This is a genomic window from Ancylobacter polymorphus (assembly GCF_030813495.1).
Lineage (GTDB): Bacteria > Pseudomonadota > Alphaproteobacteria > Rhizobiales > Xanthobacteraceae > Ancylobacter > Ancylobacter polymorphus.
Genome location: NZ_JAUSUI010000001.1, coordinates 493,890 through 719,610 on the forward strand (window position 1 = coordinate 493,890; position 225,721 = coordinate 719,610).

Below are 225,721 nucleotides of genomic sequence, written 5' to 3' on the forward strand. Positions count from 1 at the left end.
CGCGGCGCAGCAGCACGCAGAAATTATCGAACCAGGTGACGACTCCCTGCAGCTTCACGCCATTGACCAGGAAGATGGTGAGCGGCGTCTTGTTCTTGCGGACGTGATTGAGAAAGGTGTCCTGGAGGTTCTGCGAACGTTCCGCGGCCATGGTTTTTTTGATCCGTTTGTTTGTTGTTGCTCGTAGGTCGGCGCGGTCGTCCTGTGCTCTGCGCCCCGTCCGGGAGCGGTCAAGCACAAAGACGTGCGCCCCAAACATGGCATAGCATGTCTGGCGCGCAAGATGCTTTCGCCAAGTTGGTTCCACTTGGCAAGGTCTTTCCGCACCCGCCAGCCGGCCGGCCGGGCAGAATTACCTGTGTCAGCGGGCGATTTCGGCAAGCCGGTGGTAGTTGGCGCGCAAGGCGCGCGCCACCGGGCCGGGCCGACCGTCACCGATGGCCTGCCCATCGATTCGCACCACTGGGGTGGCGAAGTTGGTGGCCGAAGTGACGAAAGCCTCGCGCGCGCCCAGCGCTTCCGCCACGGTGAAGGGGCGCTCCTCGATACGCAGTTGCAGCTCGGCCGCCACCTCGAACATGACAGTGCGGGTGATGCCGCGCAGAATGCCGGACTCCGCCGGGCGGGTGACGAGCCGGCCCTCCGGGGTGACGATCCAGGCATTGGTCGAGCCGCCCTCGGTGACATGGCCGCCCGCATCGACGAACCACGCTTCGCGTGCGCCGGCCTGCTTCGCTGCTTCCTTGGCGAGGACGTTCGGCAGCAGGCCGACGGTCTTGATATCGACCCGCTCCCAGCGATTGTCCGGCACGGTGATCACGCCGATCCCCTGCTCCGCGGCCGCCTCGCCCTTGGCCGGATCAATCGCGCGGGCGGTGACCACGAGGGAGGGCGGCGTCGCCGGATCGGGAAAATAATGGTCACGACGGGCGACGCCGCGCGTGACCTGGAGGTAGACGAGGCCGTCGCGCACGCGGTTGCGGGCGATGGTCTGGCGCAGCACCACGCCGAGCGCGGCCAGCGACATCGGCAGGCGGATGCGCAGTTCGCCCAGCGAGCGCAGCAGACGCTCCATGTGGCGGCGCTCATCCACCATATGTCCGCCGCGCACCTCGCAGACCTCATAGACACCGTCGCCGAACTGGTAGCCGCGATCCTCCACATGCACCCCCGCCACGGCGTGCGGCACATAGGCTCCGTTCACATAGGCAATGCGCGACATCGTATGTCCTCAGCCCGGTCTCGCCAGAGTCAGCCGCTCACGCATTGCGTGAACACGTCACCATAGAGACCTGATATTCCTTAACGTCGCCACAGGGCGAAATTGGCCAGACCCAGCACGACGAGAATTTCCAGCCGCCCCAGAATCATGGCCAGCGCCAGTATAAGCTGCGCATAAGCCGGCAGCGCGCCCCAGTCCGGCCAATTCACGTCCGGCTGCCAGTTCACGGCATAGACCGGACCGACATTGCTCAGCGCCGTCACAACAGCGACGAAGGCCGCCTCGAAGCTCGGCATGGCCGGAGCGAGCGCCACGGTGAGCGCGCCGATCACCGTGCAGGCGACGCCGAACATGATCCAGATCGCCTTCATCATCTGCAGCGTCACATTCTGCTGCCCGAGACGACGCGGATGCACGGCGCTGGGATGCACCAGCCGCTCCAGTTCGCGCAGGCTCTGCAGCACCATCACCCCGGTACGGTAGATCTTGATCCCGCCGGCAGTGGAGAAACTGGCGCCGCCGATGAACACGACGGTGAGCACCACCGTCACCGGCAGGCTGGCAAAGGCGCCGGCATGCGGCTCGATGCCCGTCGTGGTGACAAGCGCGACGGCGGTGAACAGCCCGTCCTCCAGCGCGATGGGCAGCGACAATCCGCTCCCCAGCGTGCGGAAACCAATCGCCGCGGCGGCGATGCCGAGGCCAAGGCAAAGTGCGAAAAGGACAATGTTTTCATATTGTCCGAGCGCAAGGCGGAAGCGGCGTGTGAGCAACATGCGCTGCCAGAGCAGGCTCGTTCCGCCGATCAGCATGAACAGGATCAGCACCGCCTTGATGCCGAAATGGCCATAGGCCGCGATGCCGTCCGCATCCGGCAGCAGGCCGCCGGTGGACAATGCCGCGCCGGCGAGGCCGAGCGCCTCGAACAGGCGCAGACCGAGCAGGAACAGCAGGAAGGTGCACAGGGCCGTGGCGCCGAGATAGATCGGCAGCACGAGGCGGAGCGCGTCGTCCAGCGTCATCTGATGGGTGACGCCGAGCAGATTGGCGCGGGCGCTGCGGTCCGGCAGGCCGCCGAGACCGGCGGGGCCGAGCACGGCGACGAAACCGACAAGGGTGAGCAACCCGCCCGCCCATTGCAGGGTCAGCAGCCAGCCCAGCGTCGCCCGCGGCACCTTGTCGAGATCGTGAATCTGGATCGGGCCGGTGGTGGTGAAAGCCGCCACCGCCTCGAACCAGGCATGCACCGGCCCGAGCGTGGTGGTCGCGGCGATCGGCACGGCGGCGATGATCGGCACGACGAGCCACAGCACCAGCAGCAAGCCATAGGCCGCGAGCCGGTCCAGCCGCCCTGCCCGGTTGCGCACGGCGAGATGCACCGCCCCCGCGCCGAAGACGGTGAGCAGCGCCGTCATCAGGAACACGTCGGCGCCCGGCTCGCGCCGGAACAGCGACACCAGCGCGGCCAGCAGCAGGAAACCGGCCATGACGCCGGCCGTCTGTGCGCTGTAGCGTGCGACCGCGATCATGAACCGGGGCCTCTCTCAGAAGAACTCAAGGCTGACCCGGAACAGCTGCTCGACCCGCTTCACCTTGTCGGCGAGGGCGAACATCACCACCCGGTCGCGCGCCTGGATCACGGTGTCGCCGCGCGGCAGCATGACCCGCCCGGCGCGGATGACCGCGCCGATGCGCATGCCGTCGAACAAGTCGAGCTGGCGCAGCGGCTTGCCGACCAGCGGCGAGGTTTCCAGCGCCTCGGCCTCGATCACCTCACCGGCCCCGTTCAGCAGCGAATGCACGCCGCGGATGCGGCCCTTGCGGACATATTGCAGCACTTTGGAGACGGTGATCTGGCGCGGGTTCACATAGGCGTCGATGCCGAGGCCGCGCGCGAAGGCGGGATAGGCCGGGTCGTTCAGCAAAGAGAGCATGCGCTTGGCGCCGAGTTCGCGCGACAGCAGGCAGGAGAGAATGTTGACCCGGTCGTCATTGGTCACCGCGATCATGGTGTCGGCATCGCCGACCGCCGCCTCCTCCAGAATGGTGCGGTCCAGCGCGCTGCCGCGCAGCACCACGGTCCGGTTCAGTTCCTGCGCGATCTCCTCGGCGCGGCTGATCTTGTCCTCGATGATCTTCACCCGCGCCTTCGGGTTGCGCTGCTCCAGCTCGCGCGCGACATAGAGCCCGATATTGCCGCCACCGCCGATGACGATGCGCTGCGCCGGCGGCTCGTCATGGCCGAAGATCGACAAAGTGCGGCTCACCTGATCGGTATGAGCGACGAAATAGGCGAGGTCGCCGGCCAGCAGCGAGTCGATGGAGCGCGGCACGAAGGTCTTGCCATTGCGGTTGACCGCCACCACCACCGCCCGCAGATCCGGGAACAGGTCGGTGAGTTGGCGCAGCGGCGTGTCGAGGACCGGGCAATCCTCCTGGCAGCGCACGCCCACCACGACGACATTGCTGTCGTTGAAGCTCACCGTATCGACGGCGCCCGGCAGCGAGAGGCGGCGCAGCACCATCTCGCCCACTTCCAGCTCGGGCGAGATCACCACATCGATCGGCAGATGGTCGCGCGAGAACAGGTCGCGCCAATGGCCCTGCAGATAGCTCTGCGCGCGCACGCGGGCGATCTTGGTCGGCACGTCGAACAGCGCATGGCCGACCTGGCAGGCGATCATGTTGACTTCGTCATGCAGGGTGACGGCGATCAGCATGTCCGCCGCCTCCAGCCCCGCCCGGGCGAGCACGTCAGGATGCGAGCCGTGGCCGACAAAGCCGCGCACGTCGAGCGTGTCGGTGACCGCCTGGATGAGGCGGGGCGAGGTGTCGATGATGGAAACGTCGTTCTGCTCTGCGGCCAGACGCTCGGCAATGCCGAACCCCACCTGCCCCGCGCCGCAAATCACGACCTTCATGACGTCCCCCGCTCCTGCCCGCCGGCGCCGGAGGGTTTCCGCGAACGGCCCCCCGGCATTCCCTGGCGAGTCTCTCTATAGCAGGTTCGCACGGCGCGGCAGACGCCGCAGCGTCCGGCCCGCACATCTTCCTTTGCCGGAGCGGCGGCTGAAGGCGCTCAGCCGATGCCCAGCGCCTTGAGCTTGCGGTGCAGCGCCGAGCGCTCCATGCCGACGAACTCCGCCGTGCGGGAGATGTTGCCGCCGAAGCGGCTGATCTGCGCCACCAGATATTCGCGCTCGAACACTTCGCGCGCGTCGCGCAGCGGCAGGCCCATGAGATGTTCCCCGCCCGTGCCGCTCGGCAGACTCGGCACCAGCGCGCCGACATCCGGCGGCAGCATGTCGGCGGTCACGGGCGCATCCGCCTCGCCGGAGGCGAGGATGAGCAGGCGTTCGATATTGTTGCGCAGCTGGCGGACATTGCCCGGCCAGTCATGCGACTGCAGCACGGCGAGCGCATCGTCGGCGACGCGCCGGCGCGGCAGGCCGGTGGACTGCGAAATCTGGTCGAGGAAGAACTCGACCAGTTCCGGCACGTCTTCGCGCCGCTCCGCCAGCGGCGGCACCCGCACCGGCACCACGCCGAGCCGGTGATAGAGATCCTCGCGGAAGCGCCCTTCGGCGATTTCCTTTTCCAGATTGCGGGCGGTGGAGGAGATGATGCGCACATCCACCGAAACGCGGGTATTGCCGCCGACGCGCAGGAAATTCTGGTCCACCAGCACGCGCAGAATGCGGTTCTGGGTCTCGCGCGGCATGTCGGCGATTTCATCGATGAACAGCGTGCCGCCATGCGCCTCTTCCAGCGCGCCGACCTGACGGCCCTGCCCTTCCCCAAGCTCGACGCCGAACAGCTCGACTTCCATCCGCTCCGGGGTGATGGCGGCGGCGTTGATGACCACGAACGGCCCGTTCGCCCGCTGCGAGGCGGCGTGAATCATGCGGGCGGTCAGCTCTTTGCCGGAGCCGGAAGGGCCGACGATCATGATGCGGCTATTGGTCGGCGCCACGCGCTCGATGCCCTGGCGCAGCTGGTTCATCACCGAGGACTTGCCCACCAGCGCCTGCGTCACCGCCGTGCGCTGCTTCAGGTCGCGCACTTCGCGCTTGAGCCGCAGCGTCTCCAGCGCCCGGTCGGCGACGAGAATGAGGCGATCGGAATTGAACGGCTTCTCGATGAAGTCGTAGGCGCCCTGCTTGATCGCCGCCACCGCCGTTTCGATGGTGCCATGGCCGGAAATCATCACGACAGGCACCTCCGGGTGGTTCTTCTTGATGCGCTCCAGCAGTTGCAGCCCATCGAGCTTCGAGCGTTCCAGCCAGATGTCGAGGAAGACCAGATGCGGACGGCGCGCCTCGATGGCGGCCAGCGCCTCGTCGCTGTCCTTGGCGGTGCGGGCGCCATAGCCCTCATCCTCCAGAATGCCCGCGACCAGACCGCGAATATCGGCTTCGTCATCGACGATCAGGATGTCCGTCGCCATTCGTCAGTTCTCCTTCAGCCGACCACACGGGGAGTGGGGGCTCCGCCGGTGCCTTTTCCGTCATTGGCGGCGGTGGGGCCGCCGTCGCGCGCGAAGTGCAGGCGAATCCAGGCGCCCCGCCCTTCGGGCGCATCGTCAAGCTCGATGCCGCCGCCGTGCTCTTCCATGATCTTTCCGACGATCGCGAGGCCGAGCCCGGTGCCCTTCTCGCGCGTGGTCACATAGGGTTCCAGCAGCCGCGCCCGGTTTTCGGTCGGCAGGCCCCTGCCATTGTCGATAACGTCGATGTCCACCATCCGCTCGGTGGCACGCACCTTCACCTGGATGCGCGCCGGCTCGGTGCGCTCCTCTGCCGGCACCGCCGCCAGCGCCTCGGTGGCGTTCTTGATGATGTTGGTCAGCGCCTGCGAGACGAGGCGGCGGTCGAAACGGGCGACCACCGGCTGCTCCGGCAGTTCAAGGTCGATGACGATGTCGGGATTGCCGACCCGCATGAGGAACACCACCTGCCGCGCCGTCTCGCCAATGTCCTGCGCTTCGGCGACGGGCTTGGGCATGCGCGCGAAGGAGGAGAACTCGTCCACCATGCGGCCGATGTCGCCGACCTGACGGATGATGGTTTCCGTGCACTGGTCGAACACTTCGCGGTCCTCGCCGATAACCTTGCCGTAGCGTCGGCGCAGCCGCTCGGCGGAAAGCTGGATCGGGGTGAGCGGGTTCTTGATCTCGTGGGCGATGCGCCGGGCGACATCGGCCCAGGCGGAACTGCGCTGCGCCACCACCAGCTCGGTGATGTCGTCGAGCGTGACCACCCAGCCATGTTCGGCCTCGCGCGACTGCTCGGTGGTGACACGCACGGCGATCACACGGTCGCGGCCATTGCGGGTCAGCGTCGTATTGGCCTGCACGCTGCGCTCGCCCGGCTCCATCGCCTGGGTGAGCAGCGGCGCCACTTCCGGCACGACCGCGCCGAGTTCGGTGCCCAGTACATCCGCCTCCACAACGCCGAGCAGCTTTTCCGCCGGGCGGTTGATGATGGAAATGCGCCCCTGCGGATCGAGGCCGATGACGCCGGCGCCGACGCCGGAGAGCACCGCCTCGGTGAAGCGCCGGCGGGTGTCGATCTGGTCGCGGGCCTGAACGATGTCGTCGCGCTGGGTGCGCAGCTCCTGCGTCATCTTGTTGAAGGTCTCGGCAAGGCTCGACAGATCGCCCTCGGTGCGGCGCACCGGCACCTCGACGAACAGATTGCCGGCGGCGACGAGATCGGCGGCACCGATCAGGCGGCGGATCGGCGCCACCAGGCGGTTGGCGAAATTGATGCCGAGCCACACCGCGCAGAGTAGCACGGTGAGCGAAATCACCGCATACAGCACCGCGAACGCCACCTGCACGCCAACGCGCTGCTGTTCGAGATTGCGATAGTCGACGACGGCGGCCTGCGTCTCCTTGAGATATTCGATCACCCTCGGATCGACGGCGCGGGCGACATAGAGATAGAGGTCGCCGAAATCCTTCAGCGGGATCACCGCGCCGACATAATCGGCATCGCCCGGCAAATAGATCAGCGGCTGCTCGTCGGTTGCGTCCTTCAGCGCCAGATTGGCCGGCACGACGAATTCGCGGCCGACACGGATGGTGGCACGGTCGATGACCTGCAGGTCCTTGTCGATGATCATCGCGGCGGGCAGGCCGCGCACCACCGCCTGCGCGGTCAGTGCCTGGCGGAAGCGGCTGCGGTCCTGGTCCCACAGCGGGCGGATGCGCTGGAGATCGCGCGCCATGCCGAGCACGTCGCCGCGGATCGAATAGGCGTGCTCACGCACATAGGTCTGGGCCACCGAAACCGCATTGTCGACGATGGCGCGGGTGCGGACCGAGAACCAGCGGTCGAGCCCCTTGTCGAGGGTGATGCTGGCGAGGATGGCGACGAGCAGCGCCGGCACCACCGCCACCACGCCGAACAGCCCGACCACGCGCACATGCAGCCGCGCCGCCGCCCGCCCGCGCTGGCGGGCCTTGACGATGCGCCACACCTCACGGCCGATGATGCTGAGCAGCACCAGCGACATGACGCCGTTGAGGCACAGGACGACGATGATCACGTCCTGCGAGGGCACCAGCGGGGTGATGCCGATGAGGATGATGAAGCTCGCCAGCGCGATGAGCAGCGCCAGCAGCACCGCCAGCGGCGCCAGCCCCCAGAGCGAGAAGCGGAATCCCATCCCGCCCAGGTCGAGTGCTTCGTGCCGGTCTGTTGCGCCGGTCGAGGTGTCGCTCATCCATCACCCTGTTGGCGGCGGGAATCAGCCCGCCCGACTGATGCAGTGATACGACACTGGTGCAAAAATGTGACAATGATGAGCCGCCCCCGCCTTTATTCGCGAGGGCGTCAGGCGCTCACCGACTGGTGCGGATTATCTGGATGTCCAGATCCCGGATCTTCTTGCGCAGTGTGTTGCGGTTCAGCCCCAGCAGTTCCGCCGCCTTGATCTGGTTGCCGCGCGTCGCGGCCAGCGCGGCGGAGAGCAGCGGATATTCCACATCCTTGAGGATGCGGTGATAGAGGCCGGGCGGGGGCAGATTCTCGCCGAAGCCGCCGAAATAGGCATTGAGGTGCCGTTCCACCGAGGCGGACAGCGTCTCGTCCTGGCCGTTCTCCTCCGGCGTCGGCGGCGCCACCGGGGTCGAGAGCTCCGCCTCGATGATCGAGCCGGTGATGACTTCCTGCGGATAGAGCGCGGCGAGGCGGCGGATCAGGTTCTCCAGCTCGCGCACATTGCCCGGCCAGCGGTAGCGCTTGAGCCGGTCGAGCGCCGCGGCGTCGATCTGCTTGCGCGGCAGCCCCTCGCGCTCGGCCTGCAGGAAGAAGTGGCGGGCGAGGTCCGGCACGTCCTCCGCGCGTTCGCGCAGCGGCGGCAGACGCAGCGGCACGACATTGAGGCGGAAGAACAAATCCTCGCGGAACAGGCCCTGCTGAATGAGGATGCGCAGGTCCTTGTTCGTGGCGGCGACGATGCGCACATCGGTCTTGATCGCGGTGCGGCCCCCCACTGTGGTGTACTCGCCCTGCTGCAGCACGCGCAGCAGCCTTGTCTGCGCCTCCATCGGCATGTCGCCGATCTCGTCGAGGAACAGCGTGCCGCCCTCCGCCTGCTCGAAGCGGCCGGCCGAGCGCGCATTGGCGCCGGTGAACGCCCCCTTCTCATGGCCGAACAGCTCGGACTCGATGAGGTCGCGCGGAATGGCCGCCATGTTGATGGCGACGAACGGCCCGTTGCGCCGCTTGCCGTAATCATGCAGCGCGCGGGCGACCAGCTCCTTGCCGGTGCCGCTCTCGCCGGCGATCATCACGGTGAGGTCGGTCTGCATCAGCCGCGCCAGCACGCGGTAAATGTCCTGCATCGCCGGCGAGCGGCCGACGAGCGGGATATTGTCGGCGTCCTCGCCCAGCCCCTTCAGAGCGTTCTCCGGCTTCTTCGGCTCGGACAGGGCGCGGCCGACGATGGAGATCAGCTCCTTCAGGTCGAAGGGCTTGGGCAGATATTCATAGGCGCCCTTCTCCGAGGCGCGGATCGCCGTCATGAAGGTGTTCTGCGCGCTCATGACGATGACCGGCAGATCGGGGCGCACCTTCTTGATGCGCGGCAGAAGGTCGAAAGCGTTCTCGTCCGGCATCACCACATCGGTGATGACGAGGTCGCCGTCGCCCTGGCTGACCCAGCGCCAGAGCGTCGCCGCGTTGCCGCAGGAGCGCACCTCATAGCCCGCCCGCGACAGCGCCTGATTGAGCACGGTGCGGATGGCAGCGTCGTCATCGGCAACCAGGATACTTCCCGTCGGCATGGCGGTTCTCAACTCTTCTCGTCACCGCGGCTGGCGCGGTACATGGGCATGAGGACACGGAAGGTGGTGCGGCGGGGCTGGCTGTCGCATTCGATGATGCCGCCATGGTCGCCGACGATCTTCGCCACCAGCGCGAGGCCCAGCCCGGTGCCGGTCGGCTTGGTGGTGACGAAGGGATCGAACAGATGCGGCATCAGGTCTTCCGGCACGCCGGGACCGTTGTCACGCACGCAGAATTCCAGCGGCAGGCTCACCCGCGCCGGGGCGCCGGGCATCATGAGACGCACGCCGGGGCGGAAGGCGGTGGTGAGCTGGATCTCACCATCGGGCGAATCGCCAATAGCTTCGGCGGCGTTCTTCACAAGATTGAGGAACACCTGAATCAGCTGGTCGCGATTGGCCAAAACCGGGGGCAGCGAGGGGTCGTATTCCTCGACGAAGCGGATGTGGCGGGCAAAGCCGGTGGTCGCCAGCGTGCGCACATGCTCCAGCACCGCGTGGATGTTGACCGGCTCGCGCTCAATCGGCCGCTCGTCGGAGAACACCTCCATGCGGTCGACCAGCTTGACGATGCGGTCGGCCTCGTCGGTGATCAGCCGGGTCAGCGAGCGGTCGTCGTCACTGGCCGAGAGTTCCAGCAGCTGAGCCGCGCCGCGAATGCCCGAGAGCGGGTTCTTGATCTCATGCGCCAGCATGGAGGCCAGCGCCGTCACCGAGCGGGCGGCGCCGCGATGGGTGAGCTGCCGGTCCATCTTGTCGGCGATGGTGCGCTCCTGCAGCATGATGACGACATGGCCCGTCACCTCGGACAGGGGCGCGACATGAATGTCGACGATGCGCTCGCCGCCATTGCGCGGGGTGCCGAGATCGACCCGATACTCGTTCACGGCCGCGCCGCGCGTGCGCACCTGCTCGACCAGCGACAGGATCGGGCTGCCGAAGGGCACGAATTCCTGCAGCCTGTGCCGCACCAGCACGGCCAGCGACGCCTCGAAAAAGGCTTCAGCCGCCACATTGGCGTCCACCAGCCGGTTGTCTTCCGCCACCGTGATCACCGGATGCGGGAGCGCATTCACGACGGCTTCCGCGGTCGCGCTGCCCGCGCGCGGGCCAGGCCGTTGCGAGGAAACCGAACTCATGCAGCTTCTCTCCATCCAATGTCGTCATAGGCGTCGCGGAGTCCGGTGACGACACGCGCCGGATCCTCGAGGGTGAGAAGGCGCTGTCGCCAGCCGGCCGCCACGTCCGGCGGACGGCCGGCGCTCGCGACCGCCGCGGCGAGCGACCAGCCGATATGCTTGCGTGCGCAGCGCATGCCGAGTTCGCGCCCATAATGGGCGAGCCAGCCCTCGTAAAGCTCGACCAGCACGTCACGCTGTTCGGCGAGCGGCGGGTCCTCCGGGACAAGACCGCTGCGCAAAAAGGCAGCGACCTGGCCGGGAAACCAGGGGCGCCCCTGTGCGCCGCGGCCGATCATCACCCCATCGGCACCGGAGGCGGCGAGCATGGCCGTCGCGTCCTCCGCCGCCACGAGATCGCCATTGGCGAGCACCGGGATCGAGACGGCGTCCTTGACCGCGCGGATCGCCGCCCAGTCGGCGCGGCCGGTGTAGAACTGGCAGCGCGTGCGCCCGTGAATGGTGATCATCTTGACGCCGAGCGCTTCCGCACGGCGGGCGAGTTCCGGAGCGACCGTCGCCGCGTCGTCCCAGCCGAGGCGGGTCTTCAGCGTCACCGGCACGTCCACCGCCTCGACCACGGCGGCGATGAGCCGGGTCGCGAGATCGAGGTCGCGCAGCAGCGCCGAGCCGGCGAGCCCGGTGGTGACGCGCTTGGCCGGGCAGCCCATATTGATGTCGATGAGCGCGGCGCCGGCGGCTTCGGCGAGGCGGGCCGCGCGGGCCAGCGATTCGGGCTCATTGCCGGCCAACTGAACGGCGTGCACCGCCACTCCTGCCCCTTCCGCCCGCAGCACGGTCTCCTCATGCCCGGTTTCGAAGGCGCCGGCGGCGACCATTTCGGAAACGGCGAGCGAGGCGCCGTAGCGCAAGGCCATGCGCCGCATCGGCGCATCGGTGATGCCGGCCATCGGCGCGAGCACCACCGCCCCCGGCAGCGCGACGCGCCCGATGTGGAGATTGCCGAGGGGAGAAGAATAAGGGGTCAAGCGGCGATCACTCGATGCACATTAAATAAGCCCGACCAGCGGTGCCTAGATAATAGCCATGCTGAGCGCGTCATCAACCCATGCGAAGGGCGTAAGCCAAATCTTTTGCAAAGAGACGCCGCTTTTGCGCTAAACGAGCCGGCAGGGCAAGTCTGGGCTGCTGCGGCGGCAGTCAGCAAAGGGGCGGAAACCGAGGCGATGCGGACGGACGTGATCGTGGTGGCGGCAGGCAACGGCGTGCGGGCGGGCGAGGGGCGGCCCAAGCAGTACCGACAGCTCGGCCGTGTGCCGGTGCTGCGCCACACGCTGATGGCCTTTCTCGGCCAGCCCGGCATCCGCCATGTCCTGCCGGTGATTTCGCCCGAACATGCCGCGTTGTGCGCCAGCGCCCTCGCGGGCCTCGACGGCGTGCTGCCGCCGGTGGCGGGCGGCGCGACGCGGCAGGCCTCGGTGCGCGCCGGGCTCGACGCGCTGGCGCAGGACCCGCCCGACCTCGTGCTGATCCACGATGCGGCGCGGCCTTTCGTCTCGCCCCGGCTGGTGGCGCAGGCGATCGCCACCGCCGCTGCGGAGGGCGCCGCCGTGCCGGCCCTGCCGGTGGTCGACACGCTGAAAGCGCTTGCCGAGGACGGCTTCCTGGCGACCGGCCCGGATCGGAGTGCCGTGCGCGGCGTCCAGACTCCGCAGGCGTTCCGCTACGCGCTTATCCGCGCCGCGCATCGCGCGCAGGCGGGGGCGGACGACCTGACCGACGACGCGGCCGTGGCCGAGGCCGCCGGCCACCGCGTCGCCGCCTTCCCCGGAGATCCCGCCAATTTCAAGCTCACCACGCGGGAGGATTTCGTGACCGCCGAACGCCATCTGCTGGCCGAACTCGCCGATGTCCGCACCGCGACCGGCTTCGACGTGCATGCCTTCGGGCCCGGCGACCATGTGATGCTGGGTGGCGTGCGCATTCCCCACGATTTCGCTCTCGCCGGCCACTCCGACGCCGATGTGGTGCTGCATGCCCTCACCGATGCGCTGCTCGGCACCATCGGCAGCGGGGATATCGGCCATCATTTCCCGCCTTCCGACCCGCAATGGAAGGGCGCGGCCTCCGACCGGTTTCTCGCCCATGCCGCCTCGCTCGTGCGCGCGGCCGGCGGGCGCATCGCCCATCTCGACGCTACGGTGATCTGCGAGGCGCCGAAGATCGGGCCGCACCGCGAGGCGATGCGTGCGCGCATCGCCGCCATCGTTGACATTCCCGTGGCGCGCGTCAGCGTGAAAGCGACGACCAGCGAGCGGCTGGGCTTCACCGGGCGGCGCGAAGGCATCGCCGCGCTGGCCGCCGCGACGGTGCGCCTGCCCTGGATCGACTGAGAGGAGCGCGGATGCACAGCACCCCGACAGACGCGGCGCAGGACGCCATCGCACGAGAGGCGACGCGCGTGCTGGATCTGTGCCGGGCGCGCGGGCTCACCGTCGCCACCGCCGAATCCTGCACCGGCGGCCTCGTCGCTGCCGCCCTCACCGCGATCGCCGGCTCCTCCGACGTGGTGGACCGCGGCGTCGTCACCTATTCCAACGCCGCCAAGCGGGAGATGCTCGGCGTTTCCGCCGCGACACTGGAGGCCCATGGCGCGGTGAGCGAAGAGACCGCGCGCGAAATGGTCAGCGGCCTGCTGCGGATCGCCGGCACCTCGCTCGGCGTCTCCGTCACCGGCATTGCCGGCCCCGGCGGCGGCTCGGACGCCAAGCCGGTAGGCCTCGTGCATTTCGCCGCCGGCACGCGTGAAGGCCAGGTGATCGCCCGACGCGAGGTCTTTGCCGGACAGGACCGGGCCGGCGTGCGGCGCCTCGCAACCATCACCGCGCTCGCCATGCTGGCGGAACTCGCCGGCACGCAGGACTGAGTGGTGTTTCCCTCAAGGCGTTCAATGCCGGGCAAGGGACGCGCCCCGCATTGAGGTAACAAGACAAAGGCACCGATGCGGCTGGCGATTGTCTCGCATATCCCGGTCTATCCGACGACGGCCGGCAATCGGGCGCGGGTGCTCGGCCTTATTCAGGCGCTGCAGGGCCTCGGCCATGAAGTGCTCTTCATCCAGATTCCCAGCGGCCCCTATGATGCCGCCGAAAGCGTCGCCCGCCACGAGGCGCTGGTCGGCCGCGGGAACTACTACGACCTAACCCGTCTTTCCAGGCCGGCGCGCCTCGCCAAATGGCTGAAGGTGTTTCCGGTACGGGCGGTGTCGCGCCTGTCGAAAGCCGTGGGCATCGACACGCCCTGGCGCCACTGGCGCCCGCTCGATTCGCATATTTCGCCCGAGACGGTCAGGGCCGCGCAGGCGATCATCGTCGCGCGGGGCTGCGATGTCTGTCTGGTTGAGTATGTGTTCCATTCCGCGGTTCTGGTCGGCCTGCCCGGGTCCGTGCGGACGCTGATCGACACGCATGACCAGTTTTCCAACCGACATGTCGGCTATGCCGCCAACGGCCTTGGCGACGCTTATTGGATTTCGCTGCGCCCCAAGGCGGAACGGCGGGGACTAATGCGCGCGGACGGCGTGCTCGCCATCCAGGACGACGAGGCGCAGGCCTTCACCCGGATGCTGCAAGGGCAGCCCTCCCCGCCTCTCGTGCGGGTGGTGAGCCATTTCCTGCCCGACATCGAGCCGCGCACTGACCGCGGCCCGCCGCACCGTGCCGCCTTCGTCGCCTCGTCGAACAGCGCCAACACCCACGCCCTGGGCCTGTTTCTGCAAAGGGGCCTGCCGGAGGTGCTGCGCCGCGACCCCGCTTTCCGCCTGATCCTCGCCGGCGGCATTTGCGGCGAGGTACCGGACCATCCGCAGATGGACAAAATCGGCCGCTTCGAGCAGTTGGGCGACGTGTTCGCACGTGCTCCCGTCTCGCTCAACCCGGTTCTGAGCGGCTCCGGCATTTCGGTAAAGGCGCTTGAATCGCTGGCCGCTGGCGTGCCGGTGATTGCCACGGAGACCGGCGCGCGCGGGCTCGGCGCGCTGGCCGGCGAAGCGCTCCGCATCCTGCCGGACGGCGACTGGGCCGCCTATGCCGAAGCGCTCACGGCGCTGACGCTGGACCCGGCACGCTGCGCGCGCGCCGGCGAGCAGGCACGCGTTGCGGCGGCGGACTGGAACGAGCGCCAACGCGTGGGGCTGGAAGAACTGCTCGGCGATGGGGCGGCCCGCGCCCGGCGGACGTGACGCCCGGGACGCGACAAGGCGTCCCCCGTCCCGGGAAGGAAATGCCGTGAGAACCGCGAAGCCGGGCACGAATCCGACAGGGCATGCCGGCGCGCCTTCGCCGCGCGGGCTCCACCCTGTATTCATAGTGCTCCGAAGAATCGTCCGCAGCACGCCATGTCAACGCCTCGACCCACTCTGGTCACCATTGCCACCGACGGCTTTCAGTATCTCTGGCTGCACTGCGTCGAAAGCCAGCAGCGCTACGCCGCCCGCCACGGCTACGACCACCAGTTGATGACGACGAATGCCTATCCCGCGCTGCCTCCGCACTGGGCGAAAGTGACGGCATGCCTGACTCTCCTGGCGCGGGGGCACGACGTTTTCCTGCTTGATTGCGATGCCTGTATCCGCGCCGATGCCCCGCGCTTCACCGATCTGCTGGAGCGGGAGCGGGGCTACGACATCTTCATCGCCAATGGGTGGTCTGGCCGGCCGAATTCAGGCGTCGTCGTGTTCCGCGGCGGCGCCAGTTCCACGGCTCCGGCCTTCTTGGAACGGTGCCTCGCCAACCGGCACAAGGAGCTGCCGGAAGAAGACCGCGTTACCGCTCATGGCGAGAACGGTCACTTCATCCATTTTCTCAAAGACGAACCGTTCCGTTCCAAGGCGTTCATTCTCGATGACCGCTGGAATAAGATCGTGCCGCCCGCGACCTCCGGCGATTTCATCATTCATTATACCGGACCGATGCGGGCCCAAGGCGGAGCGATGGATGGCTGTATGCCGCTCCCGCCCCCGGCTGGCGCGCTTTCTCGCCTGCCGCTGGGTGAGTGGGCAGGGAGTGCCTGTCGGCGCCTGCAGCGGAAGGTGAAAAACCGGCTCAACGCCCTAGGACACGCCAGCGGCGTGCCCGTATCCGTTTCGGCCGGGACGCCCTCCCGGAGCGCACGGCTACGGGAACGGCAGACCCCGACAGCCTCGTTGATCCGGCACCTGCTCACATCAGGCGACGTCGTCGTCGACGCCGGAGCGCGCAATGACGCCTTCACGCGCCAGGTTGCCGCTGCTGTCGGCAGCCAAGGCCAGCTCCTCACACTGGGCGGCGGATGCCCCCTTGAGACCATCCTTTCCGCGCTCGACGAGCGGGCGGTGACCCTGCTCAGGGTGGACCTCGAGCCGTTGGGTTCTGACGGGCTGAAGCGCCTTTGCGTCGCGCTTGCGGCGGCGCCGCGGTCCTATCTCATGCTCGACCTCGCCCCCTCCCAAGTAGAGGCAGGCGGTGCCACTTTGGGGGACGTGGCGCGTATCCTCTACGAGAGCGGTCTTGTGTTACGCGAAATCAGGGATGACCATACGCTGGGCCCCCGGGGCTTCATGGACAGGGTAGGTTCGAAGAGCTACATCGCTGCGAATGACAGGGGCTGGCGCAAACTGGAAGCGCGCCTGGGGCGCGAGGGGGCGTGACCGCAAGCTGGTTGCCGCGCGGATGGCGTGGATGCGCCTAACCCGGGCTCCGCGGAAACGGGTCAGCGGAGCAGAGGCTCCTGACGATGGAGTCCGTTGGTAGAAGGCCGCTACATCGGGGAAAGAGTTCGCCTGAACGCGAAGGGCGGGCCATCCATAGGCAAGGGAACCGGAATGAAGATAAGGCTGGTCCTTGGCCACCCTGCCGACGATTTTGGCCCCGAAGTTCGGGAAGGACTTCTGATCGAAGCGCTTTGCGCCAGCGGGCATGATGCGCTTGCCTATCGAATTGCCGCAACTCATGGGAAGGACAGCGCCTTCATCCGCCTGTTCACGAACGATGCCGCGGACGACCCGGACCCGCATGCGGCCTGTTCGTCAGCTCTGTTGGAACAGATCCGGAGAGATGAGCCGGATGTTCTTATCGTCAAGGGGGCCGATTACCGAGCCGTCCATTCTATCATCAGAGCGGCAGGTACAAGAGTCATCATTGCCTCGATTGTCGGAGGGAAGATTACACATCGGCGTCACGATTCCAGAATTCATATCGTACTCGAAGAGTACGAAGGGCAGATCGCCTCCGTACGATCCGCTTATCTGCGGCTAGAGCACACGATTTTATTCCCGAAGCTCATCCGTTGGGACCTCGCGCACCTTGGCGACCCGCGCAGCAAGCCCTACGACGTCGTTAATGTCGGGTCTTTCATTCCGATCAAGCGTCAGATCGACCTCCTGCCGCTCGCCGACACGTGGCGTCTTTGCTTTGTCGGCGACGGGCCAGAGCGCAACAACGTCGAGCGGCAGGCGAAAACTACCCTAAATCGACCTGCATTTCTTGGAAACGTCGGGGCGGCAGAGGTTTATGCCGCGATTCGGCAGTCCCGGCTCATGGTCCACCCTTGCACCTTCGAAGGCTTCCCGCGCGCTTTCGCCGAGTCGCTGGCAGTTGGGGTGCCGGTGGTGGCGCGGCAATCGACATTCCGCAATCTCCCGCCCATTCCCGGTATCGTCCTGGCTCCCGACCATGAGATTCTGTCCGTCGCATCGGCCATCCTGAATGATGCGGAGCGGCTCGAGGCGCTGAGTGCGGCAGCGCGCGCGTCGGCTGAGCGCTGGTCCAATTCAGCATTGGACAGCTCGGTCCAACACTTCATCTCACTAGTTGAGAATCTCGAGGTGACCTACCGCCCGAGCCTCAAGGAACGCTTGCGCCCCTATGCGGAAGACCTGATGGATGCCTGGCGGCAGCGTCGGGCCGAAGCCCAGCGCATCGGCCGCTGACCGAGCCTCCTGAGACGGGGCCGCCCCCTACCCAACCACCTCCCGCCGGCCATACACCTGGTCGGCGCGTTGCTCGAAGGCTTCGGCGAAGCGGCGGAAGGCGGCGTCGAACATCGCGCCCATCAAAAGGCCGAGCGTGCGCGAGCGGAATTCATAGGCGATATAGAATTCAACCTCGCTCGCCGACTCGCTCTCCGGGCGGAAGGTCCAGCGGTTCTCCAGCCGGCTGAACGGTCCGTCGAGATATTCCACCACGATGGACAGGCGCGGACGGTCCAGCGTCACCCGGCTGGCGAAGCTCTCGCGAAACATCTTGTAGGCCACGGTCATGTCGGCGACGAGGATGTCCACCCCCTCCCCGCTCGCCACACGGCGGCGCACATGCAGGCTCTCGCACAGCGGCACGAATTCCGGGTAGCGCTCCACATCCGCCACCAGGTCGAACATGTCGGTGGCGGAGTGGCGCACGCGCCGCTTATTGGTGAAGGACGGCATGAGTCAGGCGGGGCCCGGCGCGGCTGCCGCCCCCGCCCCCACCGCCGCCTTGCCGGCCCGCGCCGCGCGCAGCCGGGCGAAGTCCTCGCCCGCATGGTGGGAGGAGCGCGTCAACGGGCTCGACGACACCATGAGGAAGCCCTTGGCATAGGCCACCGTCTCGTAGGACTTGAAGTCCTCCGGCGTCACGAAAGCCATGACAGGGTGGTGCTTGCGGGTCGGCTGCAGATACTGGCCGATGGTCATGAAGTCGATATCGGCGGAGCGCAGATCGTCCATCAGCTGCAGCACCTCGTGCCGCACCTCGCCGAGCCCCACCATGATGCCCGACTTGGTGAAGATGGAAGGATCGAGTTCCTTCACCCGCTGCAGTAAACGCAGCGAATGGAAATAGCGGGCGCCCGGCCGCACCTTGAGATAGAGCGAGGGCACGCATTCGAGATTGTGGTTGAACACGTCCGGCCGCGCCTCGACCACCACGTCCAGCGCCCCCTCCTTGCGCAGGAAATCGGGGGTGAGAATTTCGATGGTGGTCTTCGGGCTGGTGGCGCGGATGGCGCGGATGGTGCGGGCGAAATGCTCGGCGCCGCCATCGGCGAGATCGTCGCGGTCGACCGAGGTGACGACGACATGTTCCAGCCCCAGCCGGGCCACCGCGTCCGCCACCTTCTGCGGCTCGTCGCGGTCGAGCGGGCCGGGCATGCCGGTGCGGACATTGCAGAAGGCACAGGCGCGGGTGCAGGTGTCGCCCATGATCATGAAGGTGGCGTGCTTCTTCTGCCAGCACTCGCCGATATTCGGGCAGCTCGCCTCCTCGCACACGGTGACGAGGCCGTTGGCGCGGACGATATCCGCCGTCTCCTGCCAACCGGGCGTGCCGGGGGCGCGGACGCGGATCCAGTCCGGCTTCTTCAGCACCGGCGTTTCCGCCCGCTTCGCCTTCTCGGGATGGCGGGGCTTTTCCAGCGCGCGGTTCAGAGTGTTGAGAACGACGACCATTGACGGCTTTCCCGGACCGCAAGGCCAAAGCGGCCTTCATGGTCCTTCCTAGTTCAGGGCCGCAGCGGCGTCGACCGGCGCCGCTGCACGACGCCCCTGCGTCAGCGGCGGAACAGGCCGAGCAGGAACAGCAGCACGATGGCGCCGACGGTCGAGACGATCAAGCTCCCGATCCAACCGGCCGCGACATTGATGTTCAGCGCCGAGAACAGCACGGCACCGAGAAACGACCCGATGATGCCGACGATGAGATTGGTCAGCAGCCCGTGGCTGCGCCCCATCGTCCGCTCGGCGATCCAGCCGGCGAGAATGCCGATGATGATCGTCGCAAAGAACCCCACGCCCGTCATTCCACGCCCCCATCAGGCCCTTGTTGCGCATGCATGTGGCGTTCCGCGCGGCCGAGAACAAGGGCGGCACGCGGCCGCCCTTCACCTCAGACGTGGATCGCCCGCCCATAGGCGCTGAGCACGCTTTCATGCATCGTTTCAGAAACCGTCGGGTGCGGGAAGACCGCGTTGATCAGCTCTTCCTCGGTGGTTTCCAGATTCATCGCCAGCACGAAGCCCTGGATGAGTTCGGTGACCTCGGCGCCGACGAGATGCGCGCCGAGCAGGCGGCCGGTCTTGGCGTCGAAAATGGTCTTCACCAGCCCGTCCGGCTCGCCCAGCGCCACCGCCTTGCCATTGCCGATGAAGGGGAAACGGCCGACCTTGATCTCGTAGCCGGCTTCCTTCGCCTTTTTCTCGGTGAGACCGACGGAAGCGATCTGCGGCATGCAATAGGTGCAGCCGGGAATCATCAGCTTGTCCATGGCATGGGCATGCTTGCCGGCAATGGCCTCGGCGGCGATCACGCCCTCATGCTCGGCCTTGTGCGCCAGCATGGGCGGGCCGGCGACATCGCCGATCGCCCAGACGCCGGGCACATTGGTGCGGCACAGGCCGTCGACCACCACGCAGCCGCGGTCGGTCTTCACGCCGAGCGTCTCAAGGCCGAGATTCTCGATATTGCCGACCACGCCGACGGCGGAGATCAGCCGCTCGGCGGTGAGGGTCTCAACCTTGCCGTCGGCGGTCTCGATGGTGGCGGTGACGTTGTCCGCGCCCTTCACCACCTTGGAGACCTTGGCGCCGGTGAGAATCTTGATGCCCTGCTTCTCGAAGCGCTTGCGCGCGTGCTCGGCGATCTCGGCATCTTCGACGGGGAGGATCTGCGGCAGCAGCTCGACGATGGTCACGTCCGAGCCCATCGTCTTGTAGAAGGTGGCGAATTCGACGCCGATGGCACCGGAGCCCATGATCAGCAGCGATTTCGGCACGCTCGCCGGGGCCAGCGCCTCGAAATAGGTCCAGATCAGCTTCTTATCCGGCTCGATGCCCGGCAGGGCCCGCGGGCGGGCGCCGGTGGCGATGACAATGTTCTTGGCGGTGTACTCGCCCGCGGGGAGCGCGCCCTTCGGCGCCGGCTCGGCCACGGCCGCCACCGTCACCTTGCCGGGCGCGGTGAGGCTCGCCTGCCCCCAGATCACGTCGACCTTGTTCTTCTTCAGGAGGAAGCCGACGCCATTGCTCATCTGCGCCGCGATGCCGCGCGAGCGCTTGACCACGCCGGATATGTCGACGCCGAACTTCTCGGCGACGAGGCCGTAATCCTTGGCGTGCTCGATATAGTGGAAGATCTCCGCCGAGCGCAGCAGCGCCTTGGCGGGGATGCAGCCCCAGTTCGGGCAGATGCCGCCAATATGGGTGCGCTCGATGACGCCGACCTTGAGGCCGAGCTGGGCGGCGCGGATGGCGCCGACATAGCCGCCGGGGCCGGAGCCGATGAAGAGAACGTCGTAACTGTTCGCCATGATCGTTCCTCAGACCAGCATCGACATGGGCTTTTCAATGATCGCCTTGAAGGCGCCGATCAGCTGCGCGCCCATGGCGCCGTCCATCACCCGGTGGTCGCAGGAAATGGTGACGGTCATGACCGTGGCCACCGCCAGCTCACCCTTCTTCACCACCGCCCGCTGCTCGCTGGCACCCACCGCGAGAATGGTGGCGTGCGGCGGGTTGATGATGGCGGTGAAGTCCTTGATGCCGAACATGCCCAAGTTCGAGATCGCCGAGGAGCCGCCCTGATATTCATGCGGCATCAGCTTCTTGTTGCGGGCACGGGCGGCGAAGTCGCGGGTCTCGTTGGAAATCGCCGACAGCGTCTTGGTCTCCGCCTTGCGGATGATCGGGGTCAGCAGGCCCTTGCCGCCGTCGATCGCCACCGCGACGCCGATGTCGGAATGCTTGAGCTTGAGGTAGCGGTCGCCACCCCAGACCATGTTGGCATCCGGCACCTGCTGGAAGGCGAGCGCATAGGCCTTGATGACGAAGTCGTTCACCGAGAGCTTGTAGGCCGGCTTGCCGTCCCTTTCCGGCGCCGCCTTGTTCAGCTCCTCGCGCAGCTTCAACAGCGCGTCCACGTCGCAATCGACGGTGAGGTAGAAGGTCGGCACGGTCTGCCGCGCCTCGGTCATGCGCTGGGCAATGACACGGCGCATGGCGTCGAGCGGCACTTCCTCATAGGTGCCGGCCTCGTAGAAGGTCTTCACCTGCTCCAGCAGCGCGCTGTTCGACACCGGCGCCGGCGCAGCGGCCGGAGCGGGGGCGGCTGCCGCGGGAGCGGGAGCGGCTGCCGCCGTCGCGGGCGCCTTGGCGGCGCCACCGGCGGGAGCGGCCTCGACATCGGCGGCAACGACGCGTCCATGCGGGCCGGAGCCCTTCACCGAGGCGAGGTCGACGCCCTTCTCCTTGGCGAGGCGGCGCGCCAGCGGCGAGGCGAACACACGCTCGCCGGACGCGGCGGGAGCCGGAACCGCCGCGGGGGCGGAAGCCGACGGAGCGGCGGGGGCCGGAGCGGCAGCTTCAACCTTCGGCGGCTCAGCCTTGGGAGCCTCAGTCTTGGGAGCCTCAGTCTTGGCCGCTTCCGCCGGCGCCTTGGCCGGGGCCGCGCCGCCGCCAGCGGCCACCGCCTTCACATCCTCACCCTCGGTGGCGAGCACGGCGATGAGCTGGTTCACCGGCACATCGGCGGTGCCTTCGGGCACCACGATCTTTGCCAGCGTGCCCTCGTCGATGGCCTCGACTTCCATCGTGGCCTTGTCGGTCTCGATTTCGGCGATGACATCGCCGGGGGCGACCTTGTCACCCTCTTTCTTCAGCCATTTCGCGAGGTTGCCCTTCTCCATGGTGGGAGACAGGGCCGGCATCAGGATTTCGATCGACATGGCGCTTCTCCGACCTCAGCGATAGGTGACGGCGCGGGCGGCGTCGATGACGTCCTGCACCGACGGCAAGGCCAGCTTCTCCAGATTGGCGGCGTAAGGCATGGGAACGTCCCTGCCGGTCACGCGCAGCACCGGCGCGTCGAGATAGTCGAACGCCTTCTCCATCAGCTGGGCGACGATCTCGGCGCCGACGCCGGCCTGCGGCCAGCCTTCCTCCACCGTCACGCAGCGCCCGGTCTTCTGCACCGAGGCGACGATGGCGGGCACGTCCATCGGGCGGATGGTGCGCAGGTCGATCACCTCGGCCTCAATGCCGAGCTTGGAGAGTTCTTCCGCCGCCTTCAGCGCGTAGTTCATGCCGATGGACCAGGACACCAGCGTCACGTCCTTACCCGGACGGGCGATCTTCGCCTTGCCGATGGGGACGATGAAATCGTCGAGCTTCGGCACCGGCGAGGAGTGGCCGTAGAGGATTTCGTTCTCAAGGAAGATGATCGGGTTGGGATCGCGGATCGCCGCTTTGAGCAGCCCCTTGGCGTCCGCCGCCGTATAGGGCGCGATCACCTTGAGACCGGGAATGTGGCTGTACCAGGCGGTGTAGTCCTGGCTGTGCTGGGCGGCGACGCGGGCGGCGGCACCGTTGGGGCCACGGAAGACGATGGAGCAGCCGATCTGCCCGCCGGACATGTAGTGGGTCTTGGCGGCGGAGTTGATGATCTGGTCGATCGCCTGCATGGCGAAATTGAAGGTCATGAACTCGACGATGGGCTTCAGCCCGGCCATAGCCGCGCCGACGCCGACGCCGGCGAAGCCGTGCTCGGTGATCGGCGTGTCGATGACGCGGCGGGCGCCGAATTCCTGCAGCAGGCCCTGGGTGATCTTGTAGGCGCCCTGATATTCCGCGACTTCCTCGCCCATGACGAACACGTCGGCATCGCGGCGCATTTCCTCGGCCATGGCGTCGCGCAGCGCCTCGCGCATGGTCTGGCTGACGAGTTCCGTGCCTTCGGGCACGTCCGGCTCCGGCAGCGCCTCCGGCTGGGGCGGGGCGGCGACGGCGGAATTGACCACGGCAGGCGTCGCCGGCGCGGAAGCGGCGACCGGCGAGGGCTCGACCGGGGCGGCGGCAACCGGCGGCGCCGATTCGGCGGCCTGCGGGCTCGGCGTGCCGATGGCGGCGGCGTCCTCGCCCTCGGCGAGAATGACCGCGATCGGGGTGTTCACCGCGACATCCTGCGTGCCCTCGGGCACCAGGATCTTGCCGAGGGTGCCCTCGTCAATGGCCTCGACTTCCATCGTGGCCTTGTCGGTCTCGATCTCGGCGATGACGTCGCCGGACTTGACCTGATCGCCCTCTTTCTTGAGCCACTTGGCGAGGTTGCCCTTCTCCATGGTCGGCGAGAGGGCAGGCATGAGAACTTCGGTCGGCATGGCGGCGTTCCCCAGAGAAACGTGCGTCAAAACTCGCGCGTCACGGCTTCGGTACCGGAAGCACCAGAGTGAGATTGCTGTAGACGGCCATCGAGGCGATGGCGACGAGAAGGGCGGCGAAGAAGGCGACCAGCATCTTGTTCAACACGGTCGCCTCGGCCGAGGTGGCGCCCGCCAGATACCGCGCGCCGAACGGCCAGAACACGGCCGCCAGGACACGCGGAACGGAGGAGCCGGCGACGCGGACGATGCCGAGGGCAACACGCGCCGCGAGAACCCACAGCACCACCGCCGCCGACACGCCGGCGACGAGAGTGACCCAGAAGACGCTGGCCAGCATCGCGCCGCGCTCAGCGCAGGATGTCGGTGTAGAGCTCGGACGGATCCGGCTCGGGGTCGGTGCTGGCGAAATCCGCCGCCGCGTTCATCTGGTCGCGCAGCTCGGCATCGATCGCCTTCAGCTCCTCCTCGGTGGCCCACTTCTTTTCCAGCAGACGGTTGCGCACCTGCTCGATCGGATCGTGCTCGGTACGCATCTTCTGCACCTCCTCCTTCGACCGGTACTTGGCCGGGTCGGACATGGAGTGGCCGCGATAGCGGTAGGTGAGCATTTCGAGGATGTAGGGCCCCTTGCCGGAGCGGGCGAACTCGACCGCGCGCTCGCCGGCCGCCTGCACCGCCCGCACATCCATGCCGTCGACCTGCTCGCCGGGAATGTTGAAGGAGGAACCGCGCTTGGAGAAATCGGTCTGGGCGGAGGCGCGGTTCACCGCGGTGCCCATGGCGTATTTGTTGTTCTCGATGATGTAGACGACCGGCAGCTTCCAGAGCTCCGCCATGTTGAAGCTCTCATAGACCTGGCCCTGATTGGCAGCCCCGTCGCCGAAATAGGCCAGGGTCACATTGCCATTGTCGCGGTAGTGATTGGCGAAGGCAAGGCCGGTGCCGAGCGAGACCTGGGCGCCGACGATGCCGTGACCGCCGAAGAAGCCCTTCTCGATGCTGAACATGTGCATCGAGCCGCCCTTGCCCTTGGAATAGCCGCCGCGACGGCCGGTAAGCTCGGCCATGACGCCCTTGGGGTCCATGCCGCAGGCCAGCATGTGGCCATGGTCGCGGTAGCCGGTGATGACCTGATCGCCCTCCTTGAGGGCCGCCTGCATGCCGACGACGACGGCTTCCTGGCCGATATAGAGATGGCAGAAGCCACCGATGAGGCCCATGCCGTAGAGCTGGCCGGCCTTTTCCTCGAAGCGGCGGATTTCCAGCATCCGGCGATAGGCCTCGAGTTCCTGCTCCCGGGTGAACTCGGAAACCGCCGCCGTGCCGTCCGTCCGCCGCGCGGAGCTCCGGGCTGCGGCCCGGGCCGGCGCTTTCGCGGTGGGGGCTCTTCCAACGGCCGATTTGTTGGCGGCGACTGCCATGGCGCATCCTCAGCTCGGGGACAAAGTCGGCACGTTAATAACGCACCTTCGCTCCCCGCGCTACGCGCTCAACGCAATGCTGCGACGCACAACATGTTGTGCGCGCAACGGTTTCCGCAATTCAACTCATTTCCGGTTCAAATGTCATTTTAGCTCAACTTCAGTTAAGCGCCTGGAATAGCGTCGTTTCCTATCGGAACCAGGCTGGCATACCAGACCTGCGCGCCGCCGATGAAATTTCGTTCAGTTGGCCTGGGCGCCGCCCGGAACGCGCAACAGGACGAGATCCCTGGGATGCACGAGGTTCAGCAGCACGCGCGCCTGCTCGTCCAGCATGTCGGCGTCAACCAGATCGGGCGACATCAGCGCCACCTTGGCCTGCAGGGCCTGGCGCTGCGCCCGCAGCTTGTCGCGCTCCTGGGTCAACTCCGTGTGCTGCTGCTCGAAGCTACGGCGGGCCAGAAGCCCGTATTGGCCATTATAGCCCTGGAAGGCGAAATAGCCGACGAGCGCCGCCGCTCCGAGATGGAGGATGACGGTCTGGAAAAAGGAGCGCCAGCGGGTGCGAATGATCATGAGGCGAGCCTAGTCAGGCGCGGTTGAGGGCCGGTTAACGCTAACGCCCGAAACCGCTCTTTTCGCAGCGCACACGTCCCGTCGCGATGCGCGCATTGCGGCGCGGGATGCCGGGAACGTGACACCGCCACAGCCGGATCGCTACCGCCCTGTGTGTCATTGTGGACGGTGACCGCCGGCCGGGAATGCTAGCTTTTGCAGTGCCAAGCCGGCGTGGATCGACGCCGAGCCTGAACCGGAGCAGCTTCCCCGGTGGATCCGGCCCGGCCGGACGCACGGAGGCCAACGCATGACCCGTAATGTCGAAGAACGCGCCCGCGCCCTTTGCGCCATGGACGCGCAAATGGCGGCCGTGCCGCCTAACGAGATTCCCGCTTTGGTGGAGCGCCTCTGGCCCATTGCCGCGCTGGAGATCAGCGGCGGCCTGTTGGAGCCCGACGTGCCGCAGGTGCCCGACCTGCCGCGCCTGAGGGCGGAATATGAACGGCTGAAGCGCTGACGGGCCGGCGCCGCCGCCGCACCCTCGCCAATGAAAAAAGCCCCCGTCCAGGACGGGGGCTTTCGTCAATCTGGAGCAGGCGCGCCTGCTGTCAGGCGAGCGACTTGATCGCCGAACGGCCGGCATAGATCGCCTGCGGGCCCAGTTCCTGCTCGATGCGCAGCAGCTGGTTGTACTTGGCCGTGCGGTCCGAGCGCGCCAGCGAGCCGGTCTTGATCTGCCCGCAATTGGTGGCGACCGCGAGATCGGCGATGGTCGAATCCTCGGTCTCGCCCGAGCGGTGCGACATGACGGCGGTGTAGCCGGCCTTGTGCGCCATCTCGACCGCGTTCAGTGTCTCGGTCAGCGAACCGATCTGGTTGACCTTGACCAGGATCGAATTGGCGACGCCCTGCGTGATGCCGGCCGACAGGCGGGTGACGTTGGTGACGAACAGGTCGTCGCCCACCAGCTGGCACTTGGAGCCGATGGTGTCGGTGAGAAGCTTCCAGCCCGCCCAATCGTCCTCGGCCATGCCGTCCTCGATGGTGCAGATCGGGTAGCGGCCGACGAGATCGGCGAGGTACTTCACCTGCGCCTCGATATCGCGCACCGCGCCCTCGCCTTCATAGTCGTACTTGCCGTTCTTGAAGAACTCGGTCGAGGCGCAGTCGAGGCCGATGAACACATCCTCACCGGGCTTGTAGCCGGCGGTCTCGATCGCCTTCACAACGAAGGCGAGCGCGGCGTCGGCGGAAGGCAGGTTGGGGGCGAAGCCGCCCTCGTCGCCCACATTGGTGTTGTGGCCGGCGTCCTTCAGCGCCTTCTTCAGCGTGTGGAAGATTTCCGCGCCGGTGCGCAGGCCTTCGGCGAAAGTCGGGGCGCCGACCGGCAGGATCATGAATTCCTGGAAGTCGATCGGGTTGTCGGCATGAGCGCCGCCATTGATGATGTTCATCATCGGCACCGGCAGGGTGCGGGCGTTCACGCCGCCGACATAGCGGTAGAGCGGAAGGTCGCGAGCGGCGGCAGCAGCCTTGGCCAGAGCCAGCGACACGCCGAGAATGGCGTTGGCGCCGAGGCGCGACTTGTTCGGCGTGCCGTCCAGCTCGATCAGAATCTGGTCGATGGCCGGCTGGTCCTCGGCGTCCATGCCGCCAATGGCGTCGAAGATCTCGCCATTGACCGCTTCGACGGCCTTGAGCACGCCCTTGCCGAGATAGCGCGCCTTGTCGCCGTCGCGCAGCTCGACGGCCTCATGCGCGCCGGTGGAGGCGCCCGAGGGGACGGCGGCGCGGCCCTGCGAGCCGTCTTCCAGCATCACATCCACCTCGACGGTGGGATTGCCGCGGCTGTCCAGGATTTCACGCCCAACGATATCGACGATGGCGGTCATACGTTTCCCCAATGCTCAACTCGGTCAGGATGGTCGAGGCGCTTCTACTCCGGCCATGTGACATGCGAAAGAGGTGCCAGCGACATATCGCCCGCCCCCTCCCCCAGGAGACCGACGCCATGACCGACATCGCCGACGGCACGACCCAGCTCGGCCGCCCCACCGCCCTGCCCGCAAGCCCCGACGAGGCGGTGCTTGAGCGGGTGCCGAATCCGCATCCCGGCACGAACTATGTCGCCCGCTTCACCGCACCGGAATTCACCTCGCTCTGCCCGGTGACCGGCCAGCCGGATTTCGCCCAGCTGGTGATCGACTATGTGCCCGACGGCTGGCTGGTCGAATCGAAATCGCTCAAGCTCTATCTCGGGAGCTTCCGCAACCACGGCGCCTTCCATGAGGACTGCACCGTTGCCATCGGCCTGCGGCTGCACGATCTGCTCCACCCGCGCTGGCTGCGTATCGGCGGCTATTGGTACCCGCGCGGCGGCATCCCGATCGACGTGTTCTGGCAGAGCGGCGCGCCGCTTGAGGGCGTGTGGCTGCCGGACCAGGGCGTCGCGCCCTATCGCGGGCGGGGGTGAGGGCTGCACACCGTCATCCCGGGCGGCCGCAGGCCGATCCGGGATGACGGCGCGAGACCGCTATTCCACCGTGACGGACTTCGCCAGATTGCGCGGCTGGTCGACATCGGTGCCCATCGCCACCGCCGTATGATAGGCGAGCAGCTGCACCGGAATGGCGTAGACCAGCGGGGTGATGAACGGGTTCATGTCCGGCAGCACCAGCGTCGCCTCGGTCTCCAGCGCCGCATGTTTCGCACCGGCCTCGTCGGTGATGAGGATGACGCGCCCGCCGCGCGCCGCCACTTCCTGCATGTTCGACATGGTCTTCTCGAACACGGCATCGTGCGGGGCGATCACCACGACCGGCATGTTCTCGTCGATCAGCGCGATCGGCCCGTGCTTGAGCTCGCCGGCGGCATAGCCCTCGGCGTGGATATAGGAGATTTCCTTGAGCTTCAGCGCCCCTTCCATCGCCAGCGGGAAGGACGTGCCGCGACCGAGATAGAGCACATCCTTGGTCTTGGCGAAGCTGCGGGCGAGGTGCTCGATGTCGGGGCCGAGATCGAGCGCGCGGTTCATCAGGCGCGGCACTTCCACGAGCGCATGAACCAGTGCCCGCTCCTCTTCCGCCGAGATCGCGCCGCGCGCGCGTCCTGCCGCGACGGCCAGCGCCGCCAGCGTTGCCAGCTGGCAGGTGAAGGCCTTGGTCGAGGCCACGCCGATTTCCGGCCCGGCCAGCGTCGGCAGCACCGCATGCGCCTCACGGGCGATGGTGGAGGTCGGCACGTTCACCACCGCGAGCAGGTGCTGCTTCTCCTGCCCGGCATAGCGCAGCGAGGCGAGAGTGTCGGCGGTCTCGCCGGATTGCGAGATGACGATGGCAAGCCCGTTGGCCGGCAGCGGCGCCTCGCGATAGCGGAACTCCGAGGCGACATCGATCTCCACCGGCAGGCGCGCATAGCGCTCGAACCAGTATTTCGCGATCAGCCCGGCATAATAGGCGGTGCCGCAGGCGGCGATGGAGATGCGCTCCAGCTTGGCGAAGTCGAAGGGCAGTTCGGGGAGCTGCACCGTCTCGTTGGCCATATCGAGATAATGCGCCAGCGTGTGGGCGACGACCTCGGGCTGCTCGTGCATCTCCTTGGCCATGAAATGGCGGAAGGCCCCCTTCTCGATCAGGAAGGCGGTGGCCGTGGTCTTCTGCGCCGCGCGCTCCACCCGGTGGTTCGCGCAATCGCGGATCTCGATCCCCTTGGCGCGCAGCACCGCCCAGTCGCCGTCTTCGAGATAGGCAATGGTGTCGGTGAAGGGCGCGAGGGCGATGGCATCGGAGCCGAGATACATCTCGCCCTTGCCATAACCGATGGCGAGCGGGCTGCCCTTGCGGGCGCCGATGAGCAGGTCCTCGTCGCCATCGAACAGAAAGGCGAGCGCGAAAGCCCCCTGAAGGCGCGGCAGCGCCGCCGCCACGGCGTCGGTGGGGCTGAGGCCGGCACGCAGTTCGCGCGTCACCAGATGGGCGACGACTTCGGTATCGGTCTCGCTTTCGAAATTGGCGCCGGAAGCGAGGAGTTCATCGCGCAGCTGGCGGAAATTCTCGATGATGCCATTATGCACCACCGCGACTTCCGTTGTGGCGTGGGGATGGGCATTGGCGACGCTGGGCCTGCCATGGGTGGCCCAGCGTGTGTGGCCGATGCCGATACGCGCCTCCAGCGGAGACTGGCGCAGCACCTCTTCCAGATTGCGCAGCTTGCCCTCGGCGCGGCGGCGGGAAATGTGCCCGCCCTGCAGCGCGGCAATGCCGGCGGAATCATAACCGCGATATTCCAGCCGCTTCAGCGAGTCGATCAGGCGATCCGCAACCGGCTCGGTGCCGACAATGCCGATGATTCCACACATGAGCCGGGCCCTTTCGTGAAGCGACGATCCGCGAGGCTACGATGGCGGGTTTAACCGGCCGTCACCGAAGCGTTGAAATCAATTCCGGTGTCGCTTCGTATCGCCGGCTTCGTGTCATTTCTTCGGCGCGAGCCCGGCGGAGAGCCGCGCGCGCAGCCGCGCCGCCAGTCCCGGCTTGTTGACCTGCCGCGCGCGGCCGATGGCCAGCGCGTCCGCCGGCACGTCGTCGGTGATCACCGAGCCGGTGCCGATATAGGCGCCGTCGCCGACGCTGACCGGCGCCACGAGCAGACTGTTCGTGCCGACAAAGGCGTTGGCGCCGATGGTGGTGCGATGCTTGCGGAAACCGTCATAATTGCAGGTGATGGTGCCCGCGCCGATATTGGTGTTCGCACCGACGCTGGAATCGCCGACATAGGACAGGTGATTCACCTTCGCCCCCGCGGCGAGGTCGGATGCCTTGATCTCCACGAAATTGCCGACATGCACCCCCTGCCCCAGCGCCGCGCCGGGCCGCAGCCGGGCGAACGGGCCGACAATCGCTCCGGGGCCGACATGAGCGCCCTCCACATGGCTGAAGGCGCGGATCGTGGCCCCCTCCTCCACCCGCACACCGGGGCCGAACACCACATTGGGCTCCACGATCACATCGCGGCCGAAGCGTGTATCGGCCGAGAGGAACACCGTTTCCGGCGCCACCAGCGTCACCCCCGCTTCCAGCGCCCGCGCCCGCAGGCGCTGCTGCAGGATCGCTTCCGCTTCGGCGAGCTGGGCGCGGCTGTTGACGCCCGCCACCTCTTCCGCCGCCACCTCGCACACGGCGGCGGCGCGCCCCTGCACACGGGCGATGGAAACCACGTCGGTCAGGTAGAATTCGCGCTTGGCATTGGCGTCGTCGACCTGGTCCAGCAAGCCGAGCGCCGCGCGGCCGTCGAGCGCCATCAGGCCGGCATTGCACAGGCGAATCGCGCGCTCGGCCGCGCTCGCCTCCTTCTCCTCGCGAATGGCGAGCAGTTCGCCGCCTTCGGTGACGAGGCGGCCATAGCCGGTGGGGTCGGCGGGGCGGAAGCCGAGCACGGCGACGCCCGCTCCTTCCGCCAGCGGCGCCCGCAGCGCGGCGAGGGTTTCCGGCTGCACCAGCGGCGTGTCGCCATACATGACAACCACATCGTCGAAACCGCGCTCCAGCGCCGCCCGCGCCGCGAGCACGGCATGGGCCGTGCCGCGCCGCTCCGTCTGCACGAAGATCTCGGCCTCCGGTGCCACGCGGCGCACCTCCGTTGCCACCTTGTCGTGGTCCGGCCCGATCACCACCGCGAGCCGCGCGGCGCCAGCGGCCAGCGCCGCGTCCAGCACATGCGCCACCATCGGCCGTCCGGCCACCGCGTGCAGAACCTTCGGCAGCGCCGAGCGCATGCGCGTACCCTCCCCGGCAGCGAGGACGATGACGAGAAGCTGGCGCATCGGCGGTCTCCAGAAGCGGCACGCGGGACGCGGCCCGGGCAGGGCTTTCGCGGGAAGGCGCTATCTAGCCCGACGGGAACGACGCGAAAAGACCGCCCGGCGTTCTCGGCGCCCGTCGACCGCGCGACGGCGGGCGGGGAAGCGTGTATCACCACGCGCCATGGACTCCCGCCCCGACACCCGCCGCGATTCCCCACCCGCCGCAACCGGCCTCGCGCACGACCCGTGGGCGATCGCGGCGCTGCTGGCGATGCCGCTGTTCTTTTCCACCAACCTCATTGTCGGCCGTGCGGTGGCGGAGCTGGTGCCGCCCTGGTCGCTGGCCTTCTGGCGCTGGCTGCTGGCGGTGGCGATACTCCTGCCGCTGACGGCGGGCGCGCTGCTACGCCATCGCAAACTGCTGCGGCGGGAATGGTGGCGCGTGCTGCTGCTGGGCTTTTTCGGCATGGTGCTGTGCGGCGGCAATGTCTATGTCGCGCTCCGGCACACCACCGCCGCCAATGCGACTCTGATCTACACCACCGCCACGCTGATGATCGTGGTGCTGGACGCGCTGCTGAAGCGCCAGAGACTGCCGGCGATCCAGCTGGTCGGCTCTCTGGCGGGCTTCGCCGGCATCGCGCTGATCGCCGTGCATGGCGAGGTGGGCCGGCTGCTCGGACTTGAGTTCAACAGCGGCGATCTCGGCATATTCGTCGCGGCGGTCGCGTGGGCGATCTATTCGCTGATGCTGCGCCAGGGACCGCTGACCCAGCTCGGCGGACAAACCGCCTTCGCCGCCAATGCCATCGCCGGCACGCTGCTGCTGGCGCCGCTGGCGCTGTGGGAGGCGGCGGGCGGGGCCGCCACCCCGTGGACGCTGGAAGCGTGGGGATCGATCGCCTTTCTCGCCATCTTCCCGTCCGTGCTGGCCTTCGGTCTGTTCCAGTATGCGATCAAGGTGGCCGGCGCGCCGGTGACGGCGAATGTGCTCTATCTCATGCCCGTCTACGGCGTGCTGCTGGCGGTGCTGCTGCTGGGCGAGGAACTGCACCTCTACCATGCCGTGGGCTTCGTGCTGATTCTCGGCGGGGTGATCCTCGCCACCCGGCGGCGGGAACCCGCGCCACGCCCGGCGGATTGATCGCCCGGCCGCGGCATGCGATGCAGCGGCCGCCGACGAACGGCCGTCGCAGAAGGACCGATACCGTGGCCCAACGCAGCTTCCTGCCCGGCGCCCGCGCCGCCAATGTCATCATCGCGCTCGGCGCCTTCGCCCTCGGCTGGGCAATCTATGTCCGCTATGCGCTGCTGGAACAGTCCTCGGTCGGTCTTGCCTGCCGGACGCTGGAGACCATGACCTGCGAGACGCGGGCGACGGTGATCGCCCTGTTCAGCCAGTCCGCCTTCGGCATTGCCGCGCTGATCGGCGCCACCCTCCAGCTGATCCGCCCCTCGCTTGTCATGTTCACCCTGGCGCTGATGGCGACCTGCGCCGGGCTGGTGGTCTACAACAACAACCTCGCCGGCCTCGCCGGCGGGTTGCTGCTCATATCCTTCGCCCGGCCGTGGCGAGGCGCCAGAGGGTAAGGGCCAGCACCACGAACAGGCTGCCGGTCCACAGCGCCTGCCAGTTCGCCAGCGTCTCGTTGAGCGGCACATAGAGGCCGGCGGCGAGGAACAGGCCGGCGGCGATCGCCTCCGCCTGCCGCCCCTCGGTGACGCGTCCGGGCCCGGCCACCACGGCGTAGAAGGCGAAGGCGGTGATGATCGGCGTCAGCCCGGCGAACTGGAAATCCTTGTAGCGCGGATCGAACACCAGCCCGAAGCCGATCTGCGCCGCGAGCACGATGACGGCGGCGAGCACCAGCGCGAGGCAGCGGTCGAAGAAGGGCGCACCCGGCGTCGCTTCGCTGTTGAGCGCCAGTGTCAGGGTGATGAGGCGGGTGCGCCGCCCGACCGCCACCGCGCAGGCGAGCGGCACCAGCAGCGCCAGCCCGACCAGCGCCGCCCCCCGAATCCAGCCGCCGACGCCGAGGCTTTCGCCGGGCACCGACGCCAGAAGCCGGCCGATCATCAGCCCGGCGAAGAAGGCGATCCCGGCCACCGCCGACCATTCCCGAACGCCGAGCGGTCGCCCGCCCGCGCGCCGCCCGGCCCAACCCGCGAGCCCAAAAAGGGCCCCGGCGAAGCCCACGCCGAGCGCCGCCTGCGCCATCCAATAGGGATGGTCGGACACGGGTTCGCCCCAGGTGAACTTGAACTCGCGGGTATAGGCATCGAGGAAGCCCCAATGGCCGCCCACCGTGCCCTCAAGCACCCGCTTCCACGGCTGGTCGAAGGCTTCGATAACGTTGAGCCGGTAGTTCTTGGCCTTGGCCAGCGCCAGCAATTCCTGAATCACATTGGCCTGGTTGGAGGGCGAGGGCAGCGCCCCCTCGCGCATGCGGCCCTCGCTCGGCCAGCCGGTCTCGCCGATGAGAATATCCTTGCCGGCAAATATCTCGCCGACATGCTCGCGGATCTCGCCGAGATGGGCGACGGAATCCTCCGCCGGCACCGGCATGTCTTCCCAGAAGGGCAGGATATGGACGGTGACGAAATCCACCGAATCCGCGAGCGAGCGGTTGCGCTCCCAGAACTCCCAGACATCGGCATAGGTGACGGGGACTTCCGGCGGAATCTTCGCCTTCACCTCTTTCAGGAAGCCGGCAATGTCATTGGCCGATTGCTCGCCGCGCAGCAGAACCTCATTGCCGACGATGACGGCCTTGACGACATCGGGGTTCTCCCTCGCCGCCTTGATGCCGCCTTCGATCTCGGCACGGTTGCGCACGGGATCGGCGGCGATCCAGATGCCCTGGAGCACGGTGAGGCCGTGCTTGCGGGCGAGTTCCGGCACGGCGGCAAGGCCGGCCTGGATCGAGGAATAGGTCCGCACACACTGCGTGATCTTGGAAAGGAGGGCGAGATCATCGTCGATCTGCGCCGGCGAGAAGGCCACATCCTCGGTGAACGGGCTCTGCCCAGGACGGAACGGGGCATAGGAAACGCAGGGCAGCTTCTCGCTCGCCGCCACCGGGGCGAAGGGCGCCGGCACCGGCTGCCCGAGCCACGCCCAGATAGCGACAATCGCCGCGCAGACGAGGGCGGCGAGGGCAAGGGGCAGTCGCATGCGAGACATCTCCGCCAGGGACGCGCCGAGTGGGCTCGGTCGCGAGGGGCTTCGTCGAAGGGCGTGGGCACGGTGTTCCGGCTCGTCCACCCTGCCGGGTAACGGGGCTTTGCGGCCACGGCAAGAGGCGTGTGCAAAGCTATGAAATTTTGCGCCGCCTGCGCCGCTCGGCGCCCGCCGTCATGCTGACAAATTCGATTGCTTCTCCTACTGTCCTCGCCGGTCCGGTGTTTCCTCTTTTGCGTGTGACGTTTCTCCCATGGTGTGCTCCGTACGTCCCTTCGCCGCCGCCCTGCTCGGTGGCCTGATCCTGATGTCTGCAGCGGCCGGCGGCGCGTGGGCGCAAAGCGCTCCCCCGGAGCAGAAGGCCGCCGAACAGAAGTCGCCGGAGGAGCAGGCAAAGGAAGAGGCGCAGCGCCGCTCGGTGGAGGAATATGCCGAGGCGGCCAAGCTGCCGGGCAATGCCGGCCTGCCGGAATGCGTGTGGTCCGGGCGGCGGATCGCCATGCTGCTGTGGCGCGACGACATCGACACCGCCCGCCGGCATCTCGAACTCTATGAGCGCTTCGGCTGCCCGACCGAGCACCTGAAGATCGCGTTCCGCTGCCTCGTCCGCCAGGGCAATATCGACAGCAAGGCGCAGGAGCGCCTGTCCGAACGCGTGCATGCCTGCTGGGTCAATCCGGACGCACAGCCCGCCACCGCGACGCCCGCGCCTGCTGCACCTGCGCAATGAATCCGCGCCGCGGCCCCCGGCGTGTCATCGGCGCGTCATGGGGCCGCCATAGTGGGGAACCATTCTCCCACTGACGCATTCTTCGCTGCAGAGCGGCATTGTCGGCAGGCGTGACGCGCTGTGGCGCGCCGCGGCAAAGATCGTGCTGCACGTGCGTTGAAACTGTATTATAATCCACCTGTCAGCCTCCCCTTTATCGTGGGTTTGTCTCATGCGCCCCGCCATTCGTGTCGCTGCCGCAGCCGTTGCGGTTGTGACGTGCGTCCATGCCTTTGTCTGGCTGGCTCTGCGTCAGGAGGTTTCCGCTCCCGCCGCACCCGATCGCTTCCAAAGCATGTCGTTCGCGCCCTATGGCCGCGACGCCAACCCGGATAAGGGTGAGCCGACCACCGAGGCGCAGATCCGCGCCGATGTGGAGGCGGTGGCGCCCTATACGCGCGGCGTGCGTACCTATGCCTCGACCGGCAATCTCGATCTGGTCGCGAAGATCGCCGCCGAGAAGGGGCTGAAGACCACGGTCGGCGCCTGGCTGGACGAGGACGAGTCGCGCAACGAGCGCGAAATCGCCAACGCCATCGAGGTCGCGAAGAAGAATTCGAACGTCGTCGGCATCGTGGTCGGCAACGAGTCGATCCTGCGCGCCGAACGCACGCCCGAGCAGCTGATCGAGACGATCCGCCGGGTGAAGCGCGAGACCAATGTGCCGGTAACCACCGGCGAAACCTGGGACGTGTGGCTCGACCACCCCGAGCTGGTTTCCGCCGTCGACTACATCGCCGCTCACATGCTGCCCTATTGGGAGGGCGTGACGCCGGAGCAGGTGGTCGACCACACCATCGCCATCTATGACCGCCTGCGCGCCACCTATCCCGGCAAGCGCATCGTCATCGCCGAGTTCGGCTGGCCGAGCCAGGGCTATAATCGCGACAGCGCCATCCCCGGCGAGGTGGAACAGGCGCAGATCATCCGCACCTTCGCCGCCCGCGCCGATGCGCTCGGCATCGAATACAACCTCATCGAGGCGTTCGACGCGCCGTGGAAAAGCTTCGAGGGCAGCGTCGGCCAGTACTGGGGCATTCTCGACGCCAACCGCGTCGCGAAATTCCCGATGGCCGGCCCGATCACCCCCTCGACCTACAACGCCACCGCCGCCATCGCGCTGCTGCTCGGCATCGCCTTCTCGCTGCCCGTGTTCCGCTTCGCCCGCCTCACCCTGCTGCAGGCGCTGGTGATGGTCGGCGCGGCCAACCTTGCCGGCGCCTGGGTGGCGACCGTCACCGACCACTGGCTGACGCATTATGTCGTTGGCGGCAACATGGTGACCATGGTCGTCAGTCTGGTGCTGCTGGTGCCGCTCGTCATCGTCATGCTCTACCGGGTGGAGGAACTCTCCACCATCGCCTTCGGCCGCACCCCGCGCCGGCTGCTGCGCAAGGAAAACGCGTCCGCGCCCTCGCGCACGCCCAAGGTATCGATCCACATCCCGGCCTATAAGGAGCCGCCGGAGATGCTGAAGCAGACGCTCGACAGCGTCGCCCGGCTGAACTGGCCGAACTTCGAATGCCTGGTCATCATCAACAACACGCCCGACCCGGCCTTCTGGGAGCCGATCGAAGCCCATTGTCGCGAACTGGGTGAGCGCTTCAAGTTCATCAACCTGCCCAAGGTGGCAGGCTTCAAGGCCGGCGCGCTGCGCGAGGCCATGCTGCAGACCGCGCCGGACGCCGAGATCATCGGCATCATCGACGCCGACTATGTCGTCGATCCGAACTGGCTGATGAACCTCGTGCCGACCTTCGAAGACCCGACCGTCGGCATCGTCCAGGCGCCGCAGGACCACCGCGACGCCGACCGTAGCCTGCTGCACGAGGCGATGAACACCGAATATGCCGGCTTCTTCGACATCGGCATGGTCCAGCGCAACGAGCATGACGCCATCGTCGTGCACGGCACCATGTGCCTGATGCGCCGCGCCGCCATGGTCGAGGCCGGCGACTGGTCGAGCGACACGATCTGCGAGGACACCGATCTCGGCCTCGCCATCGTCGAGCGCGGCTGGAAGAGCCATTACACCAATGAGCGCTATGGCTGGGGCCTGCTGCCGGACGACTTCGCCTCGTTCAAGAAGCAGCGCCACCGCTGGGCCTATGGCGGCATGCAGATCATCAAGAAGCATTGGCGCCGCATGCTGCCCAATGCCGGCACCCGTCTCACCCCGGCGCAGCGCCGCGAGTTCAGCATCGGCTGGGTGAGCTGGCTCGGCTCGGAAAGCGTCGGCGCGCTGGTGGCGATCCTGTCGCTGCTCTGGGTGCCCTTCGTGCTTGGCCTCGGCATCGCCGTGCCGCAGCGCATCCTCACCATCCCGATCGTGTTCTGCTTCGGCATCTACCTGCTGCACTTCATCGCGCTCTACCGCCTGCGCGTCGCCACGACGCCGGTGCGCATGATCGGCGCCGCCTTCGCGGCGATGGCGGTGCAGTTCACCGTGGCCAAGGCGGTCTATGACAGCTTCCGCTACAAGGACCTCGCCTTTGCCCGCACCGCCAAGGGCTCGTGGCTGGCCGACGCCGCCCGCGCCTTCCCGGCGCTGCCGGAAGCGATCATCGGTGCCGGGCTGATGCTCGCCGCGATCGGGCTGCGGCTGACCAATTGGCACGCCGTAGTAGAGGTCGATCTGTTCGCCCTGGCGCTGGCGATCCAGAGCCTGCCCTTCCTGGCGGCTGCCGGCATCGGCTGGCTGGAAGGCTCGCCGCTCAACTCCTTCGCCACCTGGCGCGCCCTGCGCGGCCGCGCGCTGGCGCTGTTGCCGGGCCGCTCGGCCCAGCCTCAGGCGCTGCCGGAGGAGATCGGCTGACACTGCAGGAGGGCCCGCCCTCCTCGCATCGTGCATAAAGAAAGCCCCGGAAGCGATTCCGGGGCTTTTGTTTTTCATCTCAGGATTGGTTCGGATCAAGTCGCCGCTTCGAACACCAGCGTCGCTCCCAGCGCCGCTTTCGGGCCGACCACGACCACGCCTTCAATATCCTCCACCGACATGCGGGACGAAGACACCCGCCGGCGCAGCCGGTCCATATCCGCGACCCCGAAGCGCACAGCGGCGAGGCGCAGCCCCGGCCCGGACGGTGCCGGCACCCCGAAGCGCTGGGTGAACAATGCGTCGCTCATCACGTCGATATCGCCGCGCGGGGTCTTGAGGATGTACCAGCCTTCGACCGCCCGCCGCGCATCCATGCCGGCGAAATTGGCGAGAAAGCCGGTATGGGCCGCCGGGTCGGCGGCGGTCATCACCACGCCCACCACGCTCTGTGCGCCATTCATGTGCCGCTGCAGATCCACGGACCAGAAATTCTCCGGGAATATCTGCTGGCAGGTGAAGAAGCCGGCATGCGGCGAGGCCCGGTCGCGCGCATAGGCGAGGTTGAAGGCGACCTTGACGCCCACGCCGTCGAGCCGCTTGCCCTCCCGCTCGAAGCTGAAAAGGTCGATGCCGCCGATCCCGGCCGTGTCGAACTCCAGCTTGTCGATCGCAGCGTCCCGCCCTTCCAGCACCAGCATGGAAAGGCCGGGACCGACCTCGGCGAGGAAATCGCGGTTGAACGCGCCGAAGGAAAAGCGCGTCACGTCCTGTGGCGGGATCTTCTCGGCGTCGGCGATCTCAAGCAATTCGACGAAGAAGCCCGGCAGCTGCACGATGCGGTTGTCGGTGCCCCAGGGATGGCGGTTGCGGGTGCCGACCGTGAAGCCGAGCATGTCGTAAAGTTCGCCCGCCGCCTCGAGGTCGCGGACGACATGGACGACGTGATCAAGACCGCGCTCCACCAGCACCTTCTCCCCTGCTTGCCCGGCACATGCGGCGCCGGGCGAGAATCCCGGCCACCATCAGAGCACGCCGACGGCTGGCGAACCAGCCTCGACTGTCGGCGAGGGGGCAGGCATGGGCAAGGTGGCGGCTTGGACGGGGGATCCCTCCCGCCGCGTTCCTGTCGGCACCGGTGCTGCGCGCCCGTCGACAGGGCGCGCAGGGTCGAGGGTTACGTTTCGCCGGCCGGCGCTCAGAACAGCCGGCTCTGCACCGCTGCCGCGCCGATGAAGGAGGCGAAGAGCGGGTGCGGCTCGAAGGGGCGCGACTTCAGTTCGGGATGGAACTGCACGCCGACGAACCAGGGGTGATCGGGATATTCGATGATCTCCGGCAGCAGCCCGTCCGGCGAGAGGCCGGAGAACAGCATGCCGCAGGCCTCCAGCCGCTCGCGATAGGCCATGTTGACCTCGTAACGGTGGCGATGGCGCTCGAAGATCGAGGTGTCGCCATAAATCTCTGCGACCCGGCTGCCCTCGGCCAGCGCGGCGGGATAAGCGCCGAGACGCATGGTGCCGCCGAGATCGCTGCCGATGCCGCGCTTTTCCAGCTCATTGCCGCGCAGCCACTCGGTGAGCAGGCCGACCACCGGCTCATCCGTGGGGCCGAACTCCGTCGAATTGGCCTTCTCCACCCCGACCAGATTGCGCGTCGCCTCGATCACCGCCATCTGCATGCCGAAGCAGATGCCGAGATAGGGCACGCGCCGCTCGCGGGCGAACTGGGCCGCGCGGATCTTGCCCTCGGCGCCGCGCTGGCCGAAGCCGCCCGGCACGAGAATGCCGTGGACATGCTCAAGGAAGGGGGCGGGGTCCTCGCGCTCGAAAATCTCGCTCTCGATCCAGTCGAGATTGACCCGCATATTGTTGGCGAGCCCGCCATGGGTCAGCGCTTCGATGAGGGACTTGTAGGCGTCCTTCATCCCCGTGTACTTGCCGACAATGGCGATGGTGACCGAGCCTTCCGGGTTGCGGATGCCGGCTTCCACCTTCTTCCAGCGCGTCAGGTCCGGTTCGGGCGCCGGCTCGATGCCGAAGGCCGCCAGCACTTCCGTATCGAGCCCTGCCTCGTGATAGGCCGAGGGCACGGCATAGATGCTGTCGGCATCGCGCGCCTCGATCACCGCGCTTTCACGCACATTGCAGAACAGGCCGAGCTTGCGGCGCTCCTCGCGCGGAATCTCGCGGTCGGTGCGGCAGAGCAGGATGTCCGGCGCGATGCCGATGGAGCGCAGTTCCTTCACCGAATGCTGCGTCGGCTTGGTCTTCAGTTCACCGGCGGAGGGGATGAAGGGCAGCAAAGTGAGGTGGATATAGATGCAGTGCCGGCGCGGCAGCTCGTTGCCGATCTGGCGGATCGCCTCCAGGAACGGCATCGCCTCGATATCGCCGACCGTGCCGCCGATCTCCACCAGCACGAAGTCGTAGCCCTCATTGCCCGAGAGCACGAAGTCCTTGATGGCGTTGGTGACGTGCGGAATCACCTGGATGGTGGCGCCGAGATAGTCGCCGCGCCGCTCCTTGGTGAGGATGTCCTGATAGATGCGCCCGGTGGTGATGTTGTCCTGCTTGGTCGCGGGACGGCCGGTGAAGCGCTCGTAATGGCCGAGGTCGAGATCGGTCTCGGCACCGTCATCGGTGACGAAGACTTCGCCGTGCTGATACGGGCTCATCGTGCCCGGATCGACGTTGAGATAGGGGTCGAGCTTGCGCAGCCGGGTCTTGTACCCACGGGCCTGCAACAATGCACCGAGTGCGGCGGAGGCGAGGCCCTTGCCAAGCGAGGACACGACGCCGCCGGTGATGAAGATGTAGCGCGCCATGGGATTTGGTTTCTACCGGCAAAAACGCGATTCGACGAGGGCCCGCCTTGCCGAACGGGCGCCCGCCTGTGGCTAAACCGAGGGCCGCGCCGACGCTTGTCGACGCGGCTCCGTTATCACTGCGACTGCGGAGCCTGCGGCGCGGCGGGAGCGGCCGGCGGCGCGGGCTGGGCGGCGTTGAGCTGGTCCAGCACGGAGCCGCCGGGAGCAGGAGCCGAGGGCGCGCCGGGAACGGCGGCCGGGGCATTGAAAATCGTCGTCGGACCGCGGCCCCAACCGGCGAGAATGGTGAGCGACAGGCTGGTGATGAAGAACAAACCGGCCAGAATCGCCGTCGCGCGGGTCAGCACATTGGCCGTGCCGCGCGCGCTGAAGAAGCCGCCGCCACCGCCTCCCCCGCCGCCAATGCCGAGCCCGCCCCCTTCGGAACGCTGAATCAGCACCACGCCGATCAGGGCCAGCACGACCATGAGATGGATGACGATGAGTACGGTTTGCATCTGACGCCTTCAAAATGCTCATGCAGCGGCACGCGAGCCCAATCCTGAACTCGCCCGCCGCACGTGTTGGGCGCGTTCCTACACGATTGCGCCCGGCGTTTCCAGCCGCCCGACCACAGGGATTGTTGGCGGGCGGCCGGAAGGCGCCGCGCTACAGATAGGCACGCGCAATGGCGAGAAAAGACTCCGCCTTCAGGCTGGCACCGCCGACCAGCGCGCCGTCCACATCGGCGATGGACAGGATGTCGCCCGCGTTCTCCGGTTTGACCGAGCCGCCATAGAGCAGGCGCACCCCGTGGCCCTCGGCTCCGAAGCGGGCGACCAGTTCGCCGCGCAGCAGCGCGTGCATCTCGGCGATGTCGCCAGCGGTCGGCGTCAGCCCGGTGCCGATCGCCCAGACCGGCTCATAGGCGACCACAAGATTGGCGGCGCTGGCCCCGTCGGGCACTGAGCCGGCGAGCTGGGAGCGGACCACGTCAAGGGCCCGGAACGCCTCCCGCTCAGAACGGGTCTCGCCGACGCAGAGAATGGCGATAAGGCCGGCACGCCAAGCCGCCTCGACCTTCGCCCGCGCCAGCGCGTCGGTCTCACCATGTTCGGACCGGCGCTCGGAATGGCCGAGAATGACCGCGGTGGCGCCGGTGTCGGCGATCATCTCGGCAGAGATGTCACCCGTGTAGGCCCCGGCGGCCTTAGGGTGGCAATCCTGCCCGCCAATGCCGATGCGGGTGCCCAGCGCCGCGACCGCCATGGCCGACATGACGGTGGCGGGCGGACAGACCAGTAGGTCGACCTGCGCCCTGAGCGCGGGATCGTAGCCCGCGCTGATGCGGCCGAACTCGGCTATGGATGCCTTGAGGCCGTGCATTTTCCAATTGCCGGCCACCAGCGGACGACGCTTCGACATGCCGTCACTCACCTTTCACACAAATGCCACGCAGCACACCTCATAGCAGAGTGTCGCAGCGTGAACAGGGTATCGTGACGCCGGCAAATGCCGCGCTGTGCCGTTGCGGCGACGGGGACGCCTCCCTATTATGCGCGCCTTTCGCGCCCCGGGCCGTCGCCCGCACGACGCCAGACGAGAATCATATGCTTGAGACCCTGCGCAAAAGCGCTTCCGGAATAGTCGCCAAGATCCTGATGGGTCTCCTCATCCTCAGCTTCGCGGTCTGGGGCATCGCCGACGTGTTCCGCGGCTTCGGCAGCCAGACGCTGGCAACCATCGGCGATACCGAAATCACGGTGCCGGAGTTCCGCCAGATCTACCAGGAGCGGCTGCAGCAGATCAGCCAGCAGCTCAAGCGCGGCATCACGCCGGATCAGGCGCGGGCCTTCGGCATTCCCGACCAGTTGCTGAACGAGCAGCTGGCCGAGGCGGCGCTCAACGATCAGGCGAAGGCGCTCGGCCTCGCCCTGTCGGATGAGGAGATCGCGCGGCGGGTGCAGTCGAACCCGGCCTTCCACGGCCCCAGCGGCAGTTTCGATCCGGCCTATTTCAACCAGCTCCTGCGCTCCAACGGCTTCACCGAGGCGCGCTTCGTCGCGGCCGAGCGCGCGCTGGCGCTGCGCCAGCAGCTGATCCAGTCGCTGGGCGGCGGCATCGAAGTGCCGGCCGTGCTCAAGGGCGCACTCGCCCGCTATGAGGGCGAGGAACGCTCGGTCAATTACGCGATGCTGACCCCCGCCTCCCTCGCCGCTCCGGCCGACCCTTCGGACGAGGAGCTGCGCAAGTTCTTCGACGAACGCAAGGTCGCCTTCCGCGCGCCCGAATATCGCAAGATCGGCGTGCTGGTGCTCACCCCCGAGGCGCTGGCGGCAAGCGAGACTGTCTCCGACGCCGAGGTCAAGGCCGCCTACGACGCCAATCTCTCCACCTATGGCACGCCGGAAAAGCGCGTCGTGCAGCAGCTCGTCTTCCCCAATGAGGAAGAAGCCAAGGCTGCCGCCGACCGCATCAAGGCCGGCACGGCCTTTGCCGACATCGTCACCGAGCGCAAGCTGACCGCCAAGGATGTCGATCTCGGCGATGTCTCGCGCGCCGACATCATCGACCGCCAGGTGGCCGACGCCGCCTTCTCCCTGCCCGCCAACGGCACCAGCGATGTGGTCGCCGGCCGCTTCGGCCCGGTCATCGTCCATATCGGCGCCATCACCCCCGGCAGCGTCCAGCCGCTGGAGGAAGTGGCGCCGGCGATCAAGGCGGCGCTGCAGGTCAATGCCGCCCGCCGGGCGATGCTCGCGACCTATGACAAGATCGAGGACGAGCGCGCCGGCGGCGCGCAGCTCGCCGAGGTCGCCGGCAAGTTCGGGCTCACCCTGCAGAATTTCGACACCAGCGTTCATGGCCAGACCCCGGACGGCAGCGCGGTTGCCTCCTTCCCCGCGCGTTCGGACGTGCTGCGCGGCGCCTTCGCCACCACGGTCGGTGAGGAGAACGAGCCCGTCCAGCTGCCGCAGAATGGCGGCTATGTCTGGTACCAGGTCGATGAGATCACCCCGCCGCGCGACCGCAGCTTCGAGGAGGCGCGGGCGCAGGTTCTGGAGCGCTGGAAACAGGACCAGGCCGCCCAGGCGCTCGACAAGAAGGTCGAGGAGATCAAGGCCAAGATCGCCGCCGGCACGCCCTTCGACCAGGCCGTGACCGGGGCCGGGCTCGAATTGCGCGCCGCCAACGGCCTGCGCCGTGGCCGCACCGCCGACGGCGTGCCGCAGGACATCATGGCCGCCGTGTTCGAGACCCCCGAGGGGGGCGTCGGCAGCGCGCTCGCCGAGGGCGGCGACAGCCGGCTGCTGTTCCAGGTGCTGCGTGCCGTCGTGCCGGCGGCCGCCGCCGCCACCGACGAGAAGCTTCTGTCCGACCTGCGCACGAGCATGGAGAACGACCTGATGACGGAGTATCTGGTCGAGCTGCAAAGCCGGCTCGGCGCCCGCATCAACCGCGCCGCGCTCGACCAGATCGTCGGCACCGACGCGGTGAACTGAGGCGGAACGCAGGTCATGAGCCTCACTCCCGAAGCGGCGGACTTCGCCGCCGCCTATCAGCGCGGCGAGGCGCAGGTGGTTACCACCACGCTCATCGCCGATCTCGAAACCCCGGTCTCGGCCTTCCTCAAGATCGCCGGCGAGCGCCCGAACAGCTTCCTGCTCGAATCGGTCGAGGGCGGCGCCACGCGCGGGCGCTATTCGATGATCGGTATCGAGCCGGATGTGATCTGGCGCTGCCATGGCGACAAGGCGGAGATCAACCGCCGCGCTGCCAGCGACGCCGACGCTTTCGAGCCGTGCCCGGACAAGCCGCTGGTCTCGCTGCGCCGGCTGGTGGAGGAATCGCGCATTCATCTGCCCGAAGGCGCCCCGCCCATGGCGGCGGGCGTGTTCGGCTATCTCGGCTACGACATGGTGCGGCAGATGGAGCGGCTTCCCGCGCCCAAGCCCGATGTCATCGACGTGCCGGATTCGATCTTCATCCGCCCCACCGTCATGGTGGTGTTCGACGCGGTGCGCGACGAGATCACCGTCGTCACCCCTGTTCGCCCGACGCCCGATATGACGGCCACCGCCGCCTATGAGGCGGCGCGCGTGCGGCTGGAAAAGGTGGTGGCCGCGCTTGACAGCGCGCTGCCCAACCTGCCCTCGGAAGACGCGTTCCACCAGGCGGTGGAGCCGCAGTCCAACACCGAGCCGGCCGAATATCGCGACATGGTCGAGCGGGCGAAGGAGTATATCCGCGCCGGCGACATCTTCCAGGTCGTGCTCTCCCAGCGTTTCGAGGCGCCCTTCGCGCTGCCACCCTTCTCGCTCTACCGGGCATTGCGGCGGATCAACCCGGCGCCGTTCCTCGTCTATTTCAACTTCGGCGGCTTCTCGCTGGTCTGTTCCAGCCCGGAAATCCTGGTGCGGCTGCGCGACGGCACCGTCACCATCCGCCCCATCGCCGGCACCCGCCGACGCGGCGCCACTCCGCATGAGGACAAGGCGCTGGAGGAAGAACTCCTCGCCGACCCGAAGGAGCGGGCCGAACATCTGATGCTGCTCGACCTCGGCCGCAACGATGTCGGCCGCGTGGCGAAGATCGGTACGGTGGAGGTGACCGACAGCTTCTTCATCGAGCGCTACAGCCAAGTGATGCATATCGTCTCCAATGTCGAAGGCGCGCTCGACCCGCGCCGCGACGCGCTGGACGCACTGGCCGCCGGTTTCCCTGCCGGCACGGTATCGGGCGCGCCGAAAGTGCGGGCGATGGAGATCATCGACGAGCTGGAGCGCGACAAGCGTGGCATCTATGCCGGCGCCATCGGTTATTTCGGCGCCGATGGCGAGATGGACACCTGCATCGTGCTGCGCACCGCCGTGGTGAAGGACGGGCGGATGTATGTGCAGGCGGGCGCCGGCATCGTCTATGATTCCGTGCCCGAAAGCGAACAGCAGGAATGCGTCAACAAGGCCAAGGCGCTGTTCCGCGCCGGCGAGGAAGCCGTGCGCTTCGCCGCCCGGGCCGGCAGGGGGCAGTAAGGCGATGAGCAGGGATCGGCGCCACGAGCGATGGCGGGGCTGGCGATAGAGACCATCGCCCGCCGGCGCGGCTTGACCCCGCGCCGGAACAGCCCCTAGACCTTCTCACAGCCGCATCAGGCCGGCGGATGGACGCACGATGATCCTGCTCATCGACAATTACGACAGCTTCACCTGGAACCTCGTCCACTACATTGGCGGGCTCGGCGCCGAGGTGGAGGTGCGCCGCAACGACACGCTCACCGTCGATGAGGCGATGGCGCTGAAGCCGGAGGCGATCGTCATTTCGCCCGGCCCGGCGACCCCCAACGAGGCCGGCATTTCCTGCGCGCTCATCGAGCGCGCCGCGAAGGAAGGCGTGCCGGTGTTCGGCGTCTGCCTCGGACACCAGGCCATCGGCCAGGTGTTCGGCGGCGACGTGGTGCGCGCGCCGCAGCCGATCCATGGCAAGCTGTCGGACATCCACCACCGCAATGACGGCGTGTTCCACGGCATCAACGGGCCGCTGAAGGCGACGCGCTACCACTCGCTGGTGGTGAAGCGCGACACGCTGCCCGACACGCTGGCGGTCACGGCCGAGACCGATGACGGCCTCATCATGGGCCTGTCGCACACCACGCTGCCCGTGCATGGCGTGCAATTTCACCCGGAGAGCATCGCCTCCGAGCACGGCCGCACCATTCTCAAGAATTTCCTCGATCTCGCGCGCGCCTGGAATGCCGGCCCCGGCCGGGAGCGGGCGGCGTGAGCGCGGCACAACAGGCGGGGACGCAGAGCCAGATGGACAATCTCAAGCCCATTATCGGCAAGCTGGCGACCGGCACCACGCTGACGCGTGCGGAAGCCGCCGCCGCCTTCGACGTGATGATGTCCGGCGAGGCGACGCCCTCGCAGATCGGCGCCATCCTCATGGCGCTGCGGGTGCGCGGCGAGGCGATCGAGGAGATTGCCGGCGCCGTCACCACCATGCGCTCCAAGATGCTGCGGGTGGACGCGCCGGCGGAAGCGGTGGACGTAGTCGGCACCGGCGGCGACGCCTCCGGCTCCTACAACATTTCCACCTGCGCCTCCTTCATCGTCGCCGGGGCGGGCGTCCCGGTGGCCAAGCACGGCAACCGTGCGCTGTCCTCCAAATCCGGCGCGGCGGATGTGCTGATGGCGCTGGGAGTGAAGATCGACCTGACGCCGCAACAGATCGCCACCTGCATCCGCGAGGCGGGCATCGGCTTCATGTTCGCCCCGGCCCATCACCCGGCGATGAAGCATGTCGGCCCGACGCGGGTGGAAATGGGCACGCGCACCATCTTCAACCTCATCGGCCCGCTGTCGAATCCCGCCGGCGTGACCCGTCAGATGGTCGGCGTGTTCGCCCGCACCTGGGTCGAGCCCCTCGCCGAAGTGCTGCGCACGCTGGGGTCCGCCCATGCCTGGGTGGTGCATGGCTCCGACGGGCTCGACGAGATCACCACGACAGGCCCGACCCAGGTGGCCGAGCTGAAGGATGGCAGCATCCGCAGCTTCGAGATCACGCCGGAAGAGTTCGGCCTTGCCCGGGCGACGCCGGAGGCGCTGAAGGGCGGCGACGGCGCCGCCAATGCACTGGCGCTGCGCGCCGTGCTGGCGGGCGAGCCGAGCGCCTATGCCGATGTCTCGCTGCTGAATGCCGCCGCCGCGCTGGTCGTCGCCGGCAAGGCGGACGACCTCGGCGCCGGGCTGGAGCTGGCCCGCGCCAGCCTCACGGGCGGCCATGCCGCCGCGGCGCTCGACCGGCTGATCGCCACCTCGGCACTGGCGGCGGCGGAATAGGAGCGCGCGATGGCCGACATTCTGGAGAAGATCGGCGCTTATAAGCGCGAGGAGATCGCCACCGCCAAGCGCGAGCGGCCGCTCGCGCAGGTGCGCGACGCCGCCGAGGCGCAGCCGCCAGCGCGCGGCTTCCTGCGGGCGATCGAGGCGAAGATCGCTGAAGGCCGCACCGCGCTGATCGCCGAGATCAAGAAAGCCAGCCCCTCCAAGGGACTGATCCGCGCCGATTTCGACCCGCCCGCGCTGGCGAAGGCCTATGAGGCCGGCGGCGCGGCGTGTCTGTCCGTGCTGACCGACGGCCCCTCCTTCCACGGCGCGCCGGAATTCCTCGTCGCCGCCCGCGCCGCCTGCGCGCTGCCGGCGCTGCGCAAGGATTTCCTTTACGACACCTATCAGGTGTTCGAGGCGCGCAGCTGGGGCGCGGACTGCATCCTCGTCATCATGGCCTTGGTCGACGATGCGCTGGCGCTCGACCTTGTCGAGACCGCCCACGGCCTCGGCATGGACGCGCTGATCGAGGTGCATGACGACGCCGAACTCGACCGGGCCTTGAAGCTGCCGGCGAAGCTGGTCGGCATCAATAACCGCAACCTGCGCACCTTCGACGTGACGCTGGAAACCTCCGAGCGCCTCGCCCCGCGCATCCCGGCGGACCGCATCATCGTCGGCGAGAGCGGCATCTTCACGCCGGACGATATCGCCCGGCTGGCGCAGGTGAACATCAGCACCATCCTTGTCGGCGAAAGCCTGATGCGGCAGGCGGATGTGGCGGCGGCGACGCGGGCCCTGCTCGCCCCCGCCCTGCCCGCGCGCGCGGCCGGCTGAGCGATGAGCGACGCGCCCCGCCTCACCCATCTCGACGCCGCCGGCGCCGCCCACATGGTCGATGTCGCCGACAAGGCCGTCACCGACCGCGTGGCGGTGGCAGAGGGGCAGGTGACGATGCGGGCGGAGACGCTCGAGCTCATCCTCTCCGGCAACGCCAAGAAGGGCGATGTGATCGGCACGGCACGGCTCGCCGGCATCATGGCGGCCAAGCGTACGCATGAGCTGATCCCGCTCTGCCATGCGCTGCTGCTGTCCAAGGTCGCGGTGGAGATCGAGCCGGCGCCGTCACTCCCCGGTCTCGTCATCCGCGCCACCGTGCGCACCGCCGGACAGACCGGGGTGGAGATGGAAGCGCTGACCGCGGTCACCGTCGCCGGCCTCACCATTTACGACATGGCCAAGGCGGTCGACCGGGGCATGCGGATCGAGAATGTCCGCCTGCTGGAAAAGGCCGGCGGGCGTTCCGGCCACTGGCAGGCCGACTGAGGAGAGAACCATGGCGCTGATGCCGGTCGAGGAGGCGCTGTCCCTCCTTCTCTCCACCGCCGCGCCGCTCGGCGCCGAGACCGTGCCGCTGGATGCCGCCGCCGGCCGGGTGCTGACCGCGCCGGTGATCGCCCGCCGCACCACGCCGGGCGCCGATGTTTCCGCCATGGATGGCTACGCGCTGCGGGCGCAGGATGCCACCGAGCCGGGGGCAACGCTCACCGTCATCGGCGAATCCGCCGCCGGCCGCCCCTATACCGGCGCGGTGCTGCCCGGCACCACGGTCCGCATCTTCACCGGCGCCGTGCTGCCGGAAGGCGCCGACGCCATCGTTATCCAGGAGGACACGCGCCGCGCGGGCGATGTCGTCACGGTGACGGAAGCGGCGACGCCCGGCCGGCATATCCGTCGCGCCGGCGACGACTTCGCCGCGGGTGAGACACTGCTGCCGGCCGGCCACCGCCTGCGTGCGCGCGACCTCGCCCTTGTCGCCGCCGGCGATGTCGACATGGTTTCCGTGGCGCGCCGCCCGCGTGTCGCGCTGCTGTCCACGGGCGACGAGCTGGTGCGGCCGGGCACAGCCGCGGGGGCTCATCAGGTGATCGTCTCCAACATCTACTCCGTCGCCGCCTTGGCCCGTGGGGCCGGGGCGGAGGTGATCGACCTCGGCATCCTCCCCGACCGCATGGACGCGACCGAGACCGGCGTGCGGGCGGCGCTCGATGGCGGCTTCGACGTGCTGGTGACGACGGGCGGCGCCTCGGTGGGGGACCACGACCTCATCGCCCCGGCGCTCACCGCGCAGGGGGTTGACCTCGCCGTCCACAAAATCGCGCTGCGGCCGGGAAAGCCGCTAATGTTCGGCCGTTCCGCCGCGACGCGCACGCAGGTTCTCGGGCTGCCCGGCAACCCCGTTTCGGCCCATGTCTGCGCGCTGCTGTTCCTCGTGCCGCTCATCAAGGCGCTGCAGGGGCTGGCCGTGCCGGCCCATCCCGCGCTGGAGCCCGCCCGACTCGCGGCCGATGTGAAGGCGAACGAGCAGCGCATGGATTTCCAGCGGGCCGAAATCGTCGGCCATGCGGAGGTCGTGCCGCTGGTACGGCCGCTGCCGGTGCAGGACAGTTCCATGCTGCGCAACCTCGCCCGCGCTGATGTGCTGCTCGTCCGCCGGCCACACGCGCCGGCGGCCATGGCCGGGGAACCGTGCGAGATTCTGCGCCTGGAGGATTGACGCCGCCCGGCCGCGCCTGTGTTCTCAACGCTTGGCTGGCGAATGAGGGGCTGCGCATGGACATCGATCTTCCCGAGATAGTCGCCGAAGTCCGCGCCGCCTTCGAGCGCTATGAGCGGGCGCTGGTGGGCAATGATGTCGCCGAACTCGACGCGCTGTTCTGGGACGATACCCGCACCCTGCGCTATGGTGGGGCTGAGAATCTCTATGGCATCGCGGCGATCCGCGCCTTCCGCGCCGCCCGCTCGCCCGCCGGGCTGGAACGGACACTCGACGGCACGGTGATCACCACCTATGGCCGCGACATGGCGGTGGCCTCCACCCTGTTCCGGCGTGCGACGGCGCCGGGACGGGTCGGCCGGCAGATGCAAACCTGGATGCGCACGCCGGAAGGCTGGAAAGTCGTGGCTGCCCATGTCAGCGTGATCGACGACCCTCTCTGAGCCCTTGGTGAAGCCCGACGTGGCGGCTACACATGGGATGGCCGCCCGGCATTCGGGCGAGCCTGTCGGTTCTGTGTTCGCTCATGTCGGTGCTGCCTGTCCGCCTGCCGCTCGATCGGCCCGCCTCCCCCTCCCGACCGGCGCCTGGCCGGCCGGGGCGCAAGACGCGCGCGGAAGAGTTGCGCATGCAGCTTGCCGACGAGATCACCCGCGGCACGCTGCCTCCCGGCTCGGCGCTCGATGAGACCGCACTCGCCGCCCGCTTCGGCGTGTCGCGCACCCCCGTGCGCGAGGCGCTGCGCGAACTCGTCGCCTCCGGCCTGGTCGACGCGCGCCCGCATCGCGGCGCCGTGGTGGCGCGCCCGAGCGTGGCCCGGCTGCAGAACATGTTCGAGGTGATGGCCGAGCTGGAAGCGCTGTGCGCCGGCCTGTGCGCGCTCAAGATGACGCCGCCCGAACGCCGTCAGCTGGAACAGCTGCACACCGAGATGGGCGAACTCATGCGGCTGGGGGATTTCGCCGCCTATCGCGAGGCCAATGAACTGTTCCACACCTCGGTCTATGCCGGTAGCCACAACGATTATCTGATCGAACTGACGCTCGGCACACGCCGGCGCCTCTCTCCGTTCCGCCGCGCGCAGTTCCGCGCGCTCGGCCGCCTCGCGCTCTCCCATGCCGAGCACGACCGCGTAACCACCGCCGTTCTGCGCGGCGACCGCGACGGCGCGGCAAGCGCCATGCGCGACCATATCGCCATCGTCCACGATGCTTACGAGCAATACGCCCAGACGCTGTGACGACGCGGCGGGACACGCCGATGCGCGCCGCTGGCTGTGCCGGAGGTATTTAACCTCTCTTTACCCATTGTGGAACACAATAAGAACGGCTAGTCTTTGTTCGTGATTTGTTTCGTTCCGGCGCCGTCCGGCAGACGGGGTTGTCTTGATGCTCACCCGCAAACAGCATGAGCTGCTTCTGTTCATCAATGAACGCCTCCAAAAGGACGGCGTGCCCCCTTCCTTCGAGGAGATGAAGGAGGCGTTGGACCTGCGGTCGAAGTCCGGCATCCACCGGCTGATCACGGCGCTGGAGGAGCGCGGCTTCATCCGCCGCCTGCCAAACCGCGCGCGGGCGCTGGAAGTGGTGCGCCTGCCGGAAGACGCTCAGCCGCCGAAGCCGGCCCGTCCCTTCTCGCCCAATGTGATCGAGGGCAATCTCGGCAAGGTTCGCCCGCCCTCCGACGACGATTCGGAACGGCGCGTGGTACCGATCCCGGTCATGGGCCGCATCGCCGCCGGCACGCCGATTTCCGCCATTCAGTCGCGCGACCACACCATCAGCATGCCGCCGGAAATGCTGTCGGGCGGGGAGCATTTCGCGCTGGAAGTGCGCGGTGATTCGATGATCGAGGCCGGCATTCTCGACGGCGACCTGGCGCTGATCCGTAAATGCGACGCCGCCAGCACCGGCGAGATCGTCGTCGCGCTGATCGACGACGAGGAAGCGACCCTCAAGCGCCTGCGCCGCAAGGGGGCCTCGGTGGCGCTGGAAGCGGCCAATCCCGCCTATGAGACGCGCATTTTCGGCCCTGACCGGGTTCGCATCCAGGGCAAGCTTGTGGGGCTTTTCCGGCGCTACTGAAACGGCTCTGGCGCCGGTGGCGCCTCGTCATCGGTGGCGAGCGGTCCGGCAGGAGCGGGGTCGGCGCCGATCTTCGGGTAATCGGCGGGTGAACTGGATGACGGACCTTGCCGCGATGCGCCGGCGGCAGAGGCGGGTTCCCTTGCACGCTTCGGCGGCGACAGGGTTTTCGGCTCCCACGGCCGTGTGCCCGGCGCGGGGCGGGCAAAGGCGAGGGTGAGGCGACCATCCGGCCGAAGCGTGCCGGAGACACCGCCCAGCGCCGTTCTCGGATCGCGATAGATCACCGTCGCCGCGCAGTCCAGCGGAGGCGCGAAGGGCGTCACCAGCACGGCCGCGAGGCGGCAATCATCCTCTAGCGAATCCCGGTCACGCGACAGGGCCACCAATCGCCCGTCGGGCAGAGCGAGGGTACAGCCGAGCGGATCGCAGGCGGCTGCGGCCGTCAGGTCCTTCGCGCCGAAGCGTGACCGCGCGCCATCCGCGCTCAGCCATTGCTCCACCGCGAAGCGCCCGCCCACGCCGCCGTCGCGATCGCCCATCACCGCGAGCGCGCCGTCCCTTCCCCGCACCGCGACGGTTCGCGCCTCCGTATCGATATAGAGGTCGGGACGGGGCGCCGTCGCGGCGACGACCAGACCGGAAGCCGCCAACGCCGGCGCCAGAAGCACCAGACGGGTACGGGCAAGGCAGAGCACCGCCAGCCCGAGGCTGATCAGCACCAGGCTCGCCACCGGCATCGCCGGCACGCCGCGATCCGCTCCGGGCAGCGCGGCGACGAGATCGGAAATGTCGCGCATGCGGGCAAGGCCCCAGCCCATCAGCCGCCACGCCGGATCATCCCAGCCGAACGGGATCAGAACCGCCCCGGCGAGGCCGGCCGGCATGACGATGAACGACACCACAGGCGCGGCGCCGAGATTTGCCAGCAGGCTGAGCGGTGCCAGTCTCTGGAAGTGATAGGCCGCATAAGGCGCCGTCGCCAGCCCCGCCGCCAGCGAGGCCAGCGCCAGCGCCGCGATATGGCGTGCCGGCACGCCCATCCAGCGGCCCGTCCGCGCGGGGACGGCGGTGAGGAGATAGCCGAAGCGCTCATAGGCGGCGACGAGGCCCAGCGTCGCCGCGAACGACATCTGCGCGCCGGGATCGAGCACCGCCCGAGGCGAGAGCGCCAGCAGCGCCAGCGCCGCCACCGCCAGCGTGCGCAGGGTCAGCGCCGGGCGCCCGAGCACGATTCCGGCCAGCACCAGCAGCGTCATCACATAGGCGCGTTGGGTCGGCACCTCGGCACCGGACAGCAGCAGATAGAAGCTCGCCGAAGCCATGGCCGGCAGTGCTGCCCACGCCTTGATCGGCCGGTAGAGCGCAAATTCCGGCACCAGCGCCAGCAGCGCCCGGGCGAAGAAGAACACCGAGCTCGCCACCAGCGCCATATGCAGGCCAGAAATCGACAGCACATGCGACAGGCCGGAGATTCGCATGCTTTCCTCGATCGACTCCGGCACCGCATCACGTAGCCCGGTCACCAGCGCGACCGCCACGCCCCCCTCCTCGCCCGGCAGCGCCGCCAGGATGCGCGCGGCGATGGCGCGGCGGGTGCCGTCGAGCCAGGTGGTGAGCGCCAGTCCCGGCGGCGGCGGGCCGAGGGCCGGCGTCAGCTGCGGACCTCCGAGCGCATAGCCGGTGGCGCCGATGCCATCGAGCCAGATCGCCCGGCCGAAATCGAAGCCGCCGGGATAGGACGGCCCCGGCGGCGGGGCGAGCGTCGCCCGCAGCGTCACATGGCTGCCCACGGCCGGCGGCTCGCGCCCGGCCAGCGTCACCCGCACCCGCCTTGGCGGATCGGTGCGGGGGCGCTCCAGGCGGGTGACGGCGAGGGTGATCCGGCTGCCGCGCGGGCGAAGTTCCGCCGCTTCGACATAGCCGCTGACCTCTACCGCGTTGAGCGTCGTCGCCAGCACCGGATGCGCCATCCGCTGAACCTGCAGCGCCGCTACCGCGAAGCCGGCGGCGACCACAGCAAGCAAGGCGAAGAGATGGAAGGCGAAGGGTCGGGCGCGTGCAAGCACCGCCAGCCCGAGAAAGCCCAGGGCAGGCACCCAGCCGGCATAGGCGAGCGGCTCCTGCGGGGCGCTGAAATAGAGCGCCGCGCCAGCGGCAAAGCCCAGGGGAAGAAAAAGAAAGCCGCGCCGGTCCTCGAACTCGCGCGCCAGCGCCGCGGCCAGGGCCTGCCAAAGCCCGGCGAGGGAGAGATCGGGAAGCCAGCCCGCCGCCGGCTGCCCGCGCGCACCCGCCGCGCCGAGCACCGCCGCCCGGGCCCGCGCGCGCGGCCCGTCTCGCGCTTCCCGTTCCGGCGGCCGCTGCATCCCCTCAAGGCCCCTGCGCGCTTTTCCCGTGTCGCCGACCTATGGTACACGCACGCTCCGCGCCCGCCATGCTTCGACGCCGCCCTGCGGCGCAGACGGAAGAAATATGTCCGAGACCGTCGTTACCCGCTTCGCCCCCTCGCCCACCGGCTTCCTGCACATTGGCGGCGCCCGCACCGCGCTGTTCAATTGGCTCTATGCACGCGCCAAGGGCGGCACCATGCTGCTGCGCATCGAAGACACGGACCGTCAGCGCTCCACGCCGGAAGCGATCGACGCCATCATCGACGGGCTGAAATGGCTCGGCATCGACTGGTCGGGCGAGGTGATCTACCAGTTCGCCCGCGCCGAGCGGCACCGCGAGGCGGTGGAGCAGATGATCGCCGCCGGTCGCGCCTATCCCTGCTATGCCAGCGCGGCGGAGCTGGAGGAGATGCGCGAGACCGCCCGCAGGGAAGGCCGCCCGCCGCGCTATGACGGCCGCTGGCGCGACCGCGATCCCGCCGAGGCGCCCGCCGATCGCAAGCCGGTGTTCCGGCTGAAGGCGCCGACCGAGGGCGAGACCGTCATCGACGACCTCGTGCAGGGCCGGGTGGTGATTCCGAACAAGGACCTCGACGATCTGGTCCTGCTTCGCTCCGATGGCACACCCACCTACATGCTCTCGGTGGTGGTAGACGACCACGATATGAACGTCACTCACATCATCCGGGGCGATGACCACCTGACCAATGCTGCGCGCCAGACGCAGATCTACCATGCGCTGGGGTGGGAGGTGCCGAAGATGGCACATATCCCGCTGATCCATGGGCCGGACGGGGCGAAGCTTTCCAAGCGCCATGGCGCGCTGGGCGTCGATGCCTATCGGGCGATGGGCTACCTGCCGGCCGCTTTGCGCAACTATCTCGTCCGCCTCGGCTGGAGCCATGGCGACCAGGAGATCTTCTCCACCGAGGAGATGGCGCAGCTATTCGATCTCGACCGCGTCGGCCGCTCGGCCGCGCGTTTCGACTTCGCCAAGCTGGAGAACATCAACGGCCTCTATATCCGCTCCACGCCCGATGCCGAACTGCTCGCGGCCATCGACACGCTCCTGCCGCATATTCCTGAGGGCGCCACCATTGCCGCCGCGCTCACGCCCGAGCGCCGCGCGCAACTGCTCGCCGCCATGCCGGGGCTGAAGGAGCGCGCCAAGACGCTGATCGAACTCATTGAAAGCGCCGCCTATATCTGGCGGGCTCGCCCGCTGCCGCTGGAAGAAAAGGCACAGGCGCTGCTGACCGAGGAGGCGCGCCGCCTGCTGGCGGCGGCGGCGGTTCAGCTCGGCGCGGTGGGAACGTGGAACGCGGCGGAGACCGAAGCGGCGGTGCGTGCGGTGGCCGAAGCGCAGGGCGTCAAGCTCGGCATGCTGGCGCAGCCGCTGCGCGCGGCAGTGACCGGCAAGACCACGTCGCCCGGCATTTTCGACGTGCTGGCCGTGCTCGGCCGCGAGGAGTCGCTGGCCCGTATCGCCGACCAGACCGGTGCCGGCGCACAGGCGTAAGAAACTCTTCTAGCACATGGCGGAAGCGCGGATGCAATGGTTTCGTGCCCGCCCGGCGGCCGCATTGCGGCAGCGTTTTCGCTGCGCTTGCGAGGGCGGATCGAAACCGCTACGACTTTGACCGTGGGCCGCAGCGAGACACCCCCCGTCTCCTACGCACAGCGCCAAACGGCAGGCGCGGCCCCCCGCCAAGACGCGATCCGCCTCAGATCCGTTCGTTCCTAGGTTCAGGGAGACCCGCATGGACGCCAGCCAAAGCAACGCGCCAAAATCCGCCACGCTCACCATTGGCGATGAAAGCTGGGAGCTCCCGATCCTGAACGGGACGATCGGTCCTGACGTGATCGATATCGCCAAGCTCTACGCGCAGACCGGCAAGTTCACCTACGATCCCGGCTTCACCTCCACCGCCTCCTGCGAAAGCCAGATCACCTATATCGATGGCGACGAGGGCATCCTGCTCTATCGCGGCTACCCCATCGAACAGCTGGCCGAAAGCGACTTCCTCGAAACCTGCTACCTGCTGCTCTACGGGGAACTGCCCACCGCCGCCCAGAAGGCGGATTTCGACTACCGCGTCACGCGCCACACCATGGTGCATGAGCAGATGAGCCGGTTTTTCCACGGCTTCCGTCGCGACGCGCATCCCATGTCCGTGCTGGTGGCGTCGGTCGGCGCGCTGTCCGCCTTCTACCATGACAGCACCGACATCTCCGATCCGCAGCAGCGCATGATCGCCTCGATCCGGATGATCGCGAAGATCCCGACGCTGGCGGCCATGGCCTACAAGTACTCGATCGGCCAGCCTTTCGTGTACCCCAAGAACGATCTCGACTACGCCTCGAACTTCCTGCGCATGTGCTTCTCGGTTCCCTGCGAGGAGTACAAGGTCAACCCGATCCTCTCGCGCGCGATCGACCGCATCTTCATCCTGCACGCCGACCACGAGCAGAACGCCTCGACCTCGACCGTGCGCCTCGCCGGCTCGTCGGGCGCCAATCCCTTCGCCTGCATCGCCGCCGGCATTGCCTGCCTGTGGGGGCCGGCCCATGGCGGCGCCAATGAGGCGGCGCTGAAGATGCTGGGCGAGATCGGCTCGGTGGACCGCATCCCCGAGTTCATCAACCGCGCCAAGGACAAGAACGACCCGTTCCGCCTGATGGGCTTCGGCCATCGCGTGTACAAGAACTACGATCCGCGCGCCAAGATCATGCAGCGCACCTGCCACGAGGTGCTCGGCGAACTCGGCATCAAGGACGACCCGCTGCTCGACATCGCTGTGGAACTGGAGCGCATCGCGCTGCAGGACGAGTATTTCGTCGAGCGCAAGCTCTACCCGAATATCGACTTCTACTCGGGCATCACCCTGCGCGCCCTCGGCTTCCCCACCTCCATGTTCACCGTGCTGTTCGCCCTCGCCCGCACCGTGGGCTGGATCGGCCAGTGGAAGGAGATGATCGAGGATCCGAGCCAGCGCATCGGCCGGCCGCGCCAGCTCTACACCGGCGCGACCCAGCGCGACTACGTGCCGATCGCCCGCCGCAAGTGACGGCCGTGCCTCGGCACTGAGACGACCGACGAAAACCCCGCCCTCCGGACCGGAAGGCGGGGTTTTTCATGGCCGAGCATCATCCTGGTCAGGCCGCGCCACGTCTCTGCGCCAGAGTCTCCAGCACCGCCCGCGCCGCGCGCCGGCTCGGCGGTTCCCCCTCACCCATGACAGCATCGAGCCGCGCAAAGGCGGCAAGCTGCGCCTCGCGCTCCGGCCCGCCGACGATCAGCCGCGCCAGCTGCGCCGCCATGGCGGGCGGGTCGATGTGCCATTGCAGATATTCCGGCATAGCCGGCTCATCGAGTATGAGATTGGGCAGGATCGCCGTCTTCACCCGGATGATGAAGGGCGCGATACGCCCTTCCAGCCATGGCACGCGATAGGCGGCCACGGTCGGCACGCCCGCCAGAGCGAGTTCGAGCGTCACCGTGCCCGACGCCGCCAGCGCGGCGCGCGCAATGCGGAAGGCGGCGCGCTTCTCCTCATCGCTGACAATGATGCGGGGTTTCACCACCCAGCATGCCACCATCGCCTCGATCTGCGCCCGCCGGGCCGGCAAGGTCGGCAGCAGCAGCTCGACATCCGGCATCTCGGCCTTCAGTCGCTCCAGCACCTCACCGAAGGTCGCACCGAGCCGCGCCAGCTCCGAGCGGCGGCTACCGGGCAGCACCAGCAATACGGGCGGGGATGCGGCGCGGCGGGCAGCCTCCGCCGCATCCGGCCGCAAGGTGGCGAGTTCACCGAGCAGCGGATGGCCGACATAGGTGGTCGGCGGCCCCCCGAGCGCGTGCATCGCCTCCGGCTCGAAGGGGAGCAGCGCCAGAACCCGGTCGACATGCGGCGCCATGGCCCGCGCCCTCCCCGGTCGCCAGACCCAGACCGTCGGGGCGACATATTTGACGATCGGCAACTCCGGCAGGCGCGCGCGCACCTTGCGGGCGACACGGTGGGTGAAGTCCGGCGCATCGACCAGCACCAGCACATCCGGCGGCCTGGTCACGATGGCCCGCACCGTCTCGCCCATGCGCCGGAGGATGCGCGGCAGGCCGGCCACGACCTGCGCGAAGCCCATGGCGGTGATGTCCTCCATGGGAAAGAGCGGCACAAGCCCCTGCGCCTGCATGCGCGCGCCGCCCACACCGCGAAAGCGCACCCCGCCCGCATGCAGCGCCTTCAGCTCCGCCATGAGCCCGGCGCCGAGGACATCGCCTGATTCCTCACCAGCGACGATGAACACATCGAGCGGCGCGTCGCCGCTCATGACGCGACTCCGTCGGCGGGCTCGAAGCCGAGGATGAACAGCCCCGCTTCATCGGCGCGGCGGATCAGTTCCGCACCATCGGCGACGATGACGCCGCCGGCCTCAACCGCGATACCGGCGAGCCCGGCGCGCACGGCCCCCTCCACCGTGCGGGCGCCGAGCGACGGAAGGTCGATCCGCAAATCCTGCCCCGCCTTGGGGCGCTTCACCAGCACGCCGCAACGCGCCGGCATCTTGACCCGGCCATTGGCCCGCAACTCGGCCACCCGCGCCAGCATGAGATCGGTGCCTTCGGCCGCCTCCACCGCCACCACATGGCGGTTCATCACCACCAGCCCCTGGCCAATGTCGAGCGGGCCCATCACCGCGAGCGCCTCGCGCCCACGGGCGATATCGGCGCGCGCCGCCGCATCCGGCGCGACCGCACCGAGCTGACCCGCAGGCATGAGGATTTCCGGCGCCACTTCATGCGCGCCAACGAGGCGGAAGCCCGCTTCTTCCACCAACCGCCCGAGGCCGGTGAGCAGGAAATCGTCGCCGCCGCGAAACAACCCGAGCACGCGCGGCATCAGCCGCAGCGTCGTCCAGTCGAGCCGGAGGTCGCGGATGCGCGGGCGCAGCACATTGCCGATGAACACCACATCGCGGCAGCCGCGGCGGCGCATCTCTCGCTTCAGGAAGCCGAAACCGCCCAGCGACACCCACTCATGCGGCCAGGCAGTGAAATCCGCGTCCGCAAAGCCGCGTACCGGGAACAGCACCACCGGACGGCCGGCCCGGCGGGCGCCTCCGGCGACGGCGAGGGGAAAAGTGCCGCCGCCGCAGATGATCGCCAGCGGCGCGGCGCTCTCCACCCCTGGGGACGGCGCCTCAGGCGGCGTCGGGTTCGGCGCCATGGTCGGCCGCATCGCTGGGAACGATCAGGCGGCGCTTGGCACCGCTGCGCACGAACTCGACCACCTGCATCACATTGGCATCGTCGCCATAGTGCCCGGCGACGCGCTCCACCCGCTCGGCCAATGTGCCGCCGGAATAGAACAGCTCGCGATAGGCGGCCCGCAGCGCGTGGATCTGCGGCCGGGTGAAGCCCCGCCGCTTCATGCCGATGATGTTGAGCCCACCGAGCCCGCTGCGGCCATAGATCAGCGCGCCGAAGGGGATGAGATCGTGCTGCAGCCCGCACAGTCCGCCGACAATGGAATTGTCGCCGATGCGCACAAACTGATGCACCGCCGACAGGCCACCCAGGAAAACATTGTTGCCGACCGTGACATGGCCGGCGAGGGTGGCGTTGTTGGCGAAGATCACATGATTGCCGACGATGCAGTCATGCGCGACATGAGCGTTGACCATGAAGAAGCAATTGTCGCCGACCACCGTTTCCATATGGCCATTGGCGGTGCCGGTGTTCATGGTGACATGCTCGCGGATGATGCAGTCGCGGCCAATCACCAGCCGGGTCGGCTCGCCCTTATAGCCGAGCGACTGCGGCGCGGAGCCGAGCGCGGCGAAGGGATGGACGACCGTTCCCGGGCCGAGCGTGGTGTGGCCGGTGACAGCGACATGCGAGAGAAGTTTGACGCCCTCGCCCAGCACCACATGCGGGCCCACGGTGCAGAACGGGCCGATCTCGACCCCGGCGCCGAGAACGGCACCCGCTTCCACCCGCGCCAACGGGTCGATCTTCGCCTCGGAAGCGGTCATTTACGTCCCTCGCGGGCGATCATCGCGCCCACCTCTGCCTCGGCGACAATCTGGCCGTCGACCTTCGCCTCGCCGCGGAACCACCACATGTTCCGCCGCTTGGACATCTGGGTCATGTGATATTCGAGCACGTCGCCCGGCACCACCGGCTTGCGGAACTTTGCCTTGTCGATGGTCATGAAATAGACGAGCGACGGCGCGCCGTCTTCCGGCCGGTTCAGCAGGCAGATGCTGCCGGCGGTCTGGGCCATGCCCTCAAGGATGAGCACCCCAGGCATGACCGGATTGTCCGGGAAATGACCCTGGAAATGCGGCTCATTGGCGGTAACGTTCTTGATGCCGATCGCCTTCCGGTCGGCCTCGATGCCGACGATCTTGTCGACCAGCAGAAACGGATAGCGGTGCGGCAGAGCCGCCAGAATGCGCTTGATATCGGCGGTGCCGAGCGCTGTCGGCTCGACTGCGGCTTCGACCTGCACGTCCATTCCCTCATTGCCCCTGTTGTTCGCCGCGACGGGCGCCGATTTCGCCGCGCCCGAGGCGCTGGACCGCCATCACCTCGCGGAACCAGTCGCGCATCGGCTTGGCGGGAGAGCCCCCCCATTCGACACCCGGCGGCACGTCGTCCTTCACATTGCTCGACGCGGCGATGCGAGCGCCATCGCCGATATGGACATGGCCGATGACACCGACCTGCCCGCCCAGCATGACGAAATCGCCCAGAGTCGCGCTGCCGGCGATGCCGGCCTGCGACACCACGATGCAGTGCCGCCCGATGACCACGTTGTGCGCGATCTGCACCAGATTGTCGATCTTGGTCCCCTCGCCGATCACCGTATCGCGCAGGCCGCCGCGGTCGATGGTGGTGGAGGCACCGATCTCGACATCGTCCTGCAGGATCACGCGGGCAATCTGCGGAATCTTGGCGTGGCCCCTGGCGCCGCCGACATAGCCGAACCCATCCTGGCCGATGCGGGCACCGGGATGGATGATGACGCGATCGCCGACCAAAGTGTGCTGCAGCGTGACGCCGGCGCCGATCGAGCAAAAGCGTCCGATGCGCACCCCCTGCCCGATCACCGCGCCAGCGGCAATCACCGTTCCTGTGCCGATCTCCGCGCCAGCCCCGATCACCGCGCCCGGATCGACTGTCACGTCGGCTTCCAGCCGCGCCTGCGGGTGGACCATCGCCCCGGCGGCGACGCCGGCCTGGCCGAACATCGAACCCGGCTGCAGACTGCTGGCATAAAGCCGCCGGGCGACGGTGACGAAGCCGGCATGCGGCTTGGCCACGCGAAGCGCGACCGTGCCGACGGGCACATGCGCGGCAAAGCGCTCGGTGACGAGGCAGGCGCCGGCGCGGGTGGCGCGCAGCGCCGGGACATTGCGGGCACCGTCCATGAAGGCGAGATCGTGCGGGCCGGCCTCTTCGAGCGAGGCGACACCGGAAAGGCGCACGGACGCGGCATCGGGCCCGAGCGCCGCAGCGTCCGCCCCGACCATGGCCGCGATCTCGGCCAGTGTCAGCGCCGCGGGCACCGGATGGAAGAGGGGATCGTTCATCGCCGCCTGTCGACTGCCGTGGCACTTCCCAAACGCATGGGCGGCCCGGATGACCGGACCGCCCTGCATCTCACGTGGTGGACTGTATCAGAAGGTCGTGCCGCCGCTGAAGCGGAACTCCTGAACCTCGTCGTACCATTCCTTGCTCAGCGCCCAGGCGTAGTCGAAGCGGAGCGGACCGAAGGGCGAGGCCCAGATCAGACTGACACCGACCGAGGAGCGGATCAGGTCGCTGTCGGCGACGCAGACATTGGACATGCCCTGAGTCTTGGAGCCAGAGTAAGCACTGCAGTCGACGAGGTTAGCCTCCCAACCCGGGATGTTCGGGAAGGTTGTGTTGCCCTGGTAATCCCACAGCGAACCGGCATCGGCGAACACGGCGAACTTCAGGCCGAAATCCTTGGGCAGGAAGGACAGCGGGAACTGCACTTCCGCCGTGGCACCCCAGAACAGCGTGCCGCCGAGGGCGTCCATGTCCTGACCCAGATAGCCGGACGCAAGGTCGCGCGGGCCAATACCGTTCGGCGCGAAGCCACGGACGAGATCGGGACCCTTGAAGAAGTTGTCCGTGATGCGCAGGTCTTCATTACCCCAGGCGGCGACATTGCCGGCCTGGCCACGCAGCAGCAGCACCGCATCGCCGACCACCGGCATGTAGTAGCGGGCGTCGAAGGTGGTGCGGACATACTGGGAGTCGCCGCCGAGACCGGCGAAATCCTGCTTCAGCTCCAGCAAGTAACCGTTGGACGGGTTCTTGTTGTTGTCGAGCATGTTGTAGGAGAGCGTGTAGCCAACCGCCGAGGTCAGGATGGACTCGTTGTTGATCTCCAGCAGCGCCCACGAAATGTTGTTGTAGATTTCATCGGTAACGCTGACCGAAATCTCCTTCTGCGACAGCATGTAGCGCAGGCCGAGGGTCAGCTCGTCGGTGAGCGGCAGGGCGACGCGCAGCGTGCCACCGGCAGTCTGGGTGTCGTACTGGCTGTAGCTGGTCGCGCTGGTCGTCTTCCAGAACAGGTCGAAGCCGGCCGCCATGCGGTAGTCGAGGAAGTAGGGCTCGGTGAAGCTGAAATCGGCGCCCTGCACGTTCTCGCCGAGCTGGCCGGCCAGACGGACATACTGGCCGCGACCGAGGAAGTTCTTCTCCGAGATCGCCACTTCGCCGATGAAGCCATCCGTCGTCGAATAGCCACCCGAGACCGAGAACTCACCGGTGGGCTGATCCTCGACCGTCACCACGAGGATGATGCGGTCCGGCGCCGTGCCGGGCTCATTGGTGATCTTCACGTCCTTGAAGTAGCCAAGGTTGCGCAGACGGCGTTCGGCACGGTCGACCAACACGCGATTATAGGCGTCGCCCTCAGCGAAATCGAACTCGCGGCGGATGACCCAGTCACGGGTACGGGTGTTGCCGCGAATTTCGATGCGCTCGACATAGACGCGCGGACCTTCCTCGACGGCGAACACCAGCGAGATGGTACGGGTTTCGACATTGCGGTCGCCGCGCGGACGCACCTGGGCGAAGGCATAGCCGGCCTTGGAGACCTCGATGGTCGCGTTCTCGACCGACTTCTCCACCAGCTCGGCATTGTAGACCTGCCCCGGCGCCACGCGGATAGCCGCGCGCAGATCCTTGATGTCCACGTCCTTGATGCCCGAGACGACATCGACGGTGCCGACGCGATACTGCGGGCCTTCGTCGATCACATAGGTGAGGACGAAGCCGTCGCGCTGACGATCGAGATCAGCCGTCACCGAGATGATGCGGAAGTCGGCATAGCCGTGCTTCAGATAGAAGCGGCGCAGCAGCTCCTGGTCGGTATTGATGCGGTCGACATCGTAAATGTCGGAATTCTTGAGCCAGGAAAGCCAGTTGGTCTCGGTGGTGGTGATCTCGTCCTTCAGCTTGTAGGCCGAATAGGCCTTGTTGCCGACGAACTTGATCTCGGCCACGCCGAGCTTGTCGCCCTCGGTGATCTCGAACACGAGATCGACGCGACCCTGGCCACGCTCGATAATCTTCGGCTCGACGCGCACATCGTAGCGGCCGGCGCGATGATAGATATCGATGATGCGCTGCGTATCGGCCTGAACCGTGGTCTTGGACAGCGGGCTGCGGGCCTTGGACTGCACTTCAAGCGACAGCTGGTCGTCCTTGACCTTCTTGTTGCCCTCGAAGGCGACGCGGTTGATCACCTGATTCTCGACGACGGTCACAACCATCCGCCCACCGCGGTTGCTGATGGTGACGTCGGAGAAAAGCCCGGTGGCGTAGAGCCCCTTAAGCGCTTCGTCGATCTTGGCCGGCGTCAGCGGCTGGCCGGGCGAGGTCTGGAAATAGGAGCGGATGGTATCGGCATCAACGCGCTGATTCCCCTCGACGACAATCGAACTCGCCGACTGAGCCATGGCCACCCCGGGCGCCATGACGGCGCCGGAAACACCGCCGACCGCCACAAGAAGGGCAAAGCCGACTGCCGACGCCAATCTACTCACGAACCGGGAACGAGCCATTTGGTGCGCAACCTTACCGTTGTTCTGGGAGACGACCACCGACGCACCCGAAGATGCGCAACCGGCGACACTCCTCACCCTGCACTCCGTTTGATACAGACTTTTCCAGAGCCTGCAAACCGGACCTGCCGCTTTCAGTGCCTTTTCCGGACGGCGTGGCCGCTTGGCAACGCCGTCCCGAATCCTCGTCAAGATTTTGATATATTGAGAATATCGTTCCACGTTGCAAACAGCATCAACATCAGCACGAGCGCCAGGCCGATGCGGAAACCCACCTCCTGAGCCCGTTCACTGAGCGGCCGGCCGCGCAGCGCCTCGATCCCGTAAAAAAGCAGGTGTCCGCCATCCAGTAGCGGTACAGGAAAGAGGTTAAGAAGTCCGATCGACACGGACAGAACCGCCGCCAGCTGCAGCAGGGCCGCGAGTCCGAAGGTCGCGACCTGCCCGGAAACCTGGGCGATGCGGATCGGGCCGCCCAGCTGGTCGGCCCGCTCGCGTCCGGTCACCACGCCACCGAGATAGCTGAAGGTGCGGTCGACGATGAACCAGACCTCGGCCGTCGCCTGGGTCACGGCCTGAACCGGGCCGAATCGCTCGGTGCGGACCTGCCCTCCCCCGGTGTCGCGCGAGATGCCGAGCACGCCGATGCGGTGCACATTGCCGAAGGTGTCGGTGACCTCGCGCAGATCCGGCGTCGCCTGGAGCGTGAGTCGCTGCCCGGCGCGTTCGACCTCGATGGCGAGCGGCTCGCCGGCATTGGCGCTGACGACGCGCTGCATGTCGCCGAACGAGTCGATCTTGGCGCCATTGATGGTGAGGATGAGGTCGCTCGGCTGGAATCCGGCGCGCTCGGCGGCGCTGCCAGCCTGCACCGCATCCACCTGCGGCGTCGTCACCTGACGGCCAACCGTCATGAACAGACCGGCGAAGATGACGATGGCCAGGATGAAATTGGCGATCGGCCCCGCCGCCACGATCGCCGCCCGGGCGCCAACCGATTTGTGGAAGAAGCTCTCCCGCCGTTCCGTCTCGCTCATCTGCGAGATCGCCCCGCGGTCGGGGGCGCTGGCGGCGTTTTCGTCACCGAGGAACTTCACATAGCCGCCGAGCGGAATCGCCGAGAGTTTCCAGCGCGTGCCGTGGCGGTCGTTGAAGCCGGCGATCTCCGGCCCGAAGCCGATCGAGAACGCCACGACCCGCACCCCGGCGCGCCGCGCGACCCAGAAATGGCCGAGCTCGTGGAAGAACACGACGATCGTCAGCACGAACAGAAACGGCACGACATAGCCGAGCAGCCAGCCCGCTGTGCCGCCCATCGAGGCAAGAAAGTCCATCAGCGATTTCCCAGACAGGCACGCCGACGGGCGCGCCGCATGTTCCATAAGGAGCGTTTAAGGCGAAGGTGGGCAAAATGCGGCGCGATGTCGGAATTTACGGCCGGAATCGCGTGCGACGTGGCAGCGCGGGGAGCCCCCGGCCCCTTCACCACAGCAGGAAGCCGCGCGCGGGCGCGTCCGGCGCACGCAGCAGACCGATCAGCAGCATGACCGCCGCCGCCGCGATGAAGCCGTCGAGCCGGTCCATCAGACCGCCATGGCCGGGGATGAGATGGCTGGAATCCTTCACGCCGAAACGCCGCTTCATCGCCGATTCGAACAGGTCGCCGCCTTGGCTGGCAAAGCTCGCCAGCAGCGCGACCGGGGCGGCGAGCAACGCGGTCTCGACCCGCGCGAGATACAGCGTCGCCATGCCCGCCAGCATGCCGAACAGCGCCCCGCCGAGCGAGCCTGCCCAGGTCTTGTTGGGGCTGACGCGCGGCCAGAGCTTGGGGCCGCCAATGAGGCGACCGCAGAAATAGGCGGCGATGTCCGTCGACCACACGACAGCCAGCAGCCACACCAGGCTCACCAGACCGAGGGCACCATCCTGGCGCAGGATCAGTGTCGGCAGCGCGAGCGCGCCGGCATAGAGCACGCCGAAAGGCGCCCATGTCCGCCGCTCACGGTTGGAACGTGCCACCAGCGCGGCCGTGATGGCACCAAGCACCACAATTCCAATGGCGGCGGGCGGCGGGCGGATGGCGAGCAACAGGACGGCCACGACCAGTGTCGCGCCGCCGATCACCAGCAGCGGCGTGCGGGGCTTGGCGCCGATCATGCGCAGCCATTCCCACAGCAGGATCACGGAAGAGAGCGCGACGAGGGCGCTGAAGGCCCAGCCGCCGGCCACGGCGACCAGCACCACGAACGGCCCGAGCACCAGGGCCGAGACGAGCCGCGGCAGGAAATCCTCTCCGATCCGCAAGAGCTCAGCTTTCCGCCGCTTCGACGCCGCCGAAGCGTCGCTCACGCCGACGATACTCGCAAAGCGCCTGCTCCAGCCAGCCGCGATCGAAATCCGGCCACAGCACGGGGAGGAAGACCAGTTCGGCATAGGCCGCCTGCCAGAGCAGGAAATTCGACAGGCGCTGCTCGCCGCTGGTGCGAATGACGAGATCGAGCGGCGGCAACCCCGCCGTGTCGAGCGCCTCCGCGAAACGTTCCGGCGTGATGTCTTCGGCCCGCAGCGCGCCGGCTGCGACCTGCCGCGCCAATGTCTGCGCCGCACGGGCGATTTCGCCGCGCGCGCCATAGTTGAACGCCACGGTAAGGCGCACACCGGTATTGTCGCGGGTCAGCGTCTGAGCTTCATCGAACAGCGCCTGCACTTCGCTGTCGGTCGGATGTCCCTCGCCGATGATGCGCAGGCGGACATTCTTGGCATGAAGCTCTTTGAGATCGGAACGGATGAAGCGCTTCAGCAGCCCCATCAACTCACCGATCTCACGCTCCGGCCGCGACCAGTTCTCGCTGGAAAAGCTGTAGAGGGTCAGCGCCTCGATGCCCAGTTCCCTGGCATCGGCCACCGTTCGGCGGACGGCTTCGGCGCCGCGCCGGTGCCCCTCGAAGCGCGGAAGCCCGTGGCCCTTCGCCCATCGCCCGTTGCCATCCATGATGATGGCGACATGGCGCGGCACCGGGAAGAGCGACGCCGCCGCGTCCCCGTCGGTCTCGATGGCGGCCCCAGAGGCCTCGCCGCGCCTTGCAATGTTCACGGACCCCCCCATGCGCCCTTCCCGGCGCCCGCCGATCAAACCGCGAGGATTTCCTTTTCCTTCGCGGCCACGACCTGATCGATCTCGGCAATGAACTGGTCCGTCGCCTTCTGGACCTGTTCGGCGAGCCGGTCGAGGTCGTCCGAGCTCATCTCGCCGTCCTTTTCCGCCTTCTTGATGATGTCGAGCCCGTCGCGGCGCACATGACGCACCGACACGCGCGCGGCTTCGGCGTACTTATGCGCGACTTTGACGAGTTCCTGGCGGCGATCCTGGGTCAGCTCGGGGATGCGTACACGCAGTACCTGCCCCTCGGTCTGCGGGTTCAGGCCGAGATTGGAGTCGCGGATGGCTTTCTCGACCGCCGCCACCATGCCCCTGTCCCACACCTGCACCGACAGCAGGCGAGGCTCCGGCACATTCACGGAGGCCACCTGGTTCAGCGGCATATGGCTGCCATAGGCATCCACCTGGATCGGCTCCAGCAGGCTGGCCGAGGCGCGGCCGGTGCGCAGGCCCGAAAGCTCGGTCTTGAGAACGGAGATCGCGCCCGTCATGCGGCGCTTGATATCGGCAATGTCAATCGGACCAGTGCTCATCACGAACCTCATTCATTCATCAGCCGGCCCGAGGCCGACGGGCGCCGGTTGGCGGCTTATCCAACCTAACGGCGCGCATGGCAAGCGTTAGGCGACAACCATGCCCGCACCACGGGCGCAGGACGCCCATTTGGTGGCGAAGGCTACGGCGCTACCGTCGTGGAGCGCCCTTCGCCGCGAATGGCGGCGGCAATGGCCCCCGGTTCGCGGATCGAGAACACGACGATCGGCAGCTTCGATTCCCGCGCCAGCGCGAAGGCGGCAGCGTCCATCACCTTCAGGTCTTTGGCCAGCGCCTCGTCATGGGTGAGCCGCTCATAGCGCCGGGCCGAGGGGTCGTGCTTGGGATCGGCGGTGTAGACGCCATCGACATTGGTCGCCTTCATCACCGCGTCGCATTCAAGCTCGGCGGCGCGCAGCACGGCGCCGGTATCGGTGGTGAAATACGGGTTGCCCGTGCCGCCGGCCAGCAGAACGACACGCCCACGCCCCAGATGGCGCGAGGCGGTCTGGCGGGCATAGGGCTCGCAGATGGTCGGCATGGGAATGGCGGACAGGGTACGGGCGGGAACGCCGGCCTTCTCGACCGCCTTCTCCAGCGCCAGCGCGTTCATCACCGTTGCCAGCATGCCCATATGATCGGCCGTGGCGCGGTCGAGCCCCTGCCCCGCGACGCTGGCGCCGCGCAGAATATTGCCGCCGCCGACGACAACCGCGATCTCGGCCCCGGTGGCGCGGGCCTCCACAAGATCCTGAGCGATGCGCTCGATCGTCGGCCAGTGCAGCCCGAACGCCTCGTTCCCCATCAGCGCCTCACCGGAGACCTTGACCAGGACGCGCTCGAAAAGGGCGCCGTGCGGCTCGGGGATCGACATGGGGCACCTCTGGCTTGGCGCGACTCGGGGTGGCGCGCACAGTAAAACACGCCGGACTGCCCGTGGGCGGCCCGGCGTGACTTATCAACGTAACAACGCGCTCAGACGCCGGCAGCCGCGGCAACTTCGGCGGCGAAGTCGCTTTCCTGCTTCTCGACGCCCTCGCCGAGGCCGAAGCGGACGAAGCCGACCAGCTTGATCGGCGCGCCGACCTTGCCTTCGCTCTCCTTCACCGCCTGGGCGACCGTCTTGGACGGGTCGTGGATGAACGCCTGCTCGACCAGAGTCACTTCCTTGTAGAAGGTCTTCAGGCCGCTCTCGACGATCTTCTCGACCACATTGTCGGGCTTGCCGGAGGCCTTGGCCTTCTCGGCGAGCACGCCCTTCTCGCGGGCGATAACGTCGGCGTCGATGCCGGCGGCGTCGAGCGCCTGCGGGTTGGCAGCCGCGACATGCATGGCGATCTGGCGACCGAGCGCGGCGAGTTCATCCGCCTTGCCTTCCGACTCCAGCGCGACCAGCACGCCGATCTTGCCGAGGCCTTCGCCCACCGAACCGTGGACATAGGCGCCGATGGCGCCCGCCGACACCGCCAGCTTCTTGGAGCGGCGCAGGTTCATGTGCTCGCCAATGGTGGCGACCGCGTTGTTGATGGCTTCGGCGACAGTGCCGCCGGCCGGGTAGGCCGCCGCCTTCACCGCCTCGACATCGTCCTCGGCGCTCAGGGCGACGGTGGCGATGTCGCGCACGAGCTGCTGGAACTGGTCGTTGCGCGCCACGAAGTCGGTTTCAGAATTGACTTCGACGACGACACCCGTGGTACCCGACACGGCGAGGCCGATCAGGCCCTCGGCGGCGACGCGCCCGGCCTTCTTGGCGGCCTTGGCGAGACCCTTCTTGCGCAGCCAGTCGATGGCGGCCTCGATGTCGCCCTCCACCTCGGTCAGCGCGGCCTTGCAGTCCATCATGCCGGCGCCGGTTTTCTCGCGCAGCTCCTTCACCATGCCCGCGGTGATGTTGGCCATGTTCCGTTCCTCAACGATCTCTGTGTCTATCGACAACACGGCCGGCCGGACGAAATCCGGGCCGGCCGTGCGATACAATGCTTGGCGCCGGAATGTGACGCCGTCGCGAAGCGGACGCCGGGATCACTCGACCTCGGCGGTCAGCTCCTTGGCCTGCGCCACCCAGCCATCGACACGGCCCGGCAGACCGACCTCTTCGCCGAGACGATGGGCGTCATCGGCATTGAGGGCGGCGATCTGCCAGAAGTGGAAGATGCCGAGGTCGGTCAGCTGCTTCTCGATCGCCGGCGACACGCCAGTGAGCTTCTTCAGATCATCGGCGATGCCGCGCGGGCCCGAGAGCGACTCGAGGCTGGTCCAGGCGGTCTCCGCCGGCAGGTCTTCGACCAGCGGGGCCTCAGCCGCACCAACGTCGATGCCGAGATCGCCATGCGAACGGCCGATGCCGTCGATGGCGGCGCGGGCGACGAGGTCGCAATAGAGGTTGATGGCGCGACCGGCGTCGTCATTGCCGGGAACCGGGAAGGCGATGCCGTCCGGATCGCAATTGGTGTCCAGGATGGCCGCGACCGGAATGCCGAGGCGGCGGGCCTCGGCGACGGCGAGGTCTTCCTTGTTGGTGTCGATCACGAACAGCAGGTCGGGAATGCCGCCCATGTCACGGATACCGCCAAGGGCGCGATCGAGCTTTTCCTTTTCGCGCTGGAGCGTCAGGCGCTCCTTCTTGGTGTAGCCGACGCCCTCGCCGGCCGCGAGCAGCTCTTCGAGCTTCTTCAGGCGGGCGATGGAGTGGGAAATGGTCTTCCAGTTGGTCAGCATGCCGCCGAGCCAACGGGAGTTCACATAATACTGCGCCGAGCGCTTGGCGGCATCCGCCACGGCATCGGCGGCCTGGCGCTTGGTGCCGACGAACAGCACGCGGCCGCCACGGGCCACGGTGTCGGACACAGCCTGCAGGGCGCGATGCAGCGCCGGCACGGTCTGGGCCAGGTCGAGAATGTGGATGTTGTTGCGGGTGCCGAAGATGAACGGAGCCATCTTCGGGTTCCAGCGGTGGGACTGATGCCCGAAGTGCACGCCAGCTTCCAGGAGCTGGCGCATGGTGAAGTCAGGAAGCGCCATTGTCGTCTCTCATCCGGTTGGGCCTCCGCGGACATGGCCGTGCCGAGGAATTCGGCTGACGGCACCGGAGCGGTCGTGAAGCCAGCGCCAGGTTGTGACGAGGGGCTCCCGGCCGCGAGTCCGCGTGCGGAATGGCGCGGCTTATAGGGGAGCGCCGTCCCCGTGGCAAGTCCGCCGCACGTCAGCGCGCAGCGTTGTGCGCCACGAGGCCGCTCGAAGCGCTGCCGGTCCGCAGGCTAAGCTCCGCGAGAGTGGAGGCGACGAGACCGGACGTGGCGGCGGGACGCTCCGTGAGGGCCTGCGCCATGTCACGGTAGAGCAAGCCGGCAATCGCTGCGCGACCGAACCCGGCGCCGGGCAGCTCAATCGTGTGATGACGCAGTTCGGGCGTGAGGAACGCGTCGATGGCGGCAGCCGCCTCTTCGGTCACTTCCGGCCAAGGGCTGCCCAGATGCTGCTTCATCCGGCGGGTGACGGCACGCCAATCCGCAAGCAATTCCTCATAGACCACGAGTGCCCGGGGCAGGCCGCGTGTCCCCCGCTCGGCATCCAGCGTGTAACGCATCCACACACCGATCGCCCGCCGCGGCTCCATCTGGTCGCGGCGCGCCAGAGATTGCGCAACCTCCAGCGGGTTGCGCAAGGTGAGAACGGCCTCGGTCGCATAGCCCAATTCGTCGAGGACTTCCCGATAAAGCGGAACCAGCCGGCTGATGCGCGGGTCCTTCAGCACCACCGTCGAGGCCCCGCCGAACTCGCTTTCCAGCGTGTCGCGCAGCCGGGACCACATGCCCCGCGCCCGCACAACCTCGCTTGGACAGACCGCGATCCGCTGCCGCGAATACCAGCGGTGCCCGCATGCGGCGAGGATTTCGTCGTTGAGATCGACGATAGGCTTGGATTCCCAGTGCCCGCGAAGATTGTTCGAGGTGGCACCCATTAACGTCTGCGGCGTGGCCGCCCCCAGCAGGTTGACCGTTCGTGTCAGCGCCGACGTACCGCTGCGGTGCATGCCCAGGATCAAAATCGCCCGACGTGTCGTTGAACCCTCAAATACCACCGCCCCGAACACCTCCCTTTGTGCTGAGCGGTAAAAAGGGCATGCTTGCCGCAAAGATCAAGAAAAAACGAGCCGTAACAATCGAATAAAATCTGCGTATTTATTCAGAAACACACAGAAATACCACATCACGCTCTGAAACATCGCATCTCAGCGGCTCCCCACGCGGCGACGAACGTCATTAAGGTTGAGTATAGCCGGCCTCATACTCTGAATTGCACGCCGGCCGTTGCGGGCATGGAACGGCACGCCACAGCCAGCGGCAATCGGGAATCAGAATTGTAGGTAGCGCTGACCGGGGCCCCGCGTGCCGATGGAGGCGTCTCGCAGGCGCCGGCGAGGCGGCGTTACGCCATCTCGACCATTTCGACACCGGGTACCGCCTTCAGAGCGCCGGCGATCTGCGGCGACAGGCTGAAGCGGCCGGGGAGCTTGACCTCGACTTCGGTGTCGCCGCGCTCACCCAGCAGAAGCACCAGCGACACCTCGCCGTCGCCCCGCGCGCCGCCGAGCGACCCGAGCCGGGTGGCGACGCTTTCCAATGGCTCGGGCGAGCGCAGGAAGACGCGCATGCCCTTCTGCATCTTGGAGGCCGCCTGGTCGAGCGGCTCCACGGTCTGGATACGGGCGCGCACATCCTCGCCCTGCAATTCCGCCGACACCTGCAGCAGCAGGGCTTTGCCAGGCTCAAGCAACTCCCGGTACTGTGCCAGCGCTTCGGAGAACAGCACCGCTTCGAACTGCCCGGAAGGGTCGGAAAGGCCGACAATGCCCATCTTGTTGCCGGTCTTGGTGCGGCGCTCCTGCCGGCTCACCACCGTGGCGGCAAGCCGTCCGGCCATGGAGCCGGCCCGCACCGAACGCGTGAAATCGGTCCAACGCTGCACCCGCAGCCGATCCAGCGCCTTGCCGTAATCGTCCAGCGGGTGGCCGGTGAGGAAGAAGCCGATGGCGTCGTATTCGCGCTGGAGCTTCTCCGCCGGCAACCAGGGCGCGGCGCTGGGAATCGGCAGTTCCGCCGCCACCGACGGCCCGCCAAACATGTTGCCCTGCCCCGATGCCACCTCGGCTCCGACCGATGCCGCATGGGCGAGCATGCAGTCGATCGCCGCCGAGGCGCGCGCGCGGTTTTTCTCCAGCGCATCGAAAGCCCCGGCATTGACCAGGCTTTCCATCGTCCGCTTGTTCAGCGCCTTGGCGTTGATGCGCGAGGCAAAGTCGGCGAGGCTGGTGAAAGGGCGCTCGCCCCGCGCCTCGACGATAGCGTCGACCGAGTGCCCACCGACCCCCTTGATCGCCGCCAGCGCATAGAGAATGCGCCCGTCCTTCACGGCGAAGTCGCGCCCGGAGTGATTCACCGAGGGCGGCACGACCTCGATGCCGAGCCGCTGCGATTCCTGGCGGAATTCCGCGAGCTTGTCGGTATTGCCCATGTCGAGCGTCATGGAGGCAGCGAGGAACTCGGTCGGGTAGTTCGCCTTCATATAGGCGGTCTGGTAGGACACCAGCGCATAGGCCGCCGCATGGCTCTTGTTGAAGCCGTAGTCGGCGAATTTGGCGAGCAGGTCGAAGATCTCCGACGCCTTGGCCTTCGGCACGCCCCGCTCCACCGCGCCATCGACGAAGCGCTCGCGCTGCTTGTCCATTTCGGCGCGGATCTTCTTGCCCATGGCGCGGCGCAGTAGATCGGCTTCGCCCAGCGAATAGCCCGAGAGCGTCTGCGCGATCTGCATCACCTGTTCCTGGTAGATGATGACGCCGTAGGTCTCCTTCAGGCTGGCTTCCAGCGCGGGATGTGCATAGGCCGCCTTTTCCTGCCCGTTCTTCACCGCGCAATAGACCGGGATATTGGCCATCGGGCCCGGCCGGTACAGGGCGACGAGGGCGATGATGTCCTCCAGCCGGTCCGGCTTCATGTCGACCAGCGCCCGCCGCATGCCGGCGCTTTCCACCTGGAACACGCCGACCGTCTCGCCGCGCGTCAGCATGTCGTAAGTCTTTTTATCGTCGAGCGGAATCGTCGACAGATCGAGCGTAATTCCCCGCTGGGCGACGAGGCGCACGGCGGTTTGCAGGACGGTGAGGGTTTTGAGGCCGAGAAAGTCGAACTTCACCAGCCCTGCCTGCTCGACCCATTTCATATTGTACTGGGTGACGGGCATGTCCGAGCGCGGGTCTCGGTAGAGCGGCACCAGTCGCGCCAGCGGCCGGTCGCCGATGACGATGCCGGCGGCATGCGTCGAAGCGTGGCGGTTGAGCCCTTCCAGCCGGGTGGCGATGTCGAAGGCGCGCTTGACCACCGGGTTGGCGTCGCTTTCGCCCTGCAGGCGGGGCTCGTCGCTGATCGCCTGCTTCAGCGTCACCGGATTGGCCGGATTCTGCGGCACCAGCTTGCACAGCTTGTCGACCTGGCCATAGGGCATTTCCAGCACCCGGCCGACATCGCGCAGCACGCCACGCGCCTGCAACGTGCCGAAGGTGATGATCTGCGCCACCTGATCGCGGCCGTAGCGCTGCTGGACATAGCGGATGACCTCGTCGCGACGCTCCTGGCAGAAATCGATGTCGAAGTCGGGCATCGACACGCGTTCGGGATTGAGGAAGCGTTCGAACAGCAGGCCGAAGCGCAGCGGGTCGAGATCGGTGATGGTCAGCGAATAGGCCACCAGCGAACCCGCGCCCGAACCGCGGCCCGGGCCGACCGGAATGCCCTGCGCCTTGGCCCATTTGATGAAGTCCGACACGATGAGGAAATAGCCGGGGAACTTCATCCGCTCGATGATGCCGAGTTCGAAGGCCAGCCGCGCGTCATAGTCCGCGACCGTCAGACCTTCCGTCGGCCCGTGGATCGCCAGACGGTTGCGCAGCCCTTCTTCAGCCTGCAGCCGCAGCTCCTCCGCCTCGTCGCGGTCGAGCGTGAAGCGCGGCAGGATGGGCTTCACCGTGCGCGGGCGATAGGCGCAGCGCTGGGCGATTTCCACCGTGTTGGCAAGGGCTTCCGGGAGATCGGCGAACAGGTCAGCCATTTCCGCGCGGGTGCGGAACCGGTGCTCCGGCGTCAATTGGCGACGGTCCGGTTCGGCCACGAGACGGCCTTCGGCGATGCAGATGAGGGCGTCGTGGGCCTCGTAGTCGTCCTGGGCGGCGAAAAACGGCTCGTTGGTCGCCACCAGCGGCAGATCGAGGCGGTAGGCGAGTTCGATCAGCGAGGGCTCGACCCGGCGCTCCTCGGCGACGCCATGGCGTTGAATTTCCACGTAAAGCCGGTCGCCGAACAGGCTGTGTAGCGTCGCCAGCCGCTGCTCCGCATGGTCGGCGCTGCCGGCCGCCAGCGCGCGGTCGATGGGGCCGAAGGGACCGCCAGTGAGAGCGATGAGACCGGCGGCGCGGCCTTCCAGCCAGTCCGCCTTGATGTGGGGCGCGCCATCGGAGGCGGTGTCGAGGAAGGAGCGCGACACCAGCTCCATGAGGTTCTTCCACCCCTCCTCGTTCATGGCGAGCAGGACGATGCGCGGGCGCTCCTGTCCGGCGGGACCGCGCGGGGCCGCGCCGGGAAAATCCACCGCCACGGCGCAGCCGAGAATCGGCTGGATGCCGGCGCCGGCCATCTTTTCCGAGAATTCCAGCGCGCCGAACAGATTGCCGGTGTCGGTGAGGGCGATGGCGGGCTGGCGGTCCTTCTTGGCGAGATCGGCGAGCTTGCCGATGCTCAGCGCACCTTCCAGCAGGGAGAAGGAGGAATGAACATGCAGATGCACGAACCCGACATCAGCCTGCGCCATCTCACATCCCTCCTGCGACTCGAAACTCCCCATGGTGAGCATCGCCGCCGGCGGCGTCCACCCTTGCGGGCGGCTCCTCCCCGCTGTCCTCAGGCGGAACCGGGTAATCGCGCCTCAAACCCCGGTGATCACCCCGGCCCAAAGGCCGATCATGGCGACGAACAGTGCAATGGACGCGAGAGCGGCGGCTTCCTGAACGAGAACGCGGATCATGTCGACCTCCCTGGAACATAGAGAGAACATGACTCCCGCAATCCACATGATCAAGCCATGTTCTACTTTCGTTCCAGTTCATGGTTGACGAAACGAAAACGCCTCCAGCCGCCTCGCACGAATCGCCCAGCGCGCGGAAAGGCGCCAGACCAGCACCAAGCCACCATCCTTCGAGGCCCGGCGCCGCCGGGCACCTCGGGATGACGTTGCGCGCTTGTAGTTCGTCCGCCTCAGGCGAGTTCCACCACCTGCCCCTCGCGCAGCGTCACCCGCCGGTGCATGCGGTCGGCAAGGTCGAGATTATGGGTGGCGATGACCGCCGCCAAGCCCGTCGCCTCCACCAGCTGCGACAGCGCATGGAACACATGGTCGGCGGTGTGCGGGTCGAGATTGCCGGTCGGCTCGTCGGCCAGCAGCACGCGCGGGGCGTTGGCGACGGCGCGGGCGATGGCGACGCGCTGCTGCTCGCCGCCGGAAAGTTCGCCCGGCCGGTGTTCCAGCCGCTTGCCGAGGCCGAGATAGCTCAAGAGTTCCTTCGCCCGCTGCGCGGCCTCCCGGCGCGGCAGGCCGCGGATCATCTGCGGCAGCATCACATTCTCCTGCGCCGAGAATTCGGGCAGCAGATGGTGGAACTGGTAGACGAAGCCGACATCGACGCGGCGGATACGGGTGCGCTCGGCATCCGACAGGCCGGCGGTGCCGGTGTCGCCGATGAACACCTCGCCCGCGTCCTGATGCTCCAGCAGACCGGCGATATGCAGCAGCGTGGACTTGCCGGTGCCGGACGGAGCCACCAGCGCCACGGACTGGCCTTCCATCACGGTGAAATTGGCGCCGCGCAGAATCTCCAGCGTGCCCTCGCCCTGGGCATAGCGGCGTTCGATGCTCTCGAGCCGCAGCGCGGCCTTGGGGTGAGCGGTCGACATGGCGCCCTCCTATTCGTAGCGCAGCGCTTCCACCGGATCGAGGCGCGCAGCGCGCCAGGACGGGTAGAGCGGAGCGAGAAGGGACAGGATGAGCGCCATCAGCACCACGGTGGCTGTTTCCCCCGCGTTCAGCTCGGCCGGCAGGCGGCTGAGATAATAGAGTTCTGGCGAGAACAGCTCGGTTGAGGTCAGCCAGGAGATGAACTGGCGGATCTCCTCGACATTCAGGCAGACGATGAGCCCAAGCAAAAACCCCGCCAGCGTGCCGACCACGCCGATGGCGGCGCCGGTGACGAGGAAGATGCGCATGATCGCCCCGCTGGTGGCGCCCATGGTGCGCAATATGCCGATGTCGCGCCCCTTGTCCTTCACCAGCATGTTGAGGCCGGAGACGATGTTGAAGGCGGCCACCACAACGATCAGGGTGAGGATCAGGAACATCACGTTCCGCTCCACCTGCAGCGCGTTGAAGAAGGTGGCGTTCCGCTGCTTCCAGTCGACGATGTAGATCGGCCGTTCCACCGCCTCCTGCAGCAAGGGTCGGTAGCGGTCCACATCGTCGGGCTTGTCGATATAGACCTCGATGGCGGTCACATCGCCATCCCTGTTGAAATAGGCCTGACTCTCCGCCAGCGGCATGAACACGAAGGCGCTGTCATATTCCGACATGCCGATCTCGAACACCGCCGCGATCTTGTAGACTTTGATCCGCGGCGTGGTTCCCATGGGCGTCACCGCCCCGCGCGGGGCGACCAGGGTGAGATTGTCGCCGGCCTGCAGCGAGAGCTGCTTGGCGAGGCCCGCACCGATGGCGACGCCCGATCCCTCGTCGAAGCCTTCCAGCGTCCCGGCCTTGATATTGGAACCGATGGCCGGCAGCGCCCGCAGGCTGGCCTCGGAGAGGCCGCGCACCAGCACGCCGCCCGCCCCAAAGGCGGAGGAGGCCAGCGCCTGCCCTTCCACCAGCGGCACGGCGAGCTTGACCCCCGGAACGCCGGCAATGCGCTTGGCGACTTCCTCATAGTCGGTCAGCGGCCCGCCGGCCGACTGCACCAGCATATGGCCGTTCAATCCGAGGATCTTCGACAGCAGCTCGGTGCGGAAGCCGTTCATGACCGCCATGACGATGATGAGCGTCGCCACGCCGAGCATGATGCCGAGGAAGGAGAAGCCGGCGATGACCGAGATGAAGCCTTCCTTGCGGCGCGCGCGCAGATAGCGCAGCGACAGCATCCATTCGAAGGCGCTGAACGGCCTGGAGCCCGTGGGCTCCGCGCCGGCACTCGCCGGCGCGGTCTTCGCTGCCTTGGTCCGACGCGCTGCGCTCTTGGCCGCCATGCCTGCTCCGCCCCTCGCCCGGCCTTGATCGGCCGGCGCGCGCCCCCAACTCAACCGATGATCCGCTCCAGCGCCGCCGGGATGGTCAGCGTCTCGCGCGAACCATCCGCCCGCCGCTTCAGCTCCACCGTACCGGCCGCCAGGCCCTTGGGCCCGACGATGATCTGCCAGGGAAGGCCGATCAGGTCGGCGGTGGCGAATTTCGAGCCGGGCCGCTCCGCCGTGTCGTCATAGAGCACATCGACGCCGCGCGCGGTCAGCTCGGCATAGATCGCCTCGCAGGCCTCGTCCGTCGCCGCATCACCGACCTTGAGGTTCAAGAGCCCGACGCGGAACGGCGCGATCGCCTCCGGCCAGATGATGCCGTTCTCGTCATGCGACGCCTCGATGATGGCGGCGACGAGACGGGACGGCCCGATGCCGTAGGAGCCCATATGCACGGGTGTCTCCACGCCATCGGGGCCCGTCACCTTGGCGCCCATCGGCTCGGAATATTTGGTGCCGAAATAGAAGATGTGACCCACCTCGATGCCACGCGCCGAAACCCGCTGTTCCTCGGGAATCGCCGCGAAGGCCTCTTCGTCATGCTTCTCTTCCGTGGCCGCATAAAGGCTGGTCCAGCGGTTCACGATGTCTTGCAGGCCGGCGGGATCGCGGAAGTCGACGCCCGCCTCCGGCGTGGCCATGTCGAGATAGTCGGCATGGCAGAACACCTGACTCTCGCCGGTCGAGGCGAGGATGATGAACTCGTGGCTGTGATTGCCGCCGATCGGGCCGGTGTCGGCCACCATGGGAATCGCCTTCAGTCCCAGCCGGGCAAAAGTCCGCAGATAGGCGACGAACATGCGGTTATAGGCGACGACCGCATTCTCGAAGTCGAGGTCGATCGAATAGGCGTCCTTCATCAGGAATTCGCGCGAACGCATGACGCCGAAGCGCGGGCGCACCTCGTCACGGAACTTCCACTGGATGTGATAGAGGTTCAGCGGCAAGTCCTTGTAGGACTTGACATAGGCGCGGACGATCTCGGTGAGCATCTCCTCATTTGTCGGCCCGTAGAGCATGTCGCGCTCGTGCCGGTCCTTGATGCGGAGCATCTCCTTGCCATAGTCGTCATAACGCCCGCTTTCGCGCCAGAGATCGGCCGACTGGATGGTCGGCATCATGATCTCGATGGCGCCGGAACGGTTCTGCTCCTCGCGGATGATGTTGCAGATCTTGTCGAGCACGCGCTTGCCCAGCGGCAGCCACGCATAGATGCCGGCGCTCTCCTGCCGGATCATGCCGGCGCGCAGCATGAAGCGGTGCGAGACGATTTCCGCTTCCTTCGGGACTTCGCGGAGGATGGGAAGGAAGTAGCGGGACAGGCGCATCAGCGGAAACTCACGATTCGGCCGGGATCGGCTGCGTGGCGGCGATGGCGGAGTGAAACCGGATCGCCTCACAAAACACAAGCCCTTGCCCCATTGGCGCGGGCGAATGGCGCAAAGACTGCCTCAACTTAAGGCTTGCTGCCCGATCTGCGCCCATTTTTGTTGCAACGCACCATACTCGTATTGCGACGCAAGGATGACAAGGTTCTAATTTTTGCTAGAGTGCCGGCCTCTAGAAAGAGGTCCGCTGAACGCTTTGAGAAGCGTGCTGATCGGTCCAGGTCTCGGGAGGAATGACGGCTAAGAAAGCCCCCTGGCAGACGTCGAAACGGCGCGGAATCAGGTGCGGGCGGCCAAACAAGGAAGGCGGGACTTCGGTCCCGCCTCTTTTTTTGCCTTTTTGCCGGAAGGGCGCCGCCTATTTGGCCTGATAGAGCGGGAACGGCATGGGCAGCATGTCGGAGTTCAGCCGGTCCGTCTCCACCAGCCAGGCGAAGATCAGCACGAGGACGGCGGAGATCACCGTCGTCGCCAGCGCCTTGCGCAGCAGCATCGGCTGTTGCGGCGCGCCCGGCTCGGTGCCGTCCTCGACCGCGCCGTCCTCATGCTGGGAGCGCACGCCGAAGGGCAGGACAGCGAAGATCACCACCCACCAGACGATGAAATAGATCGCGATATAGGTGCCGACGCCCATTGTGCCGCCTTACGCCTGTTCCAGCTCGACCAGCGTGCCGAGAAAATCCTTGGGGTGGAGAAACAGCACCGGCTTGCCATGCGCGCCGAGCCGCGGCTCGCCCGAACCCAGCACCCGCGCGCCCGCCGCCAGCAGGTGGTCGCGGGCGGCGAGGATGTCCTCGACCTCGTAGCAGAGATGATGAATGCCGCCTTCCGGATTGCGTTCGAGGAACTTCGCGATGGGCGAGTTCTCCCCGAGCGCGCCGAGCAGCTCCACCTTGGTGTTGGGCAGGGTGACGAACACCGTGTTCACCCCATGCTCCGGCTGCGGTGTGACGCCGGACACCTCGCCGCCCAGCGTGTCGCGATAGGTAGCGATCGCCGCCTCAAGATCCGGCACGGCGATGGCGACGTGGTTCAGACGGCCGATCATGCAAGTCCCCTCCACGCTCCGCCGGGCGGACGCGCCGGCACCGGGGATACGCTGGCGGCACGGGAAAGGCTCACCTCCCGCGCCCGCCGGCTCCCGGCCCGCCTGTCATACCGTGATGACAAGCACATGGCAGAGCGGCTTCTTGCCCCAGGCGGCGTTGATCTGGGCGCGCACCGCCCGCGTCACCGATTCCGCGACCGCGTCCGGGTCGCGCCGGCGCGGCTTGGGCAGGCCGTCGAGGCAGTTCAGCACGGCGTCCTCCACCACCTCGTCGAGCGGCGTGCCGCCAATGCCGAGGCGCGGCAGGCCGGAGAGGTCGATCATGGGATCGCCGACCACCTCGCCCTTGGACGACATGGCGATGGCGACCGAGACCAGCCCGCTGAAGGACAGCCGCCGGCGCTCGGAAATCGCCGGGTCCTCGGCGCCGACCAGCACCTGTCCGTCCTTGTAGAGCCGGCCGGAGGGAATCTCCTCGATCACCTCCGCCCCGACCGAGGGATCGGCGCTGATGAGCCGCACCACATCGCCATCGACCAGCCGGATCACCTCGCGCACCCCCATGCGGCGGGCGAGCTCAGCGTGCTCGGACAGATGCAGCGGCTCACCATGCACCGGCACCGCCACCTGTGGGCGCAGCCATTGGTACATCTGCTCCAGCTCACCCCGGCGCGGATGGCCGGACACATGCACCAGCCCGTCGCGATCGGTAATGACCTTGATGCCCTGCAGCACCAGCGCGTTGATGATGCGGTTCACCGCCCGCTCATTGCCGGGAATGGTGCGCGAAGAGAAGATCACATGGTCGCCCGGCGACAGGGCGATGTCGGGATGGTCGTCATCGGCGATGCGCGCCAGCGCCGCGCGCGGTTCGCCCTGGCTGCCGGTAAGGATGGCGACAACCTTGTCGCGCGGCAGGAAGCCATAGGCATCGACGGGACGGAAGGGCGGCAGCCCGTCGAGCATGTGCTGCTCGCGCGCCACGCCGATCACCCGTTCCATCGCCCGCCCGACCAGCACCACCTCGCGCCCGGCCTTCACCGCCGCCTCGGCGATGGAGCGGATGCGGGCCACATTCGAAGCGAAGGTCGTCACCGCCACACGGTGCGGGGCGGCGGCGATCAGATCGTGCAGCGCGGCCTGTACATCCACTTCCGAGGGCGAGATGCCGTCGCGAATGGCATTGGTGGAATCGCAGATGATCGCCCGCACGCCCTCATCGCCCAGCGCGGTGAAGCGCGCGGGATCGGTGACATTGCCGACAACCGGGGTCGGGTCGATCTTCCAGTCGCCCGTGTGCACCACCAGCCCGAGTGGGGTGCGGATGGCCAGCGAATGGCTGTCGGGAATGGAGTGCGCGACCGGCACGAATTCCACGTCGAACGGGCCGATCTTCGTCCGCCCGCCCGTGGGCACGATGTGGAAGGGAATCTTCGGCGCACCCGGCTCGCCGAGGCGCCGCGCCTCCGCCAGCGCGTGGGTGAAGGGCGTGGTGTAAACGGTGCAGCCGAGGCGCGGCCACAGATCCACCAGCGCGCCGATATGGTCCTCGTGCCCGTGGGTGATAACGAGGCCGGCGAGGTTGCCGGCATCCGCCTCACGTTCGAGGAAGCCGACATCGGGCATGATGATGTCGATGCCCGGCACTTCCGGCGGCGCGAAGGAGATGCCGAGATCGACCGCGAGCCATTTGCGCCGGTTGCGTGGCCCCAGACCATACAGCCCGAGATTCATACCGATCTCGCCGACCCCACCAAGGGGGGCGAAGACCAGTTCGTCCGGCCACTTGCTCACATTCCTGCCTTTCACACTGGCGCGGCAGGCGTGGGAAACACGTCGCCGGCGCTGATCGTCTCGCGCACACCGTCACTGCGGCGCAGCACCATGGCGCCCGAAAAATCGAGTGCCTCGAATACTCCCGCAACCTCCCGGCTGCCAAGCCGGGCCGTCATCGCCTTGCCGAGGCCGCTGGCGCGGCGCAGCCAAGCGTCGCGGGTCGCGGCGAAGCCGGCGCCGCGCGCCCATTCCGCCAGCCGGGCCGCCATCGCCGCATCGAGCGCGGCGAACAGTGCCGGCGGATCGGTGGGATAGCCGGCGGCAGCAAGGTCCGTTGTGGGATAGGGCGTGTCGGCGGGATGGTGCGCGCAATTGACACCGAAGCCAATCACCGTCGCGGCCCGCCCGCCGGGCGCCACCGTGCCCTCTAGCAGGATTCCGGCCAGCTTGGCGCCGTCGATCATCACGTCATTGGGCCATTTGAGCCCGATGCGCAGCGGGTCGATGCCGGTAACGGCGCGCACGGCATCATAGAGCGCGAGGGCGGCGACGAAGCAGAGTTCCGGCTGACGGGCCGCCGGAGCGGCATCCACCAGGAGCAGCGAGGCGTAGAGATTTCCGGGCTCGGACGCCCAGGGCCGGCCGCGCCGTCCGCGTCCGCCGGTCTGCCGCCCGGCGACGAACCAGCAGGGCGCCGCGCCGCCCACCTGGGCAAGCGCGGCCTCATTTGTCGAACCGACCGTATCGAAACGGACGACCGGCGTCGCGACCGGCGTGGGCGCCATTCTCAGAAGAGCGCCCGGGCCGCCGCCGCCGCCGCCGCGATGAGCGGCGCGGGATAGACGAAGAACAGCAGGGTGAAGGTGCCGGAAATGGCGAGCACCACCCGCGGTTCCGAGCGCATGGGCTCGAAGGCCGCCGCCGGCTCGTCGAAATACATGATCTTGACGATGCGCAGATAATAGAACGCGCCGACCACGCTGGTGAGCACGCCGATGACGGCGAGCGTGTACAGCCCGGCCTCGATCGCCGCCAGGAACACGTAGTACTTGGCGAGGAAGCCGGCGAGCGGGGGAATGCCGGCGAGCGAGAACATCAGCACCGCCAGCATGAACGCCTTCACCGGGCTGGTGCGGGCGAGGCCGGCGAGCTCGTCATAGCTCTCGACCATGCCGTCCTTGCGCCGCATCGACAGGATGCAGGCGAAGGTGCCGAGCGTCATGACGAGATAGACCGCCATATAGACCAGCACGCCCTGCACGCCCTGCTGCGTGCCGGCGGCGAGGCCGACCAGCGCGAAGCCCATATGGCCGATGGAGGAATAGGCCATCAGGCGCTTGAAGTTGCGCTGGCCGATGGCGGCGAAGGAGCCGAGCGCCATCGAGGCGATGGAGACGAAGACGATGATCTGCTGCCACTGATGCGCGACGTTGGGCAGCGCCTCCATGGCGAAGCGCACGAACACCGCCATCGCCGCCACCTTCGGCGCCGAGGCGAAGAAGGCGGTGACGGGCGCCGGCGCGCCCTCGTACACGTCGGGCGTCCACATGTGGAACGGCACGGCCGAAACCTTGAAGCAGAGGCCGGCGAAGGTGAACACGATGCCGAAGATCAGCCCGAGCGAAGGCTCGCGCGCCGCCTGCGCAATCTGGGCGAAGTTCACCGAGCCGGTGAAGCCATAGATCAGCGAGGCACCGTAGAGCAGCATGCCGGAGGAGAGCGCGCCAAGCACGAAGTACTTCAGGCCGGCCTCGGTGGAGCGCACGGAATCGCGGTTATTGGCGGCGATCACGTAGAGCGCGAGACTCATCATTTCGAGCCCCATATAGAGCGCGATGAGATCGCCGGCCGAGATCAGCACCATCATGCCGAGGGTCGAGAGCAACACCAGAACCGGATATTCGAAGCGGTCCTGCTTCTCGATCTTCAGCCAGTCCACCGACATGGCCAGCGTTCCGCCGGCACCGATCAGCGCCAGCACCTTCATGAAGCGGCCGAAAGCGTCGACCTGGAAGGCGCCGTTGAACAGCGTCGCCTCGGCGGGGCCGATGAGCACCAGCACCAGCGCGCCAAACAGGGCGGCGAGCGCCAGCCCGTTCACCGTGTCGGTCGACTTCGGCCCGGCGAAGGCACCGAGCATGAGCAGCGCCAGCGCGGAGAGCGCCAGCAGCAGTTCGGGCAGCGCGGGGCCGAGCGCGGCGAGGGAGAGGGTCATTGGACGGGCTCCGCGATGGTCATGGGTCGGATCAAGGCAGCACCAGCGCGGCGGCCTTGACGGCGCCGACGGCGATGTCGGCGCGGGCAACGATCGCGTTCACCGCGACATTGCAGGCGTCGAGGATCGGCTGCGGCCAGACGCCGAACAGGATGGTGAAGAACAGCAGCGGCACGAGCGAGGCCATCTCGCGTGCGTTCACGTCGCCGAGCCCCTTCAGGCTGTCCTTTTCCAGCGGACCGAAGATGATCCGGCGGTAGAGCCACAGCGCATAGGCCGCCGAGAGGATCACGCCGGTGGTGGCGAAGAAGGCGACCCAGGTGTTGCGGCCGAAAGTGGCGAGCAGCGTGAGGAACTCACCGATGAAGCCCGACGTGCCCGGCAGGCCGACATTGGCCATGGTGAACACCATGAACAGCGTGGCGTAGATCGGCATGCGGAAGACGAGGCCGCCATAGGCGGAAATCTCGCGTGTGTGCATGCGGTCATAGACCACGCCGACGCACAGGAACAGCGCGCCCGAGACGAAGCCGTGGCTGACCATCTGGAACACCGCGCCCTGGATGCCTTCCTGGGTCAGGGTGAAGATGCCCATCGTCACATAGCCCATATGGGCGACGGAGGAGTAGGCGATCAGCTTCTTCATGTCCTCCTGCATCAGGGCGACCAGCGAGGTGTAGACGATCGCGATCACCGAGAGCGTGAAGACGAAGGGCGCGAAATAGGCCGACGCCTCCGGGAACATCGGCAGGGAGAAGCGCAGCAGGCCGTAGCCGCCCATCTTCAGCAGGATGCCCGCCAGAATGACCGAGCCGGCGGTCGGCGCCTCGACATGCGCGTCCGGCAGCCAGGTGTGCACCGGCCACATCGGCATCTTCACCGCGAAGGAGGCGAAGAAGGCGAGCCACAGCCAGTGCTGCATCCCCGAGGGGAAGTTGAAGGTCAGCAGCTGGGTGATGTCGGTGGTGCCGGCCTGCCAGTACATGGCCATGATGGCGAGCATCATCAGCACCGAACCGGCGAGCGTGTAGAGGAAGAACTTGAACGTCGCGTAGATGCGCCGCTTGCCGCCCCAAATGCCGATGATGAGGAACATCGGGATCAGGCCGCCTTCGAAGAAGAAGTAGAACTGCAGCAGGTCCAGCGCCGCGAAGGTGCCGATCATCAGCGTTTCGAGCACCAGGAAGCAGATCATGTACTCCTTCACGCGGTGCTGGATCGATTCCCAGCTCGCCAGGATGCACATCGGCATCAGCAGCGTGGTCAGCACGATGAAGGGCAGCGAAATGCCGTCCACGCCCATGCGGTAGGCGGCGACATCGCCGAGCCAGGGCTGGTATTCGGTGAACTGGAAGTCCGGGTTCGACGCATCGAAGCCGACCAGCAGCAGCAGCGAGATGACGAAGGTGACGAGGGTCGCCCACAGCGCCACCCAGCGGGCGTTGCGCTTGGCGACCTCATCGTCGCCGCGGATCATCAGGACGATCAGCAGCGCGCCGACGAGCGGCAGGAAGGTGACGACGGAGAGAATGGGCCACTCATACATCAGTGCGCACCCCCGAACATGAACCAGGTGATGAGGGCCGCGACGCCCACCAGCATCACGAACGCATAGTGGTAGAGATAGCCGGTCTGCAGCCGCACGACGCGGTTGGTCACGTCGATGACACGGGCCGAGACGCCGTTCGGGCCGTAACCGTCGATGACCCGCATGTCGCCCTGCTTCCACAGGAAGCGGCCGAGCCACATGGTCGGGCGGACGAACAGGAAGTCATACAGCTCGTCGAAATACCACTTGTTGAGCAGGAAGCGGTACAGAACGTCGTTCTGCTTGGCGAGCGCCTTCGGCACGGCGGTGTTGGCGATGTACATCCAGTAAGCGACGGCGAATCCGAGCGCCATCATCACCGTCGGGGCCCACTTCGCCCAGCCGGGAATGTGATGCATCTCTTCCAGTATCTTGTTGTCCGACGCCATGAAGATCGACTCCCGGAAGAAGTGATCGACATCGTGTCCGACGAAGTACGGGTAGAGGATCATGCCGGCGAACAGCGCCCCAAGCGAGAGCACGCCGAGCGGGATCAGCATGGTCAGCGGCGATTCATGCGCGTGGTCGAACGTGTGGTGGTCCGCGCGCGTCTTGCCGTGGAAGGTCATGAACATCTGCCGCCAGGTGTAGAAGGCGGTGAGCGCCGCCGCCGCGACCGTCATCACCCAGGCATAGGTGGCGGCGGGACTGTGGCTGACGAAGGCGGTCTCGATGATCGCGTCCTTGGAGAAATAGCCGGCGGTGAAGGGGAAGCCCGTCAGCGCCAGGCCACCGATCATCATGGTGGCGTAGGTGAAGGGAATCTTCCGCCACAGGCCGCCCATGTGGCGCATGTCCTGCTCATGGTGCATCGCATGGATGACCGAACCGGCGGCAAGGAACAGCAGCGCCTTGAAGAAGCCGTGGGTGAGCAGGTGGAACACGCCGACGGAATAGGCGCCGGTGCCGAGGGCGACGAACATGTAGCCGAGCTGCGAGCAGGTGGAATAGGCGATCACCCGCTTGATGTCGTTCTGCACGCAGCCGACCGTCGCCGCGAAGAAGGCGGTGGAGGCGCCGACGAACAGCACCACATTCAGCGCCGTATCCGACAGCTCGAACAGCGGCGACAGGCGCGCCACCATGAACACGCCGGCCGTCACCATGGTGGCGGCGTGGATGAGCGCCGAGACCGGGGTCGGGCCTTCCATGGCGTCGGGCAGCCAGGTGTGCAGGCCGAGCTGCGCCGACTTGCCCATGGCGCCGATGAACAGCAGCAGGCAGATCACGGTCGGCGCGTGCCACTCATGGCCGAGGAACAGAATGTTCTTGTCCATCAGCGAGGGCGCGGCCGCGAAGACCTGCTCGAAGGCCACCGAGCCGGTCATGAGATAGACGGCGAAGATGCCGAGCGCGAAGCCGAAATCGCCGACACGGTTGACGATGAACGCCTTCATCGCCGCCGCGCAGGCCGACGGCTTGTCGTACCAGAAGCCGATGAGCAGGTAGGAAGCGAGGCCGACGCCCTCCCAGCCGAAGAACAGCTGCACGAGGTTGTCGCTCGTCACCAGCATCAGCATGGCGAAGGTGAACAGCGAGAGATAGGCGAAGAAGCGCGGACGGCTGGGGTCCTCGTGCATGTACCCCATGGAGTAGAGGTGCACGAGCGAGGACACGGTGGTGACCAGGATCAGCATCACCGCGGTCAGCGTGTCGACGCGGATCGCCCAGGTCACGTCGAGCTTGCCCGACGCCATCCAGGTGAACAGCTCCACCGTACCGTCATGACCGCCGAAAGCGGTCTGGAAGAACACGATCCACGCGAAGAAGGCGGAGATCATGAGCAGACCGGTCGTCACCAGCTCCGAGGCGCGGGCGCCGATCAGCCGGCCGAACAGGCCGGCGATGAGAAAGCCGACGAGGGGAAGAAATACGATCGCCTGGTGCATGAAGCCCGCTCAGCCCTTCATGGTGTTGATGTCCTCGACGGCGATCGACCCGCGATTGCGGTAGAACACCACGAGGATGGCGAGGCCGATGGCGGCCTCGGCGGCGGCGACCGTCAGCACGAACAGGGCAAAGACCTGTCCGACGATGTTGCCGAGGAAGACGGAGAAGGCGACGAGGTTGATATTCACCGCCAGCAGGATGAGCTCCACCGACATCAGGATGACGATGACGTTCTTCCGGTTGAGGAAGATGCCGAGCGTGCCGAGCGTGAACAGGATCGCCGCGACGGTCAGATAGTGCGGAAGGCCGATCGCCATGGCTCAGAGCCCCTTGCCGGAAGGCACCTTGACGACGTCGATCGCCATCGCCTTGGTGCGCGCGTTCTGGACCGGAATGCTCTGGCGCTTCACATTCTCCTTGTGGCGGAGCGTCAGCACGATGGCACCGATCATGGCGACCAGCAGGATGAAGCCCGCCGCCTGGAAGAAATAGACGTAATCCGTGTACAGCACCCGGCCGATGGCGACCGCGTTCGACACGCCGGGCGCGGCGGAGGTGACCGCGCCGGTCACGCCAGCGCCGAAGGTCCAGGAACCGACGACCAGCACCAACTCGGCGAGGAACACCATGCCGATCAGCACGCCGACCGGCAGATATTGCAGGAAGCCCTGGCGCAGCTCGACGAAATCCACGTCCAGCATCATGACGACGAACAGGAACAGCACCGCCACGGCGCCGACATAGACCACGATGAGCAGCATCGCGATGTATTCGGCGCCGATCAGGATGAACAGGCCCGAGGCGTTGACGAAGGTCAGGATCAGGAACAGCACCGAATGGACCGGGTTCCGCGACGCGATGACCATGAAGGCCGAGGCCACGGCGACCCCGGCGAAGAGATAGAAGAACAGCGCGGCGAGGCTCATGCCCGGCACCCCCCAGTCATTCCGGCGCCCGCTGTTGCGGCGGTCGCAGCGCGAACGGCCCTAGCGGCCCTTATCGTTTCGGTCTTCACGTTCCCAGCCCCCAGCGCTCAACGATACGGCGCGTCAAGCGCCATGTTGCGCGCGATCTCGCGCTCCCAGCGGTCGCCATTCGCGAGCAGCTTGGCCTTGTCGTAGTAAAGTTCCTCGCGCGTCTCGGTGGCGAACTCGAAGTTCGGTCCCTCGACGATGGCATCGACCGGGCAGGCCTCCTGGCAGAAGCCGCAATAGATGCACTTCACCATGTCGATGTCGTAACGGGTGGTGCGGCGCGTGCCGTCATTCCGGCGCGGGCCAGCCTCGATGGTGATGGCCTGCGCCGGGCAGATCGCCTCGCACAGCTTGCAGGCGATGCAGCGCTCTTCCCCGTTGGGATAGCGGCGCAGCGCGTGCTCGCCACGGAAACGCGGCGACACCGGGTTCTTCTCGAAGGGATAGTTGATCGTCGCCTTCGGCTTGAAGAAATAGCGCATCGCCAGGAAGAACGCCGAGACGAACTCGGTGAGCAGCAGCTGGCGTGCGGCCAGATCCAATCTCATGTCGCTCTCCTCAATCGGCCATGGCCGCGGCAAGGCCGAAGCCCACCAGCGGCATCGAAACGGCAAAGACGCGGATGACGGTCTTCCACCACGAAATCACTCCCGCCAGCTGGTCAGCGCTCAGTTTGCGGGCTTCCCTTGAACCGCGGATCGACGTTTCGACGACCCGCGGCAGTATGAACCATTCGAGTGCGCCAAACAGCGCACCCGCTAGCGCCCCCGCCCAACCGACGGCGGAGGCTTCCATCAGGGCGTGGAGCGTGCCCTCACCCATCTCATCCCCCCGCCGCCGCAAGGCCGGTGAAGTGCAGGACGGACGCCACGATCACCACCATCGCCAGCGAGATCGGCAGGAACACCTTCCAGCCGAGCCGCATGAGCTGGTCGTAGCGGTAGCGCGGGACCATCGCCTTCACCATGGCGAACATGAAGAACACCAGCAGCACCTTGAGCAGGAACCACACGATGCCCGGCACCCAGGTGAAGGGAGCGATTGGCACCGGCGGCAGCCAGCCGCCCATGAACAGGATGGCGGTCAGCGCGCACATGGTCATGATCGCCACATACTCACCGAGCATGAACATCATGTACGGGGTGGAGCCGTACTCCACCATGAAGCCGGCGACGAGTTCGGATTCCGCTTCGCCGAGATCGAAGGGCGGGCGGTTGGTCTCGGCCAGCGCCGAGATGAAGAAGATCACGAACATCGGGAACAGCGGCAGCCAGTACCAGCCGAGGATGCCCCAGGAGGTGTTCTGCGCCTCGACGATGGCCGAGAGGTTCAGCGAGCCGGCGCACAGCAGAACGGTGACGATGACGAAGCCGATGGAGACCTCATAGGACACCATCTGCGCCGCCGCGCGCAGCGCCGACAGGAAGGGATATTTCGAGTTCGACGCCCAGCCGGCCATGATGGTGCCGTACACGCCGAGCGAGGAAATCGCGAAGATGTAGAGCACGCCGACATTGATGTCGGCCACAACCCAGCCCGCGTCGATCGGCACCACGGCCCAGGCGGCGAGCGCCAGCAGGCAGGTGACGAAGGGCGCGAGCAGGAACACACCCTTGTTCGCGCCGTCGGGAATAACCGGCTCCTTCAGCACGAACTTGATCAGGTCGGCGAAGGACTGGAACAGGCCGAACGGCCCGACCACGTTGGGGCCGCGACGCAGCTGCACCGCCGCCCAGATCTTGCGGTCGGCCAGCAGCACATAGGCGACGATGATCAGCAGGCCGACCAGCAGCGCGAGGCTCTGGGCGACGATGATGAGCACCTGTATCAGCGTGTCGAACCAGGTCGTTTCGGTCATGTGCTCCCTCCCCTCACTCGGCCGCCGCCGCGTGGCGGCTGGACGCGAGCGCGGAGCATTCGGCCATCACGGCCGAGGCGCGGGCGATCGGATTGGTGAGGTAGAAATCGGTGACGGCAGAAGCGAAAGGCCCGCTCGCCGGCGTGCCGCCGGCCGAGGACAGCGCATTGACCGCCGCCGCATCGGCCGGCGTGACATGGTCAAGCCGGGCGAGATGCGGATACGCCGCGTAGAGCGCGGCGCGCAGCTGCGCCAGGCTGTCGAAGGGCAGGCGATGCCCGACGACATCGGACAGCGCACGCAGCACCGCCCAGTCCTCGCGCGCCTCTCCGGGCGGGAAGGCGGCGCGGTTGGCGACCTGCACCCGCCCTTCCGTGTTCACATAGGTGCCGGACTTCTCGGTATAGGCCGCGCCCGGCAGGATCACATCGGCGCGATGGGCGCCGCGATCACCATGGGTGCCGAGATAGACCACGAAGGCACCGGGAGCGATGTCGATCTCGTCCGCGCCGAGGGCGAACAGAACGTCCACCCCGCCCGGATTGGTCATCGCCACCGCGTCGAGCCCGCCCTCGCCCGGCACCGCGCCGATATCGAGCGCGCCAACGCGCGACGCTGCGGTGTGCAGCACGGAGAAGCCGTTCCAGCCCTCCTTCACCGCGCCGACGGCGACCGCCAACCGCGCCGCCTGCGCCAGCACCGCCGCCCCGTCCGCACGGGCGAGAGCGCCCTGGCCGATCAGGATCAGCGGACGCTGGGCGCCCTTCAGCACCTCGGCAAAGCCGCCACCATTGACGAGGTCGGTCAGCGTGTCGGAACCCGCGCCGAGATAGTCATAGGGATAGGTCAGGTCGACATGCGGCCCGATCAGCCCGATGGGGAAATTGCCCTGCAGCCAGCGCTTGCGGATGCGGGCATTGAGCACGCTCGCCTCAAGGCGCGGGTTGGAGCCGATGATCAGCAGCGCGTCGGCCTGCTCGATGCCGGCAATCGTCGCGTTGAACAGATAGCTGGCGCGGCCGAGCGCCGGGTCCAGCTTCGCCCCGTCCTGCCGGCAGTCGATGTTGGACGAGCCGAGCGAGGCGAGCAGCGACTTCAGCGCGAACGCCTCTTCCACCGAGGCGAGATCGCCGACCAGCCCGCCGATACGATTGCCCGGCACGGCCTTTACCTTGGCGGCGATGGCGGCAAAGGCTTCCGGCCAGCTCGCGACCTTGAGCTTGCCATTCACCCGCACATAGGGGCGGTCGAGGCGCTGGGTCTTGAGGCCGTCCCAGATGTAGCGGGTCTTGTCAGAGATCCACTCCTCATTCACGTCCTCATTGAGACGCGGGAGGACGCGCATCACCTCACGGCCACGGGTGTCGACGCGGATGTTGGAGCCGACCGCGTCCATCACGTCGATGGATTCGGTCTTGGACAGCTCCCAGGGGCGGGCATGGTAGGCATAGGGGCGCTGGGTCAGCGCGCCGACCGGGCAGAGATCGGCGACATTGCCCTGCAGCTCCGAGGAGAGCGCCGCTTCCAGATAGGTGGTGATCTCCATGTCCTCGCCGCGCCCGATAGCGCCGAGCTCGGCCACGCCCGCCACCTCGGTGGTGAAGCGCACGCAGCGGGTGCACTGGATGCACCGGGTCATGGAGGTCTTGATCAGCGGGCCGATATACTTGTCCTCGACCGCGCGCTTGTTCTCGGCATAGCGCGACGTGTCCACGCCATAGGCCATGGCCTGGTCCTGCAGGTCGCACTCGCCGCCCTGGTCGCAGATCGGGCAGTCGAGCGGGTGGTTGATGAGCAGGAACTCCATCACCCCTTCGCGCGCCTTCTTCACCATCGGCGACTTGGTGAGGATGACCGGCGGCTCGCCATTCGGGCCGGGGCGCAGATCGCGGACATTCTGCGCGCAGCTCGCCGTCGGCTTGGGCGGACCGCCCTTCACCTCAACGAGACACATGCGGCAATTGCCGGCGATGGACAGGCGCTCATGGAAGCAGAAGCGCGGGATTTCCGCGCCCGCCGCCTCGCAGGCCTGGAGCAGCGTGAACTCCGGCGGAACATCCAGCTCGATGTCGTCGACGATGATCTTGGCCATGATGCTCTCTTACTCCGCCGCCACCGGCACCGGGTCGGAATGCGGATTCGCCGAATACTGGTCGATCCGCTTTTCGATCTCGGGACGGAAATGCCGGATCAGGCCCTGCACCGGCCACGCCGCCGCATCGCCGAGCGCACAGATGGTGTGACCCTCGACCTGGGTGGTGACCTGCAGCAGGAGATCGATCTCGCGCTTCTGCGCCCGGCCCTCGACCATGCGGTCGAGCACGCGCCACATCCAGCCCGTGCCTTCGCGGCACGGCGTGCACTGGCCGCAGCTCTCGTGCCGGAAGAAATAGGAGATGCGGGCGATCGCCCTCACCACGTCGGTGGACTTGTCCATAACCAGCACGCCGGCGGTGCCGAAGCTGGACTTCACCGCGCGGCAGCCGTCGAAGTCCATGATCAGGTCTTCGCACTGCTCGGCCGGGATGATCGGGCAGGAGGCGCCGCCGGGGATGATGGCGAGCAGATTGTCCCAGCCGCCACGCACGCCGCCGCCATGCTTCTCGATCAATTCCTTGAACGGGATGCTCATCGCCTCTTCGACAATGCAGGGCGTGTTCACATGGCCGGAAATGCCGAACAGCTTGGTGCCGACATTGTTGGCGCGGCCGATGGAGGAGAACCACGCCGCCCCGCGCCGCAGGATGGTGGGGGCGACCGCGATGGATTCGACGTTGTTCACCGTGGTCGGGCAGCCATAGAGGCCGACATTCGCCGGGAAGGGCGGCTTCAGCCGCGGCTGGCCCTTTTTGCCCTCAAGGCTTTCCAGCAGCGCGGTTTCCTCGCCGCAGATATAGGCGCCGGCGCCATGGTGGACATAGATGTCGAAGTCCCAGCCATGCACGTTGTTCTTGCCGATCAGCCGGGCCTCATAGGCCTGGTCGACCGCCGCCTGCAGGTGCTCGCGCTCCTGGATGAACTCGCCGCGCACATAGATATAGGCGGTGTGCGCGCCCATGGCGAAGCCGGCGATCAGGCAGCCCTCGACCAGATGGTGCGGGTCGTGGCGCAGGATCTCGCGGTCCTTGCAGGTGCCGGGCTCGGATTCGTCGGCATTGACGACGAGGTAGTGCGGGCGCCCGTCATTGTTCTTGGGCATGAACGACCATTTGAGGCCGGTCGGGAAGCCGGCGCCGCCGCGCCCGCGCAGGCCCGAGGCCTTCATATGCTCGATGATGAAATCGCGGCCGGCATCGAGGAACAGCTTGGTGCCGTCCCACGAGCCGCGCTTCAGCGCGCCCTGCAGCCCCCAGTCATGGTGGCCGTAAATATTGGTGAAGATGCGATCCTTGTCGGCAAGCATGGTTCGCTCCTCATTCCGCCGTCGAATCGGTCGGCTTGCCGCCGGGCGGCGGGGCGACGGGCTTCTTCGGCTTCTCCTTGTCGGCGTCGCCGGCGGCCTCGACCGCCTTGGCGGCGGGCGCGGCGGCAGGAGCCGGATCGTTCTTCGGCGGGGGCGGCGGCGCGGCGGCAGCGGCAGCCGGGGGCGGCGCGGCCGGCGCCGTCTCGCCCTTGGCCTTGGCAGCCAGCGCCTCGCGGGCCAGCGCCAGACCGGCGCCCTGCCCGACCATCGAACCGTCGAACAGTTCCGGCGAGGTCAGCACCCGCAGCCCGGTGACGGGCGCGGAGGTCAGGCGGCCGTTCTGCGGGCCGGAGGCAGGATGCTCGCCGCGCTCGAAAGCGTCGAGGATCTTTTCGAGATCCGCCGGCGTCAGGTCCTCATAGACATCCTTCCACACCTGCACCATCGGCGCGTTCACGCAGGTGCCGGCGCACTCGACCTCTTCCCAGGAGAAGTCGCCATTGGCCGAGAGATGGAACGGCTCCTCATGGATGCGGCTCTTGCACACCTTCATGAGATCGCCCGCCCCGCGCAGCATGCAGGGCGTGGTGCCGCACACCTGGATGTGCGCGCGCTTGCCCACCGGCTGCAGTTGGAACTGGGTGTAGAAGGTCGCCACCTCATAGACGCGGATCGGCGCCATGCCGAGCATGTCACCGACATAGCGCATCGCCGGCTCGGACACCCAGCCGCCGGCCTGCTCCTGCGCGCGCATGAGCAGCGGAATCACCGCGCTGGCCTGACGGCCCGGCGGATACTTCGCGATGGTCTTCTCGGCCCAGGCGAGATTCTCGGCCGTGAACGCGAAGCTCTCGGGCTGAACCTCTTTTGGCGCAAGCCTACGGACAGACATGCCGTACCCTTCCGATCGAACCGCCTCCCCTCAGGGATCAGCGGTCCACTTCACCGAACACGATATCCAGCGACCCGAGGATCGCCGAAATATCCGCGAGCATGTAGCCGCGGCAGAGGAAATCCATCGCCTGAAGATGCGCGAAACCGGGTGCGCGAATCTTGCAGCGATAGGGCTTGTTGGTGCCGTCGGCGACGACATAGACGCCGAACTCACCCTTCGGGGCTTCCACGGCGGCATAGGCTTCGCCGGCGGGAACGTGGAAGCCTTCCGTGTAGAGCTTGAAGTGGTGGATGAGCGCTTCCATCGAGCGCTTCATCTCGCCGCGCTTGGGCGGAACGATCTTGTTGTCGACCGCCGAAACCGGCCCCGCTTCCTTCAGCAGCCGCTCGCAGCACTGGCGCATGATCTGCGCCGACTGCCGCATCTCTTCCATGCGGATGCAGTAGCGGTCGTAATTGTCGCAGTTCTTGCCGATCGGAATGTCGAATTCCAGCTCGTCATAGCACTCATAGGGCTGCGCCTTGCGCAGGTCCCATGCCGCGCCCGAACCGCGCACCATGACGCCGGAGAAGCCCCAGGCCCAGGCGTCCTCAAGGCTGACAATGCCGATATCGACATTGCGCTGCTTGAAGATGCGGTTGTCGGTGAGCAGGCCTTCCAGGTCGTCCATGAAGGCGGGGAAGGTCTTGGTCCAGGCGAGGATGTCCTCGACGAGCTGACGCGGCAGGTCCTGATGCACGCCGCCGGGACGGAAATAGGCTGCATGCATGCGCGAGCCGGAGGCCCGCTCATAGAACATCATCAGCTTTTCGCGTTCCTCGAAGCCCCACAGCGGCGGGGTGAGCGCGCCGACGTCGAGCGCCTGCGTGGTCACGTTCAGCATGTGGGAGAGGATGCGGCCGATCTCGGAATAGAGCACGCGGATCAGCTGGCCGCGCTTGGGCACGGTCACGCCGAGCAGGCGCTCGATGGCGAGGCAGAAGGCGTGCTCCTGATTCATCGGCGCGACATAGTCGAGCCGGTCGAAATAGGGCACCGCCTGCAAATAGGTCTTGGCCTCGATCAGCTTCTCGGTGCCGCGATGCAGCAGCCCGATATGCGGATCGACGCGCTCGACGATTTCGCCGTCGAGTTCGAGGATGAGGCGCAGCACGCCGTGCGCCGCCGGATGCTGCGGGCCGAAATTGATCTGGAAGTTGCGGACCTTGGGGTCGATCTTGCCGGGTGCGTTCATCGCTCGGACCTCACCTCAGCCCGCCTTCGGGGGCGTTGCCTTCTCGTCGCCGGGGAGCACGTAGTCGGGCCCCTCCCAGGGCGAGAGAAAGTCGAAGCTGCGGAATTCCTGCGCGAGCTTCACCGGCTCGTAGACCACCCGCTTGCGCTCGTCGTCATAGCGCACCTCGACGAGGCCGGTGGTCGGGAAGTCCTTGCGCAGCGGATAGCCGTCGAAGCCGTAATCCGTGAGGATGCGGCGCAGCTCCGGGTGGCCGGAGAACAGGATGCCGTACATGTCGAACGCCTCGCGCTCGAACCAGAAGGCGCCCGGAAACACGGCTGTGGCGGAGGCGACCGGCGTCGTCTCGTCGGTCTCAACGCGGATGCGGATGCGGGCGTTCAGCGTCGGCGAGAGCAGGTGATAGACCACGTCGAAGCGCTTCTCGCGCTGCGGCCAGTCGACACCGCAAATGTCGATGAAGCTCACAAACCGGCAGGACGGGTCGTCACGCAGGAAGCGCAGCACCTTGATGACCTCGGCGGCCGACGCCACCAGCGTCAGCTCGCCATAGGCCACGAGCACTTCCTCGACCGCGTCGGGAAGCGCTTCCTTCACATGCGCGCCCAGCTCTTTCAGCGTCTCGTCCATTTCGCCTCGAACCCTCAGCGCTCGATCGTTCCGGTACGGCGGATCTTCTTCTGCAGCAGCAGCACGCCGTAGAGCAGAGCCTCTGCGGTCGGCGGGCAGCCGGGGATGTAAATGTCCACCGGCACGATGCGGTCGCAGCCGCGCACGACCGAATAGGAATAGTGGTAGTAGCCGCCGCCATTGGCGCAGGAGCCCATGGAGATGACGTAGCGCGGCTCCGGCATCTGGTCGTAGACCTTGCGCAGCGCCGGCGCCATCTTGTTGGTCAGCGTGCCGGCGACGATCATCACGTCGGACTGACGCGGGGAAGCGCGCGGCGCGAAGCCGAACCGCTCCACATCGTAGCGCGGCATCGATGTCTGCATCATTTCGACCGCGCAGCAGGCGAGGCCGAAGGTCATCCACATCAGCGATCCGGTGCGGGCCCAGTTGATCAGGTCGTCGGTCGCGGTGACCAGGAAGCCCTTATCGGCGAGCTCCGCATTGACCTCGACGAAGAACGGATCGGTGGCACCGACCGGACGCCCGGTATTGGGGTCGATGATACCCTTGGCCGCCGGGGCGACGAGAGGGCTATTCGCGCTCAATCCCATTCGAGCGCTCCCTTCTTCCACTCGTAGACGAAGCCGATGGTCAGCACGGCCAGGAACACCATCATCGACCAGAAGCCGAAATTGCCCAGCTCCCCGAACGTGATCGCCCAGGGGAACAGGAAGGCGACTTCGAGATCGAAGATGATGAAGAGAATGGCCACCAGATAGAACCGCACGTCGAACTTCATGCGCGCGTCGTCAAACGCATTGAAGCCACATTCATAGGCCGACATCTTCTCCGGATCGGGCCGGCCGAAGGCGACCAGGAACGGCGCCACCAGAAGGGCGAGGCCAATGAAGGCCGAGACGCCGATGAAGATCACGACGGGCAGATAATCCTGAAGCAGGCTGCTCATGGATGGGATCCTCCCGGAACAGGATGGGTCGTCGGCCTTGGCGTCGCAGTTGCGAAATATTCAAAGCACGCGGCAGGCTTATCGCACGGACCTGACCGAGGCAAGGGCATCGCTCGGCAATCGCGCAGGTCTGGTATACAGAATTCACACCTTGCGGAAGCTGCCCGGCGCCGCACGGCGATCCCCCGTGCAAACCCGTGAAATCGCGCGAATAACAGCGAGTTTCGCTCAATTATCCGTACCGCCTTGAGCCTCCTGATACCCGAGGCCGCAGGCGCGCCAACGCGGCTTCTCGGCGCAACGGCCGGATCGTCAGGGCCAGCCGCAGCCCCGACACGATACGGCGCGTCTCTTCCCAAATGGCAGGCGCAGAGGGGGCTGAGAATCTCCGGGGTGAGACACTTGGTCCACCCCGGGCCCTGCCCCCGGGGTCACCGGCTCCAGATGTCGGTGTCGATCTCGCCGGAGAGTTCCGGCATGGAGGCGGCGGTGAAGCGGGGTTTCTTCCCCGCCCGACGCTGCTGCAGATAATCACGGGTCAGCCGCGAGACAAGGCCCGAGAGCAGCACGATGGCGATGAGGTTGACCGTCGCCATCAGGCCCATCGAGGCGTCGGCGGCGTTGAACACCGTCGCCACCGATTCGTAGGCGCCCCAGATCACCATGCCGAGCACCGCCACCCGCAGCACCGCCCGGCCGACATGACCGCCGATGCCGAGATAGACAAGCGCGCCCTCGGCATAGGAATAATTGCCGATGATCGAGGTGAAGGCGAAGAAGAAGATCGCCACCGCCACGAAATAGGTGCCGGCCCAGCCGATATGGTGGTTCATCGCCGCCTGGGTGAGCTGGGTGCCGGTAAGGCCGGAACCGGGCTCCAGCAGGCCGGAGAGCAGGATCAGGAACGCCGTCGCGGTGCAGATGAGGATGGTGTCGATGAACACGCCGAGCGACTGCACGAAGCCCTGGCTGACCGGGTGATGCGGATCGGGCGTGGCGACGGCGGCGATGTTCGGCGCCGAGCCCATGCCGGCCTCGTTGGAGAACAGGCCGCGCTTCACACCGTTGAGCATCGCCGCCGCCACGGAGCCGGCGACGCCGCCCGCCGCCGGCGCGAAGCCGAAGGCGCTGGCGATGATCAGCGAGAACATGGACGGCACCTCGCCAATATTGATCGCCACCGCGAACAGCGCCATGCCGAGATAGCCCGCCGCCATGAACGGCACGACGATTTCCGCCACACGGGCGATAGCGGCGATGCCGCCGAAAATGATGATTCCGGTGAGCGCGGCGATGGCGACGCCAGTGCCGAGCTTGGGGAAGCCGAAGGCGCCTTCCATGGCGTCGGCGATGGAATTGGCCTGCACCGCGTTGAAGACGAGACCGAAGGAGAGGATGAGGCAGACGGAGAACACCGAGCCCGCCCAGGGCGCCTTCAGTCCCTTGGCCATATAGAAGGCCGGGCCGCCGCGATACTGGCCGTCCTCGTCCTTGATCTTGTAGAGTTGGGCCAGCGTGCTCTCGGCGAAGGCGGTGGCCATGCCGAGCGAGGCGACCACCCACATCCAGAAGATCGCCCCCGGCCCGCCGAGATAGAGCGCGACGGCCACGCCGGCGATGTTGCCGGTGCCGACCCGCGAAGCGAGGCTGGTGCACAGCGCCTGGAACGGCGTGATGCCGGCATGGTCGGTCTCGCTCGACCCCATGACCGAACGGATCATCTCCGGGAAATGCACGATCTGAAGGAACTTCAGTCGGATGGTGAAATAGATGCCGACCGCCAGCAGGCCGTAGATCAGCACGTAGCCCCAGAAGATGGTGTTCAGAAAGTCGATGATCGTGTCCATGGCCGCCCTCCCGCTGAATCACCACGCCGGGGCGCAGTAAGAAGCTACCAGGCTACACGGGCGTTCATGCCGCTGTCACATGGGCATTCGCGCCTTGCCGCCTCAAGCCTGCGGCGTCCACAGGGCTCTCGCCGTGCGGCGATGCGGGAACCGCGAGGGCGCCCTACTCCATGATCTGCGGCGTGCCGCAATTGGGCGGCGCGCAGTCGGGCAGCTTGATCTCGGCTTCCTTGCCCTCCGGCGGCGGACCCGGCAGCGGCACCAGTTCGCCCGTCAGCGGCTGCGGCGCGTCGGGACCGAGATCATTGACGAAGGGGTTGGGCGAGGAACCCTGGCCCTGGCTGTTCGGCGGCGGATTCAGGCCGTCCTGGGCCAGGGCCGGCGCGGCGGTGCCCGCCAGCAGCAGCACGGAGGCCAGAAGGATGGCCGACGGGAATGCCTTGATCATGCGCCCTACCTCACACTCATCACCGGCGGCAAAACTATCAGCCCCGCCCGGCCGGCAAAAGCCGGCATCGGCGCGAAAGCCGGATCGCCTGCGCAGCGTGGCAGCGAGGGCACGCTGTTCGATGGAAGCAAGATTTTGGAGCGGGAGTTTCGGCGCTCTCGGGAGGCCCCATTCCATATGAATGGCGGGAGTGACGGGGCTCAGATCAGTCGGGCGCAGAGGTGTAAGCTGGTCCGCGAGGGAATCACCGGTTGTGCGGTGTGGGAAAATGGTAACAGGAATGCGTGCGGTCACAGGGATTGCGGGTTCGCGTCGCGGCGTTCTGGTGTTCTTCACACTGGCGCTTCTGGTCTATATGGCGGCCATGTATGTGCGACTGGGCGTTGAGCTTGCCGACGACGGCGCCTTTTTCCTTCGCTATGCCGAGAATATGGCGAAGGGGGAGTTCTGGGTCTGGAACCTGGGCGAGGCCCCCGTTTGGGGCGCATCGGCGCCGCTCTTCCCGGTGCTTCTGGCCATTCCCATCGCCCTCGGCTTTCCTTCTGTGCCTTCGCTGATCGTTATCAGTATCGGCCTTGGGAGCCTCGCACTGGCTGGCGTTGCCACCCTGCTGCTGCTCCAATTTGGTTTCGTGGCCGGCTTTACCTTCCTGGTGATGACGGCTTTGGACACCGGGATCATGTATTTCTCCGGGTCCGGCCTCGAAAGCCCGCTCACCTTTGCACTGTTGGCCCTCGGCGTCGCTGGCCTGCTGTGTCCCCGCATGACCTGGACCTTGGGTCTCGCTGCCGGGCTGCTCATGGTGAACAAGCTTGACCTGGTGCCGGCAGGTGGGCTGCTGCTGCTCGCCGTTTGGCTCCGGGATCGGCGCTTCCCTCTCCGGGCGACGGTGATCGCGGGGGGCATTGCCGCAACCTGGTATGGCTTTGCCTGGGTGTATTTCGGCTACCCCGTGCCGAACTCCTTCCTGACCAAGTCGCTTCACCAGAACGATTTCCCCACGTCCATGACCTGGAAGTGGTTCAGTGATTATATTTTCCTTACCGGCATACATCTGCCAATGGCGGTCTTTGCCGTGCTTGCCCTGTTCTGGCGGCGCAACCTCCCACTGGCGGTGTTCTTACTCGGAACAGTCGCTGTCCATACGGTAGCCTACACGCTTAAATACCCGTTCGAGCCTTACAATTGGTATGGCATGCCCGCACTATTCGGGCTGTTCACTCTGGGAGCCATCGGCTTTGCGGGTGTGACTGGGCTCGCGACGGCATTCGTTCCCGCCAAGCTCAGCTGGGTTCGTGTCGCCCTGCCGGCGACCCTCGTCTGCACTTATGCTGGTCTGATGATGCGGGGGGAAATCATCGGAACTCAGGCGATCAAGTGGTTCGCCGCAAATCATGAATTTGACCGGTCAGAGGCCGGGCGCTGGGTGAATGCCAATACCCCAAAAGACTTTACCGTTTACACCATGTGGGGGAACCCAGCCTATTACTCGCAGCGTAAGGTGATCGACGGGTCGTTTCTCAATCGCCGGTTTGAGGAGGGGAATGTTGTTCTCAAGTATCTGCCTGAAATCATGATCATGCAGAACCAAAGCGGAACGACCCCGGCGTCGCCTCAGGTGGCCTGGCAGTCTGGTCGCTATCGGGCGGTCAAGGTTTTCGATCGGACATACTTCAATCACATTGACTATTTTTTCATCGTTCTTGCTCGTGATGATGTTGCCGACCGCGTCGAGAATAAAGAGATTCGGCTCAACCTTCTGAAATTTGTTAGCAAATTGAATCTTGGGGATTATAATGGTCTCCTTAAGGATACCCGCGATGAGAGTGTGTTGTTCGTCCATCCTGGTCGCACCACGGCGACCACTTTCGAGTTCGATGCCAAGAGCTTCCTGCAGGGGTCCGGCCGCGACTCAATGAGGGTTGAGGCGGCCATGGATCCGAATATTTCTGCCGAAGCTGTGAAGCGCGGCGGGGGCACGGCTCACATAGTGGTTTCAGCGGGAGGGAAGGAGTTGGGACAGGCCGTCGTACGGCCGGGCCAACCTTTCACACTGCAGGTACCCGCTGCGGCGGGGGACAACGTGAACTTCTCCGTCGATGCCAATGGCGTGCCGGACACCAATTGGCTCCTATTGACCATCAAATAGAGGGGGCTGCTGCATCTGCGCCCGCTTCTTCAAGGGGCACAGACACCTCATTTCTCCGCCTGCCGCTCGGGGAGGCCGGTTAGGCGCAAGTTCGGGCGCCTAGGGGCGGGCGGAAATGTCGGGGCTGTTCATGGCGTGGGGAAATTGCGGGTTTGGAATGGGAACCTCTGCAAACAGTGGGAAAACCTGCCTGGTGCTAGGCGGTCGCGGCTTCATCGGCAGTCATCTCGTGACCGCTTTGGCGGCGGCCGGATGGCGTGTTCGCAGCTTCGACCGGCCCGGCACCTCGGCCCTCGCGCCGTTTGCTGCTCTCGGCCTTGATCCGCGCGTGGAGGTGCTGGACGGCGACTTCACCTGCCAGGACCAGGTGGCCCGTGCGGTGGAGGGCTGCGATGTGTGCTTCCACCTGGTGTCCACCACGCTTCCCAAGTCCTCCAACGACAATCCGGCCTTTGACGTGGAGAGCAACCTCGTCTCCTCCATCCGGCTACTGCAGCTTGCGAAGGCGGCCGGGGTGCGGCGGGTGGTGTTCCTGTCGTCGGGGGGCACGGTCTATGGGACGCCACGGCTGCTGCCCATCCCCGAGACCCATGCCACTGAGCCGCAATGCTCCTATGGCATCGTCAAGCTCGCCATCGAGAAATATCTGGAGCTGTTTCGCAAGCTTCACGGCCTCGACTATGTGGTCCTGCGCCTGTCCAACCCGTTCGGCGAGGGCCAGCGCCTGCAGGCCAGCCAGGGGGCTGTGGCGGTGTTCCTCGGCAAGGCGCTGCGGGGCGAAACCATCGAAATCTGGGGCGACGGTACGGTGGTGCGCGATTACGTACACATCAGCGACGTGGTGGAAGCCATCACCCGTGCGGCGACGGCGGATGTCCAGTCCCGCATCTTCAACATCGGCTCCGGCGAAGGCATCGCCCTCAATGGTGTACTGGATGGCATCGAGCATGTGCTCGGGCAGAAGACCCGTCGCGTCTATCTGGAAGCGCGCTCCTTCGATGTGCCGGTGAACATCCTGGACATCGGCCGCGCCCAGCGGGAGCTGGGCTGGAGCCCGCAGCTGAATTTCCTCGAGGGCCTGAAGCGCTTTGCCGCCTCGCTGGACGTGAACGTTTGCGGATGTCGCGTCGACGCTGACAGAAGTGCCCACAGGGCAGGTTTTTCCGCCGGTCTGTCTCATCGGAACCCCGAAGAATGGTCTAAGGGAACGGAGGGCAACCCCGAAGCTGCCGCGCATCCCTTTGAATTGAGGGGGCGAATCACGGCATCTTCGCGCCCGCTCGCGGCCCGACATGAAGGCCGAATTTGGAGCGTACATTCATGGGTGAGATTTTTGATCGGCCCGCACCGTCCCAGGAGCTCGAATGGACCGGAGAGCGGCTGACGAGCGCCGTGTCGGGCCAGATCGAGATCGAGCATCTGCACCGCTATTTCTTCGCGCGGGCCTTCTGCCGGGATGCGGATGTCCTCGATGTGGCGTCGGGCGAAGGCTATGGGTCGAACCTCCTGGCCCAGGTGGCCCGCTCGGTGGTGGGGGTGGAGGTGGACCTGGCGGCGGCGACCCACGCGGCGCGCGCCTATGGCAGGCCCAACCTGTCCTATGTGAACGGGGATGCGCGCGCCCTTCCCCTTCCCGATGCCAGCATCGACGTGGTGGTCTCCTTCGAAACCCTGGAGCACTTCTTCGAACACGAGCAGTTTCTGGCCGAGGTCAAGCGGGTGCTGCGGCCGGGCGGCCGGTTCATCATCTCATCGCCCGACCGGGCCGTGTATTCGCCGCTTGGGAGCAGCGCCAACCCCTTTCATGTCAACGAACTCACCCGGCACGAGTTCGAGCGGCTGCTGTCCCGCCACTTCCGCCCTACCTTCATGTTCCTGCAGCGGCCCGTCCTCGGCTCCGTCCTGTTCCCGGAGGGCCAGGCCCGCGGGGTTCTCTCCTTCGAGCGGCGGGGCGAGAACCATTACGAGGCCAGCTCCGGCATTCCCCGGGCCCCGTATAATCTGGTGGTCGCCTCGGACGGCCACCTGGACGAGGCGCAGGCTTCGGTCTTCTTCGAGACCAGCGCCATCGGAGACATCCTCTCCCAGGGGTCGGAACGGGCCAGGGAGCAGGTCGCCTTCGCGCAGGTGCGCGAGGAATATGAGGCGCAGGTGCGCGCCACGCGCGCGGAATTGCGTGCCGCCGAGCACGGCACCCGCTCGGCCCTGTCTCGCGCGGAGCGGGCGGAGGAGGCACTCGCCCGCCTGTCCGCCACACGGAGCCTGGAAGTGGAAGCCATGGTCGCCGGTCTGCGGGAGGACTTGCGCGCCGTGACCGTGGCGGCGGAACAGCATGTGGCCCGCACGGCTGACCTTGCCCGCGACCTGTCTACCGTCACCGGCGAGCACCGGGCCGTGCTGCGGGACCTGGAGACCGCGCGGGCCGAACTGGCCCGCGCGCAGGCGCTCCTGGACAAGGCCGGCGCCGACCAGGGGGAGAGGGCGACCATGCAGCGTAAGCTGGATCAGCGAACCGCGCAGCTCGAGCAATCGCAGGCCGATCTTCTTGTCGCGACCGAGCGGCTGCTGGCCCTGGAGGGCGAGATTCAGCGGTGCCAGGCGGACCTCGCCTCGTCCCCCGAAGCCGCGGCGCTCTCCGCGCCCGTGGTCGACCCCGAGGTCGGCGCTTCCGCTCCTCCGGCTGGAAAACGACCGCAGGATGTCGCAGATCGGGGCGAGGTGGCCCTTCTTCAGGACACGGTAAAGGCTTTACAAGCCCAGATCGCAACGCTTCAGTCGCAAAAGGACGCCGTCGGCCTGTCCCTGCGGATCCAGGTCTCCCTGATGCAGAAGCTGCGTGGGGCGGGTCTTCAGGATGATCATCGCGCCGCTGCCAGGTTGGGGCGCGAGGAGCAAGTATCGCAGGTGAATGCGGAATATTGGCGGGAGTTGTTTGAGCACACGCGTGGTTCGGTCGAAACGATCATGCGGTTCGCTGGCATGCGTCTTTTTTTGCCGAAGGCGACTAGGATCTGGGTGCGCCGGAAGATTTACGGACCGCGTTGGATACGTTGAAGTGGGGCCACGATGAACGGGGTTGAGCTTGACGCACGTTTCAGGGAACTACTAGAACTAAGCGGGTTCGTAGATCTGGAATTCTACAGGAGCGCCGTCGGGCGCCCGCACCTTATTGATCCCATAGCCCATTACGCGGATGTGGGCTGGCGCATCGGCGTGCCGCCGAATGCACGATTTGATGGTGACTTTATTTGGCCGTTTTATGTGGCAGCTGGTCTTGAGGGGCCGCCGGCTTTCCATTGGATTGCCCTGACTGCCGCAGGGTTTTCCTTGCCCGCCAACGAGGTCGAAGCCCAGGCTCGGGCCGAGCATGTCCGCAGGTCCCAGATCTTTGATCCGATGTATTATGGTCGGCGTCTCCCTGAAGGTGTTGATCCTGCATTGCATTATGTGGTGATCGGCGAGGTCCTGGGGTGGCCCTGCGCGCACGGTTTCGACCCGGAATATTATCGCGAACGATATCCCGACATTGCGAAGGCGGGCATTTCCCCGCTTTATCATTACGAAAACCATGGTCGCCTCGAAGGGCGGCGGGGGATTTCGGTCGTTGACCAGCTGCGTTTCCCGCCCTTGCCTGAGGGGGGCGCCTCAGCGGTCCTCGTCGTCTCTCACGAAGCCTCCCGGACCGGCGCGCCGGTCCTTGGCTGGAACCTGGTGAGGGGTTTGCGCGGACAGGCGCCCGTCATCTCGCTTTTGCTGCGGGGCGGCGAGCTGGAGGAAAATTATCGCGAAGAGTCGAGCGTGTGCATCGGGCCTCTCACCCGGGACGATTGGCACCCCTCGGAAGCGCGGCGCCTCGCTCGACGCCTCATATCTGAGTACAACATCGCCTATGCCGTCTCCAACAGCATCGAAACTCAGATTGTTGTTCCAGAGTTGGTTCGCAATGGCGTTCCTGTCGTCAGTCTCGTGCACGAGTTTGCTGCCTACACACGTCCGCTGGCGAAGATGCGCAATGTCTTTGACTGGGCCTCGCATGTGGTCTTCCCGGCGGAGATCTCGGCCAAGTCCTCCTTCAACGCCTTTCCGGGATTGGACGAGCGGCAAGGTATTCATATTCTATCCCAAGGGCGAAACGATCCTCCGGCGGCAGCCTCCGAGTCTAAGGTGCCAGCCAATATCCCCGCTTGCCTCGATCGCAGCGCGTTGAAGGATGCGTTCATTGTCATTGGCGTTGGCCAGGTGCAGTTGAGGAAAGGTGTTGATCTTTTCGTCGGCGCGGCGCAGGCGGCGCGGCGTCTGCGCCCTGATATTCCCTTCCAGTTCGTCTGGGTCGGGGACGGCTTTGATCCTGAAGCGGACATCGCCTACTCGGCCTATCTCGCCTACCAGATCGAAAACTCCGATCTCGGGGACAGTTTCCATATTGTAAAGGCGGTGGAGGACCTTGAGCCCATCTATGCCGCAGCGGACGCCTTCTTCTTGAGTTCCCGCCTCGATCCGCAGCCGAACGTGGCCATCGATGCCATTTCTCGGGGAATTCCGACAGTCTGCTTTCGGGATGCGTGTGGGACGGCTGAGATTCTTGATGCCGACGACGCCACCCGCTTCCTCATCGCGCCCCACACGGACGTGCATGGCGCGGCCGAGATCTTATGCGACATCGCCGACAATAAAGCCGGAATGTCCAAGCTCCGTCAGGATGTTGCCCGTGTCGGGCGCGCCGCGTTCGACTTCGACGCCTATGTGGCGAAGGTCCACCAATGGGGGCTTGATGCCGCCAACGCCCTCCCCCGCGCTGACTGGATCGCCCTGCAGCGGGAAGGGGTTGTGGATGCGGAGCTGGCGATTCCCCCGGAGTCCTCCGTCCTTGCCCCCGGCGAGGCCGAGTGGCGGGTCATGGTTCAATGGTCCGTCATGGGCATGACGAAGAACCCGTCCTCCAACCCGCAGTTTCGCCGCCCCTGCGAAGGCTTCAACCCGCAGATCTATGCCGAGGCGCATGCGGCGGAGTGCGTGACGGGGTCGGAGCATCCCCTGGCCCATTGGCTGCGGACAGGCCGGCCCACGGGCCGCTGGTCCCGCAAGGTCCTGGCGCCGGACGGTCCTGGTACGGGTCGCGGCGCCCTGCCGCAGCGCAGCGCCCTGCATGCCCATCTTTATTACGCCGACCTCGCCGGCGACCTGCGCGACCGCCTTTCGCGCAACCGCCTCGAATGCGACCTCTTCATCACGACCGATACGGACGCGAAAGCCCGCCACATCCGGTCTGTGTTCAACGACCAGGCCCGTGCCGTGGACGTCACCGTCGTGGACAATCGCGGCAGGGATGTCGGCCCCTTCCTAATGGAGTTCCTACCGAAAGCGCTGGCGGGGAACTATGATGTCGTCGGCCACGTCCACGGCAAGCGGAGCCTCAGCACCGATGCGGCCATGGGCGAGGGGTGGCGGACCTTCCTGTTTGAACATCTTCTCGGCGGCCGGCACGCCATGCTGGATACCGTCATGCGTGCGTTCAGCAAGGACACCCATCTGGGGCTGGTCATGGCCGAAGAGGCGCATCTGGTGGGATGGAACGAAAACAAGGAGATTGCCCAAAACCTCGCGCGCAAGCTCGGGATCGGCGATCTTCCCGATTATTTCGACTTCCCGCTGGGCACCATGTTCTGGGCGCGAACGCAGGCTCTTCGTCCCTTGATGGACCTTGGCCTGCATTGGGATGACTTTCCCATGGAGCCGCTTCCGGACGACGGAACGCTGCTCCATGCAGTGGAGCGTCTCTTGCCGTTCATCGTGGAGAAGGCAGGGTTCCAGACCGCCAGCGTGCGTGTTCCCGGCGTCACGTGGTGATCCACGCCCATGCCAAGCGCTCGGCGTACGGGCGGGGATGGGAACGGGCGAAGGCGGCGCGGAGGATCAGGTAAGCGACAGTTTCCAGGCCGGACGGGCCGCGTTGCGGTCCTTCCTGTTCGACACGTCGCTGCGCCCGCCCGCCCGCTTGCCCGCGTCGACCTTGTCTTCTTGACCCACTCGTTCGGCGTCTTCGCCGTGCAGCCGATCCGCTCGGCGATCGAAACCATCGCCGCCCACCGAGAGGAATGATCCCCCTCGTGCTCGAGCACCACCCATACCGCGGGCTCGCGCACCTCAGGCGAAAACGCGTTCGTCATCTTGTTGATCATAATGGCCCCTATTTCTCAGGAATTGGGGCCTCCGGCAATTTCTGAGCGGTTCATGCAGGCCAATCGTCAGCCTCGTCGGGGCGGTCCTGCTCGAGCATAACGACGAATGGGCCGTCCAGCGCTCCCGCTACATGATGCTGGAAACCATCGCCGCCATAGGCGATGATCCCGACGTCCCCGCCCTGCCGAACATGTCGGCCTGAGTAAACCGCCCATATCGGCGCGCCACACTGGCCAGCGGTCAGCTACACCACATCACGGGACACGATCAGGAGCGGCGCATCTTTGTCTTTGAAACCCCGTGAAATCCTCGTTGTCGACCTGAACGGATCACTCCTGCGCAGTGACATGCTCTTTGAGAGCTTCTGGTCGGCCTTCGGTCGTGACTGGCGCAGTCCCTTCCTTTCTGTCGCCGCTCTGACTGGTAGCCGGGCATCGCTCAAGCGACATCTCGCGGTGGCGTCAGCCGTCGAGCCTGCCACTCTCCCCTACGATCCCAAGGTGATCGCGTTCGTTCAAGAGTGGCGCGCGTCTGGCGGAAGAACGGCCCTTGTCACAGCCAGTGACCGTGATTTCGCCAACGCCATCGCAGGCTATTTGGGCATCTTCGACGAGGTGCATGGCTCTGATGGCAAACTGAATCTGAAGGGCGAGCGCAAAGGGCAATTTCTGGAAGAGCGGTTCGGGTTCAAGGGCTTCGTTTACATGGGTGCTGCCAAGGCCGATCTGCCGGTCTGGGAGCGGGCCGCCAGGGCGATCACCGTCAACGCTCCGGCCGCACTCCGCCGAGAGGCTGAGCGCGTCTGCGACAGCGCCGAGCATCTGGTCACCGATGCCAAATCGGTCAAACCCTATATCAGCGCGTTACGTCCACATCAGTGGCTGAAGAACGCGCTTGTCTTCTTGCCCATGCTGGCAGCGCACCAGCTGGACAGTCAGACCTTTCTCCTGTCATTGCTCGCCTTCGTCTGTTTCAGCCTGGTGGCATCGAGCGTCTATGTGCTGAACGACCTGCTCGATCTCGCTGCCGACCGCGCCCACCCGCGCAAAAAGAACCGCCCATTCGCCTCCGGCAGCATCCCGATCGCTCACGGTACGTGGATGGCAGCGGGGCTGCTTCTCCTGGGTGGTCTGCTGGCGACCAGCATCAGCCCGCCATTCCTGCTGGTAATTTTGACCTATTATCTTCTGACCACAGCCTATTCGCTGCATCTCAAGCGCCGGATCGTCATCGACATCTGCGTGCTGGCCGGGCTCTACACGGCCCGGATCATCGCAGGCGGGGTCGTCACCGAAATTCCGCTGTCAGTGTGGTTGCTCGCGTTCTCAGTGTTCTTCTTCCTGTCGTTGGCTGCGGTCAAACGCCAAGCTGAACTCATCGACAGCGCCGAACGCGGCAGCCTAAAAGCAAGTGGACGCGGGTACCACGTGGATGACCTGCCGATCATCTCGATGATCGCGATCGGGGCGGGTTATGTATCCGTGCTTGTCATGACGCTCTATGTCAATTCGCCCGCGGTCGTCGAACTCTACGCCCATCCCGAAGCCCTGTGGGGCGTCTGCGCTGTCCTGCTCTACTGGGTCACCCGGACCGTCATGGTGGCGCATCGCGGCCAGATGCATGACGATCCAGTCGTTTATGCCGCCAAGGACCGGATAAGCCAGATGTGCCTGCTGATTATCCTCGGCTTCGTTGTTGGGGGGGCGCTGGCGTGAGCCTGCACACACTTATCTTGCGCTATGCCGCCTTTGCCGTGGTAGCGACCATCGCCAACCTGGCCTCCCAGCGGCTTGTTTTGCAGTTCGGCGAAACTGCCGTCCACTTCGCGGGGGCTGTTGGCGCAGGCACCATCGTCGGCTTGGTGATTAAGTATGTGCTCGACAAGCGCTGGATCTTCTACGACGTTGGGACCGGAGTGAAGAAACACGGGCGGAAGTTCTCCCTCTACACGGCCATGGGGTTGGTCACGACGGCGATATTCTGGGGCACGGAAACAGCGTTCTGGCTGATCTGGCAGACCGACATGATGCGCGAACTGGGGGCGATGTTGGGGCTCTCAGTCGGCTATGTCGTGAAGTACAACCTTGACCGGCGCTTTGTTTTCACCGACCGGCAACTGGCGGCACCGGCATGAAGCTGTCGGGATGGGGGCGCTATCCGGTGCTGGAGGCGCGGGTGCATCGACCGCGCAGTATGGAAACGCTGCAGCAACTGGTCGCCTCTGAGCCAAGCCTGATCGCCCGAGGCAATGGGCGTGCCTATGGCGATAGCGCCATCAACACGTGCGCCACCATCGATATGCGGCACCTCAATCGGATGATCGCCTTCGACCCCGCTTCCGGTCAGCTGATTGCAGAAGCCGGTGTTCTACTGGGCGACATCATCGCTGCCTTTCTGCGCCGGGGCTGGTTCCCTCTGGTTACGCCCGGGACGAAGTTCGTGACGCTTGGCGGTGCAATTGCAGCGGATGTCCATGGCAAGAACCACCATCGGGACGGAAGCTTCCGCAGCTGCGTCGACTGGATCGAAGTCATGGGCGCCGATGGGCAAGTCCGGCGCTGCTCCCCGCAAGATGACCCAGACCTGTTCGACCACACGCTGGGCGGCATGGGTTTGACTGGCATCATCCTGCGGGCGGCCATCCGTCTGCAGCCGGTGGAGACCGCCTGGATCCGCCAGACCACCCTTGCGGCCCCGAACCTCAAGGCGGCTATGGCCGCGTTCGAGGCTGCACAGGATGCGACCTACTCGGTGGCCTGGATCGATTGCTTGGCAGCCGGCAGTAATCTCGGCCGCTCTCTTGTGATGCTCGGAGAGCATGCGGGCCGCGCTGATCTGTCCCCGCGGCAGGCGCTGGCACCGTTCCAGATCACGTCCAAGCGTAAGCTCAGCATCCCGATGGACCTCCCCGCATTCACTCTGAACAGCCTGACGGTGCGGGCCTTCAACGCCCTCTACTACCGGGCTGGCGAAAGGAAGACCGGCACACGACTGGTGGACTGGGACAGTTACTTCTATCCGCTCGATGCGATCCTGGGGTGGAACCGGATCTATGGGCGGAAAGGCTTGGCACAATTCCAATGCGCGTTACCGCTGGACCGTTCCGAAGCTGGGCTTACTGCGCTGCTCTCCGAGATTGCGAAAGCCGGAGCCGGGTCCTTCTTGGCCGTGCTCAAGCGCTTCGGCAAACAGGACAGCGCTTTCTCCTTCCCTATGGAGGGTTATACGCTTGCACTCGATTTCCCGGTCACGCCCAAGACCCTGGCGCTTTTGGACCGGTTGGACCAGATAACGCTCGCGCATGGCGGTCGCTTCTACCTCGCGAAGGACAGCCGCATGACCAGCGCGACACTACGCGCGTCAGACCCCCGCGCCGCAGATTTTCATGCCCATCGCGACAGCCACGGGTTCACCAGCCGGTTCACGTCTGCCCAATCAGAAAGGCTGGCCCTGTGACAAAGCCCCCCGTTCTTATCCTTGGTGCCCGATCCGACATCGGCAAAGCCGTGGCGCACAAGTTCGCAGTCCTCGGCCACCCCATTCAGTTGGCCGCACGCCATGCCTCAACACTTGAACCGGACAAGACCGACATGGAGTTGCGCTACGAGGTTTCGGTCAGCCTGCACGAGTTCGATGCGCTTGCCACGGACTCGCACGAAGCCTTTGTCGCAGAACTGCCTGAGCCGCCACGGATCGCCGTCTGTGCCGTCGGCCTGATGGGACAACAAGCAGAGAGCGAGCGCGACGTTGCGTCCGCCGCCCGCGTCATGCGGAGCAACTACGAAGGGCCCGTCAGCATTCTGGCAGTCCTGGCAAACCGTTTTGAAGAACGCGGCAGTGGCACGATTGTAGGCATCAGTTCGGTCGCCGGGGTCCGCGGCAGGGCTACGAACTACGTCTACGGCTCCGCAAAGGCCGGCTTCACAGCCTTCCTCTCAGGCCTGCGCAACCGTCTGTCAAAACGGGGCGTCCACGTGGTGACCGTCCTGCCGGGATTCGTCGCCACACAGATGACCGAAGGGATGGACCTGCCAGCCAAGCTAACGGCTGAACCGAGCGAAATCGCAGACGCCATTGCGCGCGCTGTAGAGCGAAAGAAAGACGTGATCTATGTGCGGCCGATCTGGCGCCTTATAATGCTGATAATCCGGAACATACCGGAGCGGATTTTCAAAGAAATTAGGATATGAAATCAATAACAACTGAGAGAAAACACATCGCATTTTCAGTCTTCTTCGTTTTCGTTCTTGCTCGGCATCGCCGATTGCCTTGCCGCCTTGGTTCCCGACCGCCACGATCCGGCCCGCGTCATGCACGGTCTCGCCGACATGATCCGCGCCCGCATTCTGCGCGATCGCCGGTGGCTACGAGGATTGCAACGACTTCGACCGGCTACGGTTTGATCTGCCTTGAAGTTCCGCTGTTTCCGCCTGCCCGGCAGCGGCGCCGACCCTGCGTCCCGGCCGACGCTGTCGCGCCTGGAGAATGTGCCGAGCCTGCGCGACGCTGCCCGTCTCACCTATGCCCTCGTCGCTCAGTGGATGGCGAGCTATTGCTCGCGTTACGCCGACCCCTCGCTTGCGGTCCGCAATTCTTCGCCAGCCGGACGATCCGAAATGTGGACCGAAGGCGAGGCAGTTCGGCTCTCCAAAAGAGCGCGCCGGTTGGGATTTCAGGGGTTCGCTGCCGTAATCGCTGTAACGATTCCCTGATAAGCCCCGCTGACGTTCGCGCCTTGAGAGCCTCACAGTTCGCCAGAGATAGGCATGGGCAGGCGTTCTTCACGGAACAGGGAAAGGAACAGGCAAGCCGGTTGGCGGCGACCTGAGCGCCCGCGGCTTAGCCGCGTCGGGGGCTTATCTCGCTCACCTCCCTGTAGAACTCCACGGCGATGCATTCATCTTTCGCAACCGATCCGGCGCCCCTTATTCGAAGGATACGCTCGGCGACGACTTCCGCGACGTACGAGCCGCCGAGTTCGGTGATAGCGAACGGTTCACACTCGCAGATTTTCGTCGATCAGGTGCGGTCGAGGCTATTGCGGGCGGCGCTGGCGCCGAACAACTGAGCCACGCTATGGGCAACACGCTTTCAACATCAAACGCTCTTTTCGCAATCTACGTCCCAGTTAATCTAGCTACGATTCGGGCGGTTCAGGAGGCTCGACGAAAGGGGCGTCCAAAGCGATAAAAAGAACGGCCCATGATCAAAGGTTGGAGCAAGACGGTCAAGCTGAGTTGGAACACTCGAAGCCTGACGGGACTATAGGGGAAGAATATGAGAAATAACAATAAAGTGAATGGCGGGAGTGACGGGGCTCGAACCCGCGACCTCCGGCGTGACAGGCCGGCGCTCTAACCAACTGAGCTACACCCCCCCTGCGCGGGTCGGAAGCACCGTGCCCCGCAGCGAGTGAGCGGGGTGTTAAGGCACGCCTCCGCAGGTGTCAAGCGCACCCCCGACATGTCCTGTGAATAGTCTCAGCCCGGCAGGTGCGGGCGGCTTTTCGCCAGCATCCCATCCACAAGCGCCATCGCCGCGATAAGCAGCGGCACCGACAGGAAGGTGCCGGCCGGCCCCCACAGCCAGGTCCACACCGCCATGGACAGGAACACGGCGAACGGGTTGAGCGAGACGCGGCGCCCGACGATCATCGGCGTGAGGAACTGGCCCTCGATGCTGGTGATGAACAGGAACGCCGCCGCCGGCAACAGACCTTCGAGGATGCCGGGAAAGGTCACGACCCCGGCAATGGCCAGAATCAGCGTGGTCACCGCCGGCCCGACATAGGGCACATAGTTCAGCACGCAGGCGAGCACGCCCCAGAGCGGCGGATTGGGCATGCCGAGCCCCCAGGTCACCAGCGTGGTGGCGATGCCGAGGCCGATATTGATGAAGGTCGCCGTGACAAGATAGGCGCCGAGCCTGTCCTCGATCTCGCGAAACACCCGCAGCGCCGTCAGCCGGGTCTGGCGCGGGGTCATCACCTGCACGACGCGGCGCTTGATCTGCACACGGCCGGCGAGAAAGAACAGCAGCGAGCCGAGAAAGAGGATGAATTGGCCGATGACCGGCGTGACCATGGAGAGCACGCTTTCCAGCATCTTCGAATCGGCCATCTCGACCACCACCGGCGCCCTTTCGGTGGCGCGGCCCATCGACTGGATCGATTCGACCACAGTGGCGAACGTCTGCACCACGGGGCGCAGACCGGCGAACCGCTCCTTCATGATGGCGCCGATCTCCGGCGCGCGGGCGCTCCATTCCGCCAGCGGGGCCGCCAGCGCCACGGCGAGACCATAGATCAGTCCGGCGATGCCGATCACCATCAGCAGCGCGCCGAGCCAGCTCGGCACGCCGCGCTTGGCCAGGCCCTCGATGGCCGGGCCGATGACGCTGCCGATGATGACGGCGGCAACGATGGGAATCAGCACGGCGCTGGCGATGGCGAGCGCCGCCGCCAGGATCACCACGGCGCTCGCAATGACGGCGATCTGGGTACAGCGCCGCCACAGCCGTTCCGTGCGCCCCTCCGTGTGCGCCAGACGCCGAGGCGCCACCGCCGAGCCGGCCACGCCGCGCCCCATATCCATTGCCATCTCCTCCAGCCCGTCTCAGCGCGTCCCAACGTGCGGGTGGTATCGGCGGTTCCCCGGCTCCTCCATTGCATCGCGGGCATTTGGCGCTTATTGACGCCCGGCGTGGCGCTGAAGGGCGGCCGGGCGCAGCGCGCCCTGCGGCCCCGAGCAAGGGAGAGTTGAACCTTGGGCACGGCCCAGCCTCAGAAAAATGCCGCCGGCGCGCCCCAGCGGGACGACCGGCTGCGCGAACGGGTGCTGCGCACCCTCGCCATCGAATCCAAGGGCCTGGCCGCGCTCAGCGCCGCCATCGAGGCGGAACTCGGCGACGCCGTGGAAAACGCCATAGCGCTGATCGAAGGCGCGCGCGGGCGCGTCATCGTTACCGGCATGGGCAAGAGCGGCCATATCGGGCGCAAGCTCGCCGCCACCTTCGCCTCGACAGGCACGCCGGCCCTGTTCCTGCACGCCGCCGAAGCCAGCCATGGCGATCTCGGCATGGTGACGCCGGACGACGTGCTGCTCGCGATTTCCTGGTCGGGAGAGACCTCCGAACTCGGCGACATCGTGCACTATGCCGGCCGCTTCGCCGTGCCGCTCGTCGCCATCACCTCCAATGCCGAGAGCACGCTCGGCCGCGCCGCCGATGTCGCGCTGGTGCTGCCACGTGTGGAGGAAGCCTGCCCCAACGGCCTCGCGCCCACCACCTCGACGCTGATGCAGCTCGCCATTGGCGACGCGCTGGCGGTGGCGCTGCTGGAGCGCCGGGGTTTCTCCGCCTCCGATTTCCGCGTCTTCCATCCCGGCGGCAAGCTCGGCGCGCGGCTGCTGAAAGTGGCCGACATCATGCACCAGGAAGCCGAAATGCCGCTGGTGCGGCTCGGCACGCCGATGAGCGAGGTGCTGATCGAGATCACTGGCAAGCGCTTCGGCTGCTGCGGCGTGGTCGATAGCGAGGGATGCCTCACCGGCATCGTCACCGATGGCGACCTGCGCCGGCATATGAGCAGCGACTTGCTGGCCACGCCGGTGGAGAAGGTGATGACCTCCTCCCCCTTCGTCGTCGATCCGCTCGAACTCGCCAGCGCCGCGCTGGGGCTGATGAACCGGCGCCCGGTGCCGATCACCGTCGTCTTCGCGGTGGCCGAGGGCAAGCCGGTCGGCATTCTCCACATTCACGACATTCTGCGCGCCGGCGTCGTCTGACACCCGTGCCCGACCCCAAGGAACGTTTCATGAGCGGCTCTGGCGCCAATTCCGTAGTCACGCTTGGCGATGTGCGCTTCGGCAATGACCTGCCGCTGGCGCTGATCGCCGGCCCCTGCCAGATGGAAAGCGCCGCGCATGCGCTGGAATGCGCCGCCGCGATCAAGGAGATCGCCACGCGCCGCAGCATCGGCGTGGTGTTCAAGACCTCCTTCGACAAGGCCAACCGCACCTCGATCAAGGGTGCGCGCGGCATGGGCCTCAAGGCCGCCCTCCCCGTCTTCGCCGAAATCCGCGAGCGCTACGGCATGCCCGTTCTGACCGACGTGCACGAGAACGACCAGTGTGCCCCGGTCGGCGAGGTGGTGGATATATTGCAGATTCCGGCCTTCCTCTGCCGCCAGACCGACCTTCTCATCGCCGCCGCCGCGACGGGGCGGGTGGTCAATGTGAAGAAGGGGCAGTTTCTCGCCCCCTGGGACATGAAGAACGTCGTCGCCAAGCTGATCGAGGGCGGCAATCCGAATGTGCTGGTGACGGAGCGCGGCGTGTCCTTCGGCTACAACACGCTGGTAACCGACATGCGGGCGCTGCCGATCATGGCTGAGACGACTGGCGCGCCGGTCATCTTCGACGCCACCCATTCGGTGCAGCAGCCGGGCGGACAGGGCACCTCTTCCGGCGGCCAGCGCGAATTCGTGCCGGTGCTGGCGCGGGCGGCGGTCGCGGTCGGCATTGCCGGCGTGTTCGTCGAGACCCATCCCGACCCGGACAAGGCCCCGTCGGATGGCCCCAACATGGTGCCGCTCAACGAGTTCGAGGCCCTCGTCGCCCGGCTTCAGGCCTTCGACCGGGTGGCGAAGGACCGCGCCAACTAGAGCCTGATCCGATCAGGTTGAATCAACCTGATCGGTAGAACGTGCTCTAGCGCGCGCCCGCGCCGGCGCGGGCGGCCTTGGCCAGCGTGCCGGCGCCGCGCCACAGCCGCCACAGCCGCAGGAAGGCCGGCGCCGGCGGCACGCCGGCGAAGGGGTCGTGCGGACGCTCCAGCCGGTCGAGATCGCCCGGAACCAGCGTCAGCGGCAGGAAGGCCGGCAGTTCCGCCGCCGGCACGCCCGCCAACGCCGTCATCGCGGCCTGATGGTGCCGGCGCGCCAACGCCCGCAGCGCGGCGAGCACCTCGCCGAGCGCGGGACTGGCCACCCCCGACACCGCGTCCTCGCGGGTCAGCCCATGGGCGGCGAGCAGATCGAGCGGCAGGTAGCATTGGCCGCGCCGCGCATGCACCGGGAACGCCCGCAACAGCCCGGTGACGGCATAGGCGACGCCGGCATGACCCGCCGCCTCCGCCGAGGAGGCGCCCGCCTGCGGCGCCAGAACCAGCGTGGCGAGGCGGATCAACGCCGAGGATGTCTCCCCGGCATAGCCTTCGAGATCGTTCACCGTAGGCATGGCGTCGTCATAGAGATCGAACTGCCGCGCCTCCAGCAGCGCCTCGAAGCTGGCGCGCGGCAGGCGGTGGGTATCGATGGCCTCCAGCAGCGCCGCGGCCACCGGATTGGCCCGCACATCGCCCTGACCATCCCCCGCCAGCGCCTCGCGCCACCATTGCAGCCGCACCTCGCCGGCGAGCGGGTTGGTGATCGCCTCGCGCACGCGTGCCACCTCGGCATTGAAAGCATGCAGCGCGAACAGCGCGCCGCGCCGCTCGGCGGGGGCGAACAGGTCGGCGACGTAGCGATCGCGGTCGAGATCGCGCACCAGCGCCGCGCAATACTCCGTCGGCGTGGTCAGGCTCGGACGGCTCATGTGATGGGTCCGGACGGGTTGGCGTGAGGCGGCCGCGCCTCAGGGCAGCGCGAGCAGCGCGGCGGCGACCGGACGGCCTTCCGCCAGAAGCACATTATAGGTCGACGCGGCCGATCGTGTAGGGAGGGTGTCGACCGACAGCCCGGCATCGCGCAGCCGCCAGCGCAGCGCCTCCGGCAACGGCCAGGGATCGACGCCGGTGCCGATCAGCAGCAATTGGAAGCTGCCCGCCTCGGCGAAGACCCGCGCGAGGGCCGCCTCATCGATCTCGCGCGGTTCCCGCGGCGCCCAGGCGTGGATGCCGGAGGGCAGCGCGAGGATGGAGCCGGCCGACGCCATGCCCGCAAAGTGGAACGCTCCGCGCGCATAGCCGTCAATCGGCACCTGATACGGGAGATGGGCGTCAGGCGTCGCCATCAACCGGCCTTCCGCATGGGGACGCCCCCGCTCACGGCGCGAGGCGTTCCGCCTTGGCGTTGGCGCTCTTGGCCTCCTTCTCCGCCTTTTCCGCCATCGCCCGGGTGGATACCCCGAGATAGATGAGCAGCGGCGAGGCGATGAAGATGGAGGTGTAGGTGCCGACCAGCACCACGCCGAACATCATCGTCACCGAGAAGGAATGGATCGCGCGCCCGCCGAACAGCACCAGCGCCAGCAGCGCCAGCGTCACCGTCACATGGGTGATGACCGAGCGAGACAGGGTCGAGTTGATCGAGGCGTTGAGCAGTTCCTCGGTCGGCATCTTCTTGTAGCGCCGCAGCATTTCGCGGATGCGGTCGTAAATGACGATCGTGTCGTTCAGCGAATAGCCGAGAATGGTCAGAAGCGCGGCGACGCTGGTCAGGTCGAAGTCGATCTGGAAGATCGCCATGAACCCGATGGTGAGCACGATGTCGTGGAAGTTGGCGATCGAGGCGCCGAGGGCGAATTGCCACTCGAAGCGGAACCAGAGGTACACCAGGATGCAGAACACCGCCATCATCAGGCCGACGATGCCGTAGCTCAGCAATTCCTGCGACACACGCGGGCCGACCACCTCGACGCGGCGATACTCAACGCCGTCGCCGAGCGCCGCGCGCACCTTGCCGACCACGGCCTGCTGCGCCTGCTCGCCGCCCGGTTGCTGGGCGACGCGGATCAGCACCTCGCCGTCACTGCCGATCTCCTGAATCTGCACCTCGCCGAGGTCGAGCGACTCGAGGCGGGAGCGGACATCGGAGATGTTCAGCGTGTTGTTGGCGTAACGCACCTCAAGCAGCGTGCCGCCCTTGAAGTCGATGCCGAAATTGAGGCCGAGCGTGAAGAACGCCACCAGCGCCACGATCGACAGCAGGGCCGAGATCGGGAAGCTGATCCGCCGGAAGCGGATGAAGTCGAAATTCGTGTCGTCCGGAACGATGCGGAGCAGACGCATGGAAGCTCGCCTTTCTCAGATCGGCACGCGCTGGGGGCGCTGCCAGCGCACCCACAGCGCCACCATAAGGCGGGTCAGCGTGAAGGCGGTGAACACGGTGGTGATGATGCCGATGCCGAAGGTGATGGCGAAGCCGCGCACCGGGCCGGAACCGACATAGAACAGCACCGCCGCCGCGATGAAGGTGGTGATGTTGGAGTCGAGGATGGTCGCCAGCGCGCGGGAGAACCCGGCGTCGATGGCGGAGATCGCCGAGCGTCCCGCCCTCGCCTCCTCGCGGATGCGCTCATAAATCAGCACGTTGGAATCGACCGCGATGCCGACGGTTAGAACGACGCCGGCAATGCCGGGCAGCGTCAGCGTCGCGCCGAGCATGGCCAGCACGCCGAAGATCATGCCGACATTGATCGCGACTGCGATGTTGGCGATGACGCCGAACAGGCCATAGGTCGCGACCATGAACAGCGCCACCAGCGCCGCGCCGACAATGGAGGCGATAAGGCCGGCCCGGATCGAATCCGCGCCGAGGCCGGGGCCGACGGTGCGCTCTTCCACCACCTGCAGCGGCACCGGCAGCGCGCCGGCGCGCAGCAGAATGGCGAGATCGTTCGCCTGCTGCACGGTGAAATTGCCGCTGATCTGACCCGATCCGCCCATGATCGGCTCGCGGATGACCGGCGCCGAAATCACGTGGTTGTCGAGGATGATGGCGAAGGGCCGGCCGACATTGGCCTGCGTCGCCTCGGCGAAGCGGCGGGCGCCGTTGGTGTTGAAGCGGAAGGTCACCACCGGCTCGCGCGTCGTCGGGTCGAAGCTCGGCTGCGCGTCGGTGAGGTCCTCGCCGGCGACCAGCACGCGCTGCTCGATCAGATAGGGAACCGGCGGATTGTCCTGGGAATAGAGCACGTCTGTGCCCGCCGGCGGGCGCCCCTGCAGCGCCTGCTGCGCGCTCATTGTGTTGTCGACGAGACGGAAGCTCAGCTGCGCGGTCTGGCCCAGCAGCGCCTTGAGGCGCGACGGGTCCTGCAGTCCGGGCACCTGCACCTGGATGCGGTCGGCGCCCTGGCGCTGGATCGACGGCTCGGTGGTGCCGAGCTGGTCGATACGCTTGCGGATGATCTCGATGGACTGCGACACCGCCTGGATGGTGCGCGACTGGATGCCCGCCGCCGTGGGCGAGAGCGAGATGGTGTTGCCATCGCGCGAGACATCGGTGTCGAGCTGGCCGCTGGTCGACATCGCACCGCCCAGCGGCTGGGCGAGGCCCCGCAGCTGTGTCAGCGCCGCATCGACATCCTGCCCGTCGCGGATGCGCACCTGCACCGTGTCGCCCTGAATGGCGAGGCCGGTATAGCCGATCTTGGCATCGCGAAGGATGCGGCGCGCGTCATCGCGCAGATGCTCAAGGCGGATCTTGCGCACGGACTGGGCGTCGACCTGCAGGACGATGTAGGACCCGCCCTGAAGGTCGAGGCCCAGCACGATCTTGCGCTGGAGGACGTGCGGCAGGCTGTCATAGGCGGATGGCGACAACAGGCTCGGCACGGCCATCAGGCAGATGATGGCCGAGACCGCCAGGATCGCGAACGCCTTCCATTTCGAGAAGTAAAGCATGGGGTTCCTTCCGGCCGCGCGAACGGCTACGGCCGCAAGAGGTCAGCGCTCAGGACTCGGTGTCTTCCTTGGCCGGCTCGCCCTTGGCGCGAACCTCGGAGATCATGCCACGCAGCTGGCGGATCTTCACGCCTTCGGCAAGCTGCAGCTCGATCTCGCTGTCGTCGATCACCCGGGCCACCTTGCCGATGAGACCGCCCGAAGTGACGACCGTGTCGCCGCGACGGATGCTCTTCACCATTTCCTGATGCGCCTTCACCTTCTTCTGCTGCGGACGCAGAATCAGGAAGTACATGATCACGAAAATCAGCACGAAGGGCAGCAGCGACATCAGCATGTCGGTACCGCCGGCGGCGGGGGCGGCCTGCGCATAGGCGGGCGTAATCAACATGTCGGTTCCTTGTCCGTCGATCGAAGGCGGGCGAAAGGCCCGGCGAAGCGGCGCGGACTATACTGAGGCGCCCGGCGATTGCAAACGCCCTCACCTCACTGTGCGCGGCGGCCGGCGGCAAAGCGTACCCGGCGTTACGGTTCTTCTTGTCCCCCGGCGCGGCACGGACTATTCCCCCTCGCGGAGGAGCCTCACCATGACCCACACACCGGATGATCTCGCCGCCGTTCTCACCCGCATCGCCGAGGCGCTCGAACGCATCGCCCCGGCCCGGCCGGCAACGGCGGATTTCAGCGAGGCCGACGCCTTCATCTGGCACGCCGATGAACGCCGGCTTGAGGCCGTGCCGCGCGTCAGCCGGGTGGAGATGGAACTGCTCAAGGGGATCGAGCGCACCCGCGACCTGCTGCTGGACAACACACTGCGCTTCGCCCGCGGCCTGCCGGCCAACAACGCCCTTCTCTGGGGCGCGCGCGGCATGGGCAAGAGCTCGCTGGTGAAGGCCGCCCACGCCTCGGTCAACGCCGAGATGGTGCGCGAGGGCAAGCCGCCGCTCAAGCTGGTGGAAATTCACCGCGAGGACATCGAGACCCTGCCGGCGTTGATGAGCCTGGTGCGGCCGGCGCCGTTCCGATTCGTCATCTTCTGCGACGACCTGTCCTTCGACGCCGACGATACCTCCTACAAGTCGCTGAAAGCGGTGCTGGAAGGCGGCATCGAAGGGCGGCCGGAGAATGTGATCTTCTACGCCACCTCAAACCGCCGCCACATCCTGGCGCGCGAGATGGTGGAGAACGAGCGTTCGACGGCGATCAATCCGGGCGAAGCGGTCGAGGAAAAGGTCTCGCTCTCCGACCGTTTCGGCCTGTGGCTCGGCTTCCACAAATGCAGCCAGGACGATTATCTCGCGATGATCGACAGCTATGTCGCGCATTTCGCGATTCCCATCGCGCCTGAGGTTCTGCGGCAGGAGGCGCTGGAATGGTCCACCACACGCGGCGCGCGTTCAGGGCGGACGGCCTGGCAATATGTGCAGGATGTCGCGGGGCGGCTGGGCGTGTCCCTGACAGAACCGCCGGCCGCCCCGCGCTGACCGGCGCCAAGGTCCAAACGTCGCGCCGGAAACAAATGGCGGAGCGCTGAGGCTCCGCCATTGATGCTTGTATGGAAGACCGAGTGTGGCGGCTCAGAGTGCGATCCGATCAGACTGAATCAATCTGATCGGTAAATCGCCCTCTAAACTCTAAGATAGAGAACGCGTTATCCGATCAGCTTGCGAAGCAAGCTGATCGGCGCGTGCTCTAGAGGCCGGCGAGGTACTGCGACGGGTCGACCGGCTGCGAGCCCTTGCGGATTTCGAAATGCAGCTGCGGCGAGGAGACATTGCCGGTCTGGCCGGCCTTGGCGATCACCTGGCCGCGCTTGACCGTATCGCCCTTCTTCACCTCGAGCGCGCTGTTATTGGCATAGGCGGTCACCCAGCCATCGGCGTGCTTGATGAGGACGAGGTTGCCATAGCCTTTGAGCTCGCTGCCGGCATAGGCGACCACGCCGTCCTCGGCCGCCTTCACCGCCGTGCCTTCCGGCACCGAGATGTTGATGCCCTCATTCTGCTGGCCGCCAGGCTTCGGCCCGAAGCCGGAGATGACGCGCCCGCGCACCGGCCAGCGGAACTGCGGACCGGCAGCGGCGCTGCGGATTTCGTCCGGGGTCTCGGAGGGCTTGACGGCGGCGATGGTCTGCGGCTTCGGCCCGGCGGCTGCCTGGGCGACCGGCGCGGGGTTGGCCGGGTTCGCCGGCGCGGTGGCGACGACGGGGGTCGGCTTCGGCGCTGGCGGCGTGGCCGCGGGCTTCGGCGCGGCGGCGACCACCGCCCCGCCGGACGCGCCCGGAATGGTCAGCTTCTGGCCGATGCGCACCATGGTGTTGAAGTCGATGCCATTGGCGTTGGCCAGCTCGGTACGGGTGACGCCGTAATTACGCGCGATGGAGCTCAGCGTCTCGCCCGGCGCCACCACATGCGAGCCGCCGGAGGCCGCGACCTGCGGGGTACGGACGGGGGCGGGCGTGGCGGCGGCGAGAGGCTGCGGCTGGCTGCCATAAAGCGGCTGCGTGCCGCCATAGCCGGGCTGCGCGGGGACGGGCGAGGAGAGATGCGTCGGAGCCGCGGCGACCTGGGCAGGAGCCGGCTGCGCGGGCGCGCCATAAGGGGCGGTCGCGACCGGAGCGCCATAGGCCGGGGCGCCGTAGGGGGACTGGGAGCCGTAGGGAGCCGGCGCGGCACCGGGCGTGGGATAGGCGCTCGCCGTCTGCGGACCGACCGGGGCGAGCGGCACGCCATTGACGGGCGCCGCCGCCATGGGCGCGCTCTGCACCGCGCCAGTCGGCGCGGCGGCGACGGAGCCGGTATAAGTCGGCTGCGAGGCGAAGGGATTGCTGTTCGGATTGGCGCTGAACCGGGCGGAATCGGCACTGCACGCGGCCATTCCCGCTGCCATCAGGGCGACGGCGGAAATCCGCATGAGGGGACCGGCACCGGACACCTTCAGAAACTTACGCATCGCACCCCACCCGAACGCTGGACTCGGGATGATTAATGCGGCGTACAGGTAAACAGCCGCTTAAGCGGACCCGTACACATCAGGAAAAATGGCGGATTCCCGGCATTCTCAAAGCACTACCGCGACACCCGCGAGCATCGGAACGAAGCGCACGCGGGCCAGTTCGCGGGTCTCCAAACCCTGCAATCCGCGCCGGTAACGCATGAGAGTCTGCGTCGCCTCCGGCGGGCCGACCGGGGCCACCAGAATGCCCCCCATGGCCAGCTGCTCGAACAGTGCCTGGGGTACTTCTTCCACAGCGGCGGTCAGGATGATGCGGTCGAACGGCGCGCGCTGGGGCGCGCCCTCGCGGCCGTCGGCGACCAGCACCTCGACATTGGCATAGCCGAGCGCGGCGAGCCGCCGCGCCGCCGAGTCCGCCAGCGTGCGGAAGCGCTCCAGCGTCACCACATGGCCGGCGATACTGGCGAGAATGGCGGCCTGGTAGCCTGAGCCGGTGCCGATTTCCAGCACACTGTGCGAGGGGCCGAGTTCCAGCGCCTCGGTCATCAGCGCCACCACGGTGGGCTGGCTGATGGTCTGGCCGCAATCGAGCGGCAGAGCGAGATCGCGCCAGGCGATGGGGCGGAAGGCCGGCTCGACGAAGCGCTCGCGAGGAACCTGCTCCATGGCGCGCATCACCTGCCACTCGCGCATGCCACGCTTGCGCAGCGCCAGAAGCAGCTCGGCGCGCTGCAGATCCTCGCTCATCTCGGCGCCGCTCACGGGCGACCTCCCTGCCCTGCCCGGAACGTCGGGCCTCCGGCTCAGCGCGGCTTCGCGGCCGCGGCGGGCTTGGCGAAGACTTGCGCGAGCCGCGTCATCATCGGCTCGTCGGTCATGTCGAGGCGCAGCGGCGTGACGGAAATGCAGCCCTCGTCGAGCGCGTGCAGGTCCGAGCCGTTGACCGTCTCGAAGATACGCTTCTCGAAGGCGATCCAGAAATAGGGGTTTCCCCGACCGTCATTGCGCGCGTCGATGCGCAGCAGATCCTGGTCGCGCCGCCCCTGCGCGGTGACGGCGATGCCGCGCACCTCGTCCACCGGGCGGTTGGGGAAGTTCACATTGACCACGATGCCGCCGGGGATTCCCTCCTCCAGCAGCGTGCGCACCACCTGCGGGCCCCAATGCTCGGCGACATCATAGGGCGGCGCCTTGCGGGTCTCGAAGCCATAGGCCTGCGACAGGGCGATGGAGGGGATGCCGAGCACCGTGCCTTCCATCGCGCCGGCCACCGTGCCGGAATAGCCGACATCCTCGGCGACGTTCTGGCCGCGATTGACGCCGGAGAGCACGAGATCGGGCTTGTGGTCGGCAAGGAGGTGCCGCACCGCCATGATGACGCAGTCGGTGGGCGTGCCCTTCACCGCGAAGCGCTTCTCCTCCACCTGCCGCAGCCGCAGCGGATCGGAGAGGGAGAGCGAATGCGACACGCCGGACTGGTCGGTCTCCGGCGCCACCACCCACACATCGTCGGACAGCGCCCGGGCGATGCGGGCGCAGGCGTCCAGCCCCGGCGCGTGGATGCCGTCGTCGTTCGTCACCAGGATGCGCATCTGTCCTCGCTCTTAAGTTCGATGTCATCCCGGCCGAAGCGAAGCGCAGAGCCGGGATCGCTCTGCATTTTGCACGCGATCCCGGATATCGCCCGACGGCGATTCCGGGATGACGGCCCGGCAGCGGCTCAGTTCTTCTCGATCCGCGTCAGCCCGCCCATATAGGGCACCAGCACGTCGGGCACCGTGACGGAACCGTCCTCGTTCTGGTAATTTTCCAGGATCGCCACCATCGCCCGGCCGACCGCGACGCCCGAACCGTTGAGCGTGTGCAGGTAGCGCGGCGCCTTGGCGCCCGCCGGGCGGTAGCGCGCATTCATCCGCCGCGCCTGGAAATCGGTGCAGGTGGAGCAGGAGGAAATCTCGCGGAAGGCGTTCTGACCCGGCAGCCAGACCTCGATGTCATAGGTCTTGGCCGAGGCGAAGCCCATATCGCCGGTGCACAGCGTCACCACGCGAAAATGCAGGCCGAGCTTCTTGAGCACCGCCTGCGCGCAGGCGAGCATGCGCTCATGCTCGTCCGCCGACTGTTCCGGCGTGGTGATGGAGACCAACTCCACCTTGTTGAACTGGTGCTGGCGGATCATGCCGCGCGTATCCCGCCCCGCCGACCCCGCCTCGGCGCGGAAGCAGGGGGTAAGCGCGGTGAAGCGCAGCGGCAGCTCTTCCTCGGAGAGGATGGACTGCGCGACGAGATTGGTCAGCGGAACTTCGGCGGTGGGGATGAGCCAGAACTCCTCACCGGCGCGGAACTGATCCTCACGGAACTTCGGCAGCTGCGCCGTGCCGAACATCGCCTCGTCCTTGACCAGCACCGGCGGCGCGACTTCCATATAGCCGTGTTCTTCGGTGTGGGTGTCGATGAAGAACTGGCCGATGGCGCGCTCCAGGCGCGCCAGCTTGTTCTTCAGCACCACGAAGCGGGCGCCGGAGAGTTTCGCCGCCGCCTCGAAATCCATCTGGCCGAGGCCTTCGCCGATCTCGAAATGCTGCTTCGGCACGAAGGGAAAGCCGATCTTCTGGCCGACAAGGGCGATCTCGACATTGTCGTGCTCGTCCTTGCCCTCGGGCACCACATCGAGCGGCACGTTGGGAATGGCGGCGAGCCGGTTGTGCAGTTCGGCCTCGGCCGCCTTCACCTGCTCTTCCAGCGCGGGAATATCGGTCTTCAGCGCCCCGACCTCGGCCATCAGCGCCTCGGCGCGGTCGTTCTCGCCCGCCTTCTTGGCGGCGCCGATCTCCTTGGAGGCGGCGTTGCGGCGGGCCTGCAGCTCTTCCAGCCGGACGATGCCGGAACGGCGGGTCTCGTCGAGGGCGATCAGCCCCTCGACCAGTGCCTGCGCTTCCGAGGCATCGGTGCCGCGCCGCACCAGCGCGTTGATGAGCCCGTTCGGCTCTTCGCGGATCCACTTGATGTCGTGCATGGCAGTCTCGCCTTCAAACGCCGCTCCCGGCCTCGCGCCGGAACGGGAGGGACGTAGCCAATCGGGAAGGCGGGGACAAGTGCGGCGTGGCGAAAGCGCGTAGGCGCATGCGTGCTTCGAGGCTCGCTGCGCTCGCGCCTCAGCATGACGAGGGACGGTTCAACAAAAGCCACGCAACGTCATCCTGAGGTGCCCGGCAAAGCCCGGCCTCGCAGGATGCTGCCCATGATTACGTAGCCGCGTCGGCCGCCGCCTCCGCCGCGCGCTTCTTCTTCTCGACCATGCGCACCAGCAAGACCGAGACTTCGTAGAGCAGCAGGGTCGGGATGGCGAGGGCGAACTGGCTCACCACGTCCGGCGGGGTCAGCACCGCGGCGGCGACGAACACGCCGACAATGGCGTAGCGCCGCGCCTTCTTCAGCTGGTCGGACGTCACCACCCCGATCTGCGCCAGCAGCGTGAGGATGACGGGCAGTTGGAAGCAGATGCCGAAGGCGAAGATCAGGGTCATGATGAGCGAGAGATATTCGCTCACCTGCGGCAGCATGGAGATTTCCGGCGTGCCCGGCCCGGCCAGCTGCTGCATGGAGAGGAAATAGGTCATCGCCAGCGGCATGGCGACGAAATAGACGAAGGCCGCGCCAATGAGGAAGCACACCGGCGTCGCCACCAGATAGGGCCGGAAGGCGTTCTTCTCGTGGCTGTAGAGCCCCGGCGCGACGAACATATAGATTTGCGTCGCCACGATGGGAAAGGAGATGAACGCCGCCCCGAACATGCCGAGCTTGATCTGGGTGAACAGGAATTCCTGCGGCGCGGTGTAGATGAGCTTGACGTGCTCGGTGCCGCCGGCCGCGAATTCATAGGGCCAGAGCAGGATGTTGTAGATGAACTTGCCCAGCATGAAGCAGCCGAAGAACGCAATGAAGAACGCGATCAGCGACTTGATCAGGCGGGCGCGCAGCTCGATCAGATGTTCGATCAGCGGCGCCTTGGAGGCGTCGATGTCATCCTGGCTCATGTGGCCGGCCCTTCATCGCCGGAGGCCGGCTTGACCTTGACGCGCGGTTTGGAAGGCCGCTTGGCGGCGGGTGCGGCGGGTGGCTGATCGAGCGAGGAGACGGCCTCGAACAGTCCCGGCTCGGCCACCTCGACGACGGGGGCGGGCTTGCGCGGGCGGCGGGCGGCAGGTTTCGGCGCCGCTTCCGCAGGTGCCGGCTCCGCAGGGACCGCGTCCACAGGGGGTGCAACTGCCTTCGCTACCGAGGCGCGCACGCGCTTCGGCTTGGGCGCCGCGGGCACGGCGGCCGGCGCGACCTCGGTGTCCTTTGCAGGCTCGGCCGCCGTCTGCGGGCGCGGGGCCGAAGGCGTGGTCGCCGATGATGTGGGCGACACCGGCGCGGGCACCGCCGGCGATGCCACCGCATTGGCGGCAGGAGCCGGAGCGGCAGGAGCCGGAGCGGCGGGAGCCGGAGTCGGGGCGCCCGCGGCCGGCGTCGCCGTGGGCGGGGTCGCCGCCGGCGCCGCAGCCGCAGCCGGCGCGGCGGACGCAACCGCAGCGGCGGGCGGTGCGGGAGACGGAGCGGCGGGCACGACGGCCTCAAGCCCGGCCGCTGCGTTGCGCACCTCGTCCTCCACCGTCTCGAACGGGTGGGGTTCCAGATCGCCGGGCGCCGGCAGCGCCGTCTCGGTCGTGTCGGCGGGCGGCAGGGTGCTGCCGGCTTCCACGCTGCCGGTCGGCGCCTTCAGCTCGGTTTCGATGTCCTGCAGCGGATTGGTCGGCAGTGCCTTGGCCAGCGACTCGCGCGCATTGCCGGCGAGGCCGGAGAGATCGTTGCGCAGCCCGCTAACGCTGTCCTTGAGGTCGGAAAGCTCCGCCTCACGCAGCGCCTCGTTGAACTGCCCCTGGAACTCGCCCGCCATATGGCGCAGCTTGCGCACGCCCTGCCCCATGGTGCGGAGCACGCGCGGCAGCTCCTTCGGCCCGATCACCACGAGGGCGACCACGCCGATGACGAGAAATTCCGACCAGCCGATATCAAGCATACATCATGCGGGGCCGCGAAACGCGACCCTCCCCGATCGAGAATCCGAGGCCGGAAATCAGCCGACCTTGGTACGCTCGGCTTCCACCTTCGGCTGGTGATCGAGCGAACGCGCCGGCTCGCCGGGCTTGGCCGCCGTGTCGTCCTCGTCCGCCATGCCCTTCTTGAACGCCTTGATGCCCTTTGCGGCATCGCCCATCAGCTCGGACAGCTTGCCGCGACCGAAGAGGAGGAGCACGACCACCAGCACGATGATCCAGTGCCAGATGCTGAGAGAACCCATCACAAAACTCCCTTGCCCGAAGCGCCGCCGGCCCCTTGCAGCCGCGCATCGCAATTCAACCCGGACACTAGGGCCGGCCCGTGGCGAAGACAAGAACCTCGGCCGGCTCGATGTTCACTCCGACGTCATGCCCACGTAATAGGCCGGCGGTCGGGCGGCGGCGTGCGACCAATGGCCGGTCCAGCCCCTCCACCGCCACCTCGTAAAGGTCGAGTTCGCCGAGGAAGCGGTGATGGACGATTCGCCCCCGCACGCCGGAGCCGGGTGCCTTCAGCTCGATGCCCTGCGGGCGGATGGCCACTGTGGCCGCCTCCCCCTCGGCCAGGCCGGGAGCGGGGAAGCTGCCGAGCGCGGTGGCCACGCGACCATCGCGAACGACACCCTCAACCTCGTTGATTTCGCAGAAGAAACGCGCCACTTCGAGATCGGCGGGATGGCGGTAGAGTTCTTCCGGCGCGCCGATTTGAACCAGCTGCCCCTTGCGCATCAGCGCGATGCGGTCTCCGAGCCGCATCGCCTCTTCCGGGTCGTGGGTGACGATGATGCAGGTGGCGCGGGCATCGCGCAGAACCTTCAGCGTCTCGCTGCGCACACTGCCCCGCAGCCGACTGTCGAGGCCGGAGAACGGTTCGTCCATAAGGAGAATGCCGGGGCGCGGCACGAGCGCGCGGGCAAGCGCCACGCGCTGCTGCTCGCCGCCCGACAAAGCATGTGGATAGTTTTCCGCATAGGCGGCAAGGCGCACCCGTTCCAGCGCCCGCATCGCCTCGTCATGCGCCCCCGCCGGCCCGAGACGGCGCAGGCCGAAGGCGACGTTTTCCACATTGGTGAGGTGGGGGAACAGCGCGTAGTCCTGGAACACCAGCCCGATGGCGCGCTTTTCCGGCGGCACGAACGCGCCGGGACCGGCCACCACCTGCCGGTCGAGCAGGATTCGCCCGTGGCTCGGCCGCTCGATGCCGGCGATCAGCCGCAGCAACGTGGTCTTGCCGCAGCCCGATTGGCCCAGCAGGCAGAGGATTTCGCCCGGCTCCACGGTGAGGCTGACACCACGCACCGCTTCCACCTCGCCATAGCCATGGCGTACCTCCTCCAGCACCAGCCGGCTGGCGAGCGAGACCGGCGTGCGGGAGGGCTGGGAGGGCATGGCGCTACCTGATTCTGTCAGCATGGGGGCTCTTTCAGTCGTCCGGATCGTCGTCGCCATCCGGTTCATGCGCGAAGGACAGCTCGAATTCCGGCTCCAGCGGGTCTTCGTCGTCCTTCAGGTCGGGCGCGTCGCTGGGCAGCGGCACGGTAAGGCCGGCGGCCACGCGCGAATCGATCATCCCGGTGCCGCGCAGTTCATCGAGGCCCGGCAGGTCCTGGATGGTGTCGAGGCCATAATGGACGAGAAAGGTCTCGGTGGTGCCATAGGTCACCGGACGCCCGGGGCTGCGCCGCCGCCCGCGCAGCCGCACCCAGCCGGCCGCGAGCAGCACGTCGAGCGTGCCCTTGTTTGTGGACACGCCGCGTATTTCCTCGATCTCGGCGCGGGTGACGGGCTGGTGATAGGCGATGATCGCCAGCGTCTCCAGCGCCGCGCGCGAGAGCCGGCGCGGCTCCGGCTTGTCGCGGGCGAGCAGGAAACCGAGATCGGGCGCCGTGCGCAGCATCCATTTTCCGGCCACCCGCGCGAGATTGAAGCCACGGTCGGCATAGTCGGCCGACAGGGTGGCGAGCAGCGCCCGCACATCGGCGCCATCGGGCAGGCGTGCGGCCATGGCAGCCTCGTCCAGCGGCTCGCCGGCGGCGAACAGCATGGCTTCGAGCAGGCGCAGATCCGGGTCGCGTCCCGGCGCGCGCGGCGCCTCTTCCCCCGGCTCCGGCAGGGGGCTGCGGGCGGCGTCGGCGCTCATGCGCCCTCCTCCGGAACGTCCCGCCGGCTGCGGATCCAGATCGGTGCGAAGCTCTCCTCCTGCTGCACGTCGATCAGTCCCTCGCGCACCATTTCCAGCGTCGCCGAGAAGCCGGAGGCGAGCGCGGTCGCCCGCATCTTCGGATCGGCGATCCAGTTGAGCAGGAACCCGTCGAGCCGGGACCATTCGCCATGCAGCGCCAGCCGCCCCAGCAGCCGCTCCAGCCGCTCGCGCGCCTCGGCCAGCGAGATCACGCTGCGCGGCGGAAAGCGCACCTGCGACAGCGCCATTTTCTGGCGTTGGGCGCCATAGGCGGCGAGCAGATCGTAGAGCGTCGCCTCATAGACGATGGGACCGGCGGCCTGCAGCGGCTCCGGAGCGCCGCGCGGGAACACTTCATGCCCGATGCGGTCGCGCGTGGCGAGATGCGCGGCGGCGGCGCGAATCTGCTCCAGCCGGCGCAGCCGCTCGGCGAGATCGGCGGCGAGATCGGATGCGCTCGGCCCCTCCTCCTTCGGCGGATCGGGCAGCAGCAGGCGCGATTTGAGATAGGCGAGCCACGCCGCCATGACGAGGTAGTCCGCCGCCAGTTCCAGCCGGATGCGGCGCGCCTCCTCGACGAAGTGCAGATATTGCTCGGCGAGTTGGAGGATGGAGATGCGGTGAAGGTCCACCTTCTGCGTGCGCGCCAGCGCCAGCAGCAGGTCGAGCGGCCCTTCGAAGCCGTCGACATCCACCACCAGAGCGGGCTCGCCCGCCTGGCGCGCGCCGTCGGCATCGAAGGTGAACTGGCTTTGAACCATCAGGAACCGCGAACGACGTTCAGGACGCCGCGATCATAGCCGAAAAACGCGTCCGTGCCTCATCCAGGGCGATTTCCTCCGGCACCGCCAGACGTGCGAGCGCCGCCGCGCAGCGCCGGGCCGCCTCGCCCGCGAGGAGCGGCGTGCGGGACGCCACGTCGGCCATTTCGTTGAGCCGCCCATTGCAGTGAAGCGCGAGGTCGCAGCCGGCGGCGAAGGACGCCTCGGCGCGGTGCGCGAGCGACCCCGCCAGCGCGCCCATGGACAGATCGTCGCTCATCAGCGCGCCGTCGAAACCGATATGGCCGCGAATGATCTCGTCGATTACCGTGGGCGAGGTCGTGGCCGGACGGTCGGGATCGACGGCGGTGTAGACGACATGCGCCGTCATGCCGAGCGGCAGGTCGGCAAGGGCGCGGAACGGGGCGAAATCGGTCGCTTCCAGCTCGGCGCGGGAGGTCTCGACCACCGGCAGACTTTCATGGCTGTCGGCACGGGCCCGGCCATGGCCGGGAATGTGCTTGAGCACCGGCAGCACGCCGCCGCTCATCAGCCCTTCGGCCGCCGCACGGGCGAGATGCGCCACCTGCGGCGGGGTCGCCCCATAGGCGCGGTCGCCGATAATGCCATGACCTTCGGGCAGGCGCAGATCGGCGCAGGGTACGCAGTCGACAGTGATGCCGAGCGCCGCGAGATCGGCCGCCATCAGCCGGGCACCGAGCCGGGCGGCCTCGGCCGCGCCGTTCGTGTCACCCGCCTCGGCGCGGCGCGCGAACACGTCCGCCGGCGGATAGGCCGGCCAGTGCGGCGGGGCGAGACGCTGAACCCGCCCGCCTTCCTGGTCGATCAGCACCGGCGCGTCGGGGCGGCCAACCGTGGCACGAAAGGCGGCGACAAGCGCCGCCACCTGGGCGGGGCTCTCGACATTGCGGCGGAACAGGATCAGCCCCCACGGAGCCGCCTCCTCAAGAAAGGCGATCTCATCACGGGTGAGCGCGGTGCCGGCGCAGCCGGTGATGAAGGCGCGCGGCGCGGGCGAGGTGGTCATGAGACTCCGGCGGCTCAGTTGCGGGCGACCATGCAGGTCGTGCCCTGGGCGCGCAGGGCTTCGCACAGGCTCACCGCACCGTCACGCGAGCTGAAATTGCCCACCTGCGCCCGGTAATAGATGCCCTTGTCGCCGAGATCGGCCCGCTTCACGCTGAAAGGCTGGCCACGCAGCAGATCGGCATAGCGGGTCTGGGCGCTGCGCCAGGTCGCCTGCGCCTCCGCTTCGGAGCGGACAGAGGCGATCTGCACGACATAGGCGCCCGCCGGAACCGACGAGGCGCTCGACGACGCCGCAGGCGCCGCCGCCGTGCGGGCGGGCGGCGCGGCGGGGGCCGGGGTCGCCGCGCGTGGGGCGGCCGCCGTGGCGGCGGCCGGTGCCGGCGCGGGGGCCGCGTCAGTGGGCATGTTCTCGACGATGGAGGGCGTCGCGGCGAGCGGCGTGGGCGAGGTCGGCACAGTGCCGCCCGCGCCCATGTTCAGCGCGACGGGATTGCCGGCGGGGGCAGCCGAAGCGCCGGGGGGCACCGGCGCGGCCGGTGCCGGCACCTCCACCACCGTGCCATCGGCCCGGACGGTGAGAGTGCGCACGCGCTTGGGCTCGCCGGACCCGGGCTGCGAGGCACTCGACGGCGAGGTCTGGATGACGCGCGGCTGCGGCTGCGCCGCCTGCGACACGTCGACCGGCTGCTCCTCGCTCGACACAACCTGCTCATTGCCGGTGGTGGCGCCGCCGACGCGGTCATAGATCAGCTTCTGGCCATCGGCGCCCTGTTCCGCCGCCGCCGGCTGGTTGGGAATCACCTTGTTGGGACCCTGATCGGCGCGAATGACCGGCGGAGCACCAGCGACCGTGGATGTCGAGCGGCCGGACATCAGGCCATAGCCGATGGCGGCGGCCCCGATGAACACCACCACAGCCCCGCCGATCATCATCAGGCGCTTGCGGTCGAGGCCCTTGGGCGCCTGTTCCTCCGGGGCGTAATCGTCATAGGCGTCGGCCTCCGGCGGGTAGTCGCCGGCGGAACGCCCGTAATCATAAGCATCCTCGTCGAGATCGACCGGCTGCTGGGCGCTCGCGGGACGGCCTGGCGCCGCCGAGCCGGCCGGCGGCGCGGCGGGCGCCGCCGGCGCGTCGACGGCGCGGGCCGCGGCCGTGGCGCGGGTCATCCAGGCGGGAATACGGCTATCGGCGGCCTCATCGCCGCTGCCCGCCGAAGGTGCCGCTGCAGCATGGGCGGCCGCCTCGCGACGGGCACTCTCCTGACGCGCGGCCTGCTGGCGCGCGGCCTCCTGACGGGCCGCATCCTGGCGCGCCGCATCCTGGCGCACGGCTTCCTGCCGCAGCGCCTCACGGCGCATCGCCTCCTGACGGGCGGCCTCCTGGCGCGCGGCTTCCTGCCGTGCCGCTTCCTGGCGGCCCAGATCCGGGCGGGGAGCTTCCTGACGCAGAGCCTCCTGGCGCAGAGCCTCCTGGCGCAGAGCCTCCTGACGCGCCATGTCCGCCGCCGTCATCGGTCGCGCCGAGGGAGCACGAGGCGCCTCGGGGCGGGGAGCTTCCGGCCGGGTCGGCAGCGGCCGCTGCGGCGACGAAGGAGCCGCATTTGGGGCCGGCATGCGGCGCCCCGCCTCGGTCACCTGCGGACGCGGCGGGACATAGGGCGCGCGCGGATCGGGCCGCTCGCCACGGGCGGGTTCGCGATGGGCGTCGGGTGCCTGATAGTCTGAACCCGGACGCGGCGGCGCTCCGCGCGACACGCCCTCACCATAGACTTCCGCCGCCAGCGCGGCGAAGGAACCGGGCGCGGGACGCGCTTCATCGGTGGGGCGGCGCGCCGTCAGCGGTGGCCGGGTGGGCGGGGGAGACATGGGCCGGCCCGAAGGGACGGCCGGGGGCTGAGGCGGGGCGGCCGTCCGCGCGGGCGGCGACTGGCGCAGCAGCTCGGCGAAATCGTCCTCCTGGGCCATCAGACGCGCAAGTTCGGCAAGCGGGTCCTCGGCGCCGTTTTCCGGCCGGTCACGCATGTTCTCATTGCCCATCTTCAGAACCTGTTCGCCACGTTCAACACCAGGACCGCCCATCGGGCGGCATCACGGGAGCGGCAGGTCGAACGAACCGTCGCGAACGCGCTCACCGCATTTCTTCGGGAGCATCGACTCCAAGAATGGAAAGTCCTGAAGCGATGATCAGCGCGACGGCGTGCACCAAAGCCAGCCGCGCATAGGTCAACTCTCGATCATCTTCGATAATGAAGCGTAAATGAGGCAGATCCTTTCCGCGATTCCACTGTCCGTGCAGGGCGCTGGCGAGATCGTAGAGATAGAAGGCCAGCCGGTGCGGCTCGCGCGCCGGGGCCGCCTGCTCGATCAGGCGCGGATAATTGGCGATGAGGCGGGCGAGACCCACTTCCCCTTCGTCGTCGAGCCGCGACAGCGCCGCGCCGGCGAAGTCGGCCGGCGCCGTCGGCAGGTCGGCGAAAGCCTGCGCCGCGTTGCGCAGGATGGAGCAGGCCCGCGCATGCGCGTACTGCACATAGAACACCGGATTGTCGCGCGACTGCTCGATCACCTTGGCGAGATCGAAGTCGAGCACGGCGTCGTTCTTGCGGTTGATCATCATGAACCGCACCGCGTCGCGGCCGACCTCGTCGACCACGTCGCGCAGGGTCACGAAATCGCCGGCGCGCTTCGACATCTTCACCGGTTCGCCATTGCGCAGCAGCCGCACCAGCTGGCACAGCTCGACATCGAGGCTGGCTTCGCCGTCGGAGGCGGCCTTCACCGCCGCCTGCATGCGCTTGACATAGCCGCCATGGTCGGCGCCCCAGATATCGATCATCCGCTTGAAGCCGCGATCGAATTTGTCCTTGTGATAGGCGATGTCGGCCGCGAAGTACGTATAGGCACCGTCCGACTTCATCAGCGGGCGGTCGACATCGTCGCCAAACTGCGTGGCGCGGAACAGCGTCTGCTCCCGATCCTCCCAATCCTCCACCGGCTGCCCCTTGGGCGGCGCCAGGCGCCCCTCATAGACGAGATCGCGCGCCCGCAGTGTCTCCAGCAGCCGGTCGATGATGCTCGGCGCCCCGTGCGGCCGGGCATGCAGCGTCCGCTCGGAGAAGAAGGTCTCGTGATGGATGTTGAGCGCGGCAAGATCGGTGCGGATCATCGCCATCATCGCGTCGATGGCGATGGCGCGCACCGCCGGAAGCCATTCCTCTTCCGGCTTGTCGAGCAGCGTGCGGCCGTACTTCGTCACCAGAGCCTTGCCGACGGGGACGAGATAGTCGCCGGGATAAAGCCCCTCGGGAATGGTGATCGTCTCGCCCAGTGCCTCGCGGTAGCGCAGGAAGGCGGAGCGGGCGAGCACATCGACCTGCGCGCCGGCATCGTTGATGTAATATTCCCGCGTCACCTTCCAGCCGGCGAAGGCGAGCAGATTGGCCAGCGCGTCGCCGAACACGGCGCCACGGCAATGGCCGACATGCATCGGGCCGGTGGGATTGGCCGAGACATATTCGACATTGATCGGCTGACCACCACCCGCCTGCGAGCGGCCGTAGTCACGGCCCTGAACCAGCACGGCGGCGAGCACCTGCGGCCAGTAGGAACCGTCCAGCGTCAGATTGATGAAGCCGGGACCGGCCACGTCCACCTTAGCCACACCCGGCAGCGCCGCGAGCTTGGCCGACAGCTTCTCCGCGAGCTCGCGCGGCTTCAATCCGGCTTCCTTGGCGAGCACCATCGCCGCATTGGTGGAGAGGTCGCCATGGGAGGCGTCGCGCGGCGGCTCCACCACGACGCGCGCCGTATCGACCCCCGCAGGCACCACCCCTTCACGCGCAAGCTCGGAAAGCGCGGCGCGGACATGATCGACGAACAGGGCAAAAAGGTTCATGACGGCAAACTCCCGGCGCGGCCAGACCCAAAGGGGCCGCTGCCGCTACCGCAGTTCCGGTGCACTGTCAAAGAGCCGGGCATGCTCGGCGAGGGCGTAACGGTCGGTCTGGCCGGCCAGGAAATCGGCGATCCGCCGGGCGCGCGCCGCCTCGCTGCGGCCCTCGACGCTGGCCCGCCACTCCTCCGGCAGCGCGGCGGTGTCGGCCATGTAGCGGGCGAACAGGTCGCGCACCACCGCCCCGGCCGCGTCCATCGCCGCCATCACCCGCGGGTGGCGGTACATGCGCGGAAACAGGAACGCCTTGATCGCCTTTTCCGCCGCGGCCGTCTCCCCTGAAAATCCCACCACGGCATGGCCAAGCCGGCGCAGGGCATCGGCATCCTCGGGCTGTGCGAGTGCGATCCGCCGGCGGCTCTCCGCCACCACATCGCCGATCAGTACGGTGATCATCCGCCGGCCGAGTTCATGGAACAGCCGGGCGCGGTCGAGATGGGGCCAGTGCCGGCGGATCTCGGTGAGGATCGGTCCAACCAGCGGCAGTTCGGTCAGTTCGTCGAGGCCGAACAGGCCGGCGCGCAGCCCGTCATCGAGGTCGTGAACGTCATAGGCGATGTCGTCGGCGATTGCGGCGACCTGCGCCTCGGCGGAGGGCCAGCTCCACAGCCAGAGGTCCTGCCGCTCGGCATGCACCTCGATGGCGTGCGGCAGCGGCGCATGCTGGGGGCCGTTATGCTTGACGATGCCCTCATGCGTCTCCCAGCACAGGTTCAGCCCGTCGAAATCGAGGTAGCGGTTCTCCAGCCGCGTCACCACGCGCAGGGACTGCGCATTGTGATCGAAGCCGCCATAGGCCGCCATGCAGGCATCGAGCACGCGCTCACCGGCATGGGCGAAGGGCGGATGGCCAAGATCATGCGCCAGCGCCAGAGCCTCGCTCAGATCCTCGTCGAGGCCGAGCGCGCGGGCCACCGAGCGCGCCACCTGCACCACCTCCAGCGTGTGGGTGAGCCTTGTGCGGTAATGGTCACCCTCGTGATAGGAGAATACCTGCGTCTTGTAGGCCAGCCGGCGGAAGGCGCTGGAATGGATGATGCGGTCGGCATCGCGGCGAAAAGCGCTGCGCGCATCGCCGCCGGCCTCGGGGTAGAGGCGCCCCCGGCTTTCCTCAGCCTTCGACGCCCATGGCGCCCGCGGCTGCGCCCCGGCCACCGCCATGCGCGTCTCTCCTGCCCGTTCTGCGAGAAGCCCCCTTTGACTCGGGGGCGGCAGCACTTAACTATCCGGGCAGGTCATATTCAACGGGAAGTGTGCGACATGAGTGCAGGTCCATCGCCCGACATCGCGGCTCCGTCCGTCGGCGTCACCGCCAGCGCGGCGCGGCGCATCGCCGAAATCCTCAAGGGAGAACCGCCGGAGACTATGCTGCGCGTCAGCGTGGAAGGTGGCGGCTGCTCGGGCTTCCAGTACAAGTTCGACATCACCCGCGAGCGCGAGGCGGACGACATCGTCATCGCCGAGGGCGGGGCGAGCGTGGTCATCGACCCCGTCTCGCTGGAATATATGTCCGGCTCGCATATCGACTTCGTCGACGATCTGATCGGCGCCTCGTTCCGCATCGCCAATCCGCACGCCACCGCTTCCTGCGGCTGCGGCACCAGCTTCGCCCTCTGATGCGCCCGATTGGCGTCCTCTGCGCCATTCCGCAGGAATTCGCCTTTCTCGCCGACAATCTGACGGCGACGGAGATCACCGAGACCGCCGGCATGGTGTTTCATGCCGGCCGGCTCGACGGCCATCAGGTGGTGCTGGCGCGCGCGGGCATGGGCAAGGTCAACGCCGCCATTGCCGCCACCCTGCTGCTGGAGCGGTTCGGCTGCCGTCTGCTGCTGTTCTCCGGCATCGCCGGCGGGCTCGACCCCGCGCTCTCCATCGGCGATGTGGTGATCGCCGACCATGTGGTGCAGCACGATGCCGGCTATTACGGCGCGGATGAAGGCTTCGTCGTCTATCAGGCCGGCCATCTGCCGTTCTTCAGCCCGCATGAGGAACTGGGCCATAGCGCCGATGGCGATCTGATCACGCGGGTGCGTTCGGCGCTGGACGAGATATCGCTCGCCCCGCTCTCTGCCGCCGGCGGCGAGCGCCCGCCGCGGCTGCTTTATGGGCGAATCCTCACCGGCGACCAGTTCATCAATTCCGAGACGCTGCGCGAGCGGCTGTTCCGCGAACTGGGCGGGGCGGCGGTGGAGATGGAAGGCGCGGCGATGGCGCAGGCCGCCGCCGCCTTCGGCGTGCCCTGGCTGGTGGTGCGTACGCTTTCCGATCTCGCCGGCCGCGATTCGCATTTCGATTTCCGCCAGTTCGTCGATGAGGTGGCGCTGTCCTCCGCCCTCATCGTGCGCCGGCTGCTGCCGGTGCTGTAGACTGGCCGCGACTCGCCCTTCCCTTCGCCTTCCGTGAGACGCCGATGCGCATCGCCACCTGGAACGTCAATTCGATCCGGCAACGCCAGGAGCACGCTGTCGCGTGGCTCACCGAGACCCGCCCGGATGTGGTGTGCCTGCAGGAGCTGAAATGCACCGACGAGGCCTTTCCGCGCGAGGCGTTCGAGGCGCTCGGCTATAATGTCGCCGTACATGGCCAGAAGGGCTTCAATGGCGTGGCCGTGCTGTCCCGCCTGCCCTTCGACGAAGTGACGTCCGGCCTGCCGGGCGACGAGGCGGACGTGCAGTCGCGCTTCATCGAGGTGGTGGTCTCCACCCCGGAAGGCTCGCTGCGCGTGTGCGGCATCTACCTGCCCAATGGCAATCCGGTGGGCACCGAGAAATATCCCTACAAGCTTTCATGGATGCAGCGGCTGAAGGCGCATATCGCGGCAAGGCTGACCTTCGAGGAGCCGCTGGTGGTCTGCGGCGACTACAATGTCATCCCCGAGCCGGAAGACGCCGCCCATCCCGAGGCTTGGACGGAAGACGCGCTGTTCCTGCCGCAGACGCGGGCCGCGTTTCGCGAAATCCTCAATCTCGGCATGACCGACGCGCTGCGCGCCACCACGCAGGACGCCGGCCTCTACAGCTTCTGGGACTATCAGGCCGGCGCCTGGCAGCGGAACAACGGCATCCGCATCGACCATCTGCTGCTGTCGCCGCAGGCCACGGACCGGCTGAAGGCCGTGGGCATCGACAAGCATGTGCGCGGCTGGGAGAAGCCCTCCGACCATGTGCCTGTGTGGGCGGAGCTGGCCTTCAAGGCGTAACGGGCCCTCTCGGCCACGCCGTCATCCCGGACGGCCGCAGGTCGATCCGGGATCGTCTTATGCATGAGTGCGCTCCCGGCTCTCGCTGCGCTCGGCCGGGATTGAGCGCGCCTCAGCGCGCGGTCTTCATGTATTGTTCGAGATAGACCAGCGCCATGGCGCGCTCATCCGCGCTCGCATTGGCGAAGGCGTCCTCATAGAGGTCCACCACCCATTTGTCCTGCGGGCCGGCCGCGGCGTCGCGGGCGAGGGTAAGCCACATCAGGCCGCGCGCGGCCTGGCGCGGAATGCCGTCATCGCCCTTGAACAGCAGCCCGCCCAGCGCCGCCTGCGCCTGGTACTGGCCCTTCTGCGCCGCCAGCCCCAGCCAGCGTGCGGCGAAGCGCGGGTCGCGGTCGACGCCGTCGCCGTCAATATAGAGCCGCGCCAGATGGTACTGCGCGCCGGGATCGCCGAAATAGGAGGCGGCATAGGCGAACATGTCGCGCGCCCGCGTGGCGTCGCGGCGCACCTTGGTGTTGGGGATGCCGACGAGATAATAGGCCCCGAGCGCCACAAAGGCGTCCGCCACGAAGCGCGCCTCCGGCGTCGCCGGGTTGTCGTCGGCGTGCATGTTGGCGATCTGGCTGAAATACTCGAACGCCTTGATGTCGTTGCGCTCGACGCCCTCGCCTTCCGCATACATGCGGCCAAGCTTCCACTGCGCGCCGGCATGGCCCTGTTCGGCGGCATAGCGCAGGGAATCGATGCCCTGCTCCGTCTGGCCGGAGCGCAACGCCTGCGCGCCGAAGCGCACGGATTCCTCGATGGTGCGCGGCTTGCCGGGCGTCGCCGGTGCGGGCGCGTCCCCACCGGGCGTGCCGTCGAAGGCATGCGAGGTCGGTGCGGCCAGCAGCGCGGCCAATAGCGCCGCGCAGAGGAGCGCGGTGCGCGGGAGGGGGAGCGGGCAAGCGCCCGTGAGGTCAGATATCCGCATAGCACGCCGTCTCGGCCGCGCCGCCGGGGTGAGTGACCGCGCCATCACGGGCGGGTCCCACGGCCTGCGCGAACTTCCAGATGGCCCCCGAGCCGACGGGCGACGGACGCGGCTTCCACTCCGCCCGGCGGGCGGCGAGTTCCTCGTCCGAAAGCGCCACGTCAAGCGTGCCCTCGATCGCGTCGATGGTGATGATGTCGCCGTCGCGGATCAGCCCGATCGGGCCGCCGACCGCCGCCTCCGGCCCGACATGGCCGATGCAGAAGCCGCGCGTCGCGCCGGAAAAGCGTCCGTCGGTGATCAGCGCCACCTTGTCGCCCGCCCCCTGCCCGTAAAGAGCGGCCGTGGTCGACAGCATTTCCCGCATGCCGGGACCGCCCTTCGGCCCCTCATAGCGGATGACCAGCACGTCGCCTTCATTATAGGCGCGCTGCGTCACTGCCTCGAAGCAGGCTTCCTCGCCATCGAAGCAGCGGGCCGGGCCGGTGAATTTCTGATTCTTCAGCCCCGCCACCTTCACGATGGCGCCTTCGGGGGCGAGATTGCCCTGCAGGCCGACCACGCCGCCGGTGACGGTGATCGGGTCATTGGCCGGGCGCACCACGTCCTGGTGCGGGTTCCACTTCACCGAAGCGAGGTTCTCGGCCACGGTGCGGCCCGTAACGGTGAGGCAGTCGCCATGCAGGAAGCCGTGGTCGAGCAGCGTCTTCATCAGCAGCGGAATGCCGCCGGCCTCGAACATGTCCTTGGCGACATAGCGCCCGCCGGGCTTGAGATCGGCGATATAGGGCGTGCGCTTGAAGATCTCGGCAACATCGAACAGGTCGAACTTGATGCCGGCTTCGTGCGCCATCGCCGGCAAATGCAGCGCGGCATTGGTCGAACCGCCCGAGGCGGCGACGACGGTGGCGGCGTTCTCCAGCGCCTTCAGCGTGACGATGTCGCGCGGGCGGATATTGCGGGCGACGAGATCCATGATCTGCTCGCCGGCGGCCATGCAGAACCGGTCGCGGATTTCATACGGCGCCGGCGCGCCGGCCGAATAGGGCAGCGCAAGGCCGATCGCCTCGGAGACGGTCGCCATGGTGTTGGCGGTGAACTGCGCGCCGCAGGCGCCGGCGGAGGGGCAGGCGACCTGTTCGAGCTCGTCGAGGTCATCGTCGGACATCAGCCCGACCGAGTGCTTGCCGACCGCCTCGAACATGTCCTGCACCGTGACCGGCTGGCCGCGGAAGGAGCCCGGCAGGATCGAGCCGCCATAGATGAAGATCGACGGCACGTTGAGGCGCAGCATCGCCATCATCATGCCCGGCAGCGACTTGTCGCAGCCGGCCAGGCCGACCAGCGCGTCATAGGAATGGCCGCGAATGGTGAGTTCGACCGAGTCGGCAATGACCTCGCGCGAGGCCAGCGAGGCCTTCATGCCGTCATGGCCCATGGCGATGCCATCGGTGACGGTGATGGTGCAGAATTCGCGCGGCGTGCCATTGGCACTGGCGACGCCCTTCTTCACCGCCTGCGCCTGGCGCATCAGCGAGATGTTGCAGGGAGCCGCCTCATTCCAGCACGAGGCGACGCCGACCAGCGGCTGGTGAATCTGCTCGCGGGTCAGGCCCATGGCGTAGAGATAGGACCGGTGCGGCGCACGCGCCGGGCCTTCCGTCACATGGCGGCTCGGCAGGTTCCGCTTGTCGATGATCGTCCTGACGTCCATTTTCTTCACGCATCCCGGCGCGGGGGCTCTTTATCTTGGCACCGCATCCGGCACCTTTATCCCCCGTCTATCCGTCGGATTTCGTGCCGGTTTGTGGCGGCTTCGCGGCGTCGGCGCTGTGGCCTTCCGTTATGGTTGCGAATGCGTGACACTGTTGCCGGTCAGTCACAAAAACGCGATAGCCAGACGGCTGGAAAAGCGGCCCCCGCGCAGAGCCCGGGGCCGCCGGAAAACGAGGGAGAGCAACGTGCCGAGCGGGAATATCGTGGAGCGTCTGCGGGCGATGGCGGCGGATCTGGACCAGTTCCGCCGCGACAAGGTCGAGGACGAGCTGTCGGAGGCTGCCGACGTCATCGAACGGCTGCGCGCCGAGCTCGACCGGATGGAGGCGCGGCTGGCGGGGACGCAGACAGCCGCGGCCGATTCTTCGGCCGCCTCGCAGTAGCGGCCCCAACCTCAATCGGCGGCCGAGCGGGTCCAGTCGGCCGAGGTCACACCCGGCAGGTGGCGCAGCCGCGCCACCGCGGCATTGAGCTCGGCCACCCGCACGGAGGTGTTGACCAGCGTCGCGCGCAGCTCCGCCGTGCCGTCCGGCCGGTCCTGGATCTCGACCTCGTCGATCGGGAACTTCGCGGCTTCCAGCAGGCTTGACACCTTGCTGCGCAGTTCCGCCGCCACTGTCGCGCCGGTGATGACACTGACGCCATAGGTCGCCTCGGTCGATTCCTCGTCGCGCGGCAGGCGCTCCAGCGCGCCCACCAGGGGGCGCAGCAGGGTGTTGCCGGCCAGCACGAAGCCGGTGAGCAGCACGGACTGGGCGACCAGGTCCGCCCCGGCGCAGGCCCCCACCGCCGCCGAGCACCACAGCGTCGCCGCCGTGTTCAGGCCACGAATATTGGTGCCTTCCTTCATGATGACGCCGGCGCCGAGAAAGCCGATGCCGGAGACGACATAGGCGACCACCCGCACCGCCCCCTCAGGCCCGGCCAGGTGCATCGCCATGTCGACGAACTGGCAGGCGCCGATCGCCACCAGCACATTGGTACGCAGCCCGGCGGTGCGCTGGCGGTATTGCCGCTCGGCGCCGATCAGCGTGCCCATGGCGAAGGCGACCAGCAGGCTCACGATGGTGGAGAGGAAATCGCCCGGCTGGAACGATTCGATGAACGCCATGCCGCTTCCCTGCCCGCTCCTGCCTTACGCCTTCGCCTACCGGTCTCGCGGCCTTGTCTCAGCCGGCGCGGCCGAGCCGGGTCAAAGCCTCGCCGATCTTGGCGGCGCGCTCCGCCGCCGCCTCGCGGCGCTCACGCTGCTCCTCGATAACTTCCTCGGGTGCACGTTTGATGAAATCGGCATTGCCGAGCTTGGCATCGACCTTGGCGATGTCGTCCCGCGCCTTGGCCAGTTCCTTGGCGAGGCGCGCGCCTTCCGCGTCCATGTCGATAATGCCGACAAGCGGCAGCGCCGCCGTCTCGCCGCGCACCACGATCTGTACCGAGCCCGCCGGGGCTTCCGCCTCGAAGGAGATGCCGGACAGGCGGGCGAGGCGCGTCAGCGTGTCGAGCCACACCACCACGCGCGCGCGCACCTCCTCCGGCACGCCGACCAGCACCAGCGGAATCTGCGCGCCCGCCGGCACGTTCATCTCGGCGCGGACCGAGCGGATCTCGGTGATGAGATCGACCAGCCAGCCGATTTCCGCCTCCGCCTCGGGCGCTTCCAGCCCCGTCAGCGCCGGCCATTCGGCGAGGGTGAGCAGGCTGGCGCGCGGTGCGCCGGTCTCGGCCGTGCGCGCCCACAGCTCCTCGGTGAGGAAGGGCATGAACGGGTGCAACAGCTTGAGGATTTCGTCGAGCACATAGGCGGTGGTGGCGCGCGTCTCGTCCTTCCAGCCGCCATTGCCATTGAACACCGGCTTGGCGAGTTCGAGATACCAGTCGCAGAAGATGTTCCAGACGAAGCGATAGGCCGCGCCGGCCGCTTCGTTGAACTTGTAGGCTTCCAGCGCCTGGGTGATCTCGGTCCCGGCCTTCTGCAGCTCGGAGAGAATCCAGCGGTTGAGCCGGGATTCCGCGTTGCGCGGCACGAAGGCGGGATCGCGCCCGCAGCCATTCATCTCGGCGAAGCGGGCGGCGTTCCACAGCTTGGTCGCGAAATTGCGGTAGCCCTCGACACGCGAGGTGGCGAGCTTGATGTCGCGCCCCTGCGCCGCCATCGCCGCCAGCGTGAAGCGCAGTGCGTCCGCTCCGTACTTACCCACGAGGTCGAGCGGGTCGATGACGTTGCCCTTGGACTTCGACATCTTCGCGCCCTTCTCGTCGCGGACGAGGGCGTGGATGTAGACATCCCGGAACGGCACGTCGGGCATGAAGTGCAGGCCCATCATCATCATCCGGGCGACCCAGAAGAAGATGATGTCGAAGCCGGTGATGAGCACCGTGGTCGGGTAGAAGCGGGCGACCTCCCCCGTCTCGTCCGGCCAGCCGAGCGTGGAGAACGGCCACAAAGCGGAGGAGAACCAGGTGTCGAGCACGTCCTCGTCGCGGGTGATCAGCGCCGCGCGCTTTTCCGGATCGGCGGCGAGTTCCTGCGCCTCGGCATCGGTGATGATGCCGTTCTGCACGCAATGGGCGAGCGCGGCGGCAACGGCGGCCTCTTCCGTCTCCTCGACGAAGACCGAGCCGTCCGGCCCGTACCAGGCCGGGATCTGGTGGCCCCACCAGAGCTGGCGCGAGACGCACCAGGGCTGGATGTTCTCCAGCCACTCGAAATAGGTCTTCTCCCAGTTCTTCGGCACGAAGTTCGTCCGCCCCTCGCGCACGGCGGCCAGCGCCGGCTGGGCGAGGGTGTGGGCGTCGACATACCACTGGTCGGTGAGCCAGGGCTCGATGACCACATTGGAACGGTCGCCATGCGGCACCATATGGGTGTGCGGCTCGATCCGGTCGAGCACGCCGCGCTCTTCCAGCAGCGCGACGATGGCCTTGCGCGCCGCCTCGCGCGACAGCCCGTCGAGCGCCAGCGCGGCGGCGAGTTCGGCGCCCGGCTGGGCCCCGGCGAGGAAATCCTCATTGCCGGCCAGCGTGATCCGCGCCTCGGCGTCGAGCACATTGATCATCGGCAGGCTGTGCCGGCGGCCGACCTCGAAATCGTTGAAGTCGTGCGCCGGGGTGATCTTCACCGCGCCGGTGCCCTTGGTCGGGTCGGAATAGTCGTCCGCCACGATGGGGATCAGCCGGCCGACCAGCGGCAGGCGCACCTTGGCGCCCGCGGCGACGAGGCCCTGATAGCGCGGGTCCTCCGGGTGCACCGCGACCGCCGTATCGCCGAGCATGGTCTCAGGCCGGGTGGTGGCGACGACGATATAGTCGCGCGTCTCGAACTCGTAGGGCTGGTCGTTCTCGTCGAAGGCGATGGGGTGCTGGTAGGTCACGCCGTCGGCCAAGGGGTAGCGCAGGTGCCAGAGATGGCCCTTCACCTCGACCTGAAGCACTTCAAGGTCGGAAATGGCGGACTGGAACTTCGGGTCCCAGTTCACCAGCCTCTTGTCCTTGTAGATCAGCCCTTCCTTGTAGAGCCGCACAAACACCTTGAGAACGGCGCGCGAGAGGCCCTCATCCATGGTGAAGCGTTCGCGCGACCAGTCGCAGGAGGCGCCGAGCTTCTTCAGCTGGTTGATGATGGTGCCGCCGGATTCTTCCTTCCACGCCCAGATGCGCTCGACGAAGGCGGCGCGGCCCATGTCGCGGCGGCCGGGCAGCTGGCGCTCGGCGAGCTGGCGCTCCACCACCATCTGGGTGGCGATGCCCGCATGGTCGGTGCCGACCTGCCACAGCACATCCTTGCCGCGCATGCGCTCGAAGCGGCAGAGAATGTCCTGCAGCGTGTTGTTGAGCGCGTGCCCCATATGGAGCGAGCCGGTGACGTTGGGCGGCGGAATGACGATGCAATAGGGCTCGGCCCCTGCCCGCTCTGGACGCCCGGCCTTGAAGGCGCCCGCCTCCATCCAGCCCTGGTAGATGCGGTCTTCGACGGCGGCGGGATCGAACCTGTTGTCGAGCATGATGGCTCCGGCACCTCAATTGAACAGGCGCGAGAGAAAGCGGAGCCGATGCGCCAAGTCAACTGCGCCGGGTCAACTCGCGTAAGGCAATGCCCGGCGCAAAGCCCGGAATCGCGCCGATTGTGCCCGGCCTAATGGCCGTGCCGCGCGACGCGCTCGATTTCCGCCCGCACCAGCCGCTCGACCAGCGCCGGCAGGTTCTCGTCCAGCCATTCCTTGAGCATCGGCCGCAGCGCGTCGGTCACGAGATCGTCGATCGAGCGCGGCGGAAGGCTGCTCATGGTGCGCTGCAGAGAGCTGAAGGCGGCGGATACCGCGCTGCTCGCCGGCCCCGATACCAGCCGCTCGCGCATGGCCTCGGCGGTTTCCGTCGAAGGCGCCGGCCGGCTGCCGGCGACCGGACGCGCTTCCGCCAGCCGGCTTTCCGCCTGCGCAGCGTCGCTGCGCCGGGCATCGGCCCCGCCGCTGCCGAAAACGCGCGGCTCGGAAAGGCGAGGCTCGGAAGCGCGAGGCTCGGAAGCGCGAGGCTCATGGGACCGGCCCTCATAAGCACGCGGCTCGTAGGACCGTGTCTCCTGCAGGCGGGCTTCTTGAAGACGGGCCTCCAGCGGGCGCGGCTCGGCGGCACGCGTCGCGGGCGCCTCACTCACCGGCGCAGCGCTGCGGGGCCGCGCGTCGCGGGCCGGCTCCACGGAAGCCGGCTCAGCAGGCGTGAGCGGCGCGGGCATCGGCAGTTCGTTCGGCTCGGCCACCGGATGCGACGCGGCGACCAGCGCCGCTGGCTCAGCCGCCGGGGTGACGGGCGCCGCGGTCATCGCTTCAGGCTCGGCAGTGAAGGTCACAGGGCCCGACGGGGCGAGCACAGACGGTCCAACCGGAGCCGGCGCGGGCGCCTCAGGCACAGCGGCGACGGACGGTGCCGGCACATAAGGTGCCCGCTCCGGCTCGACCCTGGCGGGCTCGGAAAGGGCGGGCTTCGCCTCGGGGGTGCGCGCAGCCGGCGAGGCCGCCCGCTCCGGCGGGGTGGCCGGCTCGGTCAGCGCCACATTCGCCAGTTCCGCCTGAACCGCCTGCTCCACCAGCGCCAGGTCGAGCAGCGCCGCCGCCAGCGGCTTGTCGAGATCGCTGTCGAGCGGCGCCGACGGCTTCAGCATCGAGGGGCGGGAATAGGAGGGACGCAGGGGCGGCAGCGCGCTCATGCCGGAAGTGGATCCCGCCGCTGCGGCCGGTGTCGGCGCCGGCCGGGGCACCGCAGGGGCGGCCGCCGCGCGCGGTTCCGCCGCCGGCACCGGGCTGCGCGGCTCGACCAGACGCGGCTCGCCACGCGGGCGCACCTCCGGCAAGGGCCGCAGATCGGGCATGGGCCGGGAATCGGGGAACAGCCGCGGCTCGGTGCGGCGCGGTTCGGGCGGGCGATTCTCGCTCGCCACCGGCGCGGGGGCCGGCATGTCCAGCGCGCGGGCGGCGGAGCCGCCGGAATAGACCGGCCCTGCCGGCGCGCGGCTCACAACGGAGGGCGGCGAGAAGGGTGCGGCCGCCAGCGCGGCAGCCGCAACGGTCACCGGACGCGAGGCAAAGGGATCGGCGGCAGGCGCCCGACCGCGCGGGGCATAGTCCACCGGGCTCTCCACCCGCTCGCGAAAGGGGGGCGGCGCATAGGACAGGGCTTCCGGATCGGCCGGAGCCGGCTGCGGGCGCGGCGGGACAGGAGCGGCGGGGCGCGGCGCGGCCTCACGGGTCGGCGAAGCCGCACGGGCGGCGGGCGCCTCGCGCCCGGAACGCGACGCCTCATTGCGCGCGGCCGCCGGCTCGCCGGCCACCTCGTCGGAAATGATGCGGCGGATGGAGGCCAGGATCTCCTCCATCGACGGCTCACTGCCTCTCGCATTCGGCATGCGCTGCTTTCCGATCCCGGGGCTGAGGCGCTCGGCCGAAGCGCACGTTTCAACCCGTTAACACTTCATGAAGTCTGGACCGCCGGGGGCGGCACGCCAAGATGCAACCCGAGAGGATGAACAAGGTTCGCAATCTAAGGTTAACGGCGTGCGCGCCTACTGCAAGCTGCCTCTCGCCTTCATCACCGCCAAGGCGACCGCCGAAGGCGCTCGACGGCGGCGGAGGCCCTTACTGCCCGCCGGGAGTGCGCACGCCGATCCAGGCGTCGCGGACCTGATCGTAGTGGATCTGCGGGTTGTAGATCGGAACCTTGAGCCCGAGCGTGGTGGCGCTGAGACGTCCCGACGCCGACAGCACGGCGTAGGAGGCGACAACGCGGTCGCGCTGGGCGATGACGAGGCTGGCGCGGGCGTTGAACAGCGCCGTCTGCGCGTTCAGCACGTCGAGCGTGGTGCGCTGACCGACACGCCATTCCTCACGCACGCCGCGCAGCGCGATCTCGTTGGCCGCAACCGAAGCCTGCGCCGATTCGATGGCCGCCTTGGCCGCTTCCAGCGAGCCCCAGTACTGCACCGCATTGGCGCGGACCTGCTCGCGGTTCACGTCGACTTCGATCCGCAACTGGCCGAGCGTTTCCTTGGCCTGCCGGATCGTCGCGTACTCGCCACCGCCCTGATAGATCGGCACGGTAAGGTTCAGCGTCGCCGAAGCCGAGGTCTGGCGCTCGACATTCAGCGTGCTGTTGTAATCGGACGAGGCCGCGCCGTTGAGGGTCAGCGTCGGCGACAGAGCCGCCTCGGCCACCTTCACATTCGACACGCCGGCATCGACGGCGTACTCGGCCGACTTCACCGCCGGATGGCTGGTGATGCCGGATTCGACGGCGAGCTTCTCGCTCTTGGGCAGCAGGCGATCGATCGGCCGGCCCGGGCTCAGCTTGGTCGGGCGCAGGCCGATCACCTGGTAGAACACGGCATTGGCCGTGTTGAGGTTCGATTCGGCGAGCGCGAGTTCGCTCTGCGCATTGGCAACGCTGGCTTCCGCCTGGGCGACGTCGGTGCGGGTGATCTCGCCGACCGAGAAGCGGTCGCGGGCGGCGCGCAGTTCTTCCTTCAGCGCTTCGAGATTCTGCTTCTGCAGTTCCACCAGCGCCGCGTTCTGCAGCACGTTCATATAGGCGGTGGCGGCATCGAGCAGCACGAGCTGCTCGGTATTGCGCAGCAATTCGCGCTGGCCGCGCACCTGCGACTCGGCGCTGCGCACGGAATTGGCGGTCTTCAGGCCATTATAGATGGTCTGACTGATGGTGATGCCGACGCCCGTGGGATAGGTCTTGGCAACGGAGAGCGAACCTGTCCCCGTCGTCACGCTGCCGGGATCGACCCGCGTCTCGGCCCATTGCGCTCCGGCATAGGCGGTGCCGAAGATCTGGGGGCGATAGCCGGAAAGGGCGATCGGCACATACTCGTCCGTCGCGCGGGTGGCGGCGCGCTGCGAGTTCAATGTGGGATTGTTGCGATAGGCCGCCACAAGCGCTTGTTCGAGGGTCTGAGCCTGTGCCGGCACCGAAATGCCAACGACAAACGCGACCGCCGCCCACGCGACGACCTTACCCCCGGTAGCCGACAGCCACATGTCCAACCTCTGCGAACGCTAATCTGATGGGAATCACCTGCCCCCGGGCGACTCTCTCACTCTCTTACTGACGCGAACGCAGGATAGGTGCTCGAAGATGGACTGTGAACCGCTCGGTTTGGTGCGGCGGACGATTTCGTCGCACACGCGGCAGATGGGCCACAGGGGCGCAAAAAACCGTTAGAACACAAAGCCCGGACGCGCCTCGAAGCCTGGCAGGGTCGGCACGGCGGCGTCGAACACCACGCGCGAACCGATGCCGCCTGAGGTATGAGTGTACACCGTCGCCCGCCCGGCGCGCCCGCGCCCGACGACGGCGACAAGGCGTCCGCCGGGCTTCAGCTGAGCGAGCAGCGATTCGGGAGCCTCGTCGACGCCGCCATTGACCAGAATCACATCATAGGGCGCCTCGCCGGGCCAGCCGGCGGCCATCGGGCCCTGCACATAGGCGGCATTGAGCAAGCCGAGTTCGACCAGCAACGACGAGCCCTGCGCGGCGAGTTCGGCATCTTCCTCCAGCGCGACCACCTGGCCCGCGAGCTTGGCCAGCACCGCAGTGGAATAGCCGCTCGCCGCCCCGACATCGAGCACCAGCGCGTCCGGGCCGATCTCGGCCGCCTGCAGCAGCTTGGCCAGCACCATGGGCTCCATCAGGTAGCGCGCCGGCGCACCTTCCTTCACCAGCACGTCGTCATCGATATAGGCGAAGTTGCGCAGGCTGGCCGGAACAAAGCGCTCGCGCGGCGTCTCCAGCATGGCGGCGACGATGCGCAGGTCGGTGACGTCGTTGGCACGCACCTGGGCGTCCACCATGGCGCGGCGCAGTTCGGCGAAATCGATCATTCGGCGACAACCTCGAAAGCAGACAGGCAAGGTCGCGCGCGGGCCGCGCGACGGGCGCGCACCCGGGAGGCGCGAGCGAACGGCGTCAGAATTGCGGCAGCGGCGCCCTCATTGCAAGCGTTCTCGGCGCGCAGGCTCGAAGATTTCCAGTCTGGCATGCCAGTGCGCCGCCAAGTCGCACACAGTGCCCGCACTTAGAGGCCCGGAACCGCCTGCGGGCGCCGGAGACCCGCGTGATGGCGCGGCGGAATGCCGCTTCACGGGGCGGGACAGCCCTCCTCCCCGGCACTTGCGCGCCTCAATCATCCCCACCTTCTGCCCCCGTGCGCGTTGCTCATCGGCCCGAGCTCTGTTATGAGGCGCGCCGGCCCTGTCAGGCGCCCCATGGGTAGCCTGGGTCGGGCCACGTGGCGGAGTGGTTACGCAGCGGACTGCAAATCCGTGCACCCCGGTTCGATTCCGGGCGTGGCCTCCAGTTCACGCACCCGCCGCCGGCCTTGAGAAAGCGCCGGCGGCGGGTGTCGTCACCGCCTTATCGGTCGCCGGCGCAGCCGCCGTCATGGGTTTGACAACAAGCCATGATCGTCGTTGATGATCCGCGCTCCGTCACAGGAGAGGCGGAGCGAAGGGCGACGCCCGATCCGGCCGGGCCCGTGCAGAGGATTCTCGACCATGCTGCCTCCGAAGATGGCAAATGCGTTCCGCAACATTATCAGCGCGGAGACGCGTGACACGGTCAGCCGGCTGTTCATCCAGGACGGGCGGCGCCACTGGAAGGGATACGCCATCTCCTTCCTCTTCATGGGCATCATGGCCGGCACGACCTCGGGTCTCGCCTATCTCATGGGCGATGTGATCAACCGCATCTTCGTCGAGCAGAATTCCAACGCGATCTGGATTCTCTCCGGGGCTGTGGTCGCGCTGTCGGTCATCAAGGGCTTTTCCGCCTATGGGCAGGCGGTGGCGCTGGCCAAAGTTGGCAATCGGATCGTCGCCGACAACCAGAAGCGCGTGCTCGACCGCCTGCTGATGCAGGACGTGACCTATTTCTCCGGCAGCCACACCGCCGAAATCATGATGCGGTTCAACACCGGCGCGCAGGCCGCGCGCAACGTGCTGAACCTCATCATCACCAGCCTCGGACGCGACCTGCTCTCGGTCATCGGCCTTACATTGGTGATGATCATCCAGGATCCGTTCATGGCGATGATCGGCTTCGTGGTGATGCCGATCGCAATCGGTGGCGTGCGCTCGCTCATTCGCAAGGTGCAGAAGATCTTCAGTCGCGAATTCCACAGCGCGATCCAGATCATGACGGAATCGATCGACGCCTTCCAGGGCATCCGCACCATCAAATCCTTCACGCTGGAAGACGTGCAGCGCGAGCGCATTTTTGAGCGCATCGACAAGATGGAGAAGGCCTCGAACCGCATGATGCGGGCACAGTCTCAGTCCGGGCCGCTCATGGAAGCGCTCGGCGGCGTCGCCATCGGCCTCGTCGTCATGTATGCCGGCTGGGGCGTTCTGCATGGCGGGCGCACGCCGGGCGAGTTCTTCTCCGTCATCACCGCGCTGCTGCTCTGCTACGAGCCGGCCAAACGCCTTGCCCGCCTCAACATCGATCTCACCACCCATCTCATGGGCGCGCGGATGCTGTTCGCCATCCTTGACCGACCCGCGACGGAAGCCGACGCGCCGGGCACGCCGGAACTCGCGATCAAGGGCGGAGGCGTCGTGTTCGACGAGGTGGTGTTCAGCTATCGCGAGGGCGAGCCGGTGCTGCGCGGCCTCAGTTTCGTTGCCGAACCCGGCCAGACGACCGCGCTGGTCGGCCCCTCGGGCGGCGGCAAGAGCACGGTGATGAACCTGCTGGAGCGCTTCTACGAAGTCGAATCCGGCGTCATCACCATTGACGGCCAGAACATCGACAGCGTGACGCGCCACTCGCTGCGCAAGGCCATCGGCTTTGTCAGCCAGGACGTCTTCCTGTTCACGGGCACGGTACGCGAGAACATCGCCGCCGGCCGTCCCGGCGCCACCGAGGAAGAGATCATCGCCGCCGCCCGCTCGGCGCACGCGCATGACTTCATCATGGGATTCGAAGGCGGCTATGACAGCCGCGTCGGCGAGCGCGGCACGCAGCTTTCGGGCGGCCAGCGCCAGCGCATCGCCATTGCCCGCGCCTTCCTCAAGGACGCGCCGATTCTGCTGCTCGACGAAGCCACGGCCGCGCTCGACAGCGAATCCGAGGCCGAAGTGCAGAAGGCGCTCAACGAATTGCAGCGCAACCGGACCACGCTGGTCATCGCCCATCGCCTGCAGACAGTGATCAACGCCGACAAGATTTGCGTGATCGAGAAGGGCCGCGTGGTCGAAAGCGGCCGCCATGACGAGCTCGTGGCTAAGCGTGGACGCTACTTCACCTTCCACCAGCTGCAGTTCGCCGGGCAGCAGGAACGCCTCAGCGCCTGAGGATATCCACATGCTGCGGGATGGAAGGGGTTCACAAACCCATCCCGCATTGCTATATCGCCGGCCTCCGAGACGCCACGGCGTCCCCGGTCCCTGATAGCTCAGTTGGTAGAGCGTTCGACTGTTAATCGAATGGTCGCAGGTTCGAGTCCTGCTCAGGGAGCCACTCCCCCGTTTCCGGGGCGGCTCAGCTTTTCCCAAATCAGTCTCCTACCCATTGAAATTGCTGGATAATTTGATTTCCAGCCTCCGCTCGCTGTCCCAACCGGGATCAGCCAGAGCCACCCCATCCCGCGAATTTGTTGGCCTTGTTGTTGGCCTACAGGCCGTGTTTTCGTGATTCCAGCAATCAGCAGGGATGGCGAACATGGCCTTGTCAGATGCAGCCTGCCGGACGGCCAAGGGCTGGGAAGGCGAATACAAACTCTCCGACGGTAGCGGCCTCTATCTTTTCGTGAAGCCCAACGGCGCCCGGGTCTGGCAGCAGGCCGACAGATTCGCGGGCAAACAGAAGAAACTCACCCATGGGCCTATCCGCTCATTTCGCTGGCCGGTGCGCGGCGGCTTCGGGACGAAGCCAAGAGGTTGTTGGCCTCGGGAGTAGACCCCGGAGCCAACAAACGAGCCAACAAGGCCGCCGTCGCGGCGTCTGTCGCAGCCGCGACGAGCACCTTCGGAGTCATTGCTACGGAGTTCATCGACAAGATGACGAAGGAAGGGCGAGCCGAGGCCACCCTCCTGAAAGCGCACTGGCTGCTGGAGGAAATCGCAGCCCCTCTTCGCAACCGCCCCATCGCCGAGATCACACCGCCGGAGATTCTTGCCGTCCTGCGGGTGGTGGAGGTCAAGGGGCACTACGAGACAGCGCGCCGCTCCCGCAGCATCACCGGTCAGGTCTTCCGTTACGCGATCGCAACCAGTCGCGCCGCACGGGATGTGACGGCCGATCTGCGAGGTGCGCTTATCGCGCCTACGACCAAGCACCGCGCCGCCATCACCCGCCCGAAGCGGCTGGGTGAGCTTATGGCGGCCATCTATGGCTGGACGAAGGGTCAGGAGACGACGGTCGCAGGCCTGAAGCTGTTTGCCCTGCTGGCGCTCCGTCCCGGCGAACTCCGCGCCGCCACATGGGACGAGATCGACCTTGAAGCGGGAGTCTGGACCGTTCCAGCCAGCCGAACCAAGATGCGCCGACCACACCGCACGCCCCTCCCCTTACAGGCCGTAGCCACCTTGGAAGAATTGCGCGGCGCCACCCGAAGCGGGATCAGTTCCTTCGTGTTTCCGGCGACCGCCTCGGTTAGGAAGCCGATGAGTGAGAACACTCTGAACTTCGCGCTACGCCGCCTGGATATAGGGGCGGAGGAAATGACCGCCCACGGTTTTCGGGCAGCATTTGCCACGCTCGCCAATGAGAGCCGACGCTGGCATCCCGATGCGATTGAGCGGCAGCTCGCCCATGTTGAGGGCAATAATGTACGCCGTGCATATACCCGCGGCGAGCATTGGGACGAACGTGTGTTGATGATGCAGTGGTGGGCAGACGAGTTGGATCGGCTTCGAGAGGCGGCTATCGCGGAAGCCCGCATCCAAGCCCATCCCCAGGGCAGGCCCGCAAAGTTTCAATCAGTTCGCCAGTAACGGCCGTCGACGGCGCTTCCCCTCATTGGTGGGGGAGGCTTGGGTGCGGGTATCCTGCGGCGCCTCTACCGGGCCTCTGCTAGCGGAGGTGAAAACTGTCGATCCGCCGCGCCGCTCGAAACGACCGTTCTTGAGTGGCGCCGAGAACTGTCGGTCACTCGCCGCACGTCTAGGCGCAAATTTCAGATAAGGCGCGATTCAGTTACCATTTTTCATGGATAGTTACGATTTTTCAGGATAGTTTAAGCCATGCTATCCGCGACGCGCCAGAACGCTTTTTCATGAACGACGGCACGACATACGATTTCTCAGGGCCCGTTACGGTTTTTCAGGACCGGTCACTGCCTGAAGACGCGACACCCGCCGGCTACGCCGCACTCGTCGGCGCATTGCGCCTCGCCGTGCCGTTACCGCGGACACTGTGCGCTATCGGAGCTCATCACCGTCTCTATGAACGGGATGGCTGGCGCATATACACGCCGCGCCACGCGCCTGCGGCAGATCTTGAGGGCCACCTCACCTTCGCCCTGAAATATGAGGGGCTCGATCTTCTCGTCCTCAAGAGACTTTTTCGCGCCACGGGTCCGGCGCCAATCGAAGCGCTGGTGCGCGCAACGCCGACCGGCTCCTACGCAAGGCGCGTCTGGTTTCTGTATGAATGGCTGCTCGGCGAGACGCTCGATCTTCCGGCGGCCGAAAAGGGAGCCTATGCCCTCGTCGTCGATCCCGACCTGCAATGGGCGGCGTCCGGAACCACATCGCCCCGCCATCGGGTCAAAAACAACCTGCCTGGCACGCCAGCCTTCTGCCCCATGGTGTTCGCGACCGAAGCCCTGAAAGCCTTCCACGACGCGAATCTTGCCGAACGGGCACGCGCTGCTATTGCCGACGTGCCGCGTGACCTGCTCGCCCGCACCGCAGCTTTCCTGCTGCTGAAGGATTCCCGCTCCAGCTTCGCCATCGAGGGGGAGCATCCGCCGCAGGATCGTATCCAGCGCTGGGGCCGCGCAATCGGTGAGGCAGGCCGACGCTCCTTCGACCTTGACGAGCTCTTAAGGCTTCAGCGCATCGTCATCGGCGATGCGCGCTTCGTCCAGCTTGGACTACGCACGGAGGGCGGGTTCGTCGGCGAGCATGACCGCGACACCCGTATGCCACTGCCCGATCATATCAGTGCCCGGCATGAGGACCTGCATGATCTCATCGGCGGGTCGGTTGCCTTCGACCGCACGGCAGCGGAGCGCCAACTCGATCCGGTGATCGCAGCTTCCGCACTGGCCTTCGGCTTTGTCTACATCCATCCCTTCGAAGACGGGAACGGGCGCCTGCACCGCTACCTGATCCATCACGTCCTTGCTGAACGCGGGTTCAATCCGCCGGGGGTCGTTTTTCCCATCTCCGCGGCGATCCTCGATCGGATCGATGATTATCGGTGGACGCTGGAAAGTTGGTCTGCGCGCCTTCTCCCCTTCATCCAATGGGAGCCGACGTCGACCGGTAACGTCCGGGTGCTGAATGAGACGGCGGATTTCTACCGCTATTTCGATGCGACACCTCACGCGGAATTCCTCTACGCATGCGTGGAGCGCACGATCGAGATCGACATGCCGGCCGAGACGCGCTTCCTGCGGGCGTATGACGCGTTCCGCGTCGCGATCGGACAGATTGTCGACATGCCGGATCGCACCGTCGATCTCCTCTTCCGCTTCCTGCGCCAGAATGAAGGAGTTCTCTCAAAGCGTGCCCGGGAGCAGGAGTTCCAAGAGCTGAGGGCCGAGGAGATCGAGCGGGTCGAAGGCGCCTACGCGGCGGCATTCGCCTCTGTTCGCGATGGGGAGTAGAGGCGGCCGCGCACAGCGATCTGCCTTCAATCGATGAAAACGAGCCGCCCCTATCGGAAGCTTGGCAAGCGACAACATCGGCGCTGTTTCGCCGAATGGTCGGCCCGCTATCAAAACCTATCGACTGCCGTCTCGTCCGGTGTCCGCCAACGGGGCGGATCGGCAACCCACCGGTTGATGTCGGATTCCCGCCAGCCGGCACCGTTTGTGCTGATCTTGAGCTGGGCGGGGAAGGTCCTCTCGGCGATCTTGCGATAGATGGTCGAGCGGGACAGCCCGGTTCGGGCGAGGACGGTCTTCAGGCGGATGATACGCTCTGGTGTGTGCATGGCGGTGCTGCCTCCTGCTGGATGCGCCTGAGGGCGACTGCTCCAGACAAGGCACGGAGCCGCCGACCGGCAAGAGGATGAACCGCGCCGGTGTATTCTGGCGGATCAGCGGCGGCACATCGGATGGGTCTAGAGTCCAAGACCACGGCTGCGGTCAAAGTCGATGCCGTGGCTGTGGGCCAGTTCGCGACCAAGACTGCGGCCTGTGTTGAGGCTGATGCCGAGTTCCTTCCTATGAGCGGCGAGCAAGGATTCGAGTTGCGGGTCGCGCTCCAAGCTCCGCGCCATCTCGCCCATCTGGACGCGGGTTGCCTTGTAGCCGGCGTAGTCGCCTTGCGCGTACTGGTGCTGGTGCTGCCGGTCCAGCTTCTGCCAGCGCTCGACAAATTGACCGGCGCGGCGCTCCGGATCGGCCCGGATTTCCGTTTCAAGCTGGAGGGCACGGATGGTGCGATTGAGCTTGCCGCCGGCCGCCTCATGCACCAGCTCCGGGTTCTTCTCATAGGCCGCTTCCGCATCCTGCCAGCCATGAGGGCGTACCTCGTCGAAGGCCTTGCGGGCCTCAGAGAGTTCGCGAACCTGCTCGGGCGTCCCCTGGCCGGTCGCGTCGGCCGTAGAGAGGATCGCGTCCCACGCACGGACATGCCGGACGAGCGCACGGCTTCGCGCCCGCCGCAGCACTGCTTCCGGATCGTCGGGAGGCTCCTGGGCGAGCGGCGCGGTCTTAGCTCCCACCTCTTCGCGCAGGACTGGCGCTTCCCGTGCCGTGTCCACGGACGGCTTTAGGGTGTCGACAAGGTCGCGCAACTTCTCCGGAACGTTGCGCACCATCTCCACGACGCGCTGGCGGAAGGTGATGCCGCGCCGCTCGGCAAAGTCCTGGGTGGGATCGGACCGCTCGTAATCCGACGCCATGTCCTTGGCCCGGTCACGCGACAGGATGCGCACCAGCCGGTCCCCATCGGCGAAGTCGTCGCGGCCATAGTGCAACTCCATGCCGTCGCGGTGGCGCGAGAGCGCGACATAGCTGGAATGGGCATCCATGCCGGGCGTGGCCAGCACATGGGTGCGGTCGACCGTCATGCCCTGCGCCTTGTGGATGGTGGCGGCATAGCCATGGTCGATGCGGTCGTAGTCCTTCAAGTCGAAGGCGACGGATCGGCCATCATCAATACGCACGGACATGGACTGCGCGCTGACCTGCTCGATGGTGCCGAGCGTGCCGTTCTTCACCCCGAGCCCGCGCTCATTCTGCAGGAACATGACACGGTCGCCGCGGGCGAAGGAGCGTTCCCCGCGCTCCACGGTGACGCGCACCTCCTCGCCGAGATCACCGGCCTCCCGCATGCGTTCGCGGGAGGCCTGGTTGAGGGCGCGCACCTCGTCATTGGTGTGGGTGAGGATGATGCGGCTGCGGTCTGGTGCGGCCTGCCTGTCGCTATCCCAGCGATCGATCAGCTCGCCACGTGCCTGCTCGCGCGTTCGCGCGGCATGGACCATGCCGCCCCTGTCATAGGCCTGGATGGCCTCGCCGATCCGGCCGGTCGCCAGATCCCGCGTGGCGTCGCGCTGCCAGTCCTCGCGCTGGCGGCGTACCTCGCTGATCTCCGCACTGCCATGACGCTCAACGAGTGAACGGAACGCGGCACCCGCCTCGATCGATTGCAACTGCTGCGGATCGCCAACCAGCACCACCTTGGCGCCAACTTCAGCGGCATGGGAGAGCACGCGCTCCAGCTGGCGCGTGCCGACCATGCCGGCCTCGTCGATCACCAGAACATCGCGTGAGGTGAGCAGATCCCGACCCTGCCCCCAGCCATGTTCGAGGCTGGCGATCGTTCGGGACGTGATGCCCGATCCGCTCTCCAGATTCTCCGCCGCGATGCCGGACAGCGCGACGCCGCGAACCTCCAGGCCCGCCGCCTCCCAGGCCTCGCGCGCGACACCCAGCATGGCGCTCTTCCCCGTCCCGGCATAGCCGACGACGATGCCGAGATCGCGCGTGCCGGTGATGTGCGCCAGCGCGTCTGACTGCTCGCCGGAGAGAACAAGCCCGTGCTCCTCGGCACCCGCCAGCGCCGCGTTCCTGTCAGCATCCTTCACCACATGGCGTTCGCGCTCGGCCATCAGCTCGGCGGCCCGGTGCAGGCGCTGCTCAGCCTCGATCATCTGCCGCGTGGTGAAGCGATCTTCGCCGCGTCTATCCTTGCCCAGCTCGACGAGATCGGGAGCACGACCCATCGCGCCCATCACCTCGTTGAACTGCTCGATCCCGTCTCTGTGGCGATGCGCGAAGCGCGTCATGTCGCGCCGGGTGAAGGTCGATTGCTGCTGAGTGATGGCATCCAGTGCCATCGACGGATCGGCGATGATGCGCGCGCCATTGCCGCGCGCGATCTCCCGATGAACCTCCGCGCGATCGGCCGCCTCGATCCCCTCCGCTTCAATGCGCTGGGCGGGCGCGCCAATCTTGCTCTGCGGCTCCAGCGCGATGCCCTGAGCCTCCAGGCTGCGATGATCAATCCGCGCGTCGATATCGAGCTCGGCCAGACGCTCATTGGCAAGCTCCGCCCAGCGTGCGCGCCAGCGCTCCACCATCTGGGTCGCATTCCATTCCCGCACCTTCGGGCCGAAACCGTCCTCGTCAACCGAGCGCATGGTGAGCATGACTTGGGCATGGGGTTTGGCCATGCCGTCCTCACCCATATCCCAATGCACATTGAGATCGGCGACCATCCCCTGATCGACGAACTCCGCCTCAACGAAGTCGCGGGCGAGCGCTATGCCCTGCGCCTGGCTCATCTCGCATGGCAGGGCGAACTCGACTTCGCGGGCGAGTTGCGCGTCCTTGCGCAGCTCGAAGGCTTCGACATCGTTCCAGAGCCGCTCGCGGTCGTGCCACGCCTCAGTCGCTCCGTCCGGCAGCAGCACCTCGGAATGCACGACGCCGCGCTTGCCGGAGAAGTCCTGGACGCGATCGATCCGCGTATCTCGCAGCCTTGAGGCCGAGCGATAAGCGGCGGACGCCACCGCGCTGGAGCCGGCCTTGCGGCCGATGATTTTGACGTGAAGATGATAGATCGCCATCGCGATCCGAACATCACCACGGCGAAGCGAACGTCGGAACGACGTATAAGCGCGCCCTCCCTCGAAAAAATCTCGGGAGCGACGAGCCCATCCCAGTCGGTCCCGGCAACATTACAGCCACGGAGAACGCGCTCAACTATCATCGCTCTATCGACTGCTGATGGAGAGGACGATGCGCAAGCCACGGGACTTCGACGCGGAGCTGAAGGCACTCGAAGACAAGGCGCGAGAGCTCAAGACCCGCAAGCTACAGCAGCTCGGCGATCTGGTGATCGCCATTGGCGCGGACACGCTCACTGCGGAGGAATTGGCCGGCGCGCTACTTGTGCTCGCCGAAACCAAGGACCCTGGACGGAGGGAGGCGTGGGCGCGACGGGGCGCCGCGTTCTTTCAAGGACGGGCACGCCAATCTGCACCGGCATCTGAACGCGACCCGGTCAGCACAGCGGCGCAACCAGTCGGCGCGCAACCGCCATCAGGCGGCACGGGCGCGGCATGACATGCGGGACTGGCAGGTCGAGCGTCGCAGGCGCACCCGGCATCTGATCGAACTCGGCGGCCTCGTCGTCAAGTCGGGCGTCGTCGACCTGACCGGTGACGACCGCGCCATGATCTATGGGGCGCTGCTCTGGATGGCGGACAAGCTCCAAGGTGAGCAGGGAGAACAGGCGCGCAGCCTTTGGGAGGTGAAAGCAAAGCAGGCGTTCGAAGAAGACAGCCACTAGTGAAATTGTGGCGGTCCTGATCCATAGCTGCCGCTCTTCCGCGCTTTCAGAGACGTCCGCTTTGCGCCGCCATTTCGGCCGTACAGATCGGATTGGCGATTTCTTGAAAGCAGAAGTTGCCGTTTACCGCTCCAGGTCATGGTTGCGCCAGCAGTCGATATTGCGCGAGCTCCAGCTTTCGGACGGCCAGCGGCCGGTCGTACGAGAGCGAGTCACCCGGCTATGCCGCTCGCGGCTGCATTGCACTCAGCGTCGCCGAGCGTAACCTTGCGTGGGGAACGGCGGGCAATTCACAGGAAGGATCCACGCCATGTCGAATAAGCCGGACGAGCGCCTCGATCGCCGCGATTTCATGATCGCGTCCGTTGCAACGATCGGCGCATCGGCCGGGCTCGTCGCCAACGCTGCCTCCGCCAGCGCCGAGGCATCGACGCAAAATGCTGCCGACCCTGCATCCGCAACGGTCTATACCGGCGATGTCATCCAGGGAAGAAAGGTTGTCAGCGCGCTCGACGTCCAGGACCTGGAACCGGGAAAGAAGCATCACCTGTACTTTCAGGGCGTCGAAATGCCCACCGGACAGCACTGGTATGTGTCCGTGACCGTCGCCAAGGGCGCGCGGCCGGGCAAGCGCGTTGTTCTCGTCAGCGGCGTGCATGGCGACGAGATGAGCTCCGTTCATACGGTCCAGACCCTTATGAATAGCCTTGATCCCGCGCAGATGTCGGGCGCGGTCATGGCCGTCACCGATGTGTCCCGCCCGGCCATGGAGGGCATGCAGCGCCGATGGCCCAATGCCGGCAGGGGTGCCGATCTGATCGACATGAACCGGGAATGGCCGGGCAATGAAAACGGCCTCACCGCCCCCAGCCGACATGCCGGCCTGCTGTTCAACCGACTGCTGCGGCCGAACGCCGATGCCGCCATCGACTTCCATACGGGAACAACCGGGTTCGAGGTCACCGCCTTCAATATCGGCGGCATGGACGTGCCCGAGGTCAAGGCGATGGTGGAGCTCTACCCCGTCGGTCAGGTCTTCGACAATCACGTCTATCCGGGCGTGCTGCACAACGCCTTCATGGACGTGGGCATCCCCGCCTTCACGCCGGAGATCGGCGCCGCCCGCGTGCTCGATCGCGGGATGATCGCGCTGTTCGTGGAGGGTACGATGAACGTCCTCAAGCATCACGGCATCGTCGCCGGACCCATGGGACGGACGGGCAAGGATGTGAGCGTGTTCATCGGCAACAGCGCGTTCCCGATCGTGGCGACGGAGGGCGGGCTCGTCGAGCATCTGGTCAGGCTCAACGACAAGGTCGAGCCCGGACAGAAGGTTGCCATCCAGCGAAACAGCTTCGGCGAGGTGGTGGCAGAATACATCAGCGGGGTGGCCGGAGAGGTGACCGGCCAGCGCAGCGACGCAATGGCCGAGCCCGGCAACCCCCTGGTGTTCATCCTGTTCCACAAGGATGATGGTCCGGATCGGGCTGAGACTTATCCTGAGTGACGGCCCCGCATTGGCAGTGTGGTCGGTAAAGGGCTCGATGCGGGGTGCTTGGTCCGCCAGTGCTGCACGCGCCAGGAGCGATCGTCGTCGCGCCAGGCACGCGATGTCCGATCGAGAGCTTCCGTCCATTGCGGCATTCGTCGATGAAACTGGTTCATGTCGATCGAACTTGGTCCGGGCCAATCTAAAGGCGCAGCAGCCTTTCCGCATTGCCGTGGCAGACCTTCGCGCGGACGTCCTCTCCGATCGCGCGGATTCGATGAAGTCGGAGGCGACCTGCGGATCCTCATAGGGGTAGTCGACCGAGAACATCACATTGTCTTCGCCCAACGCCTGAAGCGTCGCGATCAGTGCTCCCGGGTCACATACGCCCGAGGTGGTGACGGCGATGTTGCGTTTGATGATCGCCGAGGGAAGGGCGTCCGGCGCGAGCGTCTCGCCGAGATCGAATTCCCTTCTGCTGTCGAGGCGCCAGAGCAGGAAGGGCAGTGTCTCGCCCATATGGCCGAGAATGATCTTCGCCTTGGGAAAGCGGGTGAGTGTTCCGCCGAAGACAAGCCGCAGTGCATGGGTTGCGGTCTCGGCCGTCCAGGCCCAGATCGGACCACCGATTTCGGGGCGATGGGCGAACATGGCCGGATGGTCGGCCATGGCGCCGGGATGCAGATAGACCGGGACGTCCAGTTCCTCGACACGCTCCCAGAAGGGCAGATAGCGGTCCTCGTCGAGATAATGCCCGTTGGTCTGGCCGTTGATGAGCGCTCCCCGGAGACCGAGTTGCCGGACGGCACGTTCGAGTTCGGCCGCAGCGGCCTCGGCATCCTGCAGGGCGAGATGAGCAAAGCCGGCATAGCGATCGGGCCGCTTCTGAACCTCGCGCGCAAGGAAATCATTGGCGCTGTGGGCGAGCCGGATGGCTTCCTGCGTATCGCCCATGCCCTGGACCCCCGGCGTGGTGACCGAGAGCACCATCAAATCAATGCCGGTTCGGTCCATCATCTCAAGCCGCACCTCGTCGAAGTCGGACAGGCGACGTTCGACATCCGCAAAAAGCGCGTCGCTCCGGGTCGGTCTTGCCACGTATTTCCCGAGCTCAGGGGTAGTGAAATGCTCTTCAAGCGCGATCTTGCGCATGTGCCGCTCCTCTATGATTGCCGCTGTCGAATGGCGCCGCCATCCGATTATGGCTTGGGAGCGGGGCACGCCTCGGCGGGCGATTTGGTGATCTTGAGCTGATCCATCATGAAATCGGCGTTGCTTCTGGAGTCGGCCAGGAGGGCACCCGACCAGTATGCTGTCTTGCAGGTTGCGGCGTCGCAATCGCCGCCCGCGGTCTGCCATTCGCCCGTGCGGACCACGTCGCACGCGCAGATCGCCTTGTCAGGGTTGGCGGGATCCACGGTGCAGATCTTGTTGAGACACTGCGACCAGGGCGTGCCGCTTTCGCATTTCAGCCCCTTCTTGCCCTGTTCGAACTGGGTGAGAGCGAACTGCGAATAGACCGTACGAACACCCTCCGCGTCCGTGCTTGGCTTGACCGTGTCACAGGCGACCGTCGCAAGGTTCGGCCCTTCCTGCACGTCGCAGACGCAGATCGAGATGTCGGGGTTCCCCGGCTGCGGAATGCAGGGCGCCGAGGTGCACAGGGCGAATTGCTGATTGCAGAGATAGTTCTTCGCCGCCGCAGGCTGCGCGAGGCCAAGGGCCATTCCCAGAATGGCGAGCCCGAAGCCCAAAATCATTGAGCGCATTACAATTCCCCCCCCCTCAATTCTGTGATCTTACTCGTCACCGTGGATCTCTGTCCCATTGTGAGCATGTGTAACATGAAAACTCGCAGCGATCCGCCGCCCAACCCGCTGAAGTGTAGGGACTGCTTGTTGCGGATGTCGGTCGCGCAGCCGACACATTGAGACCGGAGCATCAGTTGCTCGGCGTGCTCCATCAACGCCCCGAGAAGTAGGCGCTCCCAAGTTACGCTTTGGGGCCGGGTCCAGAAGGGAAGCTATGTGCATAGCGTCAGCCAGTACCGGCCAGTCTGCCGCCGACCCCTGAACGGTTGCGAGTGGCGCGTTTCATACTCGGAGAATCAAGGCCGAGGAGAACTCACATGGGCCACTTTCAATATGATGATGTCAGCCGCGAGCGCGCAGCTTGGAACGCCGGCAAGAACGTGGGAACGAAACGTGCGCTCACGCAGAAGCAGTCCGGGCCGTTCGCTTCTTTCTCGATCGTGAGCGCCGCATTCGTGACCGTGCTTTGTTCGACCATGCGCTAGACAGCCAGCTTCGCGGTTGCGACCTGGTCAAGATCACGATCGTAATGTCGTCGCCGGATCGGAGGTCAGAACCCGAGCGATCGTCATTCAGCAGAAGACCGGTCGTCCCATCCAATTCGGCGGTTCTGCCATGGCTTCAGCCTTTGCGTGACATCCGGACGAACATCTTCCCTGCCTGCCGCATCGGCGCCCTTGGTGAACGGCGCCCACAATCGAGCGGCTAAGTCAGTGCAACCACCGTTCCGGCTCGTTCGCGCACGATGTCGGCGAGCATGTCGAGCCGGCCGATGGCGGCACGCTGGCCGGTGGCGCGGACGAAGCGGCGCGCCGCCTCGATCTTCGGCGCCATCGACCCGGCGGCGAAGGAACGGCGGTCGAGTTCGTCCGGCGTGGCGCGGGCGAGCGGACGGGCGTCCGGCGTGCCGAAACCGTCATAGACCGCGTCGACATCGGTCAGCATGACCAGCCAGTCGGCGCGTAGAAGCTGCGCCAGCAGGCCACTGACCAGATCCTTGTCGATCACCGCCTCGACGCCGGCCAGGCTGCCATCCTCGCGCCGGACCACCGGGATGCCGCCGCCGCCGGCGCAGATGACGGTGACGTCGTTGTTGACCAGCAGCGAGATGACGCGCGCCTCCATTATGTCCACCGGCTCCGGCGAGGCGACCACGCGCCGCCAGCGCTCCCCGTCGCGAGCGATCTTCCAGCCGGGGCCAGCCGTACGGGCCGCTTCCTCGCTGTCATAGACCGCACCGATCGGCTTGCTCGGATGGTGGAAGGCGGGATCGCGCGAATCCACCCGCACCTGGGTCAGCACAGTGGCCACCAGGAAATCGTCGGGGAGCACATTCATCAGCTCGCGCTCGATGAGATAGCCGATCATCCCCTCGCTCTCGGCATCCAGCACGTCGAGCGGCGTGGGTGTCCTGGGCGTCGCCGCCGCCTGCAGCGCCAGCTGGCCGACCTGCGGTCCGTTGCCATGGGTGAGGATCACCTGGTGCCCGGCACGGCGCAGCGGCGCGATCGCCGCCACAGCGGTGGCGACGCGACGTGTCTGGGTCTCGATGGAGGGCGCCTCGCCCCGTTCCAGCAGCGCGTTGCCACCCAGCGCGACGACGATGCGCATGGCTCAGCTCCCGATGGTGGCGACGAGAAGCGCCTTGATGGTGTGCATGCGGTTCTCGGCCTGGTCGAACACGATGGAGGCCGGGCTCTCGAACACCTCGTCCGTCACCTCCATGCAATCGAGGCCGAATTTGGCCTTGATCTGCGCCCCCACCTCGGTTTTGTCGTCGTGGAAAGCGGGCAGGCAGTGCATGAACTTGGCGTAGGGATTGCCCGTCTTAGCCATCGCCGCCGCATTGACCTGGTAGGGCTGCAAAAGGGCGATGCGCTCGGCCCAGCGCGCTTCCGGCTCGCCCATGGAGAGCCAGACGTCGGTGTAGACGAAATCGGCGCCACGGCAGCCGACATCGACGCTTTCGGTCACTGTTAGCGTGCCGCCCGTCGCGGCGCCGATCGCGGCGATATGGGCGCGAAATCCCTCGTCGGGATGCAGGGCGGCCGGCCCGCACAGCCGCACGTCCATCCCCATCTTCACGCCACCCAGCGCCAGCGAACGGGCGACGTTGTTGCGCGTGTCGCCCATGAACACCACGGCCATGTCGGAGAGGTGCTTGTGGGTGAATTCGCGCATGGTGAGGAAGTCCGCCAGCGTCTGCGTCGGGTGGAACTCGTCGGTCAGGCCGTTATAGACCGGCACCCCGGCGAAGGCGGCGAGTTCTTCGACGATCGACTGGCCGAAGCCGCGATATTCGATGGCGTCATAGATCCGGCCGAGCACGCGGGCGGTGTCCTTCATGCTCTCCTTGTGGCCGATCTGGCTGCCCGAGGGGCCGAGATAGGTAACGTGCGCCCCCTGGTCATAGGCGGCGACCTCGAAGCCGGTGCGGGTGCGGGTGGAATCCTTTTCGAAAATCAGGGCGATGTTCTTGCGCAGCAGATGCGGCACCTCGGTGCCGGCGAGCTTGGCCGCCTTCAGCTCGGCCGAAAGCCGCAGCAGATGGCGGATCTCGGCCGGCGTGAAGGGCTCCAGGCTGAGCACGCTGCGTCCGCGGAAATTGATCGGCATGGCACTCTCCTCAAAGCGGGTCGCGCTGGATCGGGCAGGTCATGCAGTGGCCGCCGCCGCGCCCGCGGCCGAGCTCCGAGCCTTCGATGGTGATGACCTCGACCCCCGCCCGGCGCAGCCGGGTGTTGGTGTAGACATTGCGGTCATAGGCGATGACCACGCCGGGCTCGATGGCGACGACATTGTTGCCGTCGTCCCACTGCTCGCGCTCGGCCTCGAACTCGTCGCCGCCGGTATCGATCACGCGCAGTGCGTTGAGCCCCAGTGCGTCGCGCACCACGTCGAGGAAGCCCGCCCGCTCCTCGGTGATGGCGATATCGCCGTTCTGGCTGCCCGGCGTCACCGTGAAGGTGCGCAGGCGGCTTACCACTGGCGGATAGGCGGTGGCGATGTCCGGCCCGCACAGGGTGAAGACCGTGTCGAGATGCATGAAGCTGCGGTCGCGCGGCATCAGCGCGGCGATGACCCGCTCCACCGCTCCGGTCGCCAACAGCCGCCGTACCAAATGGGACACCGCTTGCGGCGTGGTGCGCTCGCCCATGCCGATCAGCACCGTGCCGCCGCCGACCGGCATCACGTCGCCGCCTTCGAGCGTGGAGAGGCCGGGAGCGAGGCCCCCGCCATCGCCTTCGCCGTCAACGGCGTCGTCGGGCCGGACCTCGAAGGCCTTCTCGGCGAAAAGGCCATGGAAGCGGTAGATCGCCTCCATGTGGATCGTCTCCGGCCGCCGTGCCGGCCAGTACATGGCGCCAAGACACAGGCCGCCATAGATCCAGCAGGAGCTGTCGCGGGTGAACAGGTGGTTGGGCAGGGGCGGCAGCACGAAATCGGACGGTTCCAGGCTGGCGGCGAGAAGGCCCGCCGACATAAAGGGCAGTTCGGCCTTGGCGATGCCGCCGATGAGCAACTCGGCCAGCTGGCGCGAAGGCATTTCGGAAAGCCAGGCGCGCAGATCGGCTAGCATTTCGGCGTCGAAATCCGACACCGGCAGGCGATGGTCGAGGATCCAGAGGCGGCCGATCGGATCGTCAAGCACCTCGGCCAGCAATTCGGTCAGCTCCAGCACCTCGACGCCGCGATCCCGCATCGTGTCGACAAAGGCGTCGTGTTCCTGCCGGGCCTTCTTTACCCACAGCACATCGTCGAACAGCAGGGTGCGGCAGTTGGACGGGGTGAGGCGACGCAGTGCCAGATCGGGCCGGTTGACCAGGACGCGGCGCAGCCGTCCGGCCTCGGAGTGAACGCCAAGGGGGGCCATTTGTCTGTTCTCCTGCCGATCAAAGCGGGCTGATGACGCCGGTGGCGATCAGATAGGCGGCGAGCCCGCCGGCGGTGACGATGGCGAGGGCCAGCACCACCTCCAGCGGGGTGAACACGCGCTTGTCCTGCTCGCGGCGGGCCCAGATGTAGACCAGGATACCGGGCGCATAGAGCATGGCGCACATGAACAGGAAGGTCGGGCCGGCCGCGTAGACCAGCCAGGCGCCATAGATCGTCGCCACCGCGCCGGTGAAGATGTCGCGCCCCGTGGTTTCGCCGGCGCCGTAGCCGTCGCGGGTCAGGGCGATCTTCAGCGCATAGGCGCCCGAGAGCACATAGGGCACGAGGATCGCGGCCGAGGCGATGAGGAATAGCGCCTGATAGGTCGAGTTGGCGAAATAGGTGATGATGAGGAAGAGCTGGACCAGCCCGTTGGTGAGCCACAGCGAGACCGAGGGTGAGCCCTTATCGTTCTCGGTGGCAAGCAGCTTCGGCATGGTGCCGTCGCGCGCCGCCATCATCGGGATCTCGGCGGCCAGCAGCGTCCAGGACAGGAAGGCGCCGAGCACCGACACCACCACGGCAAGGTTGATGAGCGCGCCGCCCCAGGGGCCGACCACATGCTCCATCACCACCGCCATGGACGGGTTCTTCAGCCCGGCGAGCTCGGGCTGCGTCATGATGCCGAGCGAGAGCAGGGACACCAGCGCATAGAGCCCGAGGCAGATGAGGAAGCCGGACACCGTGGCGAAGCCGATATCGGACCGCTTGTTCGCACGCGCCGAGACGACGCTCGCCCCCTCCACGCCGATGAACACCCACAGCGTCACCAGCATGGTGCTCTTCACCTGCGCCAGCAGGCTGCCGAGTTCGGGATTGCTGACGCCCGAGAAGTCGAGCGTGAAGACGTCGAGATTGAACGCCAGCGCGGCGACGACGATGAACAGGACGATGGGGGCGATCTTGGCGATGGTGGTGATGAAATTGGTGATCGCCGCCTCGCGCACGCCCATCAGGATCAGCGCATGCACCGCCCACAGCATGAGCGAGGCGCCGACGATGGCAGCAATGGTGTTGCCCTCGCCGAAGGCCGGCGCGAAATAGGAAAGCGCTGAGAACACGATCACCGCATAGGAGACGTTTCCGATCCAGGCCGAGAGCCAGTAGCCCCAGGCCGAATTGAATCCGACGAAGTCGCCGAACCCGGCCTTGGCATAGGCATAGGGGCCGGAATCGAGCCCCGGCTTGCGGATCGCGAGACGCTGATAGACGAAAGCCAGTGCAATCATCCCGATGCCGGTGATGACCCAGCCGATGAGGATCGCCAACGGGCCGGCCCCGGCCGCCATGTTCTGCGGCAGGCTGAACACGCCTGCACCGACCATCGAGCCGATGACAAGGGCGGTGAGCAGGCTGCGGCTGAGCTTTGCCGACTGGGTTGTACTGGTCGTCGTCGCGGATTTGATCTGGCTGCCGTGGTCGATGGACGTCATGCCGCCCTCCCTGATTGGCCTTGGCCTGGAGGAGACAATGGGCCGTGGCGGGCAGCCCCGCCTTGTGCTGGATCAAGCAGAATAGTTCCCGGGACGGCAATCTCCCGCCTTCCTGAACCCAAGTTAATAGAAACACACTGACAACTTGAATAAGGTCAGTATTCATTCCTCATTTAATTGCCGATTTGGCTCTCCCGCTCGCCGTCGATTGCGCCAGATCAAAGCGCCATCAGAGGGATGTGTTTGTCTTCATGCGTGTCATCCAGGCGCCAGTTCCGTGGAGTGGCGACGCCCCGTTGTTTTGCAGGGATTTAACACTTCCACTGCTTGCGCGGTATTGAAGAGGAGAGTGTCATGGCAGAGGCGACCAAGCTTCCTGTGAAGACCGAATCCAAGGCGCCCGTCCCCGCCTTTGGCGGCGCGTGGGCGCCATTCGATGCGCTGCGTCGCGAGATCGACCAGGTGTTCGAGACATTCGGCCTCGGCGCGCTGCGCCCGCCGCTGGCTCGCTCCGTCGAGGCGGCCTGGCCGCGCGAGACCGGCTGGAGCCTGGCCCCGGCGGTCGACGTCGCGGAAAAGCCGGGTGAGTACGAGATCACGGCCGAACTTCCCGGCCTCGATGAAAAGGATGTCGAGGTCCGGCTGGCGAACGGCACCCTCACCATCAAGGGCGAGAAGAAGGAAGAAAAGGAGCAGCGCGAGAAGGACTACTATGTCTCCGAGCGCCGCTACGGTTCCTTCGTCAGGTCCTTCCGTGTGCCCGAGGGGGTCGATGCCGAGCAGATCGAGGCGAGCTTCGCCAAGGGCGTGCTCACCGTGAAACTGCCGAAAACCGCGCAGGCGCAGCAGGCTGAGAAGACGATCGCCGTAAAGGCCGCGTGACGCCGCTTGCCGCAGGCCGGGTCGCCGAGGCAACCCGGCCTGCGGCCCGGCTGGCCGCATCGACCGGCGGCTTCGCCGCTCATTGCATATGGCACCATACGCGCCCGCAGGGAGGAAGCTATGAAGGCATGTGATGTCATGACATCGCCGGTGATAACGGCGAAGCCGACCGATCTCGTGGTGCAGATCGCCCGGATTCTGCTCGAGCGGCGCATCAGCGCCGTGCCGATCGTAGACAACGAGGGGCATCTGGTCGGCATCGTCAGCGAGGGCGACCTGATCCATCGCGTGGAAGCCGGCACCGAGCGCCGCCGCTCCTGGTGGCTGGAGGCCTTCGCCGATGATGGCACGCTGGCGGCCGAATATGTGAAGACGCATGGCCGCACCGCCGCCGATGTGATGCACAAGGACCCGGTGAGCGCCGGGCCGGACACGCCGCTGCATGAGATCGCCGCGCTGATGGAGAAGCACGGCGTCAAGCGCATCCCCATCGTCGAGAAGGATCGCCTGGTGGGGATCGTCAGCCGCTCCAACCTCATCCAGGCGGTCGCCCGCACCAATATGGGATTGGAGATTCCGCTTTCCGACAGCGCCATACGCGACAAAGTGATGGAGCGCCTGCGCCAGCAGCCCTGGACGCAGACCTGGCGGCTGAACGTCACCGTGGACGACGGCGTGGTGAGCCTCTGGGGCATCGCCAATGCCGATGCCGAGCGCCACGCGCTTCGGGTCGTCGCCGAGACGACGCCGGGCGTGCGGGCAGTCAACGACCATCTGATGCGGGAACCGATGGGAAGCTGGGCCTGAGCCTGTCCGCTCCCTCTTCGCTCGTGCCAACCCACGGTGTTGTGGCCAACGCTGCGCAGCCTGCGTCGAGCGAGGCCTGTCCGATCAGGAGATGACGATGTTCAGCCATGTTCTCATACCCACCGACGGGTCGCCTCTCTCGACCGTTGCCCTGCAGTCGGCCATGGCCTTCGCCCGCGATGCCGGGGCGAAGGTGACGGTGCTGACCGTGATCGAGCCCTTTCACGTGCTCACGGTTTCGCCCGAGCAGCTTGAAAGCACGCGCGATGACTACCTGCGAACGGCCGGGGCCCACGCGGGCGAACACCTGAGCGCGGCCGAGCAGCAGGCGCGGCAGATTGGCGTGCCGTGCGACGTGCTGCAGGTCCAGAATGACGAGCCCTACCTCGCCATCATCGAAACGGCGGCGGCGCGCGGCTGCGACCTGATCGCCATGGCCTCGCACGGCCGGCGCGGCATCGCGGCGCTGGTGCTCGGCAGCGTGACGCAGAAGGTGCTGACCCACTCGAAAGTGCCTGTGCTCGTCTATCGTTGAGGGCCCGGCAGCGGGAGACAGGTGAGGAACGATGCCGGCCGCCCCCCTGACGCCGCGCTACGCGGCGACCGCCGCTTTTGCACCGATGGTGCTCTTCGCGCTGGCCGGAAGCGACGCGATCGGCCGCGCGGTTGCCGGCCATCTGGGAATCGACCTTGCGGCGCATGAGGAGCGGGAATTCGAGGATGGCGAACACAAGGCCCGGCCGCTCGCTCGCGTAGCGGGAGCCGACGTCTATGTGCTGCACAGCCTGCATGGCGGCCCGCAGGCCAGCACCGACGACAAGCTGTGCCGCCTTCTGTTCTTCCTTGCCGCGGTCAAGGATGCCGGCGCGGCACGGGTTGCGGCGGTCCTGCCATACCTATGCTACGCACGGAAGGACCGCCGCACCAAGCCCAACGATCCGGTCACGACACGCTATGTCGCGGCCTTGTTTGAAGCCGTTGGCACGGACACCGTGGTCGCGCTGGAAGTGCACAATGAGAGCGCCTTCGAGAATGCATTCCGCTGCCGTTCGGTGGCGCTGAGCGCGGCGCCACCGCTTGTCCAGAAGGTTCTGCCGCTGCTCGGCGACGAACCGCTCTGTGTCGTGTCGCCCGACCTCGGCGGCGGCAAGCGGGCCGACCTTTTTCGCGAGGCGCTGCAAGCGGTCATTGGCCGGCCGGTCGGCAACGCCTTCGCCGAGAAGCACCGCAGCGCCGGCGTCGTGTCCGGCGAGCTTTTCGTCGGCGACGTGCAAGGCGCCACCTGCATCATTGTCGATGACCTCATCAGCACCGGCGGGACGCTGGTGCGCGCCGCACGGGCGGCGCGCGAGGCTGGTGGCCGGCGGGTGATCGCCTGCGTTGCGCACGGGCTGTTCATGGCCGGCGCCGCCGAAGCACTCGTCGATCCGGCGATCGAGCGGATCATCACCACCGACAGCGTGCCGCCCTTCCGTCTGCCCGTCGGTGCCGTGCGCGAGAAGCTCGACACGGCCGACGCGGCACCGCTCCTCGGCGAAGCGATCCGGCGCCTGCATGCGGGTGAAGCGCTGACCGACCTCATGGCATTCTAAGCCCACGCTCCAGCTGGGCCGCATCGCGGGCGGCGAGCCTCAGATAGGCGCGCGCCTGGCGCGGCCACTTATCGGGCATACGGGGCGTCGGGTCGTAGAGATGGGCGATGGAGAGCCGCGCGCGCAGCAGGGCGCGCTGGCTGCGGTAGAACAGGAACAACAGGCCGCGGCGGTCCTCACCGAGCCGCGCCGCGAGGCGCCGGCGGATCGCTTCGCCGGCCCAGCGGGCGCCCAGCTGCTCACATTCGAGGTGCAGGAACGCTATCTCGTCGAGCGGATCGAGGGCGCGCAGGTGGTCATCGAACTCAAGGCAATCGATGATGCTCACCGGGTGGCCGGGCCAGATGTGCTCGGGGCGCAGGTCGCCATGGGCTTCGACGATGCGTCCCTGCCGGACCCGCGCGGCCAGCTGCGCGCCATGAAGGGTGAGAAAGCGCTCCTGCACGCCGAGGATCCGTCCGATGGGGCCCAGCGGCAGCTTGAAGCGCGGATTGCTCAGCACGTGCCGGTTCATGCGGGAAGCGCGGCCCCAATCGTTCAGATAGCGCTCCGACGATGTCGGCGCCGGGCGGGCGCGTCGATAGAACGCCCGGAGGGCGGCGGCGATGCGCGCGACATGGTCCATCCGCAAATCGTGTCCGAGCAACAACGCCTGAAGGCTCTCCGCCTCATTAAGCCGGCGCATCACGACCAGCCAGTCGACGGGAGGTCCTTCGCCGCCGAGGGCGAGCCCGCTCGGCCCCGCCGTCAACGGCAGCACGCCAAGATAGATGTCGGGGGCGAGGCGGCGGTTCAGCCGATCCTCGGCGCGGCAAACGGCGGCGCGGTGCTCGGCCGTGGAGAAATCCAGATAGGGAAAACGGACGGGCTTCTTCAGCTTGTAAACCCGGTCCGGGGTGAGAAAGACCCAGGACATATGGGTCTCACGCGCCTCGACGCTGGCGGGATAGCCGGGAAGATTCCGGCCGTCGGCGAGAAAGGCGAGCTTATCCTCCAGCCGGAACGCCGGTCCGGTCGCTTTGGCAAGGCTGGCGCGGGCCATCTGAACCATCGCTCGACCTTAGACGCGTGGCGCACCTTGCCGTTGACGCCGGTCAATGTTCGACGTGGCCCGCGCTCTAATGATACGAGCCGGGCACCACTCCGGCCGGCCTGGCGGCCTCGGGCTCGGAGGGATGGTCGATGATCTTCGCGGACCGTATCGATGCAGGGCGCCGGCTGGCGGCGGCGCTCGCCGCCTATCGCCCACGCCGTCCCGTGGTGCTGGCGCTGCCGCGCGGCGGCGTGCCGGTGGCGGCGGAAATCGCACAGGCCCTCGCCGCGCCGCTCGATCTCGTTCTCGTGCGCAAGATCGGCCTGCCCTGCCAGCCCGAACTCGCCATCGGCGCCGTGGTGGATGGTGCCGAGCCGCTCATCGTCCGCAATGAGGCGATCCTCGCGCGCGCCGGCGTCGACGAGGCGGATTTCCAGCGCGTGTGCCGGCAGGAGCTTGCCGAGATCGAGCGCCGAAAGGCCCGCTATATCGGCCAGCGCTCCCGCGCGGAACTGGCCGGAAGGACCGTCATCGTCGTCGATGACGGCATTGCCACGGGTGCCACCATGAAGGCGGCGCTGCAGGCGGTTCGCCAGCGCGGCCCGGCGGAACTGGTGCTGGCGGTCCCTGTCGCCCCCGCCGAGGCGATTGCCGACCTGCGGCCCGAAGTGGACGATCTCATCTGCCTCGACGTGCCGGAACCATTCGGAGCGATCGGCTGCTTCTACCGCGATTTCAGCCAGGTGAGTGATGAGGAAGTCGTCGCGACGCTGGCGCGCTTTCCGTCGGGCGCGGGCTCTGCCGACATGTGAGCGGCCAGGGACAGAATTATCCGCCTCCGTTGATCCCCATCAACACCGGCCGGGGCGAAAGGCGTCCCATTCCGGTGGGCTGCAGGAGCGGCGCATAACACGGCGTGGCCGATTTCCCCGACAGCTCGGCGCTCCCCCTCCGGGGTGCGCCCAACGGGTGAACGAAAGGACCTCCGCCATGAGGTAAAGCAAGCTTAGGGAGCGTGTGGCCATTTCCGGCGTCGGCTGTTCGCGGTTCGGCGACCTGCTGGAAACGCCGGAACTCAAGGGGCTCAGCCTCCAGGAACTGACTGCCCGTGCGGTCAAGGAGGCGCTGGACGACGCCGGGCTCACCGGTCAGGATGTCGATGCGGTTTTCGCCGGCAACGCCATGGTGCACAGCTCGCAGGTGCCGGGCACCTATTCGCAGCTGGCGAAATGGACCGGCACCCAGTTCAAGGCCGGCGTTCACTTCGAGGCCCAGTGCTCGACCACCAATGTGGGCGCCTCGCTGGCGGCCATGTCGATCGCCGCCGGCGTCTATGACACCGTGCTCGTCTAAGGGCTGGAGACGACCCGGACCAAGGTCAAAGGCTTCAGCCCTTATGAGCGCGAGCCCATTTCCCATCAGCAGACATGGCTGTGGACCGACATGGCGGTCAACCAGGCCTATGGCGTGCCGCAGGGCTACGACATCTTCTCGACCTATAACGGGCTCGTCGCGCTGGGCTACTGCCGCAAATACGGAATCTCGATCGAGGACTACGACCGCGGCATGTTCGAGCTCTGCCGCACCCGGCGCCTGCACGGCTCGCTGAACCCGAAGGCCAACATTCAGGAGACGCTGGAAGACCGGGCGGCGGCCAAGGGCTTCACCGATGCCTTCGATTACTGGCGCTCGGATGCGCACAACCCGTTCGTCGCCTGGCCATCGCGCCTGCTCAGCCTCGTGACCACCGCCGACGGCGCCTCCGCCATGGTGCTGACGCGCGCGGATCTCGCCAGGGGCGGCAAGTCGCAGCCGGTGGAGTTCAAGGGCTTCGGCATCAGCTACAGCGATCTTCCCTGGTACGGCGAGGATCCCACCCATTGGGAATTCGACCGGCGGGCCATCGATGCCGCCTTCGGCATGGCCAGCATCGGGCCGGCGGATATCGACTATCTCCACACCCATGACTGCTCCCACATCTCCGGCCTGTGCACGGCGGAGACGATCGGCTACCTGCCGCCGGGCGGCGGCCTCGACGCGGCACGCGCCGGGCGGCTGCGCTTCGACGGCGACCGGCCGATGTCGACCCATGGCGGCCGCCATGCCTTCGGCCATGCCTGGGGCGCCAGCGCCGGCAGCGATACCTATGAGGCCGTGCTGCAGATGCGCGGCAAGGCCGGTGCCCGGCAGATCCCGAGCCCGCCGGAGATTTCCGTCATCCACACCCACGGCTACGCTATGATCGGCACCGTGGTCGTTCTGGGAGGGCTGTGACATGCAGGATGTCGCCGAGCAGCCAAGCGCCATTCGCTGGTATTACGAAGGACTGGGGCAGAACGTGTTCCGGGCGGTGAGCTGCCGCTCCTGCGGCAAGCTGACCTTCCCGCCGACCGGGTGCTGCGAGCATTGCGGCAGCTGGGAGGTCGAGGGCGTCGAGTTGAGCGGCGAGGCGACGCTGCTCTATGCGACGCACAACATCACGCCCGCCTGCCATCCCCGCTTCGAGACGATCGCCCCCTATGTCTACGGCCATCTCCGGCTCCGAGAAGGGCCGATCGTGCAGGCCATCATCCTTGGCGTGGAGGCCCGGCCGGAGTCGTTGCGCGCCCTGTTCGAGCGGGGGCCGGTGCCGGTAAAAGCGGAGACGCTGACGATGGAAGACCTGCCGGTGATCGCCTTCCGTCTTGCCGGCTGAGTCCGCCCAATAGTTATCAGCACTTCGTGGCCGGATCCCCCCGGCCACGAAGTGAGGGCGTCGCGCACCTCGCTCGCCGCGTGCCGAAAGGTCACCCTGGAGACGCATCGCTACACGCTACGACCGATGCGCCCACACCTTCTTCTCTGCCATCTGCATCGCAGCAGTTGGCCTGCTGCCGGTTTCGTGGACACCGAGATTGGGTGTTTCATGAAGCCGGCAGCAGGCCAATGCGCCACGCTTTCCATGCAATGATAGCGGCATCTGTCGTGCCGCCATCACGCGGCGCGGCCGCAGACGAACTGTCAAAGGAAGCGCCGCCGACCGTCAGCAGGGCGGCGGAGAGAATGTCTCTCCGCTAGGGCCGGGACAGAGTCATGCTGATCTCAGAATCAGCCATGATCCGAGTTCCAGACAGCTTGGGTTGTGGTCAGGCCGTTCTGAGCGGGCCAACGCTCTGAACGGCCGCCTAAACGATAATCGTAACCTTGGTACGATAACTCTCGCGACGGCAGCCTTCAATGAATAATCGTATCACCGTTACGAAATGACACCCATCCAGTCGAAAATGGCACGTGTGGCGCTCGGCTGGGGTACCCGCGACTTGGCGCAAAAGGCAAACGTTTCGCCTGACACCATCGCGCGTTTGGAGCGCGGTGAGCGTCTTCGGACTGGTACGATGGCAACCATCCGTGCCGCCTTTGAGGCCGCCGGCATCGAGTTTATTCCGGAGAATGGGGGCGGCGCTGGCGTGCGCTTCCGGAAGCCCCTCGAGTCGAACTGACGGCGCCTTCGCCGACCCAGTAGGTCGACGGGGCAATCATTACGGCCGCTGCCGAATAACGGGCCAGCCGCCCGAATTAATCCTTGCCTTCCGCCCAAGATCGCATAGCGTCTCACTGATGCTCAGCCCAACTCATATAGCGCCTTGAAATTGTTGGCCTATTTGTTGGCCCCACCTATTCTGAAATAATACTTATCACATACATTTGAATGCTCTGCTGAAGGTATTTTTTGCTTGCTCAAGGAGCCACTCCCCCGTTTCGGGGACGGCTCAGCTCTTGCCAGATCGCCTGGCTAGCCCTCGAATTTGCTGGATAGTTTTTTCTTCAGCCTCCGCTCGCTGTCCGAGCCGGGTTCGGCCAGAGCCACCCCATCCCGCGAATTGGTGGCCTTTTTGTTGGCCTGCAGCCGGTGTTTTCATGATCCCAGCGTTCAGCAGGGAGGGCGAACATGGCCTTGTCAGATGCGGCGCGCCGGACAGCCAAGGGCCGGGAAGGCGAATACGAACTTTCCGACGGTGGTGGCCTTTATCTTTTCGTGAAGCCCAACGGCGCCCGGGTCTGGCAGCAGGCCGACAGATTCGCGGGCAAACAGAAGAAACTCACCCATGGGCCTATCCGCTCATTTCGCTGGCCGATGCGCGGCGGCTTCGGGACGAGGCCATGCTCGGTGACCAGCAAATGCCGGTTTGACTCAAACCAAATGGCCTCCGGTCAATCCGGGGAGGTCCATTTTCACCACGCTAGACCGGACTGGAATGGGTTCGCTACCGTGGCGTCGGACCCAATCGCCGGTGCCAAACGTGCCCTGCCCGCCGTTCAGCGCGTCAGGGTGCGTTCTCGTTGACGCAATCGGTCAGGCGGATCATCGCCTTTTGCGCGTCGCGGAGGTTCCACTTGAGCTCACGGTTGCCGATCCAGACTTCGATTGTGCGGGCCGTTTCGAAAAGCTGCGACATGTCCCAGCTCATCGTCATCCAGGCGCGGTCCCGATCGGATGAGAAGCGGAAATATTCCGGCTGTTCGTCATTGAAGCCGACGGTCACGTCGTCGCCATTCCTGTGACCCTGGGCCGGGACCGAGAGGCTGAAATCCGGCCCCTTGCCGTTATGGGCGACCCGCAGCACCTTGCCGTTCTGGTTGGTCTCGATGATGCAACGGTTGAAACTGTTGTCATTGTTGCGGTTCAAAATCACGCGCCAGCCCCCGATGGTGGCCAATACGCGCTCGCCCGCCAGGGATGGCACAGGCGCCATGTGAAGACTGAATGCGGCAAGCGCCAGCAGCAAATGGGCAGGTCTTTTCATGATCTCTCTCGCAGAAAGGGGCGCGCGCAGAAGGCTGGTCACTCAAAGCGGCTTGTTCAATTATTAACTACTAGGGTACCGTGAACAAAGCCACGGTCAAGCGGTTCAGGCGCCCGGTGTCTCACCGGAACAGCGCATCGCAGCCCCCCTTGCCGACCTCACTCTCCTCCGTCGGCGCGTGGCGTCGATTCCCGGCAGAACCGCCCTTGAACGGTATCAGGGAACGTGCAAGATCGGTGCTCAGTGCCCCCGTAGCCAAAGCTGACGACAGATCCGTCCCCCTTCGGGTCGGCGAGGTCTATCGATGCCCAGGCCGCGTCGGAATGCCGTCCACGCACGCTCCCTCCCTCCCCTTTGCCCGGTCAGTCCATGAACACACGCCTGGTCAAAATCCTTCTTGCCATGGTCGCCGTTGTGGCCGCTGCTGGAACAGCGCGGGCCGAGGGCGAGCTTCTCTACAAATGCGGCGGCGATCTCGGCTTTGTCGTCGAGACCCATCCCGAGAACAGCAGTGGTAACTTTCATGGCACCTTCAGCGCGCCGCTCGTGCCCGATGGCAAGGGCGCCTGGGTGAATCCCGGCCGTGAATTGCAGTTCTGGCCGGAAGGCGACGGGCCGAAGCTTTTCGTTGGTGTCGAGGAGTTCTCCTGCGAGCCCGTCGCCGACGAGCCCGGCATGAAGGCCGGCGCCGAGCCGGCCGACACAGCCTCGCCGACCACCGCCGATCTGGAGATGGTGCCCTATGGCTCCACGCGCGGATGGGAAGTCGTCTCGCTGATTGCGGGGCCGGATTTTGTCGGCTGCGCCGGGTCGATCAGCCATCCCGCCGGCTTCCTGATCCTGCAGAAAAAGACGCATGGCTGGGAACTGCGCGTCCCTGCGGACCAGACGGAAGGGTTTGAGGGGGGCATCATCACGCTCGACGGACGCCGCGTGGATGCCCAGTTCGGCTTTACCCCTGAAGGCGCGGGCGAGGCGGGGTTGGACGATCGCTTCGTCGCCGCCCTCCGGAACGGCAAATTGCTGACCACCCAGATCAACGGCGCGAGGCCGGTCAAATGGCAGCTGACAGGTTCGGCAGCCGTCGTGACCAAGATCGAAGAATGCTTCAAGCGCCAGGGCCTGCTTCCCTGATCGCCATCGGCCCGGCAGGCGGATGATCGCCGAAAAAGACGGCCATCCGGCGAGCCGCCACGGCTGCGCCGGGTGATGGCCCACTGCGTTGGGCTCCTCGCGGCGCGACAGCAGCCTGATGGGCGGACGAGCAGAAGTGCGGCCGCCCTCCGAGCGGCTCGGCAAGGACGTGGCGAGGTTCGGAATTCGGGTAACCGCGCCCGCAGCCGGCCAATTCCTCACCGATTGGGCCGGAGGCTCGATGGAGCGCACGCCCCGCGCCATTGCCGGCGATGACGCGGTATTGGATCCGCTCACGCGCGGCGTGGCACGCCAAGAGCGGCAGTCAGCACGGGCAATCCGACCAAGGCCGCGCAGGCATTGCCAGCTCTGGTCGATACCGAGAACCCGCCGGTGCCGCTGTCCCTGAGCCAGACGCCCTGGGGCTGGGCTGGCGGAACCTTCCCGTTCACCAATTGTTAACGAGTGTTGCAACGGGAGACTGCCCCCATGCTCGCGCGCAAATTCGACGTGGACTCGTCCAGCATCGCCTTCGACCGGCAGCGCGGTCATCTCGCGATGACCCTGCGCCCGCTGATTCCTGCCTATGACGAAGCCGCCGCCCTCGCCCATGGCTGGGGCGTCATGGCCGGGTGCCCCGATGTCCGCCGGCTCGTGGTCAATCTTGAGGTCGATGCACGGCTCGCTCCCGTTCGGCACATGGCCTGAAGCGGAACCCGCTCCGCCGCCGCGCGTTTGTCCATCTCCCATCAGGAGTGAAACATGGCCACGTCCACCGAACTCGCCGCCCTCTCTAAGGATCTCGAAGCCCTGCGCCGCGATGTCGCGAAGCTCGCCGGCTCGCTGGCAAGCCAGGGTGGCGCCAGTGTGAGCCGCTATGCCCGCGAATATGCCCGCCGGGGTGCCTCGCGGGCCGGGGCCGCGCTGGATTATGCCGCCGATGGCAGTGCAGATTTCCTTGAAGACGCCAGCGAGCGGGCGCGCCACGCGGCTGACGAGGTCGCCGCGCAGGTGCGCCGTCATCCCGCCATCGCCTTTGCCGGCCTGCTCACCATCGGCCTGGTCGCCTATCTGATGTCCGGCCGCCGGTGAGGCGCTGTGACGCCCGCGTGGCAGCGCTCGCGCCGCCAGCCGGGCGTCACCTCGCGGGCGCCGCCTAAGGGTCGAGCGCTGAACCTCCTGCGGAAACGGTCGCGTGCCGCACCGCAGCGCGCGCAAGCCTGCCACAAGCCTCCCCCGCCAGATGTTGGCACGCTTCCAATATGAGGAGCGAGCAGGCTCCAGGCGCCGCCCTGTGCCTCACAGACGCCGGGGTGCCGCATGACGCTCAACTGGAAACTCAAGGCAGCTGCCGCCGCCGCAATCGTCATCGGCGGCGGTCTGTTTTTGCGCGGCGAGGATGCGACAACGAAGGCGCAACTGACCTGCGAGCGCCATATCGAAACGACGACGAACCACGACCTGAGCGAGGACGAAGTCGCCTCGCTGCGGGTCCATGCGGATGCCACGAATGGTAAGGTCCAGGGCGCTTTTTTCCGTGCGGGTGTCCTGCGCTATGCCATCTGCGAATTTGAGGATGGCCAGCCCAAGCGCGTCAGCGTGGACGGCAGTGCATGGCCCGATGTCGATCAAACGCTGATCCGCCGGCTGAACATCTCCAATGTGCCGCGTGGCGCCACAGACGACGCCCCCGCGTCTCCGAGCCCGGCGCCGGCGCCGGCGCCGCATGGCTGACGCCTTTTAACGCTTGCGGTCGCCGCGATTGCCCTCGCCGGGCTTGGCCTCGTGCTCGGCCTGCTTGCGCCGATCCTGGCTCAGCGAGCGGCCGACATCGACGGATTCCTTGAATCGCCCCGCTTCGTCACGGCGGACATAACGCTTGTCGGTCCCGGTATCGATCAGTTCGCGCTTGGTCATTTCTGGCCTCCCTGAGAGGCGACACATGCCGCCTCTGAGGGCCAACGGGCGAATCGCCCCGCAGGTTCCGCGCCACCCCACGCGGCATCAGCAGATGCGTGGCAGCTGGTCGCCGACCAGCATGTCGACGATGCGCTCGCCGCCGAAGCGGGTCTCCATCACCACGCGGCCGGGCCGGGTGTCGGTGATACGCCCGATGGCGGCAGCACCGCCCCCCAGCGGATGCGCGCGCAGCGCCTGCAAGGCCGCACCCTCCTGCTCGGGCGGCACCACGGCGACGATCTTGCCCTCATTGGCGAGATAGAGCGGATCGAGCCCCAGAATCTCGCAAAAGCCCTGCACATCCGCGCGAATCGGCGTGTCGCTCTCGCGCAGGCGCACGCCGACGCCGCTCGCCGCCGCCAATTCGTTGAGCACGGCGGCGACGCCGCCGCGCGTGGCGTCGCGCATCATCCGCACGCCGGGTGCGGCGTCGATGAGCCTGTCGATCAACCCGTGCAGCGCGGCGCAGTCGCTGGCGATGTCGCTTTCCAGCGCCAGATCGCCGCGCGCATTCAGGATCGCCGCGCCGTGGTCGCCGAGCTGGCCGTTCACCAGCACGACATCGCCGGGCCGGGCGCGCGCGATGCCGACCTCGACCCCGGTGCGGACCACGCCGATGCCTGTCGTGGTGATGAACAGCTTGTCGCAGGCGCCGCGCGCCACGACCTTGGTATCGCCGGTGACGATCGGCACGCCTGCCGCCCCGGCGGTCTCGGCCATGGAGCGCGCCACCGCACGCAGCGTGTCGAGCGCCAGCCCCTCCTCGATGATGACGGCGCAGGACAGCGCCACCGGCCGCGCCCCGCCGACCGCGAGATCGTTGATGGTGCCGCAGACCGCGAGCTTTCCGATATCCCCGCCGGGAAAGAACAGCGGGTCGACGACGAACCCGTCGGTGGTGAAGGCGAGCCGGTCGCCCTGTGCCATCAACGCGGCGAGATCGAAGCGGGCCTGATCCTCCGGAGCGCCTTTCGTGCCCTTGAACGTCTCGATGAACACCTCGTCGATGAGGTCGCGCATGGCGCTGCCGCCGCCGCCATGCGCCAGCGTGACCGCTTTCGGCAGGTTGCGCCGGGGCGCGGTAAGGACGGGAATGGGCGGGTTCATGCCGCGCCCTCCAGCTGCGGCGGGCGCAGCCCGCCATATTGATAATAGGCGGCGCAGGCCCCCTCGGAGGAGACCATGAGCGCTCCCAGCGGCATGTCCGGCGTGCAGCCGGTACCGAACACCGGGCACGCCCACGGCTTCATCTGCCCGGTCAGCACCTCGCCGCAACGGCAGGCGGCGGGATCGGCCACCTGCACCTCCTTCACGGCGAAGCGCCGCTCGGCGTCGAAGCCGGCATAGGCCTCGCGCAGCCTTACGCCGGAATGGGCGATGGAGCCGAGACCGCGCCACTCGAAGGTCGGCCGCAGCTCATACACCTCCTCAACTGCACCCATGGCGCGCGGATTGCCGGCGTCCGGCACCACCCGGGCATACTGGTTCTCGATAGCGGCGCGCCCTTCCTCCAGCTGGCGCAGCACCATCAGCAGGGACTGCAGCAGGTCGATCGGCTCGAAGCCGGCGACGACCATCGGCTTGGCGAACTCCTCGGCGATGAAGCGGTAGGGCTCGGTGCCGATGACCATCGAGACGTGCCCCGGCCCGATGAAGCCGTCTATGCCGAGATCGGGCATCTCCAGCAGGGCGCGAAGCGTCGGGATGATGGTGATGTGGTTGCAGAAGATCGAGAAATTCGTAATCCCCTCACGCGCCGCCCGCAGCACGGTGAGCGCGGTGGACGGCATGGTGGTCTCGAAACCGAGGCCGAAGAACACCACCTCGCGCTCCAGGTTGCGCCGGGCCAGCGCCAGAGCGTCCAGCGGCGAATAGACCATGCGCACATCGGCGCCGTCCGCCTTGGCGGCGAGCAGGCTCTTGCGTGAGCCCGGCACGCGCATGGCGTCGCCGAAGGTGGCGAAGATCACTTCCGGCCGTTCGGCGATGGCGACACAATCATCGACCCGCCCCATGGGCAGCACGCAGACCGGGCAGCCGGGGCCGTGGACGAACTCGATGATGTCGGGCAGCAGCCCCTCCAGCCCATAGCGGAAAATCGCGTGGGTGTGGCCGCCGCAGACTTCCATGATGGAAAAGGGCCGGTCGCGCCCGCGCTCCAGCCGCGCCGCCAGGGTCTCGATCTCGCGGATCAGACCGCGCGCCAAAGCCGGATCGCGAAATTCATCGACATAGCGCATCACGCAACTCCGCTCACGACGCCCGCAGCGCGGGGGATGGATGGAAAGGCTCGACGCTGCCGGAGCGCATCGCCTCGATCTCGCCTTCCGCCTCGCCGATCTCGGTCAGCACCTTCAGCGTGGCGGCGGCTTCTTCCTCGTCGATGACGCTCATGGCGAAACCCACATGCACCAGCACCCAGGCGCCGATCAGTTCAGCGAGCGGGCGGCCGGGCTCGGCGACGCAGACGACATCGACCGTGCGGCGCACGCCGGACACATCGACGCTGGCGAGCATCGCCTCTTCATCGACAAGGGCGACGATGCGGCCGGGAATGCCGAGACACATGGCGTTTTCTCCTCAATGGCTGCGGCCGAACGTGCCGTCGCGGGCGATTCCGTAGCGGTCGAGCTTGGCCCGCAGGCCGACGCGGGACAGGCCGAGTTCTTCCGCCGCGCGGCTCTTGTTCCAGCGGCAGCGCAGCAGCGTTTCCATCAAGATCAGCGCTTCCATGCGCTCGATGCGGTCCTTGAGCGGGCCGGTATCCTTGACCGCGAGATCGGCCGCCGTCGCGTTGGCGCTGGAGGCGGCGGCCCCGCGCAGCACATGCGGCGACAGCAGGTCCGCCCCGAGCGGGCCGCCCCCGGCCAGCACCAGCATGCGGGTGAGTTCGTTCTGCAATTCCCGCACATTACCCGGCCAGTCATAGGCCTCGATGCAGGCCAGAGCTTCCTCGGTGAAGCCCTGGGTGCGCTTGCCATGGGCGCTGGACAGGCTGTCGAGGATGCGCGGCGCCAGCACGCGCAGATCGCCCCGGCGCTCGCGCAGCGGCGGCAGGGTCAGCACCATCGCGGCAAGGCGGTAATACAGGTCCTCGCGGAACCGTCCGGCCTTCACCTCGCCGGCAAGGTCGCGATGTGTGGCGGCGAGGATGCGCACATCCACACGCCGCGTCTCGTTGGAGCCGACCGGACGGATTTCGCCTTCCTGAAGAAAACGCAGCAGCTTGACCTGAAAGGCCGGCGACACGTCGCCGATCTCATCCAGCAGGATCGTGCCGCCATCGGCCTGGTCGAGAAGGCCGATGCGCGTTGTGTAGGCGCCGGTGAAGGAGCCCTTCTTGTGGCCGAACAGCTCAGATTCCAGCAATTCGTCCGGGATCGCCCCGCAATTGACGGCGAAGAACGGGCGCTCGGAGCGCAGGCTCGCATAATGGATGGCGCGCGCCAGCAGCTCCTTGCCGGTGCCGGTCTCGCCCAGCACCAGCACCGGTATGTCAAAGGCGGCGACCTGCGCCGCGCGCCGGCAGACCTCGTTCAGCGGGCTGGCGGGGGTACGCACCAGCGCGTCGAAATGGAAGTTGCGCAGCACCCGCTCATGCTGCTCGGCAAAGCGCACCTCGGCGGCGGGCGCGGCGAGCTTGAGTTCGAGCGACAGCCGGTCATGTTCGCGCTGGAGATGGTAGAGCCGCGCCGCCCCCTGTGCGGCCAAGAGAAGCTGGTCCGGGTGCCAGGGCTTGGTGATGAACTGGTAGATGCCGGCTTCGTTGATGGCGCCGATCATGTCCTGCGGGTCGGTGTAGCCGGTGACGATGATGCGCACCACATCCGGCCAGCGCCGGCGGACCTCGGTCAGCAAATCCACGCCCGAGCGGCCGGGCATGCGCTGGTCGCAGAACACGACCTGCACCCACTCATTCTCCAGAACCTCCAGCGCGCGCATGGCGTCCAGCGCTGTGAACACCTCGAATTCCTCGCCGAGCACGCGGGCGATCACCTCGACCGAACGTGGCTCGTCATCGACGATGAGGATGCCGGGGCGGGTCTGGGTCACGGCAGTGCCTCCGCCGCTGCGCGCAGCGCCCGCGCCCTGACCTCCGCTTCCGCCGCCAGTTCGGCCAGACGCTGGCGCCGGAGTTCCCCCAGCCAGTTGAGCCACGCAGCGAGGCCACCGGACGACTTGGCATTCACATGCAGGATCGAGGCGACCGGATTGACGCGCTGGATATTACGCTCGATGGCGTCCACATCGACATTGAGATGGGGCAGCAAATCGGTCTTGGTGAGCAGAACCAGATCGGCGGTTTGGAAGATATCCGGGTATTTCAGCGGCTTGTCCTCGCCCTCGGTCACGGAGAGCAGCGTCACCCGCTTGTCCTCGCCGAGATCGAATGCGGCGGGGCAGACGAGGTTGCCGACATTCTCGATGAACAGCAGCCCGCCCGGCGGCAGCGGCAGTTCCTCCAGCGCATGGCCAACCATATGCGCGTCGAGATGACAGCCCTTGCCGGTGTTAATCTGCACGGCAGGCGTGCCGGTGGCGCGGATGCGCTCAGCGTCGTTGGCTGTCTGCTGGTCGCCCTCGATCACCGCCGCCGGCACCCGCGCGCCTAAAGCCCGCAGCGTCTCGACCAGCAGCGTGGTTTTCCCGGCGCCGGGTGCGGCGAGAAGATTGAACGAGACGATGCCGCCTGCCTTCAGCCGGGCGCGATTTTCCGCAGCGAAAGCGTCGTTCTTGGCGAGGATGCCCCGCTCGATCTCCACCAGCCGGCTTTCCGCTGCGGCGGCCGGATGATGCTCGTGGTGATGGTCGTGGTGATGGTCGTGGGCGTGGTCGTGATGGTGGTCATGCCCGTGGTGATGAGCGTGCCCGTGGTCATGGCCGTGGTCATGGCCGTGGTCATGGCCATGCCCATGCCCGCGCGCCTCGCCCTGGGCGCCCGAAATGGTGACGTTGTCCGATCCGCAACCGCAAGTCACACACATCACACCACCTCCAGATCCTTGATACGCATATCGGTGCCGCCATTGGGCCTCAGCCTTTCGCCGCCACATCGGGGGCATGGGGAAAGCCGGTCGGCGAGCGCCACGGTATCGGAGCAGTCGAAGCACCAGGCGGTGCCGGGCTCGTCGAGAATGTCGAGCTGGGCCGCTTCCGCCAGCGAGCCGCGCATCACCACGTCGAAACCGAACCGCAGCGCCTCCACCTCGACCCCGGCAAAGGGACCGACCACCAGCCGCACCTTCGTCACCTTGGCGAAGCCATGGGTGCGGGCGGCATCCTTCAGCGAGTCCAGCAGGCTCTCGCACAGCGCCATCTCATGCATGGGCGACCTCCCTCGGCTCAATCCGCAGCGTCACCGGCACACAGGGATTGACGCAGGAGACGACGAGACGGGCCAGCATCGGCGTCTGCCCGCTCATCGGCAAGGCTGCGAGCATGCGCGACAGCAATCCGCCGGGTGCGAGATTCCACGCGCTGGGGGACAGCACGCGGTAATCGGCGACAAGACCGCCGACGACACGCGCGCGATGCGCCAGCAGGCCGCGCGCGGCGCGGGCGAGGCCGATACCGGGGGCCGGAGACGCGAGAACGGGAGCCTCCGGCGCTCCGTCGAGACACGCGACAAGGTCCAGCAGCCGGGCCAGCAGGCGCAGAAACAGGCTCGCCCCTTCGCGCGCGTGCAGATCGCGCAGCAGCGGCGCGGCGCGCCAGGGATCGGCGGCGGTGGTCTCGCGCAGGCGTGCCGGTTCCCCGGCCTCCAGCGCGGCGGCGATGTCGGACCCGTCGGGCATGGCGAGTTCCGCCCGCCCCCAGGGAGGGTCGAGCGTGGCGCGGAGATGCGCCAGCAGGCGGACCGTCGGGCTGCGGCCAGCCTCCAGCCAGTGTTCCATCGCCTTTATCGAACCGCCGGCGAGGTCGATATCGCCGCCCAACACAGCATCGCGCAGCCGGCGCATCGACCCCTCCGAGCCGTTCGCCAGCCCGGCCAGCGCCGCGCGGTCGGGACTGCGGCCCATCAGCGACGGCCAGTCGCACAGCAGGGCGACCGCATGGTCGCGCGCCCGCTCCCGCCGGGCGGCGCGCGTGGCGGCCTCGTCCGCCGGCAGGCCGAGCGCCGCCCGCGCGGCCTGCGCATGGGCGCCGGAGCAGAGGTTGAAAATGCGCGGCATCAGCGCCGCCACCTCTTCCGCGCGGCGGCCGATGGCCCAGCCGGTGCCGAGCCCCCCGCCGGTCGGCGTCAGACGCCAGCGCGGCGCGCCCTCGGCGCTGTCGAGCGCGATGTCGAGCCCGCCGATCATGCGCCGCTGCCCTCCCCGGCGGCAGGGGCGGAGGCAAGGCCCGCACCGAAGATCAGCGCGCGGCGGGTCGGCACGGCGGGCACTTTCGCGGCCTCAGTGGGGCTCGCCTCCTCGTCCCTCACGTCCATGCCCGCAGTCCGCGCCGCCTCGGCATCGACGGCTTCCTGCCGCGCCCGGCGGATCTCGTCGGAACGGTCGCCCTCCTCTCGGATCGCCGGGTCGAACAGGGCGGCGAGCGCGGCACGCGCCGTCTCGGTGGCCTGCAGCATGGAGGTGAAATCGAACATCGGGGAGAACAGCGAACACGCCTTGTAAGGCCCCGTCTCAGGGCGGTTGGCGCCGACGAATTCATACTCGCCGGAGGGAAAGGCGATGATCTCCTTTGCCCCCGGGACCAGCCCCGACCAGTCCTCGTCCGGCCCCGGCGCCAGCACAATGTTCATGAACCACGGCGTGACCAGCAGGCCGAGCACGCGCTGGCCATGCGGACGAAAGCCGATGGCCTTGACCTCCAGCGTCTCGTTGAGCAGCGGCACGCCGCGCATCTGGCCGACATGGATTTCCCGGAACGCCGCCTCGAAGCGCGCGGGAAGGGTGGCCGCAAGCGCGGTGAGGCGGGGATCGACGCCCGGCGGTGCGGTCGCCGGCGCGCGCACGGGCGCCTCCCCATCGGTGTCGATCACCATGAACTGGTCGCGGGCGCCGTCGCATTTCGGGCAGCGCCATTCCTCCGGCAGTGCCGCGAAGGGCGTGCCGGCCGGCACCTGCCAATAATCGCAGCCCACGGCCGGGTCGTAGACATGCCAGCAGATCTTGCATTCCAGCACGGCATTCGGCGCCAGCCGGGCGGCGTCGCCGAGGAAGGAGCCTTCAAAGCGCTTGGTCAGCATCGAAGGGCTCCTAGCGGATCGCGGCGAGGATATCGGCCAGACGCTCGGCGGAGTCGGCAATGTCCTCCGGCGCGGCGCAAGCGACCTCGGGCACATCAGTCACCTCGATCGTGTCGAGGATCAGCGTGTCGGCCGAATTGTAGTAGCGCACCCGCCAGACGCCCACTGTCGCCGTGGCATCGATGCGGCAATTGCCATAGCCGCGCGAGAGGATGGTGATCCCTCCCCGTCCCAGCCCCGCTTCGATGAGGGCGAGGTCTTCCGGCGTGTGCGGCAGCAGGCTGAGATTGATCACATGCGGCAGGCCGCCGGGACGGCGCTCCCGGCTCTTGTGCACGATCTCGGTGAGGATGGCGGGGGCATTGACCACGCCCGCGCGCGGCCGCGCGACATAATCAAGGTCCACCGGCCAGTCGCGCGGAAAGGCCCGCACCAGCGCGCCGCGCGGGAAGGGCGCGATGTCGATGCGCTCGCGCGTGATCGGCGCCGCGCCGGGCGCCGTGGCGGTCGCCCGCAGCCGCCACACGCCGGCGCAGCTGGCTTCCTGTATCTCGATGCGCTCGCCCGGCACCTCGACCACGATCGCGACCTCGCCCTCGCCCAGCGTCTCGTCGACCAGCGCCCGATTTTCCGCGTCCAGCCCATCGAGCGCGAACGTGGTGGAGCCGTTCGGCGTCCACTGCGCGAGCGCGGCGCGGATCGCCTCCAGCGTCGCCAGCGCGGGGGCGAAGCGGGCGGGATCGTCGACTTCGGGCAGATGCGCTTCATAGATGCGCATGCCGGAGGGCATGGCAAGATAGGCGAGGCCGTCGGCCTCCTCGCCGGGCTGGCTGCCGGCGCCGTAGCCGATGGGGGGAACCGTCGCGAAGGGAATGGACGACATGGCGGACCTCAATGGCTGGCGGCGGGACGGGCGAGGACGGCGGAGAGGCGTTCGAGGAATTCGTCCCAGTCGCGCATGCGCGAGAGCGAGCCGAGCGGCCGTCCGCCGCGCAGGACGACGATAGCCGGCAAAGCGATCCCGCCGAGCTGCTCGCGCAGCTGCTTCTCATAAGCCGGCCCGGCCACCGCGCCGCTCATGGTGGCGGAGGCACCGAGGGCACCGACCAGTTCCGGCAGCACCACGGCGATATCGGGCGTCTCCATATGCGCCTTGCCGTGGGCGGGCAGGAACAGCAGGCTGTCGCCCGCCGGCAGGGTGGCGGCGGCCTCCTCCTCGCTGTCGAGATAGGGATAGCCGAGCGCGGTGGTCAGGCGTGCCACGAGCGGATGGAGCGTGTCGGGGGTCATGAAGTCGGCTCCGGGCGGGAAGCGGCGGAAAGGGCGAGATGGGCCGGCAGGGTCGGCTCGCGGCCGACAAGATCGGCAAAGGCGTGGTCGATGGCGGCCGCATCGCCGCTCAGGGCGGCCGCGACGGCGTCGAGCGCCTGCGCGATCAGGCGCGCCTCGTCGGCGTCGAGCAGGCGGCGGCCGGTGCCGAGAAAGGTCAGCACATGGTCGCCCGGCTGCGCCTCCGGCAGCAGCGAGAGGTCGACGAGATGCAGTTCCTCGCCGCGACGGCAGCGGGCGGCGTGACCGTCGACGCTGAGGATTTCCATAGGGATGCCGAGGCACATGGGGCCGCTCCTAGCGCCAGCCGGCGAGCACGCGGGCATCGCCGATGCGGCAGGCGTCCTCGGCGGCCGGGCGGCCGGTCTCATAGGCCTCGCGGCTGATCGCGGGCGGGGTGAAGCCTTCCACTGAACGGCGCGGCGTCACTGTCACGCTGAATTCGTCGGCCAGCAGGCCCAGTACCACGGCCAGCGCCGGCCCAACCTGCGCGGCGATGGCGGGGGTGAGGCCACCGCCATAATCGTCAAGCCGCTCCGGCTGCACGCCGACCAGCCGCAGCCGCGACGGGGCGCATCCACGCAGTTGCAGCAGCGCGAGCACTTCCTGGAAGCCGGTCTGGTGCAGACTCACCTTGCGCGCGCCCAGTACCGCCGGCACCTCGTCGTCGCGAAGCTGCTTCAGCGTTGCCGGCGGCAGGCCATAGTCGATGGCGTCGACAATGATGACCGCGTCCGCCTCTTCCAGATAAGGCAGGAGATAGAGGCCCTGCGTGCCGCCATCGAGCGCGGTGACGTGTTCGGGCAGCTCGTAGCGCGCCTGCAATTCCTCGATGACGCGGACGCCGAAGCCCTCATCCGCCCACAGGATGTTGCCGATGCCGAGTATGAGAATGCGTTCGTCGGCCATGAGCGACGTCTCCTCGAAGCGACTTTTCCGTTCCCCAGGCGCGAGCGGTCTGACCGCCGCTCTTTTGAATCTGTCTCAATTCAAACAGCGTGCCACTCGGGGATCCACCCATTAAGTCGTTGGCGATATTGTCGAAATCTGCGGATCCGCAGTGAAAGCCACCTGCGGTCTGGAAAGAGTCCTTCCAATTTCGACCTGAAACGGAAATCTGTCATCCAGATAAAAAGAAGGGCGCGGCCGAGGCCGCGCCCTCAAAGCCGGCCTGTCCCCGCAGGCCGTATTCCGGGAAGGACCGGAATCTCAGTCGGGATCGTCATCCTTGAAGGTGCGCACACCCGAGACCATCGTGGAAACGATGGACTGGCGGGACATGATGTCCTCGCGGATCGCCGCATAGACGTGGACGATGATGAACAGCAGGATCGCCCACATGCCGAGACGGTGCCAGGTGTGCACGTCGAGGCTGCCGCCGAGCAGCGGGATGACCCAGCCGAACAGATGATCCTGCCAGCTGCCCGGCCCCGCCCCCTCGGAATAGAGGGCGAAGCCGGTGACGATCATGAACACCGAGCCGACGCCGATGGCCCAGAACATGGCGAACTGCGCCAGCGGGTTGTGGCCGACATATTTCTTCGGCTTGGCTTCGAGGAAGAAATACCACCGCGCCTCCTCGAACAGGCCGCGCCAATAGGCCCGGCTCCAGAACGGCAGGATGAACAGCTGTCGCGCATGGTGGTTGCCGACGAAGGCCCAATAGATGCGGAACAGGAAGCCGACGGCGAAGATGTAGCCGGCGGAGAAGTGCAGGAAGCGGATGGTGCCCATCACATAGTGCTGGCTCGCCTCGCCTGACAAGGTCGGGAGCGGCTGGCCGATGAGGTAGCCGGTCAGCGCGAGCACGCTGATCGCCGCGGCATTGGTCCAGTGCCACAGGCGCACCGGCGCCTCATAGACATAGACGGCGCTCACCCGGCCCACCGGCTCGCCGTCTATGGTGGCGGGCAAGGCCGGAGGCGCAGTGTGGAGGGAAGCGGGGTCGATGCTGGTCATCGCCGCCTCCCCTCAGCGCACCGTGACCCGCGCCATCTCCGCCCCGTCGGGCGCGATGACGTGCGTCGAGCAGGCGAGGCACGGATCGAAAGAGTGGAGCGTGCGCAGGATCTCCACCGGCTCCTCCGGCCGCTCCATCGGCGTGTTCATGAGCGAAGCCTCGAAGGCGCCGATATTGCCCTTGGGGTCGCGCGGGCCGCCATTCCAGGTGGTCGGCACCACGCATTGATAGTTCTCGATCCGCCCGTCCTTGATCTTGATCCAGTGGCCGAGCCCGCCGCGAGGCGCCGCCACCGTGCCGACGCCCTTGGCCTCCTTCGGCCAGGTCGCGGGGTCCCATTTCTCGACATTGGCGGTGGAACTGTCGCCGGCCTTGATGTTGGCGATGAGGTGGTCGAAATCGTCCAGCATCATCTGGGCGCAGTAATGCGCCTCCAGCGCCCGCGCCAGCGTGCGCCCGATGGTGGTGGGCAGCGCCTGCTGCGGCGTGAGGCTGGTGCCGGCGAGCGCGTTGAAGCGGCCGAGCGAGTCGTCCACCTGCCCCTTCACATAATCGACGCCATGGGCATAGGCGAGGATGTAGCGGGCGAGCGGCCCGACCTCCACCGCATTGCCCTTCCAGCGCGGCGCCTTGATCCAGGAATATTTGGCGCTCTCGTCGATCTCGCGAATGTCGGTGCGCGTGCCCTTGGCGTTGGGGCCGAGCTCGTATTTCGGCTGGGTAACACCGTCCCAGGGATGCAGACCCTTGTCGGCATTGCCGTCGCCATAGCTGTACCAGCTATGGGTGACGAACTCCTGCACCTGCTCCGGGTCGCGCGGGTCGATGGGGTGAACCTCGTCCCACTTGCCGTTGAGGATGACGCCGCCCGGCAGGCGGTCGGTCTCCTTGCGGCCCTGCACCGCTTCATAGTCGCCATAGTCCATGACGTTGAGGCCGGAGAGGCCGCCGCCATAGAGCCAGCCCTTGTAGAAGGAGGCGATGGCGATCACGTCGGGGACATAGACGTTCTTGGAGAAGGCGAAGGCTTCCTGCAGCTTCAGCTTGACGAAGTTCAGCCGCTCCATGTTCAGCGGCGCGCCGGCGGCCATGTTGCCGTCCATGTTGATGGCGCAGGGCACGCCGCCCACCATGTAGTTCGGATGCGGGTTCTTGCCGCCGAAAATGGTGTGAACCTTGACAATCTCCTTCTGGAAATCGAGCGCCTCCAGGTAATGCGTCACCGCCATCAAATCGGCCTCGGGCGGCAGCTTGTAGGCCGGGTTGTCCCAGTAGCCGTTCTTGAAGATGCCGAGCTGGCCGCTTTCGACGAATTTCTTCAGCCGGTTCTGCACATCGCGGAAATAGCCGGGGCTGGAATTGGGATGGTCGGGTCCGACCATCTGCTGCAGCTGCGAGGTCGCCTTCGGATCGGCCTTCAGCGCATTGACCGGGTTGACCCAGTCCAAAGCGTGCAGGTGATAGAAGTGCACGACATGGTCGTGCCATTGCAGCACCTTGGCCATGATCTCGCGGATCAGGAAGGCGTTGTTGGGAATGCGGATGTCGAGCGCGTCCTCCACCGCGCGCACCGAGGTGAGCGCGTGGCAGCCGGTGCACACGCCGCAGATGCGCTCGACGAAGGCCCAGGCGTCGCGGGGGTCGCGCCCTTTGAGGATCACCTCCAGCCCGCGCCACATGGTGCCGGTGGAAACCGCATTGCGGATGACATTATTGGAATCGACATTCACCTCGCAGCGCATATGGCCTTCGATGCGGGTGACGGGATCGACGACGATGCGCTTGCCTGACGTGTCGAGGCTGAAGCCGTTGGGGGTCTGGATGGTCATGCCGCGTCTCCCGTGTGGCTGGAGCCGTTCGAACCGTTGCCGTGCTTGTGCTGGGCGCGCTTGAGCGCGCTCACCGCGGCATGCAGCGCCACCGCGCCGCCCACCGCCGCCGCCGCGCCGAGGCCGACCCGGTCGGCGGTGGATTCGATGCCGAAGCCGACGCCGTGCAGATCGGTGAGGCGCGCATACCAGGAGCCCTTGTCCCAGAAGCCGTCTTCCGAACAGCCGATGCAGCCATGACCGGCCTGGATCGGGAAGGAGGTGCCCTCGTTCCAGCGCACGGTGGAACAGGCGTTGTAAGTGGTCGGGCCCTTGCAGCCGACCTTGTAGAGGCAATAGCCCTTGCGCGCGCCCTCATCGTCGAAGGACTCGACGAACTGGCCGGCGTCGAAATGCGGCCGGCGGTAGCATTTGTCGTGGATGCGCTGGGAATAGAACATTTTCGGCCGCCCCTGCCGGTCGAGCTCGGGCATGCGGTCGAAGGTGAGCATGTAGGTGATCACGCCGGTCATCACCTCGGCGATGGGCGGGCAGCCCGGCACCTTGATGATCGGCTTGTCGGTGATGACTTCGTGCACCGGCGTGGCGCGGGTCGGGTTCGGGCGCGCCGCCTGCACGCAGCCATGCGAGGCGCAGGAGCCCCAGGAGATCACCGCCTTGGCGTCCTTCGCCACCATGCGCAGCTGGTCGAGGAAGGGCTTGCCGCCGATGATGCAGTACATGCCATCCTCGTTCAGCGGCGGGTTGCCTTCCACGGCGAGGATGTAGTTGCCCTTGTACTTCTCCATCACCTCCTGAAGGATCGCCTCGGCCTGATGCCCGGCGGAGGCCATCAGCGTGTCGTCATAGTCGAGCGAGATCATCGACAGCACGACATCCTTGGCGAGCGGATGCGCCGAGCGGATGAAGCTCTCCGAGCAGCAGGTGCATTCCAGCCCGTGCAGCCACAGCACCGGCGTGCGCGGCTTGGTTTCCATGGCATGGGCGATCTGCGGCACGAATTCCGGGCCGAGACCGAGCGCGGCGGCGGTCAGCGAACAATATTTGAGGAAGGATCGGCGGGTGATGCCCTGCCGTCGCATCACCTCATAAAACGTCTCAAGCCCAGCCATGCGGCTCCCTCCGGTGTGCTTGTTGTCCGGCGCGTCGGCGCGCACCGATGGAAGGACAACAGCAACCCGCGTGCCACCGCGCTTTCATGTTTTGGATCAATGAATTAAGCTATTCTTCCGCCATTTGCCGCCGGAAGCGCCGAGACCGCTTTGCCGGAGGAGCGGAAAGCGGCTTACCGCCCGCCGCGCGGCGCAACTCCCAGCCGCGCGGCCGCGACCGCCGCCTGCCCGAGGGCGAGGCCGCCATCATTGGCCGGCACCTCGCCGGGCAGCAGCAGGCTCCGGCCGGAAGGCTCCAGCCGCGCCACCAGCATTTCCAGCAGCAGCGCGTTCTGGCAGACCCCGCCGGACAGGGCGATGGCCCTCGCCCCCTGCGCGGCGGCGAGGGAGAGCGCAAGGTCGGCAAAGCTCTCGGCCACCCCCGCATGGAAGCGCCGTGCGATGGAGTCGAGCGAGCACCCCGCCGCGAGGTCGGCGCAGGCCGCCCGCCACATCGGGGCGGGGTCGATCTCCATGAGATTGCCCACCGGCGCGCGGCCGAAGGGATAGGGCGGCACGTCTCCGGCCATTTCCGCCACCGCCTGCAGCGCCATTGCCGCCTCGCCCTCGAAGCTGAGGCGGGGTGGCGCGAGACCGAGCAGCGCGGCCATGGCGTCGAACAGGCGGCCGGTGGAACTTGCCAGCGGCGCGTTGAGACCGCGCGCGATCATGGCGCGCAACGTCGCGACCGGAAGCCCGGCGAACAGCGCATCCGGCACCGCCTCCGGCCCCAGCGCGACATCGAGATGGGCGAGGAGCACGCGCCAGGGTTCTCGATTGGCCGCGTCGCCGCCGGCAAGCGGGATCGGCCTCAGCCGCGCGAGCCGGCGGCTGTCGCGGTAATCGCAGAGGAGGATTTCCGCGCCCCAAATGGTGCCGTCCTCGCCAAACCCGAGCCCGTCGAGCGCGATGCCGATCACCGGCCCGCCCTCCAGCGGCCAGCCGCGTTCCGCCATCACGGCGGCGATATGGGCGTGGTGGTGCTGCACGGCGATCAGCGGCAGGCCGCGCGCCTCCGCCAGCGCGGCGCCGAAGCGGCTCGGCGGATAGTCCGGGTGCGTGTCGACGGCAATCGCCGCCGGGCGGTGGTCGAACAGGACGGTGTAATCGGCGATCGCCTGCTCGAAGGCGTCCTGCGTCGCCGGCTCGTCGAGATCGCCGAGATGATGCGACAGCAGCGCCTTGCCGCCGATGGTGAGGCAGATCGCGCTTTTCAGCGCGCCACCAAGCGCCAGCACCGGCGGCGCCGGCGCGAAGCCGGCGGGCAAATCGCGCGGCGCCGGGGCAAGGCCACGGCCGCGCCGCATCACCTGCGGCCGGCCGGCGGCGAACTGCACCACGCTGTCGTCGAGCCGCCGGGCAATGGGGCGGTCATGGGTAAGCAAGCCGTCGACAATCTCGGCGAGCCCCGCCCTCGCTGCCTCGTCGCGAAAAATCTGGGGTTCGCCGGAGCGGTTGGCGCTGGTCATCACCAGCGGCCGCCCGACCGTCTCCATCAGCTGATGATGCAGCGGCGTATAGGGCAGCATCACCCCCAGCCGGTTCTGCCCCGGCGCCACGGCGGCGGCGAGCGCGCTCTCCGGGCGCAGCCGCAGCAGGAGGATGGGCGCCGACGGATGCGTAAGCGCCGCGATCTCCGCGTCGCCGGCGACGCAGAACGCCTCCACCATGGCCGGATCGCGCAGCATCACCGCCAGCGGTTTGGTCGGGCGGTGCTTGCGGGCGCGCAGTTCGGCCACACTGGCCTCGCTGGTCGCGTCACAGGCGATGTGAAAGCCGCCGATTCCCTTGATGGCGAGGATCTTTCCCGCGCGCAGCCGCAGGGCGGCGGCCTCCACCGGGTCGCCGTCGATCACCTCCCCGCCCGCCTCCAGCCACAGCCTCGGCCCGCACTCCGGGCAGGCGATGGGCTGAGCGTGGAAGCGCCGATCGGCCGGGTCGGCATATTCGGCCCGGCAGGCCGCGCATAGGCTGAAGCCGCGCATCGTGGTCGCCGCGCGGTCATAGGGCAGTCCCTCGACGATGGAGAAGCGCGGCCCGCAATCCGTGCAGTTGGTGAAGGCGTAGCGATGCCGGCGGGCGGCGGGATCGGCGATCTCGGCGCGGCAGGCCGGGCAGGTCGCGATGTCGGCGACGATGCCGACCGACACCGTGCCGGGCGCGCTGGCGGCGATGATGAATCCGCTGCCAGCGAAGGAAGGCGCCGCCCGGCGCTCGATCGATTCCACGCGGGCGAGCGGCGGCGCCTCGGCGGCAAGCGCCGCGGCGAAGGCGTCGAGAACCGGAGGCGGCCCGGAAGCGACGATAACCACCGCATCGCCGCGATTGCTCACCTCGCCATCGAGCCCAAGGCGCTGCGCCAGCCGCCACACGAAGGGGCGGAAGCCGACGCCCTGCACGATGCCGCGGACGATGATCTCCTCGCTGGGCATGGCGCCGCTCAATGCACCGTGCAGACCATGCAGGGGTCGAAGGAGCGGACGATGTGCTGAACCGCCACCGGCGTGGTCTCGCCCTGGCGCACCGGCGCCCCGACCAGTGCCGCCTCCAGCGGCCCCGGCATCCCGGCCGCATCGCGCGGCGAGAAGTTCCAGGTGGTCGGCGCGATGATCTGATAGCCAGCGATGCGCCCGTTCTCCACCCGCAGCCAGTGCCCGAGCGCGCCCCGCGCCGCCTCAGTGAGCCCTGCCGCCCGCCCATGGCTGGGCAGGGTGCCCTGCGCGCACCAGGGCGCGCCGGGGGTGAGTTCATGCACCCAGCGCTCCATGGCGATCAGAGTACGCGCGGTCTCCACCAGCCGCGCCACAACGCGGGCCAGCACGCTGCCGCCCTCGCTCTGCACGATGTCGCGGATCAGTGGCTGGCCGTCCACCATCTGCCGGGCGACGGCGCCCGTCTCGAAGGGCAGGCCATGAAGGCGCGGCGCCTTGCACCAGCTATAGCCGGTCTCGTCCTCCACATCCGGCAGGGTCGAGCCGTCGAAGGGATGGTGCGGATGGGTGCGATGCTCCATACGCGCATGTGTATGGTCTTCCGCGATGGCGCTCAGATCCACCGCGCCCGCGCCGTCCGGGGTGAAGATCCCGCGCGCGTAAAGCGGCATCTCGGCGCCGGGATAGGCGCCATAGCTGAGATAGCGGTCATAGGCGCGGCCGAGCCGGCCAAGGTCGAGATCGGCGGCGATGTCGAGGAAGAGGCGGAAATCGCCCTCCGGGCCGGCGGCGCGCCAGCGGTCCAGTTCCTCGCGGGCGGAAAGTTCGGCGACGCGCTCCAGCTTCGCCCCGAACAACCCTTCTTCCAGCGCCCGCCGCACCGCGCCGAGCGTCGCCGCCAGGCGCACCTTGTCGCGCGCGTCGGCGCCGCGCGTCACCCCGCCCGGCTGGATCGCCAGAGTGTGTGGCCAGCGCCCGGCGAGCAGGCCGAGCACATGCAGGAGCGTGGTCCGCGTCTCCAGCGCCTTGCGCACCGCGCTGCCCTGCGCCGCCTTGAAGCGCGCTTCGACGCGCGGAAACCACGGCCGCTCCGCATAAAAGGCGCGGGCGAAGTCCGGCATGAAGAAGACGTGGAAGTGGGTGAGATGGTCGGCCACATTCTCGGTGGCGACGATGAGATTGGTCGCCACACGGCCATTGTCGGTCGGCACCAGCCCCTGCACCCCGGCGAGCGCCAGCGCGGCGGCGTGGGATTGCGACACCGAGCAGATGCCGCAGATGCGCGGCGCGATCACCAGCGCGTCGCGCGGGTCGCGGCCTTCCAATATGCGCTCGAAGCCCCGGAACAGCGGCGACGACACGAAGGCCGCCGCCACCCGGCCCTGCGCCAGCTCCAGCCGCACTTCCAGGTCGCCCTCGACCCGGTTGAACGGGCCGACGACGAGCCGCGCCGTGCCCTCGCTGCTGCCCGTATCGCTCATCGGCGCTTGATGTCCCGGACGGCGGGCGGGCGCACCACATGGTCGCTGGTCGCGTTCAGCCGCAGCCGCTCCGGCGTCGCCGCCTTGGCGAGCGAGGACAGCGCCACAAACCACGCCTTCGGCATGTCGGTGGGCAGGCCGACCGGGAAACCGGCGATTTTCGGCGTCTCGACGAAGGCGTGGCCGGGCTCCTCGAATTCCGGTGCGGTGCAGTTGATGCAGGCATAGCCGCCGCGCGTACAGGAGCCCTCCCCGTTCCACAGGCGGGTGTTGCAATCGGCATGCGCCTGCGTGCCGAGGCAGCCCAAATGCTCCATCATGCAGCCGAGATCCGACATCTTCTCCGCGCTGGCCTTGTACTCGTAATATTCATTGCGCGGGCAGCCATGATGCACGAGATGGTCGGCATAGAAGCGCGGGCGGCGATAGACATCGAGATCGTCCGCCCCCAGCAGTCCCGCCGCCAGCAGCATCAGCGTTTCCGTCACCCAATTGGGATGGGTCGGGCAGCCCGCGACATTGATGACAGGCAGGCCGGAACGCGAGCGGAAGGCGGCGCCGAGCGCCCCGCCCTCGCGACGCCCGTCATATTGCAGCCCGCAGGCATCGGTGGGGTTGGCGCCGGCGGCGGTGACGCCGCCATAGGCGGCGCAGGTGCCGACCGCGACGACAGTCTCCGCCACCGCCGCCAGCCGCCGCACCCATTCGATGGTGGGAACGCCCGTGCCGGCGAGGATGTGGAAGCGCCCGGTATCCTTGGGGCCGCGCAGCATGGCGCCTTCCACGCACAAGGCGTCGAGCCGGAGCGTGCCGTCGAGCACCTGTTCGAACAGCGCCACCGCCTCCGCCCCGGTCTCCTCCGACAGGGTCGGGTGCCAGAGGAAGCGGATATTGGCGCTCTCCAGCGTGGTGGCGAGGTCGGGGGCCTCCGCGCACAGCATCGACATGGTGCAGCCGCCGCAGCCGCCGGACTGGATCCACAGCACGTTGAAAGGTGCGGGTTCGGGCGGCGCGAGCATGATCTCAATCTCCGTTCGCGGCGCTGCCGGCCGGCAGCGTCAGCGTCATCACCGCCCCGCCCTCAGGATGGTTGGCGGCCTCCAGCGTGCCGCTATGCTCCTGCACGATGCCGTAGCTGATGGAAAGCCCGAGCCCGGTGCCCTTGCCCACCGCCTTGGTGGTGAAGAACGGATCGAAAATGCGCGAAGCGATGTCGGGGGCGATGCCCGGCCCGGTGTCGCGCAGGGTGAGCGTGACCGCCTCGCCCGCCCGGCCGGTGATGTCCAGCCGCTGCACGGGCTGGCCTTCCATGGCATCGAGCGCGTTCTGCACCAGATTCATCAGCACCTGATGGATATGGCCGGGATGGCCGACCACCACCAGTCCGTCGCCGAGGTCGAACTGCGTCTCGATCGTCGGCCGCTGCGCTTTCACCACCCATTCCAGCGCGGAGCGGACCAGCGGGGCGAGGTCGAACGCCTCCCAGGCCTCGCGCCGTTCGGAGGAGAAATGGCGCAGATCCGCGACGATGTCGCGCACCCGCTCGGCGCCTTCCAGCATGCCGTCGAGCGTGCCGGCGATATTGGCCAGCGTCGTGTCGATCTTCAGTTCGGCCTGCAGCTTCGCCAGGGCCGGCCCGCTCACCCCGCGATGCACCGCGTCGAGATAGGTGGTGAGCCGCGCGCCGTAGCGCTTCAGCGTATGGGCGTTGCCATAGACGAAGGAGATCGGGTTGTTCAGCTCATGCGCCACGCCGGCGACGAGACGGCCGAGCGAGGCCATTTTTTCCGAATGGACCAGCTGCTTCTGCGTCTGCTTCAGCCGCTCATGCGCGGCGGCGAGGTCGCTATAGGCCTGGCGCAATTCGCCGATAGGCCGGCCGACCAGCACCATGCCGACCGCACGCCCGCGGGAATCGAAGCGCACCGCGCCATTGACCGACACCGGCAGCGGCCCCGCTGGCGTCGCGAACAGCAGTTCGCGGTCGCTGAGGCGCGCGCGCCGCTCGATGGTGGCGCGCAGATCGTCGAAAGTGGTCGGCGATTCCGCCGCGATAAGTTCGCGCAGATGCCGCCGCTCCAGATCGCCCGGCGGCCGCTGGAAGGCCCGCTCGGCGGCGAGGTTCACCTGTTCGATACGGCCGGCGGGGTCGCAGGCGATGAGCACGTCGGTCATCGACGACATCAGGCCGGCGATGAAGGTCTGCGCCTCCTCAAGCTCGGCGTTCTTCTGTTCGAGCGCGACCTGCTGGGCGACGAGTTCGGCATAGGTCTCGTCCATCTTGCGGATGACGGCGATCCAGGCATCGTCCGTCTGGCCGGCGAACGGGGCGAGCAGGTCCGCACCCGGGAGAGGTGCCTCAATATCCTTCGGCGAACCTTTCGGCGATTGCGACATGGCACCTTCAGCGTCGGTTTCGCGGCACAGTAGAATGCGCCTGCGAGGCCGGCAATGAAACCCTCACCCCGCCGGCGCCGCTGGGTTCGGCGCCGGCGCCTCACAAAGGCTCGCCCGGCTCGTGATCGACGAGATAGTCGATCTGGCGGCGGCCATTGGCGCCGGCGCGGATGGCGACCTCCACCCCGAACACGTCGCGAATGAGGGCGGGGGTCAGCACCTCCTCCGGCGCGCCGGCCGCCACCAGCCGGCCGGCGGCGAGCACGCCGATGCGGTCGCAGAACAGCGAGGCGAGGTTGAGATCGTGCAGCGCCACGATGCAGGTCACGCCGAGCCGCCGCACCAGCCTGAGAATGGAGAGCTGGTGCTGGATGTCGAGATGGTTGGTCGGCTCGTCGAGAATGAGCTCGCGCGGCGCCTGCGCCAGCGCGCGGGCGATATGGACGCGCTGGCGCTCGCCGCCCGACAGCGTGTGCCAAAGCTGGTCGTGCCGCTCGGAAAGGCCGACCCGTTCGAGGGCCGCATCAACGGCATGCTCATCTTCCGCACTCCACGCGGCGAAGGCGGCGCGGTGGGGCGTACGCCCCAGCCGCACCACATCGCAGACGGTGAGCGCGATCTCGGTCGTTGCCTGCTGCTCGACAAAGGCGAGACGCCGGGCAAGGTCGCGCCGGCCGACGCCGGCAATGTCCTCCCCGTCCAGCGTCACCACGCCGCTCGCCACCTTGCGCAGGCGGCAGAGCAGGCGCAGCAGGCTCGACTTGCCCGAGCCATTGGGGCCGATCAGGCCGAGCACACGGTTGGGCTCGACCTCCAGCGTCACGCCGTCGACGATGAGCTTGCCGCCCGCGCCCCAGCGCACATCATGGGTGGCGAGCGTCATGCGGGCCGCCTCGCGCGGTAGAGGATGAAGGCAAAGGCCGGCGCGCCGACCAGCGCGGTGACGATGCCGATGGGCAGGATCTGCTGCGGCACCAATATGCGCGAAAGCACATCGGCGAGGATCATGAACACCGCGCCGATGATGAGGCAGGCCGGCAGCAGCCGGGCATGGCCGGGCCCGACGAGAAAGCGCGCCGCATGCGGGATAACCAGCCCGACAAAGCCGACCGTGCCGACGATCGCCACCATGGTGGCGGTGAGCAGCGCGGTGGTGGCCAGCAGCACCAGCCGCACCCGCGCCACAGGGATGCCGAGCGAGGCCGCCGCATCGGCGCCGAAGGCGAAGGCGTCGAGCGCCTTGGCGTGGACCATGCAGACCAGGAAACCGAGCAGCGCCACCGGCGCGGCCACCGCGAGGTCCGACCAGCGCACGCCGCCGAAATTGCCGAGCAGCCAGAACATCACGCCCCGCGCCTGTTCGGCGCTCGCCATGGTGGTGACAATGGTGGCGGTCGCCGCGTTGAACAGCTGCGAGCCGGCGACGCCGGCGAGGATCACCCGGTCGCTGGCCCCGCCTGCCCCGGCGGCCAGCAGGCCGACGAGCACCAGCGCCGCCACCGAGCCGAGAAACGCCCCGCCGGACAGGCCGAGCGTCGCCCCGCCAAGCCCGAGGATCATCACGCAGACCGCGCCCGTGGAAGCGCCGGCGGAGACGCCGAGAATATAGGGTTCCGCCAGCGGGTTGCGCAGCAGCGCCTGCAGGATCGCGCCGGAAAGCGCCAGCGCGCCGCCGCACAAGGCCGCCATCAGCGCCCGGCTCAGCCGGTACTCGAAGATCACCCCCTGCTGGATGGCGCTGACGGGATAGCCGAGATCGAACAGGCCGTTGCCGAGCGCGCGGAAGGCGACGGCGAGCGGGATCGGCATCTCGCCGACCGTCACCGCCAGCGCGATGGCGACGACGAGCGCGGCGAGGGAGAGGCCGGCGAGGGCAAACCGCGCCGGCCAGTTCGGCCCGATGGCGAGATGGCTCAATGGACCAGACCGAAGCCCTGCACCGCCGTGGCGATGGCCTCCAGGCCGTCCACCGTGTCGAGCCCCGGCCTTGTGGCGGCGACATCGACAATGACGATGCGCCCGTTCTTCACCGCGGAGAGCTGGCTGGCCACAGGATCGGTCTTGAGGAAGGCGAGCTTGGCGTCGATATCGTCGGCGGGAAAGCGGCGGCGGTCCATCTTCACCAGCACCAGCACGTCGGGATCGTTGGCGGCGATGGTTTCCCAGCCGACCAGCGGCCATTCCTCTTCCGTGGTGATGATGTTGCGGGCGCCGAGCTGTTCCATCACATAGGCCGGCACGCCGTTCTTGCCGGCGAGGAACGCGTCGCCCTTGATCTCCTTGCTGGAGAACCACAGCGCCATCGATATATTCCGCCCCTTCAGCGGAGCGACGGTGCGGGCGGCGGCGTCCTCGCGCGCCTTCAGGCTGGCGATGAGCGCGTCGGCGCGGTCCGACACGTCGAAGATGGCACCATATTCCCGGATGTTCCGGTAGAGCAGTTCGGTCGAATACAACTGCGTGCGCACGCCGTCGCCGGCGCCGCTATTGTCCTTGCCGACGCAGTCGGTGGGCGAGACATAGACCGGCACCTTCACCCCGTCGAAGCGCTCGCGCTTGCCGACGATGCCATTGGGACCGATGTGCCACTCATACATGGCGACGACGAGGTCCGGCTCCTGCCCGACCACCGCCTCGAAGCTCGGATCATTGTCGGCGAGCCGCTTCACCCCTTCATTGACCGCCGCATAAGGCTTGGCCACGGGGCCGAACCACAGCGCGCTGGCGACCACGCGGTCGCCGAGGCCGAGCGCATAGAGGATTTCCGTCTGCGCCTGGCCGATGCTCACCACCCGCTTGGGCGCGTGGTCGATCACCACCTTGGAGCCGCAATTCTCAAGGGTGAGCGGATAGGTCGTGCCGGCGAAGGCCTGGGTGATGCCCGCGCCCGCGAGCAGGCCAAGCGCCACGGCGAAGCCCTGGGCCGAGCGACGGAAAAGATGAGAGGTCGTGTTGAGCATTGTTACCGCTTCCTGAACAGGAAGACGGGAAGCGTAAAGGACACCACCCCAGGCAGGAGCGAATCGCACTCCCGCCGGGAAGGCAACCTTCGGAGCACCCCGCCCGAAAGATTGTGTGCGATCAGGGCAGGTCTCCTGGCTCGCGGGTCGACGCTGGCTCCACCCGGCCTTCCCAGCGCCCGGCCGAAACCGGGACGCCAGTGGACGATGGGCAGAGGGCTCGCCGCTTACAGTTGCGGGGGCAGCCTCGGCTTTGGCGCGGGGCGCCTCACCGAGTTCCCTCTTAGCTTCGGGCGGAGTGCCCGAAGAACCGTGATCGGCCGCGACCGTAAACGCTTCGCCCCCGTCGTCAAGCGTGCCGGTTCGCCCCTACCCCGTCCGCCTTTCGCCAGCGCAGGATGAATTTGATACATTGTATCACTTGCGAGGACAAGACCGGCGCACCGGCACGTGGCCGAAAGTTGGCGGCGGGCGATCTTGCCCGGCTTCGAGCGAAATATCATAGTCGCACCAGCAGATTCCCCTACCGTCGGCAGCGCCGGGCGGGAGCCTCGATCCCGCACCGGACGGGCGCCTGCCTGGCAGCGCCGTCATGTCTTTCCCAAGGGCCCACCCATGCCGCGCAAGCCGACGAACATCATCTACTCGGCCAATGAGAAGCCGCCGGCCGGCACGGTGCTCATCCTCGGGGTCCAGCACGCCACGCTCGCGCTTCTGTTCATCGTCTATCCGCTCGTCGCCGCCGCCGAGGCGGGGCTGTCCTTCGACGATACCCAGCTCTTCATCACCAGTTGCATCATCTTCATGGGCATCGCCACGCTGCTGGAATGCCTGCCGCGTCCGGGCGCCGGCATGCTGCTGGTGCAGATTCCCAACATGGCGCACATGCCGCTGGCGGTGCAGTCGCTCGCCGCCGGCGGGCCGGCGCTTTACGCCGGCATGAGCCTCGTCGCCGCCATCTCGCAGCTCACCCTGTCGCGGTTCATGCGCGCGCTCAGGGCGGTGTTTCCGCCGGAAGTGTGCGGCGTCGCCGTCACCATGCTGGGGGTCGCCCTCGCCGATCCGGCGCTGCGGCGGGTGTTCGGCATTTCCGGCGCGATCACGCCCGATCTCGATCTGCGCTACGCCCTCGTCAGCTCGGTGACGCTGGTCATCATTGTCGGCCTCGCCATCTTCTCGCGCGGCATGCTGCGCCTGTTCGCGGTGGCGATCGGCGCCGCGATCGGCTGGATCCTGGCGGCCTATCTCGGCGTCGCGCCGGAGCCCAATGCCAGCTTCGCCACCCTGCCCTATATCGATATTCCGCATCTCGGCTGGCCGGGCGTCAGCTTCTTCTCCTGGGCGCTGATCCCGGCGGCGATCATCACCGGCGTGCTGTCCGCCGTGGACATGGTCGGCACTGTGGTGTCGATGCAGCGCATGGACGATGCCGACTGGCGCCGCGCCGATCTCGACCAGGCGGGACGCGCCATTCAGGCCAACTGCCTCGGCGATATCGGCACCGCCATTACCGGCGGCTTCGCCAGCGCCTCCTCCTCGGCCGCCGTCGGCGTCGCCTTCGCCACGGGTACGACGGCGTGGCGGGTGGGTGCGGTCTCCGGCATCCTCATCATCCTCGCCGCCTTCTCGCCCCGCCTCATCGGCGTGCTCACCATCATCCCCTCCCCGGTCATCGGCGCCATCCTCATCTATGCCGCCGCCTTCCTCACCGTGGCGGGCATGGAACTCATCCTCTCCCGCCGCCTCAGCGACCGGCGCATCTTCACCGTCGGCCTCGCCATCCTCACCGGCCTCGCCGTGGCCATACTCCCCGGCCTTGTCGGCCTCACGCCGGAATGGGCGCAGCCGATCCTCGAATCGCCGCTCTCCATCTCCACCGCCGTCGCCATCGTGCTGAACCTGGTCTTCCGCATCGGTATCCGCCAGGAAGCCTCGCGCGAGGTGACGACGGCCGACAACCCCTTCACCGTCGCCACCGAATTCCTCGAATATCAGGGCGACCTGTGGGGGGCGCGGCGCGACGTGATCTCCATGGCGATCCCCGTCGTGGCGGAAGGGGTGGAGATGCTGCTCGACACCGGCGTCGCGCCGGGCAAGCTGGAAGTGCGGGCGCATTTCGACGAGGAGAATTTCGACGTGGCTCTGCTCTATGAGGGCGAGCCGATCACCATCCCCGACCATCGCCCCTCGCCCGAAGACCTTCTGGGCGACGCCCACGCCGTCGCCCGCTTCGTCGGCTACATGCTGAGCAAGCGGGCCGACAGGCTGGTGCTCGGCACGGACGGCACCCGGGAGAAACTGACCCTGCGCTTCGAGCACTGACCGCATCGCCGGCCCCCAGCCCAGCGCTTGCACCGGCGCTTGCACGGTTTTGGCTTTGCCGATAATCCTCTTCCATCCTCGCGCGGACGGGCTGGCAGGCGCTGGGCCGCGCGGCCTCCCCGATGCCGCCGCCCTCCCGAATTCTGGAGCCGAGCCTTGATACATATCGACCGCATCGTCGAGGGCGCCGTCGTCGTCACCGCCGTCAAGGGACGGCTCGACAGCAGTTCCTCGCCCAAGCTGGAGGAATTCCTCATCGACGCCGCGCCGAGCGGGACCGTGCTGCTCGACTTCGCCGAGCTCACCTATATCAGCTCGGCCGGCCTGCGCGTCGTGCTCAAGGCGACCAAGCTGCTGCGCGGCGCCGGCGGCACGCTGGCGGTCTGCGGCCTCATTCCACAGGTGCACGAAGTGTTCGACGTGAGCGGCTTTTCCTCGCTGATCCCGATCCATCCCAGCCGCGAGGCGGCGCTCGCCACCCTCGGCTGACCACACCACCGGCACGCGCGGCGGAGCGGGCGATGACCGACATGCGGCTCGATCTACGCCTGCCCAACAACCTGGGCGAGCTCGACGCGCTCAGCACACGGATCGAAGGCTTCATGGAGGACGCCGGGGTTCCGCCGACCCCGGCCTATCGACTGCAGCTCGCCGTGGATGAGTTCTTCAACAACGCGGTCGATTACGGCTATCCCGACGGCCGCGCGGGCGAGATTGTCATTGAGGTGAGCCGCACCGGCGACCGCCTTGACCTCTTTTTCAGCGATGATGGCGACCCGTTCGATCCTTTCGCCGCGCCGCCTCCCGATCTCGACGGCACGCTGGAGGAGCGGCGCATCGGCGGGCTCGGCGTGCATCTCGTGCGCACCTTCGCCGACCACTTCGCCTATGCGCGCGAGAACGGGCGCAATGTGAAGCGCCTCACCTTCGCTCTTTAGAGCCTGGTCCGATCACGTTGCGTCGCCCTGAGCGGTGAATCAGCCTCTGAACGTTCTCTAGCCCACGCTGCGGGCGCGGCGCACCTGCGTCATCCCGTTTACCAGCCGGCGCGCCAGCCAGACGATGCGCTCGAACAGCACCGTCATGCGGAACAGCGCGTTCTGCTCCGCCGCGGCCAGTTCGCTCTGCGAGGAGAGGCGCTGGCGCAGTTCCTCCATCAGCCGGTCGCGATGGCCGAGCAAGGCGAGCACCACTTCCGGCTCCTCCGCCCCGAGGCTCTCGGCATGGTCGGCGACGGCGCCGAGCAGCAGATGCAGCGCCTCGTTCAGCCGCTGCGCGGTCGGCACATGGCGGACAGCGGCGGCCTCGTGCGCATAATCGGCCAGCGCTTCATGCAGGGCGCCGGCATTGTTGGCGGCATCGTCGAGCAGCAGCGCCACCGCCACCTGGTCGCGGGCCAGCTGCGCGTCGAGCAGCGAGGCGAGATAGGCGCGGATCGCCTCGGTGAGGCTGGCGCCGGCAGTGCGCAGCACCGTTGCGGACGGGGCGGACGGGTCGCCCTCCTCCCGCACATGCTCGATCATCTGCGGCAGGCGGCCGCTCAGGCGCGCCACCTCGCGCGTGGCGAGGTCCAGTGCCGCCTCGGTGTCGCCCAGCGCCTCGCGTAGCAGGAAGGCGGGCTGGGACAGCGTTTCCACCGCGTTCATCGGCAGCAGCCGCGCCAGGATGCGGCGGGTCGGCGCTTCGAGCAGCGCGGAGGCGATCGCCCCGCCGATCTGCGCCGCCAGGAACAGCAGCGCCAGCACGGCGCCGATGTCTCCCTCGGCCGGCAGGAGCCCCGCCATGGCCTCTGGCCGCAGGGCCGCGAACAGGGCGAGCCCGACCAGAAGCAGCGAGCCGGCGCCCTTCTGCACCACCTGCAGTGCGAAGACGACGCGGCCGGGCCGCGTCTCGCCGGGAATCAGCACGGCGTTGTTGATCATCCCCGCCGCATTGGCGCCGGCGATCAGCGGCAGCGCCGTGCCGAAATCCAGCAGCCCGCCCGCCACCGCCGCCACGGCGAGCGCGGCCGCCACCGAGGAGGACTGCGCCGCCATGGAGAAGCCGGCGCCGATCGCCGCCAGCAGCCAGGGATTTTCGACCGCCGCTTCCCACCAGGGATGCCCCAGCAGGGCCTCGCGCATCGGGCCGACGGCGACGGAGACGAGATGCATGCCGAACAGCAGCAGCCCCGCCCCAAGCGCCGCGTCGAGCGCGTTGCGCATGCGGTCGCCGCGCACCAGCCGGAAATAGGTGATGAAACCGACCACGCCGATGACAAGGCCGGCGGCGGTCGAGGTATCGACGGCGACGATCAGCGGCAGCAGCGAGGTGCCGACATTGGCCCAGCTCGGCGCCAGCAGCGCCGGCCCGTCGGTGAGCACGCCACCGCGCACGAAGGAGACGACGATCCACGACACGGCGGTGGAACTCTGGGTGATCATCCCCGCCAGCGTGCCGCTGATCGCGGCGCTGACATTGCCGCGCAGCGCCCGTGCGAAGGCGGCGCGGGTGCGCCGGCCGACCAGCGGCACCAGATTGGCGGAGAGCCCGCGCACCCCGATGAAGAACAGCCCCAGCCCGCTGAACAGAAGCGCGATGGTCGCCATGGGCCTACCTTGTCGTCCGTTGATTATTGGATGGGCGCACGAAGAGTGGTTCCTTTACCGCCGGGCGACGGCAGGAATGCAAGGAGCAGGCCGTTATGAGAGCTTCGCATGACAGAACGGTGACGACACCGATCCCCGTCAGCCCGGCAGGCCGAGCCGGCTGCGGATCTTCTCCAGCAGCCGCGGCAGTTCCACCGGCTTGGTGTCGAAGTCATCACAGCCCGCCGCCATCGCCTGCTCGCGGTCCGAGGCCATGGCGTGGGCGGTGAGCGCGATGACCGGGATCGCCGCCGTATCGGGATGCGCCTTCACCTGCCGCGTCGCCTCCCAGCCGTCGAGTACCGGCAGGCTCATATCCATCAGGATCAGCGCCGGCTTCTCGGCGAGAGCGATGTCCACCCCCTCCTGGCCGTTGACCGCGATCAGCACCTCGAAGCCGTTGCGGGCGAGACGCCGCGAGAGCATGTCGCGGTTCATCTCATTGTCCTCGACGAGGAGAATCTTCGTCATCGCACCCTCTCAATGGCCGTGGCTGGCGATCGTGCCGAGCGCCGCGCCGAGCGAGCCGATCGGCTGCGCGCCCTTGTTCAGGATCAGCAGCGTGTTGCGGGCCAGGAACTCGCGCTCATCCTCGGTGAGTTCCTTGGCGGTGAGCACGACGACGGGCAGCTCGCCATAGGCCGGCTCTGCCCGCACATGGGTGAGGAAGGCGAAGCCGTCCATCCTGGGCATCATCAGGTCGAGCAGCACGAGCGCGGGAAGCGGGTGCGCGCGGAGCCATTCCAGCGCCTCTTCGCCATTGGCCGCTTCGGCCACCGGCAGGCCGGCGCCCTCGATCGTGGCCCGCATGATCGCGCGCACCTCGGCATCGTCATCGACCACCAGCACCACGCCCCCCTCATTGCAGGGCGCGAATTTATGCACCAGCGCGACCAGCCGCTGCCGGTCGATGGGCTTGGTCATGTATTCCGAGGCGCCGAGCGAATAGCCGAGATTCCGGTCATCGACGATGGTGAGCATGATGACAGGGATATGCGCCAGCGCCGGCTCCGATTTCATGATGCCGAGCACCGACCAGCCGTCGATCTTCGGCATCATCACATCGAGCGTGACGATATCGGGCGGATCCTTGCGCATGATGTTCAGCGCCTCCACCCCGTCGCGGGCGTGGCGCAGCACATAGCCTTCCTTGCCGAGGGTGGCGGTGAGCACGTCATGCACCGCCGGGTCGTCATCGACCACCAGCACGGTGATCGCCCCCGGCGTCGTCGGCGCGCCGGGATCGACGATCTCGTCCTCATCGCCGAGCGCCCCCGCCAGATGCGCCTCGACCGGCAGCTCGATGGTGAAGGTCGAACCCTTGCCCGGCTCGCTCGCCACCGCGATGGTGCCGCCGAGCATGGCGGCGAAATGCTTGGTGATGGTGAGCCCGAGCCCGGTGCCGCCAAAATTCCGCGTGGTGGAGGAATCCGCCTGGGTAAAGGCCTGGAACAGCCGGCCCATCTGCTCCTCGCTCATGCCGATGCCGCTGTCGCTGACATCGAAGCGCACCGCCTCGCTGCCATCGGGCATGCGGTCGCGGGCGATGGCCAGAGTCACCGTGCCCTCCTTGGTGAACTTGGCGGCGTTGCTGAGCAGGTTGATAAGGCTCTGCTTGAGCTTGGTGACATCGGTGCGCAGCGTGCCGACATCGACCGGGCAGTCGATAACGAAGCGATTTCCGTTCTTCTGCATCATCGGCCCGACAATGGTCTTCACCTCCTCGACCATGCGGGTCAGGAACACCTGTTCCAGATAGACATCCATGCGCCCGGCCTCGATCTTGGAGAGATCGAGAATGTCGTTGATGAGGCCGAGCAGGTGTTTTCCGGCTGCCTGAATCTTGTCGAGATCGGCGACCATGGCGCTGTCGCCGGCATCGGCGGCGTCCTCGGAAAGGATTTCGCTGTAGCCGATGATGGCGTTGAGCGGCGTGCGCAGTTCGTGGCTCATATTGGCCAGAAACGCCGATTTCACCCGGCTGGCAGATTCCGCCGCCTCCTTGGCCTCGCGCAGCTGGTGCTCCATGCGCACCCGGTCGCTGATATCGACGAAGGTGGCGATCACCGCCGGCTTGCCGCGGAACTCCAGCGGCTCATGCGAGACCATGGTGCAGATGGTCGAGCCGTCCGTATGCGGCAGGTTGAACTCCCGCCGCTCGCTCGACGGCGTGGCGAGGATGTCCGCCAGTTCCTGCCCGCGCGCGGCGTCCGCAAACAGCTCGCGCAGCGGGCAGCCGATGAGCGTGCCGGCGTCGCGGCCGATCAACCGGCCGAAGCAGCCATTGGAGTGGCGCACGACCTTGCCCGCCACATCCATGATGACGAGCCCGATCGGCGCCGCCGCGTCGATGGCGCGCAGCTGCTCCTCATCCTCGCGCAGCTTCATTTCCGCGAGCTTGCGCTCGGTGATGTCGGTATAGATGGCGATGAAACCGCCGCCCGGCACGGGATCGCGCCGCACCTCCAGAATGGTGCCGTCGGGGCGGGTACGCTCGAAGCGGTGCGGCGTTTCCAGCTGGGCGAGGCGCTGGGCGAGCGCGACCTCTATGTCCACGTCGCCGAATTCGCCGCGCGCGCCGAGATAGCGGATATAGTCGGAAAAGGTGTGCTCGGTGCCGAGGAATTCCTCGGGCATGTCGAGATAATCGACGAACAGCTGGTTCCAGGTCACCAGCCGGTGCTTGGCGTCGTACATGGCGACGCCTTGCGCCATGTTCTCCAGCGTCGCGCGCAAGAGCGTCGCTTCGCTCACCCACTCGTCCTCGGTCATCCCGTCCCTTGCCCCCTTACTCGGCTGCCGGCGCATCCAGTGTCAGCAGCAGCGCCGCCATATCGTCAAAGGCCGGCAAGCCGGCCTCGAAGGCCCGCACCGCCGCCGCCAGCCGCGGCAGCGGTGCCGCCTCCTCGCCGAGCGCGGCGAGGAAAGCGCCCACACGCTCCTCGCCATAGAGGTCGCCGGCATGGTCATGCGCCTCGGTCAGCCCGTCCGTTACCACCATCAGCCGTTCCCCCGCGCCGAGCGGCACGGTGGCGGCGCTGTAGGGGAACTCCTCCATGACGCCGAGCGCCGGCCCGCCGGCGGCCGTCAGGCGGCTGACCGTGCCGTCGCACGCGCGCAGATACGGCGGCACATGGCCGGCACGCACATAGGTCAACATGCCCGCCGATACGTCGACCACCGCCAGAAGCAGGGTGACGAACATGCAGGAGGCATTGCCCCGCGCCAGCGCGTCGTTCACCAGCCCCGCCGCCCGCGCCGGATCGGCGAAGAGTTCCGCCGCGTCCGGCCTTGTGCCGAGCGAGCGGAACATGGAATGGGTGCGCGCCATCATCAGTGCGGCGCCGGCCCCCTTGTCGGAGACATCGCCGATGATCGCCACGATCCGGCCGTCGCCGACCGGGAAATAGTCGACGAGATCGCCGCCAACCTCCTTGGCCGGCTCCAGCAGCACGTCGATGGTGAGGTTCCGCCCGGCGAAACGACCGGCGAAGGGCGGGGGCACCAGCGCCAGTTGCAGGGTGCGCGCTTCGATGAGTTCGGCCTGCTTGCGCTTCAGCTCGTCACGGGTGCGGTCGCGCAGCGCCTTCTTCTCCAGCGTGGCGAGCACGCGAGCGCGCAGCAGCGTGGGATTGAACGGCTTGAAGATGAAATCGTCGGCGCCCAGTTCGATGCAGCGCACCACCGGCTCGATCTCGTTGAGGGCGGAGACGACGATGACCGGCAGATCGTTGATCCGCCCGTCGCCGCGCAGCCGGTCGAGCACGCCGAAGCCGTCCAGCTCCGGCATCATGATGTCGAGCAGGACAAGGTCGTAGGGTTTCTGGTCGATGGCGGCGAGCGCCTCGATGCCGTTGGCGGCCTCGTCGATATGGGAAAAGCCCAGCCGCTTCAGGCGGCGCAGCAGCAGGTCGCGGTTCTCGGCAACATCGTCGACCACCAGAATCGCCGCGTTCTGGTCCGTCATGATCCCGCTTCCACCGACATGCTTCTCGACTGCGCCCGGATGCGGGCTCGCGCGGACTATCCACACAATGACAGGGCTTAGCAACGCCGTCGGAGCTTCCGGACAGTGACAAAAGCTGCATGTTCCCGGCCTCACGCTGCGGCACCCGTATTGGGGTATGGCAACGACGCGGCGCGCAGGCGAAGGGCGTGCTGGAAGCCGTGGCGCGGGACGCTTCCACACCCTAGATAGGGACGAGGGAGGCGCCACAGATAGCGATGAAGATATTCCGAGCGGGCCTTCTCACGGCGGCACTGGCGGTTTCGGCCGGTCCCGCCCTGGCCCAGGTCACCTCACAGCCGAGCCCCTACATGCCCCAGCGACGCGATTCGGTCCGGCCCAACAGCCAGAACCTCATGCAGGGCCCGTCCTATTGGACGCCGCAACAGCGCCGGCTCAACGTGCCCGGCGCCACCGCCAATCCCAGCCTGCGGCGCGACACCGAGCCCTACCCGCCGCCGCCTCTGCCGCCGCCGGTGCGACCGGCGGAAACGCCGGACAAGTGACGGGACGGCGGGGCGGCTCGTGCCCGCCCTCCGTCATGCTGAGGTGCCGGCCGGAAGGCCGGCCTCGAAGCAATCAGGCGGTGTGACGCGGCAGCCATCAGCGTCCTTCGAGGCCCGGCTGCGCCGGGCGCCTCAGGATGAAGGGCCGCGCGAAAGTCGCCACCCATGTGCCGTCATTCCGGCCGAGCGCAGCGAGAGCCGGGAGCGCGGGCAGATGTCGGTCATCCCGGATCGGCCTGCGGCCGTCCAGGATGACAGTTTGGGGCGGGCGCCTCAGTCCCGCTGCAAATCCGGCGGGCTTGCCTCGGCCACCAGGCTCGCCAGCGCCTCGTCGAGCGTCAGCGTGGTCTGGTTCGGCGAGCCGAGCCGGCGGATGGAGACGGTGCGCTCAGCGGCTTCCTTGCGCCCGACGACAACCAGCGCCGGCACCTTGGCCAGCGAGTGCTCGCGCACCTTGTAGTTGATCTTCTCGTTGCGCAGGTCGAGTTCGACCCTCAGCCCCATCTTCTTCGCCGCCGCGACGATCTCGCGGGCATAGTCGTCACCCTCGGAGGTAATGGTCGCCACCACCGCCTGCACCGGCGCCAGCCAGAGCGGGAAATGGCCGGCATGGTGCTCGATAAGGATGCCGGTGAAGCGCTCCATCGAGCCGCAAATGGCACGGTGGATCATGACCGGCGTCTTCTTCGAGCCGTCGGCATCGACATAGAAGGCGCCGAAGCGCTCCGGCAGGTTGAAGTCGACCTGCGTCGTGCCGCACTGCCATTCGCGGCCGATCGCGTCGCGCAGCGTGTACTCGAATTTGGGGCCGTAGAAAGCGCCCTCGCCCGGCAGGATGCCGGTCTTGATCTTGCCGCCGGATTCCGCCTCGATCTGGGTGAGCACGCGGCCCATCACGTCCTCGGCATGGTCCCACACCGCGTCGGAACCGACGCGCTTCTCCGGCCGGGTGGAGAGCTTGACCACGATCTCCTCGAAGCCGAAATCGGCATAGGTGGAGAGGATCAACTCGTTGATCTTCAGGCACTCCGCCGCCATCTGCTCCTCGGTGCAGAAGATGTGGGCGTCGTCCTGGGTAAAGCCGCGCACGCGCATCAGCCCGTGCAGCGCGCCCGACGGTTCGTAGCGGTGCACGGCGCCGAATTCGGCGAGGCGCATAGGCAGGTCGCGATAGCTCTTCAGCCCATGCTTGAAGATCTGCACATGGCCGGGGCAGTTCATCGGCTTGAGCGCATAGACGCGGTCATTGTCCTCGGTGTCGCCGGCCGGCTGCACCTTGAACATGTTGTCCTTGTACCAGCCCCAATGGCCAGAGGTCTCCCACAGCGACTTGTCGAGCACTTGCGGCGCGTTGACCTCGCTATAGTCGGCGGCGAGGCGGCGGCGCATATAGGAGACGAGGTTCTGGAACAGGTTCCAGCCCTTGGGGTGCCAGAACACGACGCCCGGCCCCTCCTCCTGGAAGTGGAACAGGTCCATCTCCCGGCCGAGGCGGCGGTGGTCGCGCTTCTCGGCTTCCTCCAGCTGAAGGATATAGGCGTCGAGTTCTTCCTTGGTCCGCCACGCCGTGCCGTAGATGCGGGTCAACATCTGGTTGTTGGCGTCGCCGCGCCAATAGGCACCCGCCACCTTCATCAGCTTGAAGGCGTCGCCCACCTTGCCCACGCTCGGCATGTGCGGGCCGCGGCAGAGGTCGAACCACTCGCCCTGCTTGTAGATCTTGATCGTCTGGTCGGCGGGGATGGCGTCCACCAGTTCGACCTTGAACGCCTCGCCCTTCTCCTTGAACACGGCCTTGGTCGTCTCGCGGTCCCATACCTCTTTGGTGAAGGGCGCGTCGCGGGCGATGATCTCGCGCATCTTCTTTTCGATGGCGGCGAAATCGTCCGGGGTGAACGGCTCGTTGCGGAAGAAGTCGTAATAGAAGCCGTTCTCGATCACCGGGCCGATGGTCACCTGCGTGCCCGGCCACAGCGCCTGCACCGCCTCGGCCAGCACATGGGCGGCATCGTGGCGGATGAGTTCCAGCGCTTCCGGGCTCTCGCGGGTGACGAGCTCGAACCTGGCATCCGCGGAAATGGGATCGGAAAGGTCGGTCAGCACCCCGTCGAGCTTCATCGCCAGCGATTTCTTGGCCAGCGATTTGGCGATGGAGGCGGCGACCTCGGTGCCGGTGGTGCCGGAGGCATAGGCTCGGACGGCGCCATCGGGAAAGGTGAGGTGGATATCAGACATGGTATCGGCTCCTGCCCACTCCTGCGAACCACGCAGGTAGGCTCATCTGAGGTCACGTATCGCGCGCGCCCGGCGGCTCCGGGGTCCGCGCGTAGCGCCACGGCATATACCACACGCCCTCACGCGGCAATTCGGCCGGCACCGGCTCGAAGCCCGATCCGCCCCAGGGATGGCAGCGGCAGATCCGCCCCGCCGCCATCCAGCCGCCCGCCCACGCCCCATGGCGGTCGATCGCCGCCTCGGCGAATTCCGAGCAGGTGGGGAGATAGCGGCACTGCCGCCCCATGAAGGCGGAGAAGCTGTAGCGATAGACGAGGATCGGCGCCCGCAGCATCAGCCGTGGCAGCCGCGCCGCGAAAGCTGCGACACTCGCCTGCGACTTCGGCGCCGTCATCGCCCGCCCCTAACCGGGAACCGGCGCGACTCCGCCGCGTTGCCCCCGTGACACGCCGGCGCGCAGGCCGGTCGGCAGCCCGGGAGCAGATGATGACGGACACCCGATTCTGGACGATGGCGGCGCTGGCGGCCGGTCTTTGCCTGGCCGCCCCGGCCTTCGCGCAGCAGCCGCCGGCGGACACGCATGTCCCCCCCGGCCCGGCCGGCGGCACGCAGCCGGAGCCCTCCGCCGCCAATTCGCCGGAAGTGGACCCGGACATGCAGCGTGTCGCCGCCTGCAAGGCCGATGCGCTGGCGAAGCTGAAGCAGCGCTCGCCCTCGATCGAGGACATCTATATCGACGTGGACGGCCTCACCATCGCCGAATCCGAGAGCACGCTCGGCACCACCGCCGTCAAGGGCGTGATCATGGGCGAGGCCTATATCCAACGCGACCGCTCCGACACCGCCAACCGCTTCCTCTGCCTCACCGGCCCGAAGGACGAGGTGCTGTTCACCTTCTTCACCGAGCGCTGAGCCGCGCCCCTACTCTGCCGCCTGCGCCGCGCGCGCCGCGATCTGATCGAGGGCGTCGACCACGGCGTCGAAGGTGAGCAGCGTCGAGGCGTGGCGTGCCTTGTAGTCGCGCACCGGCTCCAGCACCTTCAGCTCGGCCCAGCGGCCTTCCGGCGGCGCGCCATTCTCTTTCAGCATCCGCCGCATCGCCTCGCGCACGGCGCGCAACTCGTCCGCCGTGGAACCGACGATGAGCGCGCCCATGACGGAGGACGAGGCCTGACCGAGCGCGCAGGCGCGCACCTCATGGGCGAAATCCGCCACCACGCCGTCGCGCAGCGCGAGATCGACGGTGACGGTGGAACCGCAAAGCTTGGAATGCGCCGTTGCCGTCGCATCGGGGGCCGCGAGGCGGCCAAGGCGTGGTATGTCGGCGGCGAGTTCCAATATCCGGCGGTTATAGACGTCGTTCAGCATAAGGCTCGATCCCTGCACGACGGGCGGTGATCCCCGCACAGGCCGCGTCCGCCCGATTGCGGCCAGCCCTGCCTGGCTTATATAGGAGCGGTCGCCCCCCTGCGAAAGCAGCGGACGCGATCTGTCTTTCGGCAGGCGCGCCGGGCAGCTATGGTCGGTATGATGCTGATCCGTGGCGGGTATTGGCACGTAGGACGCATTTGACCGAAGCAGTCGGGCTGCGGATCATAATGCGTCGTCGAACGGAGTTCGTCATGGATGCCGTGCTTGAAACACTGATGCGCAGCGCCCAGAGCGAGAAGGAGGCGTCCACCGCGCGCCGCCCCTCCCGTGAGGAGGCCGAGGCCGCCGTCCGCACGCTCATCGCCTGGGCCGGCGACGACCCGACCCGCGAGGGCCTGCTCGACACGCCCAAGCGCGTGGTGCGCGCCTATGAGGAACTCTACAGCGGCTACCGCATCGGGCCGGAAACCATTCTCGACCGCACCTTCGGCGAGATCGGCAATTTCGACGACATGGTGATGGTGCGCGACATCGAGTTCCATTCCCATTGCGAGCACCACATGGTGCCCTTCGTCGGCAAGGCGCACATCGCCTATTTCCCGGTCGAGCGCGTGGTGGGCCTCTCCAAGATCGCGCGCATTGTCGACATCTATGCCCGCCGCCTGCAGACGCAGGAGCACCTGACCTCGCAGATCATCACCGCGATGGACGAGATCCTGAAGCCGCGCGGCGTCGCCGTGCTGGTCGAGGCCGAGCATATGTGCATGGCCATGCGCGGCGTGCGCAAACAGGGCGCGTCCACCGTCACCACCCAGTTCACCGGCGTTTTCCGCGACGATCCGCAGGAGCAGGTTCGCTTCATGAGCCTGCTGCGCGGCCTGCGTCCGTAGGGGCGTCGCCTCCGCACAGGCTTCGATGACCGAGATTTCCTTCGCCCCCCGCGGCAGCAAGGCCGAGATCGAGGAGGGCGAACGCCTCTCCCCGAAATTCGACGCCGATGGCCTGCTCACCGCCGTGACCGTCGATGCCGATGACGGCACCGTGCTCATGGTCGCGCACATGAACGCGCAGGCGCTGGCCCTGACCATCGAGACCGGCGTGGCGCATTATTTCAGCCGCTCGCGCGGGCGGCTGTGGAAGAAGGGCGAGGAAAGCGGCCATCTCCAGCAGCTGGTCGAACTGCGGGTCGATTGCGACCAGGACGCGGTGGTCCTGCGCGTGCGCATGCCCCCGCTCGGCCCCGGCGTGCCCGGCGCGGCCTGTCACACCGGGCACCGCTCCTGCTTCTTCCGTTCCGTGCCGCTGGGCGCGGCGCCTACGCCGGAATTGACGCTCGCCGTCAATGATGACGGCCCGCTGTTCGATCCGGCCAAGGTCTACGGGCTGACGAAGAAGACCGACACGCCGCGCTTCTAGCGGCGCCAGCTTCCGGCCGCTTTGCTTTCGCCGTCATCACGGCCGGAGGCGACGGTGCAAAGCCAGCCCCCCTCCCCCGCCCGCGCGCGATCCCGGATCGGCCTGCGGCCGTCCGGGATGACGCCCTTACACGGCCGCGATCACGCCGAGAGGATGTATTCCCGCATGGCGTGGCTCTCGCGCTCCATCTCGGCCAGGCGCTGCTTGACCACGTCGCCGATGGAGATGATGCCGATCAGCTTGCCGCCCTGCACCACCGGGAGGTGGCGGAAGCGGCCGGCGGTCATGTGTTCCATGATCTGGTGAACCGTCTCATTGCCCTCGCAGGTGACGACGCGCGAGGTCATCACCGAGCTGACCGTGTCATCGAGCCGATCGGGTCCGTCGAGGCCGATCACGCGCACCACGTCGCGCTCCGAGAGAATGCCGACCACCCGCCGCTCGGGGTCCGTCACAACGATGGCGCCGATGCGCTTGGCCGCCAAAAGCTCCGTCGCCTCACGCAGCGTCGCCTCGGGGGCGATCGTCTGAACATCGAAGCCCTTTTCTTCAAGAATCGTCCGAACCGTCATGCAAGCCTCCTTCCCGGAATGCGGGACGGCTGGAACGCGCTCCATCCACCGCCCGCTTTGTTCGGCTTCTTCCCCACATCGGGGCGAGCCATGGCGGAATGATCCGCCTTAACCTTCCGGCAGGCAAGGGGCGCGGCGGCAAACAGTTCGGCGACTTAGAAGCGGGAGGTGCGGGAATAGCTGTCGCTGCCGGGACGGCGGCGGATGGGGTCGAACAGCGGGAACGCCAGCAGCCCGGCGAGGAAGCCGCCCATATGCGCCTGCCAGGCGATGCTGCCATCGACCAGGCCGGCCGGTTCGCCGAGGCCGAAGGCGAGGTTGATGACGAACCACACAACGACGAATCCGATCACCCGCCGGTCGCGCATCACGTCCATCAGCGGCGGGGCCGGGGCATGTACGGCCTGCTCCGCGACGCCCGGCCGCCACGCCCGGCCGCCATCGGCGAACATGAAGCGCAGCGCCGCCGCCATGAAGCCGGATACTGCCGCCGAGGCGCCAATCATCGGCACCAGTTCGCCCTCATGGGTGACGAGATGCAGCCCCGCCCCCGCCGCGGCGGTGAAGGCGAAGAACGAGAGGAAGCGCAGCACGCCGAAACGGCGCGCCACCGGCGTGCCGAAGGCGAGCATCCATAAGAGATTCAGCCCGACATGGGCCCAGCCGCCATGCAGGAAGGCATAGGTGATGAAGGTCCACGCATCCGCCGCCACCCCGCCCGGCAATACGCCGTCGGCGAGAACGGAGGGGTCGTAGCGGGCGGGAATGAAGGCGAACAGCGCCAGGATCTCAATGCCCGTCTCGACATCCACCCAGTCGCGCACCAGCTGGATAAGCAGCATCGCCGCCGCCAGCACGGTGATTACCGGCGGCACGTTGAGAAGCGGTTCGCGTCTGTGGGCGGCAAGGCGGGGCGGTTCAAGCACACGGATCACATAGGCGTCCCGCCGCATGGCGGCAAGGTCGCAGCGCGCCGCACCGGGCTGAAACCCGTTTCCGCCGGCTTAAGCGGCGTGATGAACAGTTTACCTATTGCTGTGGTTAACGCCAATAAAAAACCTATTAACGTTCCCTATCCGTCGTAGTGATGAATCGCCGCCATCGCTTAGACGCGTATAAAATCCTTCGCGCTAAGCTCTCATCCAGTGACAGGGATGAGGTACGCGATGAAAAAGAGGCTCGAACGGGCCCTTCTCGCGGCGGGTCAGGCGGTTGTTGCGGCTGCCTTTGCGGCGGTGCTGACGCCCGCCGAGCCCGCACAGGCGGAGAAGACGGTGGCGATGCTCTCCAGCTTCGCCGCCAACATGGCGCCCGGCGCGCAGACCAGCGTGCCGATGGGCTATTTCCAGTTCTGCACCGAGCACCTCACTGATTGCGGCTCGGCCGGCAGCACCGGCGGCAAGGTGGCGTTGACGGAGGCCAATTTCGCCCAGCTGCGCACGGTCAATGACGACATCAACGGCCGCATCCAGCCGCTGACCGATCTCGAACATTACGGCGAGATCGAGCGCTGGACCTATCCTGACGACGGCTTCGGCGATTGCGAGGATTATGTTCTGCTCAAGCGCCGCACGCTGGTCGACCTCGGCTGGCCGGCGGACACGCTGCTGGTCACCGTGGTCCGCGACCACAAGGGCGACGGCCACGCGGTTCTCACCGTGGTGACGGACCGCGGCGACCTCGTGCTCGACAATCAGGAATCGGCCATCCTGCTCTGGCACGAAACCGGCTATCGTTTCGTCAAGCGCCAGGCGCAACAGGATACCGACAGCTGGGTCTCGCTCGGCGACGTGCTGGCGCCCCTCTCGGTCGGCCGCAACTAGCCGGCCGCCTGCCACTCCTTGCGCAGCAGGGCGTATTGCAGCGTGTTCTCATAGACGGGGTTGCCGTGCTCATCCTCCCGGAAGGAGATGAACTCCCGGAACAGCCCCTCGACCCGCATGCCAAGCCGCTCGCAGAGCCGCCGCGAGGGGACATTGTCCTCCTCGACATAGGCATAGAGCCGCCGCGCCTGTTTCACCGTGAACAGATAGTCGAACAGCGCCCGCGCCGCCTCGGTGGCGAAGCCAGCCCCGGAGAACGCCGCATTGAAGTTCCAGCCAACGGAATAAGTGTCGGGCGGCTCGGGCATGGCGAACACGTCGCCGATCACCCGGCCGGTCGCGGCAAGACAGACGGCGATGTTCTCGTCGCTGCCGGCGCGCTCCGTCGCTTCGGCCTCCGCCGCCGCGAGATCGTCCAGCTTGAGCGAGAGAAAACAGCTGGCGCCCGGCTCCCGCAGATAGGCCAGCAGGTCGGGCGCATCCTCGGGGCGGAAATTCCGCAGGATCAGCCGCTCTGTCTTGATCGTATCCATCCGGGTCCCCGCGAATCCAAATCAGGGATGCCCCCTGCGCGAAGACTGGCCGGAGACTATGGCCGAAGCTGGGGCGCCCCGCCCCTCAGTCGATCCGGCGCAGCCCTTCGGCGAAGCGCCGCCAGTTGCGCACATAATGCGCGGCGGTGCCGTGGATGCGCTTCTCCATCGCCTCGTCGAGGCTGCGGATCACCTTGCCCGGCGCCCCGACGATGAGCGAGTTGTCGGGATATTCCTTGCCCTCGGTCACCAGCGCGCCCGCGCCCACCAGACAATTGCGGCCGATCTTCGCGCCGTTGAGGATGGTCGCCCCCATGCCGATCAGGCTGTTGGCGCCGATCGTGCAGCCATGCAGCATCGCCTTGTGGCCGATGGTGCAGTCCTCGCCGATGGTCAGGGGGAAGCCGGGATCGGTGTGCAGCACGCACAGTTCCTGGATGTTCACCCGGGCACCGAGCGTGATCGGCTCATTGTCGCCGCGAATGACCGAGCCGAACCACACGCTCGCCTCGTCGCCCACCACGATATTGCCGATCAGCTCGGCGGTGGGGGCGATCCAGTAGCGGCCGAGCGCCGGGAGTTCCGGCGCCACACCGTCGAGCGCGTAGACCGGCATCGTCCTCAGTCCTCGAGATCGGTGTCGAGAATGGCCATCTGGAAATTATAGGACAGTTCGCCGTCTTCCTTGTCCTCGAACAGGACGCCGATGAACTCGTCACCGAGATAGACCTCGGCCGAATCCTTCTTCTTCGGACGCGCGACGACGCGCAGCTGGGTGTTGGTGAACAGGCGCCGCATATAGGTCTGGACGCGTTCCAGGTCCTTCTTTTCCAAATCCGTGCTCCCAAGGGGGTTGATCGGCCGGCAGGCTTGCCACGGCGCGACGGCCGGCGCAACCGCACCGGCGCAATCGCCTGTTCACACCGGCGCGCCGAACGCCCCGCGCCTCAGATCGCCTCGCCGAGAAAGGTCGGCATATCGGCAAAATGGTCGAACATCTGGTCCATGCTGCGCGAGGGCTCGGCACAGCCGGCCTCCCCCACCACCTTGGCCGGCACCCCCGCCACGGTGGTGCGCGCCGGCACGGGCTTCAGCACCACCGAGCCGGCGGCGACACGGGCGCAATGGCCCACCTCGATATTGCCGAGCACCTTGGCGCCGGCACCGAGCAGCACGCCGTGGCGGATCTTCGGGTGGCGGTCGCCATGCTCCTTGCCGGTGCCGCCCAGCGTCACGCCCTGCAGCACCGAAACATTGTCCTCGATCACCGCAGTCTCGCCCACCACAATGCCGGTGGCATGGTCGAAGAAGATGCCGCGACCGAACGGCGCCGCCGGGTTGATGTCCACCTGATTCACCGCCGAGGAGCGGCTCTGCAGATAGAGCGCGAAATCGGTACGCCCGTTCTTCCACAGCCAATGCGCCAGACGGTGGGTCTGGATAGCGTGGAAGCCTTTGTAATAGAGCAAGGGCTGGATCGCCCGGTCGGTCGCCGGATCGCGGTCGAGCACGGCGACGATGTCGGCGCGGATGGCGACGCCAAGCCCCGGATCGTCCGCCGCCGCTTCCTCGAAGGCCTGGCGGATGATATCCGCCGGCACGTCGCCATGATCGAGCCGCTGGGCGATACGGTGCGCCACCGCCCGCTCCAGCGAGGTGTGGTAGAGCACGGTCGAATAGACGAAGCTGGCAAGCGCCGGCTCGCGCTGGGTGATGGTCTCGGCTTCCGCGCGGATGCGCGCCCAGACCGGATCGACCTTGTCGAGCGCGCGCGGCGCCTCGGCGCGCTGAAGAGTGTTCACAGCCATTTTTCTACCCTCGCCATTCGCCGTTGCGGCGTCGGCCAGATGTCCCGAGTTGGACCGAACCTAGCACAACGGCCCGCATCGGCCTACGCTGCCGGGATTGCAGGATTGCATTGTCGCGTTCCGGTGCCCGGAGGGATAACGGCAAGGCTGACACGGCACGGAATCGAAATAT

The 225,721-nt window shown here is 67.1% G+C and carries 205 protein-coding genes, 3 tRNA genes, 3 pseudogenes and 1 riboswitch (1 of these 212 running past the window's edge); of the genes and pseudogenes, 70 read left to right on the forward strand and 141 right to left on the reverse strand.

Features of this window, described 5'->3' with window-relative positions; translation table 11 throughout:
• From hfq to dusB, 9 genes are all read right to left on the reverse strand, one after another.
• Nucleotides 1–151 carry the 5' portion of an RNA chaperone Hfq gene (gene hfq, locus J2S75_RS02680; protein ID WP_013166585.1) on the reverse strand. 101 nt of this gene lie to the left of the window's left edge, so the window shows 151 of its 252 coding nt (coding positions 1–151); the start codon lies at nt 149–151; the stop codon falls past the left edge of the window.
• Nucleotides 152–361: 210 nt separating this feature from the next.
• Nucleotides 362–1,222, reverse strand: a complete 861-nt coding sequence (locus J2S75_RS02685; protein ID WP_307017943.1) for a D-amino-acid transaminase — start codon at nt 1,220–1,222, stop codon at nt 362–364.
• A gap of 80 nt (nt 1,223–1,302) precedes the next feature.
• Nucleotides 1,303–2,751, reverse strand: coding sequence for a TrkH family potassium uptake protein (locus J2S75_RS02690; RefSeq protein ID WP_307017945.1), 1,449 nt, complete (start codon nt 2,749–2,751; stop codon nt 1,303–1,305).
• A 15-nt stretch (nt 2,752–2,766) separates the two neighbouring features.
• Entirely contained in the window at nt 2,767–4,143 is a 1,377-nt protein-coding gene (trkA, locus tag J2S75_RS02695; RefSeq protein ID WP_244376463.1) for a Trk system potassium transporter TrkA, read from the reverse strand.
• A 158-nt stretch (nt 4,144–4,301) separates the two neighbouring features.
• The gene (ntrX, locus tag J2S75_RS02700; RefSeq protein WP_307017947.1) at nt 4,302–5,669 is read right to left on the reverse strand and encodes a nitrogen assimilation response regulator NtrX; all 1,368 of its coding nucleotides are present in this window, start codon (nt 5,667–5,669) and stop codon (nt 4,302–4,304) included.
• Nucleotides 5,670–5,683: 14 nt separating this feature from the next.
• Nucleotides 5,684–7,951 (reverse strand): sensor histidine kinase NtrY-like, encoded by a 2,268-nt coding sequence (locus tag J2S75_RS02705; protein WP_307017948.1) that lies wholly within the window; start codon nt 7,949–7,951, stop codon nt 5,684–5,686.
• Nucleotides 7,952–8,069: 118 nt separating this feature from the next.
• Nucleotides 8,070–9,515 carry a nitrogen regulation protein NR(I) gene (gene ntrC, locus J2S75_RS02710; protein ID WP_244376460.1) on the reverse strand — a complete coding sequence of 482 codons (1,446 nt, stop codon included), beginning with the start codon at nt 9,513–9,515 and terminating at the stop codon, nt 8,070–8,072.
• Nucleotides 9,516–9,523: 8 nt separating this feature from the next.
• Nucleotides 9,524–10,654 carry a two-component system sensor histidine kinase NtrB gene (locus J2S75_RS02715; RefSeq protein WP_307017951.1) on the reverse strand — a complete coding sequence of 377 codons (1,131 nt, stop codon included), beginning with the start codon at nt 10,652–10,654 and terminating at the stop codon, nt 9,524–9,526.
• Nucleotides 10,651–11,682 carry a tRNA dihydrouridine synthase DusB gene (dusB, locus tag J2S75_RS02720; RefSeq protein ID WP_307017953.1) on the reverse strand — a complete coding sequence of 344 codons (1,032 nt, stop codon included), beginning with the start codon at nt 11,680–11,682 and terminating at the stop codon, nt 10,651–10,653. The genes J2S75_RS02715 and dusB overlap by 4 nt, the downstream gene beginning before the upstream one ends.
• Nucleotides 11,683–11,880: 198 nt before the next feature.
• Here dusB and J2S75_RS02725 point away from each other — a divergent pair, with 198 nt between their 5' ends.
• The 5 genes from J2S75_RS02725 (at nt 11,881) to J2S75_RS02745 (ending at nt 17,621) form a co-directional block, all read left to right on the forward strand.
• Nucleotides 11,881–13,047 (forward strand): bifunctional 2-C-methyl-D-erythritol 4-phosphate cytidylyltransferase/2-C-methyl-D-erythritol 2,4-cyclodiphosphate synthase, encoded by a 1,167-nt coding sequence (locus tag J2S75_RS02725; protein WP_307017955.1) that lies wholly within the window; start codon nt 11,881–11,883, stop codon nt 13,045–13,047.
• An 11-nt stretch (nt 13,048–13,058) separates the two neighbouring features.
• On the forward strand, nt 13,059–13,580 hold the full coding sequence (locus tag J2S75_RS02730) for a CinA family protein (RefSeq protein WP_307017957.1): 522 nt from the start codon (nt 13,059–13,061) through the stop codon (nt 13,578–13,580).
• 75 nt (nt 13,581–13,655) lie between these two features.
• Nucleotides 13,656–14,894 carry a glycosyltransferase gene (locus J2S75_RS02735; protein ID WP_307017959.1) on the forward strand — a complete coding sequence of 413 codons (1,239 nt, stop codon included), beginning with the start codon at nt 13,656–13,658 and terminating at the stop codon, nt 14,892–14,894.
• Between the two features lie 156 nt (nt 14,895–15,050).
• Nucleotides 15,051–16,340: a glycosyltransferase family protein gene (locus tag J2S75_RS02740; RefSeq protein ID WP_307017961.1), complete on the forward strand. Its 1,290-nt coding sequence runs from the start codon at nt 15,051–15,053 to the stop codon at nt 16,338–16,340.
• 174 nt (nt 16,341–16,514) lie between these two features.
• Nucleotides 16,515–17,621, forward strand: a complete 1,107-nt coding sequence (locus J2S75_RS02745) for a glycosyltransferase (RefSeq protein ID WP_307017963.1) — start codon at nt 16,515–16,517, stop codon at nt 17,619–17,621.
• A gap of 27 nt (nt 17,622–17,648) precedes the next feature.
• On the opposite strand, the gene J2S75_RS02750 is transcribed toward J2S75_RS02745, so the two are convergent.
• From J2S75_RS02750 to J2S75_RS02790, 9 genes are all read right to left on the reverse strand, one after another.
• On the reverse strand, nt 17,649–18,116 hold the full coding sequence (locus J2S75_RS02750) for a type II toxin-antitoxin system RatA family toxin (protein ID WP_307017965.1): 468 nt from the start codon (nt 18,114–18,116) through the stop codon (nt 17,649–17,651).
• Nucleotides 18,117–18,119: 3 nt separating this feature from the next.
• Nucleotides 18,120–19,115 carry a lipoyl synthase gene (gene lipA, locus J2S75_RS02755; protein ID WP_307017967.1) on the reverse strand — a complete coding sequence of 332 codons (996 nt, stop codon included), beginning with the start codon at nt 19,113–19,115 and terminating at the stop codon, nt 18,120–18,122.
• A gap of 101 nt (nt 19,116–19,216) precedes the next feature.
• Nucleotides 19,217–19,465: a GlsB/YeaQ/YmgE family stress response membrane protein gene (locus tag J2S75_RS02760; RefSeq protein WP_244376450.1), complete on the reverse strand. Its 249-nt coding sequence runs from the start codon at nt 19,463–19,465 to the stop codon at nt 19,217–19,219.
• Nucleotides 19,466–19,551: 86 nt separating this feature from the next.
• Nucleotides 19,552–20,970 carry a dihydrolipoyl dehydrogenase gene (gene lpdA, locus J2S75_RS02765; protein ID WP_307017970.1) on the reverse strand — a complete coding sequence of 473 codons (1,419 nt, stop codon included), beginning with the start codon at nt 20,968–20,970 and terminating at the stop codon, nt 19,552–19,554.
• Between the two features lie 9 nt (nt 20,971–20,979).
• Nucleotides 20,980–22,383, reverse strand: coding sequence for a pyruvate dehydrogenase complex dihydrolipoamide acetyltransferase (locus J2S75_RS02770; RefSeq protein WP_307017972.1), 1,404 nt, complete (start codon nt 22,381–22,383; stop codon nt 20,980–20,982).
• Nucleotides 22,384–22,398: 15 nt separating this feature from the next.
• Nucleotides 22,399–23,814 (reverse strand): pyruvate dehydrogenase complex E1 component subunit beta, encoded by a 1,416-nt coding sequence (locus J2S75_RS02775; RefSeq protein ID WP_307017974.1) that lies wholly within the window; start codon nt 23,812–23,814, stop codon nt 22,399–22,401.
• Nucleotides 23,815–23,854: 40 nt separating this feature from the next.
• Nucleotides 23,855–24,154 (reverse strand): hypothetical protein, encoded by a 300-nt coding sequence (locus J2S75_RS02780; RefSeq protein ID WP_307017976.1) that lies wholly within the window; start codon nt 24,152–24,154, stop codon nt 23,855–23,857.
• Nucleotides 24,155–24,164: 10 nt separating this feature from the next.
• On the reverse strand, nt 24,165–25,238 hold the full coding sequence (pdhA, locus tag J2S75_RS02785; protein ID WP_307017977.1) for a pyruvate dehydrogenase (acetyl-transferring) E1 component subunit alpha: 1,074 nt from the start codon (nt 25,236–25,238) through the stop codon (nt 24,165–24,167).
• A gap of 243 nt (nt 25,239–25,481) precedes the next feature.
• Nucleotides 25,482–25,814, reverse strand: coding sequence for an FtsB family cell division protein (locus J2S75_RS02790; RefSeq protein ID WP_307017980.1), 333 nt, complete (start codon nt 25,812–25,814; stop codon nt 25,482–25,484).
• A gap of 289 nt (nt 25,815–26,103) precedes the next feature.
• Here J2S75_RS02790 and J2S75_RS02795 point away from each other — a divergent pair, with 289 nt between their 5' ends.
• Nucleotides 26,104–26,313 carry a hypothetical protein gene (locus J2S75_RS02795; RefSeq protein ID WP_307017982.1) on the forward strand — a complete coding sequence of 70 codons (210 nt, stop codon included), beginning with the start codon at nt 26,104–26,106 and terminating at the stop codon, nt 26,311–26,313.
• Between the two features lie 91 nt (nt 26,314–26,404).
• Here the strand turns inward: J2S75_RS02795 and eno are convergent, their stop codons facing one another.
• Nucleotides 26,405–27,688 carry a phosphopyruvate hydratase gene (gene eno, locus J2S75_RS02800; RefSeq protein WP_244376443.1) on the reverse strand — a complete coding sequence of 428 codons (1,284 nt, stop codon included), beginning with the start codon at nt 27,686–27,688 and terminating at the stop codon, nt 26,405–26,407.
• Between the two features lie 119 nt (nt 27,689–27,807).
• Here eno and queF point away from each other — a divergent pair, with 119 nt between their 5' ends.
• Nucleotides 27,808–28,269, forward strand: a complete 462-nt coding sequence (gene queF, locus J2S75_RS02805; RefSeq protein WP_307017985.1) for a preQ(1) synthase — start codon at nt 27,808–27,810, stop codon at nt 28,267–28,269.
• Nucleotides 28,270–28,329: 60 nt separating this feature from the next.
• On the opposite strand, the gene glmS is transcribed toward queF, so the two are convergent.
• Together glmS and glmU are read right to left on the reverse strand one after the other, a co-directional pair.
• The gene (gene glmS, locus J2S75_RS02810) at nt 28,330–30,153 is read right to left on the reverse strand and encodes a glutamine--fructose-6-phosphate transaminase (isomerizing) (protein ID WP_307017987.1); all 1,824 of its coding nucleotides are present in this window, start codon (nt 30,151–30,153) and stop codon (nt 28,330–28,332) included.
• 114 nt (nt 30,154–30,267) lie between these two features.
• Nucleotides 30,268–31,617, reverse strand: a complete 1,350-nt coding sequence (glmU, locus tag J2S75_RS02815) for a bifunctional UDP-N-acetylglucosamine diphosphorylase/glucosamine-1-phosphate N-acetyltransferase GlmU (RefSeq protein WP_307017989.1) — start codon at nt 31,615–31,617, stop codon at nt 30,268–30,270.
• Nucleotides 31,618–31,777: 160 nt separating this feature from the next.
• On the opposite strand from glmU, the gene J2S75_RS02820 reads away from it, so the two are divergent.
• A complete protein-coding gene (locus tag J2S75_RS02820) occupies nt 31,778–32,740 on the forward strand; it encodes a DMT family transporter (protein WP_307017991.1) in 963 nt (320 codons plus the stop codon).
• 65 nt (nt 32,741–32,805) lie between these two features.
• Nucleotides 32,806–33,186, forward strand: a complete 381-nt coding sequence (locus J2S75_RS02825) for a hypothetical protein (RefSeq protein WP_307017993.1) — start codon at nt 32,806–32,808, stop codon at nt 33,184–33,186.
• On the opposite strand, the gene J2S75_RS02830 is transcribed toward J2S75_RS02825, so the two are convergent.
• On the reverse strand, nt 33,146–34,771 hold the full coding sequence (locus J2S75_RS02830) for a glycoside hydrolase family 17 protein (protein WP_307017995.1): 1,626 nt from the start codon (nt 34,769–34,771) through the stop codon (nt 33,146–33,148). The genes J2S75_RS02825 and J2S75_RS02830 overlap by 41 nt on opposite strands.
• A gap of 259 nt (nt 34,772–35,030) precedes the next feature.
• Here J2S75_RS02830 and J2S75_RS02835 point away from each other — a divergent pair, with 259 nt between their 5' ends.
• Both J2S75_RS02835 and J2S75_RS02840 read left to right on the forward strand, forming a co-directional pair.
• Complete coding sequence (locus tag J2S75_RS02835) at nt 35,031–35,507, forward strand: hypothetical protein (protein ID WP_307017997.1); 477 nt, start codon at nt 35,031–35,033, stop codon at nt 35,505–35,507.
• A 334-nt stretch (nt 35,508–35,841) separates the two neighbouring features.
• Nucleotides 35,842–38,361, forward strand: a complete 2,520-nt coding sequence (locus tag J2S75_RS02840; RefSeq protein ID WP_307017999.1) for a glycosyltransferase — start codon at nt 35,842–35,844, stop codon at nt 38,359–38,361.
• Nucleotides 38,362–38,456: 95 nt separating this feature from the next.
• Here J2S75_RS02840 and J2S75_RS02845 read toward each other — a convergent pair whose 3' ends face one another.
• The 4 genes from J2S75_RS02845 to tpiA all read right to left on the reverse strand — a co-directional run bounded on the left by J2S75_RS02845 (nt 38,457) and on the right by tpiA (nt 42,595).
• Complete coding sequence (locus J2S75_RS02845; protein ID WP_307018000.1) at nt 38,457–39,326, reverse strand: VOC family protein; 870 nt, start codon at nt 39,324–39,326, stop codon at nt 38,457–38,459.
• Between the two features lie 233 nt (nt 39,327–39,559).
• A complete protein-coding gene (gene pyrG, locus J2S75_RS02850; RefSeq protein WP_307018002.1) occupies nt 39,560–41,188 on the reverse strand; it encodes a CTP synthase in 1,629 nt (542 codons plus the stop codon).
• Between the two features lie 116 nt (nt 41,189–41,304).
• On the reverse strand, nt 41,305–41,688 hold the full coding sequence (secG, locus tag J2S75_RS02855) for a preprotein translocase subunit SecG (protein WP_307018004.1): 384 nt from the start codon (nt 41,686–41,688) through the stop codon (nt 41,305–41,307).
• A 151-nt stretch (nt 41,689–41,839) separates the two neighbouring features.
• Nucleotides 41,840–42,595, reverse strand: a complete 756-nt coding sequence (tpiA, locus tag J2S75_RS02860; RefSeq protein ID WP_307018006.1) for a triose-phosphate isomerase — start codon at nt 42,593–42,595, stop codon at nt 41,840–41,842.
• Between the two features lie 185 nt (nt 42,596–42,780).
• On the opposite strand from tpiA, the gene J2S75_RS02865 reads away from it, so the two are divergent.
• The 10 genes from J2S75_RS02865 to lexA all read left to right on the forward strand — a co-directional run bounded on the left by J2S75_RS02865 (nt 42,781) and on the right by lexA (nt 52,638).
• Complete coding sequence (locus J2S75_RS02865) at nt 42,781–44,673, forward strand: SurA N-terminal domain-containing protein (RefSeq protein WP_307018008.1); 1,893 nt, start codon at nt 42,781–42,783, stop codon at nt 44,671–44,673.
• 15 nt (nt 44,674–44,688) lie between these two features.
• Complete coding sequence (gene trpE, locus J2S75_RS02870; RefSeq protein ID WP_307018010.1) at nt 44,689–46,203, forward strand: anthranilate synthase component I; 1,515 nt, start codon at nt 44,689–44,691, stop codon at nt 46,201–46,203.
• Between the two features lie 139 nt (nt 46,204–46,342).
• Nucleotides 46,343–46,951 carry an anthranilate synthase component II gene (locus J2S75_RS02875; RefSeq protein WP_307018012.1) on the forward strand — a complete coding sequence of 203 codons (609 nt, stop codon included), beginning with the start codon at nt 46,343–46,345 and terminating at the stop codon, nt 46,949–46,951.
• Nucleotides 46,952–46,983: 32 nt separating this feature from the next.
• The gene (trpD, locus tag J2S75_RS02880) at nt 46,984–48,009 is read left to right on the forward strand and encodes an anthranilate phosphoribosyltransferase (RefSeq protein ID WP_307018492.1); all 1,026 of its coding nucleotides are present in this window, start codon (nt 46,984–46,986) and stop codon (nt 48,007–48,009) included.
• 9 nt (nt 48,010–48,018) lie between these two features.
• Entirely contained in the window at nt 48,019–48,834 is an 816-nt protein-coding gene (gene trpC, locus J2S75_RS02885; protein ID WP_307018014.1) for an indole-3-glycerol phosphate synthase TrpC, read from the forward strand.
• A 3-nt stretch (nt 48,835–48,837) separates the two neighbouring features.
• The gene (gene moaC, locus J2S75_RS02890) at nt 48,838–49,323 is read left to right on the forward strand and encodes a cyclic pyranopterin monophosphate synthase MoaC (RefSeq protein ID WP_307018016.1); all 486 of its coding nucleotides are present in this window, start codon (nt 48,838–48,840) and stop codon (nt 49,321–49,323) included.
• Between the two features lie 10 nt (nt 49,324–49,333).
• Nucleotides 49,334–50,554: a molybdopterin molybdotransferase MoeA gene (locus J2S75_RS02895; RefSeq protein WP_307018018.1), complete on the forward strand. Its 1,221-nt coding sequence runs from the start codon at nt 49,334–49,336 to the stop codon at nt 50,552–50,554.
• A 56-nt stretch (nt 50,555–50,610) separates the two neighbouring features.
• On the forward strand, nt 50,611–50,997 hold the full coding sequence (gene hpxZ / locus J2S75_RS02900; protein ID WP_307018019.1) for an oxalurate catabolism protein HpxZ: 387 nt from the start codon (nt 50,611–50,613) through the stop codon (nt 50,995–50,997).
• Between the two features lie 83 nt (nt 50,998–51,080).
• A complete protein-coding gene (locus J2S75_RS02905; RefSeq protein ID WP_307018020.1) occupies nt 51,081–51,794 on the forward strand; it encodes a GntR family transcriptional regulator in 714 nt (237 codons plus the stop codon).
• A 148-nt stretch (nt 51,795–51,942) separates the two neighbouring features.
• Nucleotides 51,943–52,638: a transcriptional repressor LexA gene (lexA, locus tag J2S75_RS02910; RefSeq protein WP_244376422.1), complete on the forward strand. Its 696-nt coding sequence runs from the start codon at nt 51,943–51,945 to the stop codon at nt 52,636–52,638.
• On the opposite strand, the gene J2S75_RS02915 is transcribed toward lexA, so the two are convergent.
• Complete coding sequence (locus J2S75_RS02915; RefSeq protein WP_307018024.1) at nt 52,632–55,004, reverse strand: ComEC/Rec2 family competence protein; 2,373 nt, start codon at nt 55,002–55,004, stop codon at nt 52,632–52,634. The two genes, lexA and J2S75_RS02915, sit on opposite strands and share 7 nt — an antisense overlap.
• Before the next feature lie 106 nt (nt 55,005–55,110).
• Here J2S75_RS02915 and gltX point away from each other — a divergent pair, with 106 nt between their 5' ends.
• A complete protein-coding gene (gene gltX, locus J2S75_RS02920; RefSeq protein ID WP_307018026.1) occupies nt 55,111–56,547 on the forward strand; it encodes a glutamate--tRNA ligase in 1,437 nt (478 codons plus the stop codon).
• A 241-nt stretch (nt 56,548–56,788) separates the two neighbouring features.
• Complete coding sequence (gene gltA, locus J2S75_RS02925) at nt 56,789–58,096, forward strand: citrate synthase (RefSeq protein WP_307018028.1); 1,308 nt, start codon at nt 56,789–56,791, stop codon at nt 58,094–58,096.
• Between the two features lie 88 nt (nt 58,097–58,184).
• Here gltA and lpxB read toward each other — a convergent pair whose 3' ends face one another.
• The 39 genes from lpxB to J2S75_RS03120 all read right to left on the reverse strand — a co-directional run bounded on the left by lpxB (nt 58,185) and on the right by J2S75_RS03120 (nt 101,363).
• A complete protein-coding gene (gene lpxB, locus J2S75_RS02930) occupies nt 58,185–59,360 on the reverse strand; it encodes a lipid-A-disaccharide synthase (RefSeq protein WP_307018030.1) in 1,176 nt (391 codons plus the stop codon).
• Complete coding sequence (locus J2S75_RS02935; RefSeq protein WP_307018031.1) at nt 59,357–60,256, reverse strand: LpxI family protein; 900 nt, start codon at nt 60,254–60,256, stop codon at nt 59,357–59,359. The genes lpxB and J2S75_RS02935 overlap by 4 nt, the downstream gene beginning before the upstream one ends.
• The gene (gene lpxA, locus J2S75_RS02940) at nt 60,231–61,064 is read right to left on the reverse strand and encodes an acyl-ACP--UDP-N-acetylglucosamine O-acyltransferase (RefSeq protein ID WP_307018033.1); all 834 of its coding nucleotides are present in this window, start codon (nt 61,062–61,064) and stop codon (nt 60,231–60,233) included. Before lpxA ends, J2S75_RS02935 begins: the two co-directional genes overlap by 26 nt.
• Nucleotides 61,061–61,549, reverse strand: coding sequence for a 3-hydroxyacyl-ACP dehydratase FabZ (fabZ, locus tag J2S75_RS02945; protein WP_307018035.1), 489 nt, complete (start codon nt 61,547–61,549; stop codon nt 61,061–61,063). The genes lpxA and fabZ overlap by 4 nt, the downstream gene beginning before the upstream one ends.
• 4 nt (nt 61,550–61,553) lie before the next feature.
• Nucleotides 61,554–62,627, reverse strand: a complete 1,074-nt coding sequence (gene lpxD, locus J2S75_RS02950; RefSeq protein WP_307018037.1) for a UDP-3-O-(3-hydroxymyristoyl)glucosamine N-acyltransferase — start codon at nt 62,625–62,627, stop codon at nt 61,554–61,556.
• Between the two features lie 87 nt (nt 62,628–62,714).
• Nucleotides 62,715–65,141 carry an outer membrane protein assembly factor BamA gene (bamA, locus tag J2S75_RS02955; protein WP_307018039.1) on the reverse strand — a complete coding sequence of 809 codons (2,427 nt, stop codon included), beginning with the start codon at nt 65,139–65,141 and terminating at the stop codon, nt 62,715–62,717.
• A gap of 188 nt (nt 65,142–65,329) precedes the next feature.
• The gene (gene rseP, locus J2S75_RS02960) at nt 65,330–66,475 is read right to left on the reverse strand and encodes an RIP metalloprotease RseP (protein ID WP_307018494.1); all 1,146 of its coding nucleotides are present in this window, start codon (nt 66,473–66,475) and stop codon (nt 65,330–65,332) included.
• Nucleotides 66,476–66,623: 148 nt separating this feature from the next.
• Nucleotides 66,624–67,445: a phosphatidate cytidylyltransferase gene (locus tag J2S75_RS02965; protein WP_307018041.1), complete on the reverse strand. Its 822-nt coding sequence runs from the start codon at nt 67,443–67,445 to the stop codon at nt 66,624–66,626.
• A gap of 4 nt (nt 67,446–67,449) precedes the next feature.
• Nucleotides 67,450–68,247 carry an isoprenyl transferase gene (locus J2S75_RS02970; RefSeq protein ID WP_307018042.1) on the reverse strand — a complete coding sequence of 266 codons (798 nt, stop codon included), beginning with the start codon at nt 68,245–68,247 and terminating at the stop codon, nt 67,450–67,452.
• Nucleotides 68,248–68,270: 23 nt separating this feature from the next.
• Complete coding sequence (frr, locus tag J2S75_RS02975; protein WP_307018044.1) at nt 68,271–68,834, reverse strand: ribosome recycling factor; 564 nt, start codon at nt 68,832–68,834, stop codon at nt 68,271–68,273.
• Nucleotides 68,835–68,977: 143 nt separating this feature from the next.
• Nucleotides 68,978–69,709 carry a UMP kinase gene (gene pyrH, locus J2S75_RS02980; protein WP_307018046.1) on the reverse strand — a complete coding sequence of 244 codons (732 nt, stop codon included), beginning with the start codon at nt 69,707–69,709 and terminating at the stop codon, nt 68,978–68,980.
• A gap of 101 nt (nt 69,710–69,810) precedes the next feature.
• The gene (gene tsf, locus J2S75_RS02985; protein ID WP_307018047.1) at nt 69,811–70,734 is read right to left on the reverse strand and encodes a translation elongation factor Ts; all 924 of its coding nucleotides are present in this window, start codon (nt 70,732–70,734) and stop codon (nt 69,811–69,813) included.
• A gap of 123 nt (nt 70,735–70,857) precedes the next feature.
• The gene (locus tag J2S75_RS02990) at nt 70,858–71,856 is read right to left on the reverse strand and encodes a 30S ribosomal protein S2 (protein ID WP_307018049.1); all 999 of its coding nucleotides are present in this window, start codon (nt 71,854–71,856) and stop codon (nt 70,858–70,860) included.
• Nucleotides 71,857–72,037: 181 nt separating this feature from the next.
• The gene (locus J2S75_RS02995; RefSeq protein WP_307018050.1) at nt 72,038–72,868 is read right to left on the reverse strand and encodes a sulfotransferase family protein; all 831 of its coding nucleotides are present in this window, start codon (nt 72,866–72,868) and stop codon (nt 72,038–72,040) included.
• Nucleotides 72,869–73,263: 395 nt separating this feature from the next.
• Entirely contained in the window at nt 73,264–76,698 is a 3,435-nt protein-coding gene (gene dnaE, locus J2S75_RS03000; RefSeq protein WP_307018051.1) for a DNA polymerase III subunit alpha, read from the reverse strand.
• Nucleotides 76,699–77,141: 443 nt separating this feature from the next.
• The gene (locus tag J2S75_RS03005) at nt 77,142–77,837 is read right to left on the reverse strand and encodes an ABC transporter ATP-binding protein (RefSeq protein WP_307018053.1); all 696 of its coding nucleotides are present in this window, start codon (nt 77,835–77,837) and stop codon (nt 77,142–77,144) included.
• Nucleotides 77,838–77,846: 9 nt separating this feature from the next.
• Nucleotides 77,847–79,070 (reverse strand): lipoprotein-releasing ABC transporter permease subunit, encoded by a 1,224-nt coding sequence (locus tag J2S75_RS03010; protein WP_370874082.1) that lies wholly within the window; start codon nt 79,068–79,070, stop codon nt 77,847–77,849.
• Between the two features lie 155 nt (nt 79,071–79,225).
• Nucleotides 79,226–80,548 carry a proline--tRNA ligase gene (gene proS / locus J2S75_RS03015; protein WP_307018056.1) on the reverse strand — a complete coding sequence of 441 codons (1,323 nt, stop codon included), beginning with the start codon at nt 80,546–80,548 and terminating at the stop codon, nt 79,226–79,228.
• Nucleotides 80,549–80,966: 418 nt separating this feature from the next.
• Nucleotides 80,967–81,242: a DUF1467 family protein gene (locus J2S75_RS03020; RefSeq protein WP_307018058.1), complete on the reverse strand. Its 276-nt coding sequence runs from the start codon at nt 81,240–81,242 to the stop codon at nt 80,967–80,969.
• A gap of 9 nt (nt 81,243–81,251) precedes the next feature.
• Entirely contained in the window at nt 81,252–81,656 is a 405-nt protein-coding gene (gene mce / locus J2S75_RS03025; protein ID WP_307018060.1) for a methylmalonyl-CoA epimerase, read from the reverse strand.
• Between the two features lie 105 nt (nt 81,657–81,761).
• The gene (locus J2S75_RS03030) at nt 81,762–83,390 is read right to left on the reverse strand and encodes a ribonuclease J (protein WP_370874083.1); all 1,629 of its coding nucleotides are present in this window, start codon (nt 83,388–83,390) and stop codon (nt 81,762–81,764) included.
• A 71-nt stretch (nt 83,391–83,461) separates the two neighbouring features.
• A complete protein-coding gene (locus J2S75_RS03035) occupies nt 83,462–84,217 on the reverse strand; it encodes a biotin--[acetyl-CoA-carboxylase] ligase (protein ID WP_307018064.1) in 756 nt (251 codons plus the stop codon).
• Between the two features lie 2 nt (nt 84,218–84,219).
• Nucleotides 84,220–85,647 carry an NADH-quinone oxidoreductase subunit NuoN gene (gene nuoN / locus J2S75_RS03040; RefSeq protein WP_307018066.1) on the reverse strand — a complete coding sequence of 476 codons (1,428 nt, stop codon included), beginning with the start codon at nt 85,645–85,647 and terminating at the stop codon, nt 84,220–84,222.
• A gap of 31 nt (nt 85,648–85,678) precedes the next feature.
• Entirely contained in the window at nt 85,679–87,193 is a 1,515-nt protein-coding gene (locus J2S75_RS03045; RefSeq protein WP_307018068.1) for an NADH-quinone oxidoreductase subunit M, read from the reverse strand.
• Nucleotides 87,193–89,124: an NADH-quinone oxidoreductase subunit L gene (nuoL, locus tag J2S75_RS03050; RefSeq protein ID WP_307018070.1), complete on the reverse strand. Its 1,932-nt coding sequence runs from the start codon at nt 89,122–89,124 to the stop codon at nt 87,193–87,195. Before nuoL ends, J2S75_RS03045 begins: the two co-directional genes overlap by 1 nt.
• A gap of 9 nt (nt 89,125–89,133) precedes the next feature.
• Nucleotides 89,134–89,442: an NADH-quinone oxidoreductase subunit NuoK gene (nuoK, locus tag J2S75_RS03055; RefSeq protein WP_244376396.1), complete on the reverse strand. Its 309-nt coding sequence runs from the start codon at nt 89,440–89,442 to the stop codon at nt 89,134–89,136.
• Between the two features lie 3 nt (nt 89,443–89,445).
• On the reverse strand, nt 89,446–90,051 hold the full coding sequence (locus tag J2S75_RS03060) for an NADH-quinone oxidoreductase subunit J (RefSeq protein WP_307018072.1): 606 nt from the start codon (nt 90,049–90,051) through the stop codon (nt 89,446–89,448).
• Between the two features lie 107 nt (nt 90,052–90,158).
• Nucleotides 90,159–90,647 (reverse strand): NADH-quinone oxidoreductase subunit NuoI, encoded by a 489-nt coding sequence (gene nuoI, locus J2S75_RS03065; protein ID WP_018963955.1) that lies wholly within the window; start codon nt 90,645–90,647, stop codon nt 90,159–90,161.
• A 10-nt stretch (nt 90,648–90,657) separates the two neighbouring features.
• Nucleotides 90,658–90,921 (reverse strand): hypothetical protein, encoded by a 264-nt coding sequence (locus J2S75_RS03070; RefSeq protein ID WP_307018075.1) that lies wholly within the window; start codon nt 90,919–90,921, stop codon nt 90,658–90,660.
• 1 nt (nt 90,922) lies between these two features.
• Nucleotides 90,923–91,957, reverse strand: coding sequence for an NADH-quinone oxidoreductase subunit NuoH (gene nuoH, locus J2S75_RS03075; protein WP_307018077.1), 1,035 nt, complete (start codon nt 91,955–91,957; stop codon nt 90,923–90,925).
• A gap of 13 nt (nt 91,958–91,970) precedes the next feature.
• Nucleotides 91,971–94,049, reverse strand: a complete 2,079-nt coding sequence (gene nuoG / locus J2S75_RS03080) for an NADH-quinone oxidoreductase subunit NuoG (RefSeq protein ID WP_307018079.1) — start codon at nt 94,047–94,049, stop codon at nt 91,971–91,973.
• Between the two features lie 9 nt (nt 94,050–94,058).
• Nucleotides 94,059–95,360: an NADH-quinone oxidoreductase subunit NuoF gene (gene nuoF / locus J2S75_RS03085; RefSeq protein ID WP_307018081.1), complete on the reverse strand. Its 1,302-nt coding sequence runs from the start codon at nt 95,358–95,360 to the stop codon at nt 94,059–94,061.
• Between the two features lie 10 nt (nt 95,361–95,370).
• Entirely contained in the window at nt 95,371–96,252 is an 882-nt protein-coding gene (nuoE, locus tag J2S75_RS03090; protein WP_307018083.1) for an NADH-quinone oxidoreductase subunit NuoE, read from the reverse strand.
• 37 nt (nt 96,253–96,289) lie between these two features.
• Complete coding sequence (locus J2S75_RS03095; protein WP_307018084.1) at nt 96,290–97,489, reverse strand: NADH-quinone oxidoreductase subunit D; 1,200 nt, start codon at nt 97,487–97,489, stop codon at nt 96,290–96,292.
• 15 nt (nt 97,490–97,504) lie between these two features.
• Complete coding sequence (locus J2S75_RS03100) at nt 97,505–98,119, reverse strand: NADH-quinone oxidoreductase subunit C (protein ID WP_307018086.1); 615 nt, start codon at nt 98,117–98,119, stop codon at nt 97,505–97,507.
• A 14-nt stretch (nt 98,120–98,133) separates the two neighbouring features.
• Entirely contained in the window at nt 98,134–98,712 is a 579-nt protein-coding gene (locus J2S75_RS03105) for a NuoB/complex I 20 kDa subunit family protein (RefSeq protein WP_213372402.1), read from the reverse strand.
• Nucleotides 98,703–99,068, reverse strand: coding sequence for an NADH-quinone oxidoreductase subunit A (locus J2S75_RS03110; RefSeq protein WP_244376387.1), 366 nt, complete (start codon nt 99,066–99,068; stop codon nt 98,703–98,705). Before J2S75_RS03110 ends, J2S75_RS03105 begins: the two co-directional genes overlap by 10 nt.
• 431 nt (nt 99,069–99,499) lie before the next feature.
• Nucleotides 99,500–100,915, reverse strand: coding sequence for an alanine/glycine:cation symporter family protein (locus J2S75_RS03115; RefSeq protein WP_307018090.1), 1,416 nt, complete (start codon nt 100,913–100,915; stop codon nt 99,500–99,502).
• 163 nt (nt 100,916–101,078) lie between these two features.
• The gene (locus J2S75_RS03120; protein ID WP_307018092.1) at nt 101,079–101,363 is read right to left on the reverse strand and encodes a hypothetical protein; all 285 of its coding nucleotides are present in this window, start codon (nt 101,361–101,363) and stop codon (nt 101,079–101,081) included.
• Between the two features lie 280 nt (nt 101,364–101,643).
• Here J2S75_RS03120 and J2S75_RS03125 point away from each other — a divergent pair, with 280 nt between their 5' ends.
• From J2S75_RS03125 to J2S75_RS03140, 4 genes are all read left to right on the forward strand, one after another.
• On the forward strand, nt 101,644–103,512 hold the full coding sequence (locus tag J2S75_RS03125; protein ID WP_307018093.1) for a glycosyltransferase family protein: 1,869 nt from the start codon (nt 101,644–101,646) through the stop codon (nt 103,510–103,512).
• Nucleotides 103,513–103,627: 115 nt separating this feature from the next.
• The gene (locus tag J2S75_RS03130) at nt 103,628–104,896 is read left to right on the forward strand and encodes an NAD-dependent epimerase/dehydratase family protein (RefSeq protein WP_307018095.1); all 1,269 of its coding nucleotides are present in this window, start codon (nt 103,628–103,630) and stop codon (nt 104,894–104,896) included.
• A complete protein-coding gene (locus J2S75_RS03135; RefSeq protein ID WP_307018096.1) occupies nt 104,833–106,566 on the forward strand; it encodes a methyltransferase domain-containing protein in 1,734 nt (577 codons plus the stop codon). Before J2S75_RS03130 ends, J2S75_RS03135 begins: the two co-directional genes overlap by 64 nt.
• 12 nt (nt 106,567–106,578) lie before the next feature.
• A complete protein-coding gene (locus J2S75_RS03140) occupies nt 106,579–109,359 on the forward strand; it encodes a rhamnan synthesis F family protein (protein WP_307018098.1) in 2,781 nt (926 codons plus the stop codon).
• Nucleotides 109,360–109,425: 66 nt separating this feature from the next.
• On the opposite strand, the gene J2S75_RS22455 is transcribed toward J2S75_RS03140, so the two are convergent.
• Nucleotides 109,426–109,599: a hypothetical protein gene (locus tag J2S75_RS22455; protein WP_370874070.1), complete on the reverse strand. Its 174-nt coding sequence runs from the start codon at nt 109,597–109,599 to the stop codon at nt 109,426–109,428.
• Between the two features lie 154 nt (nt 109,600–109,753).
• On the opposite strand from J2S75_RS22455, the pseudogene J2S75_RS03150 reads away from it, so the two are divergent.
• The 5 genes and pseudogenes from J2S75_RS03150 to J2S75_RS03170 form a co-directional block, all read left to right on the forward strand.
• Nucleotides 109,754–109,894: pseudogene (locus tag J2S75_RS03150) on the forward strand (IS256 family transposase); the annotation flags it as partial.
• 82 nt (nt 109,895–109,976) lie between these two features.
• The gene (locus J2S75_RS03155; protein WP_307018100.1) at nt 109,977–111,407 is read left to right on the forward strand and encodes a UbiA family prenyltransferase; all 1,431 of its coding nucleotides are present in this window, start codon (nt 109,977–109,979) and stop codon (nt 111,405–111,407) included.
• A complete protein-coding gene (locus tag J2S75_RS03160) occupies nt 111,404–111,826 on the forward strand; it encodes a GtrA family protein (RefSeq protein WP_307018102.1) in 423 nt (140 codons plus the stop codon). Before J2S75_RS03155 ends, J2S75_RS03160 begins: the two co-directional genes overlap by 4 nt.
• The gene (locus J2S75_RS03165) at nt 111,823–113,148 is read left to right on the forward strand and encodes an FAD-binding oxidoreductase (protein WP_307018104.1); all 1,326 of its coding nucleotides are present in this window, start codon (nt 111,823–111,825) and stop codon (nt 113,146–113,148) included. Before J2S75_RS03160 ends, J2S75_RS03165 begins: the two co-directional genes overlap by 4 nt.
• A complete protein-coding gene (locus J2S75_RS03170; protein ID WP_307018105.1) occupies nt 113,145–113,882 on the forward strand; it encodes an SDR family oxidoreductase in 738 nt (245 codons plus the stop codon). Before J2S75_RS03165 ends, J2S75_RS03170 begins: the two co-directional genes overlap by 4 nt.
• Nucleotides 113,883–114,992: 1,110 nt before the next feature.
• Here the strand turns inward: J2S75_RS03170 and J2S75_RS03180 are convergent.
• Together J2S75_RS03180 and J2S75_RS03185 are read right to left on the reverse strand one after the other, a co-directional pair.
• Nucleotides 114,993–115,069: transfer RNA gene (locus tag J2S75_RS03180), tRNA-Asp, on the reverse strand.
• 103 nt (nt 115,070–115,172) lie between these two features.
• Nucleotides 115,173–116,285, reverse strand: a complete 1,113-nt coding sequence (locus tag J2S75_RS03185) for an AI-2E family transporter (protein WP_307018107.1) — start codon at nt 116,283–116,285, stop codon at nt 115,173–115,175.
• 171 nt (nt 116,286–116,456) lie between these two features.
• Between J2S75_RS03185 and J2S75_RS03190 the strand changes: the two genes are divergently transcribed.
• Both J2S75_RS03190 and kdsA read left to right on the forward strand, forming a co-directional pair.
• Nucleotides 116,457–117,476 (forward strand): KpsF/GutQ family sugar-phosphate isomerase, encoded by a 1,020-nt coding sequence (locus J2S75_RS03190; RefSeq protein ID WP_370874071.1) that lies wholly within the window; start codon nt 116,457–116,459, stop codon nt 117,474–117,476.
• A 29-nt stretch (nt 117,477–117,505) separates the two neighbouring features.
• A complete protein-coding gene (kdsA, locus tag J2S75_RS03195; protein ID WP_307018109.1) occupies nt 117,506–118,354 on the forward strand; it encodes a 3-deoxy-8-phosphooctulonate synthase in 849 nt (282 codons plus the stop codon).
• 46 nt (nt 118,355–118,400) lie between these two features.
• Here the strand turns inward: kdsA and J2S75_RS03200 are convergent, their stop codons facing one another.
• Genes J2S75_RS03200 through yajC form a run of 5 tightly spaced genes read right to left on the reverse strand, consistent with a single transcriptional unit; the run spans nt 118,401 to nt 122,704 of the window.
• Nucleotides 118,401–119,285, reverse strand: coding sequence for a phytoene/squalene synthase family protein (locus tag J2S75_RS03200; protein ID WP_307018112.1), 885 nt, complete (start codon nt 119,283–119,285; stop codon nt 118,401–118,403).
• A 39-nt stretch (nt 119,286–119,324) separates the two neighbouring features.
• A complete protein-coding gene (locus J2S75_RS03205; protein ID WP_307018114.1) occupies nt 119,325–119,702 on the reverse strand; it encodes an Mth938-like domain-containing protein in 378 nt (125 codons plus the stop codon).
• A 31-nt stretch (nt 119,703–119,733) separates the two neighbouring features.
• Complete coding sequence (gene secF / locus J2S75_RS03210) at nt 119,734–120,699, reverse strand: protein translocase subunit SecF (protein WP_307018116.1); 966 nt, start codon at nt 120,697–120,699, stop codon at nt 119,734–119,736.
• Nucleotides 120,700–120,714: 15 nt separating this feature from the next.
• Nucleotides 120,715–122,313 (reverse strand): protein translocase subunit SecD, encoded by a 1,599-nt coding sequence (gene secD, locus J2S75_RS03215; RefSeq protein WP_307018118.1) that lies wholly within the window; start codon nt 122,311–122,313, stop codon nt 120,715–120,717.
• Nucleotides 122,314–122,362: 49 nt separating this feature from the next.
• Nucleotides 122,363–122,704, reverse strand: coding sequence for a preprotein translocase subunit YajC (yajC, locus tag J2S75_RS03220; RefSeq protein ID WP_307018120.1), 342 nt, complete (start codon nt 122,702–122,704; stop codon nt 122,363–122,365).
• Nucleotides 122,705–122,900: 196 nt separating this feature from the next.
• On the opposite strand from yajC, the gene J2S75_RS03225 reads away from it, so the two are divergent.
• A complete protein-coding gene (locus J2S75_RS03225) occupies nt 122,901–123,797 on the forward strand; it encodes an ATP-binding protein (RefSeq protein ID WP_307018121.1) in 897 nt (298 codons plus the stop codon).
• Nucleotides 123,798–124,005: 208 nt separating this feature from the next.
• Here the strand turns inward: J2S75_RS03225 and J2S75_RS03230 are convergent, their stop codons facing one another.
• The 14 genes from J2S75_RS03230 to J2S75_RS03295 all read right to left on the reverse strand — a co-directional run bounded on the left by J2S75_RS03230 (nt 124,006) and on the right by J2S75_RS03295 (nt 139,476).
• Nucleotides 124,006–125,265: a M23 family metallopeptidase gene (locus J2S75_RS03230; protein ID WP_307018123.1), complete on the reverse strand. Its 1,260-nt coding sequence runs from the start codon at nt 125,263–125,265 to the stop codon at nt 124,006–124,008.
• Nucleotides 125,266–125,373: 108 nt separating this feature from the next.
• Nucleotides 125,374–126,015, reverse strand: a complete 642-nt coding sequence (locus J2S75_RS03235) for a protein-L-isoaspartate(D-aspartate) O-methyltransferase (RefSeq protein ID WP_417281868.1) — start codon at nt 126,013–126,015, stop codon at nt 125,374–125,376.
• Nucleotides 126,016–126,071: 56 nt separating this feature from the next.
• Nucleotides 126,072–126,860, reverse strand: coding sequence for a 5'/3'-nucleotidase SurE (gene surE / locus J2S75_RS03240; protein ID WP_307018127.1), 789 nt, complete (start codon nt 126,858–126,860; stop codon nt 126,072–126,074).
• 128 nt (nt 126,861–126,988) lie between these two features.
• Nucleotides 126,989–128,284, reverse strand: a complete 1,296-nt coding sequence (gene serS / locus J2S75_RS03245) for a serine--tRNA ligase (RefSeq protein WP_307018129.1) — start codon at nt 128,282–128,284, stop codon at nt 126,989–126,991.
• A gap of 229 nt (nt 128,285–128,513) precedes the next feature.
• The gene (gene tatC / locus J2S75_RS03250) at nt 128,514–129,305 is read right to left on the reverse strand and encodes a twin-arginine translocase subunit TatC (protein WP_307018130.1); all 792 of its coding nucleotides are present in this window, start codon (nt 129,303–129,305) and stop codon (nt 128,514–128,516) included.
• On the reverse strand, nt 129,302–130,330 hold the full coding sequence (gene tatB / locus J2S75_RS03255) for a Sec-independent protein translocase protein TatB (protein ID WP_307018131.1): 1,029 nt from the start codon (nt 130,328–130,330) through the stop codon (nt 129,302–129,304). The genes tatC and tatB overlap by 4 nt, the downstream gene beginning before the upstream one ends.
• Before the next feature lie 57 nt (nt 130,331–130,387).
• Nucleotides 130,388–130,612: a twin-arginine translocase TatA/TatE family subunit gene (locus J2S75_RS03260; protein WP_307018132.1), complete on the reverse strand. Its 225-nt coding sequence runs from the start codon at nt 130,610–130,612 to the stop codon at nt 130,388–130,390.
• A gap of 67 nt (nt 130,613–130,679) precedes the next feature.
• Nucleotides 130,680–131,759, reverse strand: coding sequence for an ABC transporter ATP-binding protein (locus J2S75_RS03265; protein WP_307018498.1), 1,080 nt, complete (start codon nt 131,757–131,759; stop codon nt 130,680–130,682).
• Nucleotides 131,760–131,793: 34 nt separating this feature from the next.
• Nucleotides 131,794–132,510, reverse strand: a complete 717-nt coding sequence (gene scpB, locus J2S75_RS03270) for an SMC-Scp complex subunit ScpB (RefSeq protein ID WP_307018134.1) — start codon at nt 132,508–132,510, stop codon at nt 131,794–131,796.
• Nucleotides 132,507–133,313, reverse strand: a complete 807-nt coding sequence (locus tag J2S75_RS03275; protein ID WP_307018136.1) for a segregation and condensation protein A — start codon at nt 133,311–133,313, stop codon at nt 132,507–132,509. The genes scpB and J2S75_RS03275 overlap by 4 nt, the downstream gene beginning before the upstream one ends.
• Nucleotides 133,314–133,332: 19 nt before the next feature.
• Nucleotides 133,333–134,361 (reverse strand): beta-N-acetylhexosaminidase, encoded by a 1,029-nt coding sequence (gene nagZ / locus J2S75_RS03280; protein WP_307018139.1) that lies wholly within the window; start codon nt 134,359–134,361, stop codon nt 133,333–133,335.
• Nucleotides 134,362–134,375: 14 nt separating this feature from the next.
• Nucleotides 134,376–136,400, reverse strand: coding sequence for an SPOR domain-containing protein (locus J2S75_RS03285; protein WP_307018141.1), 2,025 nt, complete (start codon nt 136,398–136,400; stop codon nt 134,376–134,378).
• Nucleotides 136,401–136,491: 91 nt separating this feature from the next.
• A complete protein-coding gene (gene argS / locus J2S75_RS03290) occupies nt 136,492–138,258 on the reverse strand; it encodes an arginine--tRNA ligase (protein ID WP_307018143.1) in 1,767 nt (588 codons plus the stop codon).
• 45 nt (nt 138,259–138,303) lie between these two features.
• Nucleotides 138,304–139,476, reverse strand: coding sequence for a deoxyguanosinetriphosphate triphosphohydrolase (locus J2S75_RS03295; protein ID WP_307018145.1), 1,173 nt, complete (start codon nt 139,474–139,476; stop codon nt 138,304–138,306).
• Nucleotides 139,477–139,575: 99 nt separating this feature from the next.
• Between J2S75_RS03295 and J2S75_RS03300 the strand changes: the two genes are divergently transcribed.
• Genes J2S75_RS03300 through xth form a run of 3 tightly spaced genes read left to right on the forward strand, consistent with a single transcriptional unit; the run spans nt 139,576 to nt 141,517 of the window.
• A complete protein-coding gene (locus J2S75_RS03300; protein WP_307018147.1) occupies nt 139,576–139,932 on the forward strand; it encodes a HesB/IscA family protein in 357 nt (118 codons plus the stop codon).
• On the forward strand, nt 139,932–140,684 hold the full coding sequence (locus J2S75_RS03305; RefSeq protein WP_307018149.1) for a 5'-methylthioadenosine/adenosylhomocysteine nucleosidase: 753 nt from the start codon (nt 139,932–139,934) through the stop codon (nt 140,682–140,684). The genes J2S75_RS03300 and J2S75_RS03305 overlap by 1 nt, the downstream gene beginning before the upstream one ends.
• A 44-nt stretch (nt 140,685–140,728) precedes the next feature.
• Nucleotides 140,729–141,517: an exodeoxyribonuclease III gene (gene xth, locus J2S75_RS03310; protein WP_307018150.1), complete on the forward strand. Its 789-nt coding sequence runs from the start codon at nt 140,729–140,731 to the stop codon at nt 141,515–141,517.
• Between the two features lie 112 nt (nt 141,518–141,629).
• On the opposite strand, the gene J2S75_RS03315 is transcribed toward xth, so the two are convergent.
• The gene (locus J2S75_RS03315) at nt 141,630–142,493 is read right to left on the reverse strand and encodes a tetratricopeptide repeat protein (protein WP_307018152.1); all 864 of its coding nucleotides are present in this window, start codon (nt 142,491–142,493) and stop codon (nt 141,630–141,632) included.
• Nucleotides 142,480–144,207 (reverse strand): dihydroxy-acid dehydratase, encoded by a 1,728-nt coding sequence (ilvD, locus tag J2S75_RS03320; RefSeq protein WP_307018154.1) that lies wholly within the window; start codon nt 144,205–144,207, stop codon nt 142,480–142,482. Before ilvD ends, J2S75_RS03315 begins: the two co-directional genes overlap by 14 nt.
• Here ilvD and J2S75_RS03325 point away from each other — a divergent pair.
• Nucleotides 144,182–144,652, forward strand: a complete 471-nt coding sequence (locus J2S75_RS03325; protein WP_307018156.1) for a hypothetical protein — start codon at nt 144,182–144,184, stop codon at nt 144,650–144,652. The genes ilvD and J2S75_RS03325 overlap by 26 nt on opposite strands.
• Before the next feature lie 11 nt (nt 144,653–144,663).
• Here J2S75_RS03325 and J2S75_RS03330 read toward each other — a convergent pair whose 3' ends face one another.
• The 5 genes from J2S75_RS03330 to J2S75_RS03350 all read right to left on the reverse strand — a co-directional run bounded on the left by J2S75_RS03330 (nt 144,664) and on the right by J2S75_RS03350 (nt 152,644).
• Nucleotides 144,664–145,380 (reverse strand): MgtC/SapB family protein, encoded by a 717-nt coding sequence (locus tag J2S75_RS03330; protein WP_307018158.1) that lies wholly within the window; start codon nt 145,378–145,380, stop codon nt 144,664–144,666.
• Between the two features lie 58 nt (nt 145,381–145,438).
• Entirely contained in the window at nt 145,439–148,270 is a 2,832-nt protein-coding gene (locus J2S75_RS03335) for a valine--tRNA ligase (protein WP_307018159.1), read from the reverse strand.
• A 131-nt stretch (nt 148,271–148,401) separates the two neighbouring features.
• Nucleotides 148,402–150,135 carry a DUF2497 domain-containing protein gene (locus J2S75_RS03340; RefSeq protein ID WP_307018160.1) on the reverse strand — a complete coding sequence of 578 codons (1,734 nt, stop codon included), beginning with the start codon at nt 150,133–150,135 and terminating at the stop codon, nt 148,402–148,404.
• Between the two features lie 259 nt (nt 150,136–150,394).
• A complete protein-coding gene (locus J2S75_RS03345; protein ID WP_307018162.1) occupies nt 150,395–151,801 on the reverse strand; it encodes a TolC family outer membrane protein in 1,407 nt (468 codons plus the stop codon).
• Between the two features lie 180 nt (nt 151,802–151,981).
• Complete coding sequence (locus tag J2S75_RS03350) at nt 151,982–152,644, reverse strand: protein-L-isoaspartate O-methyltransferase family protein (RefSeq protein ID WP_307018164.1); 663 nt, start codon at nt 152,642–152,644, stop codon at nt 151,982–151,984.
• 401 nt (nt 152,645–153,045) lie between these two features.
• Between J2S75_RS03350 and J2S75_RS03355 the strand changes: the two genes are divergently transcribed.
• From J2S75_RS03355 to J2S75_RS03380, 5 genes and pseudogenes are all read left to right on the forward strand, one after another.
• Nucleotides 153,046–153,119, forward strand: a tRNA-Cys gene (locus J2S75_RS03355).
• Nucleotides 153,120–153,316: 197 nt separating this feature from the next.
• Nucleotides 153,317–155,116 (forward strand): ABC transporter ATP-binding protein, encoded by a 1,800-nt coding sequence (locus J2S75_RS03360; protein ID WP_307018167.1) that lies wholly within the window; start codon nt 153,317–153,319, stop codon nt 155,114–155,116.
• A 90-nt stretch (nt 155,117–155,206) separates the two neighbouring features.
• A tRNA-Asn gene (locus tag J2S75_RS03365) sits at nt 155,207–155,282 on the forward strand.
• Nucleotides 155,283–155,483: 201 nt separating this feature from the next.
• Nucleotides 155,484–156,757 (forward strand): annotated as a pseudogene (locus tag J2S75_RS03375) (tyrosine-type recombinase/integrase).
• A 281-nt stretch (nt 156,758–157,038) separates the two neighbouring features.
• The gene (locus J2S75_RS03380; RefSeq protein WP_307018172.1) at nt 157,039–158,598 is read left to right on the forward strand and encodes a Fic family protein; all 1,560 of its coding nucleotides are present in this window, start codon (nt 157,039–157,041) and stop codon (nt 158,596–158,598) included.
• 110 nt (nt 158,599–158,708) lie between these two features.
• On the opposite strand, the gene J2S75_RS03385 is transcribed toward J2S75_RS03380, so the two are convergent.
• Both J2S75_RS03385 and traA read right to left on the reverse strand, forming a co-directional pair.
• Entirely contained in the window at nt 158,709–158,927 is a 219-nt protein-coding gene (locus tag J2S75_RS03385; protein WP_307018174.1) for a helix-turn-helix transcriptional regulator, read from the reverse strand.
• A gap of 129 nt (nt 158,928–159,056) precedes the next feature.
• Complete coding sequence (gene traA / locus J2S75_RS03390) at nt 159,057–162,014, reverse strand: Ti-type conjugative transfer relaxase TraA (RefSeq protein ID WP_307018176.1); 2,958 nt, start codon at nt 162,012–162,014, stop codon at nt 159,057–159,059.
• 172 nt (nt 162,015–162,186) lie between these two features.
• Here traA and J2S75_RS03395 point away from each other — a divergent pair, with 172 nt between their 5' ends.
• The 3 genes from J2S75_RS03395 to J2S75_RS03405 all read left to right on the forward strand — a co-directional run bounded on the left by J2S75_RS03395 (nt 162,187) and on the right by J2S75_RS03405 (nt 164,246).
• A complete protein-coding gene (locus J2S75_RS03395) occupies nt 162,187–162,513 on the forward strand; it encodes a conjugal transfer protein TraD (RefSeq protein ID WP_307018178.1) in 327 nt (108 codons plus the stop codon).
• A gap of 1 nt (nt 162,514) precedes the next feature.
• On the forward strand, nt 162,515–162,739 hold the full coding sequence (locus J2S75_RS03400; protein ID WP_307018181.1) for a conjugal transfer protein TraD: 225 nt from the start codon (nt 162,515–162,517) through the stop codon (nt 162,737–162,739).
• A gap of 310 nt (nt 162,740–163,049) precedes the next feature.
• The gene (locus J2S75_RS03405) at nt 163,050–164,246 is read left to right on the forward strand and encodes a M14 family metallopeptidase (protein WP_126280841.1); all 1,197 of its coding nucleotides are present in this window, start codon (nt 163,050–163,052) and stop codon (nt 164,244–164,246) included.
• A gap of 330 nt (nt 164,247–164,576) precedes the next feature.
• Here J2S75_RS03405 and J2S75_RS03410 read toward each other — a convergent pair.
• Nucleotides 164,577–165,380, reverse strand: a pseudogene (locus tag J2S75_RS03410) (amidohydrolase family protein); the annotation flags it as partial.
• Nucleotides 165,381–165,427: 47 nt separating this feature from the next.
• The gene (locus J2S75_RS03415; protein WP_307018184.1) at nt 165,428–165,997 is read right to left on the reverse strand and encodes a hypothetical protein; all 570 of its coding nucleotides are present in this window, start codon (nt 165,995–165,997) and stop codon (nt 165,428–165,430) included.
• A gap of 359 nt (nt 165,998–166,356) precedes the next feature.
• Between J2S75_RS03415 and J2S75_RS03420 the strand changes: the two genes are divergently transcribed.
• Nucleotides 166,357–166,524, forward strand: a complete 168-nt coding sequence (locus J2S75_RS03420; protein ID WP_307018185.1) for a hypothetical protein — start codon at nt 166,357–166,359, stop codon at nt 166,522–166,524.
• Between the two features lie 220 nt (nt 166,525–166,744).
• Here J2S75_RS03420 and arcC read toward each other — a convergent pair whose 3' ends face one another.
• Genes arcC through arcD form a run of 4 tightly spaced genes read right to left on the reverse strand, consistent with a single transcriptional unit; the run spans nt 166,745 to nt 171,408 of the window.
• The gene (arcC, locus tag J2S75_RS03425) at nt 166,745–167,650 is read right to left on the reverse strand and encodes a carbamate kinase (RefSeq protein WP_307018187.1); all 906 of its coding nucleotides are present in this window, start codon (nt 167,648–167,650) and stop codon (nt 166,745–166,747) included.
• Nucleotides 167,651–167,653: 3 nt separating this feature from the next.
• Nucleotides 167,654–168,655, reverse strand: coding sequence for an ornithine carbamoyltransferase (gene argF / locus J2S75_RS03430; protein ID WP_307018189.1), 1,002 nt, complete (start codon nt 168,653–168,655; stop codon nt 167,654–167,656).
• A 10-nt stretch (nt 168,656–168,665) separates the two neighbouring features.
• On the reverse strand, nt 168,666–169,913 hold the full coding sequence (locus tag J2S75_RS03435; RefSeq protein ID WP_307018190.1) for an arginine deiminase: 1,248 nt from the start codon (nt 169,911–169,913) through the stop codon (nt 168,666–168,668).
• 19 nt (nt 169,914–169,932) lie between these two features.
• Nucleotides 169,933–171,408: an arginine-ornithine antiporter gene (gene arcD, locus J2S75_RS03440; protein ID WP_307018192.1), complete on the reverse strand. Its 1,476-nt coding sequence runs from the start codon at nt 171,406–171,408 to the stop codon at nt 169,933–169,935.
• Nucleotides 171,409–171,762: 354 nt separating this feature from the next.
• Between arcD and J2S75_RS03445 the strand changes: the two genes are divergently transcribed.
• The 4 genes from J2S75_RS03445 (at nt 171,763) to J2S75_RS03460 (ending at nt 174,689) form a co-directional block, all read left to right on the forward strand.
• Complete coding sequence (locus tag J2S75_RS03445; RefSeq protein WP_307018194.1) at nt 171,763–172,290, forward strand: Hsp20/alpha crystallin family protein; 528 nt, start codon at nt 171,763–171,765, stop codon at nt 172,288–172,290.
• A gap of 120 nt (nt 172,291–172,410) precedes the next feature.
• Nucleotides 172,411–173,097, forward strand: coding sequence for a CBS domain-containing protein (locus J2S75_RS03450; RefSeq protein ID WP_307018196.1), 687 nt, complete (start codon nt 172,411–172,413; stop codon nt 173,095–173,097).
• A gap of 97 nt (nt 173,098–173,194) precedes the next feature.
• Nucleotides 173,195–173,632 carry a universal stress protein gene (locus J2S75_RS03455; RefSeq protein ID WP_307018200.1) on the forward strand — a complete coding sequence of 146 codons (438 nt, stop codon included), beginning with the start codon at nt 173,195–173,197 and terminating at the stop codon, nt 173,630–173,632.
• A gap of 31 nt (nt 173,633–173,663) precedes the next feature.
• A complete protein-coding gene (locus J2S75_RS03460; protein ID WP_307018202.1) occupies nt 173,664–174,689 on the forward strand; it encodes a ribose-phosphate diphosphokinase in 1,026 nt (341 codons plus the stop codon).
• On the opposite strand, the gene J2S75_RS03465 is transcribed toward J2S75_RS03460, so the two are convergent.
• Nucleotides 174,676–175,731 (reverse strand): hypothetical protein, encoded by a 1,056-nt coding sequence (locus J2S75_RS03465; protein ID WP_307018204.1) that lies wholly within the window; start codon nt 175,729–175,731, stop codon nt 174,676–174,678. The genes J2S75_RS03460 and J2S75_RS03465 overlap by 14 nt on opposite strands.
• Before the next feature lie 140 nt (nt 175,732–175,871).
• Between J2S75_RS03465 and J2S75_RS03470 the strand changes: the two genes are divergently transcribed.
• The 6 genes from J2S75_RS03470 (at nt 175,872) to J2S75_RS22460 (ending at nt 180,046) form a co-directional block, all read left to right on the forward strand.
• Nucleotides 175,872–176,534: a phosphoribosyltransferase gene (locus J2S75_RS03470; RefSeq protein WP_307018208.1), complete on the forward strand. Its 663-nt coding sequence runs from the start codon at nt 175,872–175,874 to the stop codon at nt 176,532–176,534.
• 205 nt (nt 176,535–176,739) lie between these two features.
• Nucleotides 176,740–177,075, forward strand: coding sequence for a thiolase family protein (locus J2S75_RS03475; protein WP_307018209.1), 336 nt, complete (start codon nt 176,740–176,742; stop codon nt 177,073–177,075).
• A 90-nt stretch (nt 177,076–177,165) separates the two neighbouring features.
• Nucleotides 177,166–177,996 carry a thiolase C-terminal domain-containing protein gene (locus J2S75_RS03480; RefSeq protein ID WP_307018211.1) on the forward strand — a complete coding sequence of 277 codons (831 nt, stop codon included), beginning with the start codon at nt 177,166–177,168 and terminating at the stop codon, nt 177,994–177,996.
• 1 nt (nt 177,997) lies between these two features.
• Nucleotides 177,998–178,417, forward strand: coding sequence for a Zn-ribbon domain-containing OB-fold protein (locus J2S75_RS03485; protein ID WP_307018212.1), 420 nt, complete (start codon nt 177,998–178,000; stop codon nt 178,415–178,417).
• Nucleotides 178,418–178,964: 547 nt separating this feature from the next.
• A complete protein-coding gene (locus tag J2S75_RS03490; RefSeq protein WP_307018214.1) occupies nt 178,965–179,201 on the forward strand; it encodes a helix-turn-helix domain-containing protein in 237 nt (78 codons plus the stop codon).
• A gap of 449 nt (nt 179,202–179,650) precedes the next feature.
• The gene (locus tag J2S75_RS22460) at nt 179,651–180,046 is read left to right on the forward strand and encodes an Arm DNA-binding domain-containing protein (protein WP_370874072.1); all 396 of its coding nucleotides are present in this window, start codon (nt 179,651–179,653) and stop codon (nt 180,044–180,046) included.
• On the opposite strand, the gene J2S75_RS03500 is transcribed toward J2S75_RS22460, so the two are convergent.
• Nucleotides 180,027–180,548, reverse strand: coding sequence for a hypothetical protein (locus tag J2S75_RS03500; RefSeq protein WP_307018217.1), 522 nt, complete (start codon nt 180,546–180,548; stop codon nt 180,027–180,029). The genes J2S75_RS22460 and J2S75_RS03500 overlap by 20 nt on opposite strands.
• A gap of 327 nt (nt 180,549–180,875) precedes the next feature.
• On the opposite strand from J2S75_RS03500, the gene J2S75_RS03505 reads away from it, so the two are divergent.
• The 4 genes from J2S75_RS03505 to J2S75_RS03520 all read left to right on the forward strand — a co-directional run bounded on the left by J2S75_RS03505 (nt 180,876) and on the right by J2S75_RS03520 (nt 183,374).
• Complete coding sequence (locus tag J2S75_RS03505) at nt 180,876–181,640, forward strand: hypothetical protein (RefSeq protein ID WP_307018219.1); 765 nt, start codon at nt 180,876–180,878, stop codon at nt 181,638–181,640.
• Between the two features lie 489 nt (nt 181,641–182,129).
• Nucleotides 182,130–182,348 carry a hypothetical protein gene (locus tag J2S75_RS03510; protein WP_307018221.1) on the forward strand — a complete coding sequence of 73 codons (219 nt, stop codon included), beginning with the start codon at nt 182,130–182,132 and terminating at the stop codon, nt 182,346–182,348.
• A gap of 54 nt (nt 182,349–182,402) precedes the next feature.
• Complete coding sequence (locus tag J2S75_RS03515; RefSeq protein WP_307018222.1) at nt 182,403–182,732, forward strand: hypothetical protein; 330 nt, start codon at nt 182,403–182,405, stop codon at nt 182,730–182,732.
• Between the two features lie 228 nt (nt 182,733–182,960).
• A complete protein-coding gene (locus J2S75_RS03520) occupies nt 182,961–183,374 on the forward strand; it encodes a hypothetical protein (RefSeq protein ID WP_307018224.1) in 414 nt (137 codons plus the stop codon).
• Between the two features lie 6 nt (nt 183,375–183,380).
• Here the strand turns inward: J2S75_RS03520 and J2S75_RS03525 are convergent, their stop codons facing one another.
• From J2S75_RS03525 to J2S75_RS03635, 23 genes are all read right to left on the reverse strand, one after another.
• On the reverse strand, nt 183,381–183,557 hold the full coding sequence (locus J2S75_RS03525) for a hypothetical protein (RefSeq protein ID WP_307018226.1): 177 nt from the start codon (nt 183,555–183,557) through the stop codon (nt 183,381–183,383).
• A gap of 87 nt (nt 183,558–183,644) precedes the next feature.
• Nucleotides 183,645–184,706: a hydrogenase expression/formation protein HypE gene (hypE, locus tag J2S75_RS03530; protein WP_307018227.1), complete on the reverse strand. Its 1,062-nt coding sequence runs from the start codon at nt 184,704–184,706 to the stop codon at nt 183,645–183,647.
• Complete coding sequence (gene hypD, locus J2S75_RS03535; protein ID WP_307018229.1) at nt 184,703–185,839, reverse strand: hydrogenase formation protein HypD; 1,137 nt, start codon at nt 185,837–185,839, stop codon at nt 184,703–184,705. Before hypD ends, hypE begins: the two co-directional genes overlap by 4 nt.
• 13 nt (nt 185,840–185,852) lie before the next feature.
• A complete protein-coding gene (gene hypC, locus J2S75_RS03540; protein ID WP_307018230.1) occupies nt 185,853–186,167 on the reverse strand; it encodes a HypC/HybG/HupF family hydrogenase formation chaperone in 315 nt (104 codons plus the stop codon).
• A 12-nt stretch (nt 186,168–186,179) separates the two neighbouring features.
• Complete coding sequence (locus tag J2S75_RS03545) at nt 186,180–187,652, reverse strand: sigma-54-dependent transcriptional regulator (RefSeq protein WP_307018232.1); 1,473 nt, start codon at nt 187,650–187,652, stop codon at nt 186,180–186,182.
• Complete coding sequence (gene hypB / locus J2S75_RS03550) at nt 187,649–188,584, reverse strand: hydrogenase nickel incorporation protein HypB (RefSeq protein WP_307018233.1); 936 nt, start codon at nt 188,582–188,584, stop codon at nt 187,649–187,651. The genes J2S75_RS03545 and hypB overlap by 4 nt, the downstream gene beginning before the upstream one ends.
• Nucleotides 188,584–188,925 carry a hydrogenase maturation nickel metallochaperone HypA gene (hypA, locus tag J2S75_RS03555; protein ID WP_307018236.1) on the reverse strand — a complete coding sequence of 114 codons (342 nt, stop codon included), beginning with the start codon at nt 188,923–188,925 and terminating at the stop codon, nt 188,584–188,586. Before hypA ends, hypB begins: the two co-directional genes overlap by 1 nt.
• Entirely contained in the window at nt 188,918–189,901 is a 984-nt protein-coding gene (locus J2S75_RS03560; RefSeq protein WP_307018238.1) for a hypothetical protein, read from the reverse strand. The genes hypA and J2S75_RS03560 overlap by 8 nt, the downstream gene beginning before the upstream one ends.
• A complete protein-coding gene (gene hybE / locus J2S75_RS03565; protein ID WP_307018240.1) occupies nt 189,898–190,791 on the reverse strand; it encodes a [NiFe]-hydrogenase assembly chaperone HybE in 894 nt (297 codons plus the stop codon). The genes J2S75_RS03560 and hybE overlap by 4 nt, the downstream gene beginning before the upstream one ends.
• 10 nt (nt 190,792–190,801) lie before the next feature.
• Nucleotides 190,802–191,674 carry a hydrogenase expression/formation protein gene (locus J2S75_RS03570; protein WP_307018242.1) on the reverse strand — a complete coding sequence of 291 codons (873 nt, stop codon included), beginning with the start codon at nt 191,672–191,674 and terminating at the stop codon, nt 190,802–190,804.
• A gap of 8 nt (nt 191,675–191,682) precedes the next feature.
• Nucleotides 191,683–192,081, reverse strand: a complete 399-nt coding sequence (locus J2S75_RS03575; RefSeq protein WP_307018244.1) for a thioredoxin domain-containing protein — start codon at nt 192,079–192,081, stop codon at nt 191,683–191,685.
• Complete coding sequence (locus J2S75_RS03580; protein ID WP_307018246.1) at nt 192,078–192,407, reverse strand: HypC/HybG/HupF family hydrogenase formation chaperone; 330 nt, start codon at nt 192,405–192,407, stop codon at nt 192,078–192,080. The genes J2S75_RS03575 and J2S75_RS03580 overlap by 4 nt, the downstream gene beginning before the upstream one ends.
• 10 nt (nt 192,408–192,417) lie before the next feature.
• The gene (locus J2S75_RS03585; RefSeq protein WP_307018250.1) at nt 192,418–193,029 is read right to left on the reverse strand and encodes a HyaD/HybD family hydrogenase maturation endopeptidase; all 612 of its coding nucleotides are present in this window, start codon (nt 193,027–193,029) and stop codon (nt 192,418–192,420) included.
• 300 nt (nt 193,030–193,329) lie between these two features.
• Nucleotides 193,330–194,079, reverse strand: a complete 750-nt coding sequence (cybH, locus tag J2S75_RS03590) for a Ni/Fe-hydrogenase, b-type cytochrome subunit (protein WP_307018251.1) — start codon at nt 194,077–194,079, stop codon at nt 193,330–193,332.
• Nucleotides 194,080–194,091: 12 nt separating this feature from the next.
• A complete protein-coding gene (locus tag J2S75_RS03595; protein ID WP_307018253.1) occupies nt 194,092–195,909 on the reverse strand; it encodes a nickel-dependent hydrogenase large subunit in 1,818 nt (605 codons plus the stop codon).
• The gene (locus tag J2S75_RS03600; RefSeq protein WP_244376311.1) at nt 195,906–197,021 is read right to left on the reverse strand and encodes a hydrogenase small subunit; all 1,116 of its coding nucleotides are present in this window, start codon (nt 197,019–197,021) and stop codon (nt 195,906–195,908) included. The genes J2S75_RS03595 and J2S75_RS03600 overlap by 4 nt, the downstream gene beginning before the upstream one ends.
• Before the next feature lie 173 nt (nt 197,022–197,194).
• Nucleotides 197,195–199,492, reverse strand: coding sequence for a carbamoyltransferase HypF (gene hypF / locus J2S75_RS03605; RefSeq protein ID WP_307018255.1), 2,298 nt, complete (start codon nt 199,490–199,492; stop codon nt 197,195–197,197).
• A gap of 8 nt (nt 199,493–199,500) precedes the next feature.
• The gene (locus J2S75_RS03610; RefSeq protein ID WP_307018257.1) at nt 199,501–200,973 is read right to left on the reverse strand and encodes a nickel-dependent hydrogenase large subunit; all 1,473 of its coding nucleotides are present in this window, start codon (nt 200,971–200,973) and stop codon (nt 199,501–199,503) included.
• Nucleotides 200,970–201,992, reverse strand: a complete 1,023-nt coding sequence (locus J2S75_RS03615) for an NADH-quinone oxidoreductase subunit B family protein (protein ID WP_307018259.1) — start codon at nt 201,990–201,992, stop codon at nt 200,970–200,972. The genes J2S75_RS03610 and J2S75_RS03615 overlap by 4 nt, the downstream gene beginning before the upstream one ends.
• Nucleotides 201,993–201,996: 4 nt before the next feature.
• Complete coding sequence (locus J2S75_RS03620; protein WP_307018261.1) at nt 201,997–203,370, reverse strand: sensor histidine kinase; 1,374 nt, start codon at nt 203,368–203,370, stop codon at nt 201,997–201,999.
• A 100-nt stretch (nt 203,371–203,470) separates the two neighbouring features.
• On the reverse strand, nt 203,471–204,253 hold the full coding sequence (locus J2S75_RS03625; RefSeq protein ID WP_307018263.1) for an ABC transporter ATP-binding protein: 783 nt from the start codon (nt 204,251–204,253) through the stop codon (nt 203,471–203,473).
• A complete protein-coding gene (locus J2S75_RS03630) occupies nt 204,250–205,287 on the reverse strand; it encodes a FecCD family ABC transporter permease (protein WP_307018265.1) in 1,038 nt (345 codons plus the stop codon). The genes J2S75_RS03625 and J2S75_RS03630 overlap by 4 nt, the downstream gene beginning before the upstream one ends.
• Nucleotides 205,284–206,330, reverse strand: coding sequence for an ABC transporter substrate-binding protein (locus J2S75_RS03635; RefSeq protein ID WP_307018267.1), 1,047 nt, complete (start codon nt 206,328–206,330; stop codon nt 205,284–205,286). Before J2S75_RS03635 ends, J2S75_RS03630 begins: the two co-directional genes overlap by 4 nt.
• A gap of 108 nt (nt 206,331–206,438) precedes the next feature.
• Nucleotides 206,439–206,660: riboswitch (cobalamin riboswitch) on the reverse strand.
• Nucleotides 206,661–206,945: 285 nt separating this feature from the next.
• Between J2S75_RS03635 and J2S75_RS03640 the strand changes: the two genes are divergently transcribed.
• The 3 genes from J2S75_RS03640 to J2S75_RS03650 all read left to right on the forward strand — a co-directional run bounded on the left by J2S75_RS03640 (nt 206,946) and on the right by J2S75_RS03650 (nt 209,590).
• Nucleotides 206,946–208,652, forward strand: coding sequence for a uracil-xanthine permease family protein (locus J2S75_RS03640; protein ID WP_307018269.1), 1,707 nt, complete (start codon nt 206,946–206,948; stop codon nt 208,650–208,652).
• A gap of 156 nt (nt 208,653–208,808) precedes the next feature.
• Nucleotides 208,809–209,141 (forward strand): STAS domain-containing protein, encoded by a 333-nt coding sequence (locus tag J2S75_RS03645; protein ID WP_307018271.1) that lies wholly within the window; start codon nt 208,809–208,811, stop codon nt 209,139–209,141.
• Between the two features lie 32 nt (nt 209,142–209,173).
• Nucleotides 209,174–209,590, forward strand: a complete 417-nt coding sequence (locus J2S75_RS03650; protein ID WP_307018273.1) for an ATP-binding protein — start codon at nt 209,174–209,176, stop codon at nt 209,588–209,590.
• A gap of 57 nt (nt 209,591–209,647) precedes the next feature.
• Here the strand turns inward: J2S75_RS03650 and J2S75_RS03655 are convergent, their stop codons facing one another.
• From J2S75_RS03655 to J2S75_RS03670, 4 genes are all read right to left on the reverse strand, one after another.
• Nucleotides 209,648–211,240, reverse strand: coding sequence for a Na/Pi cotransporter family protein (locus J2S75_RS03655; protein ID WP_307018275.1), 1,593 nt, complete (start codon nt 211,238–211,240; stop codon nt 209,648–209,650).
• A gap of 138 nt (nt 211,241–211,378) precedes the next feature.
• Nucleotides 211,379–211,750, reverse strand: coding sequence for a response regulator (locus J2S75_RS03660; protein WP_307018277.1), 372 nt, complete (start codon nt 211,748–211,750; stop codon nt 211,379–211,381).
• Between the two features lie 9 nt (nt 211,751–211,759).
• Complete coding sequence (locus J2S75_RS03665; protein ID WP_307018279.1) at nt 211,760–214,051, reverse strand: response regulator; 2,292 nt, start codon at nt 214,049–214,051, stop codon at nt 211,760–211,762.
• Nucleotides 214,052–214,067: 16 nt separating this feature from the next.
• Entirely contained in the window at nt 214,068–215,246 is a 1,179-nt protein-coding gene (locus tag J2S75_RS03670) for a PP2C family protein-serine/threonine phosphatase (RefSeq protein WP_307018281.1), read from the reverse strand.
• 350 nt (nt 215,247–215,596) lie between these two features.
• Here J2S75_RS03670 and J2S75_RS03675 point away from each other — a divergent pair, with 350 nt between their 5' ends.
• Nucleotides 215,597–215,791 carry a hypothetical protein gene (locus J2S75_RS03675; RefSeq protein WP_244376281.1) on the forward strand — a complete coding sequence of 65 codons (195 nt, stop codon included), beginning with the start codon at nt 215,597–215,599 and terminating at the stop codon, nt 215,789–215,791.
• A 273-nt stretch (nt 215,792–216,064) separates the two neighbouring features.
• Here J2S75_RS03675 and thrS read toward each other — a convergent pair whose 3' ends face one another.
• Both thrS and yidD read right to left on the reverse strand, forming a co-directional pair.
• Nucleotides 216,065–218,026: a threonine--tRNA ligase gene (thrS, locus tag J2S75_RS03680; RefSeq protein WP_307018283.1), complete on the reverse strand. Its 1,962-nt coding sequence runs from the start codon at nt 218,024–218,026 to the stop codon at nt 216,065–216,067.
• A 52-nt stretch (nt 218,027–218,078) separates the two neighbouring features.
• On the reverse strand, nt 218,079–218,420 hold the full coding sequence (gene yidD / locus J2S75_RS03685) for a membrane protein insertion efficiency factor YidD (RefSeq protein ID WP_370874073.1): 342 nt from the start codon (nt 218,418–218,420) through the stop codon (nt 218,079–218,081).
• A 92-nt stretch (nt 218,421–218,512) separates the two neighbouring features.
• On the opposite strand from yidD, the gene J2S75_RS03690 reads away from it, so the two are divergent.
• The gene (locus J2S75_RS03690; protein WP_307018285.1) at nt 218,513–218,938 is read left to right on the forward strand and encodes a hypothetical protein; all 426 of its coding nucleotides are present in this window, start codon (nt 218,513–218,515) and stop codon (nt 218,936–218,938) included.
• A gap of 9 nt (nt 218,939–218,947) precedes the next feature.
• On the opposite strand, the gene J2S75_RS03695 is transcribed toward J2S75_RS03690, so the two are convergent.
• The gene (locus tag J2S75_RS03695; protein ID WP_307018286.1) at nt 218,948–219,394 is read right to left on the reverse strand and encodes an iron-sulfur cluster assembly scaffold protein; all 447 of its coding nucleotides are present in this window, start codon (nt 219,392–219,394) and stop codon (nt 218,948–218,950) included.
• 254 nt (nt 219,395–219,648) lie between these two features.
• On the opposite strand from J2S75_RS03695, the gene folE reads away from it, so the two are divergent.
• A complete protein-coding gene (gene folE, locus J2S75_RS03700; protein WP_307018288.1) occupies nt 219,649–220,287 on the forward strand; it encodes a GTP cyclohydrolase I FolE in 639 nt (212 codons plus the stop codon).
• A 25-nt stretch (nt 220,288–220,312) separates the two neighbouring features.
• Complete coding sequence (gene hisI, locus J2S75_RS03705) at nt 220,313–220,813, forward strand: phosphoribosyl-AMP cyclohydrolase (protein WP_244376271.1); 501 nt, start codon at nt 220,313–220,315, stop codon at nt 220,811–220,813.
• Nucleotides 220,814–220,953: 140 nt separating this feature from the next.
• On the opposite strand, the gene J2S75_RS03710 is transcribed toward hisI, so the two are convergent.
• Nucleotides 220,954–221,385 carry a CBS domain-containing protein gene (locus tag J2S75_RS03710; RefSeq protein WP_307018290.1) on the reverse strand — a complete coding sequence of 144 codons (432 nt, stop codon included), beginning with the start codon at nt 221,383–221,385 and terminating at the stop codon, nt 220,954–220,956.
• A 155-nt stretch (nt 221,386–221,540) separates the two neighbouring features.
• Nucleotides 221,541–222,338, reverse strand: a complete 798-nt coding sequence (locus J2S75_RS03715) for a rhomboid family intramembrane serine protease (RefSeq protein ID WP_370874074.1) — start codon at nt 222,336–222,338, stop codon at nt 221,541–221,543.
• 213 nt (nt 222,339–222,551) lie between these two features.
• Here J2S75_RS03715 and J2S75_RS03720 point away from each other — a divergent pair, with 213 nt between their 5' ends.
• The gene (locus J2S75_RS03720; protein ID WP_307018294.1) at nt 222,552–223,208 is read left to right on the forward strand and encodes a transglutaminase-like cysteine peptidase; all 657 of its coding nucleotides are present in this window, start codon (nt 222,552–222,554) and stop codon (nt 223,206–223,208) included.
• Here the strand turns inward: J2S75_RS03720 and J2S75_RS03725 are convergent.
• The 4 genes from J2S75_RS03725 to cysE all read right to left on the reverse strand — a co-directional run bounded on the left by J2S75_RS03725 (nt 223,205) and on the right by cysE (nt 225,549).
• Nucleotides 223,205–223,741 (reverse strand): GNAT family N-acetyltransferase, encoded by a 537-nt coding sequence (locus J2S75_RS03725; RefSeq protein WP_307018296.1) that lies wholly within the window; start codon nt 223,739–223,741, stop codon nt 223,205–223,207. The genes J2S75_RS03720 and J2S75_RS03725 overlap by 4 nt on opposite strands.
• 85 nt (nt 223,742–223,826) lie before the next feature.
• Nucleotides 223,827–224,357 carry a gamma carbonic anhydrase family protein gene (locus tag J2S75_RS03730; RefSeq protein ID WP_307018297.1) on the reverse strand — a complete coding sequence of 177 codons (531 nt, stop codon included), beginning with the start codon at nt 224,355–224,357 and terminating at the stop codon, nt 223,827–223,829.
• Between the two features lie 5 nt (nt 224,358–224,362).
• Complete coding sequence (locus J2S75_RS03735) at nt 224,363–224,575, reverse strand: DUF3126 family protein (protein ID WP_018391302.1); 213 nt, start codon at nt 224,573–224,575, stop codon at nt 224,363–224,365.
• Between the two features lie 113 nt (nt 224,576–224,688).
• Nucleotides 224,689–225,549 carry a serine O-acetyltransferase gene (gene cysE, locus J2S75_RS03740; RefSeq protein WP_307018300.1) on the reverse strand — a complete coding sequence of 287 codons (861 nt, stop codon included), beginning with the start codon at nt 225,547–225,549 and terminating at the stop codon, nt 224,689–224,691.
• Nucleotides 225,550–225,721 lie beyond the last annotated feature (172 nt).

What these genes read in the sequence shown, in the direction of transcription:
- J2S75_RS03350 (WP_307018164.1), bottom strand. Translation starts at nt 152,644, where the DNA reads ATGATCGATTTCGCCGAACTGCGCCGCGCCATGGTGGACGCCCAGGTG.
- hypC (WP_307018230.1), bottom strand. Translation starts at nt 186,167, where the DNA reads ATGTGTCTCGGCATTCCCGGCCGCATCGTCGCCCTTGTCGATGAAGAG.
- J2S75_RS03035 (WP_307018064.1), bottom strand. Translation starts at nt 84,217, where the DNA reads ATGGCGCCCACGCCGGTCGCGACGCCGGTCGTCCGTTTCGATACGGTC.
- J2S75_RS03125 (WP_307018093.1), top strand. Translation starts at nt 101,644, where the DNA reads ATGCGTGCGGTCACAGGGATTGCGGGTTCGCGTCGCGGCGTTCTGGTG.
- J2S75_RS03525 (WP_307018226.1), bottom strand. Translation starts at nt 183,557, where the DNA reads ATGACCAAGCGCGAACTGATCGATACCGGGACCGACAAGCGTTATGTC.
- lpdA (WP_307017970.1), bottom strand. Translation starts at nt 20,970, where the DNA reads ATGGCGAACAGTTACGACGTTCTCTTCATCGGCTCCGGCCCCGGCGGC.
- J2S75_RS03670 (WP_307018281.1), bottom strand. Translation starts at nt 215,246, where the DNA reads ATGACGGACCAGAACGCGGCGATTCTGGTGGTCGACGATGTTGCCGAG.
- J2S75_RS02935 (WP_307018031.1), bottom strand. Translation starts at nt 60,256, where the DNA reads ATGGCGCCGAACCCGACGCCGCCTGAGGCGCCGTCCCCAGGGGTGGAG.
- pyrH (WP_307018046.1), bottom strand. Translation starts at nt 69,709, where the DNA reads ATGTCGATCCCCGAGCCGCACGGCGCCCTTTTCGAGCGCGTCCTGGTC.
- lipA (WP_307017967.1), bottom strand. Translation starts at nt 19,115, where the DNA reads ATGGTCGTCGTTCTCAACACTCTGAACCGCGCGCTGGAAAAGCCCCGC.
- J2S75_RS03140 (WP_307018098.1), top strand. Translation starts at nt 106,579, where the DNA reads ATGAACGGGGTTGAGCTTGACGCACGTTTCAGGGAACTACTAGAACTA.
- nuoE (WP_307018083.1), bottom strand. Translation starts at nt 96,252, where the DNA reads ATGTCTGTCCGTAGGCTTGCGCCAAAAGAGGTTCAGCCCGAGAGCTTC.
- J2S75_RS03105 (WP_213372402.1), bottom strand. Translation starts at nt 98,712, where the DNA reads ATGGGATTGAGCGCGAATAGCCCTCTCGTCGCCCCGGCGGCCAAGGGT.
- secF (WP_307018116.1), bottom strand. Translation starts at nt 120,699, where the DNA reads ATGCGTCTGCTCCGCATCGTTCCGGACGACACGAATTTCGACTTCATC.
- J2S75_RS02995 (WP_307018050.1), bottom strand. Translation starts at nt 72,868, where the DNA reads ATGCACCGCAGCGGTACGTCGGCGCTGACACGAACGGTCAACCTGCTG.
- hypB (WP_307018233.1), bottom strand. Translation starts at nt 188,584, where the DNA reads ATGTGTGTGACTTGCGGTTGCGGATCGGACAACGTCACCATTTCGGGC.
- J2S75_RS02970 (WP_307018042.1), bottom strand. Translation starts at nt 68,247, where the DNA reads ATGGGGGGGTCCGTGAACATTGCAAGGCGCGGCGAGGCCTCTGGGGCC.
- J2S75_RS03585 (WP_307018250.1), bottom strand. Translation starts at nt 193,029, where the DNA reads ATGGCCGACGAACGCATTCTCATACTCGGCATCGGCAACATCCTGTGG.
- J2S75_RS02685 (WP_307017943.1), bottom strand. Translation starts at nt 1,222, where the DNA reads ATGTCGCGCATTGCCTATGTGAACGGAGCCTATGTGCCGCACGCCGTG.
- xth (WP_307018150.1), top strand. Translation starts at nt 140,729, where the DNA reads ATGCGCATCGCCACCTGGAACGTCAATTCGATCCGGCAACGCCAGGAG.
- J2S75_RS02770 (WP_307017972.1), bottom strand. Translation starts at nt 22,383, where the DNA reads ATGTCGATCGAAATCCTGATGCCGGCCCTGTCTCCCACCATGGAGAAG.
- J2S75_RS03620 (WP_307018261.1), bottom strand. Translation starts at nt 203,370, where the DNA reads ATGTCGCAATCGCCGAAAGGTTCGCCGAAGGATATTGAGGCACCTCTC.
- J2S75_RS03445 (WP_307018194.1), top strand. Translation starts at nt 171,763, where the DNA reads ATGGCAGAGGCGACCAAGCTTCCTGTGAAGACCGAATCCAAGGCGCCC.
- J2S75_RS03070 (WP_307018075.1), bottom strand. Translation starts at nt 90,921, where the DNA reads ATGGGTGAGGGCACGCTCCACGCCCTGATGGAAGCCTCCGCCGTCGGT.
- J2S75_RS03675 (WP_244376281.1), top strand. Translation starts at nt 215,597, where the DNA reads ATGCCCCAGCGACGCGATTCGGTCCGGCCCAACAGCCAGAACCTCATG.
- folE (WP_307018288.1), top strand. Translation starts at nt 219,649, where the DNA reads ATGGATGCCGTGCTTGAAACACTGATGCGCAGCGCCCAGAGCGAGAAG.
- J2S75_RS03100 (WP_307018086.1), bottom strand. Translation starts at nt 98,119, where the DNA reads ATGGACGAGACGCTGAAAGAGCTGGGCGCGCATGTGAAGGAAGCGCTT.
- J2S75_RS02905 (WP_307018020.1), top strand. Translation starts at nt 51,081, where the DNA reads ATGTCGGTGCTGCCTGTCCGCCTGCCGCTCGATCGGCCCGCCTCCCCC.
- J2S75_RS03640 (WP_307018269.1), top strand. Translation starts at nt 206,946, where the DNA reads ATGCCGCGCAAGCCGACGAACATCATCTACTCGGCCAATGAGAAGCCG.
- yajC (WP_307018120.1), bottom strand. Translation starts at nt 122,704, where the DNA reads ATGTTGATTACGCCCGCCTATGCGCAGGCCGCCCCCGCCGCCGGCGGT.
- trkA (WP_244376463.1), bottom strand. Translation starts at nt 4,143, where the DNA reads ATGAAGGTCGTGATTTGCGGCGCGGGGCAGGTGGGGTTCGGCATTGCC.
- J2S75_RS03420 (WP_307018185.1), top strand. Translation starts at nt 166,357, where the DNA reads ATGGGCCACTTTCAATATGATGATGTCAGCCGCGAGCGCGCAGCTTGG.
- pdhA (WP_307017977.1), bottom strand. Translation starts at nt 25,238, where the DNA reads ATGGCAGTCGCCGCCAACAAATCGGCCGTTGGAAGAGCCCCCACCGCG.
- J2S75_RS02745 (WP_307017963.1), top strand. Translation starts at nt 16,515, where the DNA reads ATGAAGATAAGGCTGGTCCTTGGCCACCCTGCCGACGATTTTGGCCCC.
- J2S75_RS02705 (WP_307017948.1), bottom strand. Translation starts at nt 7,951, where the DNA reads ATGAGCGACACCTCGACCGGCGCAACAGACCGGCACGAAGCACTCGAC.
- J2S75_RS03505 (WP_307018219.1), top strand. Translation starts at nt 180,876, where the DNA reads ATGAACACACGCCTGGTCAAAATCCTTCTTGCCATGGTCGCCGTTGTG.
- J2S75_RS03665 (WP_307018279.1), bottom strand. Translation starts at nt 214,051, where the DNA reads ATGACCGAGGACGAGTGGGTGAGCGAAGCGACGCTCTTGCGCGCGACG.
- J2S75_RS03615 (WP_307018259.1), bottom strand. Translation starts at nt 201,992, where the DNA reads ATGCTCGCGCCGCCCGAACCCGCACCTTTCAACGTGCTGTGGATCCAG.
- nuoH (WP_307018077.1), bottom strand. Translation starts at nt 91,957, where the DNA reads ATGACCGAAACGACCTGGTTCGACACGCTGATACAGGTGCTCATCATC.
- J2S75_RS02915 (WP_307018024.1), bottom strand. Translation starts at nt 55,004, where the DNA reads ATGCAGCGGCCGCCGGAACGGGAAGCGCGAGACGGGCCGCGCGCGCGG.
- secG (WP_307018004.1), bottom strand. Translation starts at nt 41,688, where the DNA reads ATGCAAACCGTACTCATCGTCATCCATCTCATGGTCGTGCTGGCCCTG.
- J2S75_RS03205 (WP_307018114.1), bottom strand. Translation starts at nt 119,702, where the DNA reads ATGGCGACGCCTGACGCCCATCTCCCGTATCAGGTGCCGATTGACGGC.
- ntrX (WP_307017947.1), bottom strand. Translation starts at nt 5,669, where the DNA reads ATGGCGACGGACATCCTGATCGTCGATGACGAAGCCGATATTCGCGGT.
- pyrG (WP_307018002.1), bottom strand. Translation starts at nt 41,188, where the DNA reads ATGGCGCGCTACATCTTCATCACCGGCGGCGTCGTGTCCTCGCTTGGC.
- tatC (WP_307018130.1), bottom strand. Translation starts at nt 129,305, where the DNA reads ATGAGCCAGGATGACATCGACGCCTCCAAGGCGCCGCTGATCGAACAT.
- kdsA (WP_307018109.1), top strand. Translation starts at nt 117,506, where the DNA reads ATGAGCGGCTCTGGCGCCAATTCCGTAGTCACGCTTGGCGATGTGCGC.
- nuoF (WP_307018081.1), bottom strand. Translation starts at nt 95,360, where the DNA reads ATGCTTGCCGACAAGGATCGCATCTTCACCAATATTTACGGCCACCAT.
- serS (WP_307018129.1), bottom strand. Translation starts at nt 128,284, where the DNA reads ATGCACGACATCAAGTGGATCCGCGAAGAGCCGAACGGGCTCATCAAC.
- nuoN (WP_307018066.1), bottom strand. Translation starts at nt 85,647, where the DNA reads ATGACCCTCTCCCTCGCCGCGCTCGGCCCCGCGCTGCCCGAACTGCTG.
- J2S75_RS03340 (WP_307018160.1), bottom strand. Translation starts at nt 150,135, where the DNA reads ATGGAGGAGATCCTGGCCTCCATCCGCCGCATCATTTCCGACGAGGTG.
- J2S75_RS22460 (WP_370874072.1), top strand. Translation starts at nt 179,651, where the DNA reads ATGGCCTTGTCAGATGCGGCGCGCCGGACAGCCAAGGGCCGGGAAGGC.
- J2S75_RS03275 (WP_307018136.1), bottom strand. Translation starts at nt 133,313, where the DNA reads ATGGTTCAAAGCCAGTTCACCTTCGATGCCGACGGCGCGCGCCAGGCG.
- gltX (WP_307018026.1), top strand. Translation starts at nt 55,111, where the DNA reads ATGTCCGAGACCGTCGTTACCCGCTTCGCCCCCTCGCCCACCGGCTTC.
- hypD (WP_307018229.1), bottom strand. Translation starts at nt 185,839, where the DNA reads ATGCGCTATGTCGATGAATTTCGCGATCCGGCTTTGGCGCGCGGTCTG.
- J2S75_RS03360 (WP_307018167.1), top strand. Translation starts at nt 153,317, where the DNA reads ATGCTGCCTCCGAAGATGGCAAATGCGTTCCGCAACATTATCAGCGCG.
- thrS (WP_307018283.1), bottom strand. Translation starts at nt 218,026, where the DNA reads ATGTCTGATATCCACCTCACCTTTCCCGATGGCGCCGTCCGAGCCTAT.
- J2S75_RS02780 (WP_307017976.1), bottom strand. Translation starts at nt 24,154, where the DNA reads ATGCTGGCCAGCGTCTTCTGGGTCACTCTCGTCGCCGGCGTGTCGGCG.
- lpxD (WP_307018037.1), bottom strand. Translation starts at nt 62,627, where the DNA reads ATGAACGATCCCCTCTTCCATCCGGTGCCCGCGGCGCTGACACTGGCC.
- glmS (WP_307017987.1), bottom strand. Translation starts at nt 30,153, where the DNA reads ATGTGTGGAATCATCGGCATTGTCGGCACCGAGCCGGTTGCGGATCGC.
- J2S75_RS03200 (WP_307018112.1), bottom strand. Translation starts at nt 119,285, where the DNA reads ATGAGCCGTCCGAGCCTGACCACGCCGACGGAGTATTGCGCGGCGCTG.
- J2S75_RS03725 (WP_307018296.1), bottom strand. Translation starts at nt 223,741, where the DNA reads ATGGATACGATCAAGACAGAGCGGCTGATCCTGCGGAATTTCCGCCCC.
- J2S75_RS03720 (WP_307018294.1), top strand. Translation starts at nt 222,552, where the DNA reads ATGAAAAAGAGGCTCGAACGGGCCCTTCTCGCGGCGGGTCAGGCGGTT.
- J2S75_RS03045 (WP_307018068.1), bottom strand. Translation starts at nt 87,193, where the DNA reads ATGTATGAGTGGCCCATTCTCTCCGTCGTCACCTTCCTGCCGCTCGTC.
- J2S75_RS02775 (WP_307017974.1), bottom strand. Translation starts at nt 23,814, where the DNA reads ATGCCGACCGAAGTTCTCATGCCTGCCCTCTCGCCGACCATGGAGAAG.
- J2S75_RS03455 (WP_307018200.1), top strand. Translation starts at nt 173,195, where the DNA reads ATGTTCAGCCATGTTCTCATACCCACCGACGGGTCGCCTCTCTCGACC.
- J2S75_RS03335 (WP_307018159.1), bottom strand. Translation starts at nt 148,270, where the DNA reads ATGCTCGACAACAGGTTCGATCCCGCCGCCGTCGAAGACCGCATCTAC.
- tatB (WP_307018131.1), bottom strand. Translation starts at nt 130,330, where the DNA reads ATGCTTGATATCGGCTGGTCGGAATTTCTCGTCATCGGCGTGGTCGCC.
- J2S75_RS03030 (WP_370874083.1), bottom strand. Translation starts at nt 83,390, where the DNA reads ATGAATCTCGGGCTGTATGGTCTGGGGCCACGCAACCGGCGCAAATGG.
- J2S75_RS03480 (WP_307018211.1), top strand. Translation starts at nt 177,166, where the DNA reads ATGGCGGTCAACCAGGCCTATGGCGTGCCGCAGGGCTACGACATCTTC.
- nuoL (WP_307018070.1), bottom strand. Translation starts at nt 89,124, where the DNA reads ATGCACCAGGCGATCGTATTTCTTCCCCTCGTCGGCTTTCTCATCGCC.
- J2S75_RS03715 (WP_370874074.1), bottom strand. Translation starts at nt 222,338, where the DNA reads ATGCGGCGGGACGCCTATGTGATCCGTGTGCTTGAACCGCCCCGCCTT.
- mce (WP_307018060.1), bottom strand. Translation starts at nt 81,656, where the DNA reads ATGATCGGCCGTCTGAACCACGTCGCCATCGCCGTGCCGGATCTTGAG.
- J2S75_RS03405 (WP_126280841.1), top strand. Translation starts at nt 163,050, where the DNA reads ATGTCGAATAAGCCGGACGAGCGCCTCGATCGCCGCGATTTCATGATC.
- lexA (WP_244376422.1), top strand. Translation starts at nt 51,943, where the DNA reads ATGCTCACCCGCAAACAGCATGAGCTGCTTCTGTTCATCAATGAACGC.
- J2S75_RS03485 (WP_307018212.1), top strand. Translation starts at nt 177,998, where the DNA reads ATGCAGGATGTCGCCGAGCAGCCAAGCGCCATTCGCTGGTATTACGAA.
- J2S75_RS02820 (WP_307017991.1), top strand. Translation starts at nt 31,778, where the DNA reads ATGGACTCCCGCCCCGACACCCGCCGCGATTCCCCACCCGCCGCAACC.
- fabZ (WP_307018035.1), bottom strand. Translation starts at nt 61,549, where the DNA reads ATGGACGTGCAGGTCGAAGCCGCAGTCGAGCCGACAGCGCTCGGCACC.
- yidD (WP_370874073.1), bottom strand. Translation starts at nt 218,420, where the DNA reads ATGACGGCGCCGAAGTCGCAGGCGAGTGTCGCAGCTTTCGCGGCGCGG.
- J2S75_RS02795 (WP_307017982.1), top strand. Translation starts at nt 26,104, where the DNA reads ATGACCCGTAATGTCGAAGAACGCGCCCGCGCCCTTTGCGCCATGGAC.
- J2S75_RS03010 (WP_370874082.1), bottom strand. Translation starts at nt 79,070, where the DNA reads ATGCTGTCGCTGCGCTATCTGCGCGCGCGCCGCAAGGAAGGCTTCATC.
- arcD (WP_307018192.1), bottom strand. Translation starts at nt 171,408, where the DNA reads ATGACGTCCATCGACCACGGCAGCCAGATCAAATCCGCGACGACGACC.
- proS (WP_307018056.1), bottom strand. Translation starts at nt 80,548, where the DNA reads ATGCGCCTGTCCCGCTACTTCCTTCCCATCCTCCGCGAAGTCCCGAAG.
- ntrC (WP_244376460.1), bottom strand. Translation starts at nt 9,515, where the DNA reads ATGCCGACGGGAAGTATCCTGGTTGCCGATGACGACGCTGCCATCCGC.
- J2S75_RS03450 (WP_307018196.1), top strand. Translation starts at nt 172,411, where the DNA reads ATGAAGGCATGTGATGTCATGACATCGCCGGTGATAACGGCGAAGCCG.
- J2S75_RS03655 (WP_307018275.1), bottom strand. Translation starts at nt 211,240, where the DNA reads ATGGCGACCATCGCGCTTCTGTTCAGCGGGCTGGGGCTGTTCTTCATC.
- J2S75_RS03060 (WP_307018072.1), bottom strand. Translation starts at nt 90,051, where the DNA reads ATGAGCCTCGCCGCGCTGTTCTTCTATCTCTTCGCCGGGGTCGCCGTG.
- argF (WP_307018189.1), bottom strand. Translation starts at nt 168,655, where the DNA reads ATGCCGATCAATTTCCGCGGACGCAGCGTGCTCAGCCTGGAGCCCTTC.
- J2S75_RS03600 (WP_244376311.1), bottom strand. Translation starts at nt 197,021, where the DNA reads ATGGCTGGGCTTGAGACGTTTTATGAGGTGATGCGACGGCAGGGCATC.
- moaC (WP_307018016.1), top strand. Translation starts at nt 48,838, where the DNA reads ATGAGCGACGCGCCCCGCCTCACCCATCTCGACGCCGCCGGCGCCGCC.
- hybE (WP_307018240.1), bottom strand. Translation starts at nt 190,791, where the DNA reads ATGCTGACCAAGCGCTTTGAAGGCTCCTTCCTCGGCGACGCCGCCCGG.
- J2S75_RS03660 (WP_307018277.1), bottom strand. Translation starts at nt 211,750, where the DNA reads ATGACGAAGATTCTCCTCGTCGAGGACAATGAGATGAACCGCGACATG.
- eno (WP_244376443.1), bottom strand. Translation starts at nt 27,688, where the DNA reads ATGACCGCCATCGTCGATATCGTTGGGCGTGAAATCCTGGACAGCCGC.
- J2S75_RS02690 (WP_307017945.1), bottom strand. Translation starts at nt 2,751, where the DNA reads ATGATCGCGGTCGCACGCTACAGCGCACAGACGGCCGGCGTCATGGCC.
- J2S75_RS03020 (WP_307018058.1), bottom strand. Translation starts at nt 81,242, where the DNA reads ATGGGCGTCGGCACCTATATCGCGATCTATTTCATCGTCTGGTGGGTG.
- J2S75_RS03305 (WP_307018149.1), top strand. Translation starts at nt 139,932, where the DNA reads ATGCGCCCGATTGGCGTCCTCTGCGCCATTCCGCAGGAATTCGCCTTT.
- J2S75_RS03165 (WP_307018104.1), top strand. Translation starts at nt 111,823, where the DNA reads ATGAAGCTGTCGGGATGGGGGCGCTATCCGGTGCTGGAGGCGCGGGTG.
- J2S75_RS02990 (WP_307018049.1), bottom strand. Translation starts at nt 71,856, where the DNA reads ATGGCGCTTCCTGACTTCACCATGCGCCAGCTCCTGGAAGCTGGCGTG.
- J2S75_RS03730 (WP_307018297.1), bottom strand. Translation starts at nt 224,357, where the DNA reads ATGCCGGTCTACGCGCTCGACGGTGTGGCGCCGGAACTCCCGGCGCTC.
- J2S75_RS03635 (WP_307018267.1), bottom strand. Translation starts at nt 206,330, where the DNA reads ATGCTCAACACGACCTCTCATCTTTTCCGTCGCTCGGCCCAGGGCTTC.
- J2S75_RS02735 (WP_307017959.1), top strand. Translation starts at nt 13,656, where the DNA reads ATGCGGCTGGCGATTGTCTCGCATATCCCGGTCTATCCGACGACGGCC.
- hypE (WP_307018227.1), bottom strand. Translation starts at nt 184,706, where the DNA reads ATGAACCCGCCCATTCCCGTCCTTACCGCGCCCCGGCGCAACCTGCCG.
- J2S75_RS02725 (WP_307017955.1), top strand. Translation starts at nt 11,881, where the DNA reads ATGCGGACGGACGTGATCGTGGTGGCGGCAGGCAACGGCGTGCGGGCG.
- secD (WP_307018118.1), bottom strand. Translation starts at nt 122,313, where the DNA reads ATGCTTTACTTCTCGAAATGGAAGGCGTTCGCGATCCTGGCGGTCTCG.
- J2S75_RS03490 (WP_307018214.1), top strand. Translation starts at nt 178,965, where the DNA reads ATGACACCCATCCAGTCGAAAATGGCACGTGTGGCGCTCGGCTGGGGT.
- J2S75_RS02835 (WP_307017997.1), top strand. Translation starts at nt 35,031, where the DNA reads ATGGTGTGCTCCGTACGTCCCTTCGCCGCCGCCCTGCTCGGTGGCCTG.
- hypA (WP_307018236.1), bottom strand. Translation starts at nt 188,925, where the DNA reads ATGCATGAGATGGCGCTGTGCGAGAGCCTGCTGGACTCGCTGAAGGAT.
- J2S75_RS02830 (WP_307017995.1), bottom strand. Translation starts at nt 34,771, where the DNA reads ATGCGACTGCCCCTTGCCCTCGCCGCCCTCGTCTGCGCGGCGATTGTC.
- gltA (WP_307018028.1), top strand. Translation starts at nt 56,789, where the DNA reads ATGGACGCCAGCCAAAGCAACGCGCCAAAATCCGCCACGCTCACCATT.
- glmU (WP_307017989.1), bottom strand. Translation starts at nt 31,617, where the DNA reads ATGCGCCAGCTTCTCGTCATCGTCCTCGCTGCCGGGGAGGGTACGCGC.
- J2S75_RS03575 (WP_307018244.1), bottom strand. Translation starts at nt 192,081, where the DNA reads ATGACCCCCGACACGCTCCATCCGCTCGTGGCACGCCTGACCACCGCG.
- J2S75_RS03510 (WP_307018221.1), top strand. Translation starts at nt 182,130, where the DNA reads ATGCTCGCGCGCAAATTCGACGTGGACTCGTCCAGCATCGCCTTCGAC.
- J2S75_RS03115 (WP_307018090.1), bottom strand. Translation starts at nt 100,915, where the DNA reads ATGGACACGATCATCGACTTTCTGAACACCATCTTCTGGGGCTACGTG.
- J2S75_RS02715 (WP_307017951.1), bottom strand. Translation starts at nt 10,654, where the DNA reads ATGAGTTCGGTTTCCTCGCAACGGCCTGGCCCGCGCGCGGGCAGCGCG.
- dnaE (WP_307018051.1), bottom strand. Translation starts at nt 76,698, where the DNA reads ATGGCGCAGGCTGATGTCGGGTTCGTGCATCTGCATGTTCATTCCTCC.
- trpC (WP_307018014.1), top strand. Translation starts at nt 48,019, where the DNA reads ATGGCCGACATTCTGGAGAAGATCGGCGCTTATAAGCGCGAGGAGATC.
- nagZ (WP_307018139.1), bottom strand. Translation starts at nt 134,361, where the DNA reads ATGACCACCTCGCCCGCGCCGCGCGCCTTCATCACCGGCTGCGCCGGC.
- J2S75_RS03235 (WP_417281868.1), bottom strand. Translation starts at nt 126,015, where the DNA reads ATGAGCGAGGATCTGCAGCGCGCCGAGCTGCTTCTGGCGCTGCGCAAG.
- nuoI (WP_018963955.1), bottom strand. Translation starts at nt 90,647, where the DNA reads ATGAGATTGGATCTGGCCGCACGCCAGCTGCTGCTCACCGAGTTCGTC.
- J2S75_RS03710 (WP_307018290.1), bottom strand. Translation starts at nt 221,385, where the DNA reads ATGACGGTTCGGACGATTCTTGAAGAAAAGGGCTTCGATGTTCAGACG.
- J2S75_RS02790 (WP_307017980.1), bottom strand. Translation starts at nt 25,814, where the DNA reads ATGATCATTCGCACCCGCTGGCGCTCCTTTTTCCAGACCGTCATCCTC.
- J2S75_RS02865 (WP_307018008.1), top strand. Translation starts at nt 42,781, where the DNA reads ATGCTTGAGACCCTGCGCAAAAGCGCTTCCGGAATAGTCGCCAAGATC.
- J2S75_RS03380 (WP_307018172.1), top strand. Translation starts at nt 157,039, where the DNA reads ATGAACGACGGCACGACATACGATTTCTCAGGGCCCGTTACGGTTTTT.
- J2S75_RS02740 (WP_307017961.1), top strand. Translation starts at nt 15,051, where the DNA reads ATGTCAACGCCTCGACCCACTCTGGTCACCATTGCCACCGACGGCTTT.
- J2S75_RS03695 (WP_307018286.1), bottom strand. Translation starts at nt 219,394, where the DNA reads ATGCTGAACGACGTCTATAACCGCCGGATATTGGAACTCGCCGCCGAC.
- cybH (WP_307018251.1), bottom strand. Translation starts at nt 194,079, where the DNA reads ATGACCAGCATCGACCCCGCTTCCCTCCACACTGCGCCTCCGGCCTTG.
- J2S75_RS03295 (WP_307018145.1), bottom strand. Translation starts at nt 139,476, where the DNA reads ATGGCGGTGGCCGGGGCGCAGCCGCGGGCGCCATGGGCGTCGAAGGCT.
- J2S75_RS03260 (WP_307018132.1), bottom strand. Translation starts at nt 130,612, where the DNA reads ATGGGTTCTCTCAGCATCTGGCACTGGATCATCGTGCTGGTGGTCGTG.
- J2S75_RS03345 (WP_307018162.1), bottom strand. Translation starts at nt 151,801, where the DNA reads ATGTGGCTGTCGGCTACCGGGGGTAAGGTCGTCGCGTGGGCGGCGGTC.
- cysE (WP_307018300.1), bottom strand. Translation starts at nt 225,549, where the DNA reads ATGGCTGTGAACACTCTTCAGCGCGCCGAGGCGCCGCGCGCGCTCGAC.
- bamA (WP_307018039.1), bottom strand. Translation starts at nt 65,141, where the DNA reads ATGGCTCGTTCCCGGTTCGTGAGTAGATTGGCGTCGGCAGTCGGCTTT.
- J2S75_RS03285 (WP_307018141.1), bottom strand. Translation starts at nt 136,400, where the DNA reads ATGGGCAATGAGAACATGCGTGACCGGCCGGAAAACGGCGCCGAGGAC.
- J2S75_RS03580 (WP_307018246.1), bottom strand. Translation starts at nt 192,407, where the DNA reads ATGTGCCTCGGCATCCCTATGGAAATCCTCAGCGTCGACGGTCACGCC.
- tpiA (WP_307018006.1), bottom strand. Translation starts at nt 42,595, where the DNA reads ATGTCGAAGCGTCGTCCGCTGGTGGCCGGCAATTGGAAAATGCACGGC.
- J2S75_RS02730 (WP_307017957.1), top strand. Translation starts at nt 13,059, where the DNA reads ATGCACAGCACCCCGACAGACGCGGCGCAGGACGCCATCGCACGAGAG.
- J2S75_RS03570 (WP_307018242.1), bottom strand. Translation starts at nt 191,674, where the DNA reads ATGTCGTCCATTCCCTTCGCGACGGTTCCCCCCATCGGCTACGGCGCC.
- trpD (WP_307018492.1), top strand. Translation starts at nt 46,984, where the DNA reads ATGGACAATCTCAAGCCCATTATCGGCAAGCTGGCGACCGGCACCACG.
- frr (WP_307018044.1), bottom strand. Translation starts at nt 68,834, where the DNA reads ATGAGCACTGGTCCGATTGACATTGCCGATATCAAGCGCCGCATGACG.
- J2S75_RS02760 (WP_244376450.1), bottom strand. Translation starts at nt 19,465, where the DNA reads ATGACGGGCGTGGGGTTCTTTGCGACGATCATCATCGGCATTCTCGCC.
- J2S75_RS03110 (WP_244376387.1), bottom strand. Translation starts at nt 99,068, where the DNA reads ATGAGCAGCCTGCTTCAGGATTATCTGCCCGTCGTGATCTTCATCGGC.
- J2S75_RS03095 (WP_307018084.1), bottom strand. Translation starts at nt 97,489, where the DNA reads ATGAACGCACCCGGCAAGATCGACCCCAAGGTCCGCAACTTCCAGATC.
- J2S75_RS02895 (WP_307018018.1), top strand. Translation starts at nt 49,334, where the DNA reads ATGGCGCTGATGCCGGTCGAGGAGGCGCTGTCCCTCCTTCTCTCCACC.
- J2S75_RS03330 (WP_307018158.1), bottom strand. Translation starts at nt 145,380, where the DNA reads ATGGCGTTCATCGAATCGTTCCAGCCGGGCGATTTCCTCTCCACCATC.
- nuoK (WP_244376396.1), bottom strand. Translation starts at nt 89,442, where the DNA reads ATGGCGATCGGCCTTCCGCACTATCTGACCGTCGCGGCGATCCTGTTC.
- J2S75_RS02750 (WP_307017965.1), bottom strand. Translation starts at nt 18,116, where the DNA reads ATGCCGTCCTTCACCAATAAGCGGCGCGTGCGCCACTCCGCCACCGAC.
- J2S75_RS02875 (WP_307018012.1), top strand. Translation starts at nt 46,343, where the DNA reads ATGATCCTGCTCATCGACAATTACGACAGCTTCACCTGGAACCTCGTC.
- J2S75_RS03300 (WP_307018147.1), top strand. Translation starts at nt 139,576, where the DNA reads ATGAGTGCAGGTCCATCGCCCGACATCGCGGCTCCGTCCGTCGGCGTC.
- J2S75_RS03185 (WP_307018107.1), bottom strand. Translation starts at nt 116,285, where the DNA reads ATGGATATGGGGCGCGGCGTGGCCGGCTCGGCGGTGGCGCCTCGGCGT.
- J2S75_RS03595 (WP_307018253.1), bottom strand. Translation starts at nt 195,909, where the DNA reads ATGACCATCCAGACCCCCAACGGCTTCAGCCTCGACACGTCAGGCAAG.
- ilvD (WP_307018154.1), bottom strand. Translation starts at nt 144,207, where the DNA reads ATGGACGTCAGGACGATCATCGACAAGCGGAACCTGCCGAGCCGCCAT.
- queF (WP_307017985.1), top strand. Translation starts at nt 27,808, where the DNA reads ATGACCGACATCGCCGACGGCACGACCCAGCTCGGCCGCCCCACCGCC.
- J2S75_RS03130 (WP_307018095.1), top strand. Translation starts at nt 103,628, where the DNA reads ATGTCGGGGCTGTTCATGGCGTGGGGAAATTGCGGGTTTGGAATGGGA.
- J2S75_RS03400 (WP_307018181.1), top strand. Translation starts at nt 162,515, where the DNA reads ATGCGGGACTGGCAGGTCGAGCGTCGCAGGCGCACCCGGCATCTGATC.
- J2S75_RS03265 (WP_307018498.1), bottom strand. Translation starts at nt 131,759, where the DNA reads ATGCCCTCCCAGCCCTCCCGCACGCCGGTCTCGCTCGCCAGCCGGCTG.
- J2S75_RS03465 (WP_307018204.1), bottom strand. Translation starts at nt 175,731, where the DNA reads ATGGCCCGCGCCAGCCTTGCCAAAGCGACCGGACCGGCGTTCCGGCTG.
- J2S75_RS03435 (WP_307018190.1), bottom strand. Translation starts at nt 169,913, where the DNA reads ATGGCCCCCCTTGGCGTTCACTCCGAGGCCGGACGGCTGCGCCGCGTC.
- argS (WP_307018143.1), bottom strand. Translation starts at nt 138,258, where the DNA reads ATGAACCTTTTTGCCCTGTTCGTCGATCATGTCCGCGCCGCGCTTTCC.
- hypF (WP_307018255.1), bottom strand. Translation starts at nt 199,492, where the DNA reads ATGCCCAGCGAGGAGATCATCGTCCGCGGCATCGTGCAGGGCGTCGGC.
- J2S75_RS03385 (WP_307018174.1), bottom strand. Translation starts at nt 158,927, where the DNA reads ATGCACACACCAGAGCGTATCATCCGCCTGAAGACCGTCCTCGCCCGA.
- tsf (WP_307018047.1), bottom strand. Translation starts at nt 70,734, where the DNA reads ATGGCCAACATCACCGCGGGCATGGTGAAGGAGCTGCGCGAGAAAACC.
- J2S75_RS03225 (WP_307018121.1), top strand. Translation starts at nt 122,901, where the DNA reads ATGACCCACACACCGGATGATCTCGCCGCCGTTCTCACCCGCATCGCC.
- traA (WP_307018176.1), bottom strand. Translation starts at nt 162,014, where the DNA reads ATGGCGATCTATCATCTTCACGTCAAAATCATCGGCCGCAAGGCCGGC.
- J2S75_RS03395 (WP_307018178.1), top strand. Translation starts at nt 162,187, where the DNA reads ATGCGCAAGCCACGGGACTTCGACGCGGAGCTGAAGGCACTCGAAGAC.
- arcC (WP_307018187.1), bottom strand. Translation starts at nt 167,650, where the DNA reads ATGCGCATCGTCGTCGCGCTGGGTGGCAACGCGCTGCTGGAACGGGGC.
- J2S75_RS03120 (WP_307018092.1), bottom strand. Translation starts at nt 101,363, where the DNA reads ATGATCAAGGCATTCCCGTCGGCCATCCTTCTGGCCTCCGTGCTGCTG.
- nuoG (WP_307018079.1), bottom strand. Translation starts at nt 94,049, where the DNA reads ATGGCCAAGATCATCGTCGACGACATCGAGCTGGATGTTCCGCCGGAG.
- trpE (WP_307018010.1), top strand. Translation starts at nt 44,689, where the DNA reads ATGAGCCTCACTCCCGAAGCGGCGGACTTCGCCGCCGCCTATCAGCGC.
- J2S75_RS03610 (WP_307018257.1), bottom strand. Translation starts at nt 200,973, where the DNA reads ATGAGCGATACGGGCAGCAGCGAGGGCACGGCGCGGCTCGTCGTCGGC.
- surE (WP_307018127.1), bottom strand. Translation starts at nt 126,860, where the DNA reads ATGCGCATCCTGGTGACGAACGACGACGGCATCCACGCGCCGGGGCTG.
- hisI (WP_244376271.1), top strand. Translation starts at nt 220,313, where the DNA reads ATGACCGAGATTTCCTTCGCCCCCCGCGGCAGCAAGGCCGAGATCGAG.
- J2S75_RS03005 (WP_307018053.1), bottom strand. Translation starts at nt 77,837, where the DNA reads ATGTCGACCGCTCACCCCAAGGCCGCGCTGCGGCTCGAGAGCATCGAA.
- J2S75_RS03415 (WP_307018184.1), bottom strand. Translation starts at nt 165,997, where the DNA reads ATGCGCTCAATGATTTTGGGCTTCGGGCTCGCCATTCTGGGAATGGCC.
- scpB (WP_307018134.1), bottom strand. Translation starts at nt 132,510, where the DNA reads ATGAGCGCCGACGCCGCCCGCAGCCCCCTGCCGGAGCCGGGGGAAGAG.
- J2S75_RS02840 (WP_307017999.1), top strand. Translation starts at nt 35,842, where the DNA reads ATGTCGTTCGCGCCCTATGGCCGCGACGCCAACCCGGATAAGGGTGAG.
- J2S75_RS03520 (WP_307018224.1), top strand. Translation starts at nt 182,961, where the DNA reads ATGACGCTCAACTGGAAACTCAAGGCAGCTGCCGCCGCCGCAATCGTC.
- J2S75_RS03460 (WP_307018202.1), top strand. Translation starts at nt 173,664, where the DNA reads ATGCCGGCCGCCCCCCTGACGCCGCGCTACGCGGCGACCGCCGCTTTT.
- hpxZ (WP_307018019.1), top strand. Translation starts at nt 50,611, where the DNA reads ATGGACATCGATCTTCCCGAGATAGTCGCCGAAGTCCGCGCCGCCTTC.
- J2S75_RS03515 (WP_307018222.1), top strand. Translation starts at nt 182,403, where the DNA reads ATGGCCACGTCCACCGAACTCGCCGCCCTCTCTAAGGATCTCGAAGCC.
- J2S75_RS03470 (WP_307018208.1), top strand. Translation starts at nt 175,872, where the DNA reads ATGATCTTCGCGGACCGTATCGATGCAGGGCGCCGGCTGGCGGCGGCG.
- J2S75_RS03690 (WP_307018285.1), top strand. Translation starts at nt 218,513, where the DNA reads ATGACGGACACCCGATTCTGGACGATGGCGGCGCTGGCGGCCGGTCTT.
- lpxB (WP_307018030.1), bottom strand. Translation starts at nt 59,360, where the DNA reads ATGAGCGGCGACGCGCCGCTCGATGTGTTCATCGTCGCTGGTGAGGAA.
- J2S75_RS03135 (WP_307018096.1), top strand. Translation starts at nt 104,833, where the DNA reads ATGGGTGAGATTTTTGATCGGCCCGCACCGTCCCAGGAGCTCGAATGG.
- J2S75_RS03560 (WP_307018238.1), bottom strand. Translation starts at nt 189,901, where the DNA reads ATGATCGGCGGGCTCGACATCGCGCTCGACAGCGCCGAGGGCGCGCCG.
- rseP (WP_307018494.1), bottom strand. Translation starts at nt 66,475, where the DNA reads ATGGACTTTCTTGCCTCGATGGGCGGCACAGCGGGCTGGCTGCTCGGC.
- lpxA (WP_307018033.1), bottom strand. Translation starts at nt 61,064, where the DNA reads ATGACCGCTTCCGAGGCGAAGATCGACCCGTTGGCGCGGGTGGAAGCG.
- J2S75_RS03315 (WP_307018152.1), bottom strand. Translation starts at nt 142,493, where the DNA reads ATGCGGATATCTGACCTCACGGGCGCTTGCCCGCTCCCCCTCCCGCGC.
- J2S75_RS03625 (WP_307018263.1), bottom strand. Translation starts at nt 204,253, where the DNA reads ATGACGCTCGCCACCCATGATGTGCGCTGGGGCGCGGGCGGCAAGCTC.
- J2S75_RS03650 (WP_307018273.1), top strand. Translation starts at nt 209,174, where the DNA reads ATGACCGACATGCGGCTCGATCTACGCCTGCCCAACAACCTGGGCGAG.
- J2S75_RS03230 (WP_307018123.1), bottom strand. Translation starts at nt 125,265, where the DNA reads ATGCGTAAGTTTCTGAAGGTGTCCGGTGCCGGTCCCCTCATGCGGATT.